This is a genomic window from Dysgonomonas termitidis, assembly GCF_054657735.1.
In genome coordinates, this window is record NZ_BAAHYD010000002.1 from 1,960,830 (window position 1) to 2,191,515 (window position 230,686).

Consider the following 230,686-nt stretch of genomic DNA (forward strand, 5'->3'; position numbering starts at 1 on the left):
TATCTGGTAATGTAGTTCTTCCGGGATACCCAGTCCGCTAAGTAGCATGGCTGCGTCGCTCTCTGCATTCCAACCTTCCAGTTCTGCAAATTTTTCTTCCAGCTCCGAAGCTTTAATCCCATCGGCATCCGTAAAGTCTTCTTTAGCATACAATGCGTCTTTTTCCTTCATTATGTCCCAAAGTACTGTGTGTCCCTGTAATACTGTGTCCATTACAGACTGACTATCGAAAGCAAAGTGATCCTGCGCTAATACCGAAAGCCGCTCTCCGGGGCCCAGGGAAAATGTTCCGCTGGTTGCATCCTTTTCACCACTCAGTATTTTCAGAAAAGTGGATTTTCCCGCACCATTGGCTCCGATTATACCATAGCAATTTCCACTTGTAAACTTCAGATTCACATCTTGAAATAATACGCGTTTACCGAATTGAATACCTAAATTTGAAACTGTTATCATCTTTATTTATATATAAATAATAAAAGTATTTAATGCAACGATAATAAATTATTAACTAATTGTTGCTATACACATGAAAGTAATAAACAGGTCTGTGACCTTAGCTTATAGATAAACCTGTTATGAAATCATAACCATAAATCGGGCGCAAAGGTACGAATTTTTAGCCTGACTTTATAATCGGCAGGTGTTAATAGTGGGTTAAATTGCATTTTATGCTAAATTCGCCGGCCTGTTTTTATAAACCGTGCCTTGCCTGAATGGGCAAGAAGATACAATCAGGCGTTTACCAATCAAGAATAGACGAAGCAAAGGCAGGTCTAAACCGGTGTAGCCAGATGTAAAAGGGTTGCTCGATAAGCGGCTCGTAGCCTGCAAATCGCGTGAACACAAGAACTTAATTTATCACTAACCAGCCTACAATGCTTTTATAACAACCGATTTCCTGATTTCAGGCGTAACACTGAATATCCTGTTTTGCATACCGTCCCAAGCCTCTACCGTAATCCTGTTGTCCACTTTACTGCTCACATACTTTTCAAAGTCGTACAGGTAAGAAAACTGTGTAAGGTATTGCGATTTATTCAGCTCCTTGGCCACTTCGGGATAATATCCCACATTCCAGAACATGCATTCGGTATATCCTCCTGCGTTTGTAAACCGTGTAGCCTGATCGCGGAATACCATTGTTTCGGCTATGAAGTGTTTATAGGCTTCCGACAGGCTTTCTTTGGTGTGTTCAAACTTTCTGTTGTTGATTTTCTTTATAATATATCCGGGGCGGATACCAGCCTGATAAGCAGGAGAGTTCATGTCCACATCCTTAACAGTAACCAGATCGTCAGCATCGAAGTACATACCTGTATAGTTATACCGGTTGAAATCTACTTTATATTCCGCTTTTGTTTTTGATGCCGAGTAAGGGAACTGTTTCAGCATAAGCGGAGTATGTAACCTTACATATTCTTCCAATGTATATTTCGAAGAAAGATAATCCTTTATGTTGCAGTCCCATATCTGTGTCAGCTTCGATGGATTGATATATTTCCGGTCGTAGAAGCTGAATCCGTATTCCACTATATATTGGGCTGCGTTGTCTGCGTTCGGTTCATCAGGATCGAAGACAGGCAGTAATACCATTTGCTGTTTGTCTACATCGAACCGCCATGTTCCAGGTGCATAATTCGGATTGTTCAGTCCGGTGAATTTCGTATTCGGCTCATAGCTATAATATGCCTGCACTACGATATCGGGGTCGGATGTGTCCCGTACAAGGCCTTTTGCTTCCAGGTCTTTTGCCAGCAGGGCAGTTATCTGGCTATCGATGGCAGGTACCGGTTTTCCGTCTTTATAGAAATCGTAGGTGTGGTAATCGTAAAAGTCTACATCTTTATCCGGCTGCACATGTAATGGCAGCGAGAATTTCCGTTCGCTTGTATTTTCGAGGCTGTAAAATGAAAATATTTTTGATAGTTCCATTTCACTTACCGAGTTGGTCGCTATACATTTGCGGGAGAGGGTGTATTCTTTGAAATACGCGTTCATATTCCGGATGGTGAAGACGACTGTTGGGGCGTACATGTCTTCGAACAACCAGTTGGCTATTGTCTGGTTATCACGCAGGTAAGTGGCTTTCCCGTTTATTTCCATTATGATGTCGTCTACTTTGATACCTGCTCTCTCGGCCGGAGAGTTTGGTTCTACCTCTGTGATAATCAGCTCGCCGTATCCCCAGTTTTTATTTTCACTTACATCGAAAGTAAATCCAAAATAGCAGTTTTTGTCATACACTTGCGATTTTGTACTATAAGTGAATAGCGTAAAAAGTAACAGCGTAAAAAGTATTTTTTTCATTTTAGGTATAAGAATTGAAAAATTTCAAGACGCAAATATATGATTTTTTTCGTGAATAATCTCATTTGTAACTCTGTAAGGTGCCTGTAAATGACGCAGGTCAATTTTTTTTTGTAACCTGACATTTTGATGAAAGGAGGTGGGATATAAGCCTCTTTGCCCTATATAGATAATTTTCTTTCAAAATCTTTATCCATTACAACCCGAATCTTTTATTTCAGGTATATGTCACATTTGATAAAACCTGTGTCACCTGCCAGTTCGGATGAACAGCCTCTTTAGTTTATTTAACAGTATTATTGAAGGGAGATGTTTTAAAAAATTTAAATTTATCAGTTCTAATACCTAATAATATGAAAATAAGAACGATCCGCACTTTGTTAATAACGGTAACAAGTCTGACCATTATTGTTTCCTGTGAAAAAAAACAGTCTGTAGTACCTGAATATATAGTCGAGGGTATCGCCGATTCGACCTATAATGGGCAAAAAATCTATCTTGTCGACCATAACAGGGTGGGAAATAATAAGATAGACAGCGTTTTGATAGATAGTAACAGATTTGTATTTAAAGGAATCGCAGATACTATCCGGTATGCCGGAGTATTCATTGAAGATGCTGCATATGTACCGTTAATATTGGATAAAGGACGAATAATTGTTAATTTAAAAGATGGCATAGCGTCAAATACTCCATTGAATGATGCATTGACAGATTATAATAAGAAAACAGGTGAACTGTATAAGGAAAGAGAAAATATCTATACGGAGCTAAAAAATAAAATTAAGGATAAAGATAAATTCAAGGCTGAGTTCGATAGTATATTTAGTAAAGTCTGGACTCCCAAATATATGGACCTGATGGAGAATACATTCGATGCTAACACAAATAATGTTATCGGGTCTGTTGTATTGTACGAGATGTCGATGTGGATGCGTACAGGTCAGATAGATACTGCCGTGGCTAAATTAAGTAAAGATATTGCTTCTTTGGAAATGGTGAAAAAAATTGTGGAAACAAACGATGCCCTGAAAAAGACTGCTGAAGGTCAGAAATTTAGCGACTTTACAATAGAGCAGCCTGATGGCACAAAAGTGTCGCTGTCGGATCATGCGGGAAAAGGCAAATATATATTGGTAGACTTTTGGGCTAGCTGGTGCGGCCCTTGTCGTGGGCTGACTCCGGAAATAAAAGAACTGTATAGAAAATATAGAGGAGATAATTTTGAAATAGTAGGAGTGGCTGTATGGGATAAGCCGGAAGATACGGAAAGGGCCATTGCAGAAGATAAGATAGAGTGGCCTCAAATAATAAATGCGCAGGAAATACCGACTAAAATCTACGGAATAACAGGCATCCCTCGTTTGATATTAATAGCTCCTGATGGAACGATAGTAGCACGTAATTCTACCGGATGGAAGGATTTTAAAGAAATAGTATTAAATAAATTAGGTAAGAAATAATTGAATAGGAAAAGAGGAGTACGAGGAAATACTCCTCTTTTCACTTCTATTTCGATACGGATTGCCTGTATATGATTACTTTAGCCGGTACATCGTATATTTCCATTACAGGTTCGTCTTTTTTATAACCCGCCGTTTCTATATATTTGGTCAATGCCGGATATACTTTCATTATTCCTACGATTGTCGATATCATCCCTTTATTGGGAAATTCTCCCACAATATAGTTGCCTTTAGGCAACACTTTAACTTTGAATCTGTTTGAGAGCACTACCATCTGCATGCTATCGGGGTACGTATCGAGTATACAACCGATTTCTGAGCGGAGTTTACTTTTTTCTACTTGTTGAGGATTGTCATAATACATGCCTGCCCCCTTTGTTGTTCCGATTTTGTAATCGTTGAGCAACGCATAATAAATGCTGTCCATTACCACCGGGCTTTGGCTATAATCTCCTGTGACATTTTCATAGACGAATACTTCTCCACCAGCCTCCTTCACTTCAAAGTTAACTGTTCTGAATCCACCGTAATAAGCATAAATAGCAACCAGGAGGATGATTATTCCGAATATGAGAGCCAGTAAGATTTTAACGATCTTTTTCATAGTTATTTTCTCCTTATAAATTAATGGTATAGTATTGCTTATCATCATTAAAAGTAAAACCGCAAGATAATAAAGTTTTACATGAAGGGATGTTTTCTTTTTCGGGCTTCACTACAATTTCCATAGCTCCTTCATGGCTTTTGATTTTATTTATCAGAGCCTTTACAATTGCCTTTCCGTATCCCCTGCCCAAATAGCTGCTCTCTCCTATAAGGTAATCTATACTGTAGGTTCTGGCGGGATAACTCACTGTGTACCATTCTTCCTGGGCATCGAAACAATCATAATACTGGCAGAAAGCAAATGGAGTGTTTCCGTCATAAACAATGTAATGATTCAGGAAGCCGAATTCACCTTCTCTTTCTTCTATTTCTCTGATCCATTCATCCGGCTCATGATACCATTCTAATATATATTCCTTATAGAGCCATTGCTTTATCATTGGTACATCTTCATCCCTTACGGGCTGAAGAGTGATCGGGCCTTGTTTATTTTCTCTGGTCATAGATGTTTATTAACCGGCTTAAAGATAAAACCTTTCTGAAAGAAAAATGCTCCGGTCAGAAAAACCAGAGCATTTTATAATGGTTTCCTTTAATGATTATTCCTTTATTACCACTTTCAGGTTCAATTCATCCAATTGTTCCTGTTCAAGGACAGCTGGCGCGTCGATCATTACATCGCGTCCCGAATTATTTTTAGGGAACGCAATACAGTCACGGATGCTATCCAACCCTGCGAAAAGAGATACCAGGCGGTCGAGGCCAAATGCCAGACCTGCGTGCGGAGGCGCTCCGTATTTGAATGCATTCATCAGGAAGCCGAATTGAGCCTGAGCCTTTTCTTCAGTAAACCCAAGTACATGGAACATCTTGTTCTGCAACTGGCTGTTGTGGATACGAACCGAACCACCACCAACTTCAACACCATTGATCACCATGTCGTATGCATTGGCACGTACAGCCCCCGGATCTGATTCCAGCAGAGGAATGTCCTCTTCCTTCGGGCTGGTAAACGGATGGTGCTTTGCAAAAAAGCGCCCCAGTTCTTCGTCTTTTTCCAACAGAGGGAAGTCGATGACCCAAAGGCAATTAAATTTATTCTTATCGCGGAGTCCCAGTTGGTCTCCTACTTCGAGACGAAGTTCGCATAGCTGTTTCTGTGCCTTTTCAGTTTCACCGCATATGATAAGGATAAGGTCGCCCGGTTCTGCTTGACAGCGTTCCGCCCATTTTTTCAGGTCTTCGGCTGTATAGAATTTATCTACGGACGATTTCAGAGAGCCATCGGCTTCGTAGCGCACATATACAAGCCCTTTAGCCCCGATTTGCGGGCGTTTTACATAATCGGTAAGTGCATCGAGCTGTTTGCGGGTATATGATGCCGCACCTTTGGCACAGATAGCTCCTACATACTCGGACGAATCGAATACGATGAAATCTTTACCTGTGGTCAGGTCTTTGATTTCCACGAATTCCATCCCGAAACGAGTATCCGGTTTATCCGAGCCGTAATATTTCATCGCGTGGGCATATGTTATTCGAGGAAAGTCGGGGATGTCTATACCTTTTACCTTTTTGAACAGGTGCTTGGTCAGTCCTTCAAACATATTCAGTACATCCTCCTGATTGACATACGACATTTCACAGTCTATCTGGGTGAATTCCGGCTGACGGTCGGCGCGAAGGTCTTCGTCACGGAAACATTTCACAATCTGGAAATAACGGTCAAATCCCGATACCATCAGCAATTGCTTGAATAGCTGAGGCGATTGCGGAAGGGCATAGAATTCTCCCGGATTCATACGTGATGGCACAACAAAGTCGCGTGCACCCTCGGGGGTAGAGCCTATCAGTACCGGAGTCTCCACTTCTATGAACTGGCGTTCGTCCAGAAAACGGCGTGTTTCGAAAGCAATTTTATGACGCAATTCCAGATTTTTGCGCACAGGACTGCGGCGTAAGTCCAGATAGCGGTATTTCATGCGCAGGTCGTCGCCACCGTCGGTTTCATCTTCGATAGTGAAAGGCGGAACTTCCGATGTATTCAGAATAACCAGCTTGTTGACGATAATTTCTATCTCGCCGGTAGGTATATTCATATTCTTGCTCGAACGTTCCTGTACAGTACCTGTTACCTGCAATACATATTCGCGTCCGAACTTATTCGATTGTTCATACAAATCTGCATTTACATCTTTGCTGAATGCCAGCTGGGTAATCCCATAGCGGTCGCGGAGATCGACAAAGGTCATTCCGCCACCAAGTTTACGCACTTTTTGTACCCATCCCGCAAGGGTTACTTCTTTATTTACATCGGCAAGAGTCAGTTCTCCGCAAGTATGATTTCTGTACATAATTATAAATTTAATGTGCTAAAATGCCAATTAGGCAATATGCCAATTCGAACAGTATTACTCATTGGCATATCGGCATATTGAGTTATTAGCTCATTGGTATTTTTAATATATTTTCTTTATTACATCCACTGTCAGGCTTTCTACTTTGCCTTCTATTGCTGTTACAAATGCTTTGAAATGTGCACTTGCATTATGTTCATCAATAGCTGCCTGCGATTTCCATACTTCGAGTATCGTGTACTTTAAAGGGTCTTTACAATCCTGATGTAAATCGTAAGATACATTTCCTGTTTCTTTGCGGGTTTCATCTACTACGGTATGGAATACCTTCTCCAACTCTTCCTTATATGCAGCTTTTACTACGATAACGGCAACAATTTTCAGTTCCATCATAACCTTTTTTATGTATTATTTGAGGTTACAAAAGTATGTATTTTATTTGTGTTTTACAGATTACACGGATATAAAATCATCTTTCTTTAAAGATAAAAGTCCCTGAAAATAATGCAGGAACTTTTACTCTTTCTATAGAATCTATATTCTAATATACCAGCTTCATTTTTATCACTTCTTTTTTCTCTATCAAATCTTTCGATGCTTTCTGGTATGTTTTGAAGTGGTCGGTATTGCCATGAAAGTCGATTGCTGCCTGTGATTCCCATTCTTCCAGAATAATAAACCTTGTAGAATCGCTGGTGTCCTGGTGTACGTTGTAAGAGATACAACCGTCTTCTTCCTGACTGCCTTGTACTACAGCCTGGAATATAGGAAGTATATCTTTTATAGCTTCGGGTTTAACGGTTATGATAGCAGCTATTTTTAGTTCGTCACCGGTTCTTTCTTCAGCCTCTAAGTCTCTTTTTATAACGATCGTATCGTCCTGGTTAGTCTCTGCTTTTTGGTTACAACTAACGATACATAGTAATCCTAATAATACGATGAATACAATTTTTCTCATGATTTCCTTTTTTGTATAATTATTTCTTATTTAGTTGTTTGTTTATTTCGGTTTCAAGTTTTCCTTTCTCCATCAATTTTTCATATTTTTCTATGTTACTGTCTTTTTTGAGATATCCCCTGTTTTTTCTGTAAAAGGCGATAACTGTTTCCACCCCTGCCTTTGTCCCCTGCAATGCATCTTCCGAATATCCGTTGTCCAGCGAATATTTAGCCCATCCGGCAGTGAAAGGCATTATCAGTTCAGGATTGATTTTGATGAAGTTCATCATAAAACCGGCATCCATTTTTAAATGTACATCGGGTGTCCCGGTCAACCAAGCCATAAGAAACGCGTTTGCTTCCTGCCGTTTGTTTGCCTCCTTGCCCAGGGATGTTTGCAGGAGCCAGCCTATCGTCTCTTTTATCTGTGGCTCGTAGGCCTTATAAGACTCTTTATTTTCGAACTTATAATTCCTGGGAACATTATAGTCCTGTCCGAATGCATATATACAGATAAAAAAGGCCAAAACCGAAAACAATAGCTTCTTCATATGTGTTAGATTTATATTTGATATTAATAATTTAAGTGTTACAAATATAGGGAATGGTAGCAATAATGGAAATGGAAGAGCGAAAAAAAGTGTAGACTTTCTGTCTTTTATCCGATTTTATATTTAACTTCGCCATAACCTTATGTAGTTAACACAAAATTACACAAGCAGCACAAATGTTTAATTAAAGTAGAAATTCAATGAAAAAGTATTTAGCAGAAATGATCGGAACTATGGTTCTGGTTCTTATGGGGTGTGGAGCCGCGGTATTTGCGGGAACCGGACAGCCGTTTGCTTCGGTAGGTACACTTGGTGTAGCATTTGCCTTTGGATTGGCTGTATTGGCTATGGTTTATACCATTGGTAAAGTTTCGGGTTGCCATATCAATCCGGCAATCACTCTGGGCTTGTTGTTATCTAAAAAGATATCGGCTAAGGATGCAGGTCTGTACATGATTTTCCAGGTGATAGGGGCTATTGTCGGTTCTGCGATATTGTATGTGCTGGCAAAAGACTCAGGTTCAACAACAACCCTTACAGGAGCTAACGGTTATACCGATCTGCTACCGGCATTTGTTGCTGAAACGGTCTTTACATTCATCTTTGTTCTTGTTGTTTTAGGTGTGACATCCAAAGGTGCCAATAATCAGTTTGCCGGTGTTGCGATCGGCCTTACCCTGGTTCTGGTGCATATCGTATGTATCCCTATTACTGGTACATCGGTAAACCCGGCACGTAGTATCGGTCCTGCTATTTTTCAGGGAGCAGAAGCTCTGTCCCAATTGTGGCTGTTCATTGTAGCTCCGTTCTTAGGCGCTGCCATTTCGGCCGTGGTATGGAAAGTTATTGATACAGAACAAGAGTAAGCATTATATATAGTTATAGAGCTTCCGGATTTCCGGAAGCTTTATTGTTCTTTTACATTTTATATCTTTTAGCAAACCAATGTGTCTATATATAAAATTAAGCAAAAACACATTACTCTGTTAAATAATCTTTTAGATATTGTTAATTCCATAAATTTGTCTTTTATTTGCATCGTTAACGCAAGTTTATTTAAAAACCTTCTAAAAACTTTTAGCCTATAGAATAAACATTACTCTTTTTAACTTTAAAATATAAGAGATAATGGATACATTAATAACCATGACTGACGAACAGTTGGTCACCGATTATTCTAATGGTAACAATCAGGCATTTGATATCCTACTGTCACGACACAAAATCAGTGTCTTCAATTATATCTATTTCACTGTGCGAAACAGGGAACTGGCAGAAGATATCTTCCAAGAAACTTTCATCAAGGCTATCGTAACTATCAAACAAGGCCGCTATACGGAGACAGGAAAATTCCGTGCCTGGATCTCACGTATTGCGCATAACCTCATTATAGATCATTTTCGTCAGGAAAAGAATGAAAACACAATCTCCAATGATGAGGCTCCGGTCGATTTGTTGAATAATCCGCTGCTGTGCGATGGTACGATAGAAGACGAAATAATTCGTGTGCAGATAACATCGGATATTCGCAAACTGATCTCATATCTGCCCGATAGCCAGCGTGAAGTACTGGAAATGCGCTACTATCAGGATTTAAGCTTTAAAGAAATAGCAGACCATACGGGAGTGAGTATCAATACCGCCCTCGGGCGCATGCGTTATGCTATTCTCAATATACGCCGCATGGCGGAAGAAAATAACATCATACTGACGATGTAGGTATTGTAGTTTTTAAGTTATAATGTTTGGAAGTGTATAAGCATCCCTGTGTTTGGGATGCTTATTTTTTGTTTTATGCCAGAATCATCTCTATCAGCGCCAGTTCTTCACCCGTGAAATGCGAATTATCCGTTGCTTTCAGATTATCTTTCAGTTGGTTCAAAGAACTTGTGCCTACAATAACAGATGTAACATGTTTGTTGTGCAGCAACCACGCCAAAGCCATTTCGGCAAGTGTTTGTCCACGCTGGCCGGCAAGGTCGTTCAATGCCTTCACTTTCTTTATCACCTCAGGTGTGATTTCGCTTTCTTGCAGGAAGCCGTGACTTTTGTGAGCGCGCGAAGTTTCAGGGATACCATTCAGGTATTTATTTGTAAGTACACCCTGAGCCAGCGGGGAAAAAGCGATAAAGCCTACGCCATATTTTTCGTTGATGTCCATATGCTCGTTTTCCGGTTCGCGCACAAGCATGCTGTATTTATCCTGATAGATAAGGCAAGGCACATGCTGCGACTTCAGTATATTGTATGCCTGAATCAGTTTTTCAGGCGGGTACTTCGATATCCCTACATATAAGGCCTTTCCCTGGCGCACAATGTCTACTAATGCCTGCATAGTCTCTTCCACTGGGGTTTGCGGGTCGTAGCGGTGCGAATAGAATATATCGAAATATTCCAGTCCTGTACGCCTCAGGCTTTGGTCTATACTGGCCATGATATATTTGCGCGAACCTCCGTCCCCATAAGGTCCGTCCCACATTAGATGACCTGCTTTGGATGAAATGATGAGTTCATCACGGTGCCCTTTCAAATCTTTAGCCAGTATCTTACCGAAGTTAGTTTCTGCACTTCCCGGAGGTGGTCCGTAGTTATTGGCCAAGTCGAAATGTGTAATGCCACTCTCGAAAGCATGTAAAATCATGGATGTAGCCATTTCGAAGCTATCCACATCACCGAAGTTATGCCATAAGCCTAATGAAATTTCGGGTAATTGTAACCCGCTGTTTCCACAAAAATTGTATTTCATGATAAATCGTTAATTTGTTGCTGATAAAGTTAATAGAATTTTTGTTTAACATAAATACGAAATCATATTATTATTTATAGTAACATGCCATTTATATATTTTAACGGTATGTAGTTAAAAAGTAACAGATATATCAGTTAACAGTAAACAGTAAACGGTGAACAGTAAACAACTCGTATCTCGTATCTTGTCTACTCGTAACCCGTAATTGCCCGAAGGGCGAAGTAACTCGTAACTATATCAAAAAAGTTACAAAAGTTACACTTTTTCCACTATTTTCTATCTGTTCCTTTTTTCTCTCTCTGTAAGTCCCCCCAGGGGAAACAACGTTCGGCGGAGCCAATTTAGGGGGCTCCTTCAATATTTCAAAGAGCTATCAGCTAAAGGCTATCGGCTCCGACTATATAGATAAAGTTTTTTCAGTTATCCGCATATTTCTTTTTAATAAAACGGAAAAGTAATCAGAGTCATTAGCTGGATTCCCCATATTCAAAAAAACTTCAGAATCGATATTTAATTTTATTCCAGCGTGTAAGACTTAATATGTATAAAGCGTTTTAAGGCTTGTTTTATAAAGCAGTCTGTCGTGAGGCAGGCTGTTTTATTTTTTATTTCTTCAAAAAAAACACAAAATTGCCGTCTATACTTGTACTATATTTTATTTACACATTATAGATTTTTTATTTAATGATTTCTATTAGGTTGGTATTACATCCACATTTGTCTATTTATCTTTATCTTCATGTTAGTGTAATACCGTTTATATAACATAATAGCTTCATTCAATAAGCCTGTCGTGATGACAGGCTTATTTTATTCCCATGTCTGCCCGAGATCAGGTTTTCATTATTATTATTTTCCATCTTCAAAAATTCTTCAAAATGTGTATTTACTTTTACCCTAAATAGTTTTTAATAAATGTATGACATTTAAAGTTTGTTTTAAGGAGAAAGGCCTGTCGTGATGACAGGCCTTTCTTTACAGAAATATTCTGAAAGGAGTCTTAGGCGGTTCCACTTTTACTTACAAAGCCGCAGGAAATCCTCTATAATACTTTCATCTGCACCTAATTCTTTAGCCTTTAGGAAATCTTCTCTGGCCAAGCGTTTTTCATATTGGGCAAGTCTTAGCTGTCCTCTCAGGATATAGATAGGCGCACCGGCATATCCGAGCTCAAGCGCTTTCTTTATGTCGTTTTCAGTGCTGGCCAGCTTATTCAGCCTCAAGTAACATTCGGCCCGGTTATAATACAGGTCGGCGTTCGACTTATGTTTATATATCAGGTCGGTATACATCTCTTCTGCTTCTTTCCATTCCGACCTGCGTTTCTTTATAGCTGCAATACCCGTTTTACCGTTCAGGTTTTCGGGGTACAGTTCTATAATTTTTTCAAAGTCTTCTTCTGCCGCAAAAAGATTTTTATTGCTGATATGAATCAGTCCCCTGCGGTATAATGCTTCTAAATCTTTCGGGTTGCTTGCAAGTATCGTATTATAGTCTTTCAGTGCGTCGTCGAACCTGTTCATCTCACAATAGAGGGCGGCCCTGTTGTGACGGATAAAGGGTGTATCCGGATATTTCTCAATGGCTACGTTGTATGAGATTAAGGCCTCGTCAAGTTCTCCCAGATTACGTTGTATAGTTCCCAGATTAACCATCAGCATAGGGTTATTCGGGTTAGTGGGTTCTTTTCGCAAGGCGGCCTTCATTGCCTGCTCTGCAGCGGCATAATCATTTTGTTCTACATAGTCCATGGCACGGCTTACCATATCTTCATATGTCTGGGCCGTCAGGTTAAGGGAAAGAGTTATAATAAATACAAGCAGGAGTTTCTTTTTCATCAACAGATATTCATTTAATTATTCATCAGCAAATGTACGTCTTATAAACTGACTTTGTCAAAACATATTGTCTAAAAAGAATTAAAAGAGGTGATGAAGTGATTATAAACAGTATCAGAACGGATATCCCACCGCAATATGCCATGCTGTATTTTTCTTGATTTTAAAAGGTTCCGAAATTGGCCATCTCCTTGTCGCAGGATCGCCCGACGGGTTATATGCTTTCCAGCCGCAATCGAGGCGGATAAGCACATAATCGAAGTCGAAACGGAGCCCAAGTCCCCATGCAACTGCTATTTCCTTATAGAACTTATCCACTTTAAAACTGCCTTCTTCCTGTTTTTCATATTCTTTTACAGTCCATATATTCCCGGCATCGATGAAAGCACCTAATTCCAATACCCAGAACAGTTTGCTGCGGTATTCGATGCTGGCATCGAAACGGATATCTCCCGAATGGTAATAGAAATTGTCCTTGTCGTTGTCATCGCCGGTTTCAGATGGTTTAAAATAATATGAACCTGGTCCCAGCTCCCTGACAGACCATCCTCTTACACTATTGGCTCCCCCTGAGAAAAAACGTTTTTGTATAGGTATCTGCTCATTATTGCCATATGGATAGGCAATGCCTCCTCCGACATGCCAGGCAAACGAATTTTTCTCATCCACCTGATAGGTCTTGCTATAATCAACCGTGCCCTTGACGTATTGGGCAAAATTAGTTCCGAATATCTGCTTAGAACCCATTTCGTTTGGCTTTGCTTTTGCAATAGCCGCTGCAAGAGCCAGCACATTGCCGGCAGTCTCTATAGATGCACGTATAGAATAGACCGGTTGGTTCCGTCTGGTGGGGCTGGCAATATTCGACCGGGAAAATGTATATCCCATACTCATAATAAAATGGTCATTGAAACTATATTGCTGGGCGGCAGCCGACAGGTTATTGTAAAACGCAGAATCTAATGAACTTTGAGGCAAATGTACATAACTGATATCTATCAGATCGAATATATGCCGGTTTAAAGACAACCTGCGGTCCTGCCATATATATTTCACTCCTCCCGACAGGACTGTACGAGTGAAGAATTTCGGCCTTCGCTGGAATGTATAACTTGTATTGAATTGTGTAGAGGCATGTATGCTTCTTTTAAAATCACGTTTGAGGAAGGGGAACATAAAACGGGGAAACGTAAGGGTCGTTTCTCCTCCGATCTCAAAATAATTCTTATAAAAGCTGGAGAAATTTGGTGTAATAGCTTCGTAAGCGCCGCGCAAACGGGCACTGAATTGTTCCGAACCTTTAAATGCATTCCGGTGCAGATAGCCCACTCCCGCGCCCAGGCCAAAGAAGCCTCCCGAATTGGTGCCTTCCACTTCTGCCGAGATTCCCTGTTTTTTGTCCGGTACACAGGTGATTATGCAGCGCAGGTCGGTAGAGTCATTCTCCCATGTAATATTTACGTTTTTGAGAATCTTCAGTTGAGATAAGGCGCTGTATGTCATTGCTGTCAGGGTTTCGTTATACAGGCTTCCCGGGGTAATATAGCAATTGTTGAGTATTACATTCGGTTTTATATATTCCCCTCTGGGTCCGTATTTTATTTTATAACCGCCTCTTTCGTAAACCGTTGTTTCCTTATACTGGCTCAAATCGCCGTCCTCCAGGGGATTATAATCAACATACAACTCTACTGCTTTTACCCTGTATTGACGATGTGGTACGGTTGTGGTCTGTCCATCGGCAGTACCCTGCATAAAAGGGAATATAGTAAGATCCAGTTCCACATTATTTTTGCGCAATGTTGTATCTGCTTCAAAGCCAATATATTCTTTATTAAAAGCAAAATAACCCGCTCTTCTGAAAATAGAAGAAATCCGGTCCCTTTCCTGATCGAGCATATCGAGGTCGAATATGGAATTTTTCTTTACCAGGCTGTTTCTTCTAAGTATGGTATCTATACTCAGCGGAGGATGTATCATCCCGTTCTTGTTTTCATTTCTGCGTGAGGGAGGCGTTATCAGTATCGGATTGGACATGACACTGTCGTTTACATCTATCCTGTAATTGCTGATCCGGAAAGGCTCTCCTGCTTTTATATCGTATGTTATCTTTGCGGTCTTTTTATTTAAATCGATGATAGGTGTTACTTCTGCATTCAGATAACCTTTGTTAGTCATTATCCTTTCCAGATTATTCACGGTCAGATGTACCATCGAACTATCGTAGAGTACAGGCGGATCTCCCGCATGTATCAATGTCCGGCTTATCCATTTGGTAGTATCAGTCCCGGCCAGATTGTAAATGAAAAGTGGCAACTTAAAGATTGAAAAAGTCTTAAAATTTGGTTTTTGCTTTATATGAGTTTCCATTTCATAGGTGGGTATAACTTTCTTATCACTCTTCACAACAGCGCTCTCCAGCAAATATTCTCCGTCGGGAACAAATTTTGTGGAACTGCAAGATTGAACTAGAATAGCGCAAAAACTGATAACAAGCGCAGAAGCTATTATTTTATACCTCATTGGAAAACTAACAGATATAGTATTTATCAAATGAACGACAAATTTAGGGTTTTAATTGTTTCTTTTTGTAGTTTTGTCCTAAGAAACTGTTTAAATTTTAAAAAAGAACCGGATATGAGACTACATCATACAGCTATCTGGGTGGCTGACATTGAAAAAATCAAATCATATTATATCAGTCACTTCGGTGCAACAGCCAATAAGTTATATGTAAACAAAACAAACGGATACAGCAGCTATTTCCTTACTTTCGGTTCCGGTTCGCAACTGGAGGTGATGCACCGTGCCGATATTCCTGATAACCTGAATGATAGCATCGCTCAGTATAAGGGGTATATCCATCTGGCTTTTGCCGTAAATTCGGGGCAGGAGGTGGATGACAAGGCAAAAGAATTACAGGAAGCAGGCTATCCGGTACTGCGGGGGCCACGGATGACCGGAGACGGATATTATGAATTCGAAACGTTAGATCCGGAAGGAAACCGTCTGGAAGTCCTGTTTAAATAATTCCGGAAAATCTGATAAGTAATTTTATAGCAATGAGTCTAAGTAAGAGTAAGTTAAAATATATACGCTCGCTGAAAGAGAAAAAGTTCAGGACCGAATATGGCACTTTTGTCGCCGAGGGAGATAAACTGGTAAATGATTTACTACCCTATATGAAGTGCCGGCTATTGGTGGCGCTGCCCGGCTTTTTATCAGAATTGGATGTAACGGACATTGAAGAAGTAACGGAAGTGAACGAAAGCCAGCTGGCGCAAGCCAGTTTTCTTCGGAATCCGCAACAGGTGCTTGCTGTTTTCCACCAACCGGAACATCAGGAAACTGTAGATATTAATAACCAACTCGTACTGGCCCTCGATGGGATACAGGACCCCGGAAATCTGGGGACAATAGTCCGTCTGGCCGATTGGTACGGGATAAAACACATATTTTGCTCGCACGACACAGCCGATATCTACAATCCGAAAGTTGTGCAGGCAACAATGGGGGCATTGGCTCGCGTTATCATTCATTGTGTCGATTTAGCCGGTTTTCTTGATAGTAATAAACACATTCCGGTTTACGGGACATTATTGGACGGCAGGAATATGTATGAACAGGATATTACCCCGCATGGCATTATTGTAATGGGAAATGAGGGCAATGGTATCCGTCCCGATATAGAGAAGCGGATTACCAAGAAACTTTATATTCCGGATTACCCCGGAGGAAATACTACATCCGAGTCGCTGAATGTGGCGATAGCCACAGCAATAGTATGCGCGGAGTTCAGAAGGAGAAGTAAATAAGGTGCAGAACCTTTATTTCAGCATATTTATATTATAGCTCTTTGTAGGGAACATCTGGCTTAATGTCTTTTTCATACTTTGTTTTTCCTCCGGTGTTGCCTGAGAACATACGCGGACAATTTCGTCGATCTTCGTTTCAGCTATAACACTGAGTAATACCGAAGACGGACGGGCATCATATAACTTCCGTACATCACTGATCGACTCTATAATGCGTATCCTGCCACGCGACGCATTTGCCGCCATCTCATCCAGCCCCGTGCGATGATAGTCATACCAGAAATTATGGAAAGGAGACGAGCTTTCTTCTGTAAGTGCCAAAGCTAAATCATAGCGGTTATTATTCTTCCCGGAGAAGGGTTCCCATCCTTTCGCACTTAAAGATTGCGACATATTAGCTATCTCCATGGCCTTACTAAAATAAGGTTTGCCGCCATTCAGGGAAAAGGAATCGAAATCGAGACCGATAATAATATAAGCATAAAACGAGATTACGGCAACAAGGTTGTTATCGACCGACGTGCTATTAAAATTCAGTGACAGGCCGGAGGTATAGTTAAAGTCAAATTGCGTATCCCGGTAATTTATCAGCGAAGTTACATAGGACGAATTGTAAACCGGACGCTGGGATGTAATCTGTATTTCCGCGGTATAGTTATTTTCCGGAGGAGAAAAACTCGTTACGTTTATACTTACATTGCAATTTATACGCTCATTCCTGCTGAAATTGGTATCTGTCCACTTCTGTTCGTTTAATAACTTATTAAGTTCAGACTCCAGCGAAGAGAACAGCTGTTTATCGACAGAAGGAACCTGCTGCGTATTTATAGTCAGCTTCGCGTTCAGCTCTTGCGCCTGCAAAACGGAAAAATATACGGCAACCAGTAAAAAAGACAGGATAAACCTTTTCATTTATTCCAAATTATAAGTTATACTCAATACCCTGAACTCTGTACGGCGGTTTACCTGATCGGCCGTATCTTGTTGTTCAGGCGGCAATTCCTGTATAAATTGCTCGGTTAAGACCTCTCCTTCTTTCAGAAAATCATATTTCTTGACAACCGCTTTGGTTACGGTCTTGGGCTGGGTTTTCCCTTTACCGGCAGCAGTCAAGCGGTCTTTGGCTATACCATTTGTAATCAGGTAATTGACCACCGACTCAGCTCTACGCTGTGACAACCTGTTATTATATTCATCCGAACCTTTACGGTCGGTATGCGCTGACAATTCAATAGTTACATTCGGATTCAGATTCAGTAAATCTATCAACCCATCCAGTTCCTCTTTCGATTCGGGGCGTAAAGTAGCTTTATCAAAATCATAGAATATATTCTCCAGCACTACAGGCTTGTTTATCGGAGTCAGAATAAAGTCGACAAGATAAGTGGAGTCCTTTTCCATCTCCACAGTCTTCAATGACATGCGGGTATTCAGATAATTTGTGCCACTGGCAAGGAATACATAATCAACACCCTGCGCGACATCGAGAGTATAAGTCCCGTCATTCTTACCCGGAAACTTTTTATTCGTTCCGTCGCGGCCTACGACGCGGATAGTGGAATTGGTGACAAACTCGTCATCGGTATCTACTATATAGCCCTCTACAAGTGTTTTGATTACAGGATATTCGAATGAATAGATATGATCGAGACCTTTCCCGTCGCCGCGGTTGGAACTAAAGAACCCGCTTTCCCTTTCTCCCTCGAAGGTGATACCGAAATCGTCTGCCTGTGAATTGACCGGAGACTGCATGTTTTCCGGACTCCATCGTCCGGTTGCAGAATTATATGATGCCTTGAATATATCCAGACCTCCCATCCCCGGGTGTCCGTCGGATGAAAAGTAGAGAGTGGAATCATTGCGCAGATAAGGAAACATTTCGTCTCCTGCCGTATTTATATCCGGCCCGAGGTTTTGGACAGATTCTACCAGGTCGCCGACTAAAGTTGCTTTCCATATATCTTTTCCTCCATATCCACCTGTCCTGTCGGATACAAAATAAAGTACATCTCCCGTCGAATTTATCGTAGGGTGGGCATACACACTGAGAGTATCCCTCCTGTTTATTTCCAGTTTGGTACCGGCACCCCACGAGCCGCCCGAACGTTGTGATACATAGATACCCGGGAAGAATATTCCTACCGAATCGGGAACCGGAGTATGCGTATAATACATTGTTGTCCCTGCTGTGGTAAATGATGGTGTTCCTTCATCCGATTCGGTATTAATAGACGATTCTACACGCTCTACCTTCATCCAGTTACCGTTTTCGTCTTTACGGGACATGAAAATGTCATTTAGTTTCGCACCTGTTATTCCACTGATAGTATCGCCCGTGGCTTCTTTGCGATTGGATGAAAAATAAACCTGGTCGTAATCGGGAGGCAGTAGCATCGGGCTGAATTCGCCTCTGTTGGAGTTAAACAAGTCCATACGTTTGACGGGATGTAATGTAGGCTTGGCTTTCCATAACGGGGCCAGTCTTGTACCTTCCAGTCCATTCAGGGCAAATTGATTTTCCGGATATAGTTGAAGAAATTCCTGATAATATTTTGCCGCCTGTTTATAGTCGCCTGCCTTGTGAAGAGAACGGGCATACTGAAGAGTGACCGTACTGTCATTTACCTTGTAGCGTATAGCATTGGCATATGCTGCGTTTGCCCTCATCGGGTAATTTATAAGACGATAGCTTTCAGCCATACGGAGAGCCACTTCACCCCGGAGTTCACGTTTCTTGGCGGGTGTTTTACGGTATATTTTACGGTACATATCGGCAGCAACAAAGTACTCTCCCTGTGCAAATTTTTTATCGGCATCTTCCAGTTTCACCGATTTGCACGAAGCTAAGTATGCGAGTAATATTATCGAACTTAATGTATAGTAAATATATCTTTTCAAGATGCTTTTAAGGATTTCAAGATTTCATGTTTCAAAATACAGATTTTATAAATCTTGAAATTTTGAAATTATATAATACAAATATAACTCATTTATCCTTTTAATATTGCTTATGACAGTGAGAATCATCATGTTTATTAACTAGTCCTCCCCCTTTAGTATGGGAAGTTTCAGACGGTATTTCGTAGCCAGTACTCTTATCACAACCACAAACACAGCCGTAGAGATTTCTATTACAGCCAGATCCACATTCAGATAATGAAGGACGCTAAACAAAATTCCTCCCAGGATACAGGCGACAGCATAAAGTTCCTGTGTGAAAATAATAGGAACTTCATTTATCAGAATATCGCGTATCATACCTCCTACAATACCTGTGATAGTGGCCATAGACACACATACCCATACCGGATAGTCGAGAGCGAAAGCCTTTTCGTAACCTACTACTACAAATAGTCCCAGCCCGATGCAGTCGAACCAGAAAATCGTATTGTTAAGATGTACCAGAAATTTACGAAAACACAGTACAACTAGAAAGGCAAACAATGTACACCATATATAGCGGCTGGCCTGTGTCCAGAATATAGGCACATCCAGCAACAAGTCACGCAAAGTACCGCCTCCGGTAGCGGTGACGAAACCGATAACTATTGCTCCGAACCAGTCGAACCGTTTAGCCGAAGCCAGACGGATACCACTGATAGCAAATGCAATTGTTCCCAGAAATTCGATTATATCGACAAGCTGTATTTTCGCAAGGTCATCAAAGAGAAACATGGTTTTTAAGTGAAAAGTTATGAGTGAAAAGTTATAAGTTTATTTGCTGATATGCAAATAAGTATCACAATTAGTATATTGGCACATTAGTTTATTCCTCATTGGCAATCATCCCGCTGCCAATACACAATTTGGAATCCGCGTCATAGACCACACCGAATTGTCCGGCTGCAATGCCTTGTATCTTTTCATCGGAATGAATGCGATAAAGGTCGCCTATCTTTTCTACATAGCCATGGGTAAATTCAGGTGTATGGCGTATCTTGAAGGAGATGTCTTTCCGTCCTTCAAAATCCCCCCAGATATCTTCTGTAATGAATGAGAATCCCGCAAGATTTACCACTTTGCCATATTGAGTTTCAGGATCGTAACCATTAGAAACATAAACGATATTGCGCTTTGTATCTTTCTTTATCACAAACCACGGGCCGCCGCTAAGTCCCAGACCTCTACGCTGGCCGATAGTGTGAAACCAGTAGCCGTCATGTTTTCCGAGTACATTGCCTGTTTCCAGCTCCACGATCTTGCCTTTGTGTTCACCCAGGTAGCGGCGGATAAAATCATTGTAATTTATTTTACCCAAGAAGCAAATCCCCTGGCTATCCTTGCGTTGTGCCGACGGCAGTCCCTGTTGCGCGGCAATGGCCCGCACCTCGCTTTTCAGCAAATCACCTATCGGGAACATCAGCTTGGATACCTGCAGGTAATCTATCTGTCCGAGAAAGTAGGTTTGGTCTTTCACGTGATCTTTCGCAGTAGAGAGCCATGTCTTACCGTTCAGTTCGGTAGTTGTTGCATAATGCCCTGTCGCAATCTTATCAAATTCATGCCCCCATTTTTGCTCGAAACACCCAAACTTAATCATCTTGTTGCACATCATATCCGGATTAGGGGTCAACCCCCGCTTTACAGCGTCTATTGTATAACTCACCACATTTTCCCAGTATTCTTCGTGCAGGGACACAACTTCCATTTTACAACCATACTTTTTTGCTATATAGGTTGTAATTTCAATGTCTTCTTCGGCGGGGCAATCGATATAGCCCTGCTCGTCTTCCATCCCTATGCGTATATAAAATATCGTAGGGTCGTAACCTTGTTCCTTTAGCTGATGTACTACTACAGAACTGTCTACCCCGCCCGATACCAATGCTGCTATTTTCATTATTATCTACCTACCAGATTTCTGTTTTCACAAAGTTTTTAAATGTTCCCATACCAAAACAGAATCCCGCCCTGATAAAGAACTGTTGTTCGTTACCTGTCACATTAAAGTCATAACCGGCTTTTACAAAAAAGAATTTGTAATCGGCATATATATTCGGCGTGATCACAACCCCGTCCTTTCCATGCCTGAAATTGAAGAGGTATCCGGCATCACAACCAACCAGGATTGTCGCTTTGTTATTATTAAATAAGGATTCGCTCAGGAAAGATGTCAATTGTATCGGCTTCAGGTTCAACCCGGCAACAGGAGAACTTCCCCCTGTGTAATCTATCCCGCTGGATACAAACGAATTGAGCGGATTTTTTTTATGCCATACAGGAAAAGACGCGTTGGCCGCGAACTGAAAATCATTTCCTTTCCCCTTGGCATCTGCATACTGCGCCCCGATACCTATAAATTGTGCTGAACAGGTAAAAGGCAATAGCAGGAACAAGCATAAAATTTGTATCTTTTTCATTTTTATCAACAATAGTTACAGACCTATTTATTAGCTGTCCAGATATAACAATAACTGGCTGTTATAAGTTTGAACTACGATATTTTACTTAAATATTTTCAACCAAGGTACAAAAATACGGTTTATTTTTCAGAAAGTCAGGGTACAGGCCTACGATTGTTCTGTTTTGGACTCTCTCTCTACATCAGCTCTCGATTTACTGGCCGTAACCAGATATACTCCTCCGAAGATTAATATGGCTGCCAGTAATTTTTCGAATGTAAACCGGTCCATTCCCATATATATGGCTACGCCGGAAGCAATGAGCGGCTGCATATTATTGTACATGGAGATCGTAGTAGGCCTGATACGCCTCTGAGCCAAAGGAATCATCATATAGGTGAAAAATGTAGCTCCCAGTAATGTAAACGACAGCATCAGATACGGTATTACATCCGGCTGATGGAACAGTGGCGCTGCGAATACTGCATCATAACTGACAGGCAGGTTAATCAGAGCGGCGAAGAGAAACATCCATTTCATCATCGTAATGGGGGAGTACTTGGTCGATAGCGGACGTGTAATCACCAGATAAAACGCGTAAAATAACTGCGCGCTAAGTACAGCGATATCCCCCGCCAGAGCTGACCCCTGACCCGCTGTAACAACCTGATTGGATGTATAGACCAAGAATATGGCACCCAGCCCACCGAGCAACACGCCGCCTGCTTTTTTGAAGGTAATGGGTTCTTTGAGTAACACTGCCGCCAGTATCATCGCAAACAAAGGGCCGCTGGTAGTTATTATGGATGCATCTACAGATGATGTTTGCCCCAGTCCGTATGCAAAAAGGCTCTGATTGATAAGCATACCCGAAATACCGCCTATGCACAGTATGAGTAAATCCCGCCTGTCTACTTTTTCTTTTTTCGTGAATAACGATACTATCCAGAAAGCAATGGCAGCAAAGCCCATACGAAGCATTGTCATAGCTATTGGCGTAAGAAGCCCGGTACTATACAGATACTTATTGATGGGGATGTTCAGTCCGAAAACTGTCATCACAACAAGCATGATAATATGTCCCTGTTGTTTCTGTGAAAGAGTCATTGAGTTAATTAATAATTAATAATGATGAATTCATTTGTTAATTTGCCTGTCTGCTAATTTACTTATCTGTTTATCCTGCAATTTTGAAAAGAATATCAACATACAGATAGCTCCAAGCATGGCGCAAAACATATCTGACTGTGTATCCCAGACATATCCCTGAGTACCGAGAAAATCCTCGGCACCATCGGCCGACAATGCGCCTACCCACCATTCTGTCAGTTCGTAAAAGGCACTGATGGCAAGGCAGATACTGACAACTATAAATGGCAACCAGGAACGTTTTTTTAGCACATCGAGGCGGATAAGCAATTCACGGGCAATCATAGCCGGAATAAAGCCTTGCGCAAAATGCCCTACTTTATCATAATTGTTGCGGCTTTGGTCAAATACTTCTTTTATCCAGTCGAACAAAGGAACTTTCGCATAGGAATAGTGCGCGCCAACAAAAAGGATAATAAAATGGATAAGGATAAAGACATAAGCCATATCCATAAACCGGAACCGCTTAAAAGTGAAGGCAAGTATTGCCACACCGGCGATGCACATTCCTGCTTCCATGAACCACAAACCCGTTTCGTAAGGGTTGATGCCCGACCAGACGCCTGCTATAAGGAATATGACAAGAAATATCCAGTGTTTCTTTTCCATTGAGCGTATGTAGTTTGTTATTTGTAAGTATTATAAGAAATAACTTCCTCTGTTGGTTTACGCCTCTTTTCCCTCAACGGCTGTGCGGGATAACCGATAACTATATCGAGTACCACACGTCTGTTATCAGGGATATTCAGCAGTTTCTTCATTTTTGATTCGGTAAACCAACCGAGTATGCAACTACCCAGTCCTTCGGCTTCAGCCGCAAGGCAGATATGAGAGGCTGCAATACCGATATCAAGAAAGGCGAAATGCTTATCTTTCACAATACCGCCAATACCTGAACTTATATTCACCTTTTCCTCTACTATTATAATATGTACAGGTGCTTGTTTGGTAAAATGGTTCATGCCCAGCAACCGGGCTGACGCCGCATCTGCCACCTTGTTTTTCAGTCCGGGTTCATCCACCACGATAAAATGCCACGGCTGCGCGTTACAGGCTGAAGGCGCCAGACGTGCAGCTTCCAGTATGCGGGCTATGATCTCACGGTCAACCGTGCGTGTAGTATCATAAGCACGGGTGCTCTGGCGTTGTTTTACAAGATTGTAAAAAAAATCTTTATCCATATTACAATTGTGTAATACGACTGATATATTTACCTATAATATCAAATTCCAGATTTACCACACTACCTACTTTAAATTGATGGAAATTGGTATGTTCGTATGTGTATGGAATTATAGCTACTTCGAATGTATTATTGGTAGGGTCAACTACAGTCAGGCTGACACCGTTTACGGTTACAGAGCCTTTATCTACCGTCAGATAACCTTTCTTGGCCATTTCACGGTCAAACTCATATTCGAATTTGAAATACCAGCTGCCATCGGCTTCCCTTATTTCGACACACTTGGCTGTCTGGTCTACATGTCCCTGGACAATATGTCCGTCGAGGCGGCCGTTCATCAGCATACTGCGTTCGAGGTTGACCTTATCGCCTACCTGCAATAAACCGAGGTTGGAACACTCCAGCGTCTCCTTGATAGCAGTGACCGTATATTTGTTATCATCTATATTCACTACTGTAAGACATACTCCGTTGTGTGAAACACTCTGGTCTATTTTCAACTCATGGGTGAAGGTACACTCCATTGTTATATGCAGATTTTCTGCTTCTTTACGCAACGAAACTACTGTTGCCGCTTCTTCTACTATACCTGAAAACATGATATCTTTATTTTAAAAAGCCTTAAGAAAAATTTTCGCTCAAATTTAAACAGGCCCTGGGTTAGTTCTATTATTTTTTAGTCGTACAAAGGTACGGAAAAGTTATAAGTTATGCGAATCAGTAGCTGAGTTTTAATGCCGGATTGTTTTCAGCTCCACTTCGTTCCGTCAGGATGTTCCTTTTGGCATTGGCCAAAAGGAATACAAGCAATCTTCGATTGCGCGTAGTAGAAAAGAATCGGATATTAAAATCCAGCTCATGACTCTGATTACTTTTCCGTTTTATTAAAAGGAAATATGCGGATAACTAAAAAAACTTTATCTATATAGTCGGAATCGATAGCCTTTGGCTGATAGCTCTTTGAAATATTGAAGAAGCCCCCTAAATTGGCTCCGCCGAACGTTGTTTCCCCAGGGGGGACTTACAGAGAGGGAAAAAAGTGACAGATAGAAAATAATGGAAAAAGTGTAACTTTTGTAACTTTTTTGATATAGTTACGAGTTACTGCGCCCTTCGGGCAGTTACGGGTTACGAGTAGACAAGATACCAGATACGAGTTGTTCACTGTTTACTGTTAACTGTTTACTGTTAACTGATATATCTGTTACCTTTGTTACTTTTTGTATAGTGCTCTTTGTGTAAATCTTTGTGCCCCTTGTGGTAAAGAGATTTAACCACTAAGTACACGAAGGAAATCACAAAGGGCACAAAGGCTAAAAAGACTGTTACCTTTGTTACCTTTTGCGTCTTAGCATCTCTGCATGAAATACTGTTTACTGTTTACTGTTCACTGTTAACTGAAATAAGTGTTACCTTTGTTACCTTTTATATAGAGTCTTTTGTATAAAGTATTGTTTTCCATGCGGTACACTAAGTACACAAAGAAGATCATCTCAAAGAAAATAAAAAGAGAGACAAAAAATACGTAAAAAGTGTCAGAAGTGTAACTTTTTTTTAACTATTACAATTAACGTATAACAAATGAATGCAATAATTAATTCAATAGGGATTTATGTCCCTGAAAAACGGATAGACAACCATTATTTTGAAAGTATAGTAGATACAAGTGACGAATGGATAACCACCCGTACAGGTATCAGCCAGCGGTTTTATGCAGCCGGGAACGAATATACCGGCGACCTCTGTGTAAAAGCTGCGCAAAACCTTTCGGTTAGGTACAATAAGGATTTGTCGGATGTAGATTTTATCATTGTAGCCACCACCAGTGGCGAACAGGTCATGCCCAGCATGGCAAGTCAGGTGCAAACGCGGCTGAACATACCGAACGCGGGATGTATAGACGTCTATGCTGCCTGTGCAGGATTCGTGTATGGTATTATCCTGGCCAAAGGGCTGATAGCTGCCGGCACGCATAAAAAAGTGCTGGTGATAGGGGCGGAAACACTTTCGAAAATCACGGATTTTACCGACCGTACCTCCTGTATATTGTTCGGAGATGGTGCAGGAGCCGTTGTAGTGGAAGCCTGTGACGAAAACCATATATTTGATGCGCTGACCGGGACGGATGGCTCGCATGGGAAAGACCTGTATCTGGCGCACCAGAATGTCCCGATAAACGGAGAACCTGTAATCCCTGACCGCAATTTGCACCAAAATGGCAAGGTTGTTTTCAAATGGGCGGTAAGCACCTTGATTGATAAAATACAGGAACTGATATCCAAGAATCATCTGAAACCGGGCGATATAGACTGGTTCATACCACACAGTGCAAATATCCGCATCCTCGAATCGGTATGTTCAGGGCTGAATGTCCCGATGGACAAGTGTCTGGAGAGCATCAGAAACTATGGTAATACTTCCGCCGCATCCATTCCTATAGCCTGGTATAATGGCATAGAATCGGGTAAAGTAAAGCCAGGTGACAACTTGCTGTTGATTGGCTTCGGTGGAGGATTGACCTGTGCCGGAATATGCCTGCAAAATATGATCGAGAAAGAATGAGATATCCAACTGATTCAGAGAAGGAAACGAAATCGAATCCATTTCCTTCGCTTTTATCTTCATTTTTATGTCTAAAAAAATAGACAATTTGTTTTGTCGTCTAGTTTTTTAGACTAAATTTGCGGGGTAACTAATTAATATCGCAATATGAAAAAGACAATCTTACTATTGGCACTATCTGCTCTTTCAGCAACTGTGTGTTCACAACAGGCGGTGTCTGTCCGTAAAATAGATAAAGGAGATATTCAACAAGAAAAGCTCGATGTCGCCACAGTCCGGTGTTACTACAAATTCACCCAGCCGGTAACAGTTGATAAGCAAATACATCGGCAATCAGATACGATGACTCTGGATATCGGGCAGAAAGTTTCCCGGTATTACGATGCTGCACGTATCAAGCGGGACTCACTATTTACCGACTTCATGCGCAATAAGCTAAACCCGTCTACAATACAGAGCATATCCATAATGAAAGACGCGGATATGTCCGTGCTGGATAACAAAGGCGGGGCAATGTTCGATTCTACGACAAAAGGGGAGACGGCTCAGTTATTCAAAAAACGCCCGGCAGGAGAAATAATTACAATTGACAGAGCGGAAAGTGATCCTCAGAAATACAAATGCACGGAAACAATTCCTGCGCAACAATGGGATATATCTACCGATACACTGACCGTACTGGGCTATATATGCCAGAAAGCGACTACGGAATTTCGCGGACGGGATTACGAAGCATGGTTCAGTCCCGATATTCCCGTAAATGAAGGTCCCTGGAAGTTCCACGGATTACCGGGATTGATAATGAAAGTTTCAGATTCAGAAAATCTATTCTCATTTGAGATCATAGGGTTGGAGAATCTTGATAATCCGGTCGATATAACAATGGCACAGGAAGATTATTTGAAGGCCAGTATAAAAGACCTCGATAAATTAAAGAAAAAACAATCGGGAGGCACTGCCATAAATGTTAACGGAGGCAATGTAATAATGATACAGAAAAAGAATAATAATGAGTATCTGTCTTTAGAAACCGAATAAAGCCCAGGTCTATAAATAGAAATAATGAAAAGATATCTTCTGACCCTCTTTATCCTTATATCCTGCTTTACACATGCGCAAACCATCATTAAAGGGATTGTGCTCACCGGAGACAATAAGCCTGTACCGGATATCAATGTCACTTTACAGGAAAAGGGACGCTCCCTGATGCTCGGTTATGTATTGACTGATGATGCCGGAAAATATAAGATAGAGTATAAGGGCAAGAGTGACAGCATTGTTGTCATTGTTTCGGGCTTTAATGTTGGCAAACAATCGAAAACAGTCGGTAACCGGAGTCAGGACGTAAACTTCTCCATAGTACAGGAGTCCATTGTTCTGAAGGAAGTGAAGATAAAACCTCCTAAGATAAGGCAGGCAGGAGATACACTGAACTATATGGTGGAAAGTTTCAGCGATGGCAATGACCGTACAATAGGTGATGTATTGAAAAAAATGCCCGGTATACAGGTTAAAGACGATGGAGCAATACTTTATCAGGACAGGCCTATAAATAAATTTTATATAGAAAATGTGGATTTATTGCAGGGCCGTTATGGCATAGCGACAAATAATATAGAAGCCAAAGATGTATCTACTGTACAGGTAATGGAAAACCACCAACCGGTGAAGGCGCTGAAAGACCGCGAATTTTCGGAAGACGCCGCTATAAATCTGAAATTGAAAGATTCGGCCAAAGGTACTCTTATCGCAAATGCACAAGCAGGTATGGGTGCCGCACCTCTGCTGTGGAACAATGAACTGACAGGAATGTATATTGCCAAAAAACTACAGAATATAACCACCTATAAAGGAAACAATTCCGGTGATGATCCCGGCCGAGAGCTGAATTCATTCTATTCGGGCGATGCTTCACGAATGAAAAGTAACGGTCTGCTGAATGTACAGACCCCGTCTTCCCCGTCGATCAGTGAAAAGCGGTATCTGGATAATCAGGCGAATATGGTTTCATTTAATAATCTGTGGAGTCTTAAAACGGATTACCAACTGACTGCAAACATCAACTACCTGAACGACTATCAGCAAAGAAGCAGTTATGCATATACCGAAAACTACCTGCCGAACGACGAAACCATAAAGATAGAAGAATTGTTAAATTCCAGATTGAGAAAGGAAAAACTGGGTACTGATATACAATTGAACGCCAACAAAGACAAGTATTACTTCAACAACCTGCTGAAGCTCGAAGGAGTATGGCACCGGGAGCGGGGCGATGCCATTTCCCAGGACAGCGTTTACCAGCATTTAAAGAAGCCGGACTATGGCATTAGTAATACATTCAACTTGGTGAAGACAAACGGAAAACATACATGGACTTTCTATTCATTCAACGGGTACAACGCTTCATCCCAGACACTGCGTGTACAACCCGTATTGTATGGACAATTATTCGATCCTGCACCTTCGCCGGAAGCCATGGTGCAAGACGCCGAACGGAACGACTTCGCTTCATACAGCAGAATTACATGGGGACTAGGCAAGGGTGCTGTAAAGCAAAATTATACGTTAGGCTTTAACACGGACCTGCAACAGCTCAAGTCGGCATTGCAGGCCGATACAAAAAGTGGATTAGGTAGTTTGTCCGACTCTCTGAGAAATGATATAAAGCAGGGTAAATTCGAGTGGAAATTCTTGCCGAATTACACATATTCAAAAGGTTATAAACTGAATGTATCGTTGTCACTGCCGCTCAGTTATACAATATTGGACACAGACAACAATGTATCGGATAAAAAAGAAAATAAGGGATATTTGTTCTTCAATCCATTTTTGTTTGCCAGTTACAAATTATCGGCTTATTGGGATAGCTATCTGAATGCCGGTTATAGCAACTCGACCGGAAGCCTTAATAATATGTACACAGGATATATCATGTCCTCGTATCGGAACTTACTGCGTAACGACGGGAAATTATTCAGACAGCAATCCCGGAATTACAGCCTTGTGCTAAATTACAGGAATCCGATAACAACCCTGTTTGGGATGGCCAGCATATCGTATTACCGGAATAAGGTCAATCTGCTTTACGATTATTATTATAGCGGCATATTAAAACTGCAATCGACCATAGATATGCCGAATACAGCAAGCGGGATAAATGCAAGTGTACACGGCAGCAAAGAAATTGAAGCTATAAACACAACTGTTTTTATAGGCGGCAGCTACAACAATAGCCGGTCAGCACAAATAAATCAGGGAGAACTTATCGACTACTCCAATCAAAGTTTTTCGGTGTCACCACGCTTTCTGACGAAGTTTGGTTCGAGTATAAGCTTTGAATACTCAATACGGTATACACAAAGCCAAGGTAAAATAAAGGATAGTGGCAGGAACTTCGACCCCATACGTACGACATCGCAAAATGCGCAACTGAATATTTTCCCGTTGAAAGGATTGGTTATAAACCTGAGGTATGAAAACTTCTATAATAATACAATCACTTCGGGCAGCAGGTCTATGTCATTCGGTGATATCGGGGCAAAATATAAATGGGAAAAAGCTGAGATAATCCTTGATTACACCAATATCTTCAATTCCAGGCAGTATATATCCACATCATACAATGACGTAAGCAGATACTATTATTCTTATGATTTACGTCCTGCGGAAGTATTGCTGAAAGTACGGTTTAAACTGAAATAGATTATTCCATGAATAGTTTTATTGTCGTATTTTAATGTTTAACTTTTCGTTGCTGAATAATAAACAACTAAAATTGAATGATTATTCGACTTTTGTTCCTGCTTAAATCCTTACATTTATCCTCAAAAGAATATATTATGAATAGAACAGGCCTGATTCTTTTAGTACACTTCTTTCTCTCTTCGTATATGATGACTTCTTATAGTCAGGAGGGGAACCGGACAAATATTCCTTTAGACTCGATTGTATTGAGCGATCCGTGTATTTTAGCCGATCCGGCCACAGCCATGTATTATATGACCGGAACCGGAGGAAAGCTTTGGAAAAGCAAAGATCTGAGGCTCTGGGATGGTCCTTACACGGTAGCACAAACCGATCCGGACTCATGGATGGGTCCCCGGCCTATGATATGGGCGGCGGAAATCCATGCCTATAAAGATAAGTTCTATTATTTTGCCACCTTTACCAACCGTGCCGTAAAAATAGACACTGTAGCAGGTAATATAATCGAGCGCAGGGCATCGCATATATTAGTCAGCGACAAACCCGGCGGCCCTTATGTCCCGATGCAGGATGAAACATACCTGCCGGCACACATGCCTACATTGGACGGTACCTTCTGGGTAGACAAAGATGGTAAGCCATATATGGTATATTGTTACGAATGGCTGCAAAACCTGAACGGAACAATAGAGAAAATAGAGTTAAAACCCGATTTAAGCGGCTCTGTCGGTGAAGGCAAATTGCTTTTCCGCGCCAGCGATTCGCCCTGGAGCAGGGAGAAAGATAAGGATGGGAACGACCGGCCCAATAGAGTGACCGATGGCCCTTACCTGTTTGAAACAGGTACCGGACGTTTGGGCATGATCTGGACGAGCTGGATATATGATGTATATACGCAGGGGATCGTTTACTCAGAAAGCGGAACCCTCGATGGCCCGTGGATACATGAGCCGGAACCGGTCACACCTCCCAATTTCGGGCATGGTATGCTCTTCCGTACACTCGATGGCAAACTGCTGATGTCTGTTCACAGTCACAAACAAATGCAGGATGGCCGCTATCACCGTGTACCCCATTTGTTCGAAGTGGATATAACCGGGGACAAACTGGCTGTAGGTAAACAGTATATACCCTAAATCCGATTAATATTGCCAATCCAACGACTGATTCTATACTAACTTAACAATTATATAAGCCCAATATCTGCTATTGTAATTTACAGGACAGAGCGGAAGATAGCCTTCTGCAAGCCTGTTATCTTTAAATACAACCGGATACTGTTCTTCCATAAGTTTGTGACGGTTGTATATTTCACCTTCTCTGGAGCAAAAGTCCATATAATATCTGCCATCCGACAAAGGAGATATATAATTCTCGTATAAGCGAATTGCCAGGTATCCCATATTATAGCGCATATTTATCTCCAGGCAAGGATGTATTTTATATTCATCCTCTTCTTTATATATAAGCATATCCACGCCAATACAGCCTTTGTAAACAGGTGAATATTTCTCTTTAAGAATAGCGATTAACGCTAACCTTACCTTGTCCAGAAGGGATAGAGCAATATTCTTTGTAAGCTCATTTACGATATTCTCCTGCGGGCCCAGATAATTTCCCTGATAAGCACCCTTATCAGTCGTATAGAAGAGAGAATATCCGGCGAAGTCGACACCACCCTGTCCATCGCAAATAAATTCCATGGCAAAATCAACCCGCTTATCCAAAACCCTCTCGATAGATACACTAGCTTGCTTCTTTAGTATGCCATGTAATATTTGACGCTCTGTACGCGTAAGCCCTGTCTCCGGAAGCCATAGCAAACCCCGGCCTGACGATGAATAAGGCGCTTTCGCTAATAATTTTGACGCAGAGTTGTTTACCACCTCCTCAATATCTTCGAGCTTGTTGCAAAAACAGGGGACTATACTCTTTGATACTTCGGGTATATTCGCGGCAATGTCTCTTAAACAGTCGCCCGCGGCCTGTCTGCTGTTGAGATAAGTGTATATATCATTCCATTCCGTTAATATAAGGCTTGTATCATATTTTTTGTTCAGTTCCTTAAAATAATATATGGCCTGTGGAGATATCCCCCATAATGATACCTCCATCTCCGGGTAGCGATATAGGCTTTCCTCTGCTATGCCTTTTGGTAAAGAAGGAAAATTGTCTGATAGAAAACTATGGAATTCAGTGTCATTTTTTTCGCCAGTCAGTACTAAATCACAGGCTGTGCCATACCATGCCGGAAGAAAGGACAGTTCTTTTTGCATCGATACGATATTTGCCGGTGCTGTATAATATGGCGAACTGTTTTTTACAGCTGTTTCATGCCCGGGATTGAAGAAAAGGATCATTCGCAATTAGTTTAAGGTCGCAGACCTATTTATTTTCAAGTAAATAATACAAAGAGAAGACGTTATCGCATTCAAGCAAATCACTAAATTCTCTCTATAACTTAATACCTGCAAAATTAGTGAATATCTTTGGATTCTCCGGTCTACCAAACCGTATAAACAGTGTCAATATTAACATAATAATTATCTATTTGACTGATTAGAAATAAGGGCTTATATTTGTCTCAGAATTGAAAATAACTAACTCAAAAAAACAATAGATTATGTCAGTATTAGTAGGAAAAAAAGCGCCTGTATTCAAGGCTAATGCAGTGGTGAACGGTAATGAAATAGTAGAAGGTTTTTCTTTGGAGCAATTCATAGGAAAGAAATATGTTGTATTCTTTTTCTATCCTGCCGACTTTACATTTGTCTGCCCAACCGAAATTATCGCTTTCCAGGAAAAAATAGCAGAATTCGAATCCCGTAATGTCGCAGTTGTAGGTGCTTCGACCGATTCGGCTTTTTCGCATTGGAAATGGCTGCAAACAGAACAAAACGATGGAGGTATCAAAGGTGTTAAATACCCATTGGTCGCAGACCAGACATTGATGATATCTTCTGCATATGATGTGTTGGCCGGCGCTTTCGATTATAACGATGAAGGGGAAGACGTATTTAATGGTGCGCCTCAGGCTTACCGTGGTCTTTTCCTTATCGATAAAGATGGCGTTGTTCGTCACCAGGTAGTAAATGACATGCCGTTGGGCCGTAGCGTGGATGAAATTCTTCGCGTAATCGATGCTCTTCAGTTTACTGAGGAATATGGTGAAGTTTGCCCTGCCAACTGGAAGAAAGGTGATAAAGCACTAAAGGCAACACAAGAGGGGATTTCGGATTACTTATCACACAAACATTAAGGATAAATCTTATATAAGCGATAGAATGTATTAATGCAACATATTTCAAGCATAACTGACTATTGTTGCTGCAGATACATAACTAATAAATAGGTCTGAGACCTTAGTGGAATATTTTTAGGTTAATTTAGTTCTGAAGAGGGTGTGTCAAAAGCCAAATTGCACTATCAAATTATTACCCTCTTTGTCATTGGCTCCGCTTCGCTCTGCCGAACGTTGTTTCTGAATGCAATGAAGAATCCCGAACCTTCAGGCACGAGATGTTTCACTCCGTTCAACATGACAAAATGAAAGTAAAAATTACTTTTGACACACCCTCTTTTGTTTACATCTTTTAATTGTATTTAGTTAAAAGGTAACACTTATTTCAGTAAACAGTAAACAGTAAACAACTCGTATCTGGTATCTTGTCTACTCGTAACCCGTAATTGCCCGAAGGGCGCAGTAACTCGTAACTATATCAAAAAAGTTACAAAAGTTACACTTTTTCCATTATTTTCTATCTGTCACTTTTTTCCCTCTCTGTAAGTCCCCCCTGGGGAAACAACGTTCGGCGGAGCCAATTTAGGGGGCTCCTTCAATACTTCCCTCGCTCGCGCAGACGTCCCGTCTGTGTGTTGCGTAGCAAACATTTTTACCCTGTCAACAAGACACGGACTGGAAGTCCGCGCCAGCGGGGTACTAATGATAATAAAAGCAAGAAGAAATGAGATTTTTTTCATAAATCCGTATATTATAGTTCTGGTAATATAGAAGATGAAGTATAAAATTCAACGGAGATGATTTCAGGAACAGCCGAATAAGATTCGTTTGATTTAATAAAGGTTCCACTTATAATAACTTTCAGCCCGGTTTCAGGTATTTGAGTGTCCAATATTTTTTTAGAAAAATCATGAACTTTTCCTGAATATCCAAGGACTCCATTATCACTATCTGAATATGCATAATCGATAATTAAATAATTATTCTCAATATATAAATAATTCATTTTTCCACTATTATTTATTGCGTCGGAACGATTTTTGAAAAGCAAGAACTCTTTATTTTCGATAGAAAACAAAAATTGCTCTTGTTCTTTATCTTCAGAGCAATTTATGATACATAACGGTATCATAATAAGAATAAAATAATAAAAAATCTTTTTCATTTCAGTAAGATTTAGAGGATTAAAAACTTAAGACAATTGATAGAAAGAAGAACCTTTTGATAGGGCTATAAGAGTTTAAGGGTCATTTCATTACAAATATATAAAAATGTATTTATCTGAAGCATCATATCTTGAATAATTAGCCCTATATATGTAATAACCTATTTCTCATACTGGCACGGTTTTATAAACCGTATCTTACCTAAAAAGCAAAAAGATTTCCCTCGCTCGCGCAGACGTCCCGTCTGTGTGTTGCGTAGCAAACATTTTTACCCTGTCAACAAGACACGGACTGGAAGTCCGCGCCAGCGGGAGTAAATTTCTTCAAAAGGTAACAAAAGTAACAGCTTTTTCAGTCATCTGCTAATCTGCTAATCCGCTAATCTGCTAATCAAAATTTCAAAGAACTATCAGCTAAAAGCTATATATAGATAAAGATTTTCATTATAGATCACCATTATTCCGGAATTTCCCTCAAATAAATAATTTCTATCTTTTATTAAGACTTTATTCTGCCAACTATTCCGTACCTTTGCCGTTGCTAATCAAATTTAACCGAATTGTGAAATATAATTTCGACCAGATAATCGACCGAAGAGGAACAAATGCCCTTAAAACAGATGCTTTAGAGCCACGATACGGCAACCCTGACCTTATTCCGTTGTGGGTGGCCGATATGGACTTTTTGTCACCTCCGGCCGTTACCGAGGCCATTGTAGAACGGGCAAAACATGGTATATTCGGATATACCTGTCCGTCGCAGGCATATTATGATGCCATAATGAACTGGGTGGACAAGAAACACGGCTGGAAAATAGAGCAGGAGTGGCTGACATTTATTCCCGGTATCGTTAAGGGAATCGCTTTTGTTATCGACTGTTTTACAACCAAAGAGGATAAAGTAATTATCCAGCCGCCGGTTTATCATCCTTTTCGTATTATACCTACATTACATCACCGGCCTGTGGCAGATAATCCGTTGATATTGGAAGCCGGGCAATACAGGATGGATTTGGCCGGATTGAAAAAGATGATAGATTCGTCATGCAAGGTACTTATCCTTTGCAATCCTCACAATCCGGGGGGACGGGTGTGGACACGGCAGGAACTGGCGGATATAGCCGAAATCTGTTATGATAATAATATACTTGTTATCTCGGACGAAATTCATTCCGACCTTGCATTTACGCCGCATAAACATATTCCTTTTGCCTGTGTGTCGGAGAAAGCTGCTCAAAACAGCATAACATTTATGGCACCGAGCAAGACATTTAATATAGCGGGTATAGTAAGTTCCTACTCTGTTATCCCTAACAAAGAACTGAGGGATCGGTTTAATGCTTATCTTTCGAGCAGCGAACTGGAAGAAGGACATATTTTTGCCTACCTTGCCGCGCAGGCTGTTTATGAACACGGGGATGAGTGGCTTGCCGAAGCAAAGGAGTATATCTGGAAAAACATTACTTTTGTAGATGAATACCTGAAAGAGAACATTCCTCAAATAAAGGTTATGTTGCCGCAGGCATCTTTCCTCGTTTGGCTCGATTGTAAAGAACTCGGCCTCCGGCAAAAAGAATTGGTTTCGCTATTCGTGAAGGATGCCAAATTGGCACTTAACGATGGTACCATGTTCGGGCAAGGAGGAGAAGGATACATGCGCCTTAATGTAGGTACGCCTTTGTCAAATATCCGGAAAGCGTTGGATAATCTTAAAAAGGCAGTGGATTCGAAACAAATTGATTAAGAAAGTTGTTTTAAAGCAAAATCAGGCACGATTGTTGCATCAAAGAATAAACAAAAGAGTCTCAACAGACTTTGGTTATTAATTAAACAAACAAATACTTAAAAATGAAAATTTCAACAAATAAGTTTGTTTCTTTATCTTATGATCTTAATGTAGGTGAAGGTGAAGAACGTGAACTAATGGAAAGAGCTACAGCTGAGACTCCACTTGAATTTATCTACGGAACAAACTCGATGCTCGAGGCTTTTGAAAAGAACCTCGACGGATTGGCAGAAGGCGATTCGTTCGACTTCGTACTTACTCCGGACGAGGCGTACGGTGAATACGACGATGATGCATTGGTAGACTTACCCCGCCATATATTTGAACAAGATGGTAAATTAAACGAGGAAGTGATCTTCGAAGGTAATATGGTGCCGATGATGGATTCGAATGGCAATCGTCTGAACGGTTCTGTTGTAGAAGTTAAGGACGATGTTATCAAGATGGATTTCAATCATCCGTTAGCGGGTGAAACATTGAACTTCTCCGGTAAGGTTCTTAATGTCAGAGAATCTACTCCGGAAGAAATAGCCGCTTTATTTGCTCCTCAGGGAGGTTGCGGCTGTGGTTCAGGTTGTGGCTGTGGAGACGGTGAAGACGACTCTTGCGGTTGCGGCGGACACGAAGAAAAAGAAATGGCCGGAGCAGGTGGATGCGGTTCAGGCTGTGGTTGCGGCGGACACTAAAATAAGATTTTGATTATATAATAGAGGACAGGTCTGAAGGCCTGTCCTTTTTGTTTCTATCTATGATCTTTGGATATTTTGCTTATTGGCTGGCATCATTCAGTTTGTCCATATCCTCTTTATCCAGGCTCAGATCTACAGCTTTCAGTATATCGAGCTGGCTGGCTTTGGATACACTGGCTATAGGCGCAGTAATGGAAGGGTGAGCTATAAGCCATGCTAGAGCTACCTGGGCAGGAGTCGCGTTCAGCCGTTCCGAAACCTGAGTCAACGCATCCATAATAAGCCTCCCTCTATCGTTCATATATTCGTTTACTGCATCGGAGCGATTACCCTTAACTTCTTCATCAAACTTGTATTTACCGGTAAGGAAGCCGCTCGCTAATGAATAATAACTGACTACACCGAGTCCGTACCTTTCGGCTATACGCTCATATTCTGATTCATACTTATACCTGTCGTAGAGATTATATTCGGGTTGCAGGCAGATATATTCGGCATAGCCGTTATCCTTACTTTTATGAATGGATTCCACGAGTCTTTCAGCGCTCATATTCGAAGCTCCTATATAGCGGACTTTACCTTCTTTTACCAGTTGGGAATAAGCCTCCAGCGTTTCTTCCTGCGGAGTTGTAAGGTCATCGTAATGAGAAAAGTACAGATCTATATAATCGGTTTGCAGGCGTTGCAACGAGGCTTCGGCCTGTTTTAGTATATACTCTTTTTTCAGTCCTTTACTATCCGGAGAAAGCGCCGCGCCTACCTTAGTGCTAATAATAAAGTTTTCTCTCTTTCCTGATCTCTTCAGCCAGTTACCAATGATAGATTCCGATTCCCCGCCTTTGTTCCCCGGTGCCCATGCAGAATATACATTTGCCGTATCTATGAAATTAAATCCGGCGTCAGTGTATGCATCAAGGATTTCGAACGATGCCTTTTCATCGGCTGTCCAGCCGAAAACATTTCCTCCCAGGCAGAAAGGATATACTTCCAGTTTTGATTTTCCTATTTTTCTTTTTTTCATTTTAAGGTATAACTAGTTAATAATGATGTTAAAACAAATGGGAAGATGGGAAAGTTTAGCATATAGATTGAGCATTAAGAATAATTTTATTCATTTATATATTTGCTGCCGATTTGCTGATATATTAAATTCTCAAATTAGAATTTCCGTTCCATCACGACATATTCATATCCGTTTTTTGAGAAACGCTCATCCGTTTCCCCATACCCGAATTTCTTGTAAAAACCAGCTGCATTTGCGCGGGCATTGCACCAGATCCTGTCGAATTTCATATCATTGGCATAATCTATAAGCCACTTCATCAGGGCCGAAGCAAAACCTTTTCCCTGCATATCATTTCGGGTTGCCAGCTTGCGGAACTGTATATCTCGTCCGTGAAGAAAAATAGACATGACAGACAGCAGTTCCTCATTCTCATATGCTCCGATATGTAACCCCCGTTCATCATCTGGTAACTTTACAAATTCCGTATCCTTGTCCGGATACATTACTTGTTGACGCATGTTGAGTACATTCTGGTATGGAGCTTCGGCTATTATCATGATCTTAAAATTTATAACTTAGAAGTAAACGGCCTTCCGATGTTTTGGAGAATACATTATCGAAATACCTGTAATTGGTATCCCGGGTATAATTACTATATATCCCTGTCAGATATAGATGTTCGGTCATTTTCAGATCTGCTCTTAAGCTGAAAGCATGCAGTATGGCTTGTGACCTGTCGCCCTGATAGTCGAACTCATGGACATTTATATTTTCCCAGTCCACATTTTCGGGATAGCCTTTCCATGTGAACATACGATACATCTCATAAGAAGTGGATACACTGATTTTGTTCTTATAGGTCAGGCTTCCTCCTATCTTGGAACTGAATCCGCTTGCCAGATTATAATTTCGCTTGTCCACTACATAATGATCGCTGAGCGTACCTCCTAACAGGACAAGGGTACCGTGCATAAAGGCAGTGAATCTTAAATTTTTCCATCGCTTATTCTCGTATATAAATCCCGAACCTGCAGAAGCCGGAGTACAGAATTTGTATGGAATCTGGCCCGACACATCGGATATCGTATCGGAATCGTAATAATCGAAATGCTGATAGAATCCGAAGCTAAGGAAATCCTTCTCGTTATCGATAACTTCTGTTACATAAAGACGCCCTAGTATATTCAACTGGCTAAGTAATGGTTGTGAACCCTGTACATTCAGGTTGCTGCGGAACGAAAAGTAATCGTAAGGCTTTTCATTCTCGGTGGCAAAGCGGTCTCCATATTCGATATTGATATCCACAGCGGCGCCGACCCCTTTATCCAGTATCTGTCCCTTCAGTTCCAGCGCCCGCACACCGGTACCTATTTCCACAGATACATCCGGCACTCCGAACTGTTTACCCGTGGTGGAGCGTTTACGCCATGCATCACCGTTCAGTACACGGGTAAGGCCCCGGGTAGGAGCAATAAGGAAACCGGCCAATTCACGTCCGAAGCGGTTCATCCCTTCTCTCCGGTCGTCAAGGACCAAATCGGATGTGCGGTAAAAAACCTCTCCTAATGCAAGCCCGCCTACAGGGGTAGCTATAATATCATTGAATGAAGGATATTCGTTTTCCATAAACAATTCCCACATGGCGCTCCCTCCAAGGGCGAAGGCGCCTGATTCCCAGAAGTTGTATCCCCGCGAACGCGCCGAATTGAAATAAAGATTGCCATGGTAGGGATGCAGGAACATATTGTTGCCCATATCATCATTATCCCATACCCACTTATGCTTAATATTTTTTCTGATGGTATGGATGTCAATATACGCATAGTCCTGTTTGGCTACATATCTGTTGAATGCCCATAACCCCATATTGAAGGAAAATATCTGGGTTGCAGCACCAAGCCCTTTCTTTTTGGAGTAGAAGGCAATATCTATAGAGTCGGCAGGTTTCGAAGGAACCACTGTTTTGTGTATGGCAAATTGGGAATATGCCGATACAGCGGTTATAATAAATATAACATGGGTAGTGATAAGTCTTTTATACATAAATGTATGTCTGATATTCAAATCATTTTAAGTGTGTAAAGATAAAATAACTAAAGAATCAACAATAATAATGTTAAAAAGTTTAGAAAATGGAGTATAAAGTAATAAACTTCTATCCTTAGATAAAAAAGTAACACCGGAGACAATTAAAAATTCTTCTCCTGCAAGTTATAGCTATGTTTTGAAAACCTGAAATCAGACACTATTCCCTCATTTTCGGCTTTCCACTTTTTACCTTCATTGTAAGTCCTCCTCCAGGCAGGGTTGTTAAGATCTCGACTTTGTTTTGTTATTTTGTGCTGTCATCCTTTAAGTATAAAATATTGTACATAGCGGATTCCGGTAAATCGATTTTTAACGACTTACCTGTTTTTTTAAAATAAACATGTAAATTTGGACTATGTTAAAGCAGATTATTTTAGTCAGTGTAGGAGGTGCAGTAGGCAGCGTTATGCGCTTCCTCGCCTCAGTATTGATAACGCGCTCCGAACCGTTCCCGTTTCCTGTGGCGACATTCGCAGTCAACATACTGGGCTGCTTTTGTATTGGCATATTCGCAAACCTTATACCTTCGAATAATCTTCGCATCCTGCTTATAACAGGGTTCTGCGGAGGCTTTACAACTTTTTCCACATTTGCCAGCGAAACTTTAACATTAGCCAACAACAACCAGATGGCAATGGCCTTTGTTTATACATTATCCAGCTGTGTGTCGGGCATTGGCGCGGTATGGTTGGGAATGTATGTTAGTAAATGATAAGTTGTAAGTGATGAGTTGAAAGTATATAACTCATAACTAATTTTAACTCTTTTCCTTATGAATAATACACCTAAAATCCGTCTATAATATATTGAGAGAAAATACAAAACATAATAATATGAAGAAGCAATTATTGATTAGTCTGTTCTTTTTATTGAGCATCAGTATGATAGCACAAACATCAAATAAGAAATATGAAAATGAGTGGAAACAGGCAGAAGATTATGAGCAACAAAGTCTTCCGCAATCGGCAGCCAAATCTGTCGATGAAATTCTGCAAAAGGCTATTTCCGATAAGAATACCACTCAAGTGGTCAAAGCCCTGATCTATAAAAATAAGTATAAGAAACAAATAGACAGAAGCGATAATGAGACTATTTTCACAGATTTACAGGCTTTATTACCTCAAACTACCAATACGGAAGAAAAAGCTTTGCTGCATTCAATGTTAGCTGAGTTATATTCCGACTATTATAACAGCAACCAGTGGCAGATAAACCAGCGAACCGATTTGCAGGATATGGTTCCCGAAGATATGAAAGAGTGGAGCAGCAATATCTTTATGAATAAGATTATCGGGAATCTTGATTTATCGGTAAAAGATATCACAACGCTTAAACAATCCACAACCAAGACTTATGACGACATTATACTCTTAGGTACTGACGGTCAGAAATACTATCCTACTTTATATGACTTCCTGATGGAACGCGCTATTCAGATAGCGAAGAGTATTGAGGGAATGGGTTACCGGGAATATGATGCAACGCTTACGGGGGCAAGTCTGGAGCAACTGGCAGCCCCGGCAGATGAATATATCAAACTCAATATTGGCGCCGGAGCGGATAAGCGGCAAATAATCTATCTGTATTACCAGCAATATATGAAGGATTTACTGAGCCGTAATATGATACCGACACTTGTTTTCACGGAGATCGATAAGGCAAACTATCTTAGTCGGAATTCCCGTACATTGTCTGGTGATAAAGTATTAGACATTTTCATCGCTTTGGAAAAGAAATATGAGAACAATGAAGCGTCTACTGAGATTATAAATAAGATAGTAGATTCATATACCGGAACTCAATCAGCCGATGTAAGAGAAAAGATTTACACATGGATAAAGAAAGGTATAGATAAATATCCGGCATCATACGGGGCAAAAGTGCTTCAAGCCAGATTGAATGAAATGGAATATCCGTCCCTGACAATAAAAGGAAATCAGTTACAGTATCCGAAACAACCGTTTCAACTGATATTGATACATAAGAATTTACAAGCTTTGACGGAAAAGCCGGATTTCAAATTATATAAAGTAGAAAACGGAAAGTACAATCAGGTGAAAGATATTCAGTTGAACCTGATTTCTAAAGCTGCCTATCAGCAGGACACATTATCTATAGATCTAGGTGTCTTACCTGTGGGAAAATATTCCTTTAGTTGTCGTTCGAAAGATAGTTTGGAAAATGATAATGCGAAGGATAATTTAAATTTACAAATCAATAATACATTCGATTTTACTGTATCTTCATTAATTACACTGTCCCGCAACAGTGCCAAAGATGAATACGAAATACTTGTAGTAGACCGTATGACAGGCAAACCTGTAAAAGATGCCACAGTTAAAATATATACCTATGAATATCCCAATAGTAAAACTGCTCAGAAGTTAATAACAATACTTAAAACAGATGCTTTGGGGCTTGCCGTTTACAATGATAAGACGATCACTACAGATCAGTACCGTTATAATATAGCTACATATAAGGTTGAATTAGGAGCTGATTCCTGCTTGCGGGCAGAAACCTTATCGGCTCAGAATTACAGATGGAACCAGATTCAGCAAGACGGAGATGAAGAGGCCATCAGTATATTTACGGACAGGAGTATTTACCGTCCGGGCCAGACCGTTTATTTCAAAGCAATAGCCATAGATAATGGTTCTAAATTGCTGGCGAATAAAGAATATACTGTTGAATTATACAATGCAAATGGTGAATCTATTGCTGAAAAGGAAATCATAACAAATGAATTCGGCTCTATATCCGGCGAATTTGTCTTGCCGCAAACAGGTCTTTTGGGAGGATATCACATTGAGATAGACGACGCTTCAGCCTATTTTAATGTAGAAGAATACAAACGTCCTACCTTTGAAATAACCTTCGATAAAGTAGATAAAACTTATACATTCGGGGAAGAGGTGACACTGAAAGGCTATGCCAAGAACTTTTCGGGCATCAGTTTACAGGGTGCCGATGTGAAATACAATATAACCCGTGAGCAGTTTAGCTTCTGGTATTGGCGTTCAGGTAACACCACACCTTTTACGGATGGTATTGTGAAGACAAACGATGACGGTTCGTTCGAAATTACATTCACTCCCGAAGCCGGAGATGGCAACAGGGCACTTCTGCGTTCCATCAATGACAAGCAGATATATACATTCAACATTACAGCTACGGTTACGGATGTGAATGGCGAAACACAGTCGAACACTTATACCCTAACCGTAGGGAATGTGTCGATGCTAATTAATATCGATATACCGCAACAGATGGAGAAAGCAAGCGACTACGAACTCAAAATCGCAGCCCGTAACTTGCAGGCACAGGATATTGAAACTTCGGGGACTTACGAAATATACGCGCTGGATGATAACGATTCTATAAAAAGCAAAGTATTGTCCGGTTCATTCAAAACTGGAGAGCAAACCGAGTTGAAAGCCAGATTGAAATCATTAGCGTCGGGTAAATATCAGTTACAGGTGAAAGCATTGGATAGTAAAGGAAATGAAGTGAGTGAAAAGCAGAATTTCGTACTTTATTCTTATGCTGATAAGAAACCACCAGTAAAGACAAATGAATGGCTGATAACGAAGAATCTGTTATTTGAGAAAAACAAGCCGGCCGAAGTGATATTCGGTTCATCGGAAAAAGATTCATATATCCTTTATCAGTTGTATAATAATAAGAAGGTATTTGAAAAACGTTTCGTAAAACTCAGTGATGCGAACCAGACATTCACCGTGCCTTACAAAGATGAGTATGGTGATGAACTGAAAATGACATTCACATCGGTAAGGGATGGTAAACTTTATAATAAAGAGGCTTCATTGTATAAGAAAACAGATTTGCCGGATACTCAATTGAATATTAAACTGGAAGTATTCCGTGATAAACTGCGTCCGGGACAGGCCGAAATATGGACTATAAGCGTAAAAGACACTACAAACCAACCTGTATTGGCAGAACTGCTGGCTTCGATGTATGACACTTCTCTCGACAAATTATATCCATATACGGCATGGGCGTTTAACCGCCCTTATACAAGCCGGGAATATGTAACGCCTGTAAATTACAGTTTCCCATGGTATAGTAACGATTATACCCGATTGTTCAATTTCTATTATAAATCTCAATATGATATATCGATTCCTGAAAGGACAAAAGATATTATCAACTGGTTTGATTTTATATATTCATACGGACGGAATAATACATTGGGAGATATCCCTAGGCAATATTTGAACTATTCCGATGATGAAGTTGTCGTTGTCGGATATGGTACTCGAAAGACACATATGCTGACTGGTTCAGTTTCGAATGTGTTGCAAGGCCGGGCTGCCGGAGTGGCTATTGCCGCACCGCAGGCTATGCTTGAAGAATCTGTTGTAGTTGCTGATTCGGCAGGAGGTGTAGAAAGTTTATTGGATAAACTTGATCTTTCAAATCCGGTTGCTTCTGCCTCTCAAATCCGCCAGAATTTCAACGAGACAGCATTCTTCTTTCCTCAGTTGAGGACTAACGAAAAAGGCGAGACCCTTATATCTTTCACTGTACCCGAAAGCAATACTACATGGCGTTTCAGAGCATTGGCTCACGATAAAGATGCACGTGTAGGTACATTAGAGCAGATGGTGATTACCCGTAAAGAACTGATGGTGACGCCTAATATGCCTCGTTTTGTCCGTCAGGGAGATAAGACAAGTATTTCCACTAAAATTTCAAATCTTTCGGATAAGTCTTTATCCGGAGATGTACATATCGAATTCTTTGACCCTGCAACTGATAAAGTAATTGATTTAGGCCTTGCAAACCAAAAACAAACATTCTCTCTCGAAAAAGATGCCTCTACATCAGTTAGCTGGATATTCGATATTCCTGCCGGCATAGAGCTGATAGGTTGCCGCATTGTAGCACAAAACGAATCGTTCAGTGACGGTGAGCAACATGTATTGGCTGTATTATCCAATCGTATGCTGGTAACCGAAAGCATGCCGATAGATATTACGAAGCAGGGCACAAGTACGTTCACATTCGATAAACTATATAACAATACATCAAACACAGCGAGCAACTATCGCCTGACATTGGAATACGCATCCAATCCGGCATGGTATGCGGTACAGGCATTGCCGACTATGAGCAATCCGTCGAATGAAAACGCCGTGAACTGGTTTGCCAGTTATTATGTGAATACATTGGGATCTTCGATTGTCCGCCAGTATCCGAAAGTAGCTTCTATGATACAGGCTTGGCAAAAGCAGGGAGGAGATAAGCAAACGCTCGTTTCCAAACTTCAGAAAGATGAAGAACTGAAAGCTGTCTTACTGGAAGAAACGCCTTGGGTACTCGATGCCAAAGACGAAACAGAGCAAATGCAACGCCTGTCTCTGCTATTCGATCTGAATAATACAAAACAACAAACCGATGCAGCCACAAGGAAATTAGCGGAACTAATAACAAATGACGGAGGCTGGTCGTGGTACAAGGGACTTTATCCGAGCCGTTCGGTAACTCAGTATATACTCTACGGATATGCTAATTTGCAAAAAACAGGACAGGTGGAGTATCCGCAGGAGATAAAAGAAATGCAAATGAAAGCATTGAAATATATTGATAATCAGATTGCGGAAGATTTCAAAAACCTTAAAAAGTATAATAAAGATTGGGAAAAGGTTACGACTATTTCTACCAATCAGCTCGAATTTGCTTATGTGCGCTCATTCTATCGTGATATACCGATTAGTCAGGAAGCACGTGCTGCCGAGCGTTTCTATACAGATGTGGTAACTAGGAACTGGACTAAATTGAACCTGTATGAACGTTCTATCCTTTCGGTTGTGCTGAAACAAAACGGAGAAAAAGAGCAGGCAAACAAGATTGTAAAATCAATCAGGGAACATGCCGTTAAGAATGCCGGACTGGGCATGTACTGGCCAAACAACCGCAGCAATGTATTTATGTCATTATCTGCTATCAGTGTACATACATTCCTGATGGACGCATTGGAACAAAATGGTGCATCTAAAGAGGATATGGATATGATGAAACGCTGGTTGCTGAATCAGAAGCGTACACAAGTATGGGAATCCACTCATGCGTCTATTGATGCTATCAATGCCTTGTTACGCTTAGGTACGGATTGGTTTGCAACAGAACCCGCTCCGACGGTAATTAAGGTAGGAAGTCAGACTGTACAACCGGAGAATAAAGAACTGGGGACAGGCTATTTCAAACAAACATGGAATAAGTCGGAAATAGCGAATGATATGGGAAGAGTGGAAGTAACCACCTCCTCTTCCCAGCCTGCTTATGGTGCTATATACTGGCAGTATTACGAAAATCTGGACAAGATAACAATACAAAAAGGCGATCTGAATGTTAGCAAGGAGCTATTTAAAGAGAATGTATCGGCAGCAGGAAAAGGTTTGACCCTGATAACTGAGTCGAACCCGCTGGCAGTCGGTGATAAAGTGATTGTCCGCTTGACAGTACGCACCGACAGGGACATGGATTTCGTACAACTGAAAGATATGCGTGCGCCATGTTTTGAACCGCAGCAGACTATTTCAGGTACAAGATGGGCAGGCGGTCTGATATACTATCAGATGGCGAAAGACGCATCCACTAATTTCTACTTCGACCATTTGCCTAAAGGCACATATGTATTGGAATATCCTGTGTATGTAAACCGTACAGGGGAGTATGCGAATGGGATCACGACTATTCAATGTATGTATGCTCCTGAATTTGTATCGCATACGCAGGGTATAAAAGTGACGGTGAAAGAATAGTAAATATGATATAAAAGACCTTTTACAGCTAAAACTACAGGTACATGAAAACATTCGGCTCTATCATATTAGCCACATTCCTACTGGTTGGGCTTGTATCTTTTATCAGATACAAGTCTTGCTACAGTGGGACAAATCAGACGGAGCATAGAAATACAGAAGATGAAAAGCAACTAGCTTTTACCCGGCTTAAATCCAAAGCTGATTCAGCTTTGGCCTATTGCAAATCGAAAGGTTTCAATACTGAATACTGCTATCTCATCGATTTTAGTATCCATTCCGGGAAGAAGCGCTTCTTTGTCTGGGATTTCGCTAAAGATACGATCAGGTATTCGGGACTTTGCTGCCATGGCTATGGGATGGAAAGTACACAGGCAAAGCCTGTATTCAGTAATGTGGAAGGTAGTTATTGTTCTTCGTTGGGAAAGTATAAGATAGGAGCACGTGCATACAGCAGCTGGGGTATCAATATCCACTATAAGATGCATGGACTGGATAAGACAAATAGCAATGCTTTCAAACGTTGGGTAGTATTACATTCTCATACTCCTGTTGCCGACCATGATATTTATCCCGGACATCTGCCACTGGGCTGGAGTCAGGGATGCCCTGTTGTCAGCAACGAGATGATGCGTAAGGTGGATGAGATGCTCAAAATATCTAAAAAGCCTGTATTGATGTGGATATATATCTGAATTATATGTTACGGATACAATTAGGGGCAGGAGATACCCCTGCCCCGTCATTTTTAGCTCTTATAACGAGCATTTTTTATTCTTTATTTTTGTATAAATATTGGATAGATAGCATCTTGAAGTGAAGGACCGTATGTATGTTCCCAATTATTTTCAGGATATACATGATCAATGTGTTTAACGAATTCTGTTGAGCTTTCTATTACTTCCGTAGGCAAACCGTTACTATCATATTTGAATGCATATGCAAAGGTTTCTTTACTTGTAAATTCTCTTTCAACCGTTGTTTTGTCTGAACTTGTATATGTTTTTGATTGTGAGTCTATTGTGTAGGTTATGACTTCATTTCGGTTACGGCTCAATATCAGATATTCGGCCTCTATCGTCAGAAGTATGCATTCCTGAGGCAACAGGGAAAAGAAATTTACATTTTTAGAAGTATTCACAGAGAACGTATATACACTTTTATATGTAGTATAGGAAGGAATTCCTTGGTGAAACGATTCTACTGTAACCGGTTGTATATTCCCGTTGGCATCATAGATTACATCATAAGTCTCATTTTCATTCTCTTCAACCCATAGCTTGGTTAATTTCGTCAGGTTGCCGTTATTCCATGTAATAGTATATATTTCTTCTTTTGTAATACCATCCAAGGCATACACTACCCATTCAATGACATTGCCATTGTCATCGTATTTAAAATCATAAGTATCTGTTTCCTGCCTGTCGTTATCATTGTGATATACATCTGTAAGATTCACCCTCGCCGTTTTACCGTTTCGTGTGAACTTGTAAGTCGAGGTTTTGTAGAAATTTTTACTATCAGTATCGTATTCCTTATATACGATTTCGGTAAGCTGATTGTTGTTGTCATAAGCAAATGTACTAAACGGCACTTTCTGGTCGTCTATTAACCTTTCTAATTTAGTTATCAGTGTAGTTTTCTTTTCCGGTTCCGTAATTATATCATCATCGTTACTACAAGCCGAAAAGATGCATACGAATAAAAGAGTTACAATAAAGTTTTGTTTTTTCATAAATTTGTAAATTTTGTGTTAAAAAAATAATGCGACAAAAATAATATTTATATTGTAATGGTATTCTGAAATTATTGTTAAAATATCAATATCTAATTGATTTTATTCTTACATTTGTGAATTATTTAGATTAAATGAACTTAAAAACTACATTCGATTAACAAGTAAATTTAGAATTAGGAATATGAAAAAGATTGGACTTATCCTGTTTGCATTAGTGCTATCAACAGGTTTTATCGCAGCTCAGGACGGTAAAAAAGCACCTAAGGTAACTTTTCAAAAAGCAGTACATGATTTTGGTAAGGTTGCGGAAAGTGCCGGTTCGGTAAGTTGCGAGTTTATTTTCAAAAATACAGGTACGGCGCCTTTCCTTATCCAAAGGGTACAGGCAAGTTGTGGCTGCACCACGCCGGATTATACAAACGAGCCGGTATTGCCCGGCAAAGAGGGTAAGATTAAAGTAACTTATTCTACGACTGGCCGTCCGGGGACATTCAACAAGGATGTTACAGTATTCTCTAATGTGCCGGACTCAATCTACCGATTGAATATCAAAGGTGAAGTTATTCGTAAATAATTAACCTTTAGAATATAAGAATAGGATATATCCCGAATAAAGGGGTATATCCTTTTTATTTTACAGGGAATATATGAGAAAACTTATCATTTTACCATTATTGCTCCTGCTTTTTGTACTCCGTACGGTAGCGCAGGATATGACGTCATACCCTGTCGGAGTAAGGAAATTGATGAATGCTTATCCTTCCCGGATTAAAGGATATGACGGAGCGTCTCTCATCATGTATGACGGTTCTAAAATTAGATACGCTGAGGGAGTAAAGAAGAGTCATGGCGAATTGATGAACAGCTCCGATTTAGGTGATATCTTTGCATATGATTACAAACAAGGGGAGTTGAAGGATATACCAAGGAACTATGACCCCGGGCGGATACGTAACGAAGGACTATTAAAGAAAATGTATGGCGCTACTTCATCCGAAGTGCAACAAAATCTTGTTACAATCGCATGGTGTCCCAATCTTATAAACCAGAAATTAAAGGTTACAAACATAAACGGGGTAGACAAACAGCTACAGAAAATCTCGGATGAGTTGGACAAACACCCCGAATTCAAAGACTATCTTCATAGTGCAGGGACTTTCAACTGGCGGAAGGTACGGGGAACTGATCGTATGAGTTTCCATAGCTTCGGTACCGCAATAGATCTGAATGTGAAGTATTCCGACTATTGGCAATGGGACTGCCGTTGTACATCAGAAGACATGGCTGTGAAATATAAGAATCGTATACCACAGCAGATCGTAGATGTTTTCGAGAAGTATGGCTTTATCTGGGGCGGGAAGTGGTACCATTATGACACAATGCATTTCGAGTACAGACCGGAATTGCTGGTTGAAGACTGATTTTTATATAAATGAGTCTGACGCTATACTAAATATTGGTATCTTTAACACAATTATATATCAACACAATGAAGAAACTATTTCTAGCCTGTTTTTTTATGGCTTTTACGTCCTCCTTATTTGCTCAGAAAGAGCAGTATCCTCATGAGAGGGATGCATTCAGGGTTATGAGCTACAATATCCGCAATGCCCGTGGTATGGATAATATAACCAACTATCAACGGATAGCAGATATAATAGAATCCGTATCTCCCGATGTACTGGCTATTCAGGAGCTCGACAGTGTAACCCGGCGCAGCAATGGGATTGATGTTCTCGGTAAATTAAGTAATCTCACCGGGATGCATGCCGTTTATGGAGCTGCCATCTCATTTCAGGGAGGGAAATATGGCGTAGGGATATTATCTAAAAGAAGTCCTTTATCGTCAAGAAATATACCACTGCCGGGAAAGGAAGAACAACGTACACTCCTTATAGCCGAGTTTGAAAATTATATTGTCTTTGCCACACATCTTTCTTTAACCAAAGAAGACCGCAAGTCTTCAATTGAAATTATAAACCAGCAAGCGAAAGCATATGGCAAGCCTGTTTTTCTGATCGGAGATTTGAATGCAGAGCCTGATTCGGAAGAGATAAAACTTTTGTCGTCCGAATGGAAAATCCTTAATAATGTAGAATACATGACTTTTCCGTCCGTCAGTCCCGATAGGGTTATCGACTACATTATGGGATATACGGCAATAGGAAGCACATATCCTGTATATCATGCTAAAGTGTTGGACGACAGCATTGCATCAGACCACAGGCCATTATTTATCGATATAGCACCATAATATATTTTAGGGCTTATTCATAAAAATGCCTTATCTTTACGCAATTACTAAATAATCTATTACAATTAGCCATAATTCTATGTCAATTAACAAAAAGATCACGAAAGCCATCGTGCTGGGCTCGGGCGCACTTAAAATCGGGCAGGCCGGAGAATTCGACTACTCCGGTTCACAAGCTTTAAAAGCTTTAAAAGAAGAAGGGATTTATACTGTATTGATTAATCCCAATATTGCAACTATCCAGACTTCGGAAGGTATTGCCGATAAGGTTTACTTCTTACCTGTAACTCCTTATTTCGTTGAAGAAATAATAAAGAAAGAGAATGTAGATGGTATCTTGCTCGCTTTTGGAGGACAAACAGCTCTTAACTGTGGTACGGAACTATATCTGAACGGTACTCTTCAAAAGTATGGAGTGGAAGTAATGGGTACTTCCGTGGAAGCGATCATGGCTACCGAAGACCGCCATCTGTTTGTAGAGAAACTGAATGAGATAGATGTGAAAACACCTGTCAGTCAGGCTGTGGAAACAATGGAAGACGCCATTGTTGCTGCTAACCGTATCGGTTTCCCCGTGATGGTACGTTCTGCCTATGCCTTAGGCGGTTTGGGTAGCGGCATCAGTAACAATCTGGAAGAGTTCAAGACCTTGTGTGAAAGTTCGTTTGCCTATTCCAGACAGATACTGGTAGAAGAATCTCTCAAAGGCTGGAAAGAAATAGAATTTGAGGTGATAAGAGATAAGAACGACCACTGTTTCACCGTTGCCAGTATGGAGAATTTCGACCCCCTTGGTATTCATACGGGGGAGAGTATCGTTGTGGCACCTACCTGTTCCCTGGATGAGAAAGAGTTGACCATGTTGCAGGAGCTTTCCAAGAAAGCCATCCGCCATATCGGTATCGTAGGGGAGTGTAATATCCAGTATGCTTTCAATTCCGAAACTGACGACTATCGTGTTATAGAAGTAAATGCGCGATTAAGCCGTTCTTCGGCATTGGCATCGAAAGCGACAGGTTATCCATTGGCCTTTGTTGCGGCGAAACTCGCATTAGGTTATACTCTCGACCAGATAGGAGAGATGGGTACGCCTAATTCAGCTTATGTAGCCCCTTCGCTCGACTACCTGATCTGTAAGATTCCGCGTTGGGATTTGAGTAAATTTGTCGGAGTTTCACGCCTTATCGGTTCCAGTATGAAGTCGGTAGGTGAAATAATGTCTATCGGAAAAACCTTCGAAGAGATCATCCAAAAAGGGCTTCGTATGATCGGGCAGGGAATGCACGGTTTTGTAGGTAACCGTGAATTGGAATTTAACGATCTTGATGAAGAACTTTCGAACCCGACCGACCTGCGTATATTCGCTATTGCCAAAGCATTTGAAGAAGGATATACCGTAGAAAGAATACACGACCTGACTAAGATCGACCCGTGGTTCCTCGAGAAGCTGAAAAATATATATGACTATTCACTGATCCTGAAAGATTATAACAGTATAGAAGATGTTCCGGAACCAGTACTGCTGAAAGCAAAACATCTCGGATTTTCCGATTTCCAGATTGCGCGCTTTGTAGAAGATCCTGATGGCAACGTAGAGAAAGAATCTCTTCGTGTACGCGCTCTTCGTAAGAAGATGAATGTACTGCCGTCTGTAAAACGCATCAATACAGTTGCTTCCGAAAATCCCGATTTGACGAATTACCTGTATATGACATACGACAGGAGTGAACACGATGTGCCGTATTTCAAGAATGATAAATCCGTTGTGGTCCTTGGTTCGGGGGCGTACCGTATAGGCAGTTCGGTAGAATTCGACTGGTGTTCGGTAAATGCCGTACAGACAGCCCGCAAACTGGGGTATAAATCTATCATGATAAATTATAATCCTGAAACCGTATCTACGGATTATGACATGTGCGACCGTCTTTATTTCGATGAATTATCATTCGAACGGGTACTCGATGTTCTCGATCTGGAAATGCCTAGGGGTGTAATTGTATCTATGGGAGGACAGATACCGAACAACCTTGCCATAAGGTTACATCGTCAGGATATTCCGATTTTGGGAACATCTCCATTGTCTATCGACAGGGCTGAAAACCGTCATAAATTTTCCAGTATGCTCGACCAGCTTGGTGTAGATCAGCCTGCATGGAAGGAATTGACCAGTTTGAGCGAGATTCAGGGATTTGTAGAGAAGGTGGGCTATCCCGTACTGGTGCGTCCGTCTTACGTCCTCTCAGGCGCGGCGATGAATGTATGTCACGATGCCGAGGAGCTGGAGACATTCCTGACGCTGGCCGCAAAGGTTTCGAAAGAATATCCGGTAGTGGTTTCCCAGTTTTTGCAAAATGCAAAGGAAATAGAATTCGACGCCGTAGCTAAAAATGGCGAGGTCGTGGAATATGCTATTTCGGAACATGTGGAGTTTGCCGGAGTACACTCGGGTGATGCGACACTTGTTTTCCCGGCTCAGAAGATATATTTCGAGACTGCCCGCCGTATCAAACGGATAAGCCGTAAGATAGCGAAAGAGCTAAATATAAGTGGACCTTTCAATATTCAGTTTCTGGCTAAGAATAACGATGTGAAAGTAATCGAATGTAATCTCCGGGCCTCTCGCAGTTTCCCTTTTGTATCTAAAGTATTGAAACGCAATTTCATTGAGACGGCTACACGCATTATGCTGGATGCATCTTATGAAAAACCGGATAACTCAAATTTCGATATCGACTGGATTGGTGTAAAAGCTTCCCAGTTCTCATTCTCCCGTCTGCATAACACTGACCCTGTTCTCGGTGTGGATATGTCTTCGACCGGCGAAGTCGGATGTCTGGGAGATGATTTCAGTGAAGCCTTGCTGGTATCGATGATCTCAGTCGGATATAACATTCCGAAGAAGAGTGTTATGGTTTCGTCCGGTGACAGTAAATCGAAAGTAGACTTACTGGATGCCTGCGCCATGTTGCAGGAAAGCAATTACGATATTTACGCTACAGCCGGAACAGCGCAATTCTTGGCGGATAACGGTGTCAAGGCAATGGTGGTCAGCTGGCCGGATGAAGAAAAGGAACACAATGTGATGGATATGATGTCGAATCACAAGTTCGAGCTGATTGTCAATATCCCTAAAAACCATACACGTCGCGAACTTACCAACGGCTACAAAATCCGCCGCGGAGCTATCGACCATAATATCCCGCTAATAACAAACGCACGGTTGGCGAGTGCATTTATTCAGGCCTTTTGCGAAATGAAGGAAACGGATATTCCGATTAAGAGCTGGCAAGAGTATAAACTGTAATTAGCTAAGGCTCAAATATCACAGGGTTGTTCTTTGAGCAACCCTGTTTTTTTGAATCCTTAAATAGGGGTTTGTATGTGATAACACAGAGACGAAAAAAACGGGAACGTGTTTGAGCCTATCTCCCGGTTCGTATTATACCGTATTCAGAGCGAGCCTTTCCGTTTCGTCTTTTCATCTGTTGCGGGTCGGCCTATGAAGCGGATCGTTAAAATATTTTTGGTTTCTTTTGGGGATTTGGACAAAAGGGACACAAGCAATCTTCGGTTGCACCTGGCTGAAAAGAATCCAATGATTTCATACAGCAATCAAAAATAACGACTGGTGATTGACATAACTAAAGAAGAACATATTCCTAAAAAAGACTTATCTTTGTTACCCTATCACTGATTTCTATGGATAATTTACTGGATCATCTTAATGAGCAGCAGCGCGAAGCTGTTGAATATATAAACGGGCCTTCCCTAATTATTGCAGGGGCTGGTTCGGGTAAAACGCGCGTGCTGACATATAAAATAGCATATCTTTTGCAACAAGGCTATATGCCTCACAGCATACTTGCTCTTACATTTACGAATAAGGCAGCGCGTGAAATGAAAGAACGTATCGCCGAGATAATCGGTTGGAAATATGCGCGTTATTTATGGATGGGAACTTTTCACTCCGTGTTTTCCCGTATCTTACGTACCGAAGCCGGGAAAATCGGATTCAATTCCAGTTTTACCATTTTCGATTCGGCTGATTCCCGCAATATGATTAAGACTATAATCAAGCAGTATCAACTGGATGATAAAATCTATAAGCCGGCCAGGGTGCAGGCTATGATATCTAACGCAAAGAATGCGCTGATTTCCCCGCAGATGTATGCGCAAAACAAGGAGTTGCTGGAATACGACCAGCGTTCGAAGATGCCGGTACTGAAAGATATTTACAGAGATTACAATAACCGGCTGAAAGCATCCAATACCATGGACTTCGATGACCTGTTGTTTTATACTAATGTTTTGTTTCGTGACCATCCCGATGTATTAAAAAGCTATCAGGAGCGTTACCAGTTTATACTTGTAGACGAGTACCAGGATACGAATTTTGCACAATATCTTGTTGTGAAGCAGCTTGCCGATGCGCACCACCGTGTATGTGTAGTGGGTGACGATGCGCAGAGTATCTATTCGTTTCGCGGAGCGAATATAGATAATATACTTAAATTTAAGGAAGTTTATCCTGAATCGAAGTTGTTTAAATTGGAACAGAATTACCGTTCCACCCAGAATATCGTTAATGCTGCCAATAGTCTTATTCAACAAAACCGTGAGCAGATAAAGAAAACGATATATTCCAAGAACGACGAAGGGGAACGTATTGAGGTTGAAAGCGCCTACTCCGATATTTTGGAAGGTGAAATTGTATCGAACAAAATATGGGATATCCGTCGCGAAAAGAAAGCCTCATATAGTGATTTCGTCATCCTGTACCGTACCAATGCCCAGTCACGTATTTTCGAAGAGGCATTGCGAAAAAAGAATATTCCATACCGTATCTATGGCGGCCTGTCGTTTTATCAGCGCAAGGAGATCAAGGATGTGATCGCTTATTTTCGTATGGTGGTGAACCCTTACGATGAAGAAGCTTTCCGGCGTATCATTAATTTTCCTACACGGGGGATAGGCGACACCACATTAAATAAAATAGCCGCTGCGGCCCGTGCGCATAATGTGAGCCTGTGGGAGATAATCGGCGATTCCTTAGGCTATAATCTCAATGTGAATGCCGGTACTGCTAAAAAACTGAGTGCGTTTAGAGAACTTATCGAAAGTTTTATCGCCCGGTTGCAGGAATTGTCGGCTTATGATCTGGCATCCCGGATTGTAAAACAAAGCGGTATCGCTACCGAGGCATACCAGGATCAGACGCCGGAAGGTATGAGCCGTCAGGAAAATTTACAGGAATTATTGGGCGGTATTCATGAATTTTGTGAAAGCCGTAGGGAAGAAGGGCTGGGGGGGATAGGATTGATGGATTTCTTGTCCGAAGTATCATTGCTTAGCGATCAGGATACGGACAAGGAGGCTGATAAGGAAAAAGTGACAATGATGACTGTTCATGCATCTAAAGGATTGGAGTTTAAGAATGTGTTCGTTGTAGGATTGGAAGAAGATCTCTTTCCGTCGTCAATGGCAAAGAATGAATTCCGGGGCCTGGAAGAAGAGCGCCGCTTGTTCTATGTCGCTATTACCCGGGCAAAGGAATATTGCATGATTACATATGCTAAAAGCCGTTTCCGGAACGGGCAAATAAATGCATCGAATCCAAGCCGTTTCCTTCGCGATATAGATACCTGCTATCTGAACGTAATCGGTGGGGGATTCGGAGTACTCAACCGTCCCGAAACATATACAAACGATTTGCATGATTACACGAATACTCTCCGTACATCATATCCTGAAAGCCCGGTAACTCAGAGGCAGCCAATAGCTCCGCATCAGGAGGCTGGTTTTCCTCCGGCATCTCCCCGTTCCAATTTTGTGAATGCGCGCAATGCTACCCCGAGAGCTTCGGCGGGAGTGAATTCAGGTGAAGTACAGGTTGGTGCAGTAATAAAGCATGAGCGTTTCGGTGTAGGTAAGGTGACTGCGGTAACAGGTGATCCCGATAGCCGAAAAGCTACAGTTGAATTTGAGAATTCGGGTGTGAAGCAGTTGTTGCTGAAGTTTGCCCGGTTCGAGGTTGTGGGATAGGAGGTGAAACATAACAATAGAGATGATGAAAACAGAATATGAAAAGTGTATGATGGGAGAGTGGTATAATTGCCATGATAGTATTTTTCTGGAGATGAAAGAAAAATCCCGGAGGATACTGTCACAATACAATGCGCTTCCTTATCATTTCAAATCTGAGAAATATAGCCTTTTACAAGAATTGTTTGGAAGTACAGGGTCGAATGTATCCGTTGGCAATCCGTTTATTTGTGACTATGGATGCAATATCCATATAGGGAATAATGTTTCGGTAAATATGAATTGTACTTTTGTCGATTGTAATAAAATAACGATAGGCAATAATGTCCTTATCGCGTCCAATGTACAGATTTATACGGCAACACATCCCATCGATCTGCAAGATCGCCTAACACCTGATTGGAATAGAGAGAGTGACGAATACTTCTGCCGGACTCTGGCCTTGCCTGTTACCATTGAAGACGGGTGTTGGTTGGGTGGGGGAGTTATAGTTGTGCCGGGGGTTACTATTGGCAAAGGTTCCGTTATCGGTGCAGGTAGTGTCGTCACAAAAGATATTCCGTCCAATAGCCTTGCAGTCGGGAATCCATGCCGGGTGATGCGCTCAATAAACAGATCTGAATAAGTAATGATTCTTTACTTAGCTTTTTACTTCACCGGGGAAAAGTTATTTTTTCCAGAATTTCCATGATGGCTTTTTCTTTTCCTTACCGGTCTTTTCAGTAATAATATTTTCTGTGGCTTTTTCCTTTTTTTCGGAAGGCTGGTAGTGTGGCATATATATAACCGGTACGTCGAATCTGGCATTATTCATATCTTCTGCTTTAGCCCCGTCTTTCAAAGCATTATTGTATGCATTGAATTCCGCACTTTGGATAAATAGATTTTGAAAATGCTCCTTATTTACACAGCCCTCTTTCATTATTTTCTCAGCGAGCAGATATGATGATGTATAGATGGGTTCATCATTGAGGCTGATGGTCTTTTCATTTCCAGTTCCATCTGTAATAATAGCTTCATCTGAAAATTCTGCCGTGGTGATACCCTTTAGAAATACACGGCCGAAAGCCAGAGGTATGAACGCATTTGCTTTCTCTGCATCGGATAATGAGAGGCCATTTTCCATCATTTGTCGTTCTATAGCCATATCGTCTTCGCCTGCCATCCAGGCCATTGTAGCGGCTACATGGCTTATATCCAAATTGTCTTTCAATACTATGAAGACCCGTATGGAGAAGAAATCCTTGTAGGTTGGGAAATCGAATCTAAATACAGTTTTCTCTACACTCGTCCAGACATCATTATCGAGAAGTATTTCACCCGAAATTAATTCGCTTTCGGATTGTGCATAGTACAGCTTTACCCAATGTGTCCCTTCTTCCAGCGTTTGGCTTTGTATGATATCTTCAAGTTGTTGGAGCCAACGTAGAGGGAGCGGATCGGGATGTTTCCCTCTGGTTGTCACATTGCTCATGGTAACATCGTATATGCGTCCGTCAATAGCCCATTGATGATTATTGATCTGATCGTCGAATTCTTTTGTAAAAAAAGCAGAAAGCAAGGTGTGGAAAGAATTTGTGAGGAAATTTTTCCATGCGTCTTTTATTGCGGAACACTCATTCGTACCCATTCCCGCGCACGATTCTATAATGACTTTCCCTAGCCCTATTTCGAGATGTATGTCTAACTGTAAAATGATGGCCTTTGTAGAAGATGAACGGTTAAGCATACATGTCCATGCCGTCATATGCTGGCGGGGGAATATAATCAAATCGTTTTCTATATTACATTCAATATTATGTTTGTGAAAAGCCTCAGCCAGAAAACTGTTGAGTTGCGATTCATGTTGCATCAGTTTATTATCGTTCATTGGGTTCAAATTTATTATCGTTTAGTTTTTCCATCAAAAAAGAATAGCTTATATGATACTTTTCCAGTCGTTGGATATCCTTGTCTGTGATCTCCCGTAATCTGGTTATATCCATATTGTCTTTAAGGTCGGCGAGTTTGACTGTTGCAGCTATCGGGAATTTGGCTATCTGCTCTATGTATGCATTATACGCGGTATCGGGAGAATAGGATAATACAAGGAGTTGATTTATCAGGGCTTCGGGGATATCCTCTGCTCTCAAATCATCAGCAGTAATATCGGTATCTTCCATAATGTCGTGCAGGATAGCTACAATTTTTTCTTCAATTGTATTTACATTATTCATCACTCTCAGAGCATGGAATATGTATGGTTCACCTCCTTTATCCGTTTGTCCGTAATGTGTGTTTACCGCAATCCGGATTGCTTTTTCTAATATGTTATCCATTGTGTATGGAGCTAATTGTGCTAGTTTTCGGTTGTTGTTATATCCATTATATGGGCATTACAAATCTAATTAAAAATAGGAAAAACAGAACTATCCCTCTTTATTTTAACATCGGGTTGAGGTATGATTGAACTGAAAAAAAAGCAGTGCTTATTCCGGATTTAATTTATAAGTATTTGTCCATACTTGTTTTTATTGTTTTTTTAACATAATAAAGCGCAGCAAAAGTGTCTCTTATTGCATCTTTCATATATAAAATATTGAATGGAAAAGATAAATGTCGTATATTTGTTTATTCTCTGTTAATATTTTATCGATGTTTGTATTAAACCTTTTTCAGGTTAGGAAGTCTAATTTTATAAAGACCGGCAAAAAGTTGTCAATAACACAAAATGATAGAGATTATAAACAATAAAGAATAGGAGAGCAGATTATGAAAGTAAAAAATTTAGTACTGATGTTTCTGATGTCTGTATTGCCATTTATCGCTTTTGCGCAAGATGACTGGGATGACATTTATGCTACTTCTAAATCAAAGGATAATAAGAAGAAAGAAGTAAAAGTCAAAAATACAGTTTCTCAGCAACAACAGAAACCAACACAGGTATTGGTAGTCCGCGATAACGGTGAAGTTACACTGGAAACAGAAGGTAACGTAAACATCGATGTGGATGCCTATAACCGCAGGGGTGGAGATGTGACTGTGTACCAAAAAGAACAGTATCCTGAAGATTCGGTGATTTACACCGATGAATATCAGGATTACGAGTACACAGACCGTATAGTAAAATTCCATGAACCCGAGAACAGTGTTAAGATATCCAGTGATAATGAGATAAATGTATATGTCACAAATGACCTGTACAGCAATTATTATCGTAACCGTGGCTGGAACTTTAACGTAAATCTTGGCTGGGGCTGGGGTGGATATTACAGCAGTTTCTATCCTTGGTACGATCCATGGTATTATAGCGGTTACTGGGGTGGCTGGTACGATCCATGGTATTACGGCAGTAGCTGGGGTTGGGGTTGGAGCAGACCTTGGTATGGCTGGGGTGGCTGGTACGCCGGAGGCTGGTATGGTGGTGGCTGGTATGGCGGACATCATCACGGATACTACGGTAGTAGCGCACGTTACAGCTATTCGGGACGTCCCCGGACAAGTTATGGACCCGGTCGGACAAGTTATGGTTCGGGTCGTAGTTCATACGGATATGCAGGCCGTGGATCAGGCATCGATAGTTCCCGTCCTAGTTATGGCGGCAGAGGCTCATCTACCCGTCCAAGTTACGGAACATCTACAGGCCGAGGATCCTCTTCGAATGGTGTTAGTACAAGACCAACAACTCGTCCGAGTTACGGTACATCTACCGGCAGGGGTTCTTCATCAGGCGATGTAAGTACAAGGCCAACAACTCGTCCTAGTTATGGAACATCAACAGGCAGAGGTTCTTCCAGCGGAGTAACAACAAGACCTACAACCCGTCCGAGTTATAATAGCGGAAGCTCAGGCACAGGTAGTGTTACAACAAGACCGACTACCCGTCCAAGTTACAATACTTCAGCAGGTAGCAGTTCTAGTTCGCGTCCTAGTTATAGCGGTTCACCGAGCAGCACTTCAAGTTCACGTCCGAGTTATAGTGGCTCATCCAGTTCTGGTTCGCGCCCTAGCTATAGCGGTTCATCGAACAGTAGCTCAAGTTCACGCCCAAGTTATAATAGCAGTTCATCGAGCAGTTCTTCATCCAGAGGTTCATATAGCTCAGGCTCATCATCTTCCAGCAGCCGTTCATCCGGAGGTGGAGGAAGTAGTAGCGGAAGAAGCAGTGGCGGACGCAGATAAAAAATAAGGACAACTAAAATAAAAAGCTGTTTCAATATTAATTTTTGAGGCAGCTTTTTTGAAAAGATATAAAAATATTAAAAATTGCATTATGAAACATGTATCATTACTACTGTTAACAACTGCACTGACATTTGGGGCCGCCCAGGCTCAAAATGAAATGGATGCGTACAGATATTCGAAAAACGACCTGACAGGCACAGCTCGTTCCGTATCTATGGGAGGAGCTTTTGGGGCACTCGGTGGCGATATATCCGGTATATCCATTAATCCAGCAGGTATAGGAGTTTATCAATCATCAGAAATAGTTACCACGCTTAATTTTCAGAATTCTAAGGTTCAGACAGAAATGAATGCCGGAAAAATTGATGAAAGTAAGTTTAAAGTGAACTTTGATAATCTGGCATTTGTGAGTGTGTTCCCTATATTTGATAATGATGTGGTTCGTAGTATCAATATCGGGTTTTCGTACAATAGGCTGAAAAATTTTGACAGGAAATATAACGCGATTGGCAATAACCTGTCGTATGATATGGCGGCTTATATGGCTGATAGAGCAACAAATAATGGGCGTCCTGCCTCGGCTATTGCATTAGGTGATGAAGGGAATGACTGGAGAGATATCTGGCGCAATCAGGACTGGCTGAGCGTACTGGCTTTTAATGGACATATTATAGATGAGAAAACCCCTGTGGGTTCAGGGCAATATGTCCCGGCTTCTCCCGAGTATGCGGCTTATAGTGACTTATTTGTAGAAGAAAAAGGTTCTGTCAGTACATATGATTTTAATATAGGAACAACGTTTTCAGATATTGTTAGTGTTGGGGCAACATTGTCCCTTACCGATATAAATTATCGTATGTATTCTAGTTATATTGAAGACTATCAGAATAGCGGTTCATTTTGGGGTGGTCAGGAATTACAAAACTGGATGAGAACAGATGGTACAGGATGGCAGGTTACTGCCGGTGTAATTGTAAAGCCTGTACAAGAATTGCGAATTGGAGTTTCATATCATTCTCCTACATGGTATAATATGACCGATTATTTCGCTGCGGATCTGTCTTCCGATTTTGCCGATGGAACAAGTTCCTATATAGGTAGCTTCAGTGATCCCAATTCAGACCGGAGTGAGGATGCTATACTCGATTATAAAATGCGCACTCCTGACAAGTGGACATTGAGCCTAGCAGGCGTTATCGGCGGTAAGGCAATTATCAGTGCCGATTATGAACTGACTAATTACGCGAATAGTATGAAACTGTTCGATGACCGGGGTAATGCTCTTGCTACAGGTCTGGGTGATCCAAATTCTTATATTAAGCAGGATTTCAGGAATGCATCTACTTTACGTGTCGGAGCTGAATATCGTATTACAGACCAGTTTTCGGCTCGTGTAGGTTATTCATGGATGCAAAGCCCGTTCAAAAATGAAGTGAAAGATTTTCCGGGCGACTATGAAGTTGTTACCGACAGCCGCGCAGCTAAGCAGTATGTACTGGATGGCGCTACAAACTATTTCACTTATGGTATGGGATACAGATTTTCACGCCATTTCTATACCGATATCGCGTTTGTAATGAAATCTCAGAAGGATGACTTATATGCCTTTACCGGAGCGGATAAATCTACTTTCAAGACAAATAATTTCCAGGGTTTGTTAACGTTGGGATATAGATTCTAATAAGCTGGTTATAAAATAAAAGGCAGCGCATCTCTTTCGGGATGCGCTGCTTTTGGTTATAACGGATTATATTTTACAAGCTTTCCAGCATTCTCTTTATAACTGTCTGGGCCGATATTTCACGATTGGCCGCTTCCTGTATAACAATCGACTGAGGACTTTCTATTACATCATCGCTCACAATCATATTACGGCGTACAGGCAGGCAATGCATAAAGTAAGCGTTATTTGTCAGCGCCATCTTCTGAGTTGTTACTGTCCACGACATATCTTTACTTAATATCTTTCCATAATTAGGATCGGTATATGCAGCCCAGTTTTTTGCATAAACAAAGTCTGCTCCCGCAAGTGCCTTATCCTGATCATACTCAACTTTTGCTCCACGTACAAATTTAGGATCGAGGTCATAACCTTCGGGATGTGTGATAACAAAATCTACATCCGCCTCATTCATAAAGTCAGCGAATGAATTAGGTACTGCCTGAGGCAGGGCTTTCGGATGTGGCGCCCATGTAAGGACAACTTTCGGACGGGCCGTTTTCTTATACTCCTCTATCGTGATGAGGTCGGCAAAAGCCTGTAAAGGATGCCCTGTTGCCGCCTCCATACTGAATACAGGACGTCCCGAATATTTAATGAACTGGTTCAGTATCTTTTCCTGATAATCATCTTCCTTATTTTCGAATTGAGCAAACGCGCGTACTCCGATAATGTCGCAATAACTGCCCATCACGGGGATGGCTTCGAGGATATGCTCCGATTTGTCACTGTCCATTATTACTCCCCGTTCGGTTTCCAGCTTCCATGCTCCCTGATTGATGTCGAGTACCATTGTATTCATACCCAGATTCATCCCGGCTTTTTGCGTGCTCAGGCGGGTGCGCAGACTGGAATTGAAGAACACCATTAACAGCGTCTTACTCTCACCGAGGTTTTTAAATCCGAAGCGGTTTTTCTTTACTTCGAGGGCTTCTTTTACTGCGGCATTAAGGTCGCCGAGGTCCTTGACATTGGTATATGTTTTCATTACAAAAGTATTTTAATGCGTTTGTTGATTAAGACTATAAAGATAGCTAATAGTACGGAGACTATCATTATGAACGGTAATCTGTAAATATTATTTGTTGCCCCTATCGGGATTATCAGTCCTGCGACGAGAAGGTGGACAAAGTAAATTCCTGCCGCCAGTTTTGATATATCGTATTTTTCAACTGTATATTTTGCCCCTTTCTGTATACAGATAATTAATACGGGGCAAAGGAGGTATAACGACAGAAATAAGTTATGGTAAATATCCGTTTGATAACCCTGGTATGACTCGGTTAATAATGCGATCAGGCTTACCGGTAAAAGAACATACAAATATGGGGTCTTAGCAATATTTGTAAGATCTTTCTCCCGGATATAATATCCTGACACGATAAACGGAAAACCAAAGAAAATACCATTGCAGAACGATCTGTATGGTAATCCGGAGTTTTCCAGTATATATCCGGTAATGTAGAGAATAATACCGGAAAGCAGTATCAGGTCGTTATTCTTTATAAACTTCTTTATTACTGCCAGCATAAGTGTGCCCGATATGAGTGCAGGCAGGAACCACAGGTGATAATATCCCATAATGGTAAATGTAATCAGTGAACGGGCTTCCACCGTATTATAATAGGTGGGCAAATAGATGAACGACCATACAACATACACAATGAAAGTGTGGAACATATACCTTTTTAATGCCTTATTATCACTCAGTTTAGAATGAAGGTAATATCCACTGATAACAAAAAAACACGGCACTGCTATTCTGGCTATTCCGTTAGAAATGAGCCATCCTGCTAATGATTCACTACTAAAAAGAGACTGTGTGTGTATCGTGATAACCAACAGACTGAGTATGATCCTGAAATAATCGAGCCTTATATTACGTTCCATTATTCATCAGTAAAGTTCTTTCTTTGTGTTTTGCGGTTATACGTTTTTTTGCTTTTATGCACTGATGTAACACGTTGCCATCCCGCCGACCGGGACAATTCATTGTCCCGGTCAGCTTTTTTGATCGCTTTTATATAATCGCCGACAGTTATTTTTCCTGCTGTCTTCTTCTTTTTCTTTCTCATTATCTGATTTGCCCGTTGCCCTCTATTATCCACTTATAAGTGCATAATTCCTCCAATGCCATAGGTCCACGGGCATGCATTTTTTGTGTGCTGATACCTATCTCCGCACCTAGTCCGAATTGTGCGCCATCTGTAAATGCAGTGGATGCATTGGCATAGATGCAGGCAGCATCGACCATCTTTTCGAATAACCTGATGGCTTCACGATCTTCGCTTATGATGGCTTCACTGTGTTTGGAACTGTAAGTGGCTATATGCCCGATGGCTTGATCGATACCGGAAACGGTTTTGACTGCCATTTTATAATCGAGAAATTCCGTTCCGAAACTGTCTTCATCCGCTTTTTTCAACAGATCGTACGAATAGTATTGGAACAAAGCCTCATAGGCATGCTTATCCGCATATATTATAACATCCTTTTTCTCCAGATCTTCACAAAGATAATGTAGATCATCCAACCGGTCTTTGTCTATTACCAGACAGTCCAGCGAGTTACATACACTTACTTTACGTGTTTTGGCATTGGTAACGATATCCTTGCCTTTCTTCACATCTCCTTCTTTATGAAAATAGGTATGGCAAACACCCGCACCTGTTTCAATGACAGGTATACGGGAATTTTCGCGCACATAATTAATTAATTCCTGGCCTCCGCGCGGAATGATGAGGTCTACATAATCACGTGCGTTAAGTAGTTCCTCTGTCGCTCCCCGGTCATTAGGCAATAGTGTACATACATTGGGATTCACCCCGTTTTCATCCAATACATTGCGAATGATATCTATAATGGCTTCGTTCGAAAAACGCGCGTCCGATCCGCCTTTCAATATACAGGCATTACCTGATTTCAGGCATAGGGAAAATACATCGAAACTCACATTCGGGCGGGCTTCGTATATAATGCCGATAACCCCGAATGGGACGGTTATTTTAGATAAGTTGAGTCCATTCGGTAATGTCTTTTGCATGAGTATTTTCCCAACGGGGGAGGGTAGGGAAGCCACATTACGGATATCTTTCACAATATCCATTATACGTTGCTCATTTAATAACAAACGGTCATATTTTGGGTTACTTGTATCCATCCGCTGCAAATCTTTCTGATTTTCGGCAAGGATGTAATACATTTTCGACTCGGTTTCTTTGGCAATAGCTTCCAGTATTGCGTTGATTTCCTTTTCTTCCAGTAAGTTCAGGCTTTTACCTGCTTCCATAACCAACCGGAACATGTTCTGGTGATAGTCGTCCATTCTTATTTTTCAATATATAAATAGTCGTAATGCACAATTGCTTTCTTATTATTTTTCCCTATTGTTTCTTTCGCTTTTTCGCTGCTGTACGAAGTGCGGCCAATGCCTACCTGCTTACCTTTCTCGTCGATAATACGGACAATATCATCAGCTTCAAAATTGCCGGAGATCTTTGTTACGCCGACAGGCAGCAGGCTTACAGCCTTATCGCTCAGAAGAACTTCCGCCGCACATTTGTTGATATGTATCTCTCCTTTGGTAAAATCTTCGGAGTGAGCTATCCATTTTTTTATACTGTTTGCCCCTTTGCCCGATGGCTTGAAACGGGTAGATACAACATCTTTTCCTTTTATGAGGTCTACAAGTATATTATCCCTGCGGCCATTGGCAATAATAACTTCGATTCCTTCTTCGGCAGCTTTGCGGGCCACATTGTATTTTGTGGTCATTCCTCCGCGTCCTGTTGCCGATTTGGACGACTGGATACAGTTTTCTATATCGTCTTTCTTAGCGTCTATTTCCCGGAATATGTATGCCCCGGGATTATTGGGGTTGTCACTGTAAATTCCGTCTATGTTGCTGAGTATTATCAGCTTTTTTGCTCCCATCATTGCAGCTACCAGCCCCGATAATTCATCATTGTCTGTAAACATGAGTTCATTAACAGAAATGGCATCATTCTCGTTTACAATGGGGATGACCTTATTGTCGAGCATTACCGACATGCAATTCCTCTGATTGAGGTAATGGCGGCGTGTGGCAAAATCCTCCTTGGTAACGAGTATCTGCCCGCAGATAATACCCTGCTGATGGAACAGGTCATAATAACGGTTGATTAGCTTCACCTGGCCAATAGAAGAGTATAACTGGCGTGCCGAAATGGTATCTAGTTTCGCTTTTACCTTAATTTCAGATTTTCCGGATGCTACGGCACCCGATGAAACCAGAATAACCTCTACATTATTTTTATGTAGTTCTGCTATCTGATCTACCAATGCCGACATACGGGTGAGATCCAGCATTCCGTCTTTACGGCTCAGTATTTGGCTACCTATTTTTACAACTATGCGCTCTTTCATCGAAAATATACCTAAAAAAGCAAAGTTATAATTTTATTTTAAAGTAAAATGTTCGTTTATAGTGAAAATGGGTGGAAAAATGGATTCTTAGGCCGGAATAATATAGCAAGGTGGGTCTGTCCTTAAATCAACCCTTCGGGAAGGGCAAGGTACAATGCTTTTTTCTTTGCATCTATTTTTTCTATAAAGTCTTCTGTGGCAGGGATTATGAGTTCGTTCTCTCCGTCTTTTACCAGAAAGAGAGTATTGATCGTTTTGTCGTCTATATCTTCAATTATACCCAGCTTGCCGGCTGCTTTATCTATAACGGAAAAACCTATGAAGAAATTCCATGAGTATTCTATCTCATCATTACTCTCTTCTTCATAATATTTGCGGGGAAAATAAACCTCCAGGCCCGACATTCGCCTGGCTTTATCCTCATCGTCTATATCCTCGAATTTTATCAGGGCGGTTTCTTTACCTTTGAACCTATATTCTTCAATAAAGAAAGGTACAAGGATATTGTCGATACGGCAAATAAGATACGGGCAATCTACGCGGTCGAATACATCATTCTCGAAGAAAAAATTTATCTCACCTTTTATTCCGTGAGGTTTGATAAATTTTCCTATTTTGAAAACTTCGTTTTCTGTTATCATATCCTATTCGTTAGCAGTGAAAAGTGAAATCTAATGTGCCAATAACACGAAACAATAAAACTGCTTTACCCGTATAATGTTCACTTTCCGTCTTTCACTTAAATATTATTTCTTTTTTTGCTGCTGGTTTTTCTTCCCTCCGCTATTGTTGCTGTTGGTATTCCTCTGTCCGAGGTCTTTCATTTCGGGAAGTTTTATATTGGAGCTTCGTATGTCTATTTTATGATTCGACAAATCATAGAGATCGATGAATATTTTCATGTCATCCACTTCCTTATTCCATTGTATATATGATTTTTTCATATGAGTGGCAACAAGTAATATGAATTGCTCCTTTTCTTTCGGGTCTTCCAGTTCGGTAGCCAGCTTCACCATTTTTTCCAGAGTTTTTCCATAATGGCGGTACTCCATGTCGGGACGGCTGTATTCAATTTTTCCGGGTTTGGAATAAAGGTCTTCCTTCTTTACGATTTCATAAGGGTAGTCGATATCCAGTTTGAAATCGGCCATAATGGCGAGGTGATCCCACAAGATGTGTTTAAAGTCATTTACATCACGCAGGTGGGGAAACATATTTCCCATTATATTGATAATAGTATTGGCACAGCGTTTGCGTTCATTCCGGTCAGGTACTGTGAGGCAGTAGTCGACCATATTCTGTATATTCCTTCCATACTCGGGAAGGGCTAGTTTTTTCAGTTGAGTATTATATTCCATTTTTAGTATTGGGTTATTATTCTTAATTTGATAATGTGCTGAAATCAGTTTGTAGGCCTTATAATTTAAATAAGTATCTAATGTCGTGTTTTAACGCTATAACTATCAATAATTGTTATACTTGGATAAACAATAAACAGGTCCGCGACCCTCGTTTTTATTTCGGTTTGTCGGTTTCAGCCTTTACAGGACTGCAAAGATAATCTTTTTAGTTGAACTCCTTGATAATGTATTCAAAAATATTGAATAAGAATGTAATTTCAAGTCGTTTATGCCTCATGTGCAATAGCCTTAAAATAACAAAGCATCCGTTATCAGACGGATGCTTTGCTCTTATTTTATATTAGTTCATAGCTACTTCGCTTTCTTCAGCGGGAGCAGATAATGTTTTTTTGTATAATTCCGGATCGTTTAATACTTCTACGGCTTTGGCCAGTTCCTTATCATTTTTCAGAGTATAGATATATTCTCCTTTCTGATAATGGTAACGTCTGATGATTTCTGTGTTTATCTGACGTGTAATGTCATCTTTAAATGTTTCCAGATCCCGGTCGAGATTGGGTACAAGCATCGCTTCCAGAGCCTTGAATTCTGCATCCGCATACTTCATGTATCCTTCAAATTCCATTACTTCTTTGAGCGAAGCCATCGATTTTTCACTCATACGGTCATATTGAAAATCTTTTGACTTAACAAATGACTTGAAACTTTCATAGTCTTCATCCGAAATAGAGAATGTTTCGGGGGAAGTAATTGATTTATGCTTTGCGGCCCAGTCTGTAACCCAATCGAATACGATGAACTGATTGGCAAGGTAGTATGTTATGGTAGGAGCTTTCTCTTCCTCGAATGCGATATCCGGAGAAACACCACCACCATCTCTTACCGGACGGCCGATTTCGGTTTTGAATACGGTTGTCAGGCTGTCAGGGATACGCCCTACACTGCCATCTGCGTTGCGGTGTGTGTAATCTATGGCTTGAATACATCTTCCGCTCGGAATATAATATTTGGAATTGGTAACTTTTACACCGCCTCCGTATGGGATTTCCCTTGTCGACTGTACCAATCCTTTACCGTATGTGCGTTCACCTATGAGTACCGCTCTGTCCATATCTTGCAGCGATCCGGCAACGATCTCTGCCGCCGAAGCCGAGCCTCTGTCTATAAGTACGACAATGGGTATCTCCGTGTCGATAGGTTCGAGTGTAGTACGGTACGTCCTGTCCAGTTGTTTCAGCTTTCCTTTGGTAGATAAGACGACTTTTCCTTTCGGTACAAACAGGTTTACAATCTGGACGGCTTCTTCAAGTATTCCGCCTCCATTCTGGCGAAGATCGAAAATTAAGGATGTTACTCCCTGCTTTTTCAGATCGAGGAATGCCTTTTTCACATCCATCGCACTTTTATCGGTAAAAGTAGGGCTGAAATTAATATATCCTGTAGAGGGAGTTATCTGGCCATAATACGGTATAGGATCGATAGTGATCTTCTCACGTACCACCTTTACAATAAAGGGCTTTTTCTCGCCGGGACGCTCTATTTTTATTTGTATCGATGTCCCCGGTTGCCCTTTCAGGTTAGAACTTACAAAGTTACTCAGTGTACGACCGAAAGCTTCTCCTTCTACCTTATCGCAGGTAGTCATGTCTTTACCGTCTATTTCGAGTATGTAGTCTCCGGCTTTTAACCCGGCTTTATCGGCAGGCTTTCCTTCAAAGGGTTCAGTAATAGCTACTTTCCCGTCTTTGAAGGCAATGCTGGAGCCTATGCCGGCATATTCGCCGGAAATCTGGGTGCTGAACTCCTTCATGTCGTCCTTGTTGAAATAAGTCGTATAAGGATCGAGGGTGTTGAGCATATTGTCAATCCCGCTGCGGATAGTTTTGTTCAGGTCCAGGGTATCTACATAGAACATGTCTACTTCCCGTACAATGGAATTGAATATTTCTATATTCTTATTTATGTCGAAGTAACGTTGCTGTTGATTTTTATCAGGAACGTTCTGCGCCTGAATAAAAGAAGCTCCCGTAAGAACCGGGATTGTCAAAAATGTGATGAATCTATATTTCATTAATTCTATCTGTTTATGTCGCAGACCTGTTTATTACTTTAGTAAGTGGAACAACGAGCGTGAATTATAATTCGATGTTAAATCACTAAATCCTATCCCTTACTCATTGTTCTAAAAAACAACACAAAGGAATACTTTTTTTTATAAATAGCGAAATTTGACAGGGTTATATATGTCTTATTTTTAACAAAAAAACATAAAAGGATGATCAGATAATGAAAAGTTACGAGTTACTTCGCTCAGCTGGCAGTTACGAGTAAGCAAGATGCACGTTGGCAAAACGGAGCGGAGCAACGAAAAACTCGTAATCCGTAACTTGTAACTCGTAACTATTATCTTATATTTGCATTTGAATAAATAAACAGAACGAGCATGAAAGGAATTATCCTCGCAGGCGGAAGCGCCACACGACTTTACCCTTTATCCAAAGCAATATCGAAGCAGATAATGCCGGTATATGATAAACCGATGATCTATTATCCTTTATCCACACTGATGCTGGCCGGTATCCGCGAAATATTGGTCATTTCCACGCCGCGCGATTTGCCGATGTTTGAGGCGTTGCTGGGTACGGGAGAAGAGCTCGGGATGAAGTTTGAATATGTAATTCAGGAAGTTCCTAACGGCTTGGCCCAGGCTTTCGTATTGGGCGAAAAATTTCTGAACGGAGAAGCCGGATGCCTGATTCTCGGAGATAATATGTTTTACGGACAGGGCTTTTCCAAAATGCTGAAAGAAGCTGCAACGATAGAAAAAGGGGCATGCATTTTCGGCTATTATGTCAAAGATCCCAGGGCATACGGAGTTGTAGAGTTTAATGAAGATGGTAAGGTAGTATCATTGGAGGAGAAACCCGAAAACCCTAAATCCAACTACGCTGTGCCCGGACTTTATTTTTACGATGACAGTGTCTCCGCAAAGGCGAAGGCGTTGAAGCCGTCGGCCAGAGGAGAATTTGAAATCACCGATCTGAACAAGTGCTATCTGAACGAAGGGACTTTGAAGGTTCAATTGTTCGGACGGGGCTTTGCATGGCTCGATACAGGGAATTGCGATAGCTTGCTTGAAGCCGGGAACTATGTTGAGACAATACAGAACAGGCAAGGTTTTTATATATCATGTATAGAGGAAATTGCATGGCGAAACAAGTGGATCGATAATGAACAACTGCGGGTTTTAGGCAAACGTCTTGATAAAACAGCATATGGACAATATATACTTAGCTTACTAGACTAAAGTTTTTTTATTGTATGAAATTTACAGAGCAGAACATAAAAGGAGTCTGGATAATAGAACCCCGTGTCTTTACCGATGAAAGAGGGTATTTTATGGAGTCGTACCGGAAAGATGCTTTTGAGGAGCATGTCGGAAGGGTTGAATTTATCCAGGACAATGAATCGAAGTCGACCCGTGGTGTATTGCGGGGCTTACATTATCAGACAGGTAAATATGCGCAGGCTAAGTTGGTCAGAGCGCTAAAGGGCAGTGTACTGGATGTGATAGTGGATCTGCGTAAATCGTCACCCACCTTCGGCAAATCTTTAGCCGTGGAACTTACCGAAGATAATAAAAAGCAATTATTCATCCCCAGAGGTTTTGCCCATGGATTTCTGGTGCTTAGCCCCGAAGCCATTTTTTCTTACAAAGTGGACAATGTATATGCCCCGGGATATGAGGCCTCGCTTTTGTGGAACGATCCAACAGTGGGTATTGATTGGGGAATAAAAGAAGAAGAGCTGATTCTGTCGGCAAAAGATAAAGCAGGTAAGCTTTTTACTGAGACTGTTGTTTTCGATTAAGGTAAGCCAATGGCTAAGAAAATAGTAAGAAAGCGAACCCTGAAAAAAACAGGCAGAAAGAGAGCAACGAAATTTGAACCGAAAAGGCTTATTCTGCCATTTGTCATAGCTGCGTGCCTGTGTGTTGTGGCGTTCTTCATTATAAAAGATTATTTTGGAGAATCCGGGTCTTTCGATTCCAGCAAGTATTTTGTAAAGGGAGTGGATGTATCCCATCACAACCCGATCCTTAACTGGGAGAGTGTATTGGAGCAGAACATCACTTTCGCTTATATTAAAGCGACAGAAGGAACTTCCCATGAAGACAGGAATTATCCCTACAATTATGATTTGGCGAGGGAAACCAATATAAAGGTGGGTTCTTACCATTTCTATACATTCGGCCTATCCGGAAAAGAGCAGGCCCTGCACTTTCTGAAAATAGCGCGGTTTAACGCCGGAGATATGCTGCCGGCTATCGATGTGGAACATTCACCGGCCAATCCGTATAGTAAGGATAAAGACTATATTGAAGTTGTCGTAAGTGAATTGAAAGTGCTGGAAAAGGAGTTGTATGAGCATTTTGGCATCCATCCAGTCATTTATACAAATAAAGATTGCTATAAATTATATATCAAAGATAATTTTCCTGATAACCTGATCTGGATGTGTGACCTGCATAATGAGCCGTCCGGTGATGTGAAGAACTGGCGTATATGGCAGTTTTCGCATAAAGGGGAATTGCCCGGGGTGGATGGCGATATTGATTTGAACTACTATCGTTATTCATTTCAGGAGTTTAAAGAATTATTATTACCTTGAGGCTCTAAATATAAATACTGTATGAAAACAAGCATGAATTGCAAAATCGGCGGAGCCAATCACCATTCATCTAAGTGCATGATAATTTTGTCATGCGAGTTTCCATACATCCATTAAAAACAAAATTATAGTATGAAATATATACTTTTCATATCTCTTGCATTTGTTTTCTGCTTTTCATCATGTTTTGATGAAGATAAATTCGATAATACCAGAAAAGGAAACTTTGAGGCTTTGTGGAAAATAATGGATGAGCATTACTGTTTTTTCAGTTATAAGGATGTGGACTGGAACGAAGTTCATACCCGTTATGCAGCACGTATAAGTGAGAGTATGAGCAACGATGCCTTGTTTACGGTATTGGGAGAAATGCTGGCTGAGGTAAAGGACGGGCATGTGAATCTGGTGGCGACCCATGATGTGGCCCGTTACTGGAAATGGTACGAAGATTATCCCTATAATTTCGACACCAAAATACAGGATAATTATCTTGGGACAGACTACAGTATTGCCAGCGGATTGAAGTACAAAATACTGGATGATAATATTGGTTATGTGTACTATGGTAGTTTTTCGAGTGGGATCGGCGATGGTAATCTGTCGCAGGTATTCGACCGTCTGGCCGCATGTGACGGTGTTATCCTCGATGTAAGGAACAACGGCGGGGGGCTAATGACTAACAGTGAAAAACTTGCGTCTTATTTCTTTAATGAGAAGACACTGGTAGCCCATATCCTTCACAAAACTGGTAAGGGACATAATGATTTCTCCGAACCTTATGAAATGCATATAGAGCCGGCAAGCGGGCTGAGATTCCAGAAAAAAGTGGCGGTACTTACCAACCGCAGGTGTTATAGTGCAGCCAATGATTTTGTGAACGCGATGCGTTATGCTCCAAATGCTATTATCATAGGTGATAAAACAGGCGGAGGTTCCGGTTTGCCTTTCTCTTCCGAATTGCCCAATGGCTGGTCGGTACGGTTTTCAGCATCACCCGTCCTGGATGCAGAGAAAGAGCAGATAGAATTTGGCATCGACCCCGATATCTCTCAGGACATGACAGATGAAGATATGGCTAAGGGATTAGATTCGATGATCGAAAGAGCCAGAGAGGTTTTGAAGGCTAATAAATAACGTGAACCAATGATTTAAATAATCTTGAATCAAAAATCACTTTTTACAAAATACTTTATCTATATATTAAGCCGATAGCCTTTAGCTTTTAGCTGATAGTTCTTTGAAAGGATGAACGAGCACTCTCCATTCCCCAAGAGCAGGGCTGTTAAGTTCTGAATCCTTATATACTCTTTGTCATGTTGAACGAAGTGAAACATCTCCTAAATAGAAGGAGATCCTTCGTTCCACTCAGGATGACAGCAGAGAATAACAAAATAAAGCGGAGAACTTAACAGCCCTGCCCCTTGGGGGACTTACGGAGAGAGAAAAAAGGAACAGATAAAAAATAGTGGGAAAAGTGTAACTTTTGTAACTTTTTTGATATAGTTACGAGTTACTTCGCCCTTCGGGCAGTTACGAGTAGACAAGACACGAGATACGAGTTGTTAACTGCTGACTGTTTACTGTTAACTGAAATAAGTGTTACCTTTGTTACCTTTTAACGGTTACGAGTTACTTCGCCCTTCGGGCAGTTACGAGTTACGAGTAGACAAGACACGAGATATGAGTTGTTCACTGATAACTGTTAGCTGTTAATTGAAACAAGTGTTACTTTTGTTACTTTTTAACTATATATAGTTAATGAATGTGAATGTATAAGATGAAAATAATGAAAAAACTGTCAGATGTGTCAGGTTTTAATTAAACATAGTTAATAAACGTAAATATAATAATGAATTATGAGTTTTAAGTAATAAGTTGAAAGACCTGTATTTCTGTTAACTGCTAACTGTAAAAGTTGAATGTGATTTATGATGGTTTTATAGTTAAAATGCAAGATGTATAGAAATTGAGATATTATCTGTTATTATACTATTTTCATCATCCTGCGTCAAATTGTTGTATTAAAGCTAAATATCTAATTTTATTATATTGTGTTTTGACTTTATGATGTTAACGAAATTGAAAATGCTTGATTATGGTCTATATTTTCTGTCATTTTTATGTTGAAAAACAGTTTTTATTGTCATAACGATTAACCTAAAATTTGGCTGTATCAGATTCCTTTTTTGTAACTTTGTTTCTAATTCATGCTAGTTGATATAATTAGTAAAACTTATAAAAATCTTAAGATTATGCCTAAAGTTACAAGAGAAGCTGCTTTAAAGTATCACTCATCAGGCAGACCGGGGAAAATAGAAGTTATTCCCTCAAAACCTCACAGTACTCAAACCGATTTGGCGTTGGCATATTCACCCGGTGTAGCCGAGCCGTGTCTGGAGATAGAAAAATATCCTCAGACGGCATACGATTACACGGCTAAGGGGAATCTGGTGGCAGTCATATCTAACGGTACGGCCGTTCTGGGGCTGGGAGATATCGGGGCTCTGGCAGGCAAACCGGTAATGGAGGGTAAGGGATTACTTTTTAAGATATACGGAGGGATCGATGTCTTTGATATTGAGGTGGATGAGAAAGATCCGGAGAAATTTATACAGACAGTAAAAGCGATTGCCCCTACATTCGGAGGAATCAATCTGGAAGACATAAAAGCTCCTGAATGTTTCGAAATAGAGCGACGTCTGCGGGAAGAACTCGATATTCCGGTGATGCATGACGATCAGCATGGCACGGCTATCATATCGGCGGCCGCATTGCTTAATGCGCTGGATGTATCAAATAAGGATATTTCGAAGATAAAACTGGTTGTGAACGGGGCAGGGGCTTCGGCTGTTGCCTGTACTAACCTGTATATGAAATTCGGAGTCAGGAAAGAAAATATAATTATGTGTGATAGTAAGGGGGTACTTACTACGAGACGTAATGATTTGAGTGATATAAAGAAATGTTTTGCGACCGGTAGGGATATAACAACGCTGGCTGAAGCCTTAGAAGGCGCCGATGTGTTTTTAGGCCTGTCCAAAGCTGATGTACTGACAAAGGAGATGGTTCGCAAAATGGCTCCGGACCCTATTGTATTTGCTTTGGCGAATCCTAATCCCGAGATCTCATACGAAGAAGCAATGGCTTCCCGCGATGATATTATTTTTGCCACAGGCCGTTCCGACTATCCTAATCAGGTCAATAATGTGCTGGGATTTCCTTATATATTCCGCGGCGCGCTCGATGTCAGGGCTACAGGTATCAATGAAGAAATGAAACTTGCCGCGGCACGTGCTATTGCCGATCTGGCAAAGGAACCTGTTCCGGATGTTATCAATACAGCCTATGAGTTGAAGCGTCTGTCATTCGGTAAAGAATACATTATACCTAAACCTCTCGATCCGCGCTTGCTGACGACTGTTTCTGTTGCGGTAGCGAAAGCGGCTATTGAAAGTGGCGTTGCCCGTAAGCAGATTACCGATTGGGATACATATGCGAACAAGCTATCGGAGATGCTGGGTTACAGCAATAAGCTCATACACCGTCTTACGCATTTGGCAAAGAGTGATCCCAAGCGGGTTGTATATTGCGAGGGTAACCATATCAATATGATAAAGGCTGCGATTTTTGCACATAAAGACGGTTTGTGCCATCCTATCCTGTTGGGTAGTGAGGACCGCATCAGGCATATTGCCGGTGAAAACGGGCTTGAGCTGAATGGAATACAAATAATAGATCATCGCAACATATCGGAAGATGTAAGGCGTAGCCGTTACGCAAAGATATTAAGTGATAAGAAATCGAGAGAAGGTATCCGATATCAGGAAGCTTTTGAGAAAATGAGCGACCGCAATTATTTCGGTATGATGATGGTGGAAACAGGGGATGCCGATGCTGTAATAACCGGGATTTACAGTCATTACCGCGAATTTGCGCGTACTGCGCTGGAAGTTATCGGATTACGGCCCAATTACAAGCATTTTGCAGCAATGCATATCGTGCATACCAAGAAAGGGCCTTTTTTCCTGGCTGATACGCTTATAAACCGCTGGCCGGAGGAAGATGTGCTGATAGAAATAGTGAAGTTGACACACGATGCGGTTAAATATTTTGCAACCGAACCTGTAATGGCAATGCTGTCGTTCTCCAATTATGGTGCAGATGATAACGGTAGTCCGAAGAGTATAGCTAACGCTATACGGTACTTCCACGAGAATTATCCTGAATTCAAGATCGACGGCGAAATGCAACTGAACTTTGCAATGAACAAGGAGCTAAGAGACAAGACTTTCCCTTTCAATGCACTAAGAGGTAAGGATGTGAATACATTGATATTCCCGAATCTGAGCTCTGCAAATATATCCAGTAAGCTGCTTATGGAACTCGGCATTGCCGGTGAAAGTATCGGGCCTATTCAGATGGGACTACGCAAGCCGGTTCATTTCACTGATATTGAAAGCTCTGTAAGGGATATTATAAATCTTACGACTGTTGCTGTCGTGGATGCGATTGCATCTCAAAGCGGACAATTGGAAGAGTAGTAAGTATCAGGTACTAAGTATTGAGTAATGACTTACGACTTATTACTCATATCAGGCCTCTCGATTTGAACTCCAGGTATTTATTGATGGAATCGATCGTCAGATTCTCGGGCTTTGACAATATTGTGTAAATCCCGTACCTGTTCAGTTCTTTTACAATAAGCAGTTTGTCATACGACAGCTTTTCAGCCATCCCTTTGCGGAAAGTCTCTTCCATATTGGAGGGTGAGGTATCCAGAACTTCATTAAATTCCGAGTTGAGGAAAAAGGCGACGAGTATCAGATGATCTTTGGCCATACTGCCCAGGTATTTCAATTGGCGGCGCATGCCATTTACTGTTTCAAAGTTGGTATATAGAATTATCAGGCTTCGTTGCGTCAGTTTACGGCGTACAGTGACATATAGGCGTTCATAGTCGGCCTCTTTGAAATCGGTTTGCTGAGCGTACAGAGTTTCCAGTATCTTGTTCCGTTGGCGGCGATGCTTATCGGCAGGCAATATTTCGTCTATCCCTTTCGAAAAGGTAATCAATCCGGCTTTATCGCCTTTGTTAAGCGCTGTACTGCATACCATTAAAGTCGAATTGATCGCATAATCGAGCAATGTCAGTCCGTTGAACGGCATTTTCATTGTGCGCCCTTTGTCGATAAGGCAATATACAGGCTGCGACTTTTCTTCCTGGTATGTATTTACCATAAGTTGGTTTATACGGGCTGTTGCCTTGTAATTGATTGTACGGGGATCGTCGCCGGATATATAATGTTTTATATGGTCGAATTCCGTTGCATGCCCTATCCGCCTGATTCTTTTTACCCCGTAATCGGTCAGACGGTGCGATGCCGCCAGCAATTCATATTTATGCATCTCTATAAATGACGGATATACCGCCACATCCTTATGGTTGTCGAAGATATAGCGTCTGCTGACGAAGCCGAATAAACCTGCTACATAAACATTTAAAGAGCCAAATTGATATACTCCCCGCTGAGTGGGACGTAAGTCGTAATAGAAGACTTCTGATCTGTCGGCTGCCAGAGATGTTCTGAATATCAGATCCCTTTTCTGAAATTGGAAAGGAACTTCTTCTACGATTTTTATCCTGACTTTGAAAGGGTATTTATTTGTGATAGAGATAGATATTGTGTTCTGATCGCCATTGGACAATCTGTCGGGACAATTACGTGTTCCTGCTATTCCTTTCTTCTGACGAAAGACAGTGAATATATCCAGAAGGATAAATACGCAGAATACGCCCAACGCAAGCTGCATCAGGTAGAAATATTCATCGAAAATAAAGCATGTGAAAAGTCCTATTACACATAATGCCAGTGTAATAAAGAGCAGGTTTGTAAGATAGAGACTCTTAATAAACCGTATTATCGGGGAACCTCCGCTTTGTCTATCAATTGCCATATGATTGTATCGGTGGATGTACCGTCCATTTCTTTTTCAGGTGTTAATAATACTCTGTGGCGAAGCACAGGCACGGCCATTTCTTTTATATCGTCGGGTGTGATAAAATCTCGGCCTCTGATGGCTGCCAACGCTTTTGATGCATTCAGAATGGCCAGGGAAGCACGAGGCGAGGCGCCTAATGTTATCCATGGACTCTGACGGGTGGCAGATACTATTTGTGCGATGTATTCGAGTAAATGATGTTCGACCAGCACTTTTTCCACAGTCTGACGTAAACGGTTGAGCTTTCCGGCATCCAGCACAGGGTTTATAACTGCATCTATAGTGAGTTCGCCTTTGTTCTGGCGATCAAGAATAGCGATTTCATCGACGATATTCGGATAATCCACTACTATCTTGAAAAGGAAACGGTCCAGTTGTGCTTCCGGCAGGCGGTAAGTACCTTCCTGTTCGATAGGGTTTTGCGTGGCTATTACGAGGAACGGATAGTCCATCTTATATGTGGTACCGTCATTTGTAACCTGACGTTCTTCCATTACTTCGAATAAAGCTGCCTGGGTTTTGGCCGGAGAACGGTTAATCTCGTCTATCAGGACTATATTGGAGAATATAGGCCCTTTCTTGAATTCGAACTTAGCGGCTCCCGGCATGAAAATACTCGTGCCCAATACGTCTGACGGCATCAGGTCGGGGGTAAATTGGATGCGGCTGAATCCTACATCGATTGTCTTAGCTAAAAGTTTTGCCGATAATGTTTTTGCAACGCCGGGCACACCTTCTACCAGCACATGGCCATTTGCCAGAATAGCAACAATCATTTGTTCTATCAACTGATGCTGGCCGACAACAACCCGCCCGATTTCATTTTTTATGCTTTGAACGCCTTGGCTCAATTCGGAGAAATCTATTCTCGACTGGAATTCTAAATCTGACATATATCTCTGTTTATTTGTTCTTTACAGTTCTATAAAACTCTTCCAACAAGTTATTGTATCTAAGGAATGGCTGGGTTTCTATAAAGGCCAATGTGGATAAGTCTTTATAGATATGGAACAGTTCACTGAGCCGGTCCTTGTCCATCCCCGATTTCGCACTCAATACATTTACAAATTCATTGTCGATGTTTTCGGTGGACATATAATAATGCTTCCTGATGTAATCGAGGAAATATGCATGTCGTTTTATTAATATGGTCATGAAATCATTCTTACGGTAATAAAGGTTACTTATCGTTCCCAGAAATTCTAATGATGAATTCACCGGAGGCTTGATGATTGGAATAGCCCGTTGGGTGCGTTTTGAGCGGAATAGCATGAACAGCAAAAAACCGATGAGAATAGCATACAATGCTACACGCAATGGCGGATTATTCAACATTATCTTAAAATCGCTTCCTTCGCCCAGTGAACCCTGCTTCTGATATTCGTCCCAAATTATCTTACTGTTTTTGGGCAGGTATGATAAACACCGGAATCCAAAATCGTACTTCCCGGTTTGGAGCATGTTCACATTCGCAAAAGCCGAAGGTACGGAATGCAGGTAGATATGGCCTTTACCATACTTAACATCGATAAATACGGTATCTTTCTTATTGTTAAAGGCCAAAGGTCTGACAGAGAGTTTACAACTATCCGTATTAAATTTTACTTGTCCCTGAATACTGCCGAAACTGTATTTTCTTGCAGGGTGGTCAGTAAGGTTATAAACTGTATCTGTCTGGAAATATTTTGTATCCGTCTTTATCTTTAATGTATCCAAAAGCTTTCTGTCTATCGTTTCGGCAGAAATAAAGACGTTATTACCCAACCCTACAAAATCCAGCATATACTCCATATCCAGCTTATCGAGCGTAAAACTTGTGTTTATAAATATATATGAGGTAGTATCTGATATATTATCCAGATCGGCATACCATGAAGTGGGATCATATTCTTCCGTGAGAGTACTGCCGGTTTCTATTTGCTCTTCCATATAACTTGTTGCGGAGTCGGTTTCATAGTCCGGATAATCCGTGACTGTAGATTCCTCATATGTATCGTAATAATCCTTGTCTTCGTATGAGTATGAATCATCATAAGTTAGGTATTCTCCCACATTTTTCTTCAGGTTGTTATAGGCCGGCATGCGGGTGACCCGTATATTCTTTTCATCAAAAATATCGTCCAGTAGCTGATAGGTAATATATGTACCATAAGGTCCGGTTTTCGAATTGATGAAAGTAGGCGACCAGTCTACAGGCTTTGGCGCCCTGGATCTTGCGAATGGGAGTCCGAATAATAAGAGGACAATCACCACTATGAGTGCTATCATCTTCTTATCTTTCATTGGCTATCGTTTTAGAGAAAGACTCCATCCGGCTACATATAAGAGGGAAGTTCGTTTCATCGGGAATGAATTCTCCATACCATATATAATCGAAAATCAGCGTCGTTTCCATAAAATTGGAGCGTACGGTCTGATTTTCTATCTCGTACTGGTAACTGTAGTTGGTCTTATTTGGCTTCCACTCTATAAACTCCTTATCCGTTAAAAGTTTCAGATTTTTTAGATAAAGGAAGCGTATAACAAGGCGGTAATCTTTATTTTTCAACGCATTCGCTATCAGCGAATCAAAATCCATATCGTGTACATTCTCGGTATAAATATCGATTTCGGGCGTATCCATCTTTTTCTTCCCGAATACTGTCCTGAGGTCTACTCCGGCAAATTTCAGGACAATAAGGCATATAATAACAATTAGCGCTATCAGGACTATAACTCCAGGAAAGCCCGATTCTGCTATAGCTGAAAATATATCTTCGAAGAGATTGAAGAACCAATTTTTAACTTTATCCCACCATGAGGGAGTTTTTTCGACTCTTTTGTACTGGAAGCGATTATCGTTCTGGTATTCTTTTATTTTCGTTTCATCAGGGATTCTGAAATCCACAGTTTCCTGTACAGGTGATGTCGTAATGGTTTGTATTGTGTCGGTCTGCGCCGGAAGATATGAGAATAGACAAGTGAAGAATATAAATAATATACTCTTTATAAATGTTATATCTTTCTTATTGTTCAACACAGAGACCGGGTTAATATGGGATGCTTGGAGGAGTATCGTTATGGTTTCCTATACTGTCTATCTCAAATTCCAGATCGTTGCCTTCTATCTTGTTGCGATGGCTGTAATACATGACTCCCATAGCTGTATACATTATTATATATGAGAATAAAGATCCCACAAAGAGAATCATGATGGATAAGATAAAGAAAAAATCGTTGGCGAAAAATTTAACCTGAAACGTACTTGCTATCAACCCTATATAGTAGGGTATGGCAAATACGGAACCAATCAAAGAGAGTATAATTACAAACACTAAGCCATAACCTAATGTTATCCAGAAATTATTCCTGACTAACTCGATGCTTCGTTGGAAACTATCCATAATACCTAGATCTTCATTGATATATGCATATAGATAAAATCCCAGATAAACCATAACAATAATACCCGGTATAATACATAAAACGAAACCTATCGTGAATGCCAGCCCAAAAAGAATCGAAGCCCCGAAAGCAGGCAACGCTACTTTGGCTGTTTTTTTCCATACTTGTATATTGTCGACAACTCCGTCATCCGATTTTACATACATCGACATATAAGATATGGTAAATAATATCATGGCGAACATGGCAAGCCACAGTAGTATATACCCGATGGCAGCCATAAGAAATGAGGATACCGTGAAATCTTCATAGGGATTATTTAATCCGTGAGTTCCCATCTGATAATACATGCTGAACAGGTTTGGTATACAGAATGCAGCTATCAGCAATAGAGGTATCAGATAAGAAAGACCTCTGGCAATAGGCCCGAAATTCTGTTTGATAAATTTTATTGCCATATCGAAGTTACCACTGAAATCGCGGTTTCCGTTCAATCTGATTTTTTCATGTGTCTCCATTCGTTTTTTTGTTTATAAGATAAGGGTAATAAATAAAATACCATATGATAAATAATGCCGACAGGCCTATTATTGTAAGTTTAAGATATATATGCATATCTGTGAGGCGGGTAATATAACTTTCGATAAAAGCAGCTACAATAAAGACGGGAATCAGGCCCACTACTATTTTTGCAGCATCTTTCACCGCTCTCTGCACGGCATCGATCCGTTTGTATGTGCCGGGGAACAGGATGCTGTTTCCCAAAACCATACCTGCACCTCCGGATATGATAATAGCCGATATTTCCAATGTGCCATGCAGCCATATGACAGCCGCCGATTCACCGAGTAATCCATATTGGTAGAAAAAATATTGGAATACACCCAGCATTACCCCATTGGAAAACAGTATATAAACTGTTCCAACAGAGCAAAATATCCCGAAAATAAAAGCATAGAATGCTACCCTGATATTATTGCTGCCTATACCGAAAAACATCCATCCTTTAGCATCGTCTTTATATACGCCCATCGGATCTCCGTTTTCTATATTTTCGAGAGTCATGTTCACGTATCCCTGCCCGAGTACTGCGCTTGAAAAATCAGATTCCTGTTGCAGGGAAAAGATTCCCAAAAGTACGCCTGCAAGCATGAACAGGAATGCATAAAGCATATTCTTCCTGTACCGGTACATGATAAGCGGTAATTCGGTTTTCCAGAAGCGGAGGAAACGGCCGTTCTCCTTTTTTCGGTACTGGTATATATTAATAAAATAGCGGCCGGCAAGCTGATTAAGATATCTTACTGTCTGTGATTTGGGATAAAAAGTACGTGCATACGAGAGATCGTCTGTAAGTTCTATGAAGTTGTCAGCGAGTGTTTCAGCCGGAATATCTTTATCTTTGGTCTGACTGTCTATCTGCTGCCACTTATTCCTATTTTCCTTAACAAAGGCGGCTTCTCTCATTAGTTTGTAGTTCGTATTTAGAATTATTTTCACAAATATAATCCTTTGCCTAAAAAGAAAGAAAGAAATGTGGTAATAATCATACAAAAAAATTAAATTTGTCAATTATAAATAATAGAGAGTATCTGGAATTGTGATTTTTAGTCATTATAATGGGAAAACAAAACAGATATAGGTGCAAAAAAGGCTTGAAGCCTTATTTTATTTATCGAAATGATTATTGAAGTTCAGACAACACAAAATGTAACTATAGATTACGAAACTGCGGGCGTAGGACAGCGTATACTAGCATATCTACTCGATCTTATTGCTATTATTGTGTGGGTTATCGGCTGGTTTTGGATTTTGGGGACGGTGGCGTCTTTTGGAATAAATCAGGCTTTCAGTGGGGATATCTTTGCAATCTTTCTCGTTATTATCATTTTTTTTCCTGTAATCTTCTATCATTTGCTTTTCGAAATTTTAAATAACGGGCAGAGTCCCGGTAAAATGGTCATGAAAATAAGGGTTGTCAACGTTGACGGTACAGCTCCTACATCTAGCTCTTTCCTCATAAGATGGCTTTTTCGTTTGATAGACTTCTCCCTGACAGAAGGTTTTCTGGCGGTAATCATGGTGGCTGTGACAAAAAAATCGCAACGTTTGGGCGACCTTCTGGCCGGAACCACGGTTATAGACCTCAAATTAAATAGTCGTAACAGGGAATTATCCATCACCGATCTCGATTTCCATGAAGATTATAAGGTGACTTATATAGATGTTCTGGATAGACTATCCGATAAGGATATTCAGACTATCAGTTCTATAATAGAGGATCAGCGCATGCGCGACAGCGATTACTTCAACCAGCGGCTGGCCGAACGTATAAAGTCCATTACGGGATATACTTATAATGGACCCGACAGGGTGTTTCTTCGTAAAGTAGTAAGTGATTATAATTATCAGGCAGTACAGGACATATAAAAAAATAAAGCTGCGTGAATATAAAGTAAAGCGGGCAAATATGCCTTATTACATCTTTGAGCCTATCTGTTTATAAAACGTCTATTTTGGGGAATTTTTCTGTTATCATATTGATATTCTTCACTATATGCTCTTCAGGTTTTAGACCGGAAACAACCCTCTTCATCCATCCTTTTTCTTCCGGATTAATGGTTGTGCCCGAATATTGATCGGCTAGTGATAGTATGGAAAATCGTACACTTGAATATACAGAATGCATCTTTGTTTTCATAGGCTTAAATAGTTTGTTACAGTGACTAATACGTTCCTATTAATAAAGATGCATTCTGCTTGTCAAAAGTTGCAAGGATATAAAATATTATTTATTTTTTGTCGTAGCTTTAGTCGTGGATGCAGGTCTTTTACCATCCGTTTTTTCTTCTGGTTTGGCTTCTATTCCCGGTTTAGTATCTGTTTTTATCTTTGCCGCCGGCTTTTTAGCTTTCGGTCCGGTTTTAACCTTTGTGGTCAATCCTGTCTTGTCCTCGGATTTTGCAGAGGCAACAGCCACTTTTTTCTTCGATGCTTTCGGGGCAGGAGCAGGCTTCTCTTCCTTAATGGTTTCAGGTTTTGAAACGGGTTTATCCGTAGCCTTGGATGCAGTGCCCTTTGTTTTTGTCTCCAGTTTCTTAATCTTGTCTTCTAACCGGTCTATTTCGTCTGCCTGGTTGTGGATAGTTGTCAGCAGGGCGTTCAATTCTTCGTTTTCGATCGAACTAGGGAATTCGGCATCTACTCTTTCCTTGAAATCACTCAATACATTCATATAAGTATTGAATGCTTCGTATGGAGAGGCGTAAGGGCTGAACGGCAGGTCATGTTTTGTTCCCATATAATAGAAGTGGTCGCTCGATTGCAGATAATTCCAGTCTTGCAACAGCCGTCTCGACTGGCTCATACTCACACGTTCGGCAACTTCGTAGAGTTTGTGGAAAGCTTCCTGTTGCAGTGTATTGCCTAACCATGCCGATATATCCCTTTCTTCGCCTACCCATGATATCGGGTGCATAGACGAAATACTGTCTACCGGTTTCAGCATATTCAGTACCTCGGAAGGGGTGGCAAATCCGATATTCTTTTCTTTGGCAAATCGAGGCAACGCCCTTATAAAATCAAATATTCCCGAACTTTTCTTTTGGAAGTTGCCCAGTGCCTCATAATTCATAAACAGGTTGATTACCTGTTCTTCCTTTGGTGTGGCGGCTATCCAGTTTATAAATTTGTCGGCGGTAAGCGGATACTCGCTCCAGTTATAATTGGAGAAGCGGGTTGCGATATCATCACTGAATCGTGGGTTGCGCATCAATAGCTTCAGTTTCGGTTGTGCAGCCGATTTATATACATAATTGGGGCTTTTCCATCCTAAAGTTCTTTTTGCTCCGGGAGTGATCATACCCGTAAATCCCATATCGTGGACAAGCTCGGCGATATCGTCCGAGTATATCAGTTCCGTGTTACGGAATATTTTCGGACGTTGCCCAAACAGGCTTTCTATTTTATCGTCATGTTCCTTTACCTGTTTTTTAAACCCTTCGGGATCAATAAGCGACGCCAGGGAATGCCCTTGTGTTTCAGATAAGAATTCGACACATCCTGTATCGGCGAGTTCCTTGAATCCATCGATTACCTCCGGGGCATATATCTCCATCTGGTCCAGTGCCACACCCGAGATCGAGAATGCGGCCTTGAACTTTCCGTTGTATTCTTTTATCATATCCAGCATCAATCTATTGGCCGGAATAAAGGAAACTTCGGCTACCCGCTGGATGAAATCTTCATTGGCAAAGTCATCATAATAATAGTGGTCGCCTCCGATATTGAAGAACCTGTACCTTTTAAGGCGGTGTGGCTGATGTATCTGGAAGTAGAAACAAATATTTTTCATAATTTATATTTTTTTAGTTACAAGTTACGAGTTACGAGTAAACAAGCTACTTGTACTATTTTTAATTTTTTTCAATCAATTTTTACTCTCGCTGCAAGTCCCCCTCCGGGGAATTAGGGAGCTGCTTTAGTTACACAAGTTATTATATATATCCCTTACTTTCTGTCCTGCATATTCCCATTTGATATTATCCACTTCGGCTTTGCCCTCTTTGCTGAGAAAATCCGCCATAGCATCATATGTACAAATAGAATATATGGCATCTGCCATGGCATCTACATCCCAGTAGTCTACCTTTACGGCCTTGTCCAGAATTTCGGCGCATCCCGATTGTTTGGAGATAATGGTAGGGATACTGCATTGCATGGCTTCCAACGGGGAAATCCCGAAAGGCTCGGATACCGATGGCATTACATATACATCGCTGCGTTTCAGCATTTCATACACTTGCTTCCCTTTGAGGAAGCCTGTGAAATGGAAGCGGTCCGATATACCCTTTTCGGCAGCCAGATACAGCATGCGTTCCATCATATCGCCGCTGCCTGCCATAACAAATTGTATATGCTTGGCCCTTTCCAGTACACGGGCAGCTGCCTCCACAAAGTATTCCGGGCCTTTTTGCATGGTTATGCGCCCGAGGAAAGTAACCACTTTGTCTTTTATTCCTTTTTCGGTATTGATGGCTAGTATTTCGGGGCTTAAAGGTTCTACGGCATTGTGAACTGTGGTTACTTTTGCCGGGTCCTGATAGTATTTTTCAATTACCGTCTGACGGGTAAGATTACTTACGCAAATGATATGGTCGGCATGATCCATCCCGTTTTTCTCCATCTGGTATACCTGTGGATTTACATTGCCGCGGCTACGGTCGAAATCGGTAGCGTGTACATGTATCACCAGTGGCTTTCCTAATATATTTTTGGCATGTATACCTGCAGGGTAGGTGAGCCAGTCGTGTGAATGGATAATATCGTAATTGTGGGTACGGGCAATCACACCCGCCATAATCGAATAGTTATTTATCTCTTCGAGGAGATTGTCGGGATAACGTCCCGAGAATTCGATACAACCCAAATCGTTGGTATGCATGTAACTAAAATCGGCATAAATATGATCCCGCATATTATAATATTCCTGAGGGTCCATATATTTTGAAAGCCTTTCGCTTACATAATCCCAATAAACGTCTTTCCATACAACAGGGGTATTGCATGCCCCGATGATTTTCAGAAAACTCTGGTCCTCATCTCCCCTAGGCTTCGGTATTACGAATGTAATATCCATATCAGGCTGCATCGCCATGCCTCTGGTAAGGCCATAACTTGCAGTTCCGAGCCCTCCTAATATATGAGGAGGAAACTCCCATCCAAACATTAATGCTTTCATATACTTTCAAAATTAAGCATTAATGAAACCGAGAAAATAGCAAGTGTCAATTTTCCGTCTCTCATTAATATTTTTTATGCGGTTAATACTTTTCTTAATATTCATCTGCAAATGCTTTTTGTAGGTTTAATGCCCAGATAACCCCTGCCACGCTAAGGGAATACGATATAGGCCCATGTCCGGAATACGGGATGCTGCCGTCGTAAAGTGCCGAGAGCGAAGCAATACAGTCGTTCGACATTTCATCTTCTATTCCGATGAGCAGGCGGTCGAGAAACGAATAGCCACTCCGTTGGAATATTTTCATGTATGCTTCCATATACGGGCCAAGCAACCATGGCCATGAGGCTCCGTTGTATGCGCTATGGGTTTTATCGGCGGCAGAGCCTTCATAGCGTGGGCGGAATCCGATGCTTTTAGGACTGAGGGAGCGTATTCCTTTGGCTGTGAGTAATTCTTTAGTGACAATATCTATGACGGACTTGCTTTGCCGTTTGTCCAGGAGGGGATAGTCCTGGGATATGGCCAGAAGCATATTCGGCCTTACACTCCAGTCCACATAGTTTCCTGCTACATAATCGTAGAGGTAACCGCCATCGTTGTAAAAAACGTCGATGAATGAAGTTTTTACTATTTCGGCTAATAGGCACATTTTCTTTTCAAGTTTTGCATCTTCCAGATGACGGGCAATATCCTGGTTAAACATTAATGCGTTATACCAGAAAGCATTGATTTCGACTAGACATCCGGTGCGTGGCAGGGGATAGTTGCCGGCCGCCACGGCGTTGTCCATCCAGCTAGGGTGTCCTGCACGGTTGTCTACGCTCAGTAATCCGTTTGTTAACGGGGTGAGGCCAGGGTGCTTCCCTTCCTGTATGAAAGCTACAATTTTGCTGGTTAGCAATGCGTATTTGGCATAAAAACGGTCTTTTTCTGTATCGGAAAATCGTTTCAACGCCCAGAGCGCCCAAAGCAATACATCCGCATCACCTATATCTTTGAGAAAGCCTGTCAGAGGGTTCCCTTCCATGAAAGCCTCTATTGTTGGGATTGCGGTATCCATTACCTCTTCGAAGGCTTCATGTTTGCCTAAGCCGATCGTTAGTCCCGGTAAAGACATAAATTGCTCCCGGGCGGTAACTTGTCCCCAAGGGTAGCCGTTCAGCAGGTATAATTCATTTTTGGAGGGACGAAAATAAAACTGGTGACCGGAATTTTTAAGGCAATTGTAGAAAGAAGAGCGCGGTGTACGTTCCTTTACTCCTTCTTCGAATAACAGAGATAGTCTTCCGGTATCGGCATGGACATCGCTTGCCGAAAATATAATGGATTCACCTTTTGTAATAGGGAGTTCGAAATAACCAGGAACATATAAGTCTTCCTTATACGGGAGGCCTTCTTCCTTATCTCTATCATATTCTATCCCCTTGTACCAATTGGGTTCGAATACAAAATTCGCCGCTTTGTTGAATTGCATGTACAACTCGGGATAACCGCTGTACATACACATACTGATACCGTTTTCCACTTCTTTATAGCCATGTTCGGCAACCGTGTTTTCTACCGTCAGGGTATTGATCTCACGAAAGGCAAGGAATGGTTTGAAGCGTATGGTTGTCGGTGAATGTGCATCCAGAAGCGTGTACCGGATGAAGATAGTGTTGTCTTCGAGCGAAAACATTTTTTCTTTCGACAGGATTACTCCTCCGACCCTGTATATGGTGCGGGGTAATGAATCGCAGCTAAACTCACGGATGTATTTGTGCCCCATGGGGCTGTAATTGTCCCCGTCGTATTTATGTATTCCCAGATTGAAGTCGGCACCGTGCTGTATAACAGTTTCATCGAAAGAAGAGAGTAGCACGTGGTTCGAATTGTCAAGTTTGGGCACAGGCATAACGAGTAGTCCGTGTTGTTTGCGCGTATTGCATTCTACGAGTGTAGTACAATGATAAGCTCCACGTCGGTTTGTTCTAAGTATCTCTCTTCGAAGAGAGTATTCTAGATTAACCATCCGGGATTTATCAAATTTAAGATAGGTGTTCGCCTTGTTATAATCCATAATTTTTTAACAGTTATACTGTGTATACATAACTGAATAAGTCAGGATACTTTATCCAGAGCCTATTTCTGATTTTAAAGATAGCAAAAATGTTAATAAATATTCCAAATTGCGCATGATGTTTATTAACATAAAATCAAAAGCAAAAATGTGTCCTGCGTTGTTGTACTTATTTAGAATTATTTTATATTGGATATGTATTTTTATTTATAACAAAAGATATTAAGTTTCAGTTTTTTAATATGGCAGAATTAAGAAATTTAGTACAACTTATTATTTAAACGAGTTTTAAATGAATAGTATTTTTATATCTTTGTAATCCGAAAAACAAGGTAGCTTATATAGAATCCTAATATAATTTTTATGCTGGACATGCTTTCATTTATAACATGGGATGTAAATCCTGAAGCTTTTTCTCTCTTTGGACGGGAAATTCGCTGGTATGGTATTTTATGGGCTGCGGGGGTTCTCTGCACAACAATGGTGGTGCAAAGGATGTACAAATCGGAAAAACTTCCGGAGAAATGGTTCGACTCACTGTTCCTGTATGTGCTCACCGGCCTTATCATAGGTGCCCGTCTGGGGCACTGCCTGTTCTATGAACCGATGGAATATCTGTCCAACCCCGTATCTCTGATAGAGATATGGAAAGGAGGGCTAGCCAGTCATGGTGGCGCTATTGGGATGGTTATTGGTGTTTGTCTTTATTCATTGAAGATAACCGGAAAGAAATTGAACTGGAAGCATTTGATTATTGGTGCTGTAGCCGGCTTCATTGTCGGTGGAATTGCCGGATATATAATAAATCCTGATAATGCCGATGCCACTTTGGGTATTGCTTTTCTTGGATTATCGGTGGGTGCATGTGTGGCTATGTTGTATATGACTTATCTGACATCGATACAGACTTTGGACAAACTGGTGGTGGGCGTGGCTATAGGAGCGACATCCATACGTCTGGGCAATTTGATGAACTCTGAAATATATGGAGGACCTACCGATGTGCCATGGGCATTTCGCTTTATACAGAATATAGAGGATTGGAAAAGGGGCGCTGAACCAATATACTCTCTGCCCAGCCATCCTACCCAGATATATGAGGCTCTTACGTATTTCTGCATTTTCCTTATAGGCTTGTTCCTTTTTTATAAGACACCGGCCAAAACCAAAAGCGGGTTTATTCTGGGAGTTTCGCTGATTGGCATTTTTCTGTCGCGTTTTATCGTGGAATTTATAAAAAACACGCAGGTAGATTATGAGCAGGCGATGGTTTTGAATATGGGACAGTTATTGAGCCTGCCGTTTGTCGTATGGGGAGTATGGCTGGTATGGAGCGCTATAACCAGAAAAGAAGGGCCGATAGATGAAAAGACGATAAAATAACATAATAAAAAGGAAAAATACTAGATAGTATGTTAAAACCAATTCCAATAAAAGATGACTTATTCTATATCGGCGTAAATGACCGGACAAAGCATCTTTTTGAAAATCTGTGGCCGCTGCCTAAAGGGGTTTCTTACAACTCCTATCTTCTTTCGGATGGCAAAACAGCATTATTTGATACTGTTGATATCTGCTACTCCGATATTTTCTTTCATAAACTGGAAATAGCATTAAGTGGGAGACCGCTCGATTATGTTATTATCAATCATATGGAGCCGGACCATTCGGGTTCCCTCGGTTTGCTGAGAAACAGGTATCCGAATGTAAAGATTGTGGGTAATAAGCGTACAGCCGATATGGTACAGGGCTTTTATGGTATTACGGACGGTGTGATGGTGATTGATGACGGGGATGAGCTGTCGTTGGGTAAGCACAATCTTGTGTTTAATCTCACACCGATGGTGCACTGGCCAGAAACTATGATGACATATGACACTATCGACAAAATTATCTTTTCGGGAGATGCTTTTGGAACATTCGGGACTTTGGATGGCGGTATTACCGATACACAATTACACCCTGAACGCTATTATGACGAAATGATACGTTACTACTCCAATGTGGTGGGTAAATTTGGCTCTCCGGTACAGAAGGCATTGGAGAAGTTGAGCGCACTGGATATAAAAATGATTTGTTCTACCCACGGTCCTGTGTGGACTATAGATGAACAGATCAAAAAAGTGATTTCCATTTATGACAAACTTAGCCGTTATGAAGGTGATGAGGGCGTAGTTATAGCTTATGGAAGTATGTACGGGAATACCGAGCAGATGGCCGAAACTGTTGCTTATGAACTGGCTCAGCAAGGAATAAAGGAGATTATCCTTCACAATGTATCCAAACGTTCACATTCTTATATTATCCGTGATATCTTTAAGTATAAGGGGCTGATTGTAGGTTCGCCTACATATAACAACAAGCTGTTTCCTGAAGTGGAATACCTGTTGTCGAAAATAGAAGGACGTGATATGAAGCACCGTTATTTCGGATACTTCGGTTCATTCACATGGGCGGGGGCTGCCGTGAAACGTCTGGCTCAGTTTGCTTTGGATACTAAGTTTGAAGTAATTGGCGAGCCGGTGGAGATGCGTCAGGCTATGCGTCATGATACGTATGATGCCTGTATTTCGCTGGGTAAAGCGATGGCCGAGAGATTGAAGCAAGACAGATAAAGTCTTTAAATTATAAGTTATAAATTATAAATTATAAATGATGAGTTATGAGATGTGGACTTATAACTCATTTTTTATTCTTTATACTCTTTAAATTTCTCCTTGATATCTTCATATCTCTTGTCGCCTACATAGCGTTCTTTAGCCTTGAATTCTTTGGAGAACAGGCTCTTGGAATCATTATAGTCTTTATAGTTTAGCCCGGCGATGTCGGATAGGGAGTATATGAAATCTTCGGTGGAATAAGGGCGTTTATTGTCGAAGATAAGATCGGTATGTTTTTTTCTGTACGAAGGCGACATCCATATCATAAAAGGTATTTCACTCATTGTGGGTGATACCTTTTCATATGCATGCCCTGCAAATTCACGATAGTCGTATAATTCTTCGCCGTGGTCGGAGAAATATATCATTACTGCATCTCCTTTTTGCCGGCTTTTAAGCGTTCCTATAATACTGTTTATTATGTAATCGTTGTATAGGACGGAATTGTCGAATTTATCAATTGTCTTCTTCGCTTTATCATCCCTGAATGGCGCATCTGCGACCAGATTGTCTTTTTTATTATTATATACGATATATTCTTTGGGGTATCTGAATTCGTAGGCCATATGATTGCCTATCAGATGTACCAGTATCAGCTTGTTATTTCTGTTGTTAGCGCTTTCATCGAATATTTTATCCAATACAGGCAGAACAATGTCGTCATGTTGTTTATATGTTGCTACATTGTATTTCTTTTTAGCCAGAGTTAACAGGATATCGTAGCTCGATTTGCAGTCTTCGCTGAATTCCTGATTGCTTATTAGATAAGTGTCGTATCCGCTACGGTTAAACAATTCGAACAAAGATGGTTTTTCCGTAAAGTATTCCGGATGCTTCAACTCCGACATAGATAAAATAGAACGCATGACCGGGATTGTATGTACTTGCGGCGCAACAACATCCTGATATACAATGAGGCTATCTCCAAGCTGGGATAACAAGGGGTTTGTGGTGCGCGGATAGCCATATAGCGACATATGGTGTTTGTTCAGGGATTCACCTATGACAACGATAATAGTCAATGGCACGGTGTCTTTTCGGACGGATTCTACTATGTAGTCCTCTTTCTGCCGCTCTTTTATCGTTTTTATTTCATAGCTGGTCCTTAGTTTATAGCTGACGAACGTTTTATAGAAGTTGACGAAGTAGACCGAACGCGAGACCCTGTTGATACCGACAATGCATAAGATAATGATAATACTTAAAGAAAAAAGTAGTTTATTATTGCTTATTTTTAGCTTTTTGAACGATTTCATCGTGCATATCATCACAATCGGGATAGCAGCATAAATCAATACACCGACAATAACCCATATGCTTAAATAATGAGCCACAAACTCTTTGCTTTCTTCGGGATTTGTTTCGAACAGGCTGGTTACACTGTTTTGCTCCAGCATCACACGTGCAAAAAGCAGATAGGCCAGAAAGATAGAACCCGGAATGACCGATATAGCCAGCATTGCCGAATAAATAATCTTTTCGGATTTGGAACTTAAAAAGAGGGATAGCACCCATATGGCGGCGAAAAGTAATCCGCAAACGAGAAAAACCGCGACTTTGTCGATAAAGGTAAAGTTTTGGGCAAGAGGGCATAATATAGGCACCAAAAGCAAGATGTAAAACAAGAAGAAGAATTGTATTTTTTTCCGTTTCAGTATATTTAGAACCTCACTCATTGACTGTTCTGTTTATTTGGTTTGATTTTTAATTGTTAATTACAGGTTACAAATACCTCATCAAAGAGTACAAATATAGTATTTTATTCTTACTTTTGGTACTGTTAAATATTCGGTAATATCGTATATGTAAATATGAGTAAACGGACGCCTAAAAGACCCAGGAATAAATTGCCGCGGAACAACTATCTTTTAACTAAGCCCACTTATCTGGGAGATAAGGATATTCCAATGTCGGTAGAGTTGATGCAATACGATTCTATGCGGATGGAAGTGAAGAATATCCCTTTACATACACCGTTGAAAAGCAGCATTGACAATTCGAAAGTAAATTGGTTCAGGGTCCAGGGTATCTCCGATGCAACGGAGGTAAACCGTATCTGCCGCGAATTTGACCTGCATGGATTCGATGTGAAAGATTTACTTGCCGACCAACGGGTGGTGAAAATCGTAGCCTATGATAAGGTAACCTTTATACTGATGTCGTCTTTTTATCTGGAAGGCGATGCTGATATAGACGATATGCAGGTAGCGTTTATTTTCGGTGAAAACTTCATAGTTAGTTTCCAGGAAGCCCTTATCCCTGTTTTTGATGAGGTGAAGCAGGATATTGAGGAAAACAACGGGATGATACGGCAAAAGAGTACGGACTTTTTGCTTTATATCCTCCTGAATGCTGTTAATTTATCCAATATTAACACCCTGATGACAGTAGAAGATAAGCTGGCGGATATTGAAGACCAGCTGATAATGAGGAAAGATTCAGTCGATATCCTTCAGTTTATGCACAGATGCAGGGTCAATTATATGCATATCAAGCGTATGGTGATAGCGCTAAGGGAAGAATACAGCAACCTCTTGCATAATGCCAATAAGTTGATAAAAGAAGAAAATATTGTTTACTTTAACGACTTTGACGACCGTATGCGCACCACATTAGGTGACCTGGCTTCGTTTCACGAGTCCCTGACTTCATTGCTGGATTTGTATTATAACAATAATAATCTGAAGATGAATGAAATAATTAAGCGCCTGACAGTCGTTTCCACAATCTTTATCCCACTCACGTTTATGGTTGGCGTGTGGGGTATGAATTTTAAGTTTATGCCGGAAATAGAGTGGGAATATGGCTATTTTTTCTCGTGGATGGTTTTGGCTCTGGTTGCCTTGTTTACTTATTTGTGGATGAGAAAGCAAAAATGGTTTTGAAAAACAACAGGCTGTATTTCAGATTCTTAAAGCTCATAACCCCATGATTCTATCTTGTAACTAATATTTATTAAATAACGATGAAAAAAATAGCTTGTATATTACTGATTTCATTATTTGCCCTTCCTTTCTGCCCGTATAGTATAACCTTGTCTTCACACGAAAATCAGGTTGTAAAGCCCAAAGACGATATTAAGAAAATGTTTGAGAAAGGGCTTTATACCGAAATTATAGAAGAATATGGAAATACGCCCCGTACATCATCAGCCGAAGAGTTGTCGTACGTCGCAGAATCATATATACGGTTGAATGATTTCCCGAATGCTTCCAGATACGCAGATATGGCTATACAAAAAGATGCAAGATCTGCTCGCGCACTCTACGTAAAAGGCTCTATCAGCAGTGCAAATGGAAATCATACACAAGGTATCGCCGATATACAAAAAGCTATAAATCTGGCTCCGAAACAGGCTGAATACTATACCGGCCTTGGCGATATTTATTTTGCACAGGATGATTATACAAAAGCCTTGGCTAATTACAGAAAGGCGGTAAACCTACCCGATCCGTCGGAGAAAGCCTTCTACATGATAGGTGCCGTGTATGCTAATCAGGACAATGTAAAACAGGCATTGGATACTTTCTATGTGGCCAAGTCGAAAATAGAAAAGGACAAGGAGCTGTATGTCACAGTGCTGAATAATATCGGAAAGATCGAATTTGATAATCAGAATTATAGGGATGCATCCGAAGCATACAGGGAGTTGACCGAATATTTTCCCGATGATTACTATTCTATCGAAAAACTGGTCGAGTGTTACAATGCTTTAGGCTATTACAGCCGCGCAGATGTATCGAAGGCGAAACTATATAATGCATACCGGCAGGGAGAACTTTGGAATACCAGCATTGCGGACATGTTTTGCATCGACCATTTTGCAGTAGGGAATAAAGACGTTTCCGCATATGAGCGTTTCGAAGTATCACCGTGCCGTACGATTACCAAATATATATTCTATGTGGCGGACAAAGACGGCCGTATCGATTCCACCATCACTCTCGAATTCACTCCTGCCGAAGAGGAAGGCAAAACCGGCCGTTTCGACCCTGTGATGCAGAAAGGAACGGATAAATACGGCTTTAATGTCGTATATGACGGTAATCTGGCTTATACTACACTGCAATCGGTTGTAAAGGATATTATAGATGGTAAAGTTGATCCGAAACCTTATGTGAAGTAAATTACGAATAGACCAGATACAACTGGCTGTTTACTGGTTCCTGTCCCTTTTCTTTACTCTTACCACATCTCCCGCGTCAGGGGTCAGTTTTGTATATCCATATAGAGAGACTATGCCTAATATGGCAACAAAGATAAATGCCAGACGGAAATCCGCGACCGAATAATGGTCGGTACTGCCGTTTATCATATTTGAGAACCGGAGGAATACTGCGCCCATAGCTATACCCATACCGGTCGACATCTGCTGCACGGTACTGTATAGCGTATTGGCGGCTGTCATCCGTGGTTGTGGTATGTCTGCGAAAGCAAGTGTGGTAATGGCGCTGAACTGCATGGAACGGAACATCCCCGACAGGAACATGACCACCACGATTAATACGACTGGCGTAGTCGGAAGCAGGAGTGCCGTGAAGAATGTAAACACGGCAACCATAAATCCGTTACTGATAAGTACTGTGCGGAAATTATAATGGCGCATGATCCATATCGTAGCAGGCTTCATAACAAGGTTTCCGGCCATGGTGGCAAGAAACAGCGTTCCCGATTCGAAAGGGCTTAAGCCGAAACCTTCCTGAAACATCAGGGGAACAAGGTAAGGTGCTACTCCGATTACCATGCGTGATATTGATCCCGTGAATATCGTAACCCTGTATGTTGGTATCCTGATTACCGAATAGTCTATCAATGGGTTGGATATATGCCGCGAATACCGGATATTAAAAGCCAGTAGACCAATACTGAACAAAACGACTATCCCTGAAACATAGTATGGTACTTCGGTACGGCTGAGCAATTCCACTCCATACATAAATCCGGCAAGAGCAAGGCCGCTGAGAATGAACCCCACAAAGTCGAAATGCCGTTTTACCGGAGTGTCGTCTTTCTCTTCGGGTATATGATGCCATGCAAGGACGACACAGACAATGCTGATCGGTATATTCAGATAGAATATCCAGTGCCAGTGCCAGTATGTAGTGAGGTAACCGCCCACCAATGGTCCAAGTATAGGGGCAACCAGTGCAGGCCATGTGATATAAGCCATAGCGGTCACCAGATTCTCCTTAGGTGTTGTTTTCAGTACAGCCAGACGGCCTACGGGCGTCATCATGGCACCTGCCATCCCCTGAAATATGCGGAAGATAACGAACTGGGTCAGATTTTGCGATGTACCGCAAAGGGTAGAGGCCAGTATAAAAAGAATAATAGACAAGCAGAATACCTTGCGTGTTCCGAAACGGTCGGCAATCCATCCGCTGACAGGGATGAATATGGCCAATGCGATCAGGTAAGATGTTACTCCGGCACTCAGATGTACAACATCCGTCCCAAACGACTTGGCCATGGCAGGCACAGCCGTATTCACAGCCGTGGTGTCAAGCCCTTGCATAAAGAAAGCGATAGCAACAATCAGGGAAACTGTGTAGGACTTGTTTAAAATCTTCATTTGTGAATACCGAACCTTAAAATTCGGGTGCAAAGGTACTACTTTTCAGGCAGAAAGCCTTGGTTAAACCTCAATATTAAACAAGTTCCTGTTGTTATATTTTCCTAAATTTTCGGCATTGTACCTGATATCTTCATCATACCAGTCGGCTATGTCTATCCCTGTAAGTGCCGCGCCACCTTTTATATCTAATTGTATGAAACTATGGTCGGTACATGTAATATCCAGCCCGCAGGGAACAGCATATGTATAACCTCCTGCCGATTCACCGTCAATATCGTCTTGTGGTATAGCATATACAATATATTTGCCGGGAAGTACATTGTCAAACTTGTATTTTACCGTTTCTCCCTCTTCTGATTCGCCTGTCAATAAGGTTATTGTACTACCTGTTTCGATGTTTTTCAGGCAGACATTCATTGCAGGCACGTAGTCGCTGGGGTAATAAATCAATCCTTCTATAGATGCATATTTATTGCAGGATGTGCAGATTATAAGCAGTAAGCTTATGAAAAAGAGAGTCTTTAGTGATTTCATTATTCCTGGGTTTTTAGTTTGGATAAAATACAAATGACTTATTAAAGATAGTTTCTTTTTCTATACGGAGGCTTAAAGGACAGGATAAATGCATGGAAATTATCAGTTCTAATCAATGGGAAACCTTTTTTTTATTTTTATTAACTATGTTTAGTTAAAACCTGACACATCTGACACATTTTTTACTGTTTATATAATATGTTATTTACATATATTAACTATGTATAGTTAAAAGGTAACAGGTGTATCAGTAAACAGTCATCAGTCATCAGTTAGCAGTCAACAACTCGTAAGATGTAAAAACTTTGTACCTTTGTGTCTTTGCGTGAAACAAAATAGGGTGCCCCTCGCTCGCGCAGACGTCCCGTCTGTGTGTTGCGTAGCAAACATTTTTACCCTGTCAACAAGACACGGACTGGAAGTTCGCGCCAGCAGGGGGGTAAAAGGTAACAAAGGTAACACTTATTTCAGTTAACAGTAAACAGTAAACAGTATTTCATGCAGAGACGCTAAGACGCAAAAAGTAACAAAAGTAACACCTTTTTAGCTATTAGCTGATAGCTTTTAGCCAATAGCTTATGTACAAAACTTGACAAACTTGACACATTTTCCACTATTTTTTCTCTGTGTAAGTCCTCCCTGGGGGATTGAGGGGGCTCGTTCATCATTTCAAAGAGCTATCAGCTAACAGCTAAAGGCTATCAGCTAAATATATAGATAAATGATTCGGTTTTTGATAATGTGAATTAATAGTTCCAACTACTGATTCGCATTTTTAACTAACTTCCGGTTTTCCTTACATTTTAACAATATAAGGTTAATAAATAAAAAACAGGAGAGCAGCCTGGAAGATAATATTTATAATTGACATGACCCGGATATGTTATTCAGCCTAAATTCGTTATCTTTGGCTACTATAAAAAAGGAAACTCTATGAACTGGCAACAACTCCTCTCTGCAAAACGTTTTGGAATGGAAAAATATCATGATGACAAGCATCATGACCGTACTGATTTTCAGCGCGATTACGACAGGCTTATATTTTCGTCTCCGTTTCGCCGCTTGCAAAATAAGACGCAGGTTTTTCCCCTTCCGGGCAGCGTTTTCGTACACAACCGCCTGACACATAGTATCGAGGTATCGTGTGTGGGGCGTTCGTTAGGAGAAATAATAGGCAGGGAACTGAGAAAAAAATATCCTGATTCTCCGGCTCATTTCGAAGAGATAAGCTCCATCGTGGCTGCTGCATGTCTGGCGCACGATTTAGGGAACCCTCCGTTCGGACATTCCGGTGAAAGGGCTATTACCAGCTATTTCAGAGAAGGGAACGGCAGGCATCTCGAACAGAAAGTGCGCGAGGAAAACGGACGATGGGAGGATTTCACCAACTTTGAAGGGAATGCCAATTCAATCAGAATGCTGATACATCAGTTCAACGGACGTCGCCCCGGCGGATTCGTAATGACATATTCTACATTGGCATCCATTGCCAAGTATCCCTATTCTGCGCTGGCAGCCGGTAAGAAGGGTAAATTCGGCTTTTTTCAGGCCGAGGAAGAAGATTTCAGGAAGATTGCCGACGGATTGGGAATGCTCTGCTTGCAGGAATCTCTGTTGAAGTATGCGCGGCATCCGCTTGTATATCTTGTCGAAGCTGCCGATGACATCTGCTACAGGACTATGGATATTGAGGATGCTCACAAGTTGGGTCTGCTTTCTACCGAACAGACAAAGAGTCTTTTCATGGACTTCTTTTCTGAAGAAAGACAGAAAAAGATGCTCTATACAATGCAGCGGGTAAGCGATACTAACGAGCAAATTGCTTATCTGCGTTCAAGTCTTATAGGACTGCTGGTTGATGAATGTACAACCGTGTTTCTGAACAATGAAGATACAATATTGGAGGGGCAGTTTGACGGCGCATTGATCGATCATATATCTGCCTTGCCAAATAAGGCGAATAAAGAGGCTAACGAAATTAGTTACAGAAAGATATATAAAGCTAAGGATGTAGTGGATATAGAACTTGCCGGACACCGTATCATCGGGTTTCTGCTCGATACGTTCATTACGGCTGCTACTGATGATGATCCCAAAGGTAAGTATTCGGAATTAGTATTGAGCCGTGTGTCGGAACAGTTCGAAACGGATGCCCCCACTCTCTATGGACGTATTCTGGCTATACTGGATTTTATTTCAGGAATGACCGATATATACGCGCTTGATCTCTACCGGAAGCTGACAGGAATGAGTTTACCTACAGTATAACTTATTTTGAAGGAAATATTCTAAATCCGCTTTCTTCTAAACTCAATTATCTATGAATATGCCGGATTACCAAACTGTTTTTAATGTGTAAGGGAAAACCCCGATATTCTTCGATATAATTGATAAGTAAGGAAAACCGGCTTCTGATAGTAGGATTGTAGAAAATAAAAGAGGCTGTCCAAAAAGTATTTTTTTTATATCATTTTGTCATGTTGAACGGAGTGAAACATCTCGTTTCTTAGGATCGGGATTCTTCACTCCGTTCAATATGACAATAGGAAGTAATACTTTGCTAACGTAATATTATTTTTTGGACAGCCCATTTCATATTTCCTATTCAGCCATTAATCTTATCAATCCTGGCCTGATGCCTCCCCCCTTCAAAGTCGGTATTGAAGAAGACTTCGATCATATCATAGGCCTCTTTCTGAGATACAAACCTGCCGGGCAGAGTCAGCACATTGGCATCGTTATGCATCCTGACCAGCCTTGCTATCTCCGTATTCCAGCATAGGGCGCTCCTTACATGCTTATGATGGTTCAAAGTCATGTTGATACCGTTGCCCGTACCGCAGATGGCAATGCCCCTGTCGCAGTCGCCACTGTCGATGGCCTCTCCCAGCTTATGGCCGAAGTCGGGATAATCGACACTCTGTGTACCATCATAGGTACCGAAATCGGCATAAGGGATGCCCTGTTCCCTGAACAGGCTGATGATATATTCTTTCACCGGGTAGCCGGCATGGTCACTGGCCAGTCCGATGGGTTTTGAGGGGATGGGAAATAAGCTCATGTGATAGTTCTGAGTTATGAGTTATGAATGATGAATGATAAGTTGCAGGCTGCTTTCATTCCACAACCTGCAACTGTTTGTTCTTTGTTAACTGTTTACTGTTAACTGTTTCACCTGGTTGTATACATTCTCAGGGGTAAAGCCCAGTTTCTCGTCCAGCACCTTGTAAGGGGCGGAGAAACCGAAGGAGTTCATCCCCCAGATCCTGCCTTTATCGCCTACAAGGCCCTGAAGGGTGACAGGAAGACCTGCGGTAAGGCCGAACTTCCGCTTGCCGGCAGGAAGTACGCTTTGCTGGTATGCTTCGCTCTGTGCACGGAACAGACCCTCGGAGGGTACCGATACGATACGGGTCTTAATACCTTCGGCTTTCAATAGCTTAGCTCCCTCCACAAGGGTCGATACTTCCGAACCCGAAGCCAGCAGGATAACATCGTAGTTCTCATCTTCTTCCACGATGTAAGCCCCTTTTTCAGCCTGTAGGGCTTCCGTGTAGCGGTTTACTTTGGCCGGCAGGTCGTTGATATTCTGCCGTGAGAAGATAAGGCCTGTCGGAGTGGTTTTGTTCTCCATGGCCATCTTCCAGGCTACGGTAGCTTCCTGTACGTCGGCAGGACGCAGAACCAGCATCGAGTTGTGACCGTGATGGTTCTGGAGTTTCTCCATCAGGCGTATCTGGGCTTCCTGTTCCACCGGTTCGTGGGTAGGGCCGTCTTCGCCTACGCGGAAGGCATCGTGTGTCCAGATGAACTTGACCGGCAGTTCCATCAGCGCTGCAAGGCGGATGGCTGGCTTCATATAGTCGGAGAATACGAAGAAGGTGGCGCAGGCGGCTGTGACTCCTCCATGGAGGGTCATACCGATACACAGGCAGGCCATGGTCAGCTCCGATACTCCTGCCTGCAGGAAGGCTCCCGAGAAGTCGCCTTTCTTCATGCTGCGGGTATGCTTGAGGAAACCGTCGGTCTTGTCCGAATTGGACAGGTCGGCTGATGATACGATCATATTCTCCACCTGTCTGGCCAATACTCCTAATACGGTAGCGGAGGCGGCACGGGTGGCCTGATTTGGCTTCTGTTCGATGCCGGCCCAGTCGATAGCCGGTACATAACCGTCGAACCACTGCTGCATCTTTTGTGCCGCTTCGGGATTTTGTTTTGCCCAGGCTTCTTTGGCAGCATATTTTTTTGCTACTATCTCTGCCAGTTCGGCAGCACGTTTTTCGTAGAGTTCTTTGACTTCAGGGAAGATAACGAACGGATTGGCCGGGTCACCGCCCAGATTCTCGATGGTCTTCTCATAAGAGGCCCCGGCTGCACTTAGTGGCTGGCCGTGTGTCTCCGTTTCGTCTTCGAAGCTTGTGCCGTCTGCCTTGACCGCTCCTTTTCCCATCACGGTCTTACCGATAATCAGGGTAGGGCGTTCTTTCTCGAGCTTGGCTTCTGTCAGGGCGGCACGGATCTGGGTGGCGTCATTTCCTGTGATGGTGATCACACGCCAGCCCCATGCCGTATATTTGGCGGCCACGTCTTCTTCGGTCACTTCGCGGGTCTTGGTAGACAGCTGGATGCCGTTGGAGTCGTAGAACATAATCAGGTTGTCAAGTCCAAGGTGTCCTGCCGTACGGCCTGCTCCCTGTGAGATCTCTTCCTGCACGCCTCCGTCGGAGATAAAGGCATAGATGGTCTGGTCCATGCAGTCTCCGAAGCGTTGTTTGAGGAACTTGGCGGCGATGGCCGCTCCCACGGCAAAGGTATGTCCTTGTCCGAGCGGACCGGAGGTGTTCTCTATGCCACGCAGGATATCCCTTTCGGGATGTCCCGGCGTTACGCTGCCCCACTGGCGGAAGCCCTGCAGGTCTTCCATGCTGAACTTGCCGGCAAGGGCAAGGGTGGAATACAGCATCGGGGACATATGTCCGGGATCTAAAAAGAAACGGTCACGGCCTTCCCACCGCGGGTTCTTAGGGTCGTAAACCAGAAACCCGGTGAAAAGCACATTGATGAAGTCGGCGCCGCCCATAGCGCCACCCGGATGGCCCGATTTGGCCTTCTCGACCATCGAGGCCGATAGAATGCGGATGTTGTCCGCTGCTTTGTTTAATAATTTGATTGGTGTCATCGGTTATATAAGGTAATTAATTTACATGTGTACAAAAGTAGGAAATAAGCCTGTAATATTGAAACTAAAGTATATGAAATGTTATATAAATATAAGTTATACAGTCGTTTATATTATGCCTTGCCTACAATAAGATATCTAAATATCAAGGCCTGTTTTATCTATAAGATGCTATTAATCAGTTTTATTGAAGATAAACCAAACCTCCGGTTCAGCTATTTACTTACTCCAGATTTACAGCAAGACCACCTGTAGAAGTTTCTTTGTAAAGACTAGGCAGATCATGTCCCGTCTGTTGCATCGTGCGTACAACCTTATCAAAGCTGATAAGATGTTTTCCGTCCGATAGCATGGCAAATGAACAAGAATCCAAGGCCCGTGCCGCAGCAAAGGCATTACGTTCGATACAAGGTACCTGAACCAGTCCGCATATAGGGTCGCAGGTAAGTCCAAGGTGATGTTCCAGACCCATCTCAGCGGCATATTCGACTTGCTGCGGGGAGCCTCCGAATAGTTGGCAGGCTGCTCCTGCGGCCATGGCGCAAGCGACACCCACCTCTCCCTGACAACCGACTTCGGCTCCTGACACAGAGGCATTCGTTTTCACTATATTGCCTATCAATCCGGCTGTGGCTAATGCCCTGATTATCTTTTGGTCACTGAAGTCGTGATTCATCTTCAGATGGTATAGAACAGACGGGAGTACCCCGCAGGAACCGCATGTAGGTGCTGTTACGATAATATTCCCACTGGCATTTTCTTCCGATACGGCAAGCGCATAGGAGTATATTAAGGCGCGGCTTCTCATGGAGCCCTGATAACCTTTGGCTTTAATGCTGTACATGGATGACTTGCGTTGCAATCCGAGGCCACCCGGGAGAAGACCTTCGGCATCCATTCCTCTATGGATAGCAGCTTCCATTGTTTTCCATACAGTCAGTAAATATTCGTAAATGTCTTTGCCTTCGGTATCTTCCACATATTCCCAGAATGTTTTACCTGTTTGCTGACACCATTCCAATATTGTATTCATGGTGCTTTTACCGTACAAAATTTCTCTTTTGGTTTCGGAAGTACCATCCGATAAATCTCCGCCGCCTATGCTGTACACTATCCATTCCTTTACAGGTTGGCTTTTAACGATGGCTTCGAATTTCATACCGTTTGTATGGTAGGGAAGGACGATTTCGGGTTGCCATACTATTTCTGTGGGAAATGGAAGAAGTGTATTTATTATGGCGATATCTGTCATGTGCCCTTTACCTGTGGCGGCGAGACTGCCGTATAGTGTTACCCTGAATGAGTCGGCATACTGGTTTTCGTCTTTAAATTTCTGGGCCGCTTTTTGAGGAGCCATTGTGTGGCTACTCGAAGGTCCATGACCTATTTTGTACAAATTGCGAATAGATTCCATCGGTTTACTTTATTTTGTATAATATATTTCAGTTGATCGTGTCCATATTGTCAAATTGAATTCCTCCTAACGAAAGTATGATATTAAATATTGTTAAACATATTCCGGTTGATTTTCATATAGATAAAGTAATATCAATTTAATATAAACTATAATGAATTCTATGACTTATTGTATTTTATATTTTTTATCTATGATTATTTAATGTTGGAAATGTATTAATACGTTAATATCCAAATGATTATTTTTTATTGATTTGGAATAATAAAAATAGTCAAATTTACCGTAATAAAAAAAGAAAATCATCGCTTATAAAAAGAAGTGATATTTAAATATAAAATTCTATGTTGTACAACACGTTTTTTGACAACAGAAGCTCAAAATGTATAAGTATTTTTACAACGTTTTTGCGAAAACAATCTTCACTTAGCCTTTTATAACCATGAATTGAGATACATTCCTAAATTGTATCTTGGAGTTAATCAGGGGGTAATTGATTTTTTATGATTTAATTACTCCCTGAGAACTCCTGAAGTGAAGTACTGAACACTATGAAACGATTTAATAAAGAATAATTTAAATTAATAACTAAAGTAATATTATGAGTAGTACTGAGAAAAAGAATTATTTGTTACCTATTATTATGATGATCTTCCTGTTCGCGATGATCTCATTTGTAACGAATCTTGCAGCGCCGATGGGGGTTGTACTGAAAAACCAGTTCGGAGTTTCCAATGCCATGGGTATGTTGGGTAACTTCGCTAACTTTATAGCATATGCTTTCATGGGTATTCCGGCCGGTATTTTGCTATCGAAAATCGGATATAAGAAAACTGCACTGATCGCTGTTGCTGTTGGTTTTACAGGAGTAGGAATACAGTATCTTTCGGGTGGTGCCGGAAGTTTCGTTGTCTATCTGTTAGGTGCATTCGTTGCAGGATTTTCAATGTGTATGCTGAATACAGTTGTGAATCCGATGCTGAATACGTTAGGCGGCGGCGGAAAGAAAGGTAATCAGTTGATCCAGGTCGGAGGAACATTCAATTCGTTAAGTGCTACATTGGTCCCTATATTAGTAGGTGCTTTAGTAGGTGAAGTGGCAAAAGCTAACATCACTGATGTATATCCGGTAATGTACATTGCCATGGCTATCTTCGCGGCGGTATTTATTGTATTGTCTATGGTTCAGATACCTGAGCCTCATATGGCTAAACCTGCTGAAAAAGGAGTTAAAGATAAATACAGCGCTTTATCGTTCCGTCACTTTAAATTAGGAGCAATTGCAATCTTCGTATATGTGGGTATTGAAGTGGGTATACCGGGAACATTAAACTTATTCCTTGCGGATGCAACCAGAGGTGGTGGCCTTGATGGTACAACTGCCGGCTTTGTGACAGGCACTTACTGGTTCCTGATGCTGATAGGCCGTTTTACAGGAGCTTCCATCGGAGGCAAGGTGTCCAGTAAAGTGATGTTGACCGTTGCTTCGGCCGTAGGTCTGGTATTGGTATTACTGGCTATATTCCTGCCTACAACCCAAAATATTTCTATGCCTGTATTTATGACAGATCCTGCTACAGGTGCTCTTTCATTCGGTATGACCCAGGTTCCTATTAATGCTATGTTCTTGGTATTATGCGGATTGTGCACATCTGTAATGTGGGGAGGTATCTTTAATCTTGCAGTAGAAGGTCTTGGTAAATATGTTGCGGCTGCATCAGGTATCTTTATGATGCTTGTTTGTGGTGGAGGTATCATGCCGCTTCTTCAGAACGCTATTGCCGACAGCGTAGGTTATATGGCAAGTTACTGGGTGGTATTCGCCGGATTGGCTTATATGCTGTATTACTCAGCTATCGGAAGTAAGAATGTAAATACAGATATTCCTGTAGAATAATATTCCAGGAAAATTTTACTAAATATAGGTTGGCAGCAGGCAGAAATGTTTGCTGCCAATTTTTTATGTGAGATTCCGCAAACTTTATACATATAATAAAGCACCGGTGGTACAGACGCTTTTTATTATAAGTTGATATAATTCATAATTTATAACTTATCATTAAAAAATATACCTTTGTACACTCAAATTAATAAATGATTCATGCAAAAAGATATAGACTTACGCATTACGCCAGAACAGGCGTCAGACATAGAAAAAGTAAGACGCATTTTTTCAAGTCAATCCGGTATTCCGCTTAAAGATATAAATTCGGTGCGTATTCTCCGCCGTTCGATAGATGCCCGGCAGCGGAATATATTTGTAAACCTCAGGGTGAGGGGATACGTGAATGAAGTGCAAGACGATCCAGCTTTTGTAAGTACCTATTATCCGAATGTAAAAGGTTGTCCGCAGGCTATTGTGGTAGGAGCGGGGCCGGCAGGATTATTTGCAGCATTGAGGCTGATTGAATTAGGTATATGCCCTATTATAATAGAAAGAGGTAAGAATGTCCGCGACCGGAAACGTGATACGGCATTGATGAACCGTGAACATGTGGTAAACCCTGAATCGAATTATTGTTTTGGTGAAGGCGGTGCCGGAGCATATTCTGATGGTAAGCTATATACCCGTAGTAAAAAACGGGGTAATGTGGAAAAAATATTGAATGTCTTTTGTCAGCACGGGGCGGAACTGTCTATCCTTGTAGATGCGCATCCGCATATCGGAACAGACAGGCTGCCCGGTATTATAGAAAAAATGCGTGTACAGATTATCTTATCGGGAGGCGAAGTCCATTTCGAAACCCGTATGAATAAACTGATAATTGAAAATAATACAGTAAAAGGGATAGAGACGGACAATGGAAAAACATTTTTAGGACAGGTTATTCTTGCTACCGGCCATTCGGCTCGCGATGTTTACTATATGCTGCATGACCAGAAAATAAAAATAGAGGCCAAAGGTTTGGCTGTAGGATTCCGTGTTGAACATTCATCGCACCTGATAGACCAGATACAATATCATTGCAAAGAGGGCAGGGGCGAGTTCCTGCCGGCAGCAGAATATAGCTTTGTTGTTCAGGCCGGAGGCCGTGGTGTATATTCTTTCTGTATGTGCCCGGGGGGAACAATAGTTCCATCGGCCAGTGGCCCCAAACAAGTGGTCGTTAATGGTATGTCGCCGTCGAACCGTGGCTCCCGCTGGTCTAACTCGGGAGTAGTGGTTGAGGTTCATCCCGAAGATTTTCCGGAATACGCAAAATACGATGAATTGTCCCTGTTGAAATTTGTAGAAGATTTGGAAGAACTGGCATGGCTGCACGGAGGAAAGACCCAGGTAGCTCCTGCGCAGAGGCTCTATGATTTTGTAAATGGCAAGAAAAGCGAATCTCTGCCTGATACATCTTATGCTCCCGGGGTAATATCGTCACCTATGCACGAGTGGATGCCAAGGTTTGTTTCCTCGCGCTTACAGGAAGCGTTTAAGAAAGTGGGAAACAGCTATAAAGGTTACCTGACGAATGAGGCTATACTTTTAGGTGTAGAGAGCCGGACTTCTTCACCTGTCCGTATTCTCCGCGACAGAGAAACAATGCAGCATATAGAGATAGAAGGCCTTTATCCTTGCGGCGAAGGAGCCGGTTATGCCGGGGGAATTGTTTCGGCGGCAATGGATGGAGAGCGCTGTGCGGAGGCTTTGGCGGAGAAAATAAACGGAAGCAATAAGCCTACCTGAAATAACTATACTATACAAATTTATAACTCGCAGCTATTTTTATGCTGCGAGTTATAAAATTTAAGTTAATGGTATGGGTATGTCTTTAAATTATGACATGCTTAATTTAGCCATTCATTAATGGACCGAATATCCAGCTGGCTATGGTCAGGTATATCATCAATCCCGTTACATCGACTATTGTGGCTACAAACGGAGCGGACGATGTCGCCGGATCTGCTCCTAAACGCCGGAGTATAAATGGCAGCATGGAACCTATCAATGATCCCCAAAGTACAATGCCTGTAAGGGCAAATGATACGGTGGAGCCTACCATGATCCAATGTTCACCATAAAGACTGGGGAATATAAGATGCCATACATAGATACGAAAGAAGCCTATGACCCCCAGTATAATCCCCAGACTAAGCCCCGAAACTACTTCGCGGCGGAATACACGCCACCAGTCCCGTAGTTTGACTTCTCCGGTAGCCATAGCTTGGATAACGAGTGTAGAAGCCTGTGAACCACTATTACCTCCGCTCGAAATCATCAATGGAAGAAACAGCGCCAATACTATCATTTGTGCCAATTGTTCTTCATAATATTGCATTACCGAGGCAGTGAGTAGTTCCCCTATAAATAAGATAATCAGCCAGCCAGCCCGTTTCCATACCAGTTTGTGGACGGGTAAATCCAGATAAGGCTCGTCCAGGGCCGATGTACCCCCCATCCGTTGCATGTCTTCCGAATATTCTTCATCGGCAACCCAGAGGATATCGTCTATGGTGACGATACCCAGTAAAATGCCGCCCGAATCTATTACCGGAAGGGCTACACGATTATTCATCTTAAATATCTTTATGCCCTCTTCCACAGGGTCCGGGGCATTCAGAGAAATAAGCCGTCCGTCCATAAGGTCGGTTATAGGTGTTTCCGGATCACTGATAAGCAATTCTTTTATCCGTAAGTCATCTATCAGTACACCCTTATCGTCGAGTATATATATTACATCGATCGTTTCAGAATTTTTTCCATTCTTACGGATGTACTGTAAAGCCTCTTCTACAGTATAATCTTTGGATATCGCAAGAAAATCGGGTGTCATCAGGCGCCCTATACTGTCTTCCGGATATGAAAGGAGGGTAAATACTTCTTTTCGGTCTTCGGGTGTAAGCAACGAAATAAGGCGGTGCTGTAGTTCCTGATCTTTTAGTTCTCCGAAGAAAGCAGTGCGGTCATCGGGAGGTAATCCGTTAATAATTTCGGATATTTTTTGTCCCGGAAGTTTTATGATAATACGTTCCTGTGTGGGTACATCTAATATCCTGAATACATTTACTGCCCTGTGGAGACTTAAAGTGGTAATAATCAACGGGGCATACTCAGGTAATTCGTCTATCAGATCTTCTACATCCGAAATGTTCAGATCGTCAAGAAAGATGCGCAGCATGGTAACATCACCTGCTTCAATCAGAAGCTTGGTCTGTTCTGTCAGTTGTTCGATATTCTCCTTCATCCATAAGATAAATTATAAGGTGGATAATACAAAAACAGTTCTGTCTGTGATTCTGTTTTTGGGATGAATTAGCTTTCACAAATTTGCGGTATTATTGATATTGTCAGCAACGTCATTATCCGTTTGCGAAATGCGGCTGCAAAGATAATATTTTTTTGCAGTATCAGGGTATAATGATAAATTTTTATCCCAATGCCGGATATTGCCGTTTTGGGAGAAGTTTATCGATATAAGTAAAAAATGAAGAACTGTGAATTTTACCCTGTTCGTAAATATGCTAATTGAATGAATAGTCGAAATAAGGATCTGTTTAAATTTTAACCGGATATTTTTTATATATCTGAATATTTTAAATGAAATAGTGTTATATTTGCAACGTAGTTTCATTTATAATGTTGTTGCAAATATGGGTATTGAACAAATATTAAAATATCACAACCTGAAAAATACAGGTTGCCGTAAGTTCATAATCAGTGAGTTGCTTAATAATAATTCAGCTTTGTCAGAGAATGAAATTAAAAAGGCCTTACCGGATTTATTCGATAGAGTTACATTTTATCGTTCCCTGAAGACGCTGGAAGAGAAGAATATTATCCATCGTATTGTCCTGCATGATTCTACGGTTAAATATGCCCTTGATAAGGAAGCCTTACCCAAGGGAGAACATGCTCACTTTCATTGTATAAAATGTGATGTGGTAACATGTCTGGAAACAGAGGTTCAGGCGCCGGTTGCCATGCCCGAGGGATTTTCTGTAGATTCGGTAGAGGTCTTACTTGAAGGTACATGCCCTGATTGCAAAATATAAGAGCCTGTAGCCGGATATTTAATTATAAAGAAATCAAAAACATATTTACTCAAAAATAAAACAGTCGGATGACTTTTATGAAAAAGATATTATTTATACTATTCTTCTCTGTTATTTATCTTCAGCTTTCGGCCCAATCAACCTGCTCATTATCGGGAAAAGTGACAAACCGTAATACTGGGACACCGATAGAGGGGGCTGCTGTTTCAATAATAAATACGGCTGTGGGCGAATTGACCGATAGCCTTGGTGTTTTTAGCTTTTGTCATTTAAAAGATGATAATTATACTCTTCTTGTAAACTATATAGGATATGAAACCGATACTGTTTATGTGGGAATACATAACGATACACTTCTCGATATTCGTTTAAAACCTTTGGCTGTAGAACTCGGAGAGGTGGAAGTTTCGGCAGGATATATAGAACCCGTTATAAGGCAAATAGACTATGATAAACCATCTACATCTTTTAATAAGATGTTAAGTGTTTTACCGGGTGTAGCTACCATGAATATCGGAGGAGGTACGTCAAAACCTGTGATAAGAGGGCTGAGCGGCAACAGGGTAGCTGTAATAAACAGAGGTATTGGCCAGCAGAATCAGCAATGGGGAGCCGACCACGGCATAGATATGAACCTGCTGGATATATATAATGCGAGTGTGTATAAGGGACCAAGTTCATTGTTGTTAGGTTCGGGTACTACAACCGCGATAGAGATACAGTCATATGGCTTTGAAAATAAGGATTTCTTCAAAGGTGAAGCACAATTATATGGTGCGTCGAATAATGATTTATACGGGGCCGGGCTTACTGCCAGATGGCAAAAGGGCAACTGGTTTTTGCAAGGTGCTTACAATTATAAAGATTATGCCGATTACAGGTTACCCGCCGAAAAAGCGGACTATGAGTCGCAGGAAATTGCTTTCCCGGACAAACGTTTACCCAATTCAGCGGGGAGGGAATATTCACTTTCGGGAACGGTCGGTTTCAGGAAAAAGAATGTGACTACATATATGAATGTAAGTAACAACTACCAAAAGAGCGGGCTTTTTGAGTTGGAGGAAGATCATTCCGGCCATGATCATGGTGATGCGGATGATGACCATGATAATCCCGATCATGATGCAGATAATTCACACCGGAATATAACTATGCCATACGCTACTGCAAATCATTTTGCGGTAACGAATAATACAGAGTGGAAAACATCGGCGTTTCGTTTGTCTGTAAATACAGGTTATCAATATAACCATCGTCGCGAATACGAGCATTTTCACGAACATTATGAAGGACAGCCCGAGCCAGGGACGGACGATGATATTGCAGTAGATTTCAAATTGAGGACATATTCGTCCAATGCCCGGCTTTTCCTGGATGAAAAGGAGAATTGGACAAAAACCATCGGCGCAAGCGTAGAATATCAGCAAAACAGAGTAGGGGGCTTCGAGTATTTCCTGCCGCGTTATAATCAGATATCAGGTGGATTATCTTTTATAAATACATTCCGCTTTACAAATGAATGGCTGTTCTCAGCCGGAGCGAGGTATGATTTCGGAAATATGGATGTCACAGGCTTTTATGATAATACTCTGGCTACCTACCTTAAAGAACAGGGATACGGTGAAGAGGTCGTGAGACAATACGCGCAGCGCGCCTATGATGTTGACCGTAACTTTGGCAGCTGGTCGGCAAGTGCAGGACTGGCATATACACCGTATTTATCTGAAGGTCTAACATATAAGGCAAATGTCTCCAAAACTTTCCGGTTTCCTTCGGCCAATGAACTTGCAGCAAACGGTGTACATCACGCAGCGTTCCGTTACGAGATTGGTAATCCTGAATTGAAAGCAGAGAACGGTTATACACTGGATTTAGGCTTAAATTATGATAACAAGGCGGGTTTTTCCGTCGAATTCAGTCCCTTTGTAAATTATTATTCCAATTTTATCTTTTTACAGCCTGTGGAGGAAACACCTGTATCGCTCTATGATGATAAGCCTTATCAATATTCTCAGGCAAAAGCGATATTTACAGGAGCAGAGTATAAAATTACATGGTTACTGCTCAGGCAACTGGAATTTTCTTCTGCCGGAAGTTTTGTGCTGAATAAAAATCTGGATGACCATAATCCCCTGCCTTTCGCCCCACCTTTGACAATGACCAATGAGATAAAATACTTAAAAGATACAGGTAAAAGGAAAGGACTGACATATTATCAATTATCAGCCTCCCATCAATGGTATGCAAAGCAAAGCCGGGTAGGTTTTGATGAAGCAAAAACAGCCGGTACCAGTTTATTTCATGCGGGTGCGGGGTTCGATTACCGGTTTACTCCTAAGTTTGCTGTTAATTTCAGTCTGCAGGTGCAAAATATATTTAATACGCGCTATCTCAATCATATAAGCCTTTATCGCCGGTTGAATATACCCGAGCCGGGAAGGAATATACAAGTCTTTTTGCGCATTCCGTTCAATGGCTGATAAGCCTGGATTGCCAATAATCTAAAAAAACGTTTAGCTGTGGCCTGTAACTCGCAACTTTATTGTATTTTCGTAATTGCAATTTTAGATAATATGTAATGAGGAATTTTTGCTTGTTTATTGTTACGCTTATTCTGTTGACCGGCCTGTATTTTTCATCATGTGCAAAGGTTGAGGGTGATGAGACAGAACCACCTGCGATATCAGATGTAAGGATTAATAAGAATGATACGTTGATGTACGGTAATCTGGTCATTAAGATGAATGATAGCCTGAATGATAATCCAAATAGAATGGATACGGTAATAGCCACTAAATGGATGTATATATATGCCCGGTTTACGGATAATGAGGCTTTATCTACCTTTAAAGTGGAAATAAATCCTGAATATAAAGATAAGAGAGGACGGGAAAATGTGAAAGACTCCATAATGCCAATAGTCAAGCTAGGGCAAATGATATTTAATCAAAAAGATATAACAGTATATCGTAACAGGTTGCTTCAGATACCCGACACCATTACCCGAACCCGTAAAGATGGAGATGTGTCGGTTATGGATACACTGGTCTTAAGTCAGAAGATCTATGATATGAAAGTGGCAGTGATAGACAAAGCCGGAAATGGAGATTCTATTATGGACTACAAAGTTGTATTAATGAACCGGAAGTCGTTGTATGACGTAAGAGTCGGACAGAAATAATATTGTATTAAATAACTGGAAGCATGAATCTTATCCGGATTCATGCTTTTTTTATGCATTTATGCTCGGTAACTTTATCTATAATCCGTATTTTTGCGGCGACAATTTATTTTATTAACAAATTCTAGAAAAATGAATCGAAAACATTTTAAGGAAAGACCGGTCTACCGTTTCAAACGCTTTGTACGGAAGGCCTACAGTGCATTCAACAGTATGCACAGAATTGTAAACATCGGAGTGGTAAGGGGATGTGCTATTTCATTCCTTACTGTATCTACAATTACTGCACAGACTACTACCGATGGCGAACAACAGCAAAAAGTATTGGAAAAGGAACTCGATGAAGTGATGGTCACGGCATCCCGGGTAGAGACTCCGATCAATCAGACGGCAAAGCTTGTTACGGTAATCACAAAAGAACAAATTGAGCAGTCGCCCGTCCGCAGTATTCAGGATCTGTTAGTCTACGCCGCTAACATAGACGTAGTTCAAAGAGGCGGACACGGTGTACAAGCCGACATTTCGATCCGTGGCGGATCGTTCGACCAAAATGCAGTACTCCTCAACGGAGTAAACCTTTCAAACGCCCAGACAGGGCACTACAGTTTCGACATTCCCATCAATCTTTCCGACATCGAACGCATCGAGATCATTCATGGCCCGTCAGCTCTTATTTACGGTTCGAGTGCTTTCTCCGGAGGAATCAACATTATCACTAAGAAGAATACGGATTACAAGGCCTATGCCAGTGTAGGATCCGGGATGCACAAACTTCGGGGAATGGAAGTGCGTGGTACGGCAAAAACGGGTATGACAACCAATAGCCTGTCGGTAGGCTATAATTCTTCGGATGGTTATATTGCAAACAGTGATTATGATATTTATAACGTATTGTGGCAAACACGTTTCAGACTCAAAAATGAATCGAAACTGGACCTGCAGCTGGGATATAATGATAAAAAATACGGTGCCAATACATTCTATTCTCCTAAGTTTCCAAATCAGTATGAACGAACCAGTACGTATACGGGTTCTCTGAAAGGGGAGTTTGGTTCCAAGCTAAAAATAGTCCCGATTATTTATTGGAACAGGCATCACGATCAGTACGATCTGGTGAAAGATACCGATTACGGGCGGAATTATCACCGCAGCGATACTTACGGGGCTAACCTTATTTTCTCATACAGGTCGAAATTAGGGAATACCAGCCTTGGAGGTGAAATACGCAGGGAAGATATTATGAGTACCAACCTGGGAATGCTTATGGTTGAGCCACACCGTAAATATACGAAATATGACGACCGGACAAATGCCAGCGTATCACTGGAGCATACCTACAGCATAGAGCAGTTCGTATTATCCGCAGGGGCACTGATGAATCATAATACATTACAAGACAATCAATATAAGTTCTATCCATCGGTAAGCGCGACTTACCGCCCTACGGATAAAGTAAACATATCGTCGTCGTGGAGCAAGTCAACACGTGTGCCTACCTTTACCGATATGTACTATAAAGCACCTACGCACATCGGCCGGAATGATCTGAAGCCGGAGAAATCGGAATCTCTGGAGTTAGGCATAAAATATAAAGATAATCTCTTCAGTGCATACCTTACAGGCTTTATACAATGGGGTCGGGATATTATCGATTGGGTGAAAGAGAACCCGGCAGATGAAGCATACACTGCATGGAATTTAAGTAAAATAGATACTAAAGGCGTGGAAATGGGAGCTAAATTCCGTATCGGAGATATACTTCCCGCGTTGGGCGGTAAATCATCACTGGCTTTGGATTATATCCGTATGCATCAGGATGGGGATACGAAGGGCCTCATATCTATCTATTCGCTGAACTATTTGCGGGATAAGTTTACGGCAAAATTCAATCATCAGATATATAAAGGACTCTCAGCAGGCTGGTATTTTCGCTTCCAAAAGCGGATGGGCACTTACGAAAAATATGAAAATCTGATAAAAGTGGGTGATGAGCATTATCCTGCATTTTCAACCCTCGACCTGAAATTGAACTATGAATATAAAGATGTGGTATTCAATCTGAATCTGAATAATCTTTATGATACACATTACTTCGATAGGGGAAATATACCTCAGGCCGGCTTTTGGCTAATGGGAGGTATTAGTTATACTTTCAGATAGTAATGCCAAAGAATAGTCAGAACTTTCTTCTATATAATTAATTCAAGTTGCTATTTATAGAATTATCCAATAAAAAAGGTCAATCCCTTAACTTTGCGGTGCTAACACACAAAAAAGGACTGACCATGGTTACAAAAACCATTGCAATATACGTATTTTTTGATGATATATTGAAATCGATGAACCACAAAGAGCCTGAGAGCCGTAAGACCAGTGATGCGGAAATCATTACGGTAGTTCTGATTGCCGCCCAGTATTTTGCAGGCAATATAGAGAAATCCATCTGTTTTGTCCGTTCTACCGGATTGATGCCTCGTATGCTTGGCAAAAGCCGCTTCAACCGCAGGTTGCACAATATAGGAGAATTTCTTAGCCAACTCTTTTTCTATACAGGCCAGGCAATAAAGGGTATGAGCCTTGAGACAACTTATAGCATCGATAGCTTTCCTGTAGAGGTCTGCCATAATATACGCATAAGTAGATCCAGGATTGTCAAAGGGGAACAATACCGAGGTAAATGTGCTTCCAAACGTGTTTATTTTTATGGTTTTAAAGTTCATATGATAGTTACTTCGGATGGTATTCCCGTAGAATTTACCTTTACAGCAGGCGGAATCCATGATATTGACGGTATAAAACAATTGCCGGTCAACCTGCCTGATGGAAGTCAACTTCTGGCTGATTCCGCTTACACTGATTATTTGCTTGAAGACATGCTGGCCGATAATAATATTTATCTGAAAGCTGCCAGGAAAAGTAATTCCACAAAGCCGCATAATCCGTGTATGGAATATCTGATATCTATTCACAGAAAGCGGATTGAAACAGCTTTTAGTGATATTACCAAGTATTTGCCTAAGAAAATTCATGCCGTCACTCAAAAGGGGTTCTTGATTAAACTTATTGCTTTCATTTGGGGATATACTTTTGATAAAATTTACAATCTATAAATAGCAACTTAAATTAATTATATGAAAGCAATATTATTAATGGTTCTCTTTTTATCAGGCATGACCGTGCGTGCTGATGACTTCAGGCTCCAGAGCGGCGATCTGATCTTTCAGGAAGATTGCGCAAATGGAACTGATAATACGATAAAAGCAGTTACCGCCAGTATCGGTGATTACCGGTTTACGCATGTCGGTATCGTTTATATCGATGATAATGACAGTGTCTATGTAATCGAAGCTACTCGTCCCAAAGTCGCAAAGACACCTCTGAATGATTATCTGCATCCCGAGGGAAAAGATTGTTATCCCAAATCGGTCGTAGGACGGCTGAAAGAAGAATACAGTGCCTGTATTCCCGCCGCGTTGAATGAGGGGTTAACCCTTATCGGCAAAGATTATGATGACGGATTTATCTTAGGTAATGATAAGTATTATTGTTCAGAACTTATTTATGATATCTTGTTGAAAGCAAATAATGGCATTCCCGTATTCGCGTTAAATACGATGACTTTCAAATCGCCCGATACAGGCGAAATAACGAAAGGCTGGAAGGAGTATTTCGGAAAGTATAATTTACCGGTTCCCGAAGGTGAACCGGGTATAAATCCGGGAGCTATGTCAAGCTCGGATGTGATCGATATCGTTCATTACTATTAAAGAAAAAGGCTGTGGCAGAAATTCTGATCACAGCCTTTTTACAAACCTATATACATTTACTCTCCTATTTTTTTGTAATATTTCGGCGTATATTCCGGGAAGAGTTCCGGATGGAATATATACGCCATATCTTTCAATATATAATCCGGATGGATGGGCAAATCCTCATAATAACCCGAATATGCTGTATTGCATCCGTATATATTTTTTTCTTTAAATGCCTTGAAATGGGAATATGGCTTATATTCTTTCTCCAGGCTTTGATATGTCATATCTTCAGGCCAGTTATATTTGATTATCCAGAAATCCGCTTCACCCGCCTTGTCTAATACCGATTCGAATGCCAGTGGCATATAAGTTGTCGAGTTGTCATCAGACCAGCAATACGATGCTCCCGAATCGGATAGCATATTTGCCATAAAGCTTTTTCCTCCGGGCATGTTCCATTTGTTCTGATAACGCATATCCGTAAATACGGAAGGACGGTTTGCCGTTCCGGCCACGGCATCTTTAACAGCATTATAATTCTTTTCGGTAATGGCAAAAAGCGAATCGGCCAATTGCTCCTTCCCGATAAATAAGGAATAGTAGCGTATCCATTCGGCACGTCCAAGCGGATGCGATTCTGTATAATCGGTTGTTTCCAGAATGGGGATTCCTGTTTTTTCTATACTTCCGTATGTCCAGCCTTGTATCGGAGTGGCAAATATGGCATCAGGACTGAGCATGATCAATCTCTCTGTGTCAGGTTTACTGGCCATCCCCAGATCGGCGATTGCCCCGCTCTTTACACCATCCTGTATATTGGATAGCTTTATATACTGAGGTTCACACACACCCTTTATCAGATTTACCGCATCCAGTTCGTTCAGGGTAGAACAATGGATGGTGGAGTATGTCGCTACTGTTTCCAAAGGTATTCTTACAATTGTACCTTTGGGAAGGTTTGCCGGTAAATCTTTATTCTTTGCCACAAGGACATATGTTTGCAGCATGCGCGTGGTGTCCCAGGGATCACGCACCGACACGGTGGTATATCCATCATACTTTTTTACCTGAAAGCCTTTGGCATAATAGACAGTATATCCCGTTTGCGGCTTAATATTATCCTGTCCGGCAGGCTTAGGTTTATCGCAGCCCGCCAGGATGAGGATAATAGAAAAGAGTAGTGTGATATTTAGGAATTTCATATTCTATATTATCATTTTACACCTGTAATGAAATATGCTCCCATAGGGTTGATACCTCCGGTACCAAAACCAGTCTTATATGTACCGTCGGCAGAAAAGATATACATATCTCCATTGGTAGAGTAGTCACTTGTAGCAATATATATGTCGCCGTTCGTAGGATTTACTGTAACATTATATGTTTTCGACAGATCAACATTGCCAGGTGCAGTCACAAAGGATTTCTCATTTACTGTGTTTGTTTTCAGATCTAATGATCTCAAGCTAACAACCCTACTTCCGGTATCCCATGATTCACTTACTAAAAATAATTTATCATTATCTTTATTCAAGGCCATTTTATTGGCAATACCTGTACCTAAAGTTGTTAATTTTCCTGTTGATGGCTCATACTTTTGAAGGGCTGATTTTATATTGCCATAATTGCCAAATGATATAATATATACATTTCCATCCTTATCACTTGTTATGTTTGCCGGATTTTGAACCACATCAATTGTTTTGACAGTGAAGCTTTCAAGGTCAATTTCTGAAACAGTTGTTCCATCTCCGTATCCGGAGTTTGCAACATAGAGTTTCTTTTTGGCTATTGTTAATTCTTCCGGGTATGTACCTACTTGTACTTTTTTTGTAATAGTCATACTTGTTGTATCTATCTGAGCAACATATCCATCGAAAAGACTTATGTATACTTTCCCGTCATAAGCAACGCCTTCACGAGGTTTTTGAGGCTGATTCGATTCATTTAGAGGTTCGATAATCTTTAACAACTTGCTGGCTAAATTTGTAACATATATTTTGTTTGACCCTGATGCCAGAATATACATTTTATGACCATAAATGACCATATCGTTCCCTGTATCTCCTATTTTTAGTTCATCATTTTGATTCTCAAACATTTTCTCAGTAAATACTCCTGTGTCGGAACTGTAATAGCCCATTGTTGCATTGTTTTTACCACTGCTTCCCGAGTTGAGAATATACACCCCTGCAGAGGTAATTTCTGGAGCTACCCATGAAGGTGTGATATTATCATCATCAGAATCACAAGAAACAAAGGCAAAAGCCAACATAGAGAGTAACATTCCTTTTACTAAAAACTTTTTCATTTCTATTTTTTATTTAAATGTTTAAAATTTGAACCCGCCGGTTATTTTAAATGATCGCCCCGGCATGGGGTAATATGCGATTATATCATAATTTTCGTTCCAGATATTCAACAGGTTGCCTTGCAGATAACAGTCATAACCTTTTATTCTTAGCTTTTTATATAGGGAGATACTATGGTCGGAGTATCCGTCGATACGGTTATCCTTAATATTCTGTATATTAAAATAACGCTTGTTTGCTGCAACAACAGAGTATGAAAAATTTACCCATGGATTATTGAAGCCTACCGTTATCGCTCCCGAATGTTTTGGGGTGTATTGTATCTGGTTTTTGTATGTTTTGCTGTTATTGGGGTCAGTCATATCCAGCGCTTCCATATAGCTGTATGAGCCGCTGATATCCACATCCATTTTGTCGCACAGTGAGATGTTTGTCGCCAGTTTCAGATCCATACCTTTTATCCGTACTTTTCCCAGATTAGTGCTACTTGCCATAAAGGGATATGGTATTATGATAATTTTATCCCTCACATTATTATAATACACGTCTAAAGATGCATTCACGTAATTGAGAACGTCGGAAATGCTACCTACCCATGTTGCACCCATATTGAATTGGCGTGCCAGTTCGGGATTTAGCTTCTTCGATATAGAAGAATAGTATAATTCGGTGAAAGTCGGTACACGAAACAATTCTTTATATGACACCCTGAAACGCAGATTTGTTGCATCGAAAGGCTGATACGAAGCGCTGATTGTAGGTGTCAGTCTCTTATAAGTGTTATTGTCGCTATTGTTCTTCACCTCTTCTGATATATATGTTGCCAGCAGGCTTGCAGTGGCAGTAAATTGTTTAATGTCATATTTTGCTGCTATCCCGGTAAGTGAGTTATACCGCTTAGGGTAGGGAAGGTTGTCCGCAAAGGTAGCCATGTCGTTATTGAGCGTATTATAGCTCAGATCTTCTGCCAAAGAAGCCGAAAAGTTATTGTTTATCGTATATAACAATGCATTGGAAAGGTATATTTCATGCTGCTTGTAACGATTCGTTTTCCTGTCGCTCAGTTCTTCTATTACATATCGTGTAAACGTATAGTCATATTTGGCTTGTGATCTGAATTTGAGCTTAGGGCTGAATGTAGTATTGTACATCATCTGGGTAAAAAAATTCTTATCCCAGAGACGCTCGGCCGCATAATCGTTTGCGATAGTTACGTTTCCGGGCAATCCACGTTCCGAATCAAAATAATAGACTTTAGTGCGTAGATCACCGGATTTACCGAAATTATTGAAGATATTTATTTCTGTTCTGAAGATATCCACATCGCTGTTCTTTCTTTTACGGTCAGGTAACAGTTTATCGTCTTCCTGTTTGAAAGGATAATTACCATCGGCACGTTGCCAGCTCCCGTTAGCTGATATGGCAAAAGAATTGCTTATTTTATGCGAATAATCGAGGACAGGATTGAATAACCCGAACGAGCCTGTTGTTATTCTTGTTTTACCCTCGTGGTTATGCTCATTAAACGAAGGAATAGCTGTTTGCAGATTAAGTACTCCGGCAGAACCCAGTACCCTTGCTGTTTGAAATATATCATCTGACTGACTTATGCTGAGCGATACGGCAGATATGTTATCCAAAGCAAATCGGCCTATATCCACCTGTCCGGATAGTACGTTACTGACAGTGATTCCATCATAACTGATCGCTGTATGTTCCGCTCCCATTCCCCGTATAGCAACTGTTTTTAGTCCGCCGATACCTCCATAATCTTTGAGTACGACACCATTAAAGCGGCGTACAACGTCAGATACCGATTGCAATCCTTGCTCTGTAATAGACTCTGTAGTAATGACTTGAAGCGGTGTCGTTGAGCGGGCAGCCGAGGGTTTTATATGTGCAGATACTTCTACCTCCGATAGTTTTTGTGTCTTGATACTATCATTTGTTTGGGCCAGTAAGGATGTACAAGCTAAAGAACAAAAAAATAAAAAGGTAGAAAATAAAATTCTCATCTATGCAAAATATATCTTTTAGTATAATTGCAGCATCCGATAAGAACAAAGAAAAAGAAAGGTAGTTGGATTTCTTTTACGCATGTTTCTTAAGCCTTATTCCTCGAAAGCTGTCGAAAATATTACTTTGCAGGTCTTCTGACTCGCTCTTGTTCATATCACCTTCCCGTTTTGCAACAGTGGTATTTTGATACAAACATTCCCAGAGCTTACAGCAGCGGGTCTGTTCAGGATTTACACCTGATTCCCTTTTCATCCTTAATGGAACAAAGTAGCGCAAAGATACACAATATTATAGAAGATTTACTTTTTTGAGATAATTATTTGTAAAGAGTATCATCGTGCTTACCAAGAATAAGGAAGAGCAGAGATGAAAAATAAGTAAAGCGGGTGAATGAAAGGTGCTACAAATTCGTCGCCTATAACTTATAACTCATAAGTAAAATTCGTATATTTGCGCCTTGTTGAAAATAAAATATATATTATAATAGCATTATGCCACATATTTCGCAGCGAGGAATAGAAATGCCGAATTCTCCCATCAGGAAATTGGCTCCATTGTCCGACTCGGCTAAAGCCAGGGGTTTGAAAGTATATCATCTGAATATCGGACAGCCCGATCTACCTACTCCCGAAGAAGCGCTTGAAGCGATACGCAATATCGACCGCACTATACTGGAGTATAGTCCCAGCGACGGATACCGTTCTTACCGTGAGAAACTGGTTGGTTATTATGCAAAGTATAATATAAATGTATCGGCTGACGATATAATTATTACTACCGGAGGGTCGGAAGCTGTATTGTTCGCATTTCTGGCCTGCCTCAATCCGGGTGACGAAATTATTGTTCCGGAGCCTGCTTATGCCAATTATATGGCCTTTGCCGTATCAGCCGGAGCCATTATCCGCACAGTATCCTCTTCTATTGAAGAAGGGTTTGCTTTGCCGCCAATTGAAAAGTTCGAAGAACTGATAAATGAGCGTACAAAAGGAATTATGATATGTAATCCGAATAACCCGACAGGATATTTATATTCGCGTGCCGAGATGAATCAGATAAAGCATCTGGTGCAGAAGCATGATCTTTATTTATTTTCGGATGAGGTATACCGTGAGTTTATTTACACCAATTCACCATATATTTCGGCTTGTCACCTTGTCGGTATCGAGGATAATGTGGTGCTGATAGATTCGGTTTCGAAGAGATACAGTGAGTGCGGTATCCGTATCGGTGCATTGATTACTAAAAATAAGGAATTACGCAAGACCCTTATGAAATTCTGTCAGGCGCGCCTGAGTCCTCCGCTTATCGGCCAGATTGCGGCAGAGGCATCTTTGGATGCAAGTCCTGATTATCTTCGTGATACCTACGATGAATATGTGGAAAGACGTAAGTTCCTTATCGACCGCCTGAACCGTATACCGGGAGTATATTCACCTATCCCTATGGGTGCATTTTATACCGTTGCACGCCTTCCGGTAGATGATGCCGACGAATTTTGCGCGTGGTGCCTGTCCGATTTTGAGTACGAAGGACAGACTGTTTTTATGGCTCCCGCTTCAGGTTTTTATACAACACCGGGATTGGGAAAAAATGAAGTACGCATAGCCTATGTACTCAATAAAGAAGATCTGGGAAATGCGCTTACAGTATTAGAAAAAGCATTGGAAACCTATAATGCGCTGAAAAATAAATGAAAAGAAAGCTTGTATTCGCTACAAACAACGCTCATAAACTGGAAGAGGTTAGGGAGGTTGTAAAAGATAAATTTGAAATACTCAGCCTTAAAGATATTGGTTGCCACGAAGATATAGCCGAACCGGGCGAGACCCTGGAAGAAAATGCTTTGATAAAAGCCCGCTATGTGAAAGAGAAATACGGTTACGACAGTTTCGGTGATGACACGGGGCTTGAAGTTGAAGCCTTGAATGGTGCGCCGGGCGTGTATTCGGCCCGTTATGCCGGAGATGGGCATGATGCTAAAGCCAATATTAAAAAACTTCTGGCTAATCTGGATGGCGTTACAAATCGTAAAGCCCGTTTCAGATCTGTTATAGCATTGATTCTGGATGGAAAGGAATATCTTTTTGACGGGAAAATCGACGGTGAAATAATCTCAGAAGAAAAAGGTACTGCCGGATTTGGTTATGATCCGGTGTTTATGCCCGACGGATACACAGCGACATTTGCCGAATTAGGAAGCGATGTTAAAAATAATATAAGCCACCGTGCACTGGCTGTGAAAGCTTTGTGTAGTTTTTTGGAAGGTATCTGATTTTATAAGTACAGCCTGCAAGGACGATTTCCTTTTGTTTATGCATATTGTTTTCGTTAGAGATGAAAACCTTTATTTTTTTGAATAACAGCACTAAATTGCAGTCTTTGAATTTTTAATGATTTAAAATAGCACATCAGATATTTATTTTGTACTTTTGCAGCGCGAAAGCGAAACACATATGAAAATCAACTTAATAACTTATATAAATCATACATTTTAAAAAACAATGGCTTTAAAATTTATGACTGCTGAAGAGGCAGCCGCACTTATCAACAACAACGACAATGTGGGATTTAGCGGTTTTACGCATGCAGGATGTCCCAAAGTAGTACCCGGATTTATTGCAAAACGCGCCGAAGAAGAACATGCAAAGGGCAACCCTTTCAAAATAAATGTGTTCACCGGAGCATCTACAGGAGATAAGTTAGACGGGGTCTTAACCAGGGCGAAAGCTATTAACTTCCGGGCACCTTATCAGACAAACAAAAGCATGCGCGAAGCAATCAATAACGGAGAAATCAAATATTGCGATTTGCACCTTTCCACTATGGCTCAGGATATCCGTTACGGGTACTACGGAAAAGTAGACTACGCCATCGTAGAAGCATGTGAAGTTACAGAGAACGGTGAAATAGTCCCTACATGTGGTGTCGGTATCTCTCCTACAGTAAGCCGTCTGGCAAAAAAAGTCATTGTAGAACTAAATGAATGGAATCCGAGGGCAATGCGTGGAATGCACGATATTCCCGAACCTCAGGACCCGCCTACACGTGAAGATATTCCGGTATACGGTGTACATGACCGCGTAGGTAAAGACCATATAAAAGTAGATCCTGATAAAATAATCGTTGTAAGAACCAACGAACCGAATGAAGGCAGCGGCTTTGCTCCCGTAGATGAAGTAACTGCGAAAATCGGAGAAAATGTAGCTAATTTCTTTATTAAGGAAATGGCGGAAGGCCGTATGCCGAAAACATTCCTGCCTGTACAGTCGGGTGTGGGCAATATAGCGAATGCTGTGCTAGCAGCCATGGGCGAAAGCAAGGAAATTCCTGATTTTGATGTTTATACCGAGGTTATCCAGGATGCCGTTATAGGGCTGATGGAATCGGGACGTGTTAAATTTGCAAGCGGCTGTTCATTGACAGTAAGTAATCCTTGCATCGAGCATATATACCAGAATCTGGACTTTTTCAAAGAAAGGATCGTGTTGCGTCCATCCGAATATTCAAACAATCCCGAAGTAGTCCGCCGTCTGGGGGTTATTGCCATCAATACAGCTATTGAAGCGGATATCTACGGTAATATTAACTCAACCCATGTGATGGGTACCAAGATGATGAACGGTATCGGAGGTTCCGGAGACTTTACCCGTAGTGCATACGTGTCTATATTTGTAACGCCATCTGTTGCAAAAGACGGAAAGATAAGTTCTTTTGTGCCGATGGTTGCGCATCAGGATCATAGCGAACACTCCGTGAAAGTAATCATTTCGGAGTATGGTGTGGCCGACCTTCGTGGCAAATGCCCTGAAGAGCGTGCACAGGAAATCATCAATAAATGTGTGCATCCGGATTATCGCCCTCTATTGCAGGAGTATATCAAGAATGCTCCTAAGGGGCAAACAAGATTCGATATGTATAATGCTTTCGCTTTTCACGAAGCATTCCAGGAAACAGGCGATATGAAAAACGTTACCTGGAGAAAACCAAAGAACGCTTAACACATATATATTAAACATTATAACTGAGAAAACCTTTCGATTGTCAATCGAAAGGTTTTTCTTTGTAATAAATTTGAAATCTTTGAATTTGCAATCTTGAAATTTTCATAATGACAGTTCTCTACGAAGATAACCATATCATAATTGTCAATAAGACTGTATCGGAAATCGTACAGGGGGATAAGACGGGCGATAAGCCACTTTCGGAAATCGTAAAAGAATACCTGAAAGAAAAGTACAATAAGCCGGGGAACGTTTTTTGTGGTGTTACCCACCGCCTCGACCGTCCTACGAGCGGGATCGTGGTCTTTGCCAAGACAAGCAAGGCTTTATCCCGCCTGAATGATATGTTCAAGAATAAGGAAATAAGTAAAACTTATTGGGCTATTGTAAAGAATACCCCCAAGCAGCCGGAGGGGACATTGAAGCATTACCTGGTACGGAATGAAAAACAGAATAAGTCATATGCTTATGATACTGAGAAGCCGGATTCTAAACAGGCTATACTGCATTATAAACTAATCGCCCGTTCAGATAAATACAGCTTACTCGAAATAGATCTGGAAACAGGCCGCCATCATCAGATACGTTGCCAGCTGGCAAAAATCGGCAGCCCGATAAAAGGGGATTTGAAGTACGGTGCGGAGCGTTCCAACCCCGATGGCGGTATCAGCCTGCATGCACGTAAGATATCCTTTATTCATCCGGTATCGAAAGAATTAATCGAAGTTACTGCACCTGTGCCGGAAGATAATTTGTGGCAGGCTTTTGGCGGAATATAAGTCTCTCGCAAATGTGTAAAATAAGGTATATAGGAAAAATGGAAAACAGAATAAGATTAGTAAGTAATGTGAATCAGTAATTAAATACAAAAGAAAAATCTCACGCAAAGACGCAAAGGCGCAAAGAAAGCTTTTGAATAAAAAAATAAAAGTATTATTCGCTTTTATTTGATTCCAACTCTATTCTTTGTTTTTCGAAAGTTATTTTCAATATTTTTCTTTGCGCCTTTGCGTGAGATAAAAAAATTTAAGAACATGAGTGAAAATGAAATATCAAAACATATTGTAGATATTGCATATTGTATACATTCTGAATTAGGGCCGGGTTTGTTAGAGCCTGTTTATGAAGAAATAATGTATTATGAATTGAATATACTGGATTTGAAAGTAGAAAGACAAAAAACTATTCCTGTATTCTGGGACGAATTGAAAATGGATATTGGTTTCCGGGCAGATTTAATTATAGAAGATAAGGTTATCATTGAGTTGAAATCTGTTGAAAAAATATCACCTGTTCATCCCAAACAACTGTTTACATATTTAAAAATAACAGATATTAAGTTGGGACTACTAATCAATTTTAATGAACCCTTTATAAAAAACGGAATAACAAGAATTGTAAATAACCTATAAAAATATACTATACAAAGATAGTAAGCAATACCATTGAAGATACTATTTTTGTGTATTCGTGCCTTTGTGAGAAATAAAATACTAAATATGAAAATTATAGACCTAATATCATCAGCTTTAAGCATCAAAGCTTCACAAATCGAAAAAACAATAGGTTTGCTGGATTCGGGCGCGACTATCCCTTTTATCAGCCGTTACCGGAAAGAAGTAACCGGAGGACTGGACGAGGTTCAGATAGGAGCGATAAAAGAACAGAATGATAAGTTCAATGAACTTGTAAAGCGTCGCGAAACAATCCTGAAATCGATAGAGGAACAGGAGAAGCTTACGCCTGAACTGAAAATGCGTATCGAAAACTGTTGGAACGGCCCGGAACTCGAAGATATCTACCTTCCTTATAAACCCAAGCGCCAGACGCGGGCCGAAATAGCCCGTAAGAAGGGATTGGAGCCACTGGCTAAATTGATTATGGCGCAACACCCGGTGGATGTGGAAGGGAAAGCCCTCTCATATGTAAAAGGTGATGTAAAAGATACGAAAGAAGCTATTGCCGGGGCATGTGATATCATAGCCGAATGGATAAATGAAGATGAATATGCCCGTAATGCTATCCGTAACCTTTTTGAACGGGAGGCAGTTATTACTGCTAAGGTAGTGAAGGGGAAAGAAGAGGAAGGTGACAAATACCGCGATTATTTCGATTTTTCCGAAAAACTGGGCAAGGCTTCATCTCACCGCATACTGGCAATACGTCGAGGGGAGTCGGAAGGTTTTCTCCGTGTAAACATTGCACCGGATGAAGATACGGCACTGGAAAGGCTGGACAAGCGTTTTATAAAAGGAGATAACGATAATGAAGCCACTAACTATGTGGCCGATGCCATAGAAGACTCATACAAACGATTGTTGAAGCCGTCGATAGAAACGGAGTTTTCAGCTTTATCGAAACAAAAGGCGGATGAGGAGGCCATACGTGTATTCATTGAAAATCTGCGTCAGCTTTTGCTTGCGCCGCCATTGGGACAAAAGAGGGTGTTGGGTATCGATCCGGGATACCGTACAGGATGCAAACTTGTATGTCTCGATGCGGAAGGAAACCTGTTGCATAATGAGACAATTTATCCGCATCCACCGCAAAATGAAACGTCCAAGGCCGGTAATAAAGTGGTGAAACTGGTGTCTACATATAATATCGATGCTATTGCTATCGGGAATGGTACTGCTAGTCGCGAAACGGAGCGTTTTATTACCAATCTCCGTTACGAAAAGGAGGTGAAGGTATTCGTTGTAAGTGAGAATGGGGCATCCATCTATTCTGCTTCCAAGATCGCCCGTGAAGAATTTCCGGATTATGATGTGACGGTCAGGGGAGCGGTATCTATCGGCCGTCGCCTGATGGACCCGTTGGCCGAATTGGTGAAGATAGATCCGAAATCGATCGGAGTAGGGCAATACCAGCATGATGTAGACCAGGCAAAATTGAAAAATTCCCTTGATCTCACCGTCGAAAGTTGTGTAAATCTCGTTGGTGTAAATGTAAATACCGCAAGTAAACACCTGTTGACTTACGTCTCAGGTTTAGGTCCTGTGTTAGCGCAGAATATTGTTGATTATCGCGCGGCACACGGTGCCTTCAAGTCCCGCAAAGAACTGATGAAAGTAGCCCGGATGGGAGAGAAGGCTTTTGAACAGTGCGCAGGCTTCCTTCGTATTGCCGAAGCTGGGAACCCGTTGGATAATTCTGCTGTACATCCTGAAAGTTACCATGTGGTAGAGAAGATGGCTAAAGATCTGAAGTGTACTGTTTCAGAACTGATACAGAACAAGGAATTGAAAAAAACGCTCGACCTCAAGTCGTATATAACGGATACAGTAGGATTGCCTACGCTGAACGATATAATGCAAGAACTGGATAAACCCGGACGTGACCCGCGTAAAGGCATCAGGATGTTTGAATTCGATCCCAATATCCGTACTATTAACGATCTGCGTGAAGGTATGGTTCTTCCCGGTATCGTTACCAATATCACAAACTTTGGTTGCTTTGTGGATGTGGGCATCAAAGAGAACGGGCTGGTGCATATTTCCGAAATAGCAGACCGCTTTGTTTCCGATCCTACAGAGGTGGTATCTCTTCACCAGCATGTAGAGGTAAAAGTATTGTCCGTTGATACAGCACGGAAACGGGTGCAATTATCGATGAAAAAATAAGAATCTGGTTGACTAAAAAGGAGTTACAATCAGCGTAACTCCTTTTCATTCCTTTTCCGGCTTGTATTATTAAAACTTGTATGCAATGCCTAAAGCTATATTGATACGGCTGCCGTCTTTGATTTTGTAACGGAATTCGCCGTTCAGCGCCAGATTATCGGTTAATTCATATTCGGCGCCACCGCCCAGTGAAAAAACAAAGTCACTGCTCGATGCCGATGCTCCCGATACATTAATGCCTAAAATGTCACCTAATTTGCCTAAGCCATCGATGGCCTCTCCATAAGAAGCTTTGGTGTTAATGAGTCCCAAACCCTACCGAAGGATACAGGGTAAACTTCTCGGCTACAGGAATCAGGTAATGTCCGTACACGCTGGCATCCCACATAGTTACAAAATCTTTTTTGAAAAAATAATCGAATTCCGCAGATAAACGGATCGGATCTGTTACATTGTAGAGGAATTTGGCGCCGAGGCCATAATTGGTGAAACTGTTTCCGCTCCCTATTACCAGGTTGGCACCGATAGCTTTGTCCCCTTTTTCCTGCGCTATTGTTACTGTGCTTACCGCTACCGTCATGATGATTAGCATCACCATTCTTTTGAATAGAACATTTTTCATTTGTGTAAAGAAATTAAGTGATTAATAATGAAAATCTGAACAATTATATATACATAATATATTAACTTCTGTATTTTATTTGAATAGATTTTTATGTCAAGGATTACCTGAAATCATTAGATTTCAGGGATAATACAGTTTTAAACTTCAATAGTATTGATTATTTCCATGTGTATTGTCAATTTTGTATGTTTAGTGTTATAAGGTTTAAATAATTTCTAATTTTTTGTAAGAAATTTTGCACAAATATATATGAAAAATTGATAATAAATAATTTTTGAACTGAAAAATATATTTACCGGTAAAAAAGCACTTTTACGCATGGGTAACCGGAAGATTTGTCTTCCGGTTACCGGCAAAATATTATTTAATATTTAATTTTTGTATGATAATAATTATTTCAACTTGAATACAATAGGCATTGTAAAGTAAACGGGAACGGCAACTCCGTTATTCTTGCCCGGTATCCATCTGGGCATGCCTTTCAGTACCCTTATGGCTTCCTTGTCGCAAGTCGGACTGATTCCTTTCAGTAGTTGGATATCAGTGATATCTCCGGTTTTGCTTACCACGAATCTTAGAGTAACTGTTCCTTGTATTCCCATTTCCTGATCCACAACCGGATATTTGATATTATCGTATATATATTTATACATATCGGTTTGTCCACCGGGGAATTGAGGCATGAATTGAGCGCTTATGAATACTTCGGGTTCTTTAGAGGCGGCTCCACCTTGTCCGTCACCTACTACATTGGTTTCAAATTCTTTGCGTACAGCGTCTTTGTGGTCAGAACCATCGTCTTTTACTTCAAAACCACCGATTTCTCTTTTGTCTGTAGTCAGGTCACTCATATTGGCCATCTCAGTCTCATCGGGGGCATCTTCGTTCTTTACAATTGTAGGCGGGGCAAATTTTTGCATCGGAAGGAATTTTGGAGGTTCCGGTATCTCAGGTTTTATTACTTCGGGTTCCGGTAACTTGTTATCTACTTCGATCACCGATGTAGTGTATATGTCGTCTACACCACCTGTATGGTTCTTTGCACTGGCAGCATTGATCGTACTGATGATTGCCGGCAGGCAGGATACAAAAGCAGCGAATAATACCACTACGCCGAATGCGATCAGATGCCTCCTGGTAGAGGACTGGCGTAATTCAAATGCACCATATGATTTATTTTTACCTTCAAAAATAATATCACACCATTCTGCGGAATTTAAGTTAACTAAGTTTTTCATAACTGTAAGTTTTATGTGTTATTAATTATTCCCCTTTTGTACCTAATAGATATGTAAAAGCTTCAAATTCCATAAAAGGGCTTAAATTTTTTTGAAAATAATTTCGGATAGATTATTTATTTCTTGCATAGGGTGGTATAGATGAAATTTTGCATATATAATATCTGAAAACTTTATCTATATTATGAATATGTTGGTTAACTATTTGTAAATCTTCGATATATTGAAAAAATAAGAGGTTTGGATCATATCTGTTTTTTGTTACTTTTTAACTATATATAGTTAATATATGTAAACAACATATTATATAAACAGTAAAAATGTGTCAGATGTGTCTCCCGCTGGCGCGGACTTCCAGTCCGTGTCTTTTGACAGGGAAAAAATGTTTGCTACGCAACACACAGACGGGACGTCTGCGCCAGCGAGGGCAGGGCTGTTAAGTTCTGAATCCTTATATACTCTTTGTCATGTTGAACGAAGTGAAACATCTCCTAAATCGAAAGAGATCCTTCGTTCCACTCAGGATGGCAGCAGAGAATAACAGAATAAAGCGGAGAACTTAACAGCCCCTGCCCCAAGGGGGACTTACAGAGAGGGAAAAAAGGAACAGATAAAAAATAGTGGGAAAAGTGTCAAGTTTGTCAAGTTTTGTACATAAGCTATTGGCTAACGGCTATCAGCTAATAGCTAAAAAGGTGTTACTTTTTAATAGTTACGAGTTACTTCGCCCTAGGGCAGTTACGAGTTACGAGTAGACAAGGCACGAGATACAAGTTGTTAACTGATGACTGTTCACTGTTCACTGTAAAATGTGTTACATCTGTTACTTTTTAACTGTATATGGTTAATAAATGTAAAAATAATATAAGGGTAACCAAGTCTGTGCTTTGAGCCACAAAACAGACGGTTCTTTTTATTATTTTTAGTCATTATTTTTTATTTATAAATTCTTAAAATACTACATTTGTGGCTTTAATTAAAAGAACGTTTTAAATAGCGGTAGCAGAAGTAAAATTTATTTTGATTATGCCGAGTCACGCAAAACGACTATTGTAAATGAACGAAAAGTATATGTCCAATTCCGTAGTTATAATACCCACCTACAATGAGAAGGAGAATATAGAGGCTATAATCAGAGCTGTACTCGATTTGCCCCGGCTGTTCGATATTCTTATTATCGACGATGGCTCTCCCGATGGTACGTCAGGCATTGTGAAAAAGCTTCAATCCGAATTTCCGGAACGACTGAATATGATAGAGCGGGCCGGTAAATTAGGGCTAGGTACGGCATATATCGCGGGTTTTCGCTGGACACTGGAACGTTCATATGAATATGTATTTGAAATGGATGCCGATTTTTCGCATAATCCGAACGATTTATTACGCCTGTATGACGCGTGTGCGAACGATGGCGCGGATTTATCCGTAGGCTCGCGTTATTATAGCGGGGTGAATGTCGTGAACTGGCCGATGGGGCGGGTACTGATGTCTTATTTTGCGTCTAAGTATGTGCGCTTTATTACCGGAATGAAAGTGCATGATGCTACTGCTGGATTCGTATGCTATAAGCGAAACGTATTGGAAACCATCGACTTGGATAATATACGTTTCAAGGGATATGCATTTCAGGTAGAAATGAAATATACGGCTTATTGTCTGGGATTTGATATAAAAGAAGTCTCTATCGTATTTGTAAACCGGATGCTGGGAACTTCCAAAATGAATTCGGGTATCTTTGCGGAAGGAGTTTTTGGAGTATTGACGATGAGATTCAGGCAATTGTTCGGAGGCATAAAGAAGAAACAATAAATCTTGTGTATTTTTGTTCTTTATTTAATTTTAGGTGATATAAATGAAAATTATCTGCATAGGTCTTAACTATCAGACACATAATAAGGAGATGGGTCGTGCGTTGTCTGATAAGGATGATGATCCTGTTCTCTTTATGAAACCGGATACAGCTTTGCTATCAGGTGATAAGAACCGTTTTTACATACCCGATTTTTCATCGGATATTCATCACGAAACCGAACTGGTAGTTCGTATCGATAAAATGGGTAAGAATATTGCAGAACGTTTCGCTTATCGCTATTATAATGAAATAACACTAGGCATAGACTTTACGGCACGTGATATACAAGCCGGATTAAAGCAAAGAAGTCAGCCCTGGGAAATATCGAAGGCTTTTGACAATTCTGCGGCAGTAGGTAGTTTTGTCCCGAAAGAAAAGTATGGAAAAAGTATTCAGGAACTGGACTTCATGCTCAGAATAGATGATAAAGTTGTTCAGTCGGCAAATACGAATGAGATGCTTCATTCGGTGGATAAGATTATAGCTTTTGCAAGCCGCTTCTTTACATTAAAGACCGGCGACCTCATATTTACCGGTACGCCCGCAGGAGTAGGGAAAGTTGAAATCGGGAATAAACTGACAGGTATTCTGGAGGAAGATGAACTATTGGAATTACATATTTGTTAGAATAGTATGTTAAAATTTGAAATAAAAATAATAAAATCGATAAAAGATAGTTATAACTATAACTGAAGAATGTACAAACTATAAACTTCCTTAACCAAATTAATTTAATTACGTAAAATAAATAGTGGAATAAATGAAGAATTTCTTAAAAAAAGTCTTGTTGGTAAATGCTTTTGTACTCACTACATTTAGCATGGTTGCCCAAGAAGATATCAATCCGATTCTGACTGCGATGCCGTCTTTATCCATCGCTCCTGATGCCCGTGGCGGCGGTATGGGAGATGCCGGAGTAGCTACTGCGCCCGACGTATATTCGCAACACTGGAACCCTGCAAAATATGCATTTTCGCCAAGTAAGGCGGGATTTGGACTATCATATACACCCTGGTTGAGAAAAATCATCAATGATATAGCGCTGGTTTACGGGGTGGGTTATTATAAACTAGGTAATGAGAACAATCAGGCGTTAAGCGCTTCGATACGTTACTTCTCTGTAGGTAATGTCAATATTGCCAATGATGCGGGTTGGACGGGACAAACACTGAGCCCTCACGAACTGGCTGTCGATTTAGGCTATTCGCGTAAATTGACAGAAACATTTTCCGGATCGGTAACGGTACGCTATATACGTGCCGATTATTCGGGTGCGGATGAAGAAACAACTCCGGGTAATGCATGGGCTGCCGATGTAGCAGGTTATAACGAATCGTATATAAATATAGGACAATCGGAAAGCTTATTAAGCTTCGGTTTTAATATATCTAATATCGGTACTAAGATAGCGACAACAGGCGGAGACAGGGATCAGTTCCTGCCTACGAACCTGCGCTTAGGAGCTTCATTGATGTATCCGATGAACGATGTGAGTACATTGTCTTTCAGTATGGATATCAATAAGTTGCTGGTGCCTACACCTCCAGTACAGGAAGAAGGTGAAGACGTCAACGATTATAGGAAACGGATTGAAGATTATCAGAATATCAGCCCTATATCCGGTATCTTTAAATCGTTTGGGGATGCGCCCGGCGGATTTTCGGAAGAGATGAAAGAAATAATGTGGTCGCTTGGTGCAGAATATGACTATGATAATAAGTTCCGCCTTCGTACCGGTTATTTCCATGAAAACAAAATGAAGGGTAACCGTCAGTACTTGTCGTTCGGGGCAGGGTTCAAGCTGACAGCTTTCCAGCTGGATGTAGCTTATATGCTTGCTACTGCACAACAAAACCCGTTAGACCAGACACTCCGTTTCTCTTTGGCGTTCGACATTGACGGAATGAAAAATTTATTCAGATAAAACTTAATTAGCATATTAGTAAATTCGGAAATCAGCAAATAGTGCAAGCGGCTAGCAGTACACATAGTTATTGAATTTACTGATATGCTAATGTGCTAATTCTCAAATTAAATAAAATGAAGATACGTGTAGGGTTTGGGTACGATGTACATCGTTTGGCAGACAATCGTGAATTGTGGCTTGGAGGTGTGAAGATCGACCATACTCAGGGACTTATGGGACACTCCGATGCTGATGTCCTGATACATGCGATTTGTGATGCTTTGTTAGGTGCGGCAAATCTGCGCGATATAGGTTTTCACTTTCCCGATACTGCGGGAGAATATAAAGATATAGATAGCAAGATTTTACTGGCCAGAACATTAGAGGTTATAACGGAAAAAGGGTACAGGATCGGCAATATTGATGCGACTATTTGTGCCGAGCGTCCTAAGATAAATCCGCATATACCTCAGATGCAAAAGGTAATGGCAGGGATACTTGAAATCTCTGAAGAAGATATTTCTATTAAAGCTACTACATCCGAAAAAATGGGATTTGTAGGCCGTGAGGAAGGTTTTGCCGCATATGCCGTGGCTTTAATAGAAAAATAAGTGATAGTTAAACACAGTGCAAAATGAGTGTGAAACCTGTAATAGAGTTAACTGCTGACGGGTCTCACACTCTTTTTGTTCCCGGACTGAACGAACATTACCATTCGGTAAACGGGGCTATACAAGAATCTACGCATGTCTTTATAGACGCCGGATTAAAGCATTGCCGCAAAGATACAATCCATATATTCGAAGTGGGTTTCGGTACGGGACTGAATGCTTTCCTTACATTACTCGAAAATCGAAAGACAGAACGGATTATCCATTATACAACCATAGAGGCTTATCCTTTACCTGATAACATTATTAAAGATTTGAATTATCCTGAGAAATATTTATCTATAGAGCAGGAAATGTATCATAAGCTGCATAATGTGGAATGGGAAAAGGAATCGGAGATAACCGATAATTTTTTTCTTACCAAAATAAAGGCGGACTTTACACGTTTCGATTTTTCGAAAATAAAAGAAAATGCAGATATTATCTACTTTGATGCCTTTGCACCCGATAAACAGGCCGGGATGTGGACACAGGACATCTTTGATAAATTATATGCTATATCAGGCGACGGATGTATATTGGTCACCTATTGTGCCAAAGGAATAGTGCGCCGGATGATGCAACAGGCCGGCTTTACAACGGAACGGTTACCCGGGCCTCCGGGAAAACGGGAGATGTTGCGGGCGATAAAATAATTTAAAGATTTCAGTATTTAAAGATTTCAGTATTATTTTCGCCTGATTATTTATCTTTGTATCCTTTATTAATTAGAGTTATGCTACAAGCATCTTTTCTTGTAACTCGTAACTCGTAACTTGTAACTAAATTGAAAATAGGCAATATAAATTTTTCTGAAAACCCGGTGTTCCTTGCTCCTATGGAGGATGTTACCGATATGGGTTTCAGATTGATGTGTAAACGTTTTGGCGCGGATATGGTATATACCGAGTTTGTATCCAGCGACGCTCTTATACGTCATGTAAACAAAACACAGGCAAAACTAACTATCAGCGAAGAAGAACGTCCCGTAGCTATCCAGATATACGGGCGTGAAGTGGATGCGATGGTAGAGGCTGCAAAGATATGTGAAGAAGCCAGTCCCGACATACTGGATATAAATTTCGGTTGCCCTGTGAAGAAAGTGGCAGGAAAAGGTGCCGGTTCGGGCATGATGCGTACACCCGAACTGATGGTGGAGATCACCGCTGCCGTTGTAAAGGCTGTGAATATCCCCGTGACAGTGAAAACCCGCCTGGGATGGGATAACGATTCGAAGATAATTGTGGAACTGGCGGAGCAATTACAGGATACAGGTATACAGGCTTTGACATTGCATGGGCGTACTCGTGCCCAGATGTATTCAGGAGAAGCTGATTGGTCACTGATTGGTGCAGTAAAGAATAATCCACGCATGCATATCCCGATTATTGGCAATGGGGATGTAACCACTCCCGAAATCTGTAAACGGCGTTTTGATGAAACTGGTGTGGATGCCGTAATGATCGGTCGTGGCAGCATCGGTGGACCCTGGATATTCGAAGAGGTGAAACATTATCTGGCCACAGGAGAACCTATGCCAAAGAAGGAGTTTACATGGTATCTCGATGTTTTGAAGGATTTGGTACGGAAGAATATAGCCCATTCCGGCGAGAGAGGCGGGATACTACATAGTCGCCGTCATTTGGCGGGAAGTCCGGTGTTTAAGGGGATTCCCGATTTTAAGAAAATACGGGTATCTATGCTAAGAACAGATTCGGTAGATGAATTATTCTCAATAATGGATGGTATATCTATTCAATATGACGTATAATTTCGTATTTTTGTACCTCTAAAATTTAGTAGCAGATTATGGAACAAAAACTATCGGTTTACAACACACTGACCCGTACAAAAGAAGTATTCGAACCGCTTCATGCGCCTCATGTAGGAATGTATGTCTGTGGTCCTACAGTATATGGCGATCCACATTTAGGACATGCCCGCCCGGCTATAACCTTCGATATATTATTCCGCTATCTTACACATCTGGGATATAAAGTACGTTATGTACGCAATATTACCGATGTGGGGCATTTGGAAAACGATGCGGATGAAGGAGAGGATAAGATAGGAAAAAAAGCACGTCTTGAAGAGCTTGAACCGATGGAAGTGGTGCAATATTATACAAACCGTTACCACAAGGCAATGGAGATGTTGAATGTATTGCCTCCAAGCATCGAGCCCCATGCTTCCGGACACATAATAGAACAAATTGAAACGATTAAAAAAATACTGGAGAACGGTTATGCATATGAAAGTAATGGCTCTGTTTATTTCGATGTAGAGAAGTATAATAAGGACTACGATTACGGTATCCTGTCGCATCGAAACATAGAGGAGATGCTGAATACGACCCGTGAACTTGAAGGACAGGACGAGAAACGCAGTAAGGTGGACTTTGCCTTGTGGAAGAAAGCTTCACCGGAACATATTATGCGCTGGCCTTCGCCTTGGGGCATTGGTTTCCCGGGATGGCATTTGGAATGTTCTGCAATGAGTATAAAATATCTTGGTAACGAGTTTGATATACATGGTGGTGGGCTTGACCTGATGTTTCCGCACCATGAATGTGAAATTGCCCAGAATACAGCGATGGAAAAGCATCAGGTCGTAAAATATTGGATACATAACAATATGATTACAGTTGATGGGCAGAAAATGGGTAAATCGTTGGGGAACTTTATCACATTAGAAGAATTCTTCACTGGGTCACACAAATTGTTAGCACAGGCCTATTCTCCGATGACAATCCGATTCTTTATTTTACTATCTAATTATCGAAGTATTGTAAATTTTAGTAATGAAAGTCTGCAGTCTGCAGAAAAGTTATTATTTAGATTGCTTGAAGCGTATGATAATATAAAAAAGATTAACCCTCAAAATATAACATCCGATGATGTTGATATAAGTTTTTTAGAAAATAGATGTTATAGGGCTCTAAATGATGACTTAAACACTGCTGTACTAATATCCCTTTTATGTGAAGCAAGTAATTATGTATATTTAGCATTATATCAAGATGTTTTGATGACAGTAGATTCTATTGAACATTTAAAAAAAATATTTGATACTTTTTTATTTGATATATTGGGTATTCGTAATGAGGCATCCTCTGCAAATAATAACGAGGCATTCGGAAAAGCTGTAGACTTACTGCTCGATATCCGTCAAAAAGCAAAAGAAAATAAAGATTGGGCAACATCCGACCAGATAAGGAATGAATTGGCCAAAGCCGGCTTTGAAATAAAAGACGGTAAGGACGGCGCGGAATGGAAGCTGAAATGAAATCTTAGTATTACAATATGATAATAACAATGTCTCCGGCGAAACTCCAGGATTTTGAATCCCCGGTTCCCGTAAAAGAAGCTACTACTCCGCTTTATGCCAAAGAGGCGAAAGAATTGTATAAGTCGATGGAGGGTATATCCGCGCAGGAGATAGCTTCGTTGATGAGTATCAATCCGCAGCTGGCGCATAATGTGTATCAGTATATCCATGCATTTCCTTTGGCTAAGACTCCGCAGCGGCAGGCAATATTCGCATACAATGGCATTGCTTATAAGGGACTTGATGCAGAGACATTTTCGGATAAGGATCTTGATTTTGCCCAAAAGCACCTGGTACATATATCAGGTTTGTACGGGGTGCTCCGGCCACTGGACCTGATAAAGCCATACCGTTTGGAAATGCAAATTCCGCTGGCAAACAACAGAGGTAAAGATTTGTATGCTTTCTGGTCAGAAACGATCAGTAAATATTTGGCGAAGCAGATGAAAGCCGATGACAATATATGGGTTAATCTGGCATCGAAAGAATATGCAAAGGCAGTGAACCGCAAACTCTTGCCAAAAGGGCATAAAATGATAACTCCCATATTCAAACAGCAGACCGGTAAAGGCTATAAGCAGATTGTGGTGTATGCAAAGAAAGCACGGGGAATGATGACCCGTTTTATAATTCAGCATCAGATTAAAGATATAGAACACCTGAAGGGGTTCGATTCCGAAGGATATGTTTTTGCTCCGCAGTTATCGGACGATAAGGAATGGGTGTTTGTGAGGTAAATGCATTTCAAAATTTGGTTATGCCGATTTTTAAATCTTGAAACTTCTTGCTACCTTTGCGTTGCGATAAAAATCACAATTTAAATAGTAAATAAAGATGAAAAAAGTAGTATTGATTCGCCACGGGGAAAGCGTTTGGAACAAAGAAAACCGCTTTACGGGATGGACTAACGTAGACTTGTCGGAACAAGGAGTTCAGGAAGCAGTAAAAGCAGGACAATTGCTGAAAAAAGAAGGTTTCAACTTTACTCTGGCCTATACTTCATACCTGAAAAGAGCCGTTAAAACATTGAACAACATCCTTGACCAAATGGATCTGGACTGGATTCCGGTTGAAAAAACATGGCGTTTGAATGAGAAGCATTACGGTATGCTTCAAGGCCTGAACAAAGCCGAGACTGCTGAAAAATATGGTGACGAGCAAGTATTGGTTTGGAGACGTAGCTATGATGTGCCTCCTGCACCACTGGAACCGACAGATCCGCGTTCGGCTTCGCAAGACCCTCGTTATGCATGCGTGCCTAAAGCATATATTCCTGAAACTGAAGCATTGAAAGAAACAGTAGAACGCATCTTGCCTTACTGGCTGGAAGTTATCTATCCGTCGTTGATGTGTCATGATGAAATTGTCGTTGCTGCTCACGGAAACAGCCTTCGTGGTATTATTAAATATCTGAAAGGTATTTCCGATGAAGATATCGTAAGCCTGAACCTGCCTACAGCAGTACCTTATGTATTCGAATTCGATGATGATTTGAACCTCGTAAAAGACTATTTCCTTGGCGATCCGGAAGAAATCAAAAAGCTGATGGATGCGGTTGCTAATCAGGGAAAGAAGAAATAAATATAAAGAACTTATATAGAAGGAGCATATATTATCGAAAATATATGCTCTTTCCTATTCGCTAAGTTAGGAAAATAAAAACAAAATCACTATCTTTGCCCCGCTTTTATAAGCCCGTACGTGTGATGGGAATGAGGAAGCAAATCCTTGATTTGAGTAACACATTTAAAATTAAAAAATGAAAACATTTGAACTAAAAGGCGAAGCCAGAACAGACATTGGCAAAAAAGCAACTAAAGCTTTCCGTAAAGAAGACAAAATTCCTGCGGTTATCTATGGGGGAGAAAAAGCTGACAAAGCTATCCTTTTCACAGTGACAAACAGCGATGTGCGCAAATTGATTTACACTCCTGAAATTTACCTTGTAGACCTTACGGTAGGGAAAGATAACTATAAAGCAATATTGAAAGATGTGCAGGTACACCCTGTTACAGATGAAATTCTGCACCTTGATTTCCTTCATGTATTCGAAAACAAACCGATTACAATCGATGTACCGGTAGTACTTGACGGACTGGCAGAAGGTGTTAAGGCCGGGGGTAAATTATCTCTTGACCTGCGCAAACTGAAAGTAAGAGCTCTTTACGATAAAGTACCGGAAAAAGTACATGTTGATGTTTCAGGCCTTGCATTAGGAAAATCTATTCAGGTTGGAGAACTTCATTTCGAAGGACTTGAATTGCTGAATGCGAAAAATGGCGTTGTTTGCCGTGTTCAGTTGACTCGTGCAGCCAGAGGTCTTGCGGCTAAAAACGGCTAATAGCGGATAACTATAGAAATATAACGAATGAAATATTTGATTGTCGGACTGGGTAATATTGGTCGAGAATACGAATATACCCGCCACAACATAGGATTCAGAGTATTGGACGCTTTAGCTAAAGCGTCCAATATTGTTTTTGCAGACAGGCGTTACGGTTTTGTGGCGGAGATGAAGGTAAAAGGGCGTACGCTTATTCTGTTGAAACCTTCCACATATATGAATCTCAGCGGTAATGCCGTGCGTTATTGGATGAATCAGGAAAAAGTTCCTGTCGAAAATGTGTTGGTCGTTGTGGACGATCTGGCTTTGCCGTTCGGCTCTTTGCGCCTCAAAGGAAAAGGCAGCGATGCCGGACATAACGGGTTGAAACATATACAGTCGATCTTGGGCACACAGGAGTACGCGCGCCTGCGATTTGGCATTGGAAATGATTTTCCGAGGGGCGGACAGGTCGATTATGTTCTGGAAGACTTCTCCGATGAGGAAGAGAAAGAGCTTCCGGCTAAGTTGGAAACCTGCGGAGAAATCATCAAAAGTTTCTGTCTTGCAGGGATACAAAATACAATGAATCAATACAACAGCAAATAGAATATGAAATTGTGGAAATATAGTGGTGTATTCTTAATGATAACAGGAATACTACATGTAGCCATAGCCATATTGGAAGGGAAAGAAACTCTTGTCGCAATACTCAAAGACGGATTCGATTCAATCGGTAGCGACGTACTGAGGAATCAGGCTTTCTGGTTTCTTATATGTGGTGTAATCATTATATTTTGGGGGCAAACACTCCATTTTTATATAAAAAAGACGCGGACTCCCCTCCCTTCATCTTTAGGCTGGTCACTCTTGATCATTTCACTTGTGGGTTGTTTCTTTGTTCCGGTTTCCGGATTCTGGCTTTTTATACCCCAGGCGTTAATTATGATACTAGCCAGTAGAAACTCAAAGGCTATAAATTCAGAGCAAAAATGAAAGAACCCAAAAACGAAGTTCGTATAGATAAGTGGTTGTGGGCAGTTCGCTTGTTCAAAACACGTTCTATTGCCATTGAAGCCTGCAAAAAAGGACGCATAACGATCAGGAGTGTAACCGTAAAGCCGTCTCGGATGATAAAAGCAGGCGATATAATAGAGGTTCGCCGTCCGCCTGTAACCTATTCGTTTGAGGTGCTGGCCCTTTCCGAAAACAGAATGGGTGCAAAGCTCGTTCCTGAGTTTATGCGCGATGTAACCCCTCCTTTGCAACTGGAGATATTGGAGATGTCCAAGATGAGCGGATTTGTAGACCGCGCACGCGGAACAGGCCGTCCGACAAAAAAAGACCGGCGCGAACTGGAGCAGTTTACTGATGATTATTCTTTCTTCGATAACTGGGACCTGGAAGAAGAAAGCTGACCTTATATTCGCATACAAAACAGGCATGTTATCCTATCCGGGATAGCATGCTTTTTTTGATAACTTTTCTTCAAAACACATTGTAATTCTATTTTATTCCATATCTTTGTTTTTGTATTGGTGTTACAAGTCTGCATTTGCCGGATGCGTAATGAAAAGGGAATCAGGTGTAAATCCTGAGCAGTCGCGCTGCTGTAATCTCTATTCAGTAAACAGTTAACAATGTTTCTGAAAAAAGTCTTTAAACAATACCAAATACCACTGTTCGTCATCGAACGGGAAGGATGTTTAAAGGAGGAGTAAGTCAGAAGACAGCCTAAGAATTTAGAGATACATTGACTTTTCTACGAATAACAATCTGAATAACAATTATTTAATCATATAGCCGTAACGCCGGACTAATAGCTTAAAACTGTTAAAATGTTAAATTTTACTGGTTTTTAATCCTTTTGGTTAGGCCTTACCTATTCGTTAGTACCTTTTTCATGTAGGCAATTTTGAGACTACATAAGGGCACTTAAAACGAATTAATATGTATTCAGTAAATTTTAAAGGCAAAGCAAATACAAAGAATCCGGAACTGGTAAGGATAGAAATGATTCTGTTTAAAACCGGTTACGCAAGGATTCCCAAAGTATTATCAATCACAGGCAAAAGAAAAAGCTGGAACCAAAATGCCCAGTCTTTCGCAGGTAATACCAGTGAAGAAACGGAAAAGAACCAGCTTCTGATGGCTATAAGGCTAAAGTATCTTAAAGTTGTGGAGCAGTGGGAACTGGAAGGGGTTGATTGGTCGCCAGTCCAGTGGTCTCATTATTTTGATATAAATACAACTAAAAAAGAGGTGACAAAAGTAAAGAGTGTTTCCGTATTTTTGGATGAATTGATCTTACGCTTTAAAAATACAGAAAGGATTAAGAATGGGGGGATAATCAAAGGTTCATCAAATTTCGAGTTGTATTTATCGTTAAAGAACAGCCTGGCTGAATTTACAAAGAAAACATACAACCGGAGTTTCCATACTTACTTCTTTCCTGATATAGATGAAAACTTTTTCAGGGATTATGCATTTTTCCTTCAAAAGAAGGGGCTGGAACAAGGCAATAAGGGAGGTATCGTCAACCGCCTGAAATCGTTAAGGGCAACCATTACCCATGCCGACAAGGCAAATATCCCCGGCGTGAACAAAGGCGCATCTGTCGTTGTCCAGGATAAAATGCGTATAGGAAAAACAACGCCTAAAACCATTGATTATAAATATATACAAAAGATAGAAAGCTTAGACCTAAGCGGTTATTCAGAAAAACAAAGGCTGAATATAGATGCCTTTCTTTTTTCTTTCTATGCAGGCGGCATGAGTCCTATCGATGTAATTTATCTTACCCATAAATGCTTCAATGAAGGTAAAATCGTTTATGAACGGATGAAGACGACAAAAGAAGCCCGGATGCCGGTATTAAAAAAAGCGGTTGATATTATCAATAAATATAAAGGGCAGTGCTATGGTGATTATGTTTTGCCAATCCTTCAGGCCAGGCATCAGACGGAAACCCAAAAGGTTCACAGGGTAAGCGGATTCTCAGTCTGCGTAAACAAAACCCTCCGTAAGGTTGCAAAAAATATCGGATATAAAGGGAAGATAACATGGAACTCTGCACGGGGAACATATATATCAAAACTTATAGACGAAAAATATCCTGTCGAACTGGTTGCTGAACATGCGGGGAACAGCCCGGATGTTATATACAAACACTATTACATTGTAACCCAGAGGGAGGAACTTAATAATAAATTGGATTCTCTTCTGTGAATGTCCCTGCTGGCATGCTTACAGATAAGAAATACGGCAAAACTATCAGCAGATTTGCCGTATTTCACTGGTTTATCTCACATTATTTGATATCCCGGTTTTTCCATTTCGCCTTACGGCGTTCCTGTCCTAACATTCTCTTCCTGGCCAATTGGCGGGAGGAGTAATACAATCTCTCTTCGCCACACATTCTATCATATTCCTCCAACTTCAAATTGTCGAGGTCTTCCGGTTCAATCGCAATATCAGGATGAACATGTCTAAAATAATATCCACCCGTTGAAATATACTTCCCTAAGCAACAAAAAGATATTGCCTGTAAATTACAAAAACTTAACTCGGAAGCAGCGTGTAAAGAACGGACTATAGCTATTAATACTTTTGCATTGTTAAATATTAAGACCTGCTTAGGCTCTTTATAAGGACTCTTTCTCATAATTATTTATATCTGCTTTTTATTGGTTTTAAATGAATTTCAATCCTGTTATTTTTCAAAATATTTTCAGCGGCTTTGTATATAGGTAACTCCTCTATACCGGCAGCTTTAAGCGCAGTCATCATAATATGGTCTTCTACCAGCAGGAGGTAGTCCTTGTCCGGCATAGATATCCATTTATCCAGTTCTGATTTTAATTTTGCCATATGTTCTTGTTTATTTGTTTTTTTACTCAGTAATTTCCCGTCAGGAGAAAGCGACCTGGCCAGTCACTGCTGCCCCACACGTAAATAATACCTTGCGGACACTGTACTATTTGATTTAATTAACCTTGAATTGTACAATTCACCGGCAATTTCATCCATGCTGTATCCGGCTTGTTGTAATAATAAGGCTTTGCGGGACGCCGGCTTTATCATGCCAAGAGCTTCTACTATATCATCTGAAAAGAATTGTTTGTAATCATCAGTCCTTAGGTCTCTGAAGTAAACCTCTTCATTCTCATCCGATGGTATTTGCAGGTTTTCAATATCAATGAAATTCATTCTTTGGAATTTTGTCCGTGAGCGTCCAATTATCCGTGTAATAATGGTATATAACCAGGGCCGGATATGCAGTAAGGGATTATAAGTATCAATAGCCTTGAAAATCCGGAATAATACTTCGCTATAGAATTCTTTACATTCATACTCCGACCTGGAGTGTTTTAAACATACCCGGTAGATAAAATCCTTTTCCGGTAATACATATTTGTTGAATAATTCTGTTTTTGATTGTTCAATATTCATAGATGTTGATTTTAAATTTTTGTAATAAAACTGTTTTTTATAATTATCATGAAAAACAGACTAAGAGGAGGGCCTCTATTCCTGATAAGCATTTAAAATCTTATTTAGGTGTTAAAAATATACGGAAGAATGATGAATAAGCCTGTGAATATTAGCGGTGTGGCAATATTTGTAAATATAGACAATGAAAAAAACAAATTTATTTTACAAATAATTGCATCCTGTCTCCTAACCTTATATATTGAAATAAATCAAATTCAAATATGTACTCAATAAATTTTAAAGGAATTTTTCATCCCAAAAACAAGAAGATGGTCAAGGTAACTGCGATTTTTCATCAAAGCGGTTATTGCAGGGCAAAAAAAGTACTAAACATTACCGGGCTTTACAAAGAATGGGATCAAAGTAAGCAGACATTCAAGACCCGGAATGCTGAAAACCAAGTAAAAAACAACCTCCTCTCAGAAACGAAACTAAAATATCTGAAAGTAGCGGAAGAATGGGAACTGGAGGGTAGAAGCTGGACGCCGGCCCAATGGTCAAATTGTTTTGATACCCCGGAGGTAAAAACAAAAAAAGTTAAAATCCTGTCCGTTATCAGAATGATCGATGAATTGATCGACGAGTTCGGTAAAAAAGAAAGGTTCAAAAATGGGGAGATCATAGGAAGTTCCGCTAATGTAAAAGAATACAAACTGCTTAAAAATTCATTAAGTAATTTTACGAGGGACAAATATAAAAAAGGCTTTTCTTCTTATTATTTTACAAACCTGAATGAAACATTTTTGAATGATTATACAGTATACCTTCAAGTCAGAGGAGCCGAAAAAGGCAACAAAGGCGGTGTGATCCAAAAGCTGAAGAAATTAAAAGCGGTATGCAATTATGCTTCACAGAGGCAAATACCTGGTGCAACTACCGGAATATTCAAATGTGTCGATCAAAAAATGAAGACAAACAAATTTATACCTAAAACAATCCCTTATTATGTCATACAGGAAATAGAGCGGATGGATAAAAATGGCTTCACAAAGAAGCAGTTATTCCATATCGACCTGTTCCTTTTTAGTTTTTATGCAGGCGGGATAGGTAATACGGATGTCGCCCACCTGAAAAAAGGCTGTATCAAGGATAGCTTTATAGAATATGAAAGGAGCAAAGTAGCAAAAGACGCCAATGTTCCACTCGTAAATAAGGCCGAAGCTATAATAAGGAAATATATATCCGCTTCCTACCAGGATTATGTTTTTCCTATCTTTACCTATAAACATCAAACTAACCTGAAAAAAAAGAACAGGGTGGAAAGTATTTCCTTACGAGTGAATAAAACCCTCGAAAAGGTAAGGAAGAAACTGGATTATAAAGATAAAATAACATGGTACTCCGCCAGGGGGTCCTTTATAACCAAAATGCTGGATGACGGTTTCCATCCTGTCCAGGTCGCCGGATATGCAGGCAATAGTCCAGATGTCATATATAAGCATTATTATAAAGCGACGAACCAGGATGAGGCACGGACCCGGATGAACAAAAATTTACAATAGGAAAACGGGATTAGCTACCTTTCAGCTAATCCTTTAATTTCTTTATCGCTTGCTTTTAGTTTTAGCCTTAAATTTATACAGATACGGAGCCCTGTGGGATCTTCCGTCATACAACTTGCCTAATCGTTCCAACAGGTTCGAGCATAACATTTTCCTTTGGAAATTAGCGCTGACGATCTTTTTCTGGAAAACCGCTTCATACAGCCCCTGCAACTCCTTTAAGGTAAATGTCTTATTCAGCAGGTTGTACGCAATCGGCTTTTTATCCATGTCTTCCTGCAATTTCAATACGGCTTTCCTGATAATATCCTTGTGGTTGCATGTAAGTTCGGAGATATCCCGGATATCGGCCCATACTAATTTAGATGAGAATAAATCCTGCGCCGTAGGGAATACTTTGAACCTGTCGACTAAAGAATAATAACAGACCGATACTTTCCTGGCGTTTACCCAACTGTCCTTCGGAACCTCAATACCGGATAACCGTAACATTTCCGAAAAGATACTTTCGTTTGCCTGTCCGGTTTCGTCCGATACATGGAACTGTTCATTGTATAATATATCCTTTAATTTGAAGCACTGTTGCAATATACGTAACGATGCGTCATCCATTGTTTCATCCTTAAACACATATCCCTCAGGCAAAAAATAACAGCAGCCTTCCCCGGTTTGGAGTAAAAGTACCTTTAAATTATTATTGTAAAAGCTGAATACCACAGTATTTATCAGTATCTCTGACAGAAATGTTCCGGATGCCGTTTCGAGAAATATATGTACATCTTTACAAACAGCCCTATTATCAGTATATTCCATTGGTTTATTTCGTTCCATTTGTCAAACATAGCCATATAAGCATAGTTTTGCCTTCTATCTTTAATACGTGGTACGTGGCTGTTTTACCCATAAAATGCTATATTGGTATCTTCTCCTGAAAATGAATGCCCATTACTATCTACTAGTTATAGATTTACATGCATAAGAAGATTAGTATGTGTATGACTATTGTTTATTCATAAGTTTTTTCTACTCAAAAATTGTCTGTTACTCTTAATCCTTGTTTCATTTTCTTATATCTGATCAGCGCTTCTATATAATAGTAATCAGCATAATTAATTGACGCATCCATTTCCGATTTATTCGGCCAGTGCCCTACCGAATGTAACAGGAACGATGGTTTACAATCCCTGCTTTGATATTTATCTGACGACAACTCGATAAGCATACTAATTGCAGCAGTTTTATATTCTTTTGCTTTTTGTGGATTATCTTCCAATTGAGATAGTTCCAAAAGTTCCGAAGCAACGATTGCCGCAGCCGAGGCATCACGTGGCTCGTTCGGAATATTCGGTGCATCGAAGTCCCAGAAAGGTACATATTCGTCTTTTGGTAACCTGTTTAAATAAAGATCTGTTACATTTCCGGAAGCGTCCCAGGCGATATTACCCCCGGCTAAAGCGCCCGCCCCGGTGGATTCCAGCCTCCACTTAAAACCTCTAACCCCGTTCGAGCCTATCGTAATAGCACCCGAAGCCCCGGTATAGGCCCCTGATGTATTATTTTTGGTTCCCCTGAATATAGAATCCGCATCGATGCTCCAGCCGCCGATCTTGCCTTTGGTTACATTGAGTGTCAGGGCGTCTATATTCGCTGCTGTGATAAGGGAGGCTTTGAGCGCGTCTACATTTAATCTGGCGGTATCGATTGTTCCGGCTGTTATCTGCAAAGCATTGATGGTGATGGCTTCGATGGTACCGGCCGAAAGCGTTCCGGTAAATATACCGGTGGAGCCGATATAGGTCAGCTTCGTGGCCCAGCCCTCATTGTTTGCCTTTGCGGTGATAGCATCGGCTACCGCGCGAGCATCGGTAATGCGGCCGTCCGTATCTTCCGGAGCGGGCGACCAGTCGGCGGCTTTCGTTCCCTCCACCAGCATGGGAAGGGCCATGTTATAGGTCACACCGGCTGTAGTCGCCCCGAACAGCGCCACAACTGATGTGGGAATCTTGTTCTCCAGTTTGACAAGCTGCCAGGAGGTCCCGATGGGAAAGTCCGCTGCCTCGGTCCCACCGGTACGGATGCGCAGGACAGTCTCTTCGGAGGCTTTCACATACATACAGAAGCTGGCCGGATTGCACTGCCTGATCGCATTGAAATAGGCCCTGCCTGTGTTTGCGTTACTCCCGGTCACCGTGGTCTGCGTAATCTTAATCGTATTATAGCCCTGGTATTTGGTGGCGGTATCCAGCACCGCCGCCACGCCGTCGGTCACAATCACCCCGGAGAGGCTTGATATGGCAAAGGCGCTGTTTTTGATATAGTTGCGGGTGCCGATCCGGATGACGTTCACTTTGGTCGCAGCATCAGTAGCCGCGGCATTTACAGCCTCCGTTTTGGCTGTGGCGATGGCGCTGGTCCAGTTCAGTGAAACTTCCGAACCGAATTCGATTTTCCCGGTGGCGGCATTGTAACGGGTCACCTGGTTGCCGTTTCCCAGTTGTACGCTGCCGGTATTGTCGATGGCGAAGGTTTTCACTCCGGCCCGGAATCCATAAATACCATCGATGGTTTCGGTGGCAATGCTGCCCGAAGAGTTTTTAACGGACAGGGGGAAACGCCCGATAGCTGTCCCGGTCAGCGTGCCGTCGGCATTTTTTACCCCGGCAAACAGTTTGGGGGTAATAACGGAGTTTGTTCCGATAACCGTCTTATTCGTATTCCAGTCGGCCACCCAGTCCAGCAGGTTGGCGTCTGCGCCATCCTTGCCGGCAGCTCCCGCTTTGGCTTTCGACCAGGCAAATGAAAGGCTGTAGGTGACGCCGGCTATGGTAAGGGGTATGGTAATGATACCGTTATCGGGAAGGTTGGCTGTATTGGCCGCAACCGTATAGGTGATGGTCTTGTCCGTATTGTTTACGGTAACCGCAGAGAATCCCGCAGGCTTGCTTATAGAACCGATGGTAAATGCCGTAAAGTCCGTATCCCCCTTCATTACCTTTATTGCCGATGTGACGGTTACGGCATTCAGTACCGTCCCATTGCTTGCCGCTGCAAACACGTAGCTGCTTACCGACTGGTTGATCGTATAGGCATCATTCAGGATTTGTATATTCACCTGCCCGCGGGCTATTAGTTGTCTGGCCATTTTTTACCGTTTTATATGGTAAAGAATAGGGAAGGAAAGGATTCGACGTTTAATGGGATCTTATCGGAAAGATTTTGGTTTTAAAATAAATAAGGCTTTTCCCCTGTATTTTAAGTGGAAAAATTTATATGGATGAGACACAAAACAATTGGTTGTGTATTTTAAATTATCATATGCAAACTTCGAAAGGCAAGGGGAATTAGTTACCTTGTGCTAATTGAGAAAATTATAAATTATGATGCAACCGGAGAACTTTCCTTGAAGCTGAAAGAATCAGGTATTACAGTGAAGAGTTATAAGCCTCAAAAAAGGCAACCATATTCTCAAAATATCTCTATATCAGGCTTATTACTTATTTGTTCCAACTCACAATTTTAAGCTTCGCAAAGTACAACTTAACATAGGCTGGATCATTTTTGTTTCGAGTTATGAAATTTCTTCTTTAAAAAAAATACCAGTATATGTTATTTAACATAACTGAAGTCCGTTTTATTTTTGTAAAAATATATTAAATTTATCCTAAAATTTAATATTAAAGAACACTTGTCAATTCGAATATTTAATACATAACCAATCATTAAGACAACATTCTGCCAAATGAAAGTAAAAACATTAACCCTCTTAATGTCCGCAGGCTTCGTATTGCCTGTTTGCGGGCAGTTGAACAGCCTCCACAATCATCTCCGCCCCGGCGATGTGTTAATTAAGCAACAGGTTGAATATGTTGATCCCGGCGGTTCCGGGGGAAACAAAACCTGGGATTTCAGCAAATTGAGAACTATCAACGATGAGTACACCCTAACCTATGAATTGCCGCCGCTGGAAGGCGACTCGGTCTATATCGTGGGGACTAAACGTTACGAAAAGAATAAAGTATCGGACAATGAGTTGATAGTGGGCACGGAACACAACACAATGTACTATTACCGTTTAATAAATGACAGTTTGCTACAGCAAGGCCATGAAAACCCTTCGGTCAAGCTGGCGTATACCTCCCCGATGGTACTGATGCGGTTTCCGTTGAACTACGGTCAAGCTGTTTCGTCTGCTTATAAGTCGGAAGGGCTGTATTCGGGAACGGTGAATATTCGCACACAGGGAACCATGATAACAAAGGCCGATGCCTACGGAAAAATGATATTACCTTCGGGCGATACCCTTAGCCCGGTACTAAGAGTTAAGACCATACAAACCATCTTTGATATACCGGATGAAGACAGTTATACAACGGAAGAAAACACAAATATTGGCAAACAGTTGGAGACCTGCCGCTGGTACAGCAAGGGTTACCGCTATCCTGTTTTCGAGACAATCAGGAATATCAACCTGGCTGACAGTACGGAGATATTTTCAACAGCTTTCTTCTTTCCTCCGCAAGACCACCTGTATTTAGACACTGACCCTGAGAATCAGGCTTTATTGGATGAATTGTGGAAAGGGACAGAAAGTGATATAGTAAACAAGGAAGTAAAGGTAGTCACCCTTGAAGATATAATGGTCTGCAAGCTATATCCGAATCCGGTAGAATCGATGCTGAATGTCGAGTATGAATTGAAAGAGGATGCCAGGGTATCGTTTGAGTTATACTCTATTGAGGGACTGCCGGTAAAGAAGATTACAGCTAAAAGCAAAACGGCGGGCAATTACTATGAGAATATTGATTGTTCAGGCTTGCATCCGAAGAATTATGTTCTCCGAATCACTGCGAACAGAGTGTTTGTGAATGAAGTCGTGATTAAAAAATAAATATACTTATACCTTATGAAGAAAATATCACTATTTATCCTTTTTATAGTATCTGTTTGTATGTCTGCACAAGATCCCGGTTTAGATTATAAGATCTCCTCCCGTCAATTATCACCGCAGGCATATGAATTTGCACGATACGGGAACATACCGGCAAAACATTTTGTAGGAGAAGTTGATTTTTCGGTTTCATTATATACATACAAGGACAGGGACTTTACCATACCAATTACTTTACAATATAATGGGAATGGATTTATGCCCAATAAAAACGAAGGCATGATCGGGCTGGACTGGTCTTTAAATGTCGGTGGAGCTATAACCCGAAATGTACATGGGGTTCCTGACGAGGGCGGGGATCTGGATGTATTGGGAGTCTTAAATGCCTCTAAAAGTAATATCTATAATTATGCCGTTCCTTTTAACGATAAAATAATAAGTTCCCCGGTTGAAAATATAGCGAACGCCCCGTGTTCATATACGGCTCACCGAAACACAAGCATCTCTAATAACAATTATGGAGAGTTATGTCCCGATGGCTTCAGCTTTTACATGCCGGGTCATTCGGGAAAATTCAATATCGGCTGGGACGGAAAATCACAGGTAGCAGGAAATAAACCCTATCAGATAATATTTAGTGACTATTTTCACTCAACATCAGCATCAGACAGATATATTACTATTGTAACTCCTGATGGTTATCGGTACATCTTCGGAGGTCAGAACGAAGCGGAAGAAACATCTACTTACTTTCCTGACCAATCAAATCTTGCAAATCAGAAAACTATTAGAACGGCTTGGTTTCTTCGTAAAATAGTGGCTCCTAATAAGAGGGAGGTAGAATTCATTTATAAGTCAGTAGCTCCCCCTGATATGGGGAATGAATATACTCCATCATATAGATTTGGACATCAAAGCCTTATTTTCAAGAAGAGTTTTAAAAGTATAACAGCAGGTTCTCCCCAAATAGAAAAGACAAGTTTAACAGTTAACTCTTTTCTATCATTAGAGAATGAGGAGTATTTGACTTATGAGTTAATTAGACAGAGTTCTCTCGACAAAATTATTATTGATAAAAAGACTGTGATTGAGTTTAGTTATAAGGAAAAAGAAAAAACGTTCTATACCGATGCTGAAATCCCGCAGTCTTTGTATCGCAATTTCAATAAGAAAAATCTGCAAATGACAAATATTGCGATTAATTATAACAATATCTTATTAAAAAACATATCCTTCAAGCAAGACTATCTCGGAACGTCTGAAGCTAGTCGTTTGTTTCTGACCGGCCTGACATCAGGGGATGAAAAATATTCTTTTGACTATTATAACTTGGACAAAATACCTAGACCCTATTTACAGGGTATCGATCATTGGGGGTATTATAATGGCAAACCGTACCTCATACCAGAGATGAAGATAACAATGGACGGAATGAATATTATTATAGACAGCGACAAGCAGCGCACCGCTAATGAAGAATTGGGTAAGGTGGGTATGTTGCGGAGGGTCTTATACCCTACAGGAGGCGGAAGTATCTTCCATTATGGGCTGCACTATTGGGATTATCAGGTTCGCCGGGGATATAGTACACAGGAAGAGGTCTCCAACAGTTTTCCGGGACAACCATTTCCCCATGAAGTAGGCGGTTCCCGAATAGATAAAATAGAAGATTTCGATGATAATGGCAATATTGTGAATGTTAGAGAATTTACTTATAATAAGGGTGTATTGTTGTATTATCCGAATTATTTGAGAAAAATTACTGCAGGTATAAATGGAAGTAATTATGTCAATGCAGATTTTTATACGAATGCAACAGGATCTAGCGTATTTCCGTCAGAGAAATACATACAATACGCTGAAGTTATCGAAAAAAGCTCGAATAATGGCTCTGCTGTTTATCGGTTTACATCCTACCTTGATCCCGAAAACAGGGACCAGTTTAATATCACTCCGACCTCATACCAAAAAGTGCTCATTGATTCCTATGCAACATGGCCTCCCATCCTTGATTTCAAAGGGGATGACCGTTCATACCGTAGAGGGTTGCCAATTGAGAAAGCATATTATGACAATGAGTCAAAAGTCGTCTACAAAGAAGAAACTAAATATGCCATTCAGAGTTCATCGGGGCAAAACTATATAATGGCTTTAAATCGTGGTAACTTTTTAACAAGTAAATACAGAATAGAGAACTATGCTTACCTTCCTGTTGAAACCAAACACTACGATTACCGTAATGGCATCCCCGTAATCTCTACCCTGCAAACAGAGTATAATGAAAAATATTTGGTAAAAAAAGAAACAGATGTTGAGAATGTATTGGTTACTGAATATAAATATCCTCATGATTTGAGGACTACGAGTCCCTATGGTGATATGGTAAATTTAAATATGCTGACACCCGTCCTTGAGAAGAAGGTTAGTAGAGCCGGAGCGATGCTTTACGAGCATATAATAAAATATTCAGGAAATAATTTCAATGGAAATATCCTTTATTTACCGTCTGCCACTTACTCAAAGAACAGAGGAGAAGCAGCAGGTACGCTTCATACCAGTTTCAATAATTATGATGCCTATGGTAACCCTGTGGCAGTTACGGGTAAGGATAACATCAGTAACGTATATTTGTGGGGGTATCGCGGCGTATATCCTGTAGCCGAGATAAGAAATGCAACTTATGCGCAAGTGAAGACAGCACTGAATAATGCTTTGCCAGAATCGTTATCCTTAGCTGAAGTACCTGATATGACCATTGTTGAAAGCTTAAGGGACCATAGCGGCTTAAAAGATGCACACATCACCACCTATACCAATAAACCGTTTGTCGGGATGTTAACTGTAACTGCTCCGGACAAGACAATCACATATTACGAATACAATAATTATAATAGGTTGAGTGCGATAAAAAATCATTCGCAGGAGAAATTAAGTTCTTATTTATATAACCTGACTCCTACAATACCAATAGATATAAAAATGAATGTAAATGCAACTTATTCTCTCAGGTATCCGGTGAACTTTGTTGTCGAAGCAGGAGGAGGTTCCGGTCAGTTTAAATACAGCTGGTATATTAAGGATAATTCAGGGAATGTCTTATCCAGCCTGTTGGATGCAACATCAACAATCTTCTCGTATAAATTCAGTAACCCGGTTAAAGCATATATAACATGTATAATAACCGATATACAAACAGGGAAATATCGGGAATTTACCAAACCATTTGAAGTTATTATTCCTCCTGTGTCAAATATCTCATTGACATATAATGACTTCTATGTAATGCATACTACCAATACATATAATGTGTATATAGATGGCGGTTCCGGCGAGTTCACATATGACTGGTATATAAAAAATGCTTCGAATCAAAGTATAGTTGCACAACAGTTGAACAGCTCATCCAATACTTTCAGCGCCATATTAACCCAAAAGGGAATAATGAACCTTATATGCAAAGTAAAGGATCTTAAATCGGGGCTTAGTACAGAAAAGACAGTTTCTTTCACGGTCAAACCGATGGTTTTAACGTTATATGTCGGATATTCATTTAATATATCTGATAAATCGAATATGTCGGTAGATATAACAGGCGGCTCCGGTAGTTACCAATATAGCTGGAAAATGACGGACGTAACCACCAATATCGTATTAAGTCAAAGCACCGATGCCAGATTTGTTACTACATATACAAAACTTGGTGACATGAAAATATCCTGCACAGTCAAAGATATCGTAAGAGGCGATACCGAAGAAATATCAAGAACGATCAAAGTGGTTCCGCCTCCTATACAGTTTACCAATATCATAACATCGAATAACTCTTCGAGCACAAAGGTAATAACAGCCGATATAGACTGTTATGAAGCAACAAATCTCAGGTTTACAATCGGCTTCGGTGGTTCTTCGGGATCGGCCAGTTATAAGATAGGACCTTCTTCCTATTCAAAAAGCAGTAATGGCTCGGAAACGGTAAATATCGCATTCCCTAAAGGAAAAAGCACAGTGGAACTGAGGCTTTATAAATCGTCGATGGGTAGCGCAGGTGCCTGGATAACGATAGATGCTGTTAACAGTGGCAACAATACCATTGGAATAGACCGTGTTTTAAATATCAATATGTAATAGGAATTATCAAAACCAATAAACATATACTTATGAAAAAATATATACTACTTATCATATCAATAATAATAGTTGCTAATATAGCAGCGCAAGACCAGACAGTTACAGGTAATCTGCGGGTTAACCATAGTATAACAACAAAAGCCGATATATATGTAGGAGAGTTTGAAGTCCCTGGTAAAATGGGGTTAGGCTCTAAGTTATATTTTGGAGGAAATGACTTTAATACAGATTTTATTTGGTTAGCAAAATTCGTGAGTGAAGATAAAGCACGGACAGAACTTAGAGTAAATATTGGAGATGATTCTGGTATATCCGACAGATTCGTTGTCGGTAATATAAAATGGGATTCAAACAATACATGGAAAGACTGGTTCATTGTGACTGAATTTGGTGTTGGTATTAAAACATCTAATCCCAGTTGCGCCCTCGATGTCAATGGTACTATCCGATCTAAAGAAATGAAGATAGAAGCCATTGGCTGGTCTGATTTTGTCTTCGATGAAGATTATAATCTAAGACCTCTGCCGGAAGTTGAAACCCATATCAAGGAGCATAAACATCTTCCGGAAATACCTTCAGAAAAAGAGGTATTGGAAAACGGAGTTAATGTAGTGGAGATGCAGGCAAAATTGCTACAGAAGATTGAAGAGCTAACCCTCTATGTCATTGGACAGGACAAGAGAATAAAAGCGTTGGAAGAAGAAAGCAGGCTTTTGAAAAACGAATAAAACATACAATAATGAGAAAAATAACTTTATTAATAATTGCGTTACTTGCAATAGTAACAATCGCCTTTGCTCAGAATCAGACTATAAATGGCAATCTCCATGTTGCCAACACTAGTGGAGGCAATTTACGTATAGGTAAGGTTGGAGATATCGGTAACAAAAATGTACCTGTAGGAGGCTTGACAGCTCAGTATAACTTTGATTTTACTGGTTACAGGGATGTGGTCACAGACCAGATTGGGGCCCGTATTGCAGCATTAAGATTTAATAAATATCAGGAAGGAAATGCCTTAATGCAGAAGACTGCGTTAGCTTTTTATACAAATTTATCAGGAACAAATGCAGGTGCCACCGACCTGGTGGAACGAATGCGCATCACTCCGGAAGGTAATGTCGGCATCGGAACTGTTAATCCTGTTGCAACTCTTGACGTGTTAGGTACAAATGGCTCAAGCGGTAATAAAAACTTCAGAGTCTTATATAAAAATGGAGGAGCTCTAACCAATACAGAATTTTCAGCATTAGCAAGTATTCCATCTTTATTAGCAGGTGGAAATAATAGTTGGACAGCATTATACGCGAAACAGGGGAGTGCTAATAAAGCAGGAGTATTTGAAGGAGATGTTTTTATTACCAATAATGTGGGTATCGGCGTTACCAACCCCACATCCAAACTCGAAGTTAACGGCACTATCCGTGCCAAAGAAGTAAAAATAGAAGTCACAGGATGGGCAGACTTTGTTTTGGGTAAGGATTATGATTTACCAAAACTTTCGGAAGTAGAAAATCATATAAACGACAAACAACATCTGCCAGGTATTCCATCGGAGAAGGAAGTATTGGAAAATGGCGTCAATGTTGTAGATATGCAGGCCAAACTTTTACAGAAAATAGAAGAATTAACCCTATATATGATAGAACAAGATAAACAGAACAAAGAACTAAAGCAAAGATTAAGTATTCAGGAAACAGAGTTGAACAATTTGAAAAAGACATTAAAATAATATATTGCTATGAGAAAGAATATAGTCCTCATTATCCTATTTATATTGTCTGTTGCAACATACTCGCAAGACCAGGCTGTAAATGGAAATCTTATACAACAACTAAACAACCAGTGGTTATCCCCCGCCAAACTGCAATTAGGGAGAAGTAATGCTGATATAATTGAAAATAAAGCCGTCATCGGAGTAACAAACGGGAACTTACATCTGGACCCCTATCCGGGATATGCATTATACTTGAATTATTATCAGAGAGATAGTAATTCCGGAAATAAGGGAATGATGATATCTCCGAGTGGCAATGTAGGCATTGGTACGAATAATCCCCAAAGAAAACTTGACGTAAGAGGAGGACAGAATTTGGGAGGGACTCTGTATATTACTTCTCCTTATGCAGGTGGTTATTGTGAAGGAATAAGGATCAGTGCCGGTAGCAATAATTGGGCCACTATTGCCTTGGGATCTACGGGTGATAGCGGGACAGGGGAAAATGTTTGGTCGATACACAGAACAAACAATAATGATTTCTCTATCAGCCGGAATAGCCCGGATGGTGCAAACGGGATGGTCATAACTAAATCCGGGAATATCGGGCTGGGAACTATTAATCCTCAATCCAAACTCGAAGTCAACGGCATTATCCGCTCCAAGGAAGTCAAAATCGAGGCTACCGGCTGGTCTGACTTTGTCTTCAATAAAGATTACAATCTAAGACCTCTGTCAGAAGTCGAAACCCATATCAAGAAACATAAACATCTACCTGAGATACCCTCAGAGAAGGAAGTGTTGGAAAATGGCATCAGTGTAGGAGAAATACAAGCTAAGCTATTACAGAAGATAGAAGAGTTGACATTGTATGTCATCGAACAGGACAAAGCGATTAAATCCTTGAAAGAAGAAAACAGGGAGATTAAGAGTCAACTAAAAAACGTTAAGCCATGAAAAAATTACTATACTACATCCTGCTGTTATTATGCAGTACAGGAATATTCAGTCAGGCTAACCTCACTCTGAATACCGTCCGCACAACAGGAGGCAATGAGACCGCCTGCCAGAGTATCATACTGAAGCCCGGCTTCAGTTTTGTATCGGCTACAGGAAAGAGCCTGACCCTGGCAGTCAATCCCTCCACCTGTGACCCTTATGCAGGAGCGGTGTCATCCGTCAGTTCCAATCAGAACTATATACAGACCAAGACCTATACCACCGCCGATGCGAGCCGATATACGGAATCCATCCAGTATTTCGACGGTCTGGGCCGATCAGTTCAGGTCGTACAGCGGGGAATCACCCCGGACGCTAAAGACCTGGTCTCTATACAAGAGTACGACGCTTTCGGGCGGGAGAGCAACAGTTGGCTTCCCGGTAAGGTAAGTACAAGCAACAACGGGGCGTTTGTCCCGGTAGAAACGGCGAAAGGATATATAAAAGCAACCAATGCCAGCGACCAGAAGCCTTATTCCTATCCCGTCTATGAAGCCTCGCCATTAAACAGGGTACTGAAACAGTTCGGCCCCGGGGCTGACTGGCAGAATACAGCCAATGAAAAAGCCGTGCTAACCGCATATAAAACCAATATAGCAGGCGATGCCACTTTGAACTGCAAGCTATACTTCATCACAGTGACAAGCCAGAGCCCGACCCTGGGCCAAACCACCAATTATACCACAGGGCAACTCTATGTAACAGAATTAAAAGATGAAGACGGCAATGCATCCTATGAGTTCAAGGACAAACTGGGACAGGTAGTCCTTACCCGCCAGATGGACGGGACAACGCCCCTCGACACCTATTATGTCTATGACGATTTTGGCAACCAATGCTATGTGTTACCCCCACGGATACAGGACGAAGGGATAGCACAAACAAAGCTCGACGAACTGGCTTACCAGTATAAATACGACAACCGCAACCGCTGTATATGGAAGAAGCTTCCCGGTTGTGAACCTATCCGTTACGTTTACGATAAAGCCGACAGGCTGGTATATACACAGGACGGAGTACAGTACAATAAAAGTCCGAAGGAATGGACGTTCATTATCCCCGATGCTTTCGGGCGGGTGGTACTGACAGGCATATGCAAGGATACCATCCCGGTAAGCAACAAGGTGGTCAAAGGCGTATATGCAAGTACAGGTAGCTACAAAAGGTATAATATACAGGTCGATGGCGTCAACAAGACCTTTACCAATAGCCCGTCTATCCTGTCCGTTAATTTCTATGACAACTACGATTTCCGGGGAATGGATGAAATACCGGCAAGCGGAACGGAGTATAACCCCGAAACAGGCTACGGTACATGGTACGGGACGGATTATACCGATACCAACAAGTATAAGAACAAAGGAATGCTGACAGGCGCATTAACGGCACAGATAAAATCCGATGGAACGATATCCTCTTACCTGTATTCGGTGATGTACTACGACAATAAAAAACAATTGGTACAGACCAAAGGTAATAACCAGCTTGCCGGAGGAATTGAAAAAGAATACATTGCCTATAACTTCACGGGGCAGCCGACCCAAAGGAAACATGTACATCAGGTTACAGGCAAAAACACACAAACCGAAGTCTATGCCTACACTTATGACCATGCAGGCAGGCTGCTGACAACCACACATCAGCTAACAGACGGGACAACGGTAAAACCGCAGGTAACACTGGCGGAAAACTCTTATGATGATTTGGGTAGGTTGAAGACAAATAAGAAAGGAGGGGTGGCAGGTACGCTGGCTACCTATACTTATAATGTGCGTTCGTGGACGAAATCAATCGCAGGCAGCCTGTTTACCGAAAACCTGTACTATAATGAATCCTATGGAGGGAACGTACCGAGATTCAATGGTAATATTACGGCTATGAACTGGACAATCCAGGGGGAAACTGTACCGAGAGGCTATGCCTTTGCCTATGATAACCTGTCGAGGCTGACGGGGGCCAACTACCTGCTGAACGGTTCGGCGTCCGCCACCAATGACTACAAGGTAGAGAATATCATTTATGATAAGCACGGGAATATAAAAAACCTGAGACGTTACGGGAAAACTTCTTCGGGAGCTACCTATGCCCTTGTGGATAACCTGACGATGACCTATTCGGGTAATCAACTGATACATGCAGCCGATGCCATTACAAATCCGGCTTATTCCGAATCTGCGGATTTCAAAGATAAGGTTTCCACCACCGGCACAATAGAATATACTTACACAGCCAATGGGGCGATGAATAAAGATCTGAATAAGGGAATAAGCGATATTCAATATAATTCGTTAAATTTACCGCAGGTAATGATAATAAACAGCCCGACGGCCAAAGCTAAAAATTATTATACCTACTCGGCTTCAGGCGTGAAGCTGAGGACGGAACAGCGATACGATCCGAATTATACTGTAACGCCGTCTAATGCGACCAATCCGACAAATGATGGATTGGCTGACTATAAGAATACCGATTATGTAGGTAATATCGTCTATGAAACGGTAAAAAGCGGTTCTACCATTACTAACAGGAGCAGGATATTGGTTGACGGCGGTTATTATGAAGGAGGTGTATATTACTACTATGTGACCGACCATTTAGGGAATAACCGTCTGGTAGTCAACCAGAGTGGAACAGTTACGCAGAAAAACCATTATTACCCGTTCGGTACTGCTTTTGCGGATAAGTATGATAACGGGACGAACCAGCCGTACAAGTATAATGGCAAGGAATTGGACGGGATGCACCAGTTGAACCTGTATGATTATAGTGCGAGGTATTATGAGAGTGCATTGGGAAGGTTTACTAGTGTCGATCCGCATGCCGAAAACTATTATAGCTGGTCACCGTATGCTTATGTGGGAAATAATCCTATTAATGCAGTAGATCCTAATGGGAAAGATAGTTACCTATTAATTTGGTTTTCAGCGGATGGAGAAACAGGTCATGCAGGTATTGCTATTGATAACTATAAACGTCAAGAAATTAGAGACAATAAAGGAAATGTAGTTAAAGATGATAAAGGGAATGTACAATACGAGATGGTAAAAGATGGAACAATGACTTATTATGATTTGTGGCCCAATAATCCTGTAGGAAAAACAGAACTTCAAAAAAATGTAGCCTCAGATTACTCTAAGGGGGTAAAAATTAACAGTTTATCTGATCTGAAAAGTAAGGATCCAACGGGCACGAGAAGTGGAAGTGTAAGTGCAGAAGGCAGGGCTGCAGATGGAATAGTTCAGGTTAAGACATCGTATGAACAAGACTCAAAGGTATTGGATTATGCTTCTAATACATCAACTTCTGGGAAGAAATATAATGCATGTGATTTTAACTGCTCAACTTATGCAGAAAATGCACTAAAACAGGCATTTCCTTCACTAAGTGCGAGTCAAGATATAAAAGTTCCTTTCGCATTGAGAATACTATATAAAGACTCTAAGACTGTAGCGCCCAATAATTTATATAATGCTACAATGAAATTGCCAGGAGCTACAAATATAAAAGGACCTAAATCAGTAGTAGCAAAACCTTATTTAGAATATTATGGAAAATAATTCAATTATATATAAACTGATCTTATTTATTGCAATAATGATGTCCGTATTTAGTTGTAATAAAACGCAGGAACATAAAGAGTCTCCTTTTATAATAGTTGTTAAATTACTATCAGCAGAACAAAAATTAGATTATAATGAAGCACAAAAATATATTGATGTGGATAAAGTTTATTCGAAATATTTAGGTTCTAAAGATCCAGAAAAAGAATGGAAAGAATTATTGCAATTCAATTACAATTTGGGTAAGGACCCAAAATTCTCTAACTCTATTGATTTTTATAAATATGACATAACGGAAAATATAACAAAAGAAGATGCTACAGTCGTCTTAACTGAAAAGGACATAGAAGCGCCCATAAAGAAAATAATTTATAAATTAGATTTTTTACAAAATCAATGGATTGTAACATCTATTGATTATATAAAAAACGAATAATATAAGTATAGATAACTCTTCACCGGCTGGTTATCAGTAGGTTTCCTACTGTTGACCCATTGGCGGAGAAGTATTATGGTTGGAGTCCATATGCATATGTGATGAATAATCCATTAAAGTATATTGACCCAAGGGGTGATACAGTAAGGGTATACACAGAAACTGAGGATTGGGGGCATTCATGGATGAGTGTAGGAGAAGGAGATGATATGGTTGTATATTCGTTTGGACCAGGCGCTACTAAAAAAGGACAGTCGGATAAAGGTAGGATTGAAGGAATTGCAGATGGTTTTCTTACCGTAATGGGTGGAGATGAAGCTAAAGACTATAATTCGAGAAAAGCTAAAGTCCAAGGCGGTGTTCAAACTGTTGTTATTTCTGATATATCTGATGCAGATGTAATAGATGTTGTGAATAAATTTATTGAAAATAATACTACGCTTGAAAGTAAGTCTGAATATGGAGATAAAACAACCTACAAAACAAATAGTATGTATAAAGCACCCACTAATAATTGTACAACATTTGTTTCTGATATGTTGAATTCTGCGGGTTCAGAAATATTGAGTACATCTAAATCCATAACAAATCGTAGTGTTGGAGAAGTTAATACAATTAAGGTGAAACAAACATTTGTATTACCATCTACTTTGCAAAGTTGGTTGAAAAAGAAATAGATTATGAGAAAAGTGATTGTTTTTTATATTTGTGCTTCAATAATAATGTTATTTTTTATCTTGTATGAAATAATGTCGTGTTATGTTCAATTAAAATATAACTTTGACCCAGTTAATTTAGATAGAAATCCTATTGAAAATGTATATAAAGTAGAAAAAAATATAGAAATAAGTCGATTGTATTTTTGGGGAATTTATATAATTTTTAATATTATATTTAGTTGTATTATTTTTAGGAAGATAAAAAATAAACAATGATGTTCAATTAATAATCCGCTATAAAAATAATCCTGCCGATGATGACCGGCAGGATTATTTATCTATAACATATACAATTTGTTCAGTGGAGCAAAAAAGATACAGGATGAAAACTATTGAAAATTCTGTTATGTTTACATACGCTTCGCTCCTGTGACCGTTGGTTGTTACCTTTTAACTCTATATAATTCAAGTTGCTATTTAGAACCTTGATAAACCAAGTCTGTGTTTTTTGTTATTATTTTTGTTTATTTTGAATTGACGGATGATAACAAATTATGCGATTAAAATATTTATTTTATTTTGCCGAATAATTATTGTAAAAAGATGATATACAACAGCAATATTTTATCAGGCAATATCCCGTAAAAAAAATATTAAAATCATTATATTTACAGGTATAATTATTAACCAATTTTTCAAAATTATGTACAATACATCATCAAAAGCTGTATCTGCCCATGTTGCGGTTGCGGCATTTATCGGAAAAGTCTTTTCATTTAACAGCAGCCTGAAACTGCATCACTGGCATATTACAGGCCCGGGCAGCTATTCCGCCCACATAGCATTGGATCAGGCTATCGAAGACCTGCTGGATGTAACCGACCGGCTGGTGGAAACATCGTATGCTACAGTAGGGGATCTGGATATCGTAATTCCTGAAACAAAGAATCCGTCGGATATCGTAAAGCATGCAGAAGAATTCGTCAAATACACGGAATCCCAGAGGGAACTGTTTACGGAAGCTTTCACCCAGGCTATTATCGATGACTATCAGGAAGCAATCCGGCAATTATTGTACCGCCTGAAACGCCTTCAGTAACAGGTCGTAATCTTATATTCAAACACCGGTATTTTTTCGCAATACCGGTGTTTGCCGTTTATTTATACTCAAAGAAGGAGTTAATCAGCATGATTCCATGCCGGTACTTTTTAGCGGATCATTTTGAAACCTCGCACATCAATACCCCTTTTCCCGTCACATCCGCTTTGGCAATGGTAACGGCTTTTCCCGTATAGGTCTTGGCGACCGCCGTACCCACCGCGTTCCAGAGTTTCCATGTATAGGTATATTCCGTGCCTGCCGCGTCCAACTCTTCGCCGCTCCGGTACAATACCGCTTTGGCGTCCACATCGTTGGCGTCGTTCTTAATCACAAATCCCTTCTGGCTAACGATATCCACCATAACAGGGTCGGACATATCCGAGAAGGAGATAATATCACATACGATCTTATTGGCGGAAGCATTTCCCGTTGAAGTATCCGTGTCCTTAATCGCGCATTTGAAGGTTTCAAAGTTCAGGACGGCGTCGGCAGTGATGGTAATCTCATCGCTTGTCCATCCGGCTGTTACCCCGCGCGGGTTGGAGGACGTAAGGCAAGCCCAGCTTGCACCAAGCATGGCATTGTAATACGGGTTTTTGACCGTTGCCCCGGATGCGGCTTCGGCCGTCAACGCGGAAGTCAGTGTGACCACTTTGGTAGATGTATTGACCGCCGAGATCGTATGTGTAACCGTACCGATAACGATCTTCCCCCCGGCCTCCATATTGGCGACCGAAGCGACGGTTACGGAAACAGCCCCGGTCACTGCTGCTGCCGACAGGGTTGTATTGGCAAAGACGGAAGAATCCTTGATACCCCAGCAATAGGTTACATTAGTCGTATCTATCGCCGCTCCGCGCCACAGGTCGCAGTGGGCCTTTAACGAAGCGACCTCGCCGTTACGGAAAATGACCCCGTCCGGGGCATAAGCGATAGCGCAGATCGTGGCTCCCGCCGACTGGTGCTGGGTGAATTGTATCTCCGAGCGAAAAGCAATCTCCAGGCTGTTCGCATCGATATACACCGCTTCGAAGGTATACCGTACCTGTGGCGATGCTATGCTCATATGGTTCGTATTGACAGTCAGAGCATATTTGGAAGCTGCCGTGGCAACCGTACAGCCATCCTGGCCGGAAACGACAGCCACCCCGTTTTTGTACCATATGGCCGAGCCGGTCTTAATGCCAGGTGTCAGCGCAGCAGCGTTCCCGACCGAAGTAACCTGGTCGGCATCTCCCTTACCGCTGACGAACAGGGCAGGCGTCAGTACCAGGTAAGGGGACGCCGTCCATGCCGGGGCATAGGCGTTGGTATCTTTCGTATAAATCTGTGTCAGCGGCTGGTTGGAGCCGATAAATGCCTGGAGGCTGACCGCGTCGTTCTGGTCGATAATGGTGACCTGTCCCCGCGCTACTTTTTGTGCCATGATCCTTGTTTTTTATATTGTTGATAATATTACTTCGCAGTCGAATACCGCTTTGCGGTAAACATCCTCTCCGGTTATCTCCAGTGTTTTCCCCGTATGATCCACGCTGTTCCATAGAGCATCGCCGGCAATATCCTTACTGCTCCTTATCCACCTGAAATTTGCAGCGGGTATTTTTCCGGTCACATCTTCACAGCCTTTATATACCCTTGCCGACAATAGCGTTGAGACAGCTCCGTTTCTAAATACGGAACCGTTGGAAGAGCTTATATAGATAGAATATGCGCTTTGCCCGTCAAATTGTTTATAAATGGAGAAAATACTATCGTATTCCTCTTCCTTGAAAGAAGCAATATACCTTACAGGCAATACATTGCGTCCTTCCCAGTAATGCCCGTCCGGCAGGATACGTATAAAATCCTGATTATATCCGGAAAGCTCTTTCCATACTGAACAAGAATCCAAATACAGCCATTTTCTGTTCGTCGCAATAAAATTATTTTCTGTAGCGTATATAATAATCTCTTGTGGTTCGCATTCCTCCTCCGGTTCATCCGGGTTATGGAAAATATTTGCGCCGCTAAGTGCTACGGATTTAGGTAAAAGGTTCTCCTGCATTTCGGAATCAAAGTCCTCCCAATGGATTGTTACATTCTGTAATGTTATCGTATCTTTTGTCCATTTAAAGCGTCCCGAGGCAAAGTGTCCCGTGCCGTCGGGATTGATAACAAAAGAGTTGTCGCAGGAACTGATGGAGCCGTCATTGTTCAGCTTTAACAGGGGATTTTGTATTGTACCCCCGATACCTCCCTTTGAAAACCAGGCCCCGTAATCCTCTACATAGGAAAGCGTCCCGTCTGTAGGCTGGTATTGAGACGGGGTAGAACCTGCCTCCAATTGCGGCGCTGTTATAAGCATTCCGCTGACAGGAGCTTCCAGCCGGATAATACAATCCGTCTCTTTTGAGTCCTTAAAGGTGAAAGGGACGGAATACCTCTTCCAGTCTGTAGAATCCGCCTGTATATCCAGCAAATGGTATTCATCCTGGTATACTGCTATATTAGTGGCAATACCTGCTTTTATCCAGATGGAAAAACAATATTTTTTATTCCGATGGGATTCCCGCCATCCGGCTGATTGTATTTTTAGTTTTATAGTGTTTCCGGTTATCCAGCATTTACCAATACCGACAGGAGAATGTTCATCGAGGGGTGTAACAGGAGAGTCTGTAAACTCGCAGTCGATACTGTTTCTGATGACGTTCTTATGTATCTTTCCTACATAAAACGTCGAGCTGAACCCGTTCTCATCCCCGGCAGTCAGTGTCCCGGCGATATTGACGTTTTGGGTGGCATACATATTCCGGAAGTAAGCCCCGTAGCCATCGAGCACGCCAAAAACCGGGTCTACGATCCCCTTTACTTTTCCGATCCGCACTTTTGCTGCGTTGGCGAAGGTGGATATAGCGGATTGTAAGATTATGTTCAGGTCAGCAATTTCGCACCATTCATCCTTATCCTGTAAAAATCCGGTAAGGCCGATAAAGAAGCTACGCTGGTACAAAGACGGATAGTCAATGGAAATCAAATGCAGCCTGTATTCCCATTCGGTATTTATCCGGATGGTATCCGAGCCGTCGGTCTCATTGCCTGTTGTATATCCGAACAGTACCGGTACATCTTCCATCTTTTTTGATGCCCTTACTTTATATGATATAACAACACGCTGGGGATGTTCCAGTTCTTGCTCTATCGACTGTTTAATGCCAAACAAATCATTTTCATCCAGGTTAGCCTCGTTGCGGGTTATTCTGAATACACGGCTTGCTTCCTGCATGGAATGGCTGTATGAGGATTGCAGGTACTTACTTCCGAGTACGGCGTATTTATTCTTATCCGGGATTTCGGGGTCGCCGCCGTCCATAAACGGATAGCACAGGGAGTTTTCAATGGCAAGCCCGTCGATAACATCCATATAGGGCGATTCTGAATCCGACGCCGTCAGGTATAATGCTCCGCTTCTGCTTTCATCATGCAGGTTCGTAATACGGACAAAATCCAATATCTCCCCATTCTTGGGTTCATCGCCTTCGATCAGCGCTCCGGTAAAATAAGGGGATTCTTTGTCTCCAATTATATCCATGCCTGTCTCCAGGACGATCATTAACGAATAGATGAGATTGGGATTGTCGAAATATTGCCTGCGGACAACATCCCCGACCTTCAGTCCCTGCATCTTTTTGGAACCGGAAGCTATAAGTATTTTATATTTGTTGTATGTTTGAGTTGCCATGATGGTGCTTTGTAAAATGGAATAGAGAGTAATTAATATTTTCCATCCATTATTGTCTGTTTATATTAATATATCTTTCAGGCTTGATTAAGAATAGGGTATATCAATAGGGACAGGTTTAAGTAAAGATTTGCATCAACACTTTTTCCTTGTAAATTAACCGGATATTTATATCTTTGCAAACCTTTAATACTAAAAAAACGAATATGAACTTTGTATCGATTGCATCATTTTCCCTACTGTTAATAGTGCTGGCTTCCTGTAACACTGCTCCTGAGAACAAGCAGGACAACAAAATTATCGCCTCCTATAAAATTATATATGATAGTATGGAGGATTATCCCGGCTCTGACAGGCATACATTAACAATAGGTATCGATTCTGCCTTGACCCTAAATCAGTTATATTCAATATCCGATAGTATCATACGGAAAAACGGAAATCACGGGAAAAGCTTCAATATAGCTTACAGAATGGCTGATCAACGTCTTGGCTACTTAATATACAATGACTTATATGCGGAAACTAAGATGGATTCGGTTCGATATGAAACGGTAATCTCACGTGAAGAAAAGGATAATACTATAACTGTTCAAAATAATAACGTTCCTTCCCAAACCAAGGACGATCCGAATCAATATAGTGCTATAGGCTCCTGGCAAAATGATTTCGGGTTATACGATATATTCATAGAGGACGGGGTATATTATCTCAAAAATAGATATATTGATGGCTCGGGGAATACAGAAAAATTATCTGTGAAAAAGAGGAACGGGCAATTAATATTCAATGTGGAAGGAGATGATACCGAATACTTTATCATTAAACGGGATGGTTTGTATATTTATGACAGTTTCGGTGAATTGGGGACAATCTATAAAAACAGATTCTAAGCCGGTCATCTTTGTCCCCTGCAGGACAAGATATTCATAGCTATATTTTTTCGACTGTATCGCCGGAACAGCTATCACTAATCCAGAGCGAACCGTTCGTCGCACTTATCTTTTGTACCTCCAGTTCATAAATCCGCATTTTCTTACGGATGGTCAGCTCATCGAATGTAGCCGCCGTATTTCCTGTCGTCTTATTCCGGATAACCGCCCATCCTGAACCGGCAAAGCCGGATGAAAAGAATCCGGAACTCAGATTATCCATAAAATAAGCGTTGCCATAGTGCTTAATACCGTCCGTTGCCGACAGCAAATATTTTTCACTGTTAAAGAATAGCCCTCCATCTGTCAGCCGGGTGAAGGCATTATTGATACCGATATGCCCCTGGGCTTCGAGCGGTTTGTTTACAGAGAAAAAATCCGCGTCAGTCCGTATGAAAAATGAGTTGGACAAGCGGTCCATAGAAGCGTACCTGCTTACAGAAGGGTTGTGCAAGAATATGGTCTTATGGGTAAATACCTGCCTTTGGGTGTCTTCTCCAACGTAGCGGACCAACGCGGATGAGAAAGCGATCCCATCCGGGTCCCCGGTAAAGAAAGCCCCTCTGGAATCCGTAAACCGCAGGTTCTTATGGATAACCATACCTTCATCGTCCTTATCCACCTTGTAGCTGGATAACAACGTATCGCCGTAATTATGCCTTACTGTCAATGAATTCGGGAAATAAGCCGCCCCGTACCTGCTTAACAGGATATGTTCCCCGTCAATATCGGAAAGGCCTGCATAGAGTTTTATTCTATTAGTTGAATCGTTTCCCAGGATAATGTCTCCTCCTAATCCTCCCAACTGAATATCATTTTCATTTACCCTTATCAGTACCGGAATCCCCTTCATTTTGATACCGAAGCCGGAAGCAAAGGACAGGAAGCTGCTAAAGCCTACCTGTTCTTGTTCTACGGAGACCAGGATATTTCCATTATAGCCAAGACTTGCGCCATAACAGGCTTCCAGCATCCCGGACAATACGGCTTTCCCGGCAACGGAGAGGTTTTTCCCTATATACCCGTTCCCCATAGACCAGTCTACAGTCGCAAGGTTAGCATTCCCTGCATGATATACGTCTTTTCCGTTTATCTGCAGAGCAGCCGGGGAGAGGTAAATACCCTTCGTTTTATCCTCGCCTATGATCAGTTCCCCGGCCAATAATAGTTTGGAATCCAGGAAATTTATACAGGGGTTGTTGATACAGGCAACCTGCGACTCCCTGTCATATGATATAAACCGGCTACCCCCGATTACCAGATTATTGCCGCCGATTTCGACATCCCCGGTAAAGCCCACACCATATACAGCTCCGTCTTTTACAAAGGTCCGGATAACAGGGGTATTTCCAATCCCGGCCTCAAAGCCGTAGTTGGCCCGCAGCATGCCGGACATATCGCCGCCGCTTTTCTTCAGGTATTCCAGTAATATGCTGCTTCCACTGTTTCCGGAGCCTTCCCCGGCAACACCGCCTGCAATGGCGTCGGCAAAATTATAAGCCGTATTGCGGAGGCGGACGGATGTTTCATCGCCTTCTTTTACATATTGTTGGTCCTGCGCGTTAAAGAAGTTATGGTACAGTTGTATATAGATGCTGTAACACAGGCTGCCTGTATCCAGGTTCTCTATGGCGGGATGAATGGTTACGGTACTCATTTGGTATAAGCTGTTTTGGAAAGGAATTGCTGGATTTTGGCTGTCAGGGCTGAAAAACTGGCAGCATTGACTGCCGGCATGGTTCCCATCAGTGTAGGAGTCATGATTTTGCTGCATTCGGTCAGGAAGTCAAGCATCAACTGAGCCAGTTCATTTCCTAATACCAAAGGCTCTGAAGCATCATCCGCCCCGATGGTTACTTTATCACCCGTAACTGTAACCGAAACATTCCCGACCTTTACCGTATAGTTGTCTGTAGTCTGGCAGGTTTCCGACTTATCCGTCTTGTGACGTATCTGTTCCGGGGTTTGTTCCACCTCCGATTTTTTTCCTTCCCTATCTATGACTTTGGTAACGACTGATGATTTCAGGTATGTTGTATAGGCCTCATTTCCTGTTTTCTCCAGTTCATCATAATCAGGGGAATCATTGTCTTCCAGGTCCAGTTCTTCGGTTTCCGCTATCCCGATAATAACTTCGGTATGTGAGCTAAGCTGTATGAAATCGGCATGGGAAAAGTTCAGAACATACGAATATTTTGTGGCTGCATCGGATATGATGGTTACATCTGAAAATAAGGTCGGAACGATAAGGAAACCGCCGGAATTATCTTTCAGCCCTGAAAGCAATACGCCTTTATGGATAAACGGCCCGCTGCTGGCTGTTTCATCGGGGAATTCACCGACATCGATTGTCCCGGCATATTCTTCAAATTCATCATCGCTTTCATCATCGTGTACCTTAGCGACATAGCCATGAATCATCCTGGCTGTACCGACTCCGCCGGCTCCGCCGGGCGACATATTTATGCGTTCGATACTCCGGCCCAGGGCAATCTTGCGGATCGCCTCCCTGATCATCAGCTGGCTGTTCTTTTCCATAAAAGCGTTTAGATAAGAATAGGAATAGGAAACCGGAAAGGATAACAGGTAACGGTTATAACGAAATTTTTGGATGATTTTGGCCCAGCCGGGAATTTAAAATGACTTGACAAAATAGTATATAATAACTACTTGTTTAAATTCATAATATTGGAAATGATACATAATTGTCATTTTTTGGTTAATTTGTTCCATTACAAATTTTCACAAAACTATACATTTGTTAAATATTGAATTCTTAAAGTTCGATAATATACACTTCATGAATTTTCAATAGAATACTATAAAAATCTAGATATGAAATACGGTTTTTCAGTTATCATGCCAACTTACAACCAAACATTCTTTATAAGAAGAGCTATTCTCAGTTTACAAAAGCAAACATTTACAAATTGGGAACTTATCATCGTAAATGATGGTTGTACAGATGAAACAGAATTTTTTATATCTGATTTTTTAGTAGATCCTAAAATAAAATATATTAAAAATAATATTAATAAAGGATTAGGTTATGCAATCAACCAAGGATTAAATGCCGCAAAGTATGAATATATAGCTTATCTACCTTCTGATGATTTTTATTATGAGAATCATCTAAAATCATTAATAGAAGTGTTACAGAAATATACAGATTCTAATCTTGCATTTAGTGGCTTAAAATATCAGACAAGAGATACGATGACTAATTCACGGGATACAGAGTCTGATGGTATCAAGAAAAATCATACACTACAGCTAGTTCAAGTGGCCCATCGAAATAATCCGGAAAGGTGGGTTGAACGAGAAGAATGGGTTACAGAGAATCTTTTCGATATGTATTGGAAGAAGTTAATAGATAAGGGAAGCTATGTGCCAACAAACACCGTCTCATGTTTCTGGACTTGTCATCCGCATCAAAGACATAAGATAATAGGCGAAAGATATGGCGGAGGATTAAACTTATATAGAGCATATTATAAAATACAGGAACCTATTAAGATAAGAATATCAAAATACAAATCTATAGATGAGAAGACATTATACTCTACCTTTCGAAAGGAAACAAAACGAAAGGCTGATTCTTTGAAAATACTGATAGTAGGTGAATTAGCATATAATCCGGAGCGTATTTATGCTTTAGAACAAGCAGGGCATCAATTATATGGTTTGTGGATACCAAAACCTGAGTTTACTTTTAATACCGTTGGGCCTTTACCTTTTGGAAAGGTTATAAATATTCCATATGAGAACCGGCAAAAACATATAAATCGAATCAAACCTGATATTATCTATGCCCTTCTCAATACCAATGCTATTGATTTAGCTTACGATGTGCTTAAGGCTAATCCCCAAATACCATTTGTCTGGCATTTTAAGGAAGGACCATCGGTAGCCTTAACAAGAGGTTTATGGGATAGATTAATTTATTTGTATACATTCTCAGATGGTAAGATATATTTAAATGATACTGCTAGAGCCTGGTATGAACAATTTGTACCATCTGGAATAGGGCTAGATTTTATTTTAGATGGAGATATTCCGAAAAAAGATTATTTTAGAGATAATTTCTCAAATAAGCTGTCTAAGACAGATGGTGCAATACACACACTTGTTGCCGGAAGACAAGTTGGGCTAGGAAAGAACGAAATAGCATATCTGGCAAATAATAACATTCATGTACATTCCTATCAAGAAAACTATCATTCCGGAAAAGAAAATTTTTACAGGGAAATGTATTCAGTAGCACCTAAGCATTTTCATATCCATCCACATTGTTCAAGTATTGATTGGACCAAAGAGTTTTCTAAATATGATGCCGGATGGCTACATAATTTAAATAGCAATAATAGAAAAAACTTATTATTTGCCTCTTGGGATGATTTAAATATACCTGCTCGGATAAACACTTATGCAGCAGCAGGTTTGCCTATTATCCTGAAAGACAATTCAGAACATCGTGTGGCTGTTCAGGATAGATTATCACAACTCAACACTGGTATATTTTTCGGAAATATGAAAGATCTGGTCTGTCAATTAAAAGATGAAAAAGTTATAACAATAAAAACGGCAAATGCAATTAAACACCGGAACTTATTTTCTTTTGATTATCACGTCAACGAATTGATAGATTTTTTTAGAAATGTAATAAAACATAAAAAGAAGAACCTATGAAAAGATTACTTCTAAAAATGTCAAATTCTTTAATTATGAATAATAGTCTTATATCCGGTACAGGGCTGATAGATGGAAAAATGGGAATAGCTATCCTATTATATCATAGTTCGAGGATAACCGGTTGTAAAAGTTATCAGGATACAGCAGATTCTTTACTGGACAAAATATTGGCCGGTATAGGCTCCATAGACTTATCTTTTTCAAAAGGCCTGGCTGGAATTGCCTTTGGCTTAGATCATCTTATTAAATATAAGTTCATAGATGCAGACCCCGACGATTTATTAATAGACGTAGACGATAAATTATTCTCGTCTCTGATTACTGACAGTAGTAAAGATTTTACAAATGACTTCCCGTTATTCTCTTACGGCTTATATATAGATAAAAGAATAAAAAGTCATCAGGCAATAAATATAGGGATTGATTATCTTATAAGAAAAGGAATACAAATCTGCGAAAACTTTTTACAGAATAATCCCTTATTCAACACAGGCAATATACTATATGTTAACTCAATGATATATTATCTTCTTAATCTAAAAAAGATTTATAATTATTCAGAATTAGTAGACCCAGTACTTGATATTCTGTTAAGAAAAATAACTCAAAAGATTGACAATAGTGTAGAATTAGACAAAAATTGGGAAATAACTCTCGATCTTTTCCTTTCTCTGACTTGGGAGAATCCTCTGATAGATGAATTTCAGTCAAAATATCAACGTTTATATGATGTTGATACAGATGATAAACAGGACTTCGATTTGGATATATTGAGACAAGAACTATTATATTTTTCTTCTTCCAAGCAGAATTTTGAAGTCAACAAAATACATCGTTGGATAGACGAACGTCTTGATACTATTTTGGACTACAATCCTGATGTTTTTTGCCGGGATATAATAACCGTCGGCTTGTGGACAACCAGCAAGGTGTACGAAACAGAAGCTCATAGTAGAAAAGTTGATGCCATTAATGCAGGGATTTAATAATATACCTTAAAGACAGATTACTTAATCCTTATTTTATTTAAACACCTTATGAAAAAACTAACAAGGACAAGCCTAAGCGCTTTAAAAAGGACAAGTACAGTATTGACAGAGCAACAGCAGAGAGCCATAAAAGGAGGCTGCTCGCTGGACCAGATGGGCGTAGGATACTGGATCGGAGGTAATTATTATTGGTATAGGACGTCGGAATGTACCTGTGATTCTGGTTACACTCCCGGAAATAGCGGATATGGCTATGGTGGATATAGTTATTGGGGAGGTAGTGGTTATGGCTCATCTACAGGCAGTGGCGCTTATGGTTCATCAACGAATCCTGTATCCGAGAGTCATTACGGTACGCTTGTTAGTATTGGTGCATGGCATGGAGGCTGGGTGATGATAGGCGGACAACCTTGCTATATGCTGGCCGAGGTCATAGTTGACGGATATACATATACACCTTCAGACTATGATTATGATCCTTGGGGCGATTCCGGATATTCGTCATTTCCCGACGACTATTGGGATATTCTTTTTGGATCAGGTTACGGGTATTCACCGGATGACAGTTCTTCGGGATGGACAGGAGGGGGTGGAGGCTCTTCAGCAGGAAATTCCGGTAACGGCAATTACTGGTGTGACAACTGGGGCGGATTTCAGTGGTATTTCAGCGAATCGATCGATGCTTCCGGGCATTTAGGCGCGGGAACATATGCCCCCGGACCGTATAACATGTGTTTTTTCAATGCATTGACTTATCTGTTCGGCGGGGATTACACGACCCACTTCAATAATTATGATGGGTATTTTACTGAAAACGGCGTCTTTTTCAGCCAGGCGGCAAATTATGTGCAGGGCGAATATAATGCAAGCGTCATATCTTCTACACAAGCTGTCTCGTACCTGAATGGTAACACTAACGTAATGGCTTTTGTTACGGTTCGTAATAATAACACGCAACATGACGAGACCCATGCGGTTATACTGGAAAGTTACAATATTCAGGATGGAAAATATACATTTTATGATCCGACAAATGATAGACATGATAGTGAACATAAAGACGAATTTTTCGGTCTGATGTTTAGTATACCTAAGAAAAACTAACTAACTTATGAAGATAATGAAAAGTAATAGATTATTCAGCTTATTTTTAGCCTCAACTTTATCTCTATGCGCATTTAGCCAGCTTCCACCCCTGAGACATGAAAGGCGTGATGTATTGGAATATACCATACCGAAAGGATACAAAAAATATATAACAAGCGAATGCTTCAAAGGCTATCCTCATTTAAAGTCAGCACTGCATTGTACTATGACAGGTCTATTCTCTAATGATGATGAGATTATTGTTATATACTATACTCCAATGTTCCCTACAGTAGAAGATTCCATAAGAATGACCCGGTTTATGCAGCAAATGGCTCCTGCCGTAGAGCGCATGCCGGTGGAGAAGTGGAAAAACACCAGGTATCCTGACCGGAACTCCATACATAGAAATACAATAAGAAATAATTTGGGTTATACCTTACGTAAAAGTGATATACAAAAAGAAGATATAGAAAAGCATGTGACCTTTTTCCCTCCGGCTTATGCAAAGGAAGTATATAACGCCGATTCGGTAGCGACCTATTATTTTTGGCCGAGCTTCGAAGATAAGCCTTACCGTGGAAAATACATCGGAGCTCAAGCTATTATGGCACAAAAAAGAGACAAAGGTTACTTCGTTGTATATTGTTTTTATACCGAGAAAGCGAAGGAAAATCTGGACAGGTATCTGAAGCAGTTGGAGGGAGTGGTACGGTTTAAGGAATAAATATATTGGAATTTTAGATAATTGTAATTTAGAATTAAACACCTTATGAAAAAACTAACAAGAACAAGCCTAAGTGCTTTAAAGAGGACAAGTACAGTATTGACAGAGCAACAGCAGAGAGCCATAAAAGGAGGCTGCTCGCTGGACCAGATGGGCGTAGGATACTGGATCGGAGGTAATTATTATTGGTATAGGACGTCAGAATGCACCTGTGGTTCCAGTTATGATTCCGGAAATACCGGATATGGCTATGGTGGATATAATTATTGGGGAAGTGAGCCCAATAATTATGGGGGATATGGTTATAATTATGGTAGCTGGGGTGGGTATCCAGGGGAGGGAATTATGGATTGTGTCATACAATCCCTCGCCTATATGTATGGGTTATCAACAAATGAAGTGTATGCTATGATGATTGAAGTAATGCAAGAGTTATATGGATGGGGCCCAGAAGCTTCCGCCGCAATGGCCGGTTCTACAGGAGCTAATCTGGAGCAAGTCGAAGCTATTACGCGTATGCTTAGTGGCTCGTGTTATTCGAATTCCTATAATTCAAGCTCATCCATGTGTGCGCTGGGCCTGACAAAAGGCGGACATGCGATTGCTTTAGAATATTATGACAGTTCCAGCGAAACTTATTCATATTGGGATGAGCAACAACAAATAGGGGGTACAATCTCCGCATCAGATTTGCTGTGGGTAATTTCAGGACAATGAATATGTATAAAATTATAGTAATTATTTCATTTATATTACTTCCTTTCTGTCTGTTTTCGCAGTCGATAGAAGACGTTTACGATCTCAAGTTCGAAAGCTTTGGTAAATCATATCGTGGTGATTGGATGAATCAAGGTAGCATGGTGAAGGTCACCATTGACAGCAATGAAGTTGTCAATGGTAGGCATCCCATTAAAATATATTCGAAAAATACGTGGTCAAAAAACATGCCCGATAGGGAGAAAATACTGTTACTATCGCGTACAGTTATTTTGCCCGAACATGTGAATGGATCCTATTGTAAAGTCTCAATAAACAGTAAGAGTGAAAACTTAATAAACTGGAAATTCGGCATAAAAGGTTTAGACGTTAATGAAAATATCCTTCATTCCGACTCACTCTACATCGAGAGTGAAGACTGGCAAGAACATTCCTTATCATTTCCTTTAAATGATATTAAAGCTGTTAAGATAGAAATATCAATAATTGACGATGACCCTAGCGACGATCAGAATGCATGGCTGGACAGAGTATATATTGATATCAACAATCAAAATATCAATGCATGCAGAGTCGATAAACCCGGAAGTAATGCTGATCCTTCTTTGAATAAAGAATATCTGATACCCTTGTCGTTAGCAGATACTACGATTGCAAGACGTATCCCTGGTATTGAAGATAAAAAGATCATCGGAATAGGCGAATGCACGCATGGCAGTCAGGAAATAAAACATGTATGTTTTCAATTAATGAAAAGCCTGGTTGTTCAAAGTAACTGTAATGTTATATTAATAGAACGGCCTGCCGATATGAGTTTAAAGTGGGACCTCTATACACAAGGTGTTCTTGCCGAAGCTATAGAACCGGAAATCATACAGGAGCTGAAATGCATGTTCGATGATTATGAATCTTTTTTCAATTTTCTGCAATGGCTTCGCAAACACAATGAAACATCAGAAGCGAAAGTCCGTATTTTTGGATTTGACACTTTGGCTGACCCGCAAACTACTCTCTACGAGTATTTTAAATTACTTATAGGTGATGCGAATTCCCTGTGCTATTTGCAAAAGCTAAATGAAAATGATTATGAAAGTATTAGAAAGTATGCATTGAATGATTCTACCTTGCAATCCTCATTGAGTAGCAAGGACTTTGACTATTTATTGTTTCTGATAAATGAAGCGGAGCACAACCCCAGTAAATTATGGGGTAGAGACGATAAACGGGAATATGGTATGTGGAGGAAAACCGATGAAATTATTAAAATATATTTGAAGGAGAACGACAAAGCTGTAGTCTACGCTCATAGTTCCCATACAAATAAGATGAAAGATTTCTTTTCTGATATTTTTACAATACCTTCTTTGGGAGCCTATATTTATAGAAAATACAAGGACGAATATTTTTCAATAGCTATTCAGGTCGGAAAAGGAGAATATACACAAGACGATACAGGAGCCTTTAGCAAAGCAGTATTAGACCAACTGCAATATCCTGTAATCGAAAGCTTCGAATACAGGGCGCTAAAGATGGGTAATGATTACTTTTATTACCCTACAAATAAATTGGATAATAATATTTCAAGTATAAGGGTTATCGGACGAGAACGCCGCGGTCTCAACCAGTTTTTCTTCTGTTCATTGAATAAAAGGTTTGATGGGCTGATATTTGTTAGTAAAAGTAGCAAATTAAACAACATTGAAGAATATCCATTTTTTTACACTACCGGTCTGTTCGGTCTGAAACGCGCTAAACGAAAAGAAATATTAAAAAATGAATTATTGAAGTAAATATATGTTATTAAAATCATTCCCTCACGAGTGTCAAATGGATGCTAAAGATTGCGGTCCAGCATGCCTCAAAATCATAGCAAAATACTATGGAAAATATTACTCCTTACAGTATCTGCGTGATTTATGCGGTATTACCCGTGAAGGAGTATCCCTTTTGGATATCAGCTATGCTGCCGACAAGATTGGATTAAGAAGCATATCTGTAAAGGTTACGATAGACGACTTGGTTGCAAGAGTGGTCTTGCCAGCTGTTATCCACTGGGATAACAATCATTTTATCGTTATTTATAAAGCTACGAATAAAAAGATCTATGTTTCTGATCCGGCCAAAGGATTAGTTTCCTATACTCACGAACAATTTAGGGAGAAATGGTATAAAAAAGATGAACCTTATGGAGTCCTTATGGCTCTAGAGCCTATGGCCAATTTTAGACAGATTGAGGCCCACGAGAAAATAGAGAGACTGAAAAGCTTTGAAAACCTACTCGGTTATTTTACCCCTTATAAAAAGGCCTTTAGTATCCTGTTCTTAATCATGTTTATTGCTACGATATTGCAAGCCTTTCTCCCTTTCATCTCTAAAGCTGTAATTGATACCGGAATACGTACACAAGATGTAAATTTTGTGTATATGGTACTCACAGCTAACATTGTACTATTATTAAGTATAACTCTATCAAATGTTCTTCGAGATTGGGTATTGCTACATGTTACAACTCGTGTTAACATATCCCTCATTTCTGATTATTTAATTAAACTGATGAAACTTCCGGTTTCTTTTTTCGAAAACAAATTGGTCGGGGATATCTTACAACGTGCCTATGATCATGAGCGTATTCGTAATTTCATAATGAACAACTCTCTGGGGATGGTATTTTCATCTATGACATTTGTAATTTTTAGTACGATCCTGTTAATATTTAACAAAACAATTTTTTTCATTTTTGGAGGAGGCAGTATCTTGTATGTACTTTGGATATTTATGTTTCTAAAGGTCAGACGTAAATTGGATTGGGAATATTTTGATCTGCTCTCTAAAGACCGTAGTTATTGGGTAGAAACTATAGAAAATATCCAAGAGATAAAAATAAACAATTATGAAGACACTAAGCGTTGGCGATGGGAAGGTATTCAGGCACGCCTCTACAAACTCAACGTCAAGATACTAAATATCAATAATGCCCAAAAACTGGGATCCCAGTTCATCAATAACCTCCAGAATATGGCTGTCACATTTTTTTGTGCCATTGCAGTTATTAACGGTGAGATAACCTTTGGCATTATGATCTCCACTCAATTCATTATTGGAATGCTGAATGGACCCATAGCCCAATTCGTAGGTTTCATTCAATCGGCACAATACGCAAAGATCAGCTTTATGCGGATTAATGAAATACACCAGCTTCGGGATGAAGACGATTTGGTATCTATATCAGCAAATAGTTTGGAGCTTCCAAAAGATAAAAGCCTGAATGTTAAAAATCTTTCTTTTTCCTATTCTCCGCATGCCCCTTTGGTCATAAAAAGTATTCATTTGACAATCCCGGAAGGAAAAGTAACAGCGATAGTCGGTGATAGTGGTTGTGGTAAATCCACATTACTAAAACTTTTATTACGCCTCTACATGCCATCATATGGTTCAATTAATATCGGAGATATGAACATTAATAATGTAAGTTTACGACAGTGGAGAGCCAAATGTGGTAGTGTGATGCAGGAAGGAAAAGTCTTTAACGATACTATCCAGAATAATATAGTACTGAATGAGGAAATCGTAGATTATGAAGCTCTTCAACAAGCCGTCAATATTGCAAATATCTCAAAAGAAATAGAAGCCATGCCACAAGGCTACCAAACGATGATCGGAGAAATGGGACGTGGTTTGAGTGGGGGACAAAAGCAACGCTTGCTGATAGCAAGAGCTTTATATAAAAACCCCGATTATCTTTTTTTAGACGAAGCTACCAATGCTCTGGATACGATAAACGAGCAAAAAATAGTCAAAGCCTTGAATAATGTATTCAATAACAGAACTGTTGTTATTATTGCCCACCGTTTGAGTACTATCAAAAAAGCAGACCAAATTGTAGTAATGAAAGCCGGTATGGTAGTAGAATTAGGAAATCATGATTCTCTGATGAATAGAAAAGGACATTATTATAAACTTATACAAAGTCAATATGATCTGGAGCCTGTTAAAATTGAGGCCGAAGCCGAAGGATAATACGAAACGGAGTGAAGAGGTCAGTGACATTATAGATCGTATGCCTACAGCTTTCAGCAAGTGGGTTGCTGCAGCCATTATTCTCTTTACCATTCTTTTATTTGTTTTTGGCTGGTTTATTAAGTATCCTGATGTGGTAACCGGACAAATAAAGATTAATTCTAATACAGCACCGGTTAAGCTGCCTGCACACACATCAGGTAAAATAGAATTATTATCCTTCAAAGCTCAGGATACAGTAAAAGAAGGGGAGTATATAGCTGTTATTCAGAATCCGGCAAATACAGAAGATGTTAAAACGATAGCATCTCTTATTCAGAACTTCGACCCGAATAATTCAAAAATATTGTCACAGGCTGTTCTGTTATTTCCGGAAAAGGTTTCGTTGGGAGAACTGAATATGAAATACTATTCGTTTCTGTCTTCACTGAAGAGTATCATTGATTATGCTGATGATAATGTTTATGAACAGCAGCAAATAAGTTTATCTGATGGTATCAAGTGGCGGAAGAAAATATTGGATGAGACAAAGAATGCACTGAATATTTCAACAGAAAATCTGGCAATCTCAGAGAAGTGGCTAGATAAATATTCATCATTGAATAAAGACCTTGTAACCACCTATGAGTTCGAGATAGATAGAAGTCGGATAGAATTTCTTTCAGCCAAGCAGAATAACCAAAATTTAATAAAAGAAATTGCTTCTGTTGAAATGCAGATTACAGAAAGTGAAAACAAATTGTCTCAGCTTTCAGTAGAACGCAGGGGGAAAGAAAGGCAGCTACACCTCGATTTATTTGCATCTTATCACGAATTGAACAATCAGATCAAACAATGGGAACAGACTTTTGTCCTAAAAGCCCCGTTTGACGGACAGGTGGAATTCTTAAAATTCTGGACTAACGATCAGTTTGTTCAGGCGGGAGAAGACGTGTTTGGTATCGTACCAAAACAAAATATTGTACTTGGTCAAGTATTACTTCCAGCGATAGGGGCCGGCAAAGTTAGAGTAGGTAGTAATGTCACAATCAAATTAGACGATTATCCGTATGCAGAGTTTGGATCGATAAAAGGAGTCGTGAAATCAATATCTCTCATTACCAATGAATATAAAACACAACAAAGTAATATCAATACCTATTTGGTTTTGGTAGATATGCCTAAGGGCTTAATTACAAACTATGGAGATAAACTGGATTTTAAATACGAGATCGGAGGGCAGGCGGATATTATTGTGAAAGACCGCAGGCTTATCGAGAGACTATTCGACAATATAAAGATTAATACAAAGTAAGGACATAACATATGAGATTTTTTTTGTCACTATTGCTATGCACAATAAGCATAACTAATTCATATCTGAACTCTCAAAATAAAAAAATACTAGATCTGTTTCATTGCATAGAACTTGCATCTGACAGTTCTTTACAAGCCTTCATTGCCCAGAATTATTACCAATCGGGTTATTGGGAATACCGTTCATACAAAGCAGCCCGTCTACCAGCTTTATCTCTAAGAACGACCCCTCTGCAATATAATCGCAACATCGTAAAACGTTATGACTTTCAAGAAAATATAGATGTGTATAGAACCCAACAATCGTTGTATTCATCCGGGGGGCTGACCTTAAGCCAAAATTTCGATCTTACAGGAGGAACCTTTTTTGTCGATTCCGAACTGGGATATATAAAAAATTACGGAGAGAATAATTACAGGCAGTTCAATGCAGTGCCTATCCGTTTTGGTTATTCTCAAGCCCTGTTCGGATTCAATGCCTTTAAATGGGAGAAAAAAATAGAACCTCTCAAGTTTGAGAAGGTAAAAAAACAATTTTTGTACCATCAACAAGAAATAGCAGAGACTACTGTACAATACTTTTTTAATTATGTACAGGCTCACAAAGAATACGACTTGGCATTAGAAAATCTGCTTTCGGCTGACACTTTGTATACGATAAGTCTGGAAAGACAAAAAATATCCGCTATATCCGAAGCTGATGTACTGACTTTAAAGCTAGATAAAATCAATACACAAAATACCCTTAAAAGTGTAGAATTAGGGCTGAAAGATACAAGGTTTGCTTTACTTACTTTCCTGAATTTAGATAAGGAGAAAGAATATTCTCTCCAGTTACCGAAAAACACAGATGATATTTTCATTCCGGTTAACGACGCTTTACTCTATGCTCAAAGGAACAATCCCGACTATTTATCCCATCAGCAAGAAATATTGGAAGCAGAAAGAGAAGTTGACAGAAGCCGTAAATCTGTTTTTGATGCCAGTGTATCAGCCAGTGTCGGTTTTAATCAAGTCGCTGACAACTTTGGTGGAGCATACCGCAAGCCTTTACAACAAGATATAATTACAGTAAGTCTTACTATCCCGATTTTGGATTGGGGAGTGAAAAAAGGAAAGATAAATATGGCTAAGAGCAATTTGGGTGTCGTCAAATTCTCAGTACAACAAAAGAAGCAGAATCTGGAACAGGAATTACTCTCGGCAATTGATAACTTTAATAATCAAAAAGAATTGATTGTTTCCGCTCAGGAGGTTCTGTTATTGGCAGATGAGGCTTACAAGATTAATAAAAAACGCTTTGTTGTGGGCAAAACAGATATAAGTACCCTCTCTCTTTCCTTAAGTAGATACAAAGAAGCTCAGAGGGGCTATATAAGTGCTCTGAAATATTATTGGGCAAGCTATTTCAAAATAAGAAAAATGACTCTTTATGATTTCGGTAAGCAGGAAGATATTTCTATCCAATTTAATCTTTATTAAGTTTAATTTTTCGAAGTTCTATTTCGATAAAAACAAAGATTCAATTAATATCCCATTAGCTCTGGTGTGAGGCAGTTTGTTTATTAATTTTAATTGAACTATAAATATGCAATGAATAATATACCCCCAATAATACATCAAATACAGAATCGGCATCTATATTCTGTATCCTCCATTGTACCCTCCTTGTCTCAATCATGGAAGGATAAGCACCCGCTATGGACATATAAGATTTGGAGTTTGAAAACTGTACAAGATCTTATTTCTCGACTTTCACCATCCCTGCCCCTAATTATGGATGAAAAGGTACAGCTTGATATAGCTCGCTACTTTATTTTATATCAAGAAGGAGGAATATTTGTAGATTCGGATTTTGAATGTATTGAGCCTTTTGATAATATAATAGAGGGGAAACAATGTTGTTTTTCTTATGAACCACAAATATCCGGCAATAAGATTATTTCTAAATCTTTAATAATATCAGAGAAAGGACATTCATTTTTAAAGTTCATAATAAAAAGAATCGAAAATGATTGTAATTGTGTAACAAAAGAGAATCTCGTTTTCTTAAATAATACATTCACTTTATATGATAATACAAGTGATGTGGAGATCATTCCTTCTTCGGTGATAAATCCATTTTCCCAAGCTGAGATGAAATTATATCTCGCTGGATTAATGCCTGAAGAGATTATGGAAGAATTAATATCCGAGGCAGCTTCTATATGTTATTATCAGAAGAATACACGATCAAATACTATAGATGTTTTATACTTAAGCTCTATTGTTGGACATGGAGGCGCCTTCAGAGCTGCCCATAGAATACATTCAGGCTTGAGATCTATTGGTGTTGGCTCTAAGATGTTGGTTCTAAAATCGGACTTTGGAGAGAGGGAAAATTTATCAGATGATATTTATATAGCCCAACCCAGGCTTTCGGAAAAAGTAGGCTATCAGAATGATTTAGAACCCTTAAAAAAATACCCTAAATACAATTTATCTTCTCACACGTTTGCTCCGGCAGTAGCTGGTACAGACATTAATGAATATATTGATATTTTTAATCCTAAGATTGTACAAATCCACTGGATTAATGCCGGATATATAAAAATTGAGGATTTGGGTAAAATAAAAAAGAAGATTGTTTGGCGTTTAGCTGATTGTTGGCCTTTAACTGGTGGGTGTTATTATTTTGGAGACTGCCAAAGATATCTGACTGGCTGTGGAAAATGTCCCAAACTTGGTTCTGAAGATGAAAAAGATTTATCTCATAACATTTGGCAACGAAAAAGGAAAACATGGACAAAGATGGATATGGTAATAGTTGTTCCGACTCTCTGGATGAAACAAATTGTAGAAAATAGTATACTGTTAAAGGGTAGACAGGTGTTTGTCATACCCAATGGTCTGGATCTCAATAAATTTTATCCGATCAGCAATAAAATAGCAAGAAAAGCTCTTGGCATACCTATAAATAAGAAAGTCATACTTTATGGTGCAACCAATGCAATAAATGATCCGAGAAAGGGTTTTTCTTTATTACTACGGGCATTACAATCTTTATCTAAAAAACACCACAATGAATATTTCTTTGTAATCTTCGGTGCGGAATATCAAAAGATAGATTTGAATATTCCTACTAAAATTATGGGATACATACAAGATCATTATATCTTGCAATCTTTATATTCTGCTGCTGATGTAATGATTGTTCCATCCTTAGAAGAAGCCTTTGGACAGACTGTAACTGAGTCTATGGCTTGCATGACGCCTGTCGTATCTTTTTTAGATACAGGTCCTGCCGGAATAATTGAGCATAAGCAGACAGGATATTTGGCTAAATACAGTGATCCTGAAGATCTAGCAACCGGTATAGAATGGATACTTGAGGATAATTCCCGCCTAAACTCGTTATCTCTAAATGCAAGATATAAAATAGAGACGACCTATGATATCAAAGTTGTAGCTGAGCAATACCGTAGTTTGTATAAACTTATTGAAGATATAGATTATTAATAATGCGAATCAGGTATGAAGCTACAAACATATCTACCGATGTTTCTAAGTCATGATGGAGAAAATAACATCGAAAATATTATAAAAATATGGAGAAGAAAGAATATGATTATCTTTTGGTCGGTGCAGGTCTTTTTAATGCCATATTTGCATATAAAGCAGCAATTGATGGTAAAAAATGCCTTGTTGTTGAGAAAAGATCTCATATAGGAGGAAATGTATATACCGAGAATATTGAGGGGATTAATGTACATAAATATGGAGCTCATATTTTTCACACAAGAAACAAAGACGTGTGGAATTTTATGCAGACTTTATGTCAATTCAATCATTTTATAAATTCCCCATTAGCTAAATATAAAGATAAAATATACAACCTTCCATTCAATATGAACACATTCTGTCAACTATGGAATGTGAAAACCCCTGAAGAAGCCAGAATAAAAATTGAATCACAACGATTGAATATACATAACCCAAAGAATGCCGAGGAGCAAGCACTTAATCTCGTAGGTGAAGATATTTACTATAAATTCATCAAAGGGTACACAGAAAAACAATGGGGTGCAGAAGCAACCAAGTTGCCCGCATTTATCATCAATCGTATTCCTCTGAGATATACGTTTAACAATAATTATTTTGACGATCCTTATCAAGGAATACCTGTTGGAGGTTATACTCCAATAATAAAAAAATGTTTTTCCCATTCAGAAGTTTTACTAAATACAAACTTTATAGAAAACCGTTTGTTAAGCAAATTGGCTAAGGATATAATATATACAGGGACGATTGATGAATATTATGATTATCGTTATGGTCTTCTCGAATATAGGTCTCTTAATTTTGAGGAAAGACTTTTAAAACAAGATAACTTTCAAGGCAACGCGGTCATCAACTATACAGATAAAGATGTTCCATATACACGTATATTGGAACACAAGCATTTTGAATTTGGAGAACAAACACAAACTGTAATTTCAATCGAATATCCTTGTCAATGGATCAGGGGGGCTGAAGCTTACTATCCTATTAATACTAAACGAAACAACGCATTGTATGCAAAATATAAAGAATTATCAGATAGAGAAACTAACATTTATTTTGCAGGAAGACTAGGATCGTACCAATATAATGACATGGATAAGACCGTTGACAATGCTCTTACATTATATAAAATGTTGAGTTGGTAAATGATTGTACAAGGGGTAAGCTTAGATTAATACAATGCGAAATACTTCGCCGGAATACATCAGGGCTATTATTATCCGCATCGGTGCTATCCGGACATAGAAGTAGAAAGGTAATATCCCGGTCCGGTAATAATCCGCATTCAGCCCTTTTATATAGCCAGTTCTTTTCCAACGAAATCAGCGAACGGACAAGTATATTTTAACCATGCTTATATTTTTCCGGAAAAATATATCTATATTAGTACACTATGATGTACATCTAAAAAATAAAGTTATGAGGGTGATCATTCCGGCGGAATTACGCAACAATATGAAAAAATACCTTGATCTGGCATCCAGGGAACAAATAGTTTAAATAAGGTATTTTTGTTTTGATATTTTTGATAAAATGATTGGATTATAGATTATTAACTGATTGCAATAGATTTCATATGAGGTAATTAAGAAGTATGGCAATTGAAACCTCGCAAATCAAATTTGCGGAATCGGAAAAGACGGGGGAACTTATCGGATTTGTATCCCGGCATTCCAAAACAAAGAAACTGAAGGGAGTCCGGGAGAACTCGACATTTGGAAAAAAGATCTGTGTATTATCAGGGGATTTAAAAGGAACAATCATACCCAATATCTTATACGATGTGGAACTTAAAGCGATGCACCGGGGCAATGGATACGTTGTCGTATCGGCCCGGCCCAGGCAATTTAAAGCCCGGATAGAAAAAGTGACCGTACCGAAAGCCATCTACAGGCTGAAAGTCACATTCGGCAACAAGACGGTCTACTTTGACCCGAAGCATGGCAAATCGGATTCAAGCCGTACCCTGGAGGGAGTTCTCGATATATTAGCTTCCCGCGTTGACATAGAGGAGCCGGATTCAGTGCTTGCTGAATTTAAGGAGGAGGGGATAGCGCTTATTAAACAGATGGAAGCCGATGGATTTTTAGTACCGAAGTCGAATAAAAACCAACGGAAATGAAACGTCCATCGAATGGAATAGCTACAGACGCGGCCCATTCCACAAAAAACAAACTGACCCGTTACCGGGGAATCGACCTTAGTACCGGCAGGCAAATCTTCCTGGAGGATTTAGGTAACCAAACGGTGAATATAGGCGAGTTCCTGGGTGTGGTTGCGGCTGTAAAATATATCATCGAAAATGATTTCCATCCCAGGGTTATTTACACAGACAGCATTACGGCTATAACCTGGTTTAACAACAAAAGAACGGCATCAGGGAAGAGAAATACGGAACTGGAGAAAGCCGGGGTCTTTTTGAAAGTGTTTTCTGCAGAAGTAGATAAGATTGATGTATTGCACTGGAAAAATGATTTATGGGGGGAAACTCCGGCGGATTTCGGATGCAAATGATAAGATGTGAATATTGTTAGACCGGTGCTTTCCTGTCTTTCCTGACAGGAAAGCACGCTTATTTTAATGATTACTATGGCAAAGAAAAAATCGGAAATAGATAAACTGGTAAGCTTACCGGAGAAAGAATACCTGGAGCTGCTGGAAGCCCAAATGACTCTCAACGCGTTGAAAATAGCGGGAGTGGAAGAGCTTCCCCTGTATAAGGGTATCAAAAGCATTATAGAAGACGGACGGGTGGAAATACATAATAAGCCCATACAAAAAAGATACAGGTGAAATTAATCTTTATCTTTGTAAGCATCCCGGAACAGAGAAGAAAAAGGGGCCGTATACAAAAACAAATAAAACCGAATGAATAAGAAGCAACTGACAACCCTGGCCGCCAGGAAAGCCGGGGTATCCCAAAAATATATAGCCGACAGCTTAAACCCGGTATTGGAAACTATTATAGAAGTATTGTCCGGAGGGAACAATATCACCATACAAGGTTTCGGGTCATTTCAGGTAAAGACAATGAAGGAACGCAAGTCAAGAAATCCGAAGACAGGAGAGTTGATTGTCCTTCCGGAAAGGAAGGTTGTTAAGTTTAAGCTGGCAAACGGAAACCAGGTAAAATGACCCGCTTTCTATCCTACCTGTACCTGATGCGAATTATTCTTCTAAATTAATTCATATTAATTAGGATTAGTTTTGAAATTTATCCTACCTTTGTCAACTGTTTTGGTGCCACTTTCTGCATTCGTAGATAGTGGTGAAGAGGGAATCAGGTGCAAATCCTGAACAGACCCGCTGCTGTGAGTTCTTAATAGTTTTACACATTCTTATGCCACTGGATAAATCCGGGAAGGCGTGTAAAATGGAACGAGTCAGAAAACCTGCCAGAGCAAATTTTGTCAGGTCTTTTTTGTGTCCTACTTTTTATATTTGGACCTTACTCTTGTAAAGTCTATGTATCCAGAATACAAAAAAGAATTGTCAAAAGGAGTTTTATGAAGATAAAACTGTATATGGTTATTATTGTAAGTCCATAGTATTAAACCATGTCCAAGTATGGTCTCATGTATGAAATAGTACTATACGATACAAATAATTGCTTATATTCAGATAGTTATATCTTTAACTTCTATTGTCAGAAGACCTGCCAAAGTATATATTTTCATCTTTCGCGGAAAAAGATTGAAAAAACGGGAGAATTATCTCTGTATTTAAGCTTTTGTATTTCGAGAACGGGTTGTGTTTTATAGTAACCTTGTGCCCATCGTATCGGTTGGTAGCATAAGTTTATATTATAGGCACTTCTGTCTTGGTTATCATTATATTATAAATCATCTAAAAATAAAAACAATGAAAAAGATATGTAAGAGATGTTCTGCGTCATTCAGTTGCAGGGAGGACAGGATAGAATTATGCAGTTGTCGTAAGGTAAGTCTTGTTATAGGAGTCCGTGATTATATAAAAGATAATTACCGGGACTGCTTGTGTCCCAAGTGTTTACAGGAAGCAAATACTTCCTTCTATGCATTTGATGTAAATCCTAAGTTCCTGAATAAGAACAAAAATGAATGATTTATAAAGAACTATATTACAGGAAAATAGCAAAATCTTGTTTTAAATTTACAATTTATTATAAATTTAGTCATTAATTCGTTTAATTGTATAGGTAAGTTTCCTTAAATTTGAAACTGGAAAGCATTTCAATACTGATTATATTCAGGTTGGAGTAATCGGTTTATGATCTTCTGTTCGTTTTAGCCATATAGCAGAAGATTATAAACTGAAAATTGTGCGGATAATCAAAAAATTATAAATAATAAACAATATCAGACATGCTACAAGAATTTACTCTAGGCGAAGGTAAAGCAATAATCAACTTCACTCTGAAATTTTGCGACACGCGGCAGAAAATACTTAACAGTTATGGATTCCATAGAGTTATAGAAGTCTTTATTCAGAAACTGAAGAAAGATGAAATAATTATCTATGAATATTATATCAAAGAATTCAAGACTGATGAGGAATTTGAAAAAACGCTGATAGAGGCATTTAAATTGCTTACTGTCTGCAATCCTGATGAAGTACAGAATGTGCATGGAAAATATGCTATCTTCTTCAATGATAAAGACTTGTTTATAGAACTGATAGAATTGCTTTATAGCTTCTGGCGCAGGCTTGAGCGATATACTATCGTCCACAACAGTTCGATAGGCAGTGGTTTGCAGAGCGTTCGTTTTATGCAGGCCAACGAATTGTTCAATGAGCTTATCCTTTCGATATACCGCCGTATCGAAGAAACTGTTATCGGTTACCAATATCGTGTTTACCGTCAATTAACAGCAGGCGCGAATGCAGCTCTTACGCTTAGCGATATCAGCTGGAATTGTCCTGTGGAATACAATGGACTGGCTCCTATACCGTTCATTACGGCAGTAATGTTTAATCCTCCGTTTATCTCTTACACCAAACGAAATACGCGTGACGGTATTTTCCAGGAACATAATATAAATCCTATTGAGAATATCGTTCTCAACGAGGACGACTGGTTCCTGTTCCCTGCTAAAGTTGGGAATATGCTGACATTTGTCTATTTCCATAAAGATTTTATGGTTCATGGTTTTGCTTTGGCAAACCTCTTCGAACTGGCAAAAGAAAGCGAATATATCGGTAAAAAACCGGATATTATCTATGTCTTTGGCTATCCGGACGGACATGAAGAAAAACGTACATTCTATTACAAAGATAAAAAGAACGATATCCTTATCGGTTATGCGAACCATTGCGACGATATAGACTATTTCGGGTATATGAAAAAAATGTTGCTCACACTGCATAATGTGAAGCAAATGGAAAAGCACCGCTTGCCGATACATGGGGCGATGGTAAACATTGCACTGAAAAACGGAAAAGAGTCGAATATCATTATTATGGGAGACAGTGGGGCCGGAAAGTCTGAAAGCCTTGAAGCTTTCCGTACGCTGAACGAAAAATATATCCGCCATATGCGTATCATATTTGATGATATGGGCTATCTGAAAAAAGAGACGGATGGCACAATAAAGGGTTATGGAACGGAGATCGGTGCATTTGTCCGTATCGATGACCTCGATCCTATGTATGCTTTCGAGCAATTGGAAAGAGGTATCTACACAAATCCGGACAAGGTTAATGCCCGCATCACGATACCTGCAGCTACATACGATGTTATCATGAAAGGATATAAAGTAGATTATTTCCTCTATGCGAACAACTATACAGAGTCGGATACGAAAATTAAGTTCTTTACCGATCTGGATGAAGCTATCAAAGTATTTGAGGCAGGAGCGCGTAAAGCGAAAGGAACCACAACCGAAAAAGGTTTGGTGACATCTTACTTTGCTAATCCGTTCGGGCCTGTACAGGAGCAGAAACTGGCGGGTAAACTTATCAAAGAATACTTTACCGATATGGATAAAAACGGAGTTAAGATAGGTGAGATTTATACATCTCTTGCGATAGAGGGACACAGTAAAGACGGACCTCGTGAAGCTGCCGAAGAACTATTTACATTAATCAATGATTAATCAGTGGATTAGCTTTCCTCTACCGGAAAGCTAATCCTGAATATTGTTTAATATCAGAACTTTTTTCTCAGTAAACAGGCAATATTTAAAACATTAGACTTTCTCTGATGTTTACAAATAAACACTAAATGGATACCGGCTAAGGTCGCAGACCTTTTTATTTATAGCTAGGTATAGCGATAAATGATTGTTATATCTTAATATGCAACATTAAATACATTCTTGTACATAATTAAATAGTAGACTATGAGTAATTTGCAGCAATCTTTGATGCATAACAATATCAAACTGCTTGGTGATATGCTGGGTAAAACAATCGGCGAAGCTAAGGGGAAGGATATGGTTGATCTGATAGAAACGATTCGCAGACTTTCCAAAGCCTCGCATTCGGGAGATATTGAAGCACATAAGTCGCTGGTGAAGACACTTCAAAATCTGAAAGATGAAGAATTTCTTCCTGTAGCGCGTTCCTTCAATCAATTCCTGAATCTGACAAATACAGCCGAGCAGTATAATAGTGTATCGCCTCATGCTCAGGGGGCGGAAAATCCTGTCAATTTCCCGGAGATATATAAAAAATTAAAAGATGCTAACCTTAGTGATGAAGCCATAATAAAAGCAATAGAGAATATCTCCGTTGACTTGGTATTGACTGCGCATCCGACTGAAATAAACAGACGCTCGCTTATCAATAATCTGAATCAGGTCGATCATTGTCTGGCATTGCTGGACCATGACGATTTGGCTAATTACCAAAAGGTGCAGATTTTGCGCAGGTTGAAGCAACTTATCGCCCAATATTGGTATACTGACGAAATCCGCCAGAAACGTCCGACTCCGAACGAGGAGGCAAAATGGGGCTATGAAGTGGTGGAAAACAGCTTGTGGAAAGCTGTCCCTGCATATATCCGTGAACTCGACGAACAGATAAGGAATACAATACCATACCGGCTGCCGGTTAATGCCCGCCCGATACACTTTTCTTCGTGGATGGGAGGTGACCGTGACGGTAACCCGAATGTAACGGCAAAAATTACCCGTGAAGTGTTGCTGGATAGCAGAAAAAGAGCTGCCAGGCTATTTCTCGAAGACGTTGAAGTTCTTGTAAAAGAGCTGTCGATGGCAACGTGCACTACTGAATTCAGGGATTATATAAAAGACTATGAGGTACAGGAGCCATACCGTGAATCAATGAAACGGTTGCGTACCAGACTGAAAAATACTGTAGCTTATCTGGATGCGCGTATCGAGGGAAAGAATCCGGAACGAACAGATGATATACTGATTCATAACGAACAGCTATGGGAGCCGCTTCACGAGTGTTATAAATCTCTTGTAGCCTGCAAGATGGAAATCATTGCCGACGATAAACTGCTCGACACCATGCGCCGGGTGCGTTGTTTCGGTTTAACTCTGACTCAGCTGGATATTCGCCAGGAGAGTACGATACATACTGAAGCCTTGTCCGAAATAACCCGCTACCTTGGATTGGGAGACTACGAGACCTGGTCGGAAGAAGACAAACAGGCATTCCTGATAAAAGAACTTAATTCGAAACGTCCGCTTATCCCCCATAACTGGGAGCCCAGCCCTCAGACTAAAGAAGTACTGGATACCTGTAGGGTAATAGCGGAGACACCCGTCGGGTCAATTCCTACCTATGTCATTTCAATGACAAGGACTCCTTCCGATATACTGGCAGTGTATCTGTTGCTCAAAGAAGCGGATTGTCCATATACATTACCGGTAACACCATTGTTTGAAACGCTGAATGACCTGAATAATGCCAATGGCATTATGCAGCAGTTGTTTGCTATCAACTGGTACAAAGGCATTATAAAGAACAAGCAAATGATAATGATCGGTTATTCCGACTCGGCTAAAGATGCAGGTTCTCTGGCGGCCGGCTGGGCGCAGTACCATGCGCAGGAAGCTCTTATCAAGACATGTCAGGATGCCGGAATCGCCCTTACTTTATTTCATGGTCGTGGCGGTACTGTTGGCCGTGGCGGAGGCCCTGCCAAGGTCGCTCTTTTCTCACAGCCTCCCGGTTCGCTGAAGGACGGACTCCGTGTAACGGAACAAGGCGAGATGATCCGTTTTAAATTAGGTTTACCTGATCTGGCTATTAAAACATTGTCGCTATATACCGATGCTATACTGGAAGCTAATCTTCTTCCTCCTCCGGCACCTAAGCAGGAATGGAGGGATCTGATGGATGAGCTTTCCGATATTTCATGTAACAGTTATCAAAGCTTGGTTCACAGAGACCCGGATTTTATCCCGTATTTCTATCAGGCTACCCCGGAGGCGGAATTGGCCCGTTTGCCGTTGGGTTCACGACCGGCAAAACGCCGTCCGAATGGGGGAGTGGAAAGTCTTCGCGCAATCCCCTGGATATTCGGCTGGACTCAAAACCGATTGATGCTTCCTGCATGGTTAGGCGCGGGAGAAGCCTTGCAGCAGGTCATTGACAATGGCAAAATGGATACATTGAAGGCGATGTATAAAGACTGGCCATTCTTCGGTACCCGTATCAGTATGCTCGAAATGGTATTTGCCAAAGCCGACCTGCGTATGTCTCAATATTATGATGAAAGGCTTGTAGAAGATAACTTGCAGATATTGGGTAAAAAACTGAGAAGCCAGCTTGAAAGCGATATGAATACAATATTGAGGATATCTCAGGATGAGCATCTGATGGAAAGCCTGCCTGAAGTGGCAGAGAATATCGCAATGCGCAATATTTACACAAACCCACTGAATCTTCTTCAGGTGGAATTATTGCACCGGACAAGGAAAGACGAAGAGCACTCGTCGGAACTGGAACTGGCTTTGATGATCACAATTTCGGGAATCGCCGCCGGTATGCGTAATACAGGATGATTTTTTTAGTTGCAAGTTGCGAGTTACGAGTAAACAAGCTGGCTGAAGCATCAGTAATCCCGTAACTTGTAACTGCCCATAGGGCGAAGTAACTCGTAACTGAAAATTATAATAAATACGATATGCAATATAAAATTACGGCACCAAATGCCATAAATTCGATCATTTCACTCCCTGCTTCGAAAAGCATCAGTAACCGGGCTCTTATATTGAATGCCATGAGCCTTAGTGCTTCAGAAATAGCCAATCTTTCTGATTGTGATGATACCAATGTGATGGTAGAGGCTTTCACATCGGGTAGCAACCTGATAGATGTGAAAGCGGCTGGAACATCCATGCGCTTTTTGACAGCATTCCTTGCTATAACTCCGGGTGAATGGATCATTACAGGAACAGAACGGATGAAGGAACGCCCTATTCATCTTTTGGTAGATGCATTGGTTTCTTTAGGTGCACGTATCCAATATTTGGGAAAAGTAGGATATCCGCCGTTGAAAATTAAAGGAACGGCACTGGATGGAGGTGAAATCTATCTGTCGGGGGATGTGAGTTCCCAGTTCATTTCTGCCTTGTTGATGGTCGCACCTTCTATGAGTAAGGGGTTGACAATACATCTGGAAGGAAATATTATATCCGTACCGTATATTAAACTCACGTTGGGTATGATGGCCCAGTTCGGTGTAAAAACTCATTGGGACGGACGGACAATAAAGATATATCCCGAAGAATATCGGACAACGCACTATACTGTGGAGTCGGACTGGTCGGCAGCTTCGTACTGGTATGAAATGGCAGCGCTTGCCGGGGATGCCCGTATAGAACTGAAAGGCCTGTTTAAAAACAGTATGCAGGGTGATTCTAAAGTTGCCGAGTTGTTTCTCGATTTGGGGGTCGCGACCGAATATGTTAAAGATGGTGTTGTACTGACAAAGACAGGAAAGGTAACAAAGAAGATGTTCCATAATTTTGTGAACGAACCGGATCTGGCTCAGACTTTTGCCGTTACATGCTGTATGATGGGAGTTCCTTTTATGTTTACAGGCTTGCAAACACTTAAGATAAAAGAGACCGACCGGATAGAAGCATTGAAGAATGAAATGAAAAAATTGGGATACCTGCTATACGATAGCGAGGATAGCATCCTGGAATGGAACGGTGAAAGATGTGAACGGGAGGCTGACCCGGTAATAAAAACATATGAAGACCACCGCATGGCGATGGCCTTTGCTCCTGCGGCCATAAAACTGGATCATATCAATATTGCGCACCCCAGGGTGGTGACAAAGTCTTATCCCCGTTTTTGGGACGATCTCAAGTCGGTAGGATTTTCAATTGAAGAGTAAAAGTAAGATCAATCCAGACGATACCCGTATTGGCGGAGTAGGTTATCCCTGCTTCGCCAATCTTTTTCTACCTTGACATATATTTCAAGGAATATCTTTTTATTGAAGAAGCGTTCCATGTCTTTGCGGGCCATTGTGGCCACTTTCTTCAGCGCCGCGCCTTTATGGCCTATGATAATACCTTTCTGGGTGTCGCGTTCTGCAATTATCAACGCCCTTATATTGATAATATCCTTTTCTTCTTTAAATTCCTCAACGATGACTTCCACCGCATAAGGAACTTCCTTCTGATAATAAAGGAGGATCTTTTCACGGATGATCTCCGTTACAAAGAAGCGGGCTGGGCGGTCGGTCAGCGCGTCCTTTTCGAAGTAAGGAGGGGACTCGGGAATCAAATCCAATATTCTTTTCTTTACGGTATCTACATTGAATTTATTCAGGGCAGATATCGGATATATTTCAGCTTTTGGCAACAGCTCTTTCCATTGAGCCACCAGTTTTTCCAATTCCTGCTGATTGGTCTGGTCTATTTTATTGATCAGCAGCAGAACGGGTGCATCTACATTTTGTACCTTTTGCAGAAATTCTTCGTTCTTATCCGTTTTTTCTATAACGTCCGTCATATAGAGCAGTACATCGGCATCGCTCAGTGCGGATACGGAGAAGTTAAGCATCGACTCCTGTAATTTATAGTTAGGCCGTAGTACCCCGGGAGTATCTGAATATACAATCTGATAGTCGTCTGTATTCACGATACCTAATATGCGATGGCGCGTGGTTTGCGCCTTCGAAGTGATGATGGAAACTTTTTCTCCCACAAGAAGGTTCATCAATGTTGATTTTCCTACATTGGGATTGCCTACTATATTTACAAATCCGGATTTATGCATCTGATATATGGTTCTATTTATTTGAAGACAAAAGTAGTAAATAAAGAATTATAATACTGAATTCATAACAATTTTACTACTTTTGCATTTCAAAAAAACAGAATAATGCATAAACATGATCTTTGCTGTGTCGGGCACATCACTTTGGATAAAGTGGTTACATCTAAAAAGACAGTACATATGCCCGGAGGTACAGCTTTCTATTTTTCTCATGCCATCCGTCATTTCGATGATATAGATTATTCATTGGTTACATCTCTGGCCGAGTCTGAAATGAGTGTCGTTGACGATCTGCGTTCCAAAAATGTAGATGTACACGTAATCCCGAGCCAGCATTCAGTATATTTTGAGAATATATATGAAGAAAATCAGAATAACCGCACACAGCGGGTTTTGGCAAAGGCAGACCCATTCTCTGTAGACGGTTTTGAAAATTTAGATGCCAAAATATTCTTATTAGGAGCATTGCTCGCCGATGATTTTTCGCTCGAACTGGTCGAGTACCTTTCCCGAAAAGGGCTTATAGCAGTCGATTCACAAGGGTATTTGCGCGAGGTAAGGGAGCAGAATGTATATCCTATAGACTGGAAAGATAAGCTGGAAACACTGAAATATGTCCATATACTGAAAGTAAACGACCTGGAGATGGAGGTCCTCACAGGAATGAAGGACATAAAACAAGCATCCCGTCAGTTATATGACTGGGGTGTGAAGGAAGTTCTGGTAACTCTCGGTAGCTTAGGTTCCGTAATATTTGACGGAAAGGAATTCTATAAGATACCTGCTTATAAGCCCACGGAAGTGGTTGATGCAACGGGCTGTGGCGATACTTATGTTACAGGATACCTGTATAAGCGGGCAAAAGGAGCGGGCGTAGAAGAGGCTGGAAGATTTGCTGCGGCAATGGCAACTATCAAGATAGAAAATTCAGGCCCGTTTAACGGTTCGAAAGATGATGTGGAAAATAGGATAAGGACAGCGGAGCAGATAATGCCGGTTGTTTAATTAGGGTCTGCTGAAAAACTCAGCAGACCAATTCATATTTAATTCGGTTTGCGTCCGCTATTTCCCGGTTCCGATAACTATTATTGCGTCCATCCGATTTATTAGCGATTATCTCCAACAGCAATGCTGAAAAACTAAACCATAAGTTCTGAATAAGACACGGGAGTGCCATCCCCGCCAATTTGACCAGGTTTAGCACAAGGAAGATGCAGGCAATCCATGATTCGCTTGTTTGTCGGAGTCTGGCTTTGATACGGTTTAAGCCATAACCTGTTTTGGCTTGTCCAAACTTTCCTTCTATTGGATTACGCTCTCCCGGACTTACATGAATTGACATGGGCGAAGGCCTGCCCAGTGGCTTTGCTAAAAGTTTGATGCCTTTTTCCTTGAGCATAACCCGATTGGGACGACTACAGTAAATCTGATCAGCGAGTACTTCGCGGGGGTAGCATCCGAACCGTTCACGATACTTTTCAACATAGTGCTCCATGTGACTTCCCTCGTTAAAAGCATCCCAGGAAAGTTCATCCAGAAACGAGATGCCATCAATAATGGAAACATGTATCTTGGAACCAAACTCTACCTTGGCTTGACTCTTTCCTCTGACTATGGGGCGTACATGAGGTTGATGGATGCTTACTATCCGGTCTTCCACTGTATGCGTCCTGGACTTATACATGTACAACTGTTGATCAAACAAGGTCTGGATAACATACAAATATTTCCGATCCTTCTTCTTTAAGGGAAGGTTAGGATAAGCATCCAGCAACCGATGGATAGAATTTATATTCCGCTTGAGATACCCCAATTGAATGCGAACGGAGTTTCTGATCTCTTTCTTGCTCTTTTTCTTCTTCTGGGCTGTCTTCAGATAGCGTTTGCGAGCAACCTTGCGGTAGCTACGCGGCTTTTTATCATGTAACAGATGGGTATAGAGCTGATCAATCAGGTTTTCCGATATTTCACGAGCTTCGTTGAGCAGATTCAAATCCGTTGGATAAGCAATATCCTGTGGACAAGCAGTAGCATCAAAAATGATCCGGCCTTTGTTCGCTGAGCCACCGGATAAGGAATCCTCATCAGGATCAATGCCGGAATCGTCTTTATCCGATTCTTTTTTCACAAACTCCATCCCTGTCTTCAACTGAACAATCCGCTCGTTGATCGCATTGATCGTATCTAGACCCAAGCGTTTTCGTAAATCCACAAACAGTGAAGCATCAAATGGGGCTTCATGGGTGAAGCTACAGTACCCCAGAAAGTATTGCATATAGATGTTTTCCGAAATCTGACTCACTGTCTCCCGATCATCCAAATTGCAAAGATGCTTGATCATTAGAGAACCCAAAACCACACGAGGACTCAATCCCGGTCGACCCGTTGAACTAACCCCTACATGTTTGAGGTAAAGATTGCAAATCTCATCCCAGGGAATCAAATGGGACAATACAACCCAACGGTTTCCCGGATCGAGTTGCTGATCGAATGGATTTTCAAATCCCGATAAAACCAACTGATTCGGACTCGCATAATTGGGACTAAGTGCACGACTTTTGCGCTGTTTCTTCATATATCCTTGCATTTGGAAAAAACAAATATAAGTATTTTCACTCATCCTTAACGAATTATCAGTTTATCAGCAGACCCTAATTATGAATTATAAGTTATGGATTATGAGTTATCTGCTTCGAGTTTATTCATAACTCATAACTCATAACTATTTCCTAAGCGTCTTGCTCAATGCTGCAATAACAACAATGCATCCGCCCAATAACCCGACCGCAAGGTAAGCCCATTCCATTCCATGACTGTCGGATATGGCCCCTACTAACAGGGGGGCAACCAATGGTCCTACAAAGCTGATGCTCGACATAATGGTAAGGGCTGTTCCGACCGGAGTTTTAGCTTTATCTCCGACAATACTGTATAAGGTAGGTACTACACAGGATATTCCCAGACCGATAAGCATAAAGCCGATCGAATTGATTATAACCTTTATGATAAGGGTATCGGCCGTATGGATAAACAGGGAAGATGTAACGAAGCCTATCAGGATAAGTGCTCCGGCAATCTGCAATACTGTTTTTTTCTGCCAGATACGGTATGCAAAATTGGTAAGCATACGTCCCGAAAACATCATAATCATAAATACAAGGAAACCTACCTGTAGAGATTCAGGCGCTTTTATAACCGATTGGAAATATACATCGCTCCATTCGAACATTGTATTTTCTACGATGAGGGCAAGCAGCCACACCAGACCTAACTGTATAAGCAATGTTTCGGGCATACGGAAGCCTTTCGATATTATCTTCGGCTCTGTTTCCTTTTCAGCTTGTACTGCTTTTGGAGTTGCTTCCTGCAGGTATTTATAATTGATAAGTATAGCGATAAGCGCGACTATTGTAATTATAGCAAAATGGACGAATGTTCCTACTTTCAGGTTAATCATACCATAACCTATCAATGCACCGATACAGGCGGCAAGGCTCCAGCTTGCGTGGAATGTGGCTATGATGGGTTTTCCGTAGATGCGCTCTACTTCAATAGCCTGCGTATTAAGTGAAATATCAGTCATATTCCAAAAAATGCCGAACAGGAACATGGCTATGCCCAATCCGGTAATATCAGGCATAAGGCTTACCATAAAGAGGGAAAGCGTGAATCCGGTGATACTTATCAGGACGGTTTTCTTACTTCCGATACGGGGCAGGAGGAATCCAACCAGTGGTATGGCTACGAATTTACCTATCGGAATAAGGAACATAAGTAAACCATAGTGCAGATAGCTTTCTACACTGAAATCCTTTTTAATGTCCGGTAAACGGCTTGCCCAACTGGCAAAGCATAATCCCTGAGCTATAAAAAGAGCCATTACGGCGTAACGTATTCTTTGTTTGGAGTAAGAGGCCGGCTGTATTTCAGTCATTTTCCTGATGATTTTTTGATTAAAACGATGCAAAGATAAATTCTTTAAGGAAGATTCTTTATATATAAGACAATTATTTATGCATATACAGGAAGTTTGAGGTATAATTTGTATCTAAGTTTATCTATGTATATATATAGCCGATAGCCTTTAGCTGTTAGCTGATAGTTTTTGAAATTTTGATTAGCATATTAGCGGATTAGCATATGACTGAAAAAGTTGTTACTTTTGTTACCTTTTTAACAGCTATGAGTTACGAGCAAACAAGATACGAGATATAAGTTGTTGACTGTTAATTGTAAAAGGTACCTTTGTTCCCTTTTTGCGTCTTTGCGAGAGAATATTGTTAACTGATGACTGTTGACTGTTCACTGATATATGTGTTACCTTTGTTACCTTTTTTGAATAGAGTTACGAGTACATAAGATACGAGATACGAGTTATTACGATTTGTGACTGCTCACTGTTTACTGCTCACTGTTTACTGTTAACTGTAAAAAGTGTTACTTTTTCGATTTATGTAACATTTGTAACATTGTAAGACTGTTATCCCGCCGTATTTCTTATTTTTGTATAGTAAAAACTATTAATTGGTCTGTCTAACCATGAAAACCGATATATCTTACCAGAGGAACTAATCCTTATATTTGATATATGTAGGTTTCCGTGTAATGATTAAATAAAACTATTCATATATGAAAAAGATTCTGTTTACAGGAGCCTTGTTATGTTCTTCGATACTCCTGTCCGCGCAAAGTATTACTGAAAGAGAATTGCAGGAAATACAGTCGGGCTTTAAACAAGATGCTCCTACAAAAGCGATTCAAAACATCCTGACAACAAACGCCAACATTACGGCAAATGCCCTGAATCACGACCTGCAAGGGAAAATAGATCATTATTTCCGGTACAGAGTGAATGTAAAGGGGATTACCGATCAAAAAAGTTCGGGACGCTGCTGGATGTTTACATCGATGAACGTATTGCGTCCGTCTATTATGGAGAAATACAATATCAGTGAATTTGATTTCTCTCACAATTATCTGTATTTCTGGGATATTTTTGAAAAAGCCAACCTGTTTCTCGAAAATATTATAGGTACGAGTAAAGACCCGTTTGGAGACAGGGCCGTGGAATACCTGTTCAAATCTCCGGTTGGCGACGGTGGTGTTTGGAACCTGTATTATAATGCCGCGAAGAAATATGGAGTTGTGCCTCAGGATGTAATGCCGGAAACTGCGCATTCGAACAATACAAGGCAAATGCTTGGTTTACTCAATGAAAGGCTGCGTTCCGGCGGATATACCCTTAGGGAACTGGCGTCCTCAGGCAAGAAAATGCAGGATTTAAGGTCGGAGAAAACACTTATACTAAAAGATGTGTATCGCATACTGGCTCTGTGTCTTGGCGAACCGCCTGCAGAATTTACATGGAGATATAAGGATAAAAACGGTATTATAAAGGAATTGCGTAATTATACCCCGAAACAGTTTTATGAGGCGATCACTCCGGAAGATTATTCTCCCGATAACTATATTATGGTGATGAACGATCCTACCCGCGAGTATTATCAGCTATATGAAATACAGAATTACAAAAATACGATCGAAGGCATCAACTGGATATATCTGAACCTGCCGAATGAAGACATAAAGAAAGCTGCTCTGGCTTCCATAAAGAATAACGAACCCCTGTATGCCTCTTGCGATGTGGGTAAGCAACTGAACAGGGAATCGGGAATACTCGATCCGGATATGTACGATTACCAGTCTTTATTAGGAGTGAATTTGTCGATGGATAAAAAAGCACGTATCCTGACACGGCAAAGCGGTTCGAGCCATGCCATGACATTGATCGGTTGCGACACGGATGTGAGTGACACGCCTGTAAAATGGGAATTTGAGAATAGTTGGGGAGCTGCTTCTGGCAATAAAGGTTATCTGACCTTTACAGATAAATGGTTTAGTGAATATATGTTCCGTCTGGTAGTACATAAAAAATATCTGGATGCCAAAGCGGTAGATTGTCTTAAACAGAAACCTGTACAATTGCCAATGTGGGACTATATGAATTAAGGCTGGCACATATTTTGTTGTTATACAGGGTATATATTGGGGTATTATGTGTTGATAGATAAAATTAACTAAAATTAGGATGGTGTTAAAAGGGTTTAAAAAACATTGGTTTTCGGCCTTGATATGTTAGCATTATTTATAAAAAATATGTTTTATAATATGTTTTTTTATTTGGTACGGTTTAATTTATGTCGTTCCTTTGTACCGATAACCAAACAATCTTTATTTACCTTAAAGCCTAATACCTAATTTAACTCACACATAAGAGGAGGTTTCAAATCAGAAGCCTCCTCTTATGTCTTTTATTATGACAATTTAGTATATTTTACTGCCACCCAGTTATCCTTTTCTGTATTATAGATGAAAGCCAGCTCATTTTTACTACACTCTTCGTCTATTGCCGGAATATCTTCCGCATAAAAACCACTCATATACAGAATGCCACCGTTATTCAAAACTGAAGAATAAGAATGGATGTCGTTTAGCAGGATGTTGCGGTTTATGTTTGCCAGGATGATATCAAACTTCTTATCGCCCAGCAATTCCGCCCCGCCTATCTTTATATCTACATTGTCAACGTTGTTCAAATTAAGATTCTCAATAGCGTTATCATATGCCCACTGATCTATATCTATGGCGGTTATAGGATTCGCACCGCGCATAGAAGCCAGTATCGCGAGTATGGCGGTGCCTGTACCCATATCGAGAACCGATTTGCCGTTGAAATCATCTTTCAGTATTTCCCGTATCATCAGCTCGGTGGTTTGATGGTGTCCTGTTCCGAAAGCCATCTTAGGGTCGATGTATATATTGTAGTCGTATGTTGCAGGAACATTGTGGAATGTGCTTTGGATGATACATTTGTCGCCGATAATCAGCGGCTGGAAATAATTCTTCTCCCATTCTTCATTCCAGTTCCGGTCTTCTATGCTTTTGTATGTATAGGTGATTTCGGCTTTTATAGGGAGTGTATTTAGGGCTTTATCCAGTTCTTCGATGTCGAACAGATTGTTCTGGATATATGCTGTTGTTCCGAGTTCGTCTTCAACGAAGCTTTCAAATCCTATCTCTGCAATTATGGCTGACAGTACACTATTGACTATTTCATCATTCGGCGTACATATAAATTTTACTTCAATATAGTTCATAATAGTAATTAGTTTAGCACAAAAGTACATTTTTATTCCCACTTTCGGATTTAAGATTTAGTATATCTGTGTTATAAATATTTTAACATTCTTTCTTGTTGTAGGTTAACTTTTTTTATATCTTTGGGCCTTGAAGAGTGAAAATAATCCGCTCTTTATTAACTAAACCTAACAACTTAAAGAAACATGAGACTACTATTACTGACTATCATCGCATTATGCGTATTACCTTTGCACGCTCAAGAAACCATAACCCTTAGTTCAAATTCTGTTTTGTCGATGGCTGATTCCGTTGCTGCTGCACCTGCTGCCGGCTTTGCAGAAAAAAAATCAGACAAGCAGTTTCTCTCACATCTCAGCATAGCTCTGAGGGCCTCGACTATGGGTATCGGTTTGCAGGCAGCAACACCGATAAACGATTATCTCAATTTACGTGCGGGAATTGATTTTGTCGGATTCAAAACAAGTACATTCGATATTGGTCTGGATGACACTGATGGAATGTTCGAAGAGGCATTTGGTTATACGCCTGATTATAAAATGAAAGGTGAGTTGAATTTTACCAATGGGAATGTATTGGTAGATTTCCATCCTACAAAGGGTATATTCCATCTGACTGCAGGTGTGTTTATAGGAGCAAACAAGCTTAAAGCGAAAGGCTTCCTGGTTAATCCGAATACAGGAGAGCGCGCAACCTTGAAACCCGGAGTTTCAGAATGGCCATATGTAGATTTCGACGGACACAGACTAACATTGGATGACGCTAATCTGGATGCAACCCTTCAATTGGGAAAAATTATCAAACCGTATTTCGGGCTGGGAGTTGGCCGTGCTATAGCGAACAAGCGTGTCGCTTTCAAATTCGAACTGGGTATGATTTATCAGGGAAATTACAGCCTTAAGCAAAATGGGAAGAAATTAGATGTGGTGAATAATGCCTCTGAAAGTTTCGAAGATATAGATGATTATACTAAATGGCTGAAATGGTGGCCTATGCTTAATTTCCAGCTGTCATACAAAATATTCTAGTCTGAAATAAATAGACTAAAAAAGAGCTACTCAGGACGAGTGGCTCTTTTTAGTTTTTTGTAAACGAACCGGATCTATAGAGAATAAAATGTCGATATATTTTCTATTTTTGTAGAAAATCAAATCTATTTAAACACAATTGCTATATCTATGGTAGGAACACTGGTCAACACGGGGGCAATTATCGGGGGTAGCCTGATAGGACTGATGGTCCATTCAAGGCTGTCTTCCAAAATGACAGGTATTGTATTTCAGGGTATCGGGCTGCTTACTATTGCAATCGGCATATCAATGTCGTTGCGTATAGAAAGCATGCTTCTTGTAGTGGTGAGTATTGTACTGGGTTCCGTAACCGGACAGGGTATCGATATAGATAAACATTTGCGGCGCTTTTCCAATTATCTGGAATCCAAAAGTTCGGGAACGAAAAAAGGTAATGCGGCAACAAATCAATTTACAGAGGGATTTATTACCGCCTCCATGCTGTTTTGTGTCGGTTCTATGGCCATATTGGGATCGATTGAGGATGGTATGGGAAAGTCTCCTGATTTATTGCTAACCAAGTCTATTATGGATGGAATTTCGTCCATAGCTTTGGCTTCCACATTTGGTATCTGCATTCTGTTTTCATCCGTTCCCGTCTTAATTTATCAGGGAGGACTGACTTTGTTCGCGGCTTTTATTATGCGCTATATGAGCGATGATATGACAGCGAATATGACCGGAGTAGGAGGAATTCTGTTGATAGGGCTGGGAATCAGCATCCTTAAAATAAAGGATATCAGTGTGACGAATATGCTTCCGGCCCTGGTCATTGTAGTGATTTTGTCATACTTCTTTTGATTATAGTATGGCGTGGCTGTAAAAATAAAAAGAAACTGCTTGATAAACAGTTTCTTTTCTTCTTTGGGTGAAAGACGGGTCTCGAACCCGCGACCTTCGGAACCACAATCCGACGCTCTAACCAACTGAGCTACAATCACCATTTTTGCATTCGCGGTGCAAATATATGTATTTTTATTATAATAACAAGGCTTCCGGGAGAAAAAATGTGAAGCTTTTTGTAGATATACAGCGAAAATTAAGACTATCAACAGGATAGTTATTGCCTTCAGGATATCAATTTTCTTAAATCTGCAATTATTTATAGATAACAGATGTAGATTCTCCGTTTGAAAGTGTAATTTTGCAGACTTATACAATTTGTTTGTTTCGATGAATATTTTAAGAAATTATGTATATACTATTCTTCTCCTTTGTGGAATATTGACAGGAGGGATATGCGGTATCATTTTCGGGGAAGATGCATCTGTCGTTAAACCGGTAGGGGATATTTTTCTTAACCTGATGTTTGTGCTGATAGTGCCGTTGGTATTTTTCAGTGTTTCGTCGTCTATCTGCAACATGAAGCAGTCGAATATGGTGGGGAAGGTTGTCGGTAATATTGCCCTTGTATTCCTGCTCACCTCTGTTGTTGCGGCGATAGTAGCATATCTGTTCACTCTGTTTTATAACCCCCTGGGTGGAATTAACCAGTCGGATGTGCTGACAGGGCTTCCCGGACAAACAATCAGGCAGCTGACTTCTGCTGAAATATTTGTAAATACATTTACGGTCTCCGATTTTCAGCAGTTGTTTACCAAATCAAATTTGTTGCCCCTTATTATATTTTCCGCGTTTTTTGGCCTTGCCACCGCTCTTTCCAAGAGTAAAGGGAAGATGGTGGCGGAACTGCTTAATGCTGCCAATAGTATAATATTGAAAATGATGAGTATTATCATGATAGCCGCGCCTTTAGGCCTTGGCTGTTATTTCGCGGATACAGTAGGGAAGCTGGGAGGACAGATACTGAATGGATATTTACATGTATTCCTGCTTTATCTGATACTCACTGCTATCTCTTTTTTTGTACTGAATTCGGTTTATATTTTCATAGCCGGAGGGAAAAAGGCTTTTGTCGCTTTCTGGCGCAATATGCCGACACCATCCTTGATGGCGATTGCCACATCTTCGAGTGCGGCTTGTATTCCTGTAAATATTGAGGCGTCGAAAAAAATGGGAGTTCCGGAGAATATTGCGGAAACGGTTATTCCTTTAGGTACAAATATACATAAGGATGGTTCGGTTATGGCCGGGGTGCTTAAAGTTATATTTCTGTTTACTATATTCGGGCAGGAACTTACATCCTCCTCCAATATGTTTATGATTATCGGAGTAGCCTTGCTTGTGGGAGCGGTAATGGGGGCGATACCGAGTGGAGGTATGACCGGAGAGCTGCTTATCTGTTCAGTTTTTGGATTCTCTCCTCAACTTGCAGGAACATTGATGATAATAAGTACAATTGTGGATATTCCGGCTACACTGCTCAATTCTACCGGGAATGTCGTCTGCGCGGTATTAGTTACCCGGCTGACAGATGGTAAAGACTGGGTAAAGAAACAACTGGTAGCCCCTCCTGACCTCCCCGAAAGGGAGGAAATAAAAAGATGATAATAAGTAATGGAAAGGTCAAAGCTTTTAATAATAAAGAGATGAAAAAAATAGTATCCATCATATTTTCTATCTGCTTGTCGGTAAGCGGAAGTATATACAGTCAGAAAACAGCCACTCCAAGCCTGCCGGAGTTATATAAAACCATAGATTCGGAATTTGTTGATTTACGCTCCAAGCCGGCTCCGCTTATCGGTTTATCGGCAAGCCGGACAGATAAAGGCAGTTCGGTAGTACAGGCGACATATATCAATGCCATACTAAAGGCCGGAGGTAAGCCTGTAATTATTCCTGTAATAACAGATGGCGTAATTTTGAGGGGTATTGTAAAAGACCTCGATGGGCTGGTGATGACCGGAGGAGAAGATATTAATCCTCCCTATTACAAGGAAACAGCAATCCCGGATATGAACGATATAGATTCCCTCCGTGATATCTACGATTTGGTGTTACTGAAGCTGGCTACCGACCGGAATGTTCCTATACTTGGAATTTGCCGGGGGATGCAACTGATAAATGTAGCTTTCGGAGGAACACTCTATCAGGATATCCCTACGCAGGTAAAAGATAAGAGTATCAATCATAAGCAAACAGAGCCGAGAGAACAAGGGACACATACGATAGCTATAGAAAAAGATTCCAAACTAGCACAAGTATTAGGAGTTGATGAGTTCTCGGTGAATACATTCCACCATCAGGCGGTAAAAGATATTGCGCCGGATTTCCGTACGGTGGCAATCACGCAGGATGGCATCGTAGAAGCTATCGAGGCATATCCCAACCGTTCAGTAATAGGGGTGCAATGGCATCCCGAAGGACATGTTTACGGCGGGGATACGACAATGCTTAAAATATTCAGGTTTATTGTGAACGAAGCCAATACTTTCCGTAAGGCAAAAGAACTGCATAAGCATATTTTGTCGGTTGATACGCATTGCGATACACCGACCGAATTCAAAAAAGCAGGGTTTGACATAGGAAGAAGGGAAGAAAATCAGGTGAATATCCCTAAAATGGAAGAGGGGATGCTGGATGCTATTTTCTTCGCTGCTTATATAGCGCAAGGGCCTCGGGATAAAGAGTCGACACAGAAAGCAGTGGATAAGATAGAAAACTATATAAAAGAAACGCATCAACAGGTAGAAAGAAACAAGGATATCTGCGGAATAGCCTATACGGCCGATGATCTTATACGCCTCAAAAATGAAGGTAAAAAGGCTGTATTTATCGGTATCGAAAACGGATATGGCATAGGCAAGGATATCTCCAATATTGCCCGTTTCCAAAAAATGGGAGTGAATTATATAACCCTTTGCCATACCAAAGACAATGATATATGCGATACGTCGAGTGATACAAAACATGAATGGAACGGCCTTAGTCCTTATGGAAAAGAGGTGGTAAAGGAAATGAACCGGCTGGGGGTTATGGTGGATATTTCGCACGTGGGAGAAAAAACATTCTGGGATGTAATAGAACTATCTACCAAACCTGTCATCGCATCGCATTCGTCTGTGCAGGCGCTGTGCTATCACGACCGCAACCTGACCGACAAGCAGATGCAGGCAATTGCAAAAAACGGAGGAGTAGTGCAGATATGCCTCGTAGACCTGTTTATCAATAAAGATAAAAGCAAAGCCAGCCTGACAGATGCTATAGACCATATTGATTATGTTGTGAAAGTAGCGGGTGTCGACCATGTGGGTATCGCGTCCGATTTTGATGGTGGCGGAGGGCTGATAGGATGTCAGGGTAGTAATGACATGATAAATATCACGGTGAAATTATTAGAGCGAGGTTATTCGGATAAAGATATAGAAAAGATATGGGGCGGTAATTTCCTTCGGGTAATGTCGGAGGTGCAAAAGGGCGCGAAGAAATAAGCGATTAAATACTTTATAATAATATTGTTGAATGTGAAGGTGTGCCAAAAGTCTTTTACTTTTTCTTTGTCATGTTGAACGGAGTGAAACATCGCATTTCCAAGGGGCGAGATTCTTCGTTGCACTCAGAAACAACGTTCGGCAGAGCGAAGCGGAGCCAATGACAAAGAGGATAATTAGTTGATTGTACAGTTTTACTTTTGACATCACCATACAAATCATCTCTAAAAATTGTTATATAAAGTAACCGTTTATTTTTTAGATTTCTACAGAGATGCAAGCAAGTCAGGGATCTGAATTTAGAAATATTACAAAAGCATAACACGAACCATTGTTTTTTTAGAGCGAAATATATCTTACTTTTGTATAATTTTCAAAGCAAAACAAAATATCCAAATATGAAACAATATCACGATTTACTGAAACGTGTTCTGGCAGAAGGCATACATAAAAGTGACCGCACCGGGACAGGTACGATCAGTGTATTCGGACATCAGAGCCGTTACAATCTGGCAGACGGTTTCCCCGTGCTCACTACGAAGAAATTACATCTCAAATCCATCATATACGAACTACTCTGGTTTCTGGCAGGGGATACCAACGCGAAATATCTGCAGGACCATGGTGTGCGTATATGGAACGAATGGGCTGATGAAAACGGTGATCTGGGGCATATTTACGGTTATCAGTGGCGTTCCTGGCCCGATTATAACGGAGGCTTTATAGATCAGATCTCCAATGTGGTGGATACAATAAAAAACAATCCGGATTCGCGCCGTATTATCGTGAGTGCATGGAATGTGGCCGATCTGCCGAATATGAACCTTCCTCCGTGTCATGCTTTCTTCCAGTTTTATGTGGCTGACGGGAAGTTGAGTCTGCAACTGTATCAGCGCAGTGCCGACATATTTCTGGGCGTACCTTTCAATATCGCTTCATATGCCCTTTTGTTGCAGATGATGGCGCAGGTAACAGGTCTCGAAGCCGGAGATTTTGTGCATACATTAGGAGATGCGCACATATATACAAATCATCTGGAGCAGGTAAAATTACAATTGACACGCGATTTCCGCCCGTTGCCACGTATGATAATAAACCCTGAAGTAAAAAGTATTTTCGGTTTTAAATTTGAGGATTTCAGCTTGGAAGGCTATGATCCGCATCCGCATATAAAAGGGGAAGTGGCTGTGTGATAATCATAACTTATAACTTATAATTACCAAACGTGCTTGCAAACTTTATAACATGGACAATCATATTCTTTATCCTCTTTAGTTTCGGGGATATGCTGCTCGCGTTATATAATAGGATTTGCAAACGTGATGAAGAGTACAATCCTGTAGATAAACTGCTGCTCGGATTGTGTTTTCTTATTATACCCTTGTCGTTGTGGTCGTTGTGGCTGCCATCCAATCAGTTATTCTTAGTTGCCGTCTTTCTGGTTTCGCTAAACTATTGGGCTATCTGCCCCAGAAGGTTGTTTTATACCTATGATTATATTGTAAAGTCAACGAAAGGAGTTTTTTCCCCTTTTCAATCGGTACTTATAATCCTATTCCTACTGTTCTCTCTCTATTTCTTTACGTGGCAACAGGATGTGTATGATTCAGCATTTTACCATTTTCAAAATATCAGGTGGAATGAAGAATACGCAGTTGTGCCCGGAGTCGCAAATCTCGATGACAGGTTTGGCTTCAACTCCAATTACTTCCTGCTATGCGCTGTTTTTTCGTTTCGTTTTTTTCTGGGAGAGGCGATGTATCCGTTACAACCGCTGATTGTGACGGTTGCCGGATGTTGGATTTTATACGAACTGTTTATCTCCAGATACGAGGCAAAGCGCGTTGTCATATTATTATCATATATTCTGCTTTTTTGGATTTCTATCTACTTTCTCGGAAATACCTCTACGGATATATTGCCTAATTTTATTGTGTTTTATATCATTGCCCGGATTGTATTATACCCTAAACTGTTGAAAACGAATTGCCTGATTGGTATTGTGCTCCCGGTTTTTTTGCTTACATGTAAATTATCATTTTTCCCGATCGGGCTGATAAGTATTTATTTGTTGTATAACCTTTTCAGAGAGCGGAAATACAAGGTTATTTCATTTGTCGTTATTGCCGGGCTTTTCATATTGATTCCGTGGCTGATAAGGAATGTTGTGATTTCCGGCTATCTTATCTATCCGTTCTATCAGATAGATTTATTCTCTTTCGATTGGAAAGTTCCACGCGAAGTGGCTATAAGAGAAACGAATTATATATTCGATATCGGTTATTATTTTTTCAGGATTGCCCTGCGCTATCCGGGGGAGAGTGTCCGGGACCCATTGTTCATAAATATACTTACTGATGTAATATATTTACTGACCCTTTGCTCATTTATTCTCGCTTCTTATCTGATACTGAAAAAGAGAAAAAAAATTGGAATACATATATATTTACTGTATGTTGTTTTCTTTGTCTCTATTGTGGTCTGGGCTTTTGGAGGGCCTGATATACGATTTGTACCCGGTATATTGTGTGCTGTGATTTTTACGGGAGGGGTACTGTTGTATGAGAATAGGGATTATAAATTATATTTGCCGGGATTCAGTAAAACGTTACTTTGTGCTTTTATTCTTGGTATTGCCTTGTGGACGGGTAGCTGTTATTACGGCTTTTATCCGCAAATTAAAGAGTATGGCATCCATCCGTTCTCGCATCTGATGCTTAAACCTTATTCCATCACCGACCGGCAGAAAGCGCGAGGTATAGATATTACAGATGGGTTTTTGCCATATACCATTAATAATGAGCAAATCATATGGGTAAGTGAAGACCTGCCTTATGAGATGATACTTCCCGCCAGTATTGCAAGCCACTACGCCAAATTTATTCCTTTGGAATGCATTGAGGCCAGAGGATATAAGATACAGGATGGGTACAGGGTGAAGAAAATGTGCCAATAAAAGATAGATATGCAAATAATCTATTAATTCATTGGCATATCGGCATATTATAACATTCCCTCATTAAAAATTCCCCGTTTATTTTTGCTAATTCACTGATAATTTGTAATTTTGCGAGCCGATTATTACGAAATAAAACGTAAAAATTTGATTAACAAACGATTATCGCTTATCATATCTTAGCTCGATAAGCGGATGAAAGTTGAGTGAGTCAAAGAAAAAGTAATTAACCAAATTAATTTTTTAAGTAAGTGGATACTTTAAGTTATAAGACCATTTCAGCGAACAAAGCAACCGTACAAAAAGAATGGGTTGTGATTGACGCTACAGGCCAGACACTGGGACGCATGGCATCCAAAGTGGCAAAACTTCTGAGAGGGAAGTATAAACCAAGTTTTACCCCGCATGTAGACTGTGGCGATAATGTAATTATTATCAACGCGGACAAAGTGGTGTTGACTGGTAACAAATGGAACGACCGTGTTTATCTTAGATATACAGGCTATCCGGGTGGACAAAGAGAAGCTACTCCTGCCGTATTGATGGAAAAAGGAGCCGACCGCTTGGTGCATAAGGTAGTAAAAGGTATGTTGCCTAAGAATCGTCTTGGCGCAGCTCTTTTGAAAAATCTTTATGTATATGCAGGTACTGAGCACAAGCATGAAGCTCAACAACCGAAAACAATAGATATTAACGCTCTTAAATAATTATTAATGGAAGTAGTAAATGCAATAGGAAGACGTAAAGCTGCTATAGCTCGCGTATTCGTAAGCGAAGGAACCGGAAAAATAGTGATCAACAAACGTGAACTAGAGAATTACTTCCCTTCAACTATTCTTCAATATGTTGTAAAACAACCGCTAAACAAACTGGCAGTTGCTGAAAAGTACGACATCAAGATCAACCTGAACGGAGGTGGATACAAAGGACAGGCAGAAGCTGCACGTCTTGGTATCGCCCGCGCTTTGGTGAAGATCAACCCAGAAGATAAGTCTGCTCTCAGAGCTGAAGGATTTATGACTCGCGACCCACGTGTTGTAGAACGTAAAAAACCGGGACAACCAAAAGCAAGAAAAAGATTTCAGTTCTCAAAACGTTAATTTGGATATTATTTTACCCAATTACGCTTTCACGGCTACGGCCGCTTAAAAGTTACAGGTTGGTTAATATATGATGAGTCGGCCTCATCTCTTAAATTACGTTTAGTATCTAAATTGCCGGGACTTCTGAAAATGAGCTACCCGACAATTCGCTAACAGAAAAAGAAAGTAAACGATCAAAAAATTAAAAATGGCAAAATTAGAATTCGACCAATTATTAGACGCTGGTGTACACTTCGGTCACTTGAAAAGAAAGTGGAACCCGGCAATGGCTCCTTATATCTTTATGGAGCGCAATGGTATCCACATCATTGACCTATATAAAACAATAGCTAAGACCGAAGACGCAGCTGCTGCTATGAAGCAAATCGCTAAATCGGGCAAAAAAATATTGTTTGTTGCTACAAAGAAACAAGCAAAGCAAGTTGTTACAGACCTGGCCCTGTCAATAAATATGCCTTATGTGGTAGAGCGCTGGCCGGGTGGTATGTTGACAAACTTCCCTACAATCCGTAAGGCTGTGAAGAAGATGTCGACTATCGACAAAATGGTGAAAGACGGAACTTTCGATACTCTATCGAAAAGAGAAAGACTTCAGGTTACACGTCAACGTGCAAAACTTGAAAAAACATTAGGTTCTATTCAGGATCTTACCCGTCTTCCATCTGCACTATTCGTAGTGGACGTGATGAAAGAACACATCGCCGTAAGAGAAGCAAACCGTCTCGGAATACCTGTATTTGCAATGGTAGATACAAACTCTAATCCGGATGATATCGACTTCGTAATCCCTGCAAACGATGATGCTGCCAAATCTATCGAACTTATCCTCGGAAGCCTTTGCGATGCAATCAAAGAAGGTCTTGAGGAAAGAAAGATCGAAAAAGCAGATAGCGCAGCTGCTGAAGCTCAGGATGAAGAAGGTGCTCCAAGAAGAGAGCGCAAAGCGAAAGCCGGTGCAAAGAAACCTGTGGTTGAAAAAGAAGACCAGGAGGCTATCAATGCAGCTGTAGCAAGTAAATTTGCTAAAGGAGACGAAGAGTAAATAAAGTTTAATAGACTAAGAATTAGCCTCTAAGAGCATTCTTAGAGACTATTTCTTGGTCTTTTTTAATAGTTACAAGTTACAAAGTTACGAGTTACAAGTTTACTGTTGATTGGAAAATGACATACTCGTAAAATATATTGGAGACTTGTAACTCGTAACTGCCCAAAGGGCGAAGTAACTCGTAACTAATTATAAACCAAAAATAAAAGGAGAAAAACATGGCAATTTCTATGGCAGATATCCAACACTTGCGCAAAATGACAGGTGCAGGTATGATGGATTGTAAAAATGCTTTGACTGAAGCAGAAGGAGATTTTGATAAAGCAATCGAAATAATTCGTAAAAAAGGACAGGCTTTCGCTGCAAAACGTGAAGACCGTGATGCAACAGAAGGTTGCGTGTTGGCTGCAACAAACAGCGATTTCGCTGCGATAGTGGCAGTAAACTGCGAAACTGACTTTGTGGCAATGAACGGCGATTTCGTGGGAATGACTAAGTCGATACTTGATGCCGCACTGTCTAACAGACCTGCTGATATAGATACTCTGAAAACTATTAAAGTCGGCGATCGTACAATTGCTGAACTTGTAACAGACAGAATGGGCGTTACAGGTGAAAAAATGGAACTGAACGTGTATAAGCAAATCACTGCTCCTACAGTAGTGGCATATGTTCATCCGGGCAATAAGCTGGCGGCTATCGTTGGTTTCAATAAGCCAAATGTTGACGAACAGGTAGCTAAAGATATAGCTATGCAAATCGCTGCTATGAGTCCTGTTGCCCTTGTGGCGGAAGAAGTTTCGGAAGAAATCAAAGAAAGGGAACTCAAGATTGCCAGAGAAAAAGCGATTGAAGCCGGCAAACCTGAGAATCTGATCGACAGAATTGCTGAAGGCGCATTGCAGAAGTTCTATAAAGAATTTACACTTCTTCAACAGGAATTTGTGAAAAATCCTAAGCAAACAATTGCTCAATATCTTGCAGAACATGATAAAGAGCTTGCTGTTACAGGTTTCCAACGTTTTACGTTGAACGCTGAATAAGCAGGTTTAAGAAATAGATATAAAAAGTGCAGCCGTTACAGGTTGCACTTTTTTGTTTGGTTTCTTATTCTTATTTTTGATTATTGATAATCAATGTGAATACTATGAGATACCTGACGCAGATTTTACTATTAGTTCTTGTTATTGCTACTCTGACCGGTTGTGAAACGGTCGCCAATATGTTTTCATACAGATATGTTACAGTAGCATTTGTGGAAAGCCTTCTAAATGAGGAGTATGACAACGCTATTGATCAAATGACAGTGAATAGGAAAGACTTAGGTGAAGCTAATCTGGATACGCTGAAACTCGAATTGGCTGATTTTCGGTATCATATCGTAAAGAAATTCGGAACAGAGTTGGATTATACCTTTATGAAAGCTGAAAAAATGAGTTCGGCCTTAACCTCTGATCAAGCATCGTCTGCCGGGACTACGGATGTATACATTCAATTTTCAAATGAAGACTATTTCGGCGTTTTTAAGGTTTCTTTCGATGAGGGGTACGGAAAGATCAAGTTTATAAATGTACTTGATATCAAAAAGATCATTCCTTCTATGTTTTCATTCTGGCTGATAGGGTTCATTGCAATCTTGGTGCCTGTCCTTAATGTATATGCGATCGTACGGATAAAACGAAGTGATCTGAAAAGGAAATGGATAAAATACATTGCGGTTATTTGCCTGAATGTTCCCACAATAACATATTCCGCCATTAATGGTTTTTCATTTCAATTATTACAGTTTCAAGTGCTTTTCGGGTTTGGTTTTAGCCTTATGGGGTATCTGAACTGCGCATGGACAATAGGTGTACCTATAGGCGGATTGTTTTGGCTGTGGCGGCTGAATGAACGCAAGAGGCTCAGATACGAACCCGATACGGCATATACGGAGGATATAGAACAGAAATTTCCGTCCGAATAGGATTTTTTGTATAACAGTTTATCTATATACATAGCTGATAGCCTTTAGCTATTAGCTGATAGTTCTTTGAAAGGATAAGCGAGCGTCCTCAATTCCCCAAAAGGCAGGGCTGTTAAGTTCTACGTTTTATTCTGTTATTCTCTGCTGTCATCCTGAGTGAAACGAAGGATCTCTTTCGAGTTAAGAGATGTTTCACTTCGTTCAACATGACACAGAGGATATAAGAATGCAGAACTTAACAGCCCTGCCCCCAAGGGAGACTTATACAGAGGAAAAAAAGGAACAGATAAAAAATAGTGGAAAAAGTGTAACTTTTGTAACTTTTTTGATATAGTTACGAGTTACTTCGCCCTTCGGGCAGTTACGAGTTACGAGTAGACAAGATACGAGATACGAGTTGTTTACTGTTCACTGCTAACTGAAATAAGTGTTACTTTTGTTACCTTTTACCCCCCGCTGGCGCGAACTTCCAGTCCGTGTCTTGTTGACAGGGAAAAAATGTTTGCTACGCAACACACAGACGGGACGTCTGCGCGAGCGAGGGGCACCCTATTTTGTTTCACGCAAAGACGCAAAGGCGCAAAGTTTTTACATCTTGCGAGTTGTTGACTGCTAACAGATTACTGTTTACTGATTACTGTTTACTGTTGACTGATACACCTGTTACCTTTTAACCATATACAGTTAACAGATGTGAAAACTACAAAATGAAAATAATGGAAAAAGTGTCAGATATGTCAGGTTTTAACCAAATATAGTCAATAAATGTAAATTGCATAAATGATTAAAATTGCTTATTTTCGTTTACCCTAATTACAAATACCACTAGTATGAATAATCTGAAAATAATATTATCCCTGTTGTTTTTTGTGGGATGCCTGCATTTACCTGCGCAGCAGAAAACATATTGCAACCCGGTCAATCTGGATTATGGTTACGGGCCTATCCCAAGTTTTACAACATGGGGAAAGCACCGGTCTACAGCCGATCCTGCTATTGTCAATTATAAAGGGGACTACTATTTATTCTCCACCAACCAAACCGGATATTGGTGGAGCAGTGATATGCTGAACTGGAACTTCGTTTCAAGGAAATTCCTTACGCAAGAGGCTATAGATACTACTCCTAACAAATGGGATGACCTTTGTGCCCCGGCTGTTTGGGTACAAGGTGATTCGCTGTGTGTTTTCGGGTCAACCTATTCCCGGATTTTTCCTATATGGGTGAGTACCAGCCCTAAAGAGAATGAGTGGTCCAAGGCTGTAGAACATTTTGAAATCGGAGGCTGGGACCCGGCTTTCTTTGTAGATGACGACAAGCGCCTTTATATGTATAACGGTAGTAGCAATGTGTATCCTTTGTATGGTATTGAACTTGATAGGGCTACATTCCAGCCTGCAGGAACACGCAAGGAACTTTTGTTATTGGATGATGACCGTATCGGTTGGCATCGCTTTGGTGAACATATGGATAATACATTTCTAAAACCTTTTATGGAAGGAGCCTGGATGACTAAGCATAATGGAAAATATTATCTTCAGTGGGGTGGCCCGGGCACAGAATTCAGCCATTATGGAGATGGAGTCGCCGTAAGTAATAGTCCTTTAGGGTATTTTGAGCATGTCTCTTTACCTTTTAGTATGAAGGCCGGCGGGTTTATTCGCGGAGCAGGTCATGGTGCTACGTTTCAGGATAATAGCGGTAACTATTGGCATACATCTACAATGGTGATAAATGTGAAAAATAATTTTGAACGTCGTATCGGCATATGGCCTGCCGGATTCGATAAAGATGATGTAATGTATTGTAATACGGCTTTTGGGGACTATCCTCACTATTTGCCGGATGGAAAAGCGGCCGACCATCAGAAAAGCCGTTTTACGGGATGGATGTTACTCAATTATAAGAAGCCTGTTCAGGTATCCTCTGTTTTTGGAACGCATTATCCTAATAATATCGTCAACGAGGATATAAAAACATATTGGAGCGCCGGGACTGCCCGCAAGGGAGAATGGCTTATCTCCGATCTGGGCGAAGTATCGACCGTTTATGCCCTACAGATCAATTATGCAGATCAGGATGCTGAATTTTCAGGCAAGCAGCAAGGCATATATCATCAATATAAGATCTACTATTCATCAGATGGGAAAAAATGGGATGTTCTTATTGACAAGAGCAGGAATGACAAGGATGTGCCGCATGACTATGTAGAACTAGAAAGGCCTGTGAAAGCCAGATATCTGAAAATGGAGAACATTCATATGCCAACAGGTAAATTTGCAATATCGGGTTTCAGGGTGTTCGGGATAGGCTCCGGGCAGAAACCGGATAAGGTAGAGCAGTTTATGGCCTTTAGGTCGGATGTAACAGACAGGCGGAATGCCTGGTTGAAATGGAAGCCTGTGGACAAAGCCTATGCTTATAATATATATATAGGTCAGGAGCCGGATAAACTGTATAATTGTGTGATGGTATACGATGCGAATGAGTATTATTATCCGGGAATGGATAAAACCAAACCTTACTATTTCGCTATTGAAGCAATAAACGAGAATGGAATTTCAGAATTAACCAAAGCTGAGGCTCCATGATCTATAGCTTATATGAAATTTTAGAAGCACTGTATATAGAAAGAGGCAGAGACGAAATAGTATAAAAAATCAAGTTTTATGCAGGAAGGGCAACCTCAAGAATTATTAATTTTTCATTCTTCATTATTAATTGTTTTCTGTTACCTTTGTTACTTTTCTGGATACAATGACTGCAAAAAATATACAAAAAGAACTGGAATCATATTCAACACCGGAGAAGAAAGAATTTCTCCCGTACTTTTTCAAAACAGGAAAAGGACAATACGGTGAAGGTGACAGGTTTATCGGGGTTGTAGTACCTGATACCCGCAGGGTGGCTAAGAAATGTAAAGATATTCCATTCGCGGAAATTACCAAGCTATTGGAAAGTGAATATCATGAATGCCGTCTTTGCGCATTACTTATACTTGTAGAACGCTTCAAGAAGGCCAAAGAGGCGGAACGTAAAGAGATTTGTGATTATTATCTGTCGAAAACCAAATATATCAATAACTGGGACCTGGTAGATCTGAGCGCAAAAGATATAGTAGGGGAGTATCTTGTAGACAAAGACCGTTCGGTGCTTTATGGCTTGGCGGAGAGTAGCTTACTCTGGGATCAGCGTATTTCTATCCTGGCTACTTTCGCTTTTATCAGGCGTGGTGATCTGGATGATATATTTGCTTTATCTGAAAAGCTGTTGCGGCACGAGCATGATCTGATGCATAAAGCCATTGGCTGGATGCTGCGCGAAGCAGGGAAAAAAGATAAAGATCGATTGTGTTCATTTTTAGGTCTTTATCATAAAAAAATGCCGAGGACGATGTTACGCTATTCCATAGAGAAATTCCAGCCTGAAGAACGGGCGCATTATATGAAAAAATGATCAATTACCATTCACATACCTTATCCAATGGTTTGCGTATAGTGCATAAACCTATAGCTGGAAATGTCTCATACTGTGGCTTTATCGTAAATACCGGTACACGAGATGAGAACCCCGTGGAATATGGTATGGCTCACTTTGTAGAGCACATGTTGTTTAAGGGGACAACGAAACGCCGTTCACATCACATAATCAATCGTATGGAGCATGTAGGTGGAGAGCTGAATGCTTATACGAATAAGGAAGAGACCGTGGTGTATGCCATATTCATGGAACAGCATTTCGACCGGGCATTTGAACTGCTATCCGATATGACTTTTCACTCCCGGTTCCCTCAGCAGGAGATAGATAAGGAAGTGGAAGTAATTATTGATGAAATACATTCTTATGAAGATAATCCCTCGGAATTGATATTTGACGAATTTGAGAATCTTGTTTTTAATGGATCGCAGATGGGGCACAATATTCTGGGAGATCCGGATACACTATTAAGCTTTGATACACAGAAAGCCAGGGCTTTTGTTGACAGGTACTACGTGCCGTCCAATGCCGTTTTCTTTTCCTTAGGGAATACAAACTTTAAGAAAGTTGTATATCTTGCCGAAAAGTATTTGTCCGGTCTTCCCGGCACTGTATGTCCCAATGGGCGTATCGTCCCTGCGGGGATAAGGTTGGAAAACAGGACTGAAAATAAGGATACATCGCAGGTACACGCTCTGATAGGTTGTCGTTCATATTCATTGCTTGACCCTAACCGGAAAGTATTGAACCTGTTGAATAATATATTGGGAGGGCCGGGTATGAATAGCCGCCTGAATATTTCGCTTCGTGAGAAAAAAGGATATGTCTACAGTGTTGATTCTACTGCTACGGCTTATACCGACACAGGTATAGTATCTATATATTTCGGATGCGACAAGCGCAATGCGGACAAATGTGTTGATCTGGTTCATAAGGAACTGAAGAAAATAAAGACAGAGAAGCTGAGTACATCGCAATTATCGATAGCTAAAAAGCAATTGATAGGACAGATCGGTGTAATGAGTGATAACCATGAAAATATGGCGTTGTCGCTTGGAAAGAGTTTCTTTCATTACAATCATTATAATACACTTGAAGAAACGTTTCGCAAGATCGAATCCATAACAGCGGAACAAATACAGGATGTGGGGAATGAAATTTTTGAGGAAAACAGGCTCTTTAGTTTATTATATAATTAATTCTTTTACCTTTGTGATACGATATAAGCTTTATGAAAACAGTATCTAGAATATTTTTACTTGCCGGTTTATTAGTTTTGGCATCTTCCGTAGTGAATGCCCAGACTATAAGGAAGCGCTTTACCGCGGATCTCCTGTTTGGGTTCAACTTTGCTTCCATGGATATCAAAGGTGCTAATATGTATAAAGAACCTAAGGTTGGTTTCACAATAGGTACTAATATCAATTTCAAGATATTGCATAATATTCAGATACAATCAGGACTTTATGTAACAAAGAAAGGTCTCAGGCAGCATATCAGGAGGAGCGAATATAATACAGGTATGGATATTGAGTATTATGGTGATACTCTGCGCAATACAGCAGCTGACTATCTGCAGGTTCCACTGTGTTTGGGCTATGAGGTGTATCTTTCGAAGCATTTTGCGATCAACCTTAATGCCGGCGGTTACGTTGCATATGGTTTTAAGGGAAAGAACAGGGGCGAAGCTTATGCAACAACGATTAAGAACGGTGTTGTGCAAGGTACGCAAATAACAATACCTTCTTACGAAGAAGAAACATTTGCTTTACGAAAATGGAATAGGCTGGATTATGGTGTTTTAGGCAGGGTTGGGTTGATATATGATATATGGACGATAAACCTGACCTATGAATACGGCTTTCATAATATAGCCGATGACGGACGGGATTTACGGAACCGTAATATGTCGGTAGCTTTGGGCTTTCGTTTTTAGGAAGGCGTGTAGCTAATCGGAAGACTCTTCTTTCTTATTCGGAACCTTATAATACTGCAGGCCGGAACTTTTAACCGGGCATTTTGTTCTATATTTACAGGATAACCCTCAAAAATAGTATAGATATGGAAGATTTGGTAAAGAGACTTCAGACCGAAGTTGGACTGACAGAGGAAGAGGCTATTAAGTCTATATCTGTAGTAAAAGACTATATGGATAAGGAAGGTCTTGATATAGATTGGGAAAAGTTCTTTAAAGGTAAGAGCGAAGATTTTATAGAGAAGGCCCGGCTATTATTTGCAAATGTATCTAAGCAAACCCAAAGCTATACAGATAAGATAGTGGATAAAGTAGATAGCTTTGCCGATAAGGCTAAGAAAAGTGCGCAAGACCTAGCCAGAAAGCAGCAGACTTCTTCGGTGAGAAATAGCCGTACTCAGATAAAGGCTTGGCTATTACAATTATTTATCCTCCCTTTTCTTTTCTGTGGTTTGTTTGGGGTTCAGAGCGTCCAGTATTAGCTGATCGTATTCGTAAGTGTCATCGGCATAATACAATAGCTTATCATCAGGATACATAAAAGCAGTATAGTAATCAATGGATAAGGATATCTTATCTTCTTTATCAATATTGATAATATCAGGCAGTTTCTTTAGCTTTTGCTCTTTAAGCAGTTTTTTGCCATCATCGGATATAGGTTGCTTATTTATACTGTGGTATAGCCGATCCTTATAGATCTCGGTTACGGGTGACACACAGAAAAATGCAAGCTCGAACGGTTTCTGCACTCTCACACAGCCATGACTGACAGCCCTGTCTTTCCTGTTGAACGCCAACTTGCTAGGCGTGTCGTGGAGGTACACAGAGAATGCATTATTGAACATGAACTTAATCAGACCAAGAGAATTACCCCCTCCCGGATCTTGTTTGATGGTATAGGAAAACTTACTGGGGTCGACATTCTTCCAGTCTATCGACGACACATCTACTTCTTTGCCTCTTTTGTACAGTTTCATATTATGCCGTTCGATATATGTAGGGTCTTTCTTTTGTAATACTGCAACCTCTTTCTGAGCTATACTTGTTGGTATATTCCATACCGGATTAAGATTAATATAGCTGATATCACTTTGCAGGAGGGGCGTCTTGTTTTTTACAGAACCAACGCATACTCTCGATACCAAAGGGAGGCTGTCACCACTTGTATTACTAGCAACCAACATGGCCGCAGCTACATTCACTTCTATATGCTTATTGCGTCTGGTTTTGGTCCGCCTCCAGCGATACCGTTCCATATTGGCCCGTATCTTCGCCTGATAATAGTCCAAAGGCCTGTTTAGTGCGCTGATCGTCAATTTGCCGATCTCGGCTTCTTCCGGATATGAATTTCTACGTCTGAAAGTATTTATTGCAACAAGTAGCTCTTCATCGAGTCTCATCTGGAGGCTGTCGCTACTGATCGAATCAGGTGCATATTCTCCGGTCAGTATAAGCCTGTTTGCAATATCTTTGATGTGCTTGTTCTTATCTCCCAGCTTATAAGTCGCATCACCGGATGCTATCTCTTTAAACCCTGCCTCTTTCCTTTTTTTGAGGAGTTTGTATTCTTCCGATAATTTCAGATAAACTTCTTCTGTTGGCTGAGAATTGAGTAAGGCGGAAATCGGATCTTTCATTATTTCAGTATATACATCCTCATAGAATAAGGAGTCCGGGACGGAGGTAATTATATCATAATCTTTTTGATATAGGTTCCTAGGATTGACGAATCCGTATTTCATCCCGGTAATATACCTGATGGCAGATTTCGTCGAAGTCTCTTCTATATCCAGCATTATCTTATATACTGTATCCAGATTGTTTACGAAGATACCTGAGTCTATGGCATCTGTCATAGATTTGATTTTTGAAGAAGAAAACATCTCGGGGGATAACCCATGTTCTTCTGCCTGGTTCAAAATATCAATAAATGTATACAATCTTTTAGTATCCAGTGTATCATGTATCCATACCGGATTAAATCCCGTCACTGTATATATAGGCTTCAGGATAGAATCCTGATCTGTATGAGCTTTTAATGACTCTTGCAATACCCTGAAATCAAATTCCGGATAATTTTGAGCAAACTTGGATTGGAGGACTTCTTTCTTGTCAGATTCACTGACTTTTGTATGCTCTTTCCTTTTACAGCTTGTTATAAGAAATGAGAATATAAGGAAAGTGATGAACCATATAAAATATTTCATGCAGGTTATTAATGTGCCAGGTGTGTAATTCGTTCGATTATTATTTGACACAAAAATAATAAAACTTTATAATATGACAATATATAAAATCGGCTTAACAAAGCAAAGTTTTCATTATACTATGTGGAATAGTGATTCAACGATTTTGAAAACGCCAATATTGCCGCTTTCCATTTTTAACCTTTCCTCCCCCAAAAAAGGTGCAAAAAAGTATTATATACAGATAAAAAATTACTTGACAATCTTCTGTAAACGCAATACTTTTACAACCAACAATTTAATAGTTAAAGCGATCTAAATAGTATGACCATGAAAATGTATAGGTATATGGGGTTGATCACAGTATTCTTATTTACTGTATGCCAAATTTACGCCCGGGAAAAAGAACCGGCTAAATGCCCGGTTTATCCGACCGACCTTAAGTGTGAATATCTGAAAAATCCAATAGGACTAGATGTTTTCACTCCGCGTTTAAGTTGGAAATTGACCACACGCAACATTGAGGCCAGAGGACAAAAACAACACTCGTTCCAGATTATAGTAGCAACTTCCGAAGCTGTATTGCAGCAAGGTAAAGCCGATCTATGGGACTCGGGGACCGTGAAGTCCGATGAATCCGTAAACATCATCTATAATGGGAAAAAACTGAACGAAGGACAGCAATGCTTCTGGACAGTACGCGTATGTGACGAGCATAATCATTGGTCGGCATGGAGTGAACCGTCTTTCTGGACTATGGGGATCACTCAAAACAGTTGGAAAGGTAAATGGATTGGAGCAAACGGATTAGATTTAGATAAACAAAACGAGGGATCTATTTCGATGCGGAGAGCTGATCCTTGGATAAGGAAGAATCTTGAGCTGGCAGAAAAACCAGAGAAAGCTGTGATCTATGTAGCATCGGTAGGTTACCACGAATTATACGTGAACGGAAAGAAAATAGGCGACAAGGTATTAATGCCATCGGTGAGCGATCATAAAAGACGGGCGCGCTATATAACTTATGATATCGCCAAGGAGTTGGAAAAAGGTGACAATGTGATTGCCTTGTGGCTGGGGACTTCATGGTCTATTTTTCCAGCTTATCAGACTGATGATAAACCCAATGCACCCCTCACATTAGTTCAGGCAGAAATAACTTTTCAGGACAACAGACCCATGCAAATCGTGTCCGACGAGAGTTGGAAAACACATCCAAGCCCGAACACCTTGTTGGGGTATTGGGAAGCGCATCATTTTGCGGGAGAGGAATATGATAGCTCCAAAGAGATAGACGGCTGGAATAAACCCGGGTACGACGATTCTGATTGGAAACCGGCTTCGGTGTTCAGTCCAAACTTGCTTGTGTCTGCGGATAAAACAGAACCAAATCGTTTGATAAAAGAAATCAGGCCGGTGGCTATTGAGGAGATAGAAGCAGGTATCTACCGTATAGATATGGGAGTGAATTTTGTAGGATGGCTGGAAATGACTGTAACAGGAAGTCCGGGAGATATGGTAACATTTCATTTCTCGGAGCGCGAAAAAGAAAGCTCTAGCTATGGACTACACAGTATTTACAAAGTAGGCGAGTCGGGTATAGGGGTATTCTGTAACAAATTCAATTACATGTCCGGACGTTGGATAAAGGTGTCGGGCATTAAGCACAAACCTAGGCTAGAAGATATAAAAGGGTTTTTAATACGTCCCGATTTTGAGCGGATAGGGCAGTTTAAGTGCGACCAACCATTGATGAACGATATTTATGATGCGACTCTCTGGAGTTTCGAGAATTTGAGCTTGGGAAATTATGTAGTAGACTGCCCACATCGCGAGCGTCGCGGATATGGTGGCGATGCCTTGGCTACTACACGTCCGGCAATGGGAAACTACTCATTGGGGGCATTCTATACCAAGTGGATGGAGGACTGGCGCGACGTACAGCAAGCTGACGGAAATGTACCGTATACCGCCCCCACACATGTAGGCGGAGGCGGCCCGTCGTGGAGTGGATATTGTATTACGTTGCCTTGGAATATGTACAGGCAGTATGGTGACAAGCGGGTGTTGGAAGAGAGCTTTCCTACCATAGAGCGTTGGCTGGCTTTTGTTGAAACCAAATCGGCAGGCAATATGCTGGTTCGATGGGGAGGGAAATGGAGTTTCTTGGGCGACTGGCTATGGCCACAGGCATGGGACGAAAGATCGAGAATGGAAACACAGGGGAAAGCTCTGGGTGACACCGATGAAACTCTCTTTTTTAACAATTGCCATTGGGTTTACAGTTTGGATTTGGCTGCAAATATTGCTGAGATCATAGGCAATGGTGTGAAAGCAAGAACATATAGGACACGTGCCGATGAGGTAAGAAAGACCCTACACCAAAAGTTTTTTAATGTATCGGACAATAGCTATGTAAATGGATATCCTGCCTATTTGGCAATGGCTTTGAATACCAATATCCCGCCCGTAGAATTAAAAGATAAAGTTTGGAAACGCTTAGAGCATGAGATTATGGTAACACGCGAAGGACATTTTTGGGGAGGGATTACCGCAGGTTCGTTCTTGTTCTTTACATTAATGGATAATGAGAAAAATGACTGGTTGTACACGATGATTGGCAAGGAAGATTTCCCCGGTTGGGGTAATATGCTGAAACACAATTTAGGCACTTTCTTCGAAGATTGGGAATGCCGTGGCTCGGCAATACATAGCTCTTATTTGTATGTAGGCAGTTGGTTTATAGAAAATCTGGGTGGAATTAAGCAACCTCGGGCTGGCTTTAAGCAATTTACCATAGACCCGTGGATAAATCAGACACATGCCCCACAGGAAGTGGCTGCCAGTTACAACTCGCTATATGGCGATGTTGTTTCCAATTGGCATAAAAAAGACGGAAAACTGCAAATGGAAGTAACAATTCCGCCAAATACCACAGCTCTTCTATATCTGCGCGGGGTGGATGCAAACAGTGTGAAAGAGAATAACCAACCACTGAAAGGCACAAAAGGTATTGCCATCGATGTTCAAAAAAACGAATACACCAGCTTACGCTTGATGGCGGGCCGCTACAAATTTTCGGCTAGAATGGCCGGTGAATAAACTGAACTGGAATAATATCTGGCTTTTAGTATGTCTTTCTCTTCCAATATTTCAGTGTGGTTAAGAATATAAGAAACAAGGCCTCCGAGAGCTCTGTAAAGAAGGATTTTCGAAATAAATGTGACCTGGTGTAAATTACCTGCCTGTATTACGCGTTGTCTAAAGACCGGATACAAACGGAGATCAGGATGTTAATCAAAATAATACTTGATGGAATGAAACAAACAAATTTAGATAGTTACTTAATGACTCCAGTTTAAAAACATGAAAACATATTTCTTATTTAAGTCATCAATGGTTCTGTTCTTACTATTTTTATGTTCAGTGAGTTATGGGAAGGATATAACATTGACCCATTTACAGACAGAATACAAAACCAACCCGGTGGGAATTGAGGCTGAACAGCCAAGATTGAGTTGGGAGATAAAATCAACTGATCGATCAGTAATTCAGACCGCTTTTCAAATTCGGGCTGCTGCATCTGAAGCGCTGCTAAAATCAGATAAAAGCCTTTTGTGGGATAGCAGGAAAGTAGAGTCAGGCCAATCGGTACATATTCCATATTCAGGCGGGCTACTGCAAAGTAGAGAGAAAATATACTGGCAAGTGAGAATATGGACAAACAAAGGAAACTCTTCTTGGAGCAGCCCCGCTTCCTTTGAAATGGGGTTGTTGTACCCTTCCGATTGGATCGCCTCATGGATTGAAGCTGATATTCCGGAGGATATTGAAAAATCTGGTCCTTCCCCTTACTTAAGAAAAGAGTTTACTGTAGGAAAAGAAATTAAAAGTGCCAGGATTTATACTTCGGCCCGGGGCCTTTACCAATTGCACCTGAATGGAGAAAAGGTGGGTGATGAACTTTTTACTCCGGGATGGACATCC

The 230,686-nt window shown here is 40.7% G+C and carries 186 protein-coding genes, 1 tRNA gene and 3 riboswitches (2 of these 190 only partly in view); of the genes, 113 read left to right on the top strand and 74 right to left on the bottom strand.

Annotated elements, in window-relative coordinates:
• Both ACYQ3L_RS12340 and ACYQ3L_RS12345 read right to left on the bottom strand, forming a co-directional pair.
• On the bottom strand, window positions 1-456 hold the start of the coding sequence (locus ACYQ3L_RS12340; RefSeq protein WP_379997012.1) for an ABC-F family ATP-binding cassette domain-containing protein. 1,158 nt of this gene lie to the left of the window's left edge; 456 of the gene's 1,614 nt are visible here — the first part of the coding sequence; its start codon is at window positions 454-456; the stop codon falls past the left edge of the window.
• Between the two features lie 417 nt (window positions 457-873).
• On the bottom strand, window positions 874-2,310 hold the full coding sequence (locus tag ACYQ3L_RS12345) for a PDZ domain-containing protein (RefSeq protein WP_379997014.1): 1,437 nt from the start codon (window positions 2,308-2,310) through the stop codon (window positions 874-876).
• A gap of 353 nt (window positions 2,311-2,663) precedes the next feature.
• On the opposite strand from ACYQ3L_RS12345, the gene ACYQ3L_RS12350 reads away from it, so the two are divergent.
• A complete protein-coding gene (locus tag ACYQ3L_RS12350; RefSeq protein ID WP_379997016.1) occupies window positions 2,664-3,773 on the top strand; it encodes a redoxin domain-containing protein in 1,110 nt (369 codons plus the stop codon).
• A gap of 46 nt (window positions 3,774-3,819) precedes the next feature.
• On the opposite strand, the gene ACYQ3L_RS12355 is transcribed toward ACYQ3L_RS12350, so the two are convergent.
• From ACYQ3L_RS12355 to ACYQ3L_RS12380, 6 genes are all read right to left on the bottom strand, one after another.
• Window positions 3,820-4,380, bottom strand: a complete 561-nt coding sequence (locus ACYQ3L_RS12355) for a GyrI-like domain-containing protein (protein WP_379997018.1) — start codon at window positions 4,378-4,380, stop codon at window positions 3,820-3,822.
• 13 nt (window positions 4,381-4,393) lie between these two features.
• Window positions 4,394-4,885 (bottom strand): GNAT family N-acetyltransferase, encoded by a 492-nt coding sequence (locus ACYQ3L_RS12360; RefSeq protein ID WP_379997020.1) that lies wholly within the window; start codon window positions 4,883-4,885, stop codon window positions 4,394-4,396.
• 96 nt (window positions 4,886-4,981) lie between these two features.
• Window positions 4,982-6,736, bottom strand: a complete 1,755-nt coding sequence (gene aspS / locus ACYQ3L_RS12365; RefSeq protein WP_379997022.1) for an aspartate--tRNA ligase — start codon at window positions 6,734-6,736, stop codon at window positions 4,982-4,984.
• Window positions 6,737-6,841: 105 nt separating this feature from the next.
• Complete coding sequence (locus ACYQ3L_RS12370; RefSeq protein ID WP_379997024.1) at window positions 6,842-7,132, bottom strand: putative quinol monooxygenase; 291 nt, start codon at window positions 7,130-7,132, stop codon at window positions 6,842-6,844.
• 148 nt (window positions 7,133-7,280) lie between these two features.
• Window positions 7,281-7,697, bottom strand: a complete 417-nt coding sequence (locus ACYQ3L_RS12375; protein ID WP_379997026.1) for a putative quinol monooxygenase — start codon at window positions 7,695-7,697, stop codon at window positions 7,281-7,283.
• Window positions 7,698-7,716: 19 nt separating this feature from the next.
• Complete coding sequence (locus ACYQ3L_RS12380; RefSeq protein ID WP_379997028.1) at window positions 7,717-8,229, bottom strand: hypothetical protein; 513 nt, start codon at window positions 8,227-8,229, stop codon at window positions 7,717-7,719.
• A 200-nt stretch (window positions 8,230-8,429) separates the two neighbouring features.
• On the opposite strand from ACYQ3L_RS12380, the gene ACYQ3L_RS12385 reads away from it, so the two are divergent.
• Both ACYQ3L_RS12385 and ACYQ3L_RS12390 read left to right on the top strand, forming a co-directional pair.
• Entirely contained in the window at window positions 8,430-9,095 is a 666-nt protein-coding gene (locus tag ACYQ3L_RS12385) for an MIP family channel protein (protein WP_379997030.1), read from the top strand.
• Between the two features lie 262 nt (window positions 9,096-9,357).
• Entirely contained in the window at window positions 9,358-9,948 is a 591-nt protein-coding gene (locus tag ACYQ3L_RS12390) for a sigma-70 family RNA polymerase sigma factor (RefSeq protein ID WP_379997032.1), read from the top strand.
• A gap of 73 nt (window positions 9,949-10,021) precedes the next feature.
• Here ACYQ3L_RS12390 and ACYQ3L_RS12395 read toward each other — a convergent pair whose 3' ends face one another.
• From ACYQ3L_RS12395 to tamL, 3 genes are all read right to left on the bottom strand, one after another.
• On the bottom strand, window positions 10,022-10,975 hold the full coding sequence (locus ACYQ3L_RS12395; protein ID WP_379997034.1) for an aldo/keto reductase: 954 nt from the start codon (window positions 10,973-10,975) through the stop codon (window positions 10,022-10,024).
• A gap of 1,019 nt (window positions 10,976-11,994) precedes the next feature.
• Complete coding sequence (locus ACYQ3L_RS12400; RefSeq protein ID WP_379997036.1) at window positions 11,995-12,816, bottom strand: tetratricopeptide repeat protein; 822 nt, start codon at window positions 12,814-12,816, stop codon at window positions 11,995-11,997.
• Between the two features lie 114 nt (window positions 12,817-12,930).
• Window positions 12,931-15,339 (bottom strand): translocation and assembly module lipoprotein TamL, encoded by a 2,409-nt coding sequence (gene tamL, locus ACYQ3L_RS12405; RefSeq protein ID WP_379997038.1) that lies wholly within the window; start codon window positions 15,337-15,339, stop codon window positions 12,931-12,933.
• Between the two features lie 114 nt (window positions 15,340-15,453).
• Here tamL and ACYQ3L_RS12410 point away from each other — a divergent pair, with 114 nt between their 5' ends.
• Both ACYQ3L_RS12410 and ACYQ3L_RS12415 read left to right on the top strand, forming a co-directional pair.
• Window positions 15,454-15,846 (top strand): VOC family protein, encoded by a 393-nt coding sequence (locus ACYQ3L_RS12410; RefSeq protein ID WP_379997040.1) that lies wholly within the window; start codon window positions 15,454-15,456, stop codon window positions 15,844-15,846.
• 32 nt (window positions 15,847-15,878) lie between these two features.
• The gene (locus tag ACYQ3L_RS12415) at window positions 15,879-16,631 is read left to right on the top strand and encodes a TrmH family RNA methyltransferase (protein WP_379997042.1); all 753 of its coding nucleotides are present in this window, start codon (window positions 15,879-15,881) and stop codon (window positions 16,629-16,631) included.
• A 12-nt stretch (window positions 16,632-16,643) separates the two neighbouring features.
• Here the strand turns inward: ACYQ3L_RS12415 and porD are convergent, their stop codons facing one another.
• The 9 genes from porD to ACYQ3L_RS12460 form a co-directional block, all read right to left on the bottom strand.
• Entirely contained in the window at window positions 16,644-17,543 is a 900-nt protein-coding gene (porD, locus tag ACYQ3L_RS12420; RefSeq protein ID WP_379997044.1) for a type IX secretion system protein PorD, read from the bottom strand.
• Window positions 17,544-19,529 carry a PorE family type IX secretion system protein gene (gene porE, locus ACYQ3L_RS12425; RefSeq protein ID WP_379997046.1) on the bottom strand — a complete coding sequence of 662 codons (1,986 nt, stop codon included), beginning with the start codon at window positions 19,527-19,529 and terminating at the stop codon, window positions 17,544-17,546.
• A gap of 141 nt (window positions 19,530-19,670) precedes the next feature.
• Complete coding sequence (locus ACYQ3L_RS12430; protein WP_379997048.1) at window positions 19,671-20,306, bottom strand: trimeric intracellular cation channel family protein; 636 nt, start codon at window positions 20,304-20,306, stop codon at window positions 19,671-19,673.
• 91 nt (window positions 20,307-20,397) lie between these two features.
• Window positions 20,398-21,471: a tRNA 2-thiouridine(34) synthase MnmA gene (mnmA, locus tag ACYQ3L_RS12435; protein ID WP_379997050.1), complete on the bottom strand. Its 1,074-nt coding sequence runs from the start codon at window positions 21,469-21,471 to the stop codon at window positions 20,398-20,400.
• A gap of 10 nt (window positions 21,472-21,481) precedes the next feature.
• Window positions 21,482-21,991 carry a hypothetical protein gene (locus ACYQ3L_RS12440; RefSeq protein WP_379997052.1) on the bottom strand — a complete coding sequence of 170 codons (510 nt, stop codon included), beginning with the start codon at window positions 21,989-21,991 and terminating at the stop codon, window positions 21,482-21,484.
• A 150-nt stretch (window positions 21,992-22,141) separates the two neighbouring features.
• Window positions 22,142-23,080, bottom strand: coding sequence for a DMT family transporter (locus ACYQ3L_RS12445; RefSeq protein WP_379997054.1), 939 nt, complete (start codon window positions 23,078-23,080; stop codon window positions 22,142-22,144).
• A 30-nt stretch (window positions 23,081-23,110) separates the two neighbouring features.
• Window positions 23,111-23,731, bottom strand: coding sequence for a DUF2238 domain-containing protein (locus tag ACYQ3L_RS12450; RefSeq protein ID WP_379997056.1), 621 nt, complete (start codon window positions 23,729-23,731; stop codon window positions 23,111-23,113).
• A 17-nt stretch (window positions 23,732-23,748) separates the two neighbouring features.
• Window positions 23,749-24,303 (bottom strand): nitroreductase family protein, encoded by a 555-nt coding sequence (locus ACYQ3L_RS12455; protein ID WP_379997058.1) that lies wholly within the window; start codon window positions 24,301-24,303, stop codon window positions 23,749-23,751.
• Window position 24,304: 1 nt separating this feature from the next.
• Entirely contained in the window at window positions 24,305-24,904 is a 600-nt protein-coding gene (locus ACYQ3L_RS12460) for a riboflavin synthase (RefSeq protein ID WP_379997060.1), read from the bottom strand.
• Between the two features lie 982 nt (window positions 24,905-25,886).
• Here ACYQ3L_RS12460 and ACYQ3L_RS12465 point away from each other — a divergent pair.
• The 4 genes from ACYQ3L_RS12465 (at window position 25,887) to ACYQ3L_RS12480 (ending at window position 31,708) form a co-directional block, all read left to right on the top strand.
• On the top strand, window positions 25,887-26,867 hold the full coding sequence (locus tag ACYQ3L_RS12465) for a ketoacyl-ACP synthase III (RefSeq protein ID WP_379997062.1): 981 nt from the start codon (window positions 25,887-25,889) through the stop codon (window positions 26,865-26,867).
• A gap of 147 nt (window positions 26,868-27,014) precedes the next feature.
• A complete protein-coding gene (locus tag ACYQ3L_RS12470; RefSeq protein ID WP_379997064.1) occupies window positions 27,015-27,905 on the top strand; it encodes a GLPGLI family protein in 891 nt (296 codons plus the stop codon).
• 24 nt (window positions 27,906-27,929) lie between these two features.
• Window positions 27,930-30,569: a TonB-dependent receptor gene (locus tag ACYQ3L_RS12475; protein WP_379997066.1), complete on the top strand. Its 2,640-nt coding sequence runs from the start codon at window positions 27,930-27,932 to the stop codon at window positions 30,567-30,569.
• 137 nt (window positions 30,570-30,706) lie between these two features.
• On the top strand, window positions 30,707-31,708 hold the full coding sequence (locus tag ACYQ3L_RS12480; RefSeq protein ID WP_379997068.1) for a glycoside hydrolase family 43 protein: 1,002 nt from the start codon (window positions 30,707-30,709) through the stop codon (window positions 31,706-31,708).
• A gap of 33 nt (window positions 31,709-31,741) precedes the next feature.
• Here ACYQ3L_RS12480 and ACYQ3L_RS12485 read toward each other — a convergent pair whose 3' ends face one another.
• Complete coding sequence (locus ACYQ3L_RS12485; protein ID WP_379997070.1) at window positions 31,742-32,932, bottom strand: hypothetical protein; 1,191 nt, start codon at window positions 32,930-32,932, stop codon at window positions 31,742-31,744.
• Between the two features lie 263 nt (window positions 32,933-33,195).
• Here ACYQ3L_RS12485 and ACYQ3L_RS12490 point away from each other — a divergent pair, with 263 nt between their 5' ends.
• On the top strand, window positions 33,196-33,831 hold the full coding sequence (locus ACYQ3L_RS12490) for a peroxiredoxin (RefSeq protein ID WP_379997072.1): 636 nt from the start codon (window positions 33,196-33,198) through the stop codon (window positions 33,829-33,831).
• 733 nt (window positions 33,832-34,564) lie between these two features.
• Here the strand turns inward: ACYQ3L_RS12490 and ACYQ3L_RS12495 are convergent.
• Window positions 34,565-34,978, bottom strand: coding sequence for a hypothetical protein (locus tag ACYQ3L_RS12495; protein WP_379997074.1), 414 nt, complete (start codon window positions 34,976-34,978; stop codon window positions 34,565-34,567).
• A gap of 562 nt (window positions 34,979-35,540) precedes the next feature.
• Here ACYQ3L_RS12495 and ACYQ3L_RS12500 point away from each other — a divergent pair.
• Both ACYQ3L_RS12500 and ACYQ3L_RS12505 read left to right on the top strand, forming a co-directional pair.
• Window positions 35,541-36,722, top strand: coding sequence for a MalY/PatB family protein (locus tag ACYQ3L_RS12500; RefSeq protein ID WP_379997076.1), 1,182 nt, complete (start codon window positions 35,541-35,543; stop codon window positions 36,720-36,722).
• A gap of 104 nt (window positions 36,723-36,826) precedes the next feature.
• Window positions 36,827-37,450, top strand: a complete 624-nt coding sequence (locus tag ACYQ3L_RS12505; protein WP_379997078.1) for an FKBP-type peptidyl-prolyl cis-trans isomerase — start codon at window positions 36,827-36,829, stop codon at window positions 37,448-37,450.
• An 82-nt stretch (window positions 37,451-37,532) separates the two neighbouring features.
• Here ACYQ3L_RS12505 and ACYQ3L_RS12510 read toward each other — a convergent pair whose 3' ends face one another.
• The 3 genes from ACYQ3L_RS12510 to ACYQ3L_RS12520 all read right to left on the bottom strand — a co-directional run bounded on the left by ACYQ3L_RS12510 (window position 37,533) and on the right by ACYQ3L_RS12520 (window position 40,502).
• Complete coding sequence (locus ACYQ3L_RS12510; protein WP_379997080.1) at window positions 37,533-38,474, bottom strand: aldo/keto reductase; 942 nt, start codon at window positions 38,472-38,474, stop codon at window positions 37,533-37,535.
• 137 nt (window positions 38,475-38,611) lie between these two features.
• Window positions 38,612-39,016: a GNAT family N-acetyltransferase gene (locus ACYQ3L_RS12515; RefSeq protein ID WP_379997082.1), complete on the bottom strand. Its 405-nt coding sequence runs from the start codon at window positions 39,014-39,016 to the stop codon at window positions 38,612-38,614.
• Between the two features lie 4 nt (window positions 39,017-39,020).
• Window positions 39,021-40,502 (bottom strand): DUF3943 domain-containing protein, encoded by a 1,482-nt coding sequence (locus ACYQ3L_RS12520; protein WP_379997084.1) that lies wholly within the window; start codon window positions 40,500-40,502, stop codon window positions 39,021-39,023.
• A gap of 400 nt (window positions 40,503-40,902) precedes the next feature.
• Between ACYQ3L_RS12520 and crcB the strand changes: the two genes are divergently transcribed.
• From crcB to ACYQ3L_RS12535, 3 genes are all read left to right on the top strand, one after another.
• On the top strand, window positions 40,903-41,259 hold the full coding sequence (crcB, locus tag ACYQ3L_RS12525; protein ID WP_379997086.1) for a fluoride efflux transporter CrcB: 357 nt from the start codon (window positions 40,903-40,905) through the stop codon (window positions 41,257-41,259).
• A 121-nt stretch (window positions 41,260-41,380) separates the two neighbouring features.
• Window positions 41,381-47,338, top strand: coding sequence for an alpha-2-macroglobulin family protein (locus ACYQ3L_RS12530; protein ID WP_379997088.1), 5,958 nt, complete (start codon window positions 41,381-41,383; stop codon window positions 47,336-47,338).
• 44 nt (window positions 47,339-47,382) lie between these two features.
• A complete protein-coding gene (locus tag ACYQ3L_RS12535; RefSeq protein ID WP_379997090.1) occupies window positions 47,383-48,033 on the top strand; it encodes a murein L,D-transpeptidase catalytic domain-containing protein in 651 nt (216 codons plus the stop codon).
• Window positions 48,034-48,116: 83 nt separating this feature from the next.
• Here ACYQ3L_RS12535 and ACYQ3L_RS12540 read toward each other — a convergent pair whose 3' ends face one another.
• Window positions 48,117-49,073: a hypothetical protein gene (locus tag ACYQ3L_RS12540; RefSeq protein WP_379997092.1), complete on the bottom strand. Its 957-nt coding sequence runs from the start codon at window positions 49,071-49,073 to the stop codon at window positions 48,117-48,119.
• 184 nt (window positions 49,074-49,257) lie between these two features.
• Between ACYQ3L_RS12540 and ACYQ3L_RS12545 the strand changes: the two genes are divergently transcribed.
• From ACYQ3L_RS12545 to ACYQ3L_RS12570, 6 genes are all read left to right on the top strand, one after another.
• On the top strand, window positions 49,258-49,650 hold the full coding sequence (locus tag ACYQ3L_RS12545) for a DUF1573 domain-containing protein (RefSeq protein ID WP_379997094.1): 393 nt from the start codon (window positions 49,258-49,260) through the stop codon (window positions 49,648-49,650).
• A 73-nt stretch (window positions 49,651-49,723) separates the two neighbouring features.
• The gene (locus ACYQ3L_RS12550; protein WP_379997096.1) at window positions 49,724-50,497 is read left to right on the top strand and encodes a M15 family metallopeptidase; all 774 of its coding nucleotides are present in this window, start codon (window positions 49,724-49,726) and stop codon (window positions 50,495-50,497) included.
• 68 nt (window positions 50,498-50,565) lie between these two features.
• On the top strand, window positions 50,566-51,330 hold the full coding sequence (locus tag ACYQ3L_RS12555; RefSeq protein ID WP_379997098.1) for an endonuclease/exonuclease/phosphatase family protein: 765 nt from the start codon (window positions 50,566-50,568) through the stop codon (window positions 51,328-51,330).
• 79 nt (window positions 51,331-51,409) lie between these two features.
• Window positions 51,410-54,634: a carbamoyl-phosphate synthase (glutamine-hydrolyzing) large subunit gene (carB, locus tag ACYQ3L_RS12560; protein ID WP_379997100.1), complete on the top strand. Its 3,225-nt coding sequence runs from the start codon at window positions 51,410-51,412 to the stop codon at window positions 54,632-54,634.
• A 395-nt stretch (window positions 54,635-55,029) separates the two neighbouring features.
• Window positions 55,030-57,372 (top strand): ATP-dependent helicase, encoded by a 2,343-nt coding sequence (locus ACYQ3L_RS12565; protein WP_379997102.1) that lies wholly within the window; start codon window positions 55,030-55,032, stop codon window positions 57,370-57,372.
• Window positions 57,373-57,397: 25 nt separating this feature from the next.
• On the top strand, window positions 57,398-57,997 hold the full coding sequence (locus ACYQ3L_RS12570) for a sugar O-acetyltransferase (RefSeq protein WP_379997176.1): 600 nt from the start codon (window positions 57,398-57,400) through the stop codon (window positions 57,995-57,997).
• A gap of 42 nt (window positions 57,998-58,039) precedes the next feature.
• On the opposite strand, the gene ACYQ3L_RS12575 is transcribed toward ACYQ3L_RS12570, so the two are convergent.
• Both ACYQ3L_RS12575 and ACYQ3L_RS12580 read right to left on the bottom strand, forming a co-directional pair.
• Complete coding sequence (locus ACYQ3L_RS12575; RefSeq protein WP_379997104.1) at window positions 58,040-59,242, bottom strand: DUF6348 family protein; 1,203 nt, start codon at window positions 59,240-59,242, stop codon at window positions 58,040-58,042.
• Window positions 59,232-59,690, bottom strand: coding sequence for a GTP pyrophosphokinase (locus tag ACYQ3L_RS12580; RefSeq protein WP_379997106.1), 459 nt, complete (start codon window positions 59,688-59,690; stop codon window positions 59,232-59,234). The genes ACYQ3L_RS12575 and ACYQ3L_RS12580 overlap by 11 nt, the downstream gene beginning before the upstream one ends.
• Window positions 59,691-60,123: 433 nt before the next feature.
• Here ACYQ3L_RS12580 and ACYQ3L_RS12585 point away from each other — a divergent pair, with 433 nt between their 5' ends.
• Together ACYQ3L_RS12585 and ACYQ3L_RS12590 are read left to right on the top strand one after the other, a co-directional pair.
• On the top strand, window positions 60,124-61,533 hold the full coding sequence (locus ACYQ3L_RS12585; RefSeq protein ID WP_379997108.1) for a hypothetical protein: 1,410 nt from the start codon (window positions 60,124-60,126) through the stop codon (window positions 61,531-61,533).
• A 91-nt stretch (window positions 61,534-61,624) separates the two neighbouring features.
• Complete coding sequence (locus ACYQ3L_RS12590) at window positions 61,625-63,217, top strand: OmpP1/FadL family transporter (RefSeq protein ID WP_379997110.1); 1,593 nt, start codon at window positions 61,625-61,627, stop codon at window positions 63,215-63,217.
• A gap of 73 nt (window positions 63,218-63,290) precedes the next feature.
• Here the strand turns inward: ACYQ3L_RS12590 and ACYQ3L_RS12595 are convergent, their stop codons facing one another.
• The 8 genes from ACYQ3L_RS12595 to ACYQ3L_RS12630 all read right to left on the bottom strand — a co-directional run bounded on the left by ACYQ3L_RS12595 (window position 63,291) and on the right by ACYQ3L_RS12630 (window position 71,092).
• Window positions 63,291-64,244 carry an N-acetylornithine carbamoyltransferase gene (locus ACYQ3L_RS12595; protein WP_379997112.1) on the bottom strand — a complete coding sequence of 318 codons (954 nt, stop codon included), beginning with the start codon at window positions 64,242-64,244 and terminating at the stop codon, window positions 63,291-63,293.
• A complete protein-coding gene (locus ACYQ3L_RS12600) occupies window positions 64,244-65,146 on the bottom strand; it encodes an acyltransferase (protein WP_379997114.1) in 903 nt (300 codons plus the stop codon). The genes ACYQ3L_RS12595 and ACYQ3L_RS12600 overlap by 1 nt, the downstream gene beginning before the upstream one ends.
• Entirely contained in the window at window positions 65,146-65,331 is a 186-nt protein-coding gene (locus ACYQ3L_RS12605; protein ID WP_379997116.1) for a hypothetical protein, read from the bottom strand. The genes ACYQ3L_RS12600 and ACYQ3L_RS12605 overlap by 1 nt, the downstream gene beginning before the upstream one ends.
• A complete protein-coding gene (locus tag ACYQ3L_RS12610; protein ID WP_379997118.1) occupies window positions 65,331-66,581 on the bottom strand; it encodes a glutamate-5-semialdehyde dehydrogenase in 1,251 nt (416 codons plus the stop codon). Before ACYQ3L_RS12610 ends, ACYQ3L_RS12605 begins: the two co-directional genes overlap by 1 nt.
• A 2-nt stretch (window positions 66,582-66,583) precedes the next feature.
• Window positions 66,584-67,660 (bottom strand): glutamate 5-kinase, encoded by a 1,077-nt coding sequence (gene proB, locus ACYQ3L_RS12615; RefSeq protein ID WP_379997120.1) that lies wholly within the window; start codon window positions 67,658-67,660, stop codon window positions 66,584-66,586.
• Between the two features lie 122 nt (window positions 67,661-67,782).
• Entirely contained in the window at window positions 67,783-68,301 is a 519-nt protein-coding gene (gene rimM, locus ACYQ3L_RS12620; protein ID WP_379997122.1) for a ribosome maturation factor RimM, read from the bottom strand.
• Between the two features lie 105 nt (window positions 68,302-68,406).
• On the bottom strand, window positions 68,407-69,018 hold the full coding sequence (locus ACYQ3L_RS12625; RefSeq protein WP_379997124.1) for a DUF4290 domain-containing protein: 612 nt from the start codon (window positions 69,016-69,018) through the stop codon (window positions 68,407-68,409).
• A gap of 343 nt (window positions 69,019-69,361) precedes the next feature.
• Window positions 69,362-71,092 (bottom strand): S41 family peptidase, encoded by a 1,731-nt coding sequence (locus ACYQ3L_RS12630; protein ID WP_379997126.1) that lies wholly within the window; start codon window positions 71,090-71,092, stop codon window positions 69,362-69,364.
• A gap of 372 nt (window positions 71,093-71,464) precedes the next feature.
• Here ACYQ3L_RS12630 and rfbA point away from each other — a divergent pair, with 372 nt between their 5' ends.
• The 5 genes from rfbA to ACYQ3L_RS12655 all read left to right on the top strand — a co-directional run bounded on the left by rfbA (window position 71,465) and on the right by ACYQ3L_RS12655 (window position 78,233).
• Window positions 71,465-72,328, top strand: a complete 864-nt coding sequence (rfbA, locus tag ACYQ3L_RS12635; protein WP_379997128.1) for a glucose-1-phosphate thymidylyltransferase RfbA — start codon at window positions 71,465-71,467, stop codon at window positions 72,326-72,328.
• Between the two features lie 14 nt (window positions 72,329-72,342).
• The gene (gene rfbC / locus ACYQ3L_RS12640) at window positions 72,343-72,891 is read left to right on the top strand and encodes a dTDP-4-dehydrorhamnose 3,5-epimerase (protein ID WP_379997130.1); all 549 of its coding nucleotides are present in this window, start codon (window positions 72,343-72,345) and stop codon (window positions 72,889-72,891) included.
• A gap of 9 nt (window positions 72,892-72,900) precedes the next feature.
• The gene (locus tag ACYQ3L_RS12645) at window positions 72,901-73,692 is read left to right on the top strand and encodes a glycoside hydrolase family 25 protein (RefSeq protein ID WP_379997132.1); all 792 of its coding nucleotides are present in this window, start codon (window positions 72,901-72,903) and stop codon (window positions 73,690-73,692) included.
• Window positions 73,693-73,824: 132 nt separating this feature from the next.
• A complete protein-coding gene (locus tag ACYQ3L_RS12650) occupies window positions 73,825-74,826 on the top strand; it encodes a S41 family peptidase (RefSeq protein ID WP_379997134.1) in 1,002 nt (333 codons plus the stop codon).
• Between the two features lie 1,118 nt (window positions 74,827-75,944).
• Entirely contained in the window at window positions 75,945-78,233 is a 2,289-nt protein-coding gene (locus ACYQ3L_RS12655) for an NADP-dependent malic enzyme (RefSeq protein ID WP_379997136.1), read from the top strand.
• Between the two features lie 46 nt (window positions 78,234-78,279).
• Here ACYQ3L_RS12655 and ACYQ3L_RS12660 read toward each other — a convergent pair whose 3' ends face one another.
• From ACYQ3L_RS12660 to ACYQ3L_RS12685, 6 genes are read right to left on the bottom strand one after another with little or no spacing between them, the layout of a single operon-like run.
• Window positions 78,280-79,647 (bottom strand): DUF58 domain-containing protein, encoded by a 1,368-nt coding sequence (locus ACYQ3L_RS12660; protein ID WP_379997138.1) that lies wholly within the window; start codon window positions 79,645-79,647, stop codon window positions 78,280-78,282.
• Window positions 79,611-80,585 (bottom strand): AAA family ATPase, encoded by a 975-nt coding sequence (locus ACYQ3L_RS12665; protein ID WP_379997140.1) that lies wholly within the window; start codon window positions 80,583-80,585, stop codon window positions 79,611-79,613. The genes ACYQ3L_RS12660 and ACYQ3L_RS12665 overlap by 37 nt, the downstream gene beginning before the upstream one ends.
• A gap of 10 nt (window positions 80,586-80,595) precedes the next feature.
• The gene (locus ACYQ3L_RS12670; protein WP_379997142.1) at window positions 80,596-81,975 is read right to left on the bottom strand and encodes a DUF4350 domain-containing protein; all 1,380 of its coding nucleotides are present in this window, start codon (window positions 81,973-81,975) and stop codon (window positions 80,596-80,598) included.
• Complete coding sequence (locus ACYQ3L_RS12675; RefSeq protein WP_379997144.1) at window positions 81,965-82,711, bottom strand: hypothetical protein; 747 nt, start codon at window positions 82,709-82,711, stop codon at window positions 81,965-81,967. The genes ACYQ3L_RS12670 and ACYQ3L_RS12675 overlap by 11 nt, the downstream gene beginning before the upstream one ends.
• 10 nt (window positions 82,712-82,721) lie before the next feature.
• Complete coding sequence (locus ACYQ3L_RS12680; RefSeq protein WP_379997146.1) at window positions 82,722-83,594, bottom strand: DUF7847 domain-containing protein; 873 nt, start codon at window positions 83,592-83,594, stop codon at window positions 82,722-82,724.
• On the bottom strand, window positions 83,581-84,576 hold the full coding sequence (locus ACYQ3L_RS12685) for a stage II sporulation protein M (protein ID WP_379997148.1): 996 nt from the start codon (window positions 84,574-84,576) through the stop codon (window positions 83,581-83,583). Before ACYQ3L_RS12685 ends, ACYQ3L_RS12680 begins: the two co-directional genes overlap by 14 nt.
• A gap of 180 nt (window positions 84,577-84,756) precedes the next feature.
• Between ACYQ3L_RS12685 and ACYQ3L_RS12690 the strand changes: the two genes are divergently transcribed.
• Window positions 84,757-85,506, top strand: a complete 750-nt coding sequence (locus ACYQ3L_RS12690) for an RDD family protein (protein ID WP_379997150.1) — start codon at window positions 84,757-84,759, stop codon at window positions 85,504-85,506.
• Between the two features lie 70 nt (window positions 85,507-85,576).
• On the opposite strand, the gene ACYQ3L_RS12695 is transcribed toward ACYQ3L_RS12690, so the two are convergent.
• The 4 genes from ACYQ3L_RS12695 to ACYQ3L_RS12710 all read right to left on the bottom strand — a co-directional run bounded on the left by ACYQ3L_RS12695 (window position 85,577) and on the right by ACYQ3L_RS12710 (window position 90,878).
• Window positions 85,577-85,777 carry a hypothetical protein gene (locus ACYQ3L_RS12695; protein ID WP_379997152.1) on the bottom strand — a complete coding sequence of 67 codons (201 nt, stop codon included), beginning with the start codon at window positions 85,775-85,777 and terminating at the stop codon, window positions 85,577-85,579.
• A gap of 87 nt (window positions 85,778-85,864) precedes the next feature.
• Window positions 85,865-87,430, bottom strand: a complete 1,566-nt coding sequence (locus ACYQ3L_RS12700; protein ID WP_379997154.1) for a polysaccharide deacetylase family protein — start codon at window positions 87,428-87,430, stop codon at window positions 85,865-85,867.
• Window positions 87,431-87,556: 126 nt separating this feature from the next.
• Window positions 87,557-88,816, bottom strand: a complete 1,260-nt coding sequence (locus ACYQ3L_RS12705) for a glycosyltransferase family 4 protein (RefSeq protein WP_379997156.1) — start codon at window positions 88,814-88,816, stop codon at window positions 87,557-87,559.
• A 94-nt stretch (window positions 88,817-88,910) separates the two neighbouring features.
• Window positions 88,911-90,878 (bottom strand): glycogen debranching enzyme N-terminal domain-containing protein, encoded by a 1,968-nt coding sequence (locus ACYQ3L_RS12710; protein ID WP_379997158.1) that lies wholly within the window; start codon window positions 90,876-90,878, stop codon window positions 88,911-88,913.
• A gap of 363 nt (window positions 90,879-91,241) precedes the next feature.
• Here ACYQ3L_RS12710 and ACYQ3L_RS12715 point away from each other — a divergent pair, with 363 nt between their 5' ends.
• Both ACYQ3L_RS12715 and ACYQ3L_RS12720 read left to right on the top strand, forming a co-directional pair.
• Complete coding sequence (locus tag ACYQ3L_RS12715; protein WP_379997160.1) at window positions 91,242-92,261, top strand: prolipoprotein diacylglyceryl transferase; 1,020 nt, start codon at window positions 91,242-91,244, stop codon at window positions 92,259-92,261.
• 29 nt (window positions 92,262-92,290) lie between these two features.
• Window positions 92,291-93,493 (top strand): FprA family A-type flavoprotein, encoded by a 1,203-nt coding sequence (locus tag ACYQ3L_RS12720; RefSeq protein WP_379997162.1) that lies wholly within the window; start codon window positions 92,291-92,293, stop codon window positions 93,491-93,493.
• A 74-nt stretch (window positions 93,494-93,567) separates the two neighbouring features.
• Here ACYQ3L_RS12720 and ACYQ3L_RS12725 read toward each other — a convergent pair whose 3' ends face one another.
• Window positions 93,568-95,214 carry a sulfatase-like hydrolase/transferase gene (locus ACYQ3L_RS12725; protein ID WP_379997164.1) on the bottom strand — a complete coding sequence of 549 codons (1,647 nt, stop codon included), beginning with the start codon at window positions 95,212-95,214 and terminating at the stop codon, window positions 93,568-93,570.
• Window positions 95,215-95,349: 135 nt separating this feature from the next.
• On the opposite strand from ACYQ3L_RS12725, the gene corA reads away from it, so the two are divergent.
• Together corA and ACYQ3L_RS12735 are read left to right on the top strand one after the other, a co-directional pair.
• A complete protein-coding gene (gene corA, locus ACYQ3L_RS12730) occupies window positions 95,350-96,423 on the top strand; it encodes a magnesium/cobalt transporter CorA (RefSeq protein ID WP_379997166.1) in 1,074 nt (357 codons plus the stop codon).
• A gap of 80 nt (window positions 96,424-96,503) precedes the next feature.
• Complete coding sequence (locus ACYQ3L_RS12735; RefSeq protein WP_379997168.1) at window positions 96,504-97,664, top strand: tetratricopeptide repeat protein; 1,161 nt, start codon at window positions 96,504-96,506, stop codon at window positions 97,662-97,664.
• A 30-nt stretch (window positions 97,665-97,694) separates the two neighbouring features.
• Here the strand turns inward: ACYQ3L_RS12735 and ACYQ3L_RS12740 are convergent, their stop codons facing one another.
• Both ACYQ3L_RS12740 and ACYQ3L_RS12745 read right to left on the bottom strand, forming a co-directional pair.
• On the bottom strand, window positions 97,695-99,110 hold the full coding sequence (locus tag ACYQ3L_RS12740) for a DHA2 family efflux MFS transporter permease subunit (RefSeq protein WP_379997170.1): 1,416 nt from the start codon (window positions 99,108-99,110) through the stop codon (window positions 97,695-97,697).
• 63 nt (window positions 99,111-99,173) lie between these two features.
• The gene (locus ACYQ3L_RS12745; protein WP_379997172.1) at window positions 99,174-99,647 is read right to left on the bottom strand and encodes a hypothetical protein; all 474 of its coding nucleotides are present in this window, start codon (window positions 99,645-99,647) and stop codon (window positions 99,174-99,176) included.
• A 933-nt stretch (window positions 99,648-100,580) separates the two neighbouring features.
• Here ACYQ3L_RS12745 and ACYQ3L_RS12750 point away from each other — a divergent pair.
• Window positions 100,581-101,915, top strand: coding sequence for a deoxyguanosinetriphosphate triphosphohydrolase (locus ACYQ3L_RS12750; RefSeq protein ID WP_379997174.1), 1,335 nt, complete (start codon window positions 100,581-100,583; stop codon window positions 101,913-101,915).
• Between the two features lie 337 nt (window positions 101,916-102,252).
• Here ACYQ3L_RS12750 and ACYQ3L_RS12755 read toward each other — a convergent pair whose 3' ends face one another.
• From ACYQ3L_RS12755 to ACYQ3L_RS12765, 3 genes are all read right to left on the bottom strand, one after another.
• Window positions 102,253-102,708, bottom strand: coding sequence for an RpiB/LacA/LacB family sugar-phosphate isomerase (locus ACYQ3L_RS12755; protein ID WP_459952414.1), 456 nt, complete (start codon window positions 102,706-102,708; stop codon window positions 102,253-102,255).
• Between the two features lie 87 nt (window positions 102,709-102,795).
• On the bottom strand, window positions 102,796-104,829 hold the full coding sequence (locus ACYQ3L_RS12760) for a transketolase family protein (protein WP_459952375.1): 2,034 nt from the start codon (window positions 104,827-104,829) through the stop codon (window positions 102,796-102,798).
• A 223-nt stretch (window positions 104,830-105,052) separates the two neighbouring features.
• Window positions 105,053-106,243, bottom strand: a complete 1,191-nt coding sequence (locus ACYQ3L_RS12765) for an L-serine ammonia-lyase (RefSeq protein ID WP_380001111.1) — start codon at window positions 106,241-106,243, stop codon at window positions 105,053-105,055.
• A 601-nt stretch (window positions 106,244-106,844) separates the two neighbouring features.
• On the opposite strand from ACYQ3L_RS12765, the gene ACYQ3L_RS12770 reads away from it, so the two are divergent.
• Both ACYQ3L_RS12770 and ACYQ3L_RS12775 read left to right on the top strand, forming a co-directional pair.
• Entirely contained in the window at window positions 106,845-108,140 is a 1,296-nt protein-coding gene (locus ACYQ3L_RS12770; protein ID WP_380001109.1) for an MFS transporter, read from the top strand.
• 204 nt (window positions 108,141-108,344) lie between these two features.
• Complete coding sequence (locus tag ACYQ3L_RS12775) at window positions 108,345-109,919, top strand: NAD(P)/FAD-dependent oxidoreductase (protein ID WP_380001107.1); 1,575 nt, start codon at window positions 108,345-108,347, stop codon at window positions 109,917-109,919.
• Window positions 109,920-110,025: 106 nt separating this feature from the next.
• On the opposite strand, the gene mgtE is transcribed toward ACYQ3L_RS12775, so the two are convergent.
• The gene (gene mgtE, locus ACYQ3L_RS12780; protein WP_380001105.1) at window positions 110,026-111,417 is read right to left on the bottom strand and encodes a magnesium transporter; all 1,392 of its coding nucleotides are present in this window, start codon (window positions 111,415-111,417) and stop codon (window positions 110,026-110,028) included.
• A gap of 406 nt (window positions 111,418-111,823) precedes the next feature.
• On the opposite strand from mgtE, the gene ACYQ3L_RS12785 reads away from it, so the two are divergent.
• The 6 genes from ACYQ3L_RS12785 (at window position 111,824) to ACYQ3L_RS12810 (ending at window position 119,173) form a co-directional block, all read left to right on the top strand.
• Complete coding sequence (locus tag ACYQ3L_RS12785; protein ID WP_380001103.1) at window positions 111,824-112,225, top strand: Fur family transcriptional regulator; 402 nt, start codon at window positions 111,824-111,826, stop codon at window positions 112,223-112,225.
• A 77-nt stretch (window positions 112,226-112,302) separates the two neighbouring features.
• Window positions 112,303-114,705 (top strand): TonB-dependent receptor, encoded by a 2,403-nt coding sequence (locus ACYQ3L_RS12790; protein ID WP_380001101.1) that lies wholly within the window; start codon window positions 112,303-112,305, stop codon window positions 114,703-114,705.
• A gap of 98 nt (window positions 114,706-114,803) precedes the next feature.
• Entirely contained in the window at window positions 114,804-115,406 is a 603-nt protein-coding gene (locus tag ACYQ3L_RS12795; protein ID WP_380001100.1) for a hypothetical protein, read from the top strand.
• Window positions 115,407-115,538: 132 nt separating this feature from the next.
• Complete coding sequence (locus ACYQ3L_RS12800) at window positions 115,539-117,566, top strand: TonB-dependent receptor plug domain-containing protein (protein ID WP_380001098.1); 2,028 nt, start codon at window positions 115,539-115,541, stop codon at window positions 117,564-117,566.
• A 125-nt stretch (window positions 117,567-117,691) separates the two neighbouring features.
• Window positions 117,692-118,516 (top strand): IS982 family transposase, encoded by an 825-nt coding sequence (locus ACYQ3L_RS12805; protein ID WP_459952367.1) that lies wholly within the window; start codon window positions 117,692-117,694, stop codon window positions 118,514-118,516.
• A gap of 21 nt (window positions 118,517-118,537) precedes the next feature.
• Window positions 118,538-119,173 (top strand): YiiX/YebB-like N1pC/P60 family cysteine hydrolase, encoded by a 636-nt coding sequence (locus ACYQ3L_RS12810; protein WP_380000564.1) that lies wholly within the window; start codon window positions 118,538-118,540, stop codon window positions 119,171-119,173.
• Between the two features lie 56 nt (window positions 119,174-119,229).
• Here ACYQ3L_RS12810 and ACYQ3L_RS12815 read toward each other — a convergent pair whose 3' ends face one another.
• Genes ACYQ3L_RS12815 through ACYQ3L_RS12825 form a run of 3 tightly spaced genes read right to left on the bottom strand, consistent with a single transcriptional unit; the run spans window position 119,230 to window position 123,488 of the window.
• On the bottom strand, window positions 119,230-120,363 hold the full coding sequence (locus tag ACYQ3L_RS12815) for an ABC transporter substrate-binding protein (protein WP_380000566.1): 1,134 nt from the start codon (window positions 120,361-120,363) through the stop codon (window positions 119,230-119,232).
• Between the two features lie 11 nt (window positions 120,364-120,374).
• Entirely contained in the window at window positions 120,375-121,472 is a 1,098-nt protein-coding gene (locus tag ACYQ3L_RS12820) for a DUF5074 domain-containing protein (protein ID WP_380000568.1), read from the bottom strand.
• A gap of 21 nt (window positions 121,473-121,493) precedes the next feature.
• Entirely contained in the window at window positions 121,494-123,488 is a 1,995-nt protein-coding gene (locus ACYQ3L_RS12825; protein WP_380000570.1) for a TonB-dependent receptor plug domain-containing protein, read from the bottom strand.
• Window positions 123,489-123,599: 111 nt separating this feature from the next.
• A riboswitch (cobalamin riboswitch) is annotated at window positions 123,600-123,775 on the bottom strand.
• Window positions 123,776-123,983: 208 nt separating this feature from the next.
• Between ACYQ3L_RS12825 and ACYQ3L_RS12830 the strand changes: the two genes are divergently transcribed.
• The 6 genes from ACYQ3L_RS12830 (at window position 123,984) to ACYQ3L_RS12855 (ending at window position 131,116) form a co-directional block, all read left to right on the top strand.
• Entirely contained in the window at window positions 123,984-125,186 is a 1,203-nt protein-coding gene (locus tag ACYQ3L_RS12830; protein WP_380000573.1) for a pyridoxal phosphate-dependent aminotransferase, read from the top strand.
• Entirely contained in the window at window positions 125,183-125,764 is a 582-nt protein-coding gene (locus tag ACYQ3L_RS12835; RefSeq protein WP_380000575.1) for a non-canonical purine NTP diphosphatase, read from the top strand. The genes ACYQ3L_RS12830 and ACYQ3L_RS12835 overlap by 4 nt, the downstream gene beginning before the upstream one ends.
• A 229-nt stretch (window positions 125,765-125,993) precedes the next feature.
• Window positions 125,994-127,490, top strand: a complete 1,497-nt coding sequence (locus ACYQ3L_RS12840; RefSeq protein ID WP_380000578.1) for a butyryl-CoA:acetate CoA transferase — start codon at window positions 125,994-125,996, stop codon at window positions 127,488-127,490.
• Between the two features lie 110 nt (window positions 127,491-127,600).
• Complete coding sequence (locus ACYQ3L_RS12845; RefSeq protein WP_380000580.1) at window positions 127,601-128,272, top strand: RluA family pseudouridine synthase; 672 nt, start codon at window positions 127,601-127,603, stop codon at window positions 128,270-128,272.
• A 255-nt stretch (window positions 128,273-128,527) separates the two neighbouring features.
• Window positions 128,528-128,905: a GxxExxY protein gene (locus ACYQ3L_RS12850; protein ID WP_380000582.1), complete on the top strand. Its 378-nt coding sequence runs from the start codon at window positions 128,528-128,530 to the stop codon at window positions 128,903-128,905.
• Between the two features lie 87 nt (window positions 128,906-128,992).
• Window positions 128,993-131,116: a Tex family protein gene (locus ACYQ3L_RS12855; protein WP_380000584.1), complete on the top strand. Its 2,124-nt coding sequence runs from the start codon at window positions 128,993-128,995 to the stop codon at window positions 131,114-131,116.
• 69 nt (window positions 131,117-131,185) lie between these two features.
• Here the strand turns inward: ACYQ3L_RS12855 and ACYQ3L_RS12860 are convergent, their stop codons facing one another.
• The 3 genes from ACYQ3L_RS12860 to ACYQ3L_RS12870 form a co-directional block, all read right to left on the bottom strand.
• Window positions 131,186-131,428, bottom strand: a complete 243-nt coding sequence (locus tag ACYQ3L_RS12860) for an outer membrane beta-barrel protein (protein WP_380000587.1) — start codon at window positions 131,426-131,428, stop codon at window positions 131,186-131,188.
• The gene (locus tag ACYQ3L_RS12865; protein WP_380000589.1) at window positions 131,415-131,738 is read right to left on the bottom strand and encodes a hypothetical protein; all 324 of its coding nucleotides are present in this window, start codon (window positions 131,736-131,738) and stop codon (window positions 131,415-131,417) included. Before ACYQ3L_RS12865 ends, ACYQ3L_RS12860 begins: the two co-directional genes overlap by 14 nt.
• A 395-nt stretch (window positions 131,739-132,133) precedes the next feature.
• Window positions 132,134-132,979 carry an energy transducer TonB gene (locus ACYQ3L_RS12870; RefSeq protein ID WP_380000591.1) on the bottom strand — a complete coding sequence of 282 codons (846 nt, stop codon included), beginning with the start codon at window positions 132,977-132,979 and terminating at the stop codon, window positions 132,134-132,136.
• Between the two features lie 331 nt (window positions 132,980-133,310).
• Between ACYQ3L_RS12870 and ACYQ3L_RS12875 the strand changes: the two genes are divergently transcribed.
• The 15 genes from ACYQ3L_RS12875 (at window position 133,311) to ACYQ3L_RS12945 (ending at window position 146,265) form a co-directional block, all read left to right on the top strand.
• On the top strand, window positions 133,311-133,520 hold the full coding sequence (locus ACYQ3L_RS12875; protein ID WP_380000593.1) for a hypothetical protein: 210 nt from the start codon (window positions 133,311-133,313) through the stop codon (window positions 133,518-133,520).
• A 530-nt stretch (window positions 133,521-134,050) separates the two neighbouring features.
• Window positions 134,051-134,788 carry a polyprenol monophosphomannose synthase gene (locus tag ACYQ3L_RS12880; protein ID WP_380000619.1) on the top strand — a complete coding sequence of 246 codons (738 nt, stop codon included), beginning with the start codon at window positions 134,051-134,053 and terminating at the stop codon, window positions 134,786-134,788.
• Window positions 134,789-134,831: 43 nt separating this feature from the next.
• Window positions 134,832-135,458, top strand: coding sequence for a fumarylacetoacetate hydrolase family protein (locus tag ACYQ3L_RS12885; RefSeq protein ID WP_380000595.1), 627 nt, complete (start codon window positions 134,832-134,834; stop codon window positions 135,456-135,458).
• 133 nt (window positions 135,459-135,591) lie between these two features.
• Entirely contained in the window at window positions 135,592-136,755 is a 1,164-nt protein-coding gene (porV, locus tag ACYQ3L_RS12890; RefSeq protein WP_380000597.1) for a type IX secretion system outer membrane channel protein PorV, read from the top strand.
• Between the two features lie 116 nt (window positions 136,756-136,871).
• A complete protein-coding gene (gene ispF, locus ACYQ3L_RS12895; RefSeq protein ID WP_380000599.1) occupies window positions 136,872-137,348 on the top strand; it encodes a 2-C-methyl-D-erythritol 2,4-cyclodiphosphate synthase in 477 nt (158 codons plus the stop codon).
• A 23-nt stretch (window positions 137,349-137,371) separates the two neighbouring features.
• Window positions 137,372-138,043: a tRNA (5-methylaminomethyl-2-thiouridine)(34)-methyltransferase MnmC2 gene (gene mnmC2 / locus ACYQ3L_RS12900; protein WP_380000601.1), complete on the top strand. Its 672-nt coding sequence runs from the start codon at window positions 137,372-137,374 to the stop codon at window positions 138,041-138,043.
• A 131-nt stretch (window positions 138,044-138,174) separates the two neighbouring features.
• A complete protein-coding gene (dusB, locus tag ACYQ3L_RS12905; protein ID WP_380000603.1) occupies window positions 138,175-139,158 on the top strand; it encodes a tRNA dihydrouridine synthase DusB in 984 nt (327 codons plus the stop codon).
• 38 nt (window positions 139,159-139,196) lie between these two features.
• Entirely contained in the window at window positions 139,197-140,672 is a 1,476-nt protein-coding gene (gene cysS, locus ACYQ3L_RS12910) for a cysteine--tRNA ligase (protein ID WP_380000605.1), read from the top strand.
• Window positions 140,673-140,689: 17 nt separating this feature from the next.
• Window positions 140,690-141,451 (top strand): peroxide stress protein YaaA, encoded by a 762-nt coding sequence (yaaA, locus tag ACYQ3L_RS12915; RefSeq protein WP_380000607.1) that lies wholly within the window; start codon window positions 140,690-140,692, stop codon window positions 141,449-141,451.
• 97 nt (window positions 141,452-141,548) lie between these two features.
• A complete protein-coding gene (gpmA, locus tag ACYQ3L_RS12920) occupies window positions 141,549-142,295 on the top strand; it encodes a 2,3-diphosphoglycerate-dependent phosphoglycerate mutase (protein WP_380000609.1) in 747 nt (248 codons plus the stop codon).
• A gap of 178 nt (window positions 142,296-142,473) precedes the next feature.
• Window positions 142,474-143,055 carry a 50S ribosomal protein L25/general stress protein Ctc gene (locus ACYQ3L_RS12925; protein WP_380000611.1) on the top strand — a complete coding sequence of 194 codons (582 nt, stop codon included), beginning with the start codon at window positions 142,474-142,476 and terminating at the stop codon, window positions 143,053-143,055.
• Between the two features lie 27 nt (window positions 143,056-143,082).
• On the top strand, window positions 143,083-143,646 hold the full coding sequence (gene pth / locus ACYQ3L_RS12930; RefSeq protein WP_380000613.1) for an aminoacyl-tRNA hydrolase: 564 nt from the start codon (window positions 143,083-143,085) through the stop codon (window positions 143,644-143,646).
• Window positions 143,647-143,649: 3 nt separating this feature from the next.
• A complete protein-coding gene (locus ACYQ3L_RS12935; protein WP_380000615.1) occupies window positions 143,650-144,033 on the top strand; it encodes a DUF6463 family protein in 384 nt (127 codons plus the stop codon).
• Window positions 144,030-144,455 carry an RNA-binding S4 domain-containing protein gene (locus ACYQ3L_RS12940; RefSeq protein WP_380000617.1) on the top strand — a complete coding sequence of 142 codons (426 nt, stop codon included), beginning with the start codon at window positions 144,030-144,032 and terminating at the stop codon, window positions 144,453-144,455. Before ACYQ3L_RS12935 ends, ACYQ3L_RS12940 begins: the two co-directional genes overlap by 4 nt.
• Before the next feature lie 101 nt (window positions 144,456-144,556).
• Window positions 144,557-144,789, top strand: a riboswitch (cobalamin riboswitch).
• 198 nt (window positions 144,790-144,987) lie between these two features.
• The gene (locus ACYQ3L_RS12945; RefSeq protein WP_459952415.1) at window positions 144,988-146,265 is read left to right on the top strand and encodes a phage integrase SAM-like domain-containing protein; all 1,278 of its coding nucleotides are present in this window, start codon (window positions 144,988-144,990) and stop codon (window positions 146,263-146,265) included.
• Window positions 146,266-146,347: 82 nt separating this feature from the next.
• Here the strand turns inward: ACYQ3L_RS12945 and ACYQ3L_RS12950 are convergent, their stop codons facing one another.
• The 3 genes from ACYQ3L_RS12950 to ACYQ3L_RS12960 all read right to left on the bottom strand — a co-directional run bounded on the left by ACYQ3L_RS12950 (window position 146,348) and on the right by ACYQ3L_RS12960 (window position 147,489).
• Window positions 146,348-146,701 (bottom strand): hypothetical protein, encoded by a 354-nt coding sequence (locus ACYQ3L_RS12950; RefSeq protein ID WP_459952416.1) that lies wholly within the window; start codon window positions 146,699-146,701, stop codon window positions 146,348-146,350.
• Window positions 146,702-146,703: 2 nt separating this feature from the next.
• Window positions 146,704-146,907 carry a hypothetical protein gene (locus ACYQ3L_RS12955; RefSeq protein ID WP_459952357.1) on the bottom strand — a complete coding sequence of 68 codons (204 nt, stop codon included), beginning with the start codon at window positions 146,905-146,907 and terminating at the stop codon, window positions 146,704-146,706.
• Window positions 146,908-146,970: 63 nt separating this feature from the next.
• Window positions 146,971-147,489 (bottom strand): RNA polymerase sigma factor, encoded by a 519-nt coding sequence (locus ACYQ3L_RS12960; protein WP_459952417.1) that lies wholly within the window; start codon window positions 147,487-147,489, stop codon window positions 146,971-146,973.
• A gap of 311 nt (window positions 147,490-147,800) precedes the next feature.
• Here ACYQ3L_RS12960 and ACYQ3L_RS12965 point away from each other — a divergent pair, with 311 nt between their 5' ends.
• Window positions 147,801-149,033, top strand: coding sequence for a phage integrase SAM-like domain-containing protein (locus ACYQ3L_RS12965; protein ID WP_459952418.1), 1,233 nt, complete (start codon window positions 147,801-147,803; stop codon window positions 149,031-149,033).
• Window positions 149,034-149,075: 42 nt separating this feature from the next.
• Here the strand turns inward: ACYQ3L_RS12965 and ACYQ3L_RS12970 are convergent, their stop codons facing one another.
• Both ACYQ3L_RS12970 and ACYQ3L_RS12975 read right to left on the bottom strand, forming a co-directional pair.
• Window positions 149,076-149,864 carry an NUDIX hydrolase gene (locus ACYQ3L_RS12970; RefSeq protein WP_459952419.1) on the bottom strand — a complete coding sequence of 263 codons (789 nt, stop codon included), beginning with the start codon at window positions 149,862-149,864 and terminating at the stop codon, window positions 149,076-149,078.
• A gap of 196 nt (window positions 149,865-150,060) precedes the next feature.
• Window positions 150,061-152,175, bottom strand: coding sequence for a hypothetical protein (locus tag ACYQ3L_RS12975; RefSeq protein ID WP_380001761.1), 2,115 nt, complete (start codon window positions 152,173-152,175; stop codon window positions 150,061-150,063).
• A gap of 597 nt (window positions 152,176-152,772) precedes the next feature.
• Between ACYQ3L_RS12975 and ACYQ3L_RS12980 the strand changes: the two genes are divergently transcribed.
• From ACYQ3L_RS12980 to ACYQ3L_RS13020, 9 genes are all read left to right on the top strand, one after another.
• Window positions 152,773-153,921: a T9SS type A sorting domain-containing protein gene (locus tag ACYQ3L_RS12980; protein ID WP_380001759.1), complete on the top strand. Its 1,149-nt coding sequence runs from the start codon at window positions 152,773-152,775 to the stop codon at window positions 153,919-153,921.
• A 15-nt stretch (window positions 153,922-153,936) separates the two neighbouring features.
• Window positions 153,937-158,046 (top strand): hypothetical protein, encoded by a 4,110-nt coding sequence (locus tag ACYQ3L_RS12985; protein ID WP_380001757.1) that lies wholly within the window; start codon window positions 153,937-153,939, stop codon window positions 158,044-158,046.
• 32 nt (window positions 158,047-158,078) lie between these two features.
• Window positions 158,079-158,777, top strand: coding sequence for a hypothetical protein (locus tag ACYQ3L_RS12990; RefSeq protein ID WP_380001755.1), 699 nt, complete (start codon window positions 158,079-158,081; stop codon window positions 158,775-158,777).
• An 11-nt stretch (window positions 158,778-158,788) separates the two neighbouring features.
• Window positions 158,789-159,781 (top strand): hypothetical protein, encoded by a 993-nt coding sequence (locus ACYQ3L_RS12995; protein WP_380001753.1) that lies wholly within the window; start codon window positions 158,789-158,791, stop codon window positions 159,779-159,781.
• Between the two features lie 9 nt (window positions 159,782-159,790).
• Window positions 159,791-160,723, top strand: a complete 933-nt coding sequence (locus ACYQ3L_RS13000) for a hypothetical protein (protein ID WP_380001751.1) — start codon at window positions 159,791-159,793, stop codon at window positions 160,721-160,723.
• Entirely contained in the window at window positions 160,720-164,322 is a 3,603-nt protein-coding gene (locus tag ACYQ3L_RS13005; RefSeq protein ID WP_459952420.1) for a DUF6443 domain-containing protein, read from the top strand. Before ACYQ3L_RS13000 ends, ACYQ3L_RS13005 begins: the two co-directional genes overlap by 4 nt.
• Window positions 164,312-164,761, top strand: coding sequence for a hypothetical protein (locus ACYQ3L_RS13010; RefSeq protein ID WP_380001114.1), 450 nt, complete (start codon window positions 164,312-164,314; stop codon window positions 164,759-164,761). Before ACYQ3L_RS13005 ends, ACYQ3L_RS13010 begins: the two co-directional genes overlap by 11 nt.
• A gap of 101 nt (window positions 164,762-164,862) precedes the next feature.
• Window positions 164,863-165,438, top strand: a complete 576-nt coding sequence (locus tag ACYQ3L_RS13015) for a hypothetical protein (protein WP_380001116.1) — start codon at window positions 164,863-164,865, stop codon at window positions 165,436-165,438.
• Between the two features lie 685 nt (window positions 165,439-166,123).
• Window positions 166,124-166,519, top strand: a complete 396-nt coding sequence (locus ACYQ3L_RS13020; RefSeq protein ID WP_380001118.1) for a DUF5856 family protein — start codon at window positions 166,124-166,126, stop codon at window positions 166,517-166,519.
• A 118-nt stretch (window positions 166,520-166,637) separates the two neighbouring features.
• On the opposite strand, the gene ACYQ3L_RS13025 is transcribed toward ACYQ3L_RS13020, so the two are convergent.
• Both ACYQ3L_RS13025 and ACYQ3L_RS13030 read right to left on the bottom strand, forming a co-directional pair.
• Window positions 166,638-167,948: a hypothetical protein gene (locus ACYQ3L_RS13025; protein WP_380001120.1), complete on the bottom strand. Its 1,311-nt coding sequence runs from the start codon at window positions 167,946-167,948 to the stop codon at window positions 166,638-166,640.
• Window positions 167,949-167,960: 12 nt separating this feature from the next.
• Complete coding sequence (locus ACYQ3L_RS13030) at window positions 167,961-170,240, bottom strand: hypothetical protein (RefSeq protein WP_459952421.1); 2,280 nt, start codon at window positions 170,238-170,240, stop codon at window positions 167,961-167,963.
• A gap of 206 nt (window positions 170,241-170,446) precedes the next feature.
• On the opposite strand from ACYQ3L_RS13030, the gene ACYQ3L_RS13035 reads away from it, so the two are divergent.
• A complete protein-coding gene (locus ACYQ3L_RS13035) occupies window positions 170,447-171,133 on the top strand; it encodes a hypothetical protein (protein WP_379993963.1) in 687 nt (228 codons plus the stop codon).
• Between the two features lie 40 nt (window positions 171,134-171,173).
• Here the strand turns inward: ACYQ3L_RS13035 and ACYQ3L_RS13040 are convergent, their stop codons facing one another.
• Together ACYQ3L_RS13040 and ACYQ3L_RS13045 are read right to left on the bottom strand one after the other, a co-directional pair.
• Complete coding sequence (locus ACYQ3L_RS13040; RefSeq protein ID WP_379993964.1) at window positions 171,174-172,829, bottom strand: hypothetical protein; 1,656 nt, start codon at window positions 172,827-172,829, stop codon at window positions 171,174-171,176.
• Entirely contained in the window at window positions 172,826-173,710 is an 885-nt protein-coding gene (locus ACYQ3L_RS13045; protein WP_379993965.1) for a hypothetical protein, read from the bottom strand. Before ACYQ3L_RS13045 ends, ACYQ3L_RS13040 begins: the two co-directional genes overlap by 4 nt.
• A 297-nt stretch (window positions 173,711-174,007) precedes the next feature.
• Here ACYQ3L_RS13045 and ACYQ3L_RS13050 point away from each other — a divergent pair, with 297 nt between their 5' ends.
• The 19 genes from ACYQ3L_RS13050 (at window position 174,008) to aroA (ending at window position 198,542) form a co-directional block, all read left to right on the top strand.
• The gene (locus tag ACYQ3L_RS13050; protein WP_379993966.1) at window positions 174,008-175,861 is read left to right on the top strand and encodes a glycosyltransferase family 2 protein; all 1,854 of its coding nucleotides are present in this window, start codon (window positions 174,008-174,010) and stop codon (window positions 175,859-175,861) included.
• 35 nt (window positions 175,862-175,896) lie between these two features.
• The gene (locus ACYQ3L_RS13055; protein WP_379993967.1) at window positions 175,897-176,850 is read left to right on the top strand and encodes a lanthionine synthetase LanC family protein; all 954 of its coding nucleotides are present in this window, start codon (window positions 175,897-175,899) and stop codon (window positions 176,848-176,850) included.
• A gap of 51 nt (window positions 176,851-176,901) precedes the next feature.
• Complete coding sequence (locus ACYQ3L_RS13060) at window positions 176,902-177,957, top strand: hypothetical protein (RefSeq protein WP_379993968.1); 1,056 nt, start codon at window positions 176,902-176,904, stop codon at window positions 177,955-177,957.
• A 7-nt stretch (window positions 177,958-177,964) separates the two neighbouring features.
• Entirely contained in the window at window positions 177,965-178,666 is a 702-nt protein-coding gene (locus ACYQ3L_RS13065; RefSeq protein WP_379993969.1) for a hypothetical protein, read from the top strand.
• Between the two features lie 45 nt (window positions 178,667-178,711).
• Window positions 178,712-179,383 (top strand): hypothetical protein, encoded by a 672-nt coding sequence (locus tag ACYQ3L_RS13070; RefSeq protein WP_379993970.1) that lies wholly within the window; start codon window positions 178,712-178,714, stop codon window positions 179,381-179,383.
• Window positions 179,384-179,385: 2 nt separating this feature from the next.
• Window positions 179,386-181,173, top strand: a complete 1,788-nt coding sequence (locus ACYQ3L_RS13075; protein WP_379993971.1) for an erythromycin esterase family protein — start codon at window positions 179,386-179,388, stop codon at window positions 181,171-181,173.
• Between the two features lie 4 nt (window positions 181,174-181,177).
• The gene (locus tag ACYQ3L_RS13080) at window positions 181,178-183,400 is read left to right on the top strand and encodes a peptidase domain-containing ABC transporter (protein WP_379993972.1); all 2,223 of its coding nucleotides are present in this window, start codon (window positions 181,178-181,180) and stop codon (window positions 183,398-183,400) included.
• Window positions 183,357-184,694 (top strand): HlyD family efflux transporter periplasmic adaptor subunit, encoded by a 1,338-nt coding sequence (locus ACYQ3L_RS13085; protein ID WP_379993973.1) that lies wholly within the window; start codon window positions 183,357-183,359, stop codon window positions 184,692-184,694. Before ACYQ3L_RS13080 ends, ACYQ3L_RS13085 begins: the two co-directional genes overlap by 44 nt.
• A gap of 11 nt (window positions 184,695-184,705) precedes the next feature.
• A complete protein-coding gene (locus tag ACYQ3L_RS13090; RefSeq protein ID WP_379993974.1) occupies window positions 184,706-186,178 on the top strand; it encodes a TolC family protein in 1,473 nt (490 codons plus the stop codon).
• 111 nt (window positions 186,179-186,289) lie between these two features.
• Complete coding sequence (locus tag ACYQ3L_RS13095; RefSeq protein ID WP_379993976.1) at window positions 186,290-188,194, top strand: glycosyltransferase; 1,905 nt, start codon at window positions 186,290-186,292, stop codon at window positions 188,192-188,194.
• Window positions 188,195-188,283: 89 nt separating this feature from the next.
• Window positions 188,284-189,384, top strand: a complete 1,101-nt coding sequence (gene glf, locus ACYQ3L_RS13100) for a UDP-galactopyranose mutase (protein ID WP_379993977.1) — start codon at window positions 188,284-188,286, stop codon at window positions 189,382-189,384.
• Between the two features lie 449 nt (window positions 189,385-189,833).
• Entirely contained in the window at window positions 189,834-190,361 is a 528-nt protein-coding gene (locus tag ACYQ3L_RS13105; RefSeq protein WP_380002147.1) for a hypothetical protein, read from the top strand.
• Entirely contained in the window at window positions 190,358-190,753 is a 396-nt protein-coding gene (locus tag ACYQ3L_RS13110; RefSeq protein ID WP_380002149.1) for a ribonuclease H family protein, read from the top strand. The genes ACYQ3L_RS13105 and ACYQ3L_RS13110 overlap by 4 nt, the downstream gene beginning before the upstream one ends.
• Before the next feature lie 75 nt (window positions 190,754-190,828).
• Entirely contained in the window at window positions 190,829-191,032 is a 204-nt protein-coding gene (locus ACYQ3L_RS13115; RefSeq protein WP_380002151.1) for a hypothetical protein, read from the top strand.
• A 75-nt stretch (window positions 191,033-191,107) separates the two neighbouring features.
• The gene (locus ACYQ3L_RS13120; RefSeq protein WP_380002153.1) at window positions 191,108-191,374 is read left to right on the top strand and encodes an HU family DNA-binding protein; all 267 of its coding nucleotides are present in this window, start codon (window positions 191,108-191,110) and stop codon (window positions 191,372-191,374) included.
• Window positions 191,375-191,460: 86 nt separating this feature from the next.
• Window positions 191,461-191,653: riboswitch (cobalamin riboswitch) on the top strand.
• 447 nt (window positions 191,654-192,100) lie between these two features.
• Window positions 192,101-192,322, top strand: coding sequence for a cysteine-rich CWC family protein (locus tag ACYQ3L_RS13125; RefSeq protein ID WP_380001126.1), 222 nt, complete (start codon window positions 192,101-192,103; stop codon window positions 192,320-192,322).
• Window positions 192,323-192,582: 260 nt separating this feature from the next.
• Complete coding sequence (locus tag ACYQ3L_RS13130; protein WP_380001128.1) at window positions 192,583-194,313, top strand: phosphoenolpyruvate carboxykinase (ATP); 1,731 nt, start codon at window positions 192,583-192,585, stop codon at window positions 194,311-194,313.
• Between the two features lie 246 nt (window positions 194,314-194,559).
• Window positions 194,560-197,199 (top strand): phosphoenolpyruvate carboxylase, encoded by a 2,640-nt coding sequence (ppc, locus tag ACYQ3L_RS13135; RefSeq protein ID WP_380001130.1) that lies wholly within the window; start codon window positions 194,560-194,562, stop codon window positions 197,197-197,199.
• A gap of 122 nt (window positions 197,200-197,321) precedes the next feature.
• Complete coding sequence (gene aroA / locus ACYQ3L_RS13140; RefSeq protein ID WP_380001132.1) at window positions 197,322-198,542, top strand: 3-phosphoshikimate 1-carboxyvinyltransferase; 1,221 nt, start codon at window positions 197,322-197,324, stop codon at window positions 198,540-198,542.
• 8 nt (window positions 198,543-198,550) lie between these two features.
• Here aroA and era read toward each other — a convergent pair whose 3' ends face one another.
• On the bottom strand, window positions 198,551-199,432 hold the full coding sequence (era, locus tag ACYQ3L_RS13145) for a GTPase Era (RefSeq protein WP_380001134.1): 882 nt from the start codon (window positions 199,430-199,432) through the stop codon (window positions 198,551-198,553).
• Between the two features lie 105 nt (window positions 199,433-199,537).
• On the opposite strand from era, the gene ACYQ3L_RS13150 reads away from it, so the two are divergent.
• On the top strand, window positions 199,538-200,437 hold the full coding sequence (locus ACYQ3L_RS13150) for a PfkB family carbohydrate kinase (protein ID WP_380001136.1): 900 nt from the start codon (window positions 199,538-199,540) through the stop codon (window positions 200,435-200,437).
• A gap of 19 nt (window positions 200,438-200,456) precedes the next feature.
• On the opposite strand, the gene ACYQ3L_RS13155 is transcribed toward ACYQ3L_RS13150, so the two are convergent.
• The gene (locus ACYQ3L_RS13155) at window positions 200,457-202,007 is read right to left on the bottom strand and encodes an IS5 family transposase (protein ID WP_459952245.1); all 1,551 of its coding nucleotides are present in this window, start codon (window positions 202,005-202,007) and stop codon (window positions 200,457-200,459) included.
• A 147-nt stretch (window positions 202,008-202,154) separates the two neighbouring features.
• Window positions 202,155-203,366 carry an MFS transporter gene (locus ACYQ3L_RS13160; RefSeq protein ID WP_379999263.1) on the bottom strand — a complete coding sequence of 404 codons (1,212 nt, stop codon included), beginning with the start codon at window positions 203,364-203,366 and terminating at the stop codon, window positions 202,155-202,157.
• A gap of 695 nt (window positions 203,367-204,061) precedes the next feature.
• Between ACYQ3L_RS13160 and ACYQ3L_RS13165 the strand changes: the two genes are divergently transcribed.
• Window positions 204,062-205,441, top strand: coding sequence for a C1 family peptidase (locus tag ACYQ3L_RS13165; protein WP_379999265.1), 1,380 nt, complete (start codon window positions 204,062-204,064; stop codon window positions 205,439-205,441).
• Between the two features lie 305 nt (window positions 205,442-205,746).
• Here the strand turns inward: ACYQ3L_RS13165 and prmA are convergent, their stop codons facing one another.
• Window positions 205,747-206,589 (bottom strand): 50S ribosomal protein L11 methyltransferase, encoded by an 843-nt coding sequence (gene prmA, locus ACYQ3L_RS13170; RefSeq protein ID WP_379999267.1) that lies wholly within the window; start codon window positions 206,587-206,589, stop codon window positions 205,747-205,749.
• 186 nt (window positions 206,590-206,775) lie between these two features.
• Between prmA and ACYQ3L_RS13175 the strand changes: the two genes are divergently transcribed.
• Window positions 206,776-207,618, top strand: a complete 843-nt coding sequence (locus tag ACYQ3L_RS13175) for a hypothetical protein (RefSeq protein ID WP_379999269.1) — start codon at window positions 206,776-206,778, stop codon at window positions 207,616-207,618.
• Window positions 207,619-207,768: 150 nt separating this feature from the next.
• Window positions 207,769-208,461 (top strand): DUF554 domain-containing protein, encoded by a 693-nt coding sequence (locus ACYQ3L_RS13180; protein ID WP_379999271.1) that lies wholly within the window; start codon window positions 207,769-207,771, stop codon window positions 208,459-208,461.
• A gap of 65 nt (window positions 208,462-208,526) precedes the next feature.
• Here the strand turns inward: ACYQ3L_RS13180 and ACYQ3L_RS13185 are convergent.
• Window positions 208,527-208,602: transfer RNA gene (locus ACYQ3L_RS13185), tRNA-His, on the bottom strand.
• Between the two features lie 231 nt (window positions 208,603-208,833).
• On the opposite strand from ACYQ3L_RS13185, the gene ACYQ3L_RS13190 reads away from it, so the two are divergent.
• The 14 genes from ACYQ3L_RS13190 to ACYQ3L_RS13255 all read left to right on the top strand — a co-directional run bounded on the left by ACYQ3L_RS13190 (window position 208,834) and on the right by ACYQ3L_RS13255 (window position 224,995).
• The gene (locus tag ACYQ3L_RS13190) at window positions 208,834-210,108 is read left to right on the top strand and encodes a dicarboxylate/amino acid:cation symporter (protein WP_379999273.1); all 1,275 of its coding nucleotides are present in this window, start codon (window positions 208,834-208,836) and stop codon (window positions 210,106-210,108) included.
• A 41-nt stretch (window positions 210,109-210,149) separates the two neighbouring features.
• A complete protein-coding gene (locus tag ACYQ3L_RS13195) occupies window positions 210,150-211,991 on the top strand; it encodes a membrane dipeptidase (protein ID WP_379999275.1) in 1,842 nt (613 codons plus the stop codon).
• 398 nt (window positions 211,992-212,389) lie between these two features.
• The gene (locus ACYQ3L_RS13200; RefSeq protein WP_379999277.1) at window positions 212,390-213,184 is read left to right on the top strand and encodes a thymidylate synthase; all 795 of its coding nucleotides are present in this window, start codon (window positions 212,390-212,392) and stop codon (window positions 213,182-213,184) included.
• A gap of 32 nt (window positions 213,185-213,216) precedes the next feature.
• Window positions 213,217-214,947: an LIC_10190 family membrane protein gene (locus ACYQ3L_RS13205; RefSeq protein WP_379999279.1), complete on the top strand. Its 1,731-nt coding sequence runs from the start codon at window positions 213,217-213,219 to the stop codon at window positions 214,945-214,947.
• A 251-nt stretch (window positions 214,948-215,198) separates the two neighbouring features.
• Window positions 215,199-215,654 carry a 50S ribosomal protein L13 gene (gene rplM / locus ACYQ3L_RS13210; RefSeq protein ID WP_379999281.1) on the top strand — a complete coding sequence of 152 codons (456 nt, stop codon included), beginning with the start codon at window positions 215,199-215,201 and terminating at the stop codon, window positions 215,652-215,654.
• Between the two features lie 6 nt (window positions 215,655-215,660).
• Entirely contained in the window at window positions 215,661-216,047 is a 387-nt protein-coding gene (rpsI, locus tag ACYQ3L_RS13215) for a 30S ribosomal protein S9 (RefSeq protein WP_379999283.1), read from the top strand.
• 190 nt (window positions 216,048-216,237) lie between these two features.
• A complete protein-coding gene (gene rpsB / locus ACYQ3L_RS13220) occupies window positions 216,238-217,092 on the top strand; it encodes a 30S ribosomal protein S2 (RefSeq protein ID WP_194225583.1) in 855 nt (284 codons plus the stop codon).
• A 221-nt stretch (window positions 217,093-217,313) separates the two neighbouring features.
• Complete coding sequence (gene tsf / locus ACYQ3L_RS13225) at window positions 217,314-218,138, top strand: translation elongation factor Ts (protein ID WP_379999285.1); 825 nt, start codon at window positions 217,314-217,316, stop codon at window positions 218,136-218,138.
• 104 nt (window positions 218,139-218,242) lie between these two features.
• Window positions 218,243-219,061 carry a hypothetical protein gene (locus ACYQ3L_RS13230; protein ID WP_379999287.1) on the top strand — a complete coding sequence of 273 codons (819 nt, stop codon included), beginning with the start codon at window positions 218,243-218,245 and terminating at the stop codon, window positions 219,059-219,061.
• A gap of 830 nt (window positions 219,062-219,891) precedes the next feature.
• The gene (locus ACYQ3L_RS13235; protein WP_379999289.1) at window positions 219,892-221,652 is read left to right on the top strand and encodes a family 43 glycosylhydrolase; all 1,761 of its coding nucleotides are present in this window, start codon (window positions 219,892-219,894) and stop codon (window positions 221,650-221,652) included.
• A 166-nt stretch (window positions 221,653-221,818) separates the two neighbouring features.
• Window positions 221,819-222,517 carry a DNA alkylation repair protein gene (locus ACYQ3L_RS13240; protein ID WP_379999291.1) on the top strand — a complete coding sequence of 233 codons (699 nt, stop codon included), beginning with the start codon at window positions 221,819-221,821 and terminating at the stop codon, window positions 222,515-222,517.
• Window positions 222,514-223,737 (top strand): M16 family metallopeptidase, encoded by a 1,224-nt coding sequence (locus tag ACYQ3L_RS13245; RefSeq protein WP_379999293.1) that lies wholly within the window; start codon window positions 222,514-222,516, stop codon window positions 223,735-223,737. The genes ACYQ3L_RS13240 and ACYQ3L_RS13245 overlap by 4 nt, the downstream gene beginning before the upstream one ends.
• Before the next feature lie 32 nt (window positions 223,738-223,769).
• Window positions 223,770-224,474, top strand: coding sequence for a porin family protein (locus tag ACYQ3L_RS13250; RefSeq protein WP_379999295.1), 705 nt, complete (start codon window positions 223,770-223,772; stop codon window positions 224,472-224,474).
• Window positions 224,475-224,599: 125 nt separating this feature from the next.
• On the top strand, window positions 224,600-224,995 hold the full coding sequence (locus ACYQ3L_RS13255) for a hypothetical protein (protein ID WP_379999297.1): 396 nt from the start codon (window positions 224,600-224,602) through the stop codon (window positions 224,993-224,995).
• Here ACYQ3L_RS13255 and ACYQ3L_RS13260 read toward each other — a convergent pair.
• On the bottom strand, window positions 224,936-226,720 hold the full coding sequence (locus tag ACYQ3L_RS13260) for a L,D-transpeptidase family protein (protein WP_379999299.1): 1,785 nt from the start codon (window positions 226,718-226,720) through the stop codon (window positions 224,936-224,938). The genes ACYQ3L_RS13255 and ACYQ3L_RS13260 overlap by 60 nt on opposite strands.
• 309 nt (window positions 226,721-227,029) lie before the next feature.
• Between ACYQ3L_RS13260 and ACYQ3L_RS13265 the strand changes: the two genes are divergently transcribed.
• Window positions 227,030-229,801 carry a family 78 glycoside hydrolase catalytic domain gene (locus ACYQ3L_RS13265; protein WP_379999301.1) on the top strand — a complete coding sequence of 924 codons (2,772 nt, stop codon included), beginning with the start codon at window positions 227,030-227,032 and terminating at the stop codon, window positions 229,799-229,801.
• Window positions 229,802-230,065: 264 nt separating this feature from the next.
• On the top strand, window positions 230,066-230,686 hold the 5' portion of the coding sequence (locus ACYQ3L_RS13270) for an alpha-L-rhamnosidase N-terminal domain-containing protein (RefSeq protein WP_379999303.1). 483 nt of this gene lie beyond the right edge of the window; only the first 621 of its 1,104 coding nucleotides appear in the window; it begins with the start codon at window positions 230,066-230,068; the stop codon falls past the right edge of the window.

Coding starts and splice junctions, on each gene's coding strand:
- ACYQ3L_RS12940 (WP_380000617.1), top strand. CDS start 144,030: ATGAAAGAACCCAAAAACGAAGTTCGTATAGATAAGTGGTTGTGGGCA.
- ACYQ3L_RS12880 (WP_380000619.1), top strand. CDS start 134,051: ATGTCCAATTCCGTAGTTATAATACCCACCTACAATGAGAAGGAGAAT.
- gpmA (WP_380000609.1), top strand. CDS start 141,549: ATGAAAAAAGTAGTATTGATTCGCCACGGGGAAAGCGTTTGGAACAAA.
- ACYQ3L_RS12855 (WP_380000584.1), top strand. CDS start 128,993: ATGAAAATTATAGACCTAATATCATCAGCTTTAAGCATCAAAGCTTCA.
- ACYQ3L_RS12865 (WP_380000589.1), bottom strand. CDS start 131,738: ATGAAAAATGTTCTATTCAAAAGAATGGTGATGCTAATCATCATGACG.
- ACYQ3L_RS12815 (WP_380000566.1), bottom strand. CDS start 120,363: ATGAAATTCCTAAATATCACACTACTCTTTTCTATTATCCTCATCCTG.
- ACYQ3L_RS13050 (WP_379993966.1), top strand. CDS start 174,008: ATGAAATACGGTTTTTCAGTTATCATGCCAACTTACAACCAAACATTC.
- glf (WP_379993977.1), top strand. CDS start 188,284: ATGGAGAAGAAAGAATATGATTATCTTTTGGTCGGTGCAGGTCTTTTT.
- crcB (WP_379997086.1), top strand. CDS start 40,903: ATGTTAAAGCAGATTATTTTAGTCAGTGTAGGAGGTGCAGTAGGCAGC.
- ACYQ3L_RS12995 (WP_380001753.1), top strand. CDS start 158,789: ATGAGAAAAATAACTTTATTAATAATTGCGTTACTTGCAATAGTAACA.
- ACYQ3L_RS12465 (WP_379997062.1), top strand. CDS start 25,887: ATGAATGCAATAATTAATTCAATAGGGATTTATGTCCCTGAAAAACGG.
- ACYQ3L_RS12415 (WP_379997042.1), top strand. CDS start 15,879: ATGAGTCTAAGTAAGAGTAAGTTAAAATATATACGCTCGCTGAAAGAG.
- ACYQ3L_RS12870 (WP_380000591.1), bottom strand. CDS start 132,979: ATGAAAAACTTAGTTAACTTAAATTCCGCAGAATGGTGTGATATTATT.
- ACYQ3L_RS13065 (WP_379993969.1), top strand. CDS start 177,965: ATGAAGATAATGAAAAGTAATAGATTATTCAGCTTATTTTTAGCCTCA.
- ACYQ3L_RS12345 (WP_379997014.1), bottom strand. CDS start 2,310: ATGAAAAAAATACTTTTTACGCTGTTACTTTTTACGCTATTCACTTAT.
- ACYQ3L_RS12485 (WP_379997070.1), bottom strand. CDS start 32,932: ATGATCCTTTTCTTCAATCCCGGGCATGAAACAGCTGTAAAAAACAGT.
- ACYQ3L_RS12750 (WP_379997174.1), top strand. CDS start 100,581: ATGAACTGGCAACAACTCCTCTCTGCAAAACGTTTTGGAATGGAAAAA.
- ACYQ3L_RS13075 (WP_379993971.1), top strand. CDS start 179,386: ATGTATAAAATTATAGTAATTATTTCATTTATATTACTTCCTTTCTGT.
- ispF (WP_380000599.1), top strand. CDS start 136,872: ATGAAGATACGTGTAGGGTTTGGGTACGATGTACATCGTTTGGCAGAC.
- ACYQ3L_RS12710 (WP_379997158.1), bottom strand. CDS start 90,878: ATGGATTATAACAAGGCGAACACCTATCTTAAATTTGATAAATCCCGG.
- proB (WP_379997120.1), bottom strand. CDS start 67,660: ATGAAAGAGCGCATAGTTGTAAAAATAGGTAGCCAAATACTGAGCCGT.
- ACYQ3L_RS12770 (WP_380001109.1), top strand. CDS start 106,845: ATGAGTAGTACTGAGAAAAAGAATTATTTGTTACCTATTATTATGATG.
- ACYQ3L_RS12350 (WP_379997016.1), top strand. CDS start 2,664: ATGAAAATAAGAACGATCCGCACTTTGTTAATAACGGTAACAAGTCTG.
- ACYQ3L_RS13020 (WP_380001118.1), top strand. CDS start 166,124: ATGTACAATACATCATCAAAAGCTGTATCTGCCCATGTTGCGGTTGCG.
- mnmA (WP_379997050.1), bottom strand. CDS start 21,471: ATGAAAATAGCAGCATTGGTATCGGGCGGGGTAGACAGTTCTGTAGTA.
- rpsI (WP_379999283.1), top strand. CDS start 215,661: ATGGAAGTAGTAAATGCAATAGGAAGACGTAAAGCTGCTATAGCTCGC.
- cysS (WP_380000605.1), top strand. CDS start 139,197: ATGGAACAAAAACTATCGGTTTACAACACACTGACCCGTACAAAAGAA.
- ACYQ3L_RS12515 (WP_379997082.1), bottom strand. CDS start 39,016: ATGATAATAGCCGAAGCTCCATACCAGAATGTACTCAACATGCGTCAA.
- ACYQ3L_RS12440 (WP_379997052.1), bottom strand. CDS start 21,991: ATGAAAAAGATACAAATTTTATGCTTGTTCCTGCTATTGCCTTTTACC.
- corA (WP_379997166.1), top strand. CDS start 95,350: ATGAGTAAACGGACGCCTAAAAGACCCAGGAATAAATTGCCGCGGAAC.
- ACYQ3L_RS12385 (WP_379997030.1), top strand. CDS start 8,430: ATGAAAAAGTATTTAGCAGAAATGATCGGAACTATGGTTCTGGTTCTT.
- ACYQ3L_RS12630 (WP_379997126.1), bottom strand. CDS start 71,092: ATGAAATATAGATTCATCACATTTTTGACAATCCCGGTTCTTACGGGA.
- ACYQ3L_RS13120 (WP_380002153.1), top strand. CDS start 191,108: ATGAATAAGAAGCAACTGACAACCCTGGCCGCCAGGAAAGCCGGGGTA.
- ACYQ3L_RS13105 (WP_380002147.1), top strand. CDS start 189,834: ATGGCAATTGAAACCTCGCAAATCAAATTTGCGGAATCGGAAAAGACG.
- ACYQ3L_RS12990 (WP_380001755.1), top strand. CDS start 158,079: ATGAAAAAATATATACTACTTATCATATCAATAATAATAGTTGCTAAT.
- ACYQ3L_RS12430 (WP_379997048.1), bottom strand. CDS start 20,306: ATGTTTCTCTTTGATGACCTTGCGAAAATACAGCTTGTCGATATAATC.
- rfbC (WP_379997130.1), top strand. CDS start 72,343: ATGAAATTTACAGAGCAGAACATAAAAGGAGTCTGGATAATAGAACCC.
- porD (WP_379997044.1), bottom strand. CDS start 17,543: ATGAAAAGGTTTATCCTGTCTTTTTTACTGGTTGCCGTATATTTTTCC.
- ACYQ3L_RS13235 (WP_379999289.1), top strand. CDS start 219,892: ATGAATAATCTGAAAATAATATTATCCCTGTTGTTTTTTGTGGGATGC.
- tamL (WP_379997038.1), bottom strand. CDS start 15,339: ATGAGGTATAAAATAATAGCTTCTGCGCTTGTTATCAGTTTTTGCGCT.
- ACYQ3L_RS12585 (WP_379997108.1), top strand. CDS start 60,124: ATGAAAGTAAAAAATTTAGTACTGATGTTTCTGATGTCTGTATTGCCA.
- ACYQ3L_RS12715 (WP_379997160.1), top strand. CDS start 91,242: ATGCTGGACATGCTTTCATTTATAACATGGGATGTAAATCCTGAAGCT.
- ACYQ3L_RS13195 (WP_379999275.1), top strand. CDS start 210,150: ATGAAAAAAATAGTATCCATCATATTTTCTATCTGCTTGTCGGTAAGC.
- ACYQ3L_RS13085 (WP_379993973.1), top strand. CDS start 183,357: ATGATCTGGAGCCTGTTAAAATTGAGGCCGAAGCCGAAGGATAATACG.
- ACYQ3L_RS12530 (WP_379997088.1), top strand. CDS start 41,381: ATGAAGAAGCAATTATTGATTAGTCTGTTCTTTTTATTGAGCATCAGT.
- aroA (WP_380001132.1), top strand. CDS start 197,322: ATGCAATATAAAATTACGGCACCAAATGCCATAAATTCGATCATTTCA.
- ACYQ3L_RS13260 (WP_379999299.1), bottom strand. CDS start 226,720: ATGAAATATTTTATATGGTTCATCACTTTCCTTATATTCTCATTTCTT.
- ACYQ3L_RS12445 (WP_379997054.1), bottom strand. CDS start 23,080: ATGACTCTTTCACAGAAACAACAGGGACATATTATCATGCTTGTTGTG.
- ACYQ3L_RS12410 (WP_379997040.1), top strand. CDS start 15,454: ATGAGACTACATCATACAGCTATCTGGGTGGCTGACATTGAAAAAATC.
- ACYQ3L_RS13055 (WP_379993967.1), top strand. CDS start 175,897: ATGAATAATAGTCTTATATCCGGTACAGGGCTGATAGATGGAAAAATG.
- ACYQ3L_RS12950 (WP_459952416.1), bottom strand. CDS start 146,701: ATGAGAAAGAGTCCTTATAAAGAGCCTAAGCAGGTCTTAATATTTAAC.
- ACYQ3L_RS12805 (WP_459952367.1), top strand. CDS start 117,692: ATGGTTACAAAAACCATTGCAATATACGTATTTTTTGATGATATATTG.
- ACYQ3L_RS12845 (WP_380000580.1), top strand. CDS start 127,601: ATGACAGTTCTCTACGAAGATAACCATATCATAATTGTCAATAAGACT.
- ACYQ3L_RS12840 (WP_380000578.1), top strand. CDS start 125,994: ATGGCTTTAAAATTTATGACTGCTGAAGAGGCAGCCGCACTTATCAAC.
- ACYQ3L_RS12700 (WP_379997154.1), bottom strand. CDS start 87,430: ATGAAAAATATTTGTTTCTACTTCCAGATACATCAGCCACACCGCCTT.
- ACYQ3L_RS13045 (WP_379993965.1), bottom strand. CDS start 173,710: ATGGAAAAGAACAGCCAGCTGATGATCAGGGAGGCGATCCGCAAGATT.
- ACYQ3L_RS12520 (WP_379997084.1), bottom strand. CDS start 40,502: ATGTATAAAAGACTTATCACTACCCATGTTATATTTATTATAACCGCT.
- carB (WP_379997100.1), top strand. CDS start 51,410: ATGTCAATTAACAAAAAGATCACGAAAGCCATCGTGCTGGGCTCGGGC.
- ACYQ3L_RS12960 (WP_459952417.1), bottom strand. CDS start 147,489: ATGAATATTGAACAATCAAAAACAGAATTATTCAACAAATATGTATTA.
- ACYQ3L_RS12555 (WP_379997098.1), top strand. CDS start 50,566: ATGAAGAAACTATTTCTAGCCTGTTTTTTTATGGCTTTTACGTCCTCC.
- ACYQ3L_RS13090 (WP_379993974.1), top strand. CDS start 184,706: ATGAGATTTTTTTTGTCACTATTGCTATGCACAATAAGCATAACTAAT.
- ACYQ3L_RS12390 (WP_379997032.1), top strand. CDS start 9,358: ATGGATACATTAATAACCATGACTGACGAACAGTTGGTCACCGATTAT.
- ACYQ3L_RS13060 (WP_379993968.1), top strand. CDS start 176,902: ATGAAAAAACTAACAAGGACAAGCCTAAGCGCTTTAAAAAGGACAAGT.
- ACYQ3L_RS13250 (WP_379999295.1), top strand. CDS start 223,770: ATGAAAACAGTATCTAGAATATTTTTACTTGCCGGTTTATTAGTTTTG.
- ACYQ3L_RS12625 (WP_379997124.1), bottom strand. CDS start 69,018: ATGGAATATAATACTCAACTGAAAAAACTAGCCCTTCCCGAGTATGGA.
- mgtE (WP_380001105.1), bottom strand. CDS start 111,417: ATGAAGGAGAATATCGAACAACTGACAGAACAGACCAAGCTTCTGATT.
- ACYQ3L_RS12495 (WP_379997074.1), bottom strand. CDS start 34,978: ATGAAAAAGATTTTTTATTATTTTATTCTTATTATGATACCGTTATGT.
- ACYQ3L_RS12395 (WP_379997034.1), bottom strand. CDS start 10,975: ATGAAATACAATTTTTGTGGAAACAGCGGGTTACAATTACCCGAAATT.
- ACYQ3L_RS12830 (WP_380000573.1), top strand. CDS start 123,984: ATGCCACATATTTCGCAGCGAGGAATAGAAATGCCGAATTCTCCCATC.
- ACYQ3L_RS12480 (WP_379997068.1), top strand. CDS start 30,707: ATGAATAGAACAGGCCTGATTCTTTTAGTACACTTCTTTCTCTCTTCG.
- ACYQ3L_RS12590 (WP_379997110.1), top strand. CDS start 61,625: ATGAAACATGTATCATTACTACTGTTAACAACTGCACTGACATTTGGG.
- ACYQ3L_RS12775 (WP_380001107.1), top strand. CDS start 108,345: ATGCAAAAAGATATAGACTTACGCATTACGCCAGAACAGGCGTCAGAC.
- pth (WP_380000613.1), top strand. CDS start 143,083: ATGAAATATTTGATTGTCGGACTGGGTAATATTGGTCGAGAATACGAA.
- ACYQ3L_RS13035 (WP_379993963.1), top strand. CDS start 170,447: ATGAACTTTGTATCGATTGCATCATTTTCCCTACTGTTAATAGTGCTG.
- ACYQ3L_RS12850 (WP_380000582.1), top strand. CDS start 128,528: ATGAGTGAAAATGAAATATCAAAACATATTGTAGATATTGCATATTGT.
- prmA (WP_379999267.1), bottom strand. CDS start 206,589: ATGAACTATATTGAAGTAAAATTTATATGTACGCCGAATGATGAAATA.
- ACYQ3L_RS12705 (WP_379997156.1), bottom strand. CDS start 88,816: ATGAAAGCATTAATGTTTGGATGGGAGTTTCCTCCTCATATATTAGGA.
- yaaA (WP_380000607.1), top strand. CDS start 140,690: ATGATAATAACAATGTCTCCGGCGAAACTCCAGGATTTTGAATCCCCG.
- ACYQ3L_RS12765 (WP_380001111.1), bottom strand. CDS start 106,243: ATGGAATCTATTCGCAATTTGTACAAAATAGGTCATGGACCTTCGAGT.
- ACYQ3L_RS12755 (WP_459952414.1), bottom strand. CDS start 102,708: ATGAGCTTATTTCCCATCCCCTCAAAACCCATCGGACTGGCCAGTGAC.
- ACYQ3L_RS12595 (WP_379997112.1), bottom strand. CDS start 64,244: ATGAAAACATATACCAATGTCAAGGACCTCGGCGACCTTAATGCCGCA.
- ACYQ3L_RS13175 (WP_379999269.1), top strand. CDS start 206,776: ATGAGACTACTATTACTGACTATCATCGCATTATGCGTATTACCTTTG.
- ACYQ3L_RS12540 (WP_379997092.1), bottom strand. CDS start 49,073: ATGAAAAAACAAAACTTTATTGTAACTCTTTTATTCGTATGCATCTTT.
- ACYQ3L_RS13160 (WP_379999263.1), bottom strand. CDS start 203,366: ATGACTGAAATACAGCCGGCCTCTTACTCCAAACAAAGAATACGTTAC.
- rpsB (WP_194225583.1), top strand. CDS start 216,238: ATGGCAAAATTAGAATTCGACCAATTATTAGACGCTGGTGTACACTTC.
- ACYQ3L_RS12580 (WP_379997106.1), bottom strand. CDS start 59,690: ATGGATAACATATTAGAAAAAGCAATCCGGATTGCGGTAAACACACAT.
- ACYQ3L_RS13080 (WP_379993972.1), top strand. CDS start 181,178: ATGTTATTAAAATCATTCCCTCACGAGTGTCAAATGGATGCTAAAGAT.
- ACYQ3L_RS13240 (WP_379999291.1), top strand. CDS start 221,819: ATGACTGCAAAAAATATACAAAAAGAACTGGAATCATATTCAACACCG.
- ACYQ3L_RS12760 (WP_459952375.1), bottom strand. CDS start 104,829: ATGACACCAATCAAATTATTAAACAAAGCAGCGGACAACATCCGCATT.
- ACYQ3L_RS12400 (WP_379997036.1), bottom strand. CDS start 12,816: ATGAAAAAGAAACTCCTGCTTGTATTTATTATAACTCTTTCCCTTAAC.
- ACYQ3L_RS12810 (WP_380000564.1), top strand. CDS start 118,538: ATGAAAGCAATATTATTAATGGTTCTCTTTTTATCAGGCATGACCGTG.
- ACYQ3L_RS12745 (WP_379997172.1), bottom strand. CDS start 99,647: ATGAAATCACTAAAGACTCTCTTTTTCATAAGCTTACTGCTTATAATC.
- ACYQ3L_RS12945 (WP_459952415.1), top strand. CDS start 144,988: ATGTATTCAGTAAATTTTAAAGGCAAAGCAAATACAAAGAATCCGGAA.
- ACYQ3L_RS12695 (WP_379997152.1), bottom strand. CDS start 85,777: ATGAAAACAAAGATGCATTCTGTATATTCAAGTGTACGATTTTCCATA.
- ACYQ3L_RS12740 (WP_379997170.1), bottom strand. CDS start 99,110: ATGAAGATTTTAAACAAGTCCTACACAGTTTCCCTGATTGTTGCTATC.
- ACYQ3L_RS12575 (WP_379997104.1), bottom strand. CDS start 59,242: ATGAACGATAATAAACTGATGCAACATGAATCGCAACTCAACAGTTTT.
- ACYQ3L_RS12505 (WP_379997078.1), top strand. CDS start 36,827: ATGAAAATTTCAACAAATAAGTTTGTTTCTTTATCTTATGATCTTAAT.
- ACYQ3L_RS13265 (WP_379999301.1), top strand. CDS start 227,030: ATGAAAATGTATAGGTATATGGGGTTGATCACAGTATTCTTATTTACT.
- ACYQ3L_RS12355 (WP_379997018.1), bottom strand. CDS start 4,380: ATGAAAAAGATCGTTAAAATCTTACTGGCTCTCATATTCGGAATAATC.
- ACYQ3L_RS13155 (WP_459952245.1), bottom strand. CDS start 202,007: ATGAAGAAACAGCGCAAAAGTCGTGCACTTAGTCCCAATTATGCGAGT.
- ACYQ3L_RS12550 (WP_379997096.1), top strand. CDS start 49,724: ATGAGAAAACTTATCATTTTACCATTATTGCTCCTGCTTTTTGTACTC.
- ACYQ3L_RS12655 (WP_379997136.1), top strand. CDS start 75,945: ATGCCTAAAGTTACAAGAGAAGCTGCTTTAAAGTATCACTCATCAGGC.
- ACYQ3L_RS13255 (WP_379999297.1), top strand. CDS start 224,600: ATGGAAGATTTGGTAAAGAGACTTCAGACCGAAGTTGGACTGACAGAG.
- era (WP_380001134.1), bottom strand. CDS start 199,432: ATGCATAAATCCGGATTTGTAAATATAGTAGGCAATCCCAATGTAGGA.
- ACYQ3L_RS12820 (WP_380000568.1), bottom strand. CDS start 121,472: ATGAAAAAGTTTTTAGTAAAAGGAATGTTACTCTCTATGTTGGCTTTT.
- ACYQ3L_RS13180 (WP_379999271.1), top strand. CDS start 207,769: ATGGTAGGAACACTGGTCAACACGGGGGCAATTATCGGGGGTAGCCTG.
- ACYQ3L_RS13115 (WP_380002151.1), top strand. CDS start 190,829: ATGGCAAAGAAAAAATCGGAAATAGATAAACTGGTAAGCTTACCGGAG.
- ACYQ3L_RS12535 (WP_379997090.1), top strand. CDS start 47,383: ATGAAAACATTCGGCTCTATCATATTAGCCACATTCCTACTGGTTGGG.
- ACYQ3L_RS12605 (WP_379997116.1), bottom strand. CDS start 65,331: ATGAGAAAGAAAAAGAAGAAGACAGCAGGAAAAATAACTGTCGGCGAT.
- ACYQ3L_RS13110 (WP_380002149.1), top strand. CDS start 190,358: ATGAAACGTCCATCGAATGGAATAGCTACAGACGCGGCCCATTCCACA.
- ACYQ3L_RS13245 (WP_379999293.1), top strand. CDS start 222,514: ATGATCAATTACCATTCACATACCTTATCCAATGGTTTGCGTATAGTG.
- rimM (WP_379997122.1), bottom strand. CDS start 68,301: ATGATAACAGAAAACGAAGTTTTCAAAATAGGAAAATTTATCAAACCT.
- ACYQ3L_RS12375 (WP_379997026.1), bottom strand. CDS start 7,697: ATGAGAAAAATTGTATTCATCGTATTATTAGGATTACTATGTATCGTT.
- ACYQ3L_RS13040 (WP_379993964.1), bottom strand. CDS start 172,829: ATGAGTACCGTAACCATTCATCCCGCCATAGAGAACCTGGATACAGGC.
- ACYQ3L_RS13010 (WP_380001114.1), top strand. CDS start 164,312: ATGGAAAATAATTCAATTATATATAAACTGATCTTATTTATTGCAATA.
- ACYQ3L_RS12475 (WP_379997066.1), top strand. CDS start 27,930: ATGAAAAGATATCTTCTGACCCTCTTTATCCTTATATCCTGCTTTACA.
- ACYQ3L_RS13000 (WP_380001751.1), top strand. CDS start 159,791: ATGAGAAAGAATATAGTCCTCATTATCCTATTTATATTGTCTGTTGCA.
- ACYQ3L_RS12455 (WP_379997058.1), bottom strand. CDS start 24,303: ATGGATAAAGATTTTTTTTACAATCTTGTAAAACAACGCCAGAGCACC.
- ACYQ3L_RS12885 (WP_380000595.1), top strand. CDS start 134,832: ATGAAAATTATCTGCATAGGTCTTAACTATCAGACACATAATAAGGAG.
- ACYQ3L_RS12735 (WP_379997168.1), top strand. CDS start 96,504: ATGAAAAAAATAGCTTGTATATTACTGATTTCATTATTTGCCCTTCCT.
- ACYQ3L_RS12450 (WP_379997056.1), bottom strand. CDS start 23,731: ATGGAAAAGAAACACTGGATATTTCTTGTCATATTCCTTATAGCAGGC.
- ACYQ3L_RS12935 (WP_380000615.1), top strand. CDS start 143,650: ATGAAATTGTGGAAATATAGTGGTGTATTCTTAATGATAACAGGAATA.
- ACYQ3L_RS12955 (WP_459952357.1), bottom strand. CDS start 146,907: ATGGCAAAATTAAAATCAGAACTGGATAAATGGATATCTATGCCGGAC.
- ACYQ3L_RS12600 (WP_379997114.1), bottom strand. CDS start 65,146: ATGGAACGTAATATAAGGCTCGATTATTTCAGGATCATACTCAGTCTG.
- ACYQ3L_RS12650 (WP_379997134.1), top strand. CDS start 73,825: ATGAAATATATACTTTTCATATCTCTTGCATTTGTTTTCTGCTTTTCA.
- ACYQ3L_RS12460 (WP_379997060.1), bottom strand. CDS start 24,904: ATGTTTTCAGGTATAGTAGAAGAAGCGGCAACAGTAGTTTCGTTGCGT.
- ACYQ3L_RS13130 (WP_380001128.1), top strand. CDS start 192,583: ATGCTACAAGAATTTACTCTAGGCGAAGGTAAAGCAATAATCAACTTC.
- aspS (WP_379997022.1), bottom strand. CDS start 6,736: ATGTACAGAAATCATACTTGCGGAGAACTGACTCTTGCCGATGTAAAT.
- ACYQ3L_RS12925 (WP_380000611.1), top strand. CDS start 142,474: ATGAAAACATTTGAACTAAAAGGCGAAGCCAGAACAGACATTGGCAAA.
- ACYQ3L_RS12645 (WP_379997132.1), top strand. CDS start 72,901: ATGGCTAAGAAAATAGTAAGAAAGCGAACCCTGAAAAAAACAGGCAGA.
- mnmC2 (WP_380000601.1), top strand. CDS start 137,372: ATGAGTGTGAAACCTGTAATAGAGTTAACTGCTGACGGGTCTCACACT.
- ACYQ3L_RS12665 (WP_379997140.1), bottom strand. CDS start 80,585: ATGTCAGATTTAGAATTCCAGTCGAGAATAGATTTCTCCGAATTGAGC.
- porV (WP_380000597.1), top strand. CDS start 135,592: ATGAAGAATTTCTTAAAAAAAGTCTTGTTGGTAAATGCTTTTGTACTC.
- ACYQ3L_RS12975 (WP_380001761.1), bottom strand. CDS start 152,175: ATGGCCAGACAACTAATAGCCCGCGGGCAGGTGAATATACAAATCCTG.
- ACYQ3L_RS12800 (WP_380001098.1), top strand. CDS start 115,539: ATGAATCGAAAACATTTTAAGGAAAGACCGGTCTACCGTTTCAAACGC.
- ACYQ3L_RS12965 (WP_459952418.1), top strand. CDS start 147,801: ATGGTCAAGGTAACTGCGATTTTTCATCAAAGCGGTTATTGCAGGGCA.
- ACYQ3L_RS13015 (WP_380001116.1), top strand. CDS start 164,863: ATGAATAATCCATTAAAGTATATTGACCCAAGGGGTGATACAGTAAGG.
- ACYQ3L_RS12610 (WP_379997118.1), bottom strand. CDS start 66,581: ATGGACGACTATCACCAGAACATGTTCCGGTTGGTTATGGAAGCAGGT.
- ACYQ3L_RS12785 (WP_380001103.1), top strand. CDS start 111,824: ATGGGTATTGAACAAATATTAAAATATCACAACCTGAAAAATACAGGT.
- ACYQ3L_RS12470 (WP_379997064.1), top strand. CDS start 27,015: ATGAAAAAGACAATCTTACTATTGGCACTATCTGCTCTTTCAGCAACT.
- ACYQ3L_RS13095 (WP_379993976.1), top strand. CDS start 186,290: ATGAATAATATACCCCCAATAATACATCAAATACAGAATCGGCATCTA.
- rfbA (WP_379997128.1), top strand. CDS start 71,465: ATGAAAGGAATTATCCTCGCAGGCGGAAGCGCCACACGACTTTACCCT.
- ACYQ3L_RS13025 (WP_380001120.1), bottom strand. CDS start 167,948: ATGGCACAAAAAGTAGCGCGGGGACAGGTCACCATTATCGACCAGAAC.
- ppc (WP_380001130.1), top strand. CDS start 194,560: ATGAGTAATTTGCAGCAATCTTTGATGCATAACAATATCAAACTGCTT.
- ACYQ3L_RS12725 (WP_379997164.1), bottom strand. CDS start 95,214: ATGAGTGAGGTTCTAAATATACTGAAACGGAAAAAAATACAATTCTTC.
- ACYQ3L_RS12720 (WP_379997162.1), top strand. CDS start 92,291: ATGTTAAAACCAATTCCAATAAAAGATGACTTATTCTATATCGGCGTA.
- ACYQ3L_RS13005 (WP_459952420.1), top strand. CDS start 160,720: ATGAAAAAATTACTATACTACATCCTGCTGTTATTATGCAGTACAGGA.
- ACYQ3L_RS12985 (WP_380001757.1), top strand. CDS start 153,937: ATGAAGAAAATATCACTATTTATCCTTTTTATAGTATCTGTTTGTATG.
- ACYQ3L_RS12970 (WP_459952419.1), bottom strand. CDS start 149,864: ATGGAACGAAATAAACCAATGGAATATACTGATAATAGGGCTGTTTGT.
- ACYQ3L_RS12690 (WP_379997150.1), top strand. CDS start 84,757: ATGATTATTGAAGTTCAGACAACACAAAATGTAACTATAGATTACGAA.
- ACYQ3L_RS13200 (WP_379999277.1), top strand. CDS start 212,390: ATGAAACAATATCACGATTTACTGAAACGTGTTCTGGCAGAAGGCATA.
- ACYQ3L_RS12545 (WP_379997094.1), top strand. CDS start 49,258: ATGAAAAAGATTGGACTTATCCTGTTTGCATTAGTGCTATCAACAGGT.
- ACYQ3L_RS12490 (WP_379997072.1), top strand. CDS start 33,196: ATGTCAGTATTAGTAGGAAAAAAAGCGCCTGTATTCAAGGCTAATGCA.
- ACYQ3L_RS13165 (WP_379999265.1), top strand. CDS start 204,062: ATGAAAAAGATTCTGTTTACAGGAGCCTTGTTATGTTCTTCGATACTC.
- ACYQ3L_RS12680 (WP_379997146.1), bottom strand. CDS start 83,594: ATGGAGACACATGAAAAAATCAGATTGAACGGAAACCGCGATTTCAGT.
- ACYQ3L_RS12670 (WP_379997142.1), bottom strand. CDS start 81,975: ATGAAAGATAAGAAGATGATAGCACTCATAGTGGTGATTGTCCTCTTA.
- ACYQ3L_RS12980 (WP_380001759.1), top strand. CDS start 152,773: ATGAAAGTAAAAACATTAACCCTCTTAATGTCCGCAGGCTTCGTATTG.
- ACYQ3L_RS13030 (WP_459952421.1), bottom strand. CDS start 170,240: ATGGCAACTCAAACATACAACAAATATAAAATACTTATAGCTTCCGGT.
- ACYQ3L_RS12380 (WP_379997028.1), bottom strand. CDS start 8,229: ATGAAGAAGCTATTGTTTTCGGTTTTGGCCTTTTTTATCTGTATATAT.
- ACYQ3L_RS12660 (WP_379997138.1), bottom strand. CDS start 79,647: ATGGCAATTGATAGACAAAGCGGAGGTTCCCCGATAATACGGTTTATT.
- ACYQ3L_RS12360 (WP_379997020.1), bottom strand. CDS start 4,885: ATGACCAGAGAAAATAAACAAGGCCCGATCACTCTTCAGCCCGTAAGG.
- ACYQ3L_RS13190 (WP_379999273.1), top strand. CDS start 208,834: ATGAATATTTTAAGAAATTATGTATATACTATTCTTCTCCTTTGTGGA.
- ACYQ3L_RS12570 (WP_379997176.1), top strand. CDS start 57,398: ATGAAAACAGAATATGAAAAGTGTATGATGGGAGAGTGGTATAATTGC.
- ACYQ3L_RS12790 (WP_380001101.1), top strand. CDS start 112,303: ATGAAAAAGATATTATTTATACTATTCTTCTCTGTTATTTATCTTCAG.
- ACYQ3L_RS12825 (WP_380000570.1), bottom strand. CDS start 123,488: ATGAGAATTTTATTTTCTACCTTTTTATTTTTTTGTTCTTTAGCTTGT.
- ACYQ3L_RS13150 (WP_380001136.1), top strand. CDS start 199,538: ATGCATAAACATGATCTTTGCTGTGTCGGGCACATCACTTTGGATAAA.
- tsf (WP_379999285.1), top strand. CDS start 217,314: ATGGCAATTTCTATGGCAGATATCCAACACTTGCGCAAAATGACAGGT.
- ACYQ3L_RS12795 (WP_380001100.1), top strand. CDS start 114,804: ATGAGGAATTTTTGCTTGTTTATTGTTACGCTTATTCTGTTGACCGGC.
- ACYQ3L_RS13070 (WP_379993970.1), top strand. CDS start 178,712: ATGAAAAAACTAACAAGAACAAGCCTAAGTGCTTTAAAGAGGACAAGT.
- ACYQ3L_RS12370 (WP_379997024.1), bottom strand. CDS start 7,132: ATGATGGAACTGAAAATTGTTGCCGTTATCGTAGTAAAAGCTGCATAT.
- ACYQ3L_RS13230 (WP_379999287.1), top strand. CDS start 218,243: ATGAGATACCTGACGCAGATTTTACTATTAGTTCTTGTTATTGCTACT.
- ACYQ3L_RS12510 (WP_379997080.1), bottom strand. CDS start 38,474: ATGAAAAAAAGAAAAATAGGAAAATCAAAACTGGAAGTATATCCTTTC.
- ACYQ3L_RS12835 (WP_380000575.1), top strand. CDS start 125,183: ATGAAAAGAAAGCTTGTATTCGCTACAAACAACGCTCATAAACTGGAA.
- ACYQ3L_RS12565 (WP_379997102.1), top strand. CDS start 55,030: ATGGATAATTTACTGGATCATCTTAATGAGCAGCAGCGCGAAGCTGTT.
- ACYQ3L_RS13125 (WP_380001126.1), top strand. CDS start 192,101: ATGAAAAAGATATGTAAGAGATGTTCTGCGTCATTCAGTTGCAGGGAG.